Genomic DNA, 218,261 nt, shown 5'->3' on the forward strand with positions numbered 1-218,261 from the left:
GCTCGACGAGGACTTCCCCGACGTCCACGACGTCCCGGACGTCGTCGACGTCCCCGACACCCCCGCGGAGTTCCCCGCACCCCAGCCCGCCGCCGAGGCCGCCCACGCCCGTCGGACGATGATCGGCCGGAGCGCGGAGGAGGTCGACCACGCGCCGCCGCGCGGCCGGTACGCGCCCGTGCCCGCCCCCGAGTCGTCGAACGCCGGTGCCACCCTGCGCTGGGTCGCTCCCGCCGCCGCGCTCGCGCTCGCCTCGGCCGTCGTCGTGGGACGGGCGCTGCGCCGCCGTCGTTGAAGCGGTCCACGGAGGCTAGGGTCGGGGCGTGAGCATGCAGACGCGACTGTCGGCGGGCGACGCCGAGTTGACCATCAATCCCGAGAACGGCTGCCGGATCGAGAGCCTGCGGATCGGCGGCACCGAGGTGCTGCGCCAGGGCGAGCGGTACGGCAGCTTCCCGATGGTGCCCTGGTGCGGGCGGACCGCGTTCGGCCGCTTCCTCGACGGTGCCACCGAGCACCGGCTGCCGGTCAACGCCGCCCCGCACGCGATCCACGGCACCGTACGGGACCTGGCCTGGCGGACGGCCCGGAGTTCCGCGACCGAGGCCGTCTTCACCTGCGAGCTCGGTGACCCCTGGCCGTACAAGGGGCGGGTCACCCAGGTCTTCGAGCTGGCGGAGGACGCGCTCACCCTCCGGTTCGGGGTCGAGGCCTACGCGGACTCCTTCCCGGCGCAGGCCGGCTGGCACCCCTGGTTCCTGCGGAACCTCGGCCACGGCGGTGAGGACGTGCGCATCGACTTCGCCCCCGCCTGGCAGGAGGAGCGCGGCGAGGACCACATTCCCACCGGCCGCCGGATCGACCCCCTCCCGGGTCCCTGGGACGACTGCTTCGGCATGCCCGGCGGTGTGGACGTCACCCTCACCTGGCCCGGGGAGCTGGAGCTGAAGGTCACCGGCAGGTCCGAGTGGGTGGTGATCTACGACGAGCCCGCGGAGGCGGTCTGCGTCGAGCCGCAGTCCGGTCCGCCGAACGGCCTCAACACCCACCCGCGCCTGGTCACCCCGATCGACCCGCTGGAGGTCGAGAGCGTGTGGAGCTGGCGCCGCCCGTGACCCGGGGCCGGTGAGGCCGGGCGAGTGCGGAGGCGGTGGCGCCCTTAAGCTGCTGACCATGACTGACGTACGCGCTGAGCTGCTCCAGCAGATCAAGGACAAGGCCGTGGTGCACGGCAAGGTGACCCTCTCCTCGGGTCTGGAAGCCGATTACTACGTCGACCTTCGCCGGATCACCCTGGACGGCGCCGCGTCGCCGCTGGTCGGTCAGGTCATGCTCGAACTGACCAAGGACCTGGAGTTCGACGCGGTCGGCGGTCTCACGCTGGGCGCCGACCCGGTCGCGACCGCGATGCTGCACGCCTCCGCCGCGCGCGGGGAGCGCCTGGACGCCTTCGTGGTCCGCAAGGCCGCCAAGGCGCACGGCATGCAGCGCCAGGTCGAGGGGCCGGACATCAAGGGCCGGCGCGTCCTGATCGTGGAGGACACCTCCACCACCGGCGGCTCGCCGCTGACCGCCGTCGAGGCGGCGCGTGCCGCGGGTGCCGAGGTCGTCGCCGTGGCGACGATCGTGGACCGGGCCACCGGCGCGGGCGAGAAGATCAGCGGGACGGCCGGAGTGCCGTACCTCTACGCCTACGCGCTGGACGAGCTCGGCCTGGCGTAATCGCCGCGACGTCGTGACGCGGGGGACCGGTGCCGGTTCCTCCGCTCTGACCTGCGATGTCGGGAGGGGGTGGAGTGTTTCACGTGAAACGCTCCACCCCTTCGCCTACGGTGCCCGTGGGAGCCCGGGGAAGAGTCTGGAAAGATGGCCCCGACGATGACGTCGCCCCTAGGTCAGGGACAAGCAACGCCCATACCCGCACATCACAAGGAGCGGACGAATGCCCATCGCAACCCCCGAGGTCTACAACGAGATGCTCGACCGGGCGAAGGCAGGCAAGTTCGCCTACCCGGCCATCAACGTGACCTCGTCCCAGACCCTTCACGCGGCGCTCCGCGGCTTCGCGGAGGCCGAGAGCGACGGCATCATCCAGATCTCGACCGGCGGTGCCGAGTTCCTGGGCGGCCAGCACAACAAGGACATGGTCACGGGCGCCGTCGCCCTGGCCGAGTTCGCGCACATCGTCGCCGCGAAGTACGACATCACGGTCGCCCTGCACACCGACCACTGCCCGAAGGACAAGCTGGACGGCTACGTCCGTCCGCTGCTCGACGTCTCCGCCGAGCGCGTCGCCCGTGGCGAGAACCCGCTGTTCCAGTCCCACATGTGGGACGGTTCGGCCGAGACCCTCGCGGACAACCTGGCCATCGGCCAGGAGCTGCTCGCGAAGGCCGCCGCCGCCAAGATCATCCTTGAGGTCGAGATCACCCCGACCGGTGGCGAGGAGGACGGCGTCAGCCACGAGATCAACGACGAGCTCTACACCTCGGTCGACGACGCGATCCGCACCGCCGAGGCCCTGGGCCTGGGCGAGAAGGGCCGCTACCTGCTCGCCGCCTCCTTCGGCAACGTGCACGGCGTCTACAAGCCGGGCAACGTCGTGCTCCGCCCCGAGCTGCTCAAGGACCTCCAGGCGGGCGTCTCGGAGAAGTTCGGCAAGGCCTCCCCGTTCGACTTCGTCTTCCACGGCGGCTCCGGCTCGACCGCCGAGGAGATCGCCACCGCCATCGAGAACGGCGTGGTGAAGATGAACCTCGACACCGACACCCAGTACGCCTTCACGCGTCCTGTGGTGGACCACATGTTCAGGAACTACGACGGTGTCCTGAAGGTCGACGGCGAGGTCGGCAAGAAGTCCACCTACGACCCGCGCACCTGGGGCAAGCTGGCCGAGGCCGGCATGGCCGCCCGTGTCGCCGAGGCCTGTGTCGCGCTGCGCTCCGCCGGCAAGAAGCTGAAGTAAGGCGCTGGAGGCGCGGCCGGGACCCCGGCCGCGCCCGCGAACACCGGGCCCGGCACCCTTCGCGGTGCCGGGCCCTCGCGCATCCCCGTCCCCACCGGAAGGGCCCACCGATGTACGACTTCGACCACGAGATCGACCGGCACGGCACCAGCTCCGTCCAGTGGGACGGGGCGGCCGACCGCTTCGGCGTCCCCGGCCTGCTGCCCTTCACCGTCTCCGACATGGACTTCGCCTCCCCGCCGGAGGTCCTCGCCGCCCTGCGCGAGCGCGTCGACCACGGCGTCTTCGGCTACACCGACTGGCGCCTCGGGGAGTTCCGGGAGGCGATACGCGACTGGTACGCGCGCCGGTACGGCACGGCGATCGACACCGGGGCGCTGGTGTACGCCCCCTCCGTGCTCAGCCAGCTCTCGCAGCTGCTGCGCATGTGGACGGAGCCGGGGGACGGGGTGGTGGTGCACACGCCCACGTACGACGGCTTCCGCAAGGTCGTCACCGGCCTCGGGCGCGAGCTGCGCGGCGTCCCGCTCGACGACCCGGAGGCGCTGGAGCGGGAGCTGGCCCGGCCGGACAGCCGGATGCTGCTGCTCTGCTCCCCGCACAACCCCACCGGCCGGGTGTGGACGGAGGCGGAGCTCACCGGCTTCGCCCGGCTGGCCGAGCGGCACGGCGCCGCCGTCGTCAGCGACGAGATCCACGCCGACCTGACCGCCGGGAGCCACCGCCACGTCCCCTGGGCCCGGATCGCCGAGCCGGGCCCCGGCCGCCGCTGGGCCCTGGTCACCTCGGGCACGAAGGCCTTCAACTTCCCGGCGCTCTCCGGCTCCTACGGGCTCATCGGCGACCCGGAGGAACGGGAGGTCTTCGTACGCCGCATGGAGACCGGGGAGGGGCTGGCCTCGCCGGCCGTGCTCTCCCTGACCGCGCACATCGCCGCGTACCGGCACGGCGCGGACTGGCTGGACGCGCTGCGGGCGTACGTGGCGGACACGATGGCGCTGGCCGCGGAGCGGCTCGCGGACGGGCTGCCCGAGGTGGCGTGGACACCGCCGCGGGCCGGGTACCTGGCCTGGATCGACCTGCGGCCGCTGGGCATCGCGGAGGACCGGCTCCAGGAGGAGCTGGTGCGGCGGGAGAAGGTCGCGGTCGTGCCGGGCGGGGTGTACGGGACGCCGGGCTTCGTCCGGCTGAACCTCGGCTGCCCCCGGAAGAAGGCGGAGCGGGGCGTGGACGCCCTGGTCCGGGCCGCGCGCCGGCTCGCCTCGGCCTGACGCGGCGACGGGAGGCCGGTGCCCCACGGGGAGGCAGCGGGCCGCCGTTCGCGGGACCATGCAGGCATGGACATCCGGCTGAGCTCCGGAACGGGGCGGTGGATCGTCTTCACGACGGTCCTGGGCTCCGGGATGGCGCTGCTCGACTCCACCGTCGTCAACGTCGCCCTGCCGCACATCGGCGCCGACCTGGGCGCCGATCTGGCCGCGCTCCAGTGGACCGTCAACGCGTACATGCTGACCCTCGCCGGGCTGATCCTGCTCGGCGGGGCGCTCGGCGACCGGTACGGGCGGCGGCGGGTCTTCGTCGTCGGCGTGGTGTGGTTCGCGCTGGCCTCGCTGCTGTGCGGGCTCGCCCCGAACGCCGGGGTGCTGGTCACGGCCCGCGCGCTCCAGGGCGTGGGCGGGGCGCTGCTCACGCCGGGCTCGCTCGCGCTGATCCAGGCCGGATTCCACGAGGACGACCGGGCCCGGGCCGTCGGCCTGTGGTCCGGCTTCGGCGGGGTCGGCGCGGCGGTCGGGCCGTTCGTCGGCGGCTGGCTGGTGGACGGGCCGGGCTGGCGGTGGGTCTTCCTGCTGAACGTGCCGCTCGCCGCCGTGTGCGTGCCGGTGGCGCTGCGGTACGTCCCGGAGTCGCGGGACGAGACCGCGCACGGCCGGTTCGACGTGCTGGGCGCGGTCCTCGGCGCGGCGGCGCTCGGCCTGGTCACGTACGCGCTGATCGCACAGGCGTGGGGGGCCGCGGTGGCCGGCCTCGCCGCCGGGGCCGGGTTCGTGGGGGTGGAGCGGCGGCGCGCGGAGCGGGCGATGATGCCGCCGTCGATCTTCCGTTCCCGTGTCTTCTCGGCGGTGAACGGGGTGACGCTGGCCGTGTACGCGGCGTTCGGCGGGTTCTTCTTCCTGGCCGCCCTCCAGCTCCAGGTGGTCTCCGGATACTCGGCGCTCGCCGCCGGTACGGCCCTGCTGCCGACGACCGTGCTGATGCTGCTGCTCTCCTCGCGGGCCGGGGCGCTGGGGGAGCGGATCGGGCCCCGGTTGCCGCTGACGGTGGGGCCGCTGCTGTGCGCCGCCGGGATGTTGCTGATGCTGCGGGTCGGGCCGGACGCCTCGTACGTACGGGACGTGCTGCCGGCCATGGTGGTGCTCGGCCTCGGCATGACGACGCTGGTCGCCCCGCTGACGTCGACGGTCCTCGCCTCCGTCGACGTGGGGCGGGCGGGCCTGGCCAGCGGCATCAACAACGCGGCGGCCCGGGCGGCCGGCCTCCTCGCGGTGGCCGCGCTGCCGCTGCTGGCCGGGATGGGCCCGGAGGCGTACCGTTCGGCGGCCGAGTTCGGGGCGACCTTCCGCCGCGCGATGCCGATGTGCGCGGGCCTCCTCGTGGCCGGCGCCGTCCTCGCCTGGCTGACGATGCGCCCCGCCCTGCGCGCCGACTGCCACCCCGACTGCCGTGTCCACTGCGGCGTGACCTCGCCGCCCCTGGACCCGGGTGCGGGGGACCGGCGGGGGTGACGCGGCCGTCCGCCGGCGCGGCCCGGTCCTCCCGGTCGTGCCGGTGGCCGGTACGGGCCGCCGCCCGCCGCCGCTGAGGCAGACTGGGGCCATGGCCATCCATGAGAACCTGCTGGGGGGACCCGCCCCCACCCATCTGCCCGACGAGCCCGCGCCGCGCGAGCTGCTCGCGAACGGGACGGCGCCGGCGGAGGTCGCCGCGCAGTACCCGACCTCCTCGCTCGCCTGGGCCCAGCTCGCCGACGACGCCTTCGGGGCGGGCCGGGTCGTCGAGTCGTACGCCTACGCCCGGACCGGTTACCACCGCGGTCTGGACGCGCTGCGCCGCAACGGCTGGAAGGGCCACGGCCCGGTGCCGTGGGAGCACGAGCCGAACCGCGGCTTCCTCCGCGCGCTGCACGCCCTGGCCCGGGCGGCCGGCGCGATCGGTGAGAAGGACGAGTACGAGCGCTGCACGACCTTCCTGCGGGACTCCTCGGAGACGGCCGCCGAAACCCTCGGCTGACCCTCGGCCCGCCCCCGCGCCCTGCCGCGCGGGGCCTGGTGCGGCCTCCGTGCTCCTGCGCGCGGAACGACATCCCCCTGCCGTCCCGGCAGGGGGATTTTCGGCCGGACCCGCGCACCACCTGTCGAACGCTTGTCCGTATGACGAAGAAGGGATCTACACCGACGGGTCGATCGTGTCATGATGCGCATGGGACGGCGCGCGCCGCAGCACGCCTCCCGAGGGGACCGGGGCTCCCGTGCCCCCTCCGCGCCGCACGGTGTCCGTGGCGCGCGGAGGGACCGTGCACGGTGGAGCGGACCGCTACCCGGTAGTTCGTATCGAGGAGACAGAAATGTCGACCTTCCCAGGTTCTCCCGATGCCTCCGGAGCCGGTACGGCCGCCGACGCGCCGAACCTCGACTTCGCGGGCACGACGCCGTACGAGGACTACGTCCAGGCCGACGTCCTCACGCACCTCCAGCACCTCCGCTCGGACGATCCGGGCGAGATGGTCTTCCTGGTCACCACCCAGGTCATGGAGCTGTGGTTCACGGTGATCGTCCACGAGTGGGAGACGGCGAGCCGTGCCCTGCGCGAGGACCGTCTGCCGGTCGCGATGGACGCCCTGAAGCGGTCCGTGCGCGAGCTGGAGGCCCTCAACCACTCCTGGCGGCCGCTCTCCCAGCTCACCCCGGCCCAGTTCAACTCCTACCGGGGCGCCCTCGGCGAGGGCTCCGGTTTCCAGTCGGCGATGTACCGGCGCATGGAGTTCCTGCTCGGCGAGAAGTCCGCGTCGATGCTGGTGCCGCACCGGGGCGCCCCGCGCGTCCACGCCGAGTTGGAGAAGGCCCTCCAGGAGCCGAGCCTGTACGACGAGGTCCTCGGCTTCCTCGCCCGGCGCGGCCTGCCCGTGCCCGCCGCCGTGCTCGGCCGCGACCTGTCGCAGCGGTACGAGCCCTCGGCGGAGGTCGAGGCCGTCTGGGCCACGGTCTACGGCGACCCCGAGGGCCACGGCGAGCTGGTCCGCCTCGGCGAGGCGCTCAGCGATGTCGCGGAACTGGTCTGGCGATGGCGCAACGACCACCTGGTGGCGACCCGGCGCGCGATGGGCGCCAAGACCGGCACCGGCGGTTCGGCGGGCGTCGCGTGGCTGGAGAAGCGCGCGCAGAAGAACGTGTTCCCCGAGCTCTGGACGGCCCGCAGCCATGTCTGAGTCGTACGCACAGCGCGCGAAGGCGCTCGACGCCGCCGACGGACTGGGCGCGTACCGCGCGAAGTTCACGCTCGACGAGGAGACCGTCTACCTGGACGGCAACTCGCTCGGCGCGCTCCCCGCGCACGTCCCCGCCCGCATGGCCGAGGTCATCACCCGTGAGTGGGGCGAGCTGCGCATCCGCTCCTGGGACGAGTCCGGCTGGTGGACCGCCCCCGAGCGGATCGGCGACCGGATCGCCCCGATCGTCGGCGCCGCCGCCGGGCAGATCGTCGTGGGCGACTCGACCAGCGTGAACGTCTTCAAGGCGGTCGTCGCCGGTGCCCGGCTCGCCGGGGAGGGCCGGGACGAGATCCTGGTCGACGCCACGACCTTTCCCACGGACGGGTACATCGCCGAGTCCGCCGCCCGGCTGACCGGGCACCGCGTCGTGCCCGTCGACCCGGAGGGGATCGCCGGCGCCGCCGGGGACCGCACGGCACTCGCCCTCGTCAACCACGTCGACTACCGCACCGGCCGGCTCCGGGACCTGCCCGCGATCACCGCCGCCCTCCACGCGGCGGGCGCGCTCGCCGCCTGGGACCTGTGCCACAGCGCCGGCGCCCTGCCCGTCGGGCTCGACGCGCACGGGGTCGACCTGGCCGTCGGCTGCACCTACAAGTACCTGAACGGCGGCCCCGGCTCGCCCGCGTACCTGTACGTCGCCGAGCGCCACCAGGCCGCTTTCGACTCCCCGCTGCCCGGCTGGAACTCGCACGCCGACCCGTTCGCCATGACCCCCGGCTACCGGGCCGCCGAGGGCGCGCTCCGGGGCCGGGTCGGCACGCCCGACATCCTCTCCATGCTGGCCCTGGAGTCGGCGCTGGACGTGTGGGACGGGGTGCGGATCGAGGACGTACGGGCCAAGTCCCTCGCCCTGACGGACTTCTTCCTGGAGTGCGTGCGGGCGTACGTCCCCGGGGGCCGGGTCACCCCGGTGACACCGGAGGCGCACGCCGAGCGCGGCAGCCAGGTCGCGCTGGCCTGTCCGGACGCGCCCGCCGTGATGGCGGAGCTGATCCGGCGCGGGGTCGTCGGCGACCTGCGGCGGCCCGACGTGCTCCGCTTCGGTTTCACTCCGCTGTACGTCGGTTTCGCGGACGCGGAGCGCGCGGCGCGGATCCTCGCGGAGGTGCTGGAGAAGCCGGCGGCCTGAGGGCGCGCGGTCCGCATCACGGCCTGATCCGCGGGGGCCCGGTCCTGGTACCGTCCCCGCAGGTCAGGCCAATTCGGCCCCGTACTCAGGAGGTTGCAACAGCATGCCGGACCCCGCCGCGCGCGATGCCGCCGAAGAAGCCTCGGCCTTCTCGCACCCGGCCGTCGCCCCCGACGCGTCCGCCGTGTACGGCGCGCACCCGGACCAGGTCGTCGACTTCTACGCCCCGCGGGACGGGCGCGAGCGGGCCCCGCTCGTCGTGGTCCTGCACGGCGGCGCCTGGCGGGCGCCGTACGACCGGCGGCACGTCACCCCGTTCGCGGACTTCCTGGCCCGGCGCGGCTTCGCCGTGGCCAACGTCGAGTACCGGCGCGGCTCCCCGATCCCCCGGCAGGGCGGGGAGGCGCCGGTGGCCGGCCGCTGGCCGGAGACCTTCGACGACGTGGCCGCCGCCCTGGATGCCGTACCGGCCCTCGCCGCGGCCCACCTGCCGCAGGCCGACACGCACCGGATCGTGCTCACCGGCCACTCGGCGGGCGGCCAGCTCGCCCTGTGGGCCGCCGCCCGGCACGTCCTGCCGCCCGGCTCGCCCTGGCGGCTGCCCGAACCGGCGCCGCTGCGCGGGGTGGTGGCCCTCGCGCCGATCGCCCACTTCGGGCGCGCGGTGGAGCTGGACGTGTGCGGGGGAGCCGTGACGCAACTCCTCGGCGGCGAGAAAGCGTACGAGGAGCGGGCCGTGTCCGCCGACCCGGCGGCGCTGCTCCCGACCGGCATCGCCACCACCGTCGTCCAGGGCCGCGAGGACCGGGACGTCCCGTACGCCGTCGCCGACGCCTTCGTCGAGGCGGCCGCCCGGGCCGGCGAGACGGTCGGCCTCACGCTCCTGGAGGACGTCGGCCACTTCCCGCTGATCGACCCGGCGGCGGACGCCTGCGCGGTCGTCGCCGAGGAGATCGCCCAGCTCGCGTTCTGAGACGCGGAGCGGGGGCCCGGGGCCCCCGCTGTCCGTGCCGCCCGGCACGCACGGAGGACGGCGCCCCGCCGGGTAGTCCTCAAGGGGGAGGCGGAAGGATCCGCACCGAGCGGGACGACCGCCTTCGCCCGTCCCCGTACGGTGGCCTGCGTGACCGACACACGGACCTCCGACACGAGCCGCAGCCCCGAGTACCGCCTGGCCCAGGTCGCGGTCGGCGGGCTGCGCCAGGAACTCTTCGACGACGCCTTCGCCTACCGGCCGCTGCCGCGCGTGGACACCGGGGGCGGCGGCCTCCGCTTCGTACCGAGGCGGATACGCCCGTACACCGGGTACGTCCCGCACGCCGTGGTGGGGCTGCTCGCCCTGATCGTCCTCTCCATCGGGCTCGAACGCGTCGACGGCGCCCAGGGGCCCGCGTCGGCCCTGTACGTCCTCGCGTCGCCGGTGATCGTCCTGATGACCCTGATCCGGCCGGTCCTCGCCTTCTGGGCGTCGCTCGCCTCCGTCCCCTTCCTCGGGGTCCTCTCCGGCTTCGAGGACGGCTGGCCGTGGGTGGCGAACGTCTTCGCGGCCCATGTCGTCGTCCTGGCCGTGACCGCCGCCCGGACCCGGCCCAGGACCGCCGGCTGGATGTGGCTGGTCACCGCCGCGTACGCCCTCCTGGCGGAGATGCTCCTGGGCGTGGGCAGGAGCTCCAACACCCTGCCGCTGCTGTTCACCTCCGCGCTCGCGCTCCTCGCCGTCACGGTCGTCCAGGTCCGCCGGCAGGCCCGCCAGGAGGTCACCGCCGAGCGGACCGTCACCGCCGAGGAGCGGTCGAAGCGGACCGTCCTGGAGGAGCGCACCACCATCGCCCGGGAGCTCCACGACGTCGTCGCCCACCACATGTCGGTGGTCGCCATCCAGGCGGAGGCCGCCCCCTACCGGGTGGAGAACCCGCCGCCGGAGCTGGAGCAGGCCTTCCGCACGATCCGGGAGAACGCGGTCGCCGCGCTCACCGAGCTGCGCCGCATCCTCGGGGTGGTCCGGGCCGAGGACTACGAGGCGCCGGACGCCCCGCAGCCCACGCTCGCGGACCTGGACGCCCTGGTGGAGAACGTGCGGGCGGCCGGGCTCGGGGTGGAGAAGACGGTGACGGGCGCGGTGCGGGAGCTGCCGCAGGGCGTGGAGCTGTCGGCGTACCGGATCGTGCAGGAGGCCCTGTCGAACGTGCTGCGGCACGCGCCCGGCGCGGTGGCGAAGGTCGAGGTGAGCCATGTGCTGGGCGGTCTGGGCCTGCGGATCGTCAACGGGCCGCCGCGCGGCACGGTGAAGCCCTCGCCGGGGGCGGGGCACGGGATCACCGGGATGCGGGAGCGTGTGACGATGCTGGGCGGGGAGATGACGGCCGAGCCGACCGCCGACGGCGGCTACGAGGTGACGGCTTTCGTCCCCGTGAGCCGTGAGGAGGCCCCGGAGTGACGGTCAAGGTGCTCATCGTGGACGACCAGATCATGGTCCGCGAGGGGTTCTCGGTCCTGCTCGGCGCGATGCCGGACATCGAGGTCGTCGGGGAGGCGGTGAACGGGCGGGAGGCCGTGGCCCAGGTCGCCGCCCTCCGCCCGGACGTGGTGCTCATGGACATCCGGATGCCGGAGATGAACGGCATCGAGGCCACCCGCGAGATCGTCGCCGCCGACGCGGACGCGAAGGTCCTCGTCCTCACCACGTTCGACCTGGACGAGTACGTGTACCAGGCGCTGCGCGCCGGGGCCTCCGGGTTCCTCCTCAAGGACGCCTCCGCCCGGCAGCTCGCGGAGGGGGTGCGGGTGGTCGCGGCGGGGGAGGCGCTGCTCGCGCCGACGGTCACGAAGCGGCTGATCACCGAGTTCGCCAAGGCCCCCGAGAACCAGACCCGGCCGGCCGCGTCGGCCCGGATCGGGGAGCTGACCGAGCGGGAGACGGAGGTGCTGGTGCTGATCGCCCAGGGCCTGTCGAACGCCGAGATCGCCGACCACCTGGTGGTCGCCGAGTCGACGATCAAGACCCATGTGAGCCGGGTCCTGGTGAAGCTGGGCCTCCGCGACCGGACACAGGCGGCGGTCTTCGCGTACGAGGCACGGCTGGTACGGGTCGGGGGCTGAGCCCCGGCCGGGGCCCGCGCGCCCGGGCCTCGCACCGGGCCCCGCCCCCTGGGGACCTCCCACCGGGTTCCCGCGCCCGGACCTCCGCGCGGGGGCGCGCCCGGGGCCCGTCGTGGGTAGCGTCCGTCCATGGACGCTGCTTTCGACCCCTGGTCCCCGGAGTTCGTCGCCGATCCGTACCCCGCCTACGCCGAGCTGCGCGCCACCGGCCGCGCGCACTGGTTCGCCCCCACCGGGCAGTGGCTGATCCCGCACCACGCGGACGTGTCGGCGCTGCTGCGGGACCGGCGCCTGGGCCGTACGTACACCCACCGCTTCACCCACGAGGAGTTCGGCCGTGCGGCGCCGGACCCGGCGTACGAGCCGTTCCACACCCTCAACGACCACGGGCTGCTCGATCTGGAGGGCGCCGACCACAGCCGGGTCCGGCGGCTGGTGTCGAAGGCGTTCACCCCGGCGAGGGTGGAGCGGCTGGCGCCGGCGGTACGGCGGCTCGCGGCCGGGCTGGTGGGGGAGCTGGTCGCGCGGGGCGGGGGCGACCTGCTGGCGCTCGTCGCCGAGCCGCTGCCCGTCGCGGTGATCGCGGAGATGCTGGGCGTGCCGGAGGAGGACGAGGAGCGGGCCCGGCTGCGGCCCTGGTCGGCGGCGATCTGCGGCATGTTCGAGCTGAACCCCTCCGAGGAGACGGCCCGGCGGGCGGTGCGGGCCTCGGTCGAGTTCTCGGACTATCTGCGGGAGCTGATCGCGCGCCGGCGCCGGGAGCCGGGCGAGGACCTGATCTCGGCGCTGGTCGGGGTGGAGGAGCTGACCGAACAGGAGATGATCTCCACCTGCGTGCTGCTCCTGAACGCGGGCCACGAGGCCACCGTGAACACGGCCGTCAACGGCTGGTGGACGCTCCTGCGCCACGGGGTGCGGCCGGATCCCGCTCCGGAAAAGTTGTCCACAGCTGTGGAAGAACTTCTGCGGTACGACACCCCGCTCCAGATGTTCGAGCGCTGGGTCCTCGACGACATCGAGATCGGCGGCGTCACCCTGCCGCGCGGCGCCGAGGTCGCCCTGCTCCTCGGCTCGGCCAACCGCGACCCGGCCCGCTTCGGCCCCACCGCCGGCGACCTGGACCTCACCCGGCCCGACAACCCGCACGTCACCTTCGGCGCGGGCGTCCACTACTGCCTCGGAGCCCCGCTCGCCCGCCTGGAACTGCACGCCCTCTTCGGGGAGGTCCTGCGGCAGGCGCCGGGGCTGCGGCTCGCGGCGGAACCGGCCTGGAAGCCGGGATACGTCATCCGGGGCTTCGGGGAACTCCTGGTGGAGGTCTGAGCGGCCGGATTCCGCCCCTCTCAGTCCCGCGCGCCGGGCAGGCGCCCCATCCACCAGTTGCCCCGGGCCTGCGGGTCCGGGCTGGACCAGAACTCGACGACCGCGTTCGTGAACTCGTCGGGCGACAGGCTGCCGTCGCCGTCCGTGTCGAGGTGGCGGAAGGCCTCGGCGGCCTCCTCCTCGGTGAAGCGGGGGAAGTGGCCGCGCTGGAAGGCGAGGAACTCGGCGGGGCTGATCCGGCCGTCCCTGTCGGTGTCCGCGATCGACAGGTACGTCTCGGCGAGCCGGCCCAGGGTCGCCCGCGCGGTCCCGGGGTCGTCGGCGAGGGTACGGGTCGAGGCGACGAACCGGTCCTTCCCGATCCCCGGGGCGCCGGCCGGGACGAACGGCAGGTGCACCTCCCGCCAGATGCCGGTGTAGGCGAGGACGATCCGCTCGGCCTCGGGGGAGTCCTCGGCGTGGCCGAGGGAGTCCGCCACCCGGCGGCCCATCTCCACGTGGTCCTCCTCGGTGAGGACACCGTCGCCGTTCGCGTCGAGCTGGTCGAAGCCGTGCTCGATCTTCGCCGTCAGGAAGTCCCGGTCGGTCATGGCCGCTCCTCGTGGATGTGCGCGGGAAGGCGGGACGCCGGTGCGCGCCCCGTCACGCGGGCCAACGAGGACCCGGCGCGGAGGAAACGCCGGCCCGCTACGTCCCCGCCTCCTCCCGGGGCAGCGTCAGGCCCCAGGCGCTCGCGCGGACCGTCCAGGTCCGGCGGCGGACGGGGCCGGTGACATGGCCGTCGGCCCGGTAGCGGAAGTCGGGGCCCGAGACGGTCAGGACCCGGGCCGTGGCCTGGTGCGGCGGGGCGACGGGCGGGTGGACGGTCACCTCCGCCGTACCGCCCACGGAGCGGACCGAGACCCCCGCCACGGGCGCGCCCACGTCCGCGAGGAGCACCCCGTCGGCCTCCACCCGCAGCCGGTGGGTGCGCGCCCCGGGCACCACGGGCGCCGGACGGACCAGCGTACGGACGAGGGAGCGGCAGGTGCCCCACACGGAGGGGGCGGGCGCGGCCGGGGCGGGCAAGGCGGGCAGCCGCAGGTGCCCGAGGACCACCCCGTCGCTGTCGTCGACCAGCAGGTCCAGGTGCCGCACGGACCCGTCGAGGACGGCCCGTGCCGCCGCCACGGGCCCCGGCGGCACGCCGAGGGCGTAGGCCGTCCGGAGGGTTTCCGGCGCGCCGATAGGGACCAGGGAGAGCGCGGCACCGGCGAGCTCGCGCTCCCGGTGCAGCAGGGTCACCGCGCGCAGCAGCGCGCGGTCGTCGCCGAGGACGACGGGGCGCCGGGAACCGCGCCGCTGGAGGGCGCGGAGGAATTCCTCGGGGCTGTCCGGCAGGCAGATCTTCGCTTCCGCGCCGGCGGACAGGACATCCTTCGCGATCCGTACGGACTCGCCGTCACTTCGGCGGGCGACCGGGTCGACGATGACCAGCAGCTGGTCGTGATCCGACACCTCGGTCCTTCCTCGGGTAGCATCTTTGTGCAAGAGCCCCTTGCGCTATTGCGCCAGGGGCTTCGTCTATTCCGGGGCACACCGGTGAGGCGGCGTATGCCCCTGACCTTGGACATGCCCCACCCGGAAGGGGTGTACGCCTGTGCCCGCACTTGTGCTGCTCGGTGCTCAGTGGGGTGACGAGGGCAAGGGAAAGGCCACCGACCTGCTCGGTGGATCCGTTGATTACGTGGTGCGCTACCAGGGCGGCAACAACGCCGGCCACACGGTCGTCGTCGGCGACCAGAAGTACGCGCTGCACCTTCTCCCTTCCGGAATCCTCTCGCCGGGGTGCACCCCGGTGATCGGAAACGGTGTCGTCGTCGACCCGGCGGTCCTGCTCTCCGAGCTGAGCGGACTGAACGAGCGCGGCATCGACACGTCGAAGCTGCTGATCAGCGGTAACGCTCACCTCATCACGCCGTACAACGTCACCCTCGACAAGGTGACGGAACGGTTCCTCGGCAAGCGCAAGATCGGTACCACCGGTCGCGGCATCGGCCCCACCTACGCGGACAAGATCAACCGCGTCGGCATCCGGGTCCAGGACCTCTACGACGAGTCGATCCTCACCCAGAAGGTCGAAGCGGCGCTGGAGTCGAAGAACCAGCTCCTCGCCAAGCTGTACAACCGCCGGGCCATCGAGGCGGCCCAGATCGTCGAGGAGATGCTCCAGTACGCGGAGCAGATCAGGCCCTACGTGGCCGACACCACCCTGATCCTCAACAACGCGCTCGACGAGGACAAGGTCGTCCTGTTCGAGGGCGGCCAGGGCACGCTGCTCGACGTCGACCACGGCACGTACCCCTTCGTCACCTCCTCGAACCCGACCGCCGGCGGTGCCTGCACGGGTACGGGCGTCGGCCCGACGAAGATCTCCCGGGTCATCGGCATCCTCAAGGCGTACACCACGCGTGTCGGCGCCGGCCCGTTCCCGACCGAGCTGTTCGACCAGGACGGCGAGGACCTGCGCCGCATCGGCGGCGAGCGCGGTGTCACCACCGGCCGTGACCGCCGCTGCGGCTGGTTCGACGCGGTCATCGCCCGGTACGCCACCCGCGTCAACGGCCTGACCGACTTCTTCCTCACCAAGCTCGACGTGCTGACGGGCTGGGAGCAGATCCCGGTCTGCGTCGCGTACGAGATCGACGGCAAGCGCGTCGAGGAGCTGCCCTACTCGCAGACCGACTTCCACCACGCGAAGCCGGTCTACGAGATGCTGCCGGGCTGGTCCGAGGACATCACCAAGGCGAAGACCTTCTCCGACCTGCCGAAGAACGCGCAGGCGTACGTGAAGGCGCTGGAGGAGATGTCGGGCGCGCCGATCTCCGCGATCGGTGTCGGCCCCGGCCGCACCGAGACGATCGAGATCAACTCCTTCCTCTAGGAGTGCGCGCGGAAGGGCCCGCCACCCCGGTCACCGGGGCGGCGGGCCCTTCCGCGTCCGCCCTGCGTCAGGCGTCCAGCTTCGTGTCCCGGCCGGTCTTCTCCCAGGCCGCGAGGTCCCCGCGCACCTGCTCCAGGTGGCCGAGGATCGTGTCGATGGCGTCGTCCCCGAGCGCCAGCCGCAGCGGGGTCTCCTCCGCGTCCAGGGCGGCGAGGACCGCCGCCGCGGCCTTCGCCGGGTCGCCCTCCTGCGTGCCGCCGCCGGTGAGGACGTAGTCGCGGGTCGCGCCGACCGTCCCGGCGTAGTCGGCGACGGAGTCGCCGCTGAGGCTGTGGTTGCCGAAGAGGTTCGTCCGGAAGGCGCCGGGTTCCACGATCAGCACGTCGATGCCGAGCGGCCGGACCTCGGCGGCCAGCGCCTCCGACATGCCCTCCAGGGCGAACTTCGTCGCGCTGTAGGCACCGAAGCCCGCCATCGACATCTGCCCGCCGACGCTGCTGAGCTGCACGATCGCCCCCGAGCGGCGGGCCCGCATGTGCGGCAGGACGGCCCGGACGAGGGCGGCGGGTCCGAAGACGTGCACGTCGAAGAGGGACCGCAGCTCCTCGTCGGCCGTCTCCTCGACCGAGCCCACGTGCGTGCGGCCCGCGTTGTTGACGAGCACGTCGATCCGGCCGTGCCGCTCGACCAGTTCCTCCACCACCCGGTCGATCGCCGCGTGGTCGGTGACGTCCAGGGCGACCGGGTCCACCTGGTCCGGGTGGGCGGCGACCAGGTCGTCCAGGGATTCCGTGCGGCGGGCGGCGGCGACCACCACGTCGCCCGCGGCGACGGCCGCCTCGGTGAAGGCGCGCCCGAAGCCGCTGTTGGCGCCCGTGATCAGCCAGACCTTGCTCATGTCCGTGACTCCCTCGTTCGGTGACACAACGAGCTTGCGGGAGAAGGTAGTTGTCGGTCCAAGACCTGCCGTGATAACCCGGGGGCATGACGACCACGGACGTGCACGGACGCGACCTGCGGTACTTCCTCGCGGTGGCCGAGGAGCTTCACTTCACGCGGGCGGCGGAGCGGCTCTACGTCTCCCAGCCCGCCCTCAGCAAGCAGATACGGGCCCTGGAACGCCAGCTCGGCGCGCCCCTCTTCGACCGGGACCGGCGGGGCGTCTCCCTCACCTCCGTCGGTACGGCCCTGCTGCCGCACGCGCGGGCCGCGCTCGCCGCCTGGGAGGAGGGCCGGGCGGCGGTCCGGCGGGCCCGGGAGGCCGCGGAGGGCACGCTGACCGTCGGGATGAGCACGAGCCCGGGCCGTGGCGGACTGCTGCCCGCGATCCGGTCCCGGTTCACCGAGGCCCACCCGGAGGCCCGGCTGCGGCTGCGCCACGTCGGCTGGGAGGACCCGACGGCCGGGCTCGCCGACGGCTCCAGCGACGTGGCGTTCGTGTGGCTGCCGCTGGCCGGGGCGGCCCGCTTCCGCTGGACCGTCGTCGCCGCCGAGCCCCGGCTCGTCGCGCTCCCCGACACCCACCCGCTGGCCGGCCGGGACCGCGTGGACTTCTCGGAGCTCCTGGACGAGCCGTTCCTCGCCCTGCCGGCGACGGGCCCGGAATTACGGGACCACTGGCTGGCCCTGGACGAGCGGGCCGGCCGGCCGGCCCGGATCGGCGCGGAGATCGCCAGCGCCGACGAGACGTACGAGGCGCTCGTCGGCGGCCTCGGGATCTGCCTGGTCGCCGAGGGCAACGCGCCGCTGCTCACCCGGGGCGGGGTCGTCACCGTCCCGGTCACCGGCCTCTCGCCCAGCCGCTTCGCCCTCGCCTGGCGCGCGGACGACACCCGCGTCCTGGTCGCCGCCTACGCGCGCGCGGCGGCCGGGCTCGCGCGGCCGGAGTCCTGACCCGGCCGCGGAGGTCAGTCGCGGAAGAACTCGGCCGGCTCGCTGTCCGCCATCGGGTACAGCAGCAGCCGGTCCCGCCCCTGGTGGCGGTCCTTCACCAGGAAGTTGGACTCCTGCTCGCCGCACTCCGGGTCCCAGGCCTGCGGGACGCGGGTCTGCGGGGAGAGGACGAGCGTGGTGCCGGCGCCGGCGAGGACGGCGGTCGCCGTGCAGTTGACGACGTCGGCGGTGGGCGTGCCGTCCTCGGAGAGCCGGGGCGAGCTGGTGTGGTGGCGCACCAGCGGGGCGCCGACAGGCCCCTGCGTGACCGTCAGCTCCTGCGACCAGCGTTCCGCCTGGGGGCCGTACACGTCGGTGTCGGGCTCGGTCCGCCAGGTGCCGAGGTAGGCGGCGGGGACGACCTCGGGGCCTGCCGGCACCTTCCGGAAGGTGGCCTTCGCGGTGCCCGAGGTCCAGGTGAGGACGTTCGGGGAGACGAGGGCGAGGGTCTGTCCCGCCGCCGGGGTGCAGCGCTGGGCGGGGACGCTCGCGGTGACGTCGGCGTCGCCGAGGACGAGCCGGTCCTCGTCGGCCTGCGCGAGCCGGGCCCGGCCCATGCAGAACCGCTCCGGGGTGACGTGGGTGTAGACGGCGGCCTTGCTGCCGGCCGCGCCCTGGGCGATCTCGATACGGGTGGTCTCGCGCGGGTTGTCGGCGTCCCCCCGCAGGACGCCCTCCCAGGCGCCGAGGAAGCCCGCCGGCACGATCCCGGCGGGTCGCGCGGAGCCTCCGCCCGTCCCCCCGGCCGCCCCGGTGCCCGTCCGGGGTTTTCCGTCGGCGCCCGCGCCGGACGGCCCGCCCTGCGGCCACAGGGTGTACGCGGCGGTCGCCGTCACCGCGACCGCGAGTGCCGCGAGGGCGGCGACGAGGGCCGTGCGCCCCCGGCCCCGTGGCGGTTGCGGTGGAGCGGCCGGGGGCGGCGGGGTGGCCGGGGTCGGGTCCCCGGCCACGGGGTCACCGGCCCCGGCCTCGGCCTCCAGGAGGAGGGCCGCGTGCCGGCCGAGCCGGGCGAGGACGCCGGCCGGGAGCCACGGGTCGGGCACGGGCAGGGTCGCGGCGATCTCGGCGGCGGAGGGCCGGGCGCCCGGCTCCTTGGCGAGGCAGGCCCGGATGAGCCCGGTCAGCTCGGGCGCGAGGTCCGCCAGGTCCGGTTCGTCGTGGGCGATGCGGAACAGGGTGGCGTGGACGCCGCTGTCCGCCGTCCCGAAGGGGCCCCGGCCGGTCGCCGCGTAGACGAGGACGGAGCCGAGGCAGAAGATGTCGGAGGCGGCCGTGAGCCGTTCGCCGCGCACCTGCTCGGGGGACATGAAGCCGGGGGAGCCGACGAGCGCGCCGGTGGTGGTGAGGCCGCCGTCGGTGACGGTGTCGACGGCGCGGGCGATGCCGAAGTCGATGATCCGGGGGCCGTCGACGGTCAGCAGCACGTTGGACGGCTTGAGGTCGCGGTGGACGAGCCCGGCGTCGTGGATGTGGACGAGGGCGCGGGCGAGGCCGCCGGCCAGCGCCCGTACGGTGGCGGGCGGCAGGGGCCCGTACTCCTCGGCGACGACCGTCCGCAGCGAAGGCCCGGGCACGTACCCGACGGCGACCCACGGCGCCCCGGCCGTGGTGTCCGCGCCGAGCACGGGCGCGGTGCCGGTGCCGCCGACCCGTTCGAGGGCGGCGACCTCCCGGGCGAACCGGCGCCGGAACTCGTCCTGCGCGGCGAGTTCGGCGTGCACCACCTTGACGGCCACGGTCCGTCCGCCGGCCGAACGCGCCAGGAACACCCGGCCCATCCCCCCGGCCCCGAGCCGGCCGAGCAGGCGGAACGGACCGACGGCGACCGGGTCTTCCGCGTTCAAAGGCTCCACGGGGCAAGAGGATGCCAGACCGGGCCTCACCCGTCCGCGCAGATCCGCAGGCCCTTCGGAGAGGCGCAGGGCAGATGGCCGTGGACGCGGACGACGTCCTGGCCGCCGCCCCGGGTCAGGTAGGTGAGGAAGCTGGAGGCCAGGGAGTCGGCGGGGGGTTCGCCCCAGGTGTAGGCGTACTCGGTCTCCCGGTAGGGGTAGGGCGAGGTGCCGGCCTCTTCCGGGGACGGCAGCCGCCCGTCGATCGCCACCCGGTGGAGGCCCTTCAGGCCGGTTCCGGCGCGCAGTTCGGTGTAGCCGAGGGCGCCGGGCAGGGCGGCGACGGTGGCCAGGACCTGTTCGGTGGAGTCGAGTTCGCAGCGGATCACCCGGGCCTCGGGGTCGTCGCGGCGTAGGCAGTCCTGGGAGGAGTGGGCGTGTTCGTTGCGGCCGAGGACCCGCCGCTGGAACACCTCGCGCGTGCCCGAGCCGGCGTTCCGGCTGACGAGCAGGACGGGCTGCCGGGGGCCGCCGGTGATCTCGCTCCAGTCGGTGATCTCACCCCGGTAGAGGCGGCGGATCCGGTCGCGGTCGAGGGTGTGGACGGGGGTCGAGTCGTTGACGACGAGGGTGAAGAGGGAGACGGCGACCGTGCTCTCGCGCAGCTGGGGGTGGCCGCCGGGCTTGCGCCCGTCGGAGAGGGCGATGACGGCGGGGGAGCCGTGGGAGGCCCGCGCGCCCTCCTCGGCGAGCCTCCGTATGCCGGAGGCCGAGCCGTGGGCCTCCACGACGATCCGGGAGCCGGGGCAGTCCTTCTCGTACTTCCTCGCCACGTCCCGTGCGGCGGGGGCGAAGGCGGTCGAGCCGGTGACGGTGAGGGTGCCGCGGGCGCAGCCGATGGGCGGCGGGGTGCGCTCGTGGACGACGAGGGCCGCGAGGGCCACCACGCAGACGGTGAGGGCGACGGTGACGGTCCTGGCCGCCCGGCTGAAGACGGGCGGGGTGTCGTCGGGGGTCGTACTGCGGTTGACGTGCACGTGGCCCTCGGCGATGTTGCCGTCGACGGTGACCTCGTCGCCGACCCGGCCGCCGGTCAGCAGGACGAGCACCTTGTAGTGGGCGCCCCGGTTGAGCGGCACCTTGGGGAGCTGGATGGTGGCGGCGCCCGTGGTGCCCGCCCAGCCGTCCGGGGCCCCCGTCCAGCTGTCGGGGAAGTGGCTCAGGAGGCGGGGGTGGTCGGGGGCGGTGACGACGACCGCCTTCACCCGCCGTCCGGTGAACTCGACGGTCAGCCCGTGGTCGTCCCCGTCCGTGTAGTGCTCGGCGCCGATGGCGAGGGCGCCGTCGTTCTCGATCCGCAGGAGCACGAGGCTGGCGTGGGCCAGGTCGCGGGTGGCGTCGAAGAAGCCGCGCCGCACGGTCGCGCCCCGGCTCGTGGCGGCCCGGTCCGCGGTGCCGTCGCCGATGGCCGTGTCGAGCTGGACGCGGTAGCCGACGCGCCGCTGGTGCGGCACCCGCCGCTCGTACCAGACGGCACCGGCCGAGACGAGGACGCCGAGGAGCGCCGTGACGACGGCGATGAGGTTCTCAGCGGTGAGCCAGTCCACGGGGCCGACGGTACGGACGGGTGTGCGGGCGCGGGGCGGATGTCGCCGGCCGCCACCTGGAGTTCTCCCTTCCGTCGACCGGGCCGGGACCGGTGCCCTCCGGCGGGTGCGCGCGGTCGCCCGGCGGCCCCGGCGGGGCGGGTGCGCGGGCGGGTGATCAGCGGTTGCCGGGGGTCGGGAGCGTGGGTGTAATGGCCACGAGGGGGCCTTCCGACGGAGGAGTACCCCATGCGTGTCGTCGAAGTGTCCGCCTACGGCGGTCCCGAGGTCCTCAGGATGGGCCGCCGGCCGGAGCCGGAGGCCGGGGACGTCCCGGGCAGGGTACGGGTGCGGCTCAAGGCCGCCTCCGTGAACCAGGCGGACCTGAGGATCCGGTCCGGGCGGCTCGCCGACGCCCTGGGTGACCTGAAGCCGCCGTTCGTCCTCGGTTACGACTTCGCGGGCCGGCTCGTCGACCCGGCGCCCGGCCTGCCCGAGGGCACCCGCGTCGCCGGTTTCGTGCCGTGGCGGGAGGAGGGCGGCACGGGGACGTACGCCGAGATGATCCTCGCCGACCCGGCATGGCTGGCCCCGATCCCGGACGAGGTCGACTTCACCTCGGCGGCCGTGGTGCCGCTGGCCTCCCTGACGGCGGCGCAGGCACTCGACGAGCTGAACCTGCCGGCCGGTTCCGTCCTGCTCGTGACGGGCGGCGCCGGGGTCATCGGCCGGTACGTCGTCCAGCACGCCGCCGCCCTGGGCCTGCGGGTGATCGCCGTCGCCGATCCGGGTGACGAGGCCGAGCTGAAGATCCTCGGGGCGGAGGCGGTGGTGCCGCGCGGCACGCCGACGGACGTCGTGGCCGGGGTGCTGCGCGAGGCGCCCGGCGGGGTGGACGCGGTGTTCGACACGGCCCTGATCTCCGACGCGCTGCTGCCCGCCGTCCGTGACGGGGGCGCGTTCCTCACCCTGTGGGAGGACAGCGCGCCGGTCGCCCAGCGGGACATCCGGGTCTCGCTCGCCCGGGGCCGCCCGGACGCCGCCCGGCTCAAGCGGATGCTGGAGCAGGTCGCGGCCGGTGAACTGATCACCCGGGTGGCCGATGTGCTGCCCTTGGAGGAGGCGGCCGAGGCACACCGCCGCGCCGAGGCGGGTCACCGCCCCGGCCGGATGGTCCTCCTGATCTGACCCGGTCCCCCTTCAGGAGCGGGTACGGCCCCGGGCCCCCTGTGCGGGGATCCGGGGCCGTACCGTGCGCGCGTGGGGTCAGAGACGCCGCTCCCGGTCGGTGACGTAGCGGTAGGCGTACCCGCCCTGCCGGGAGCCGGTGACGGTGGCGGTGAAGCCGAGGGCTCCGGGGCGGGGGAGGTCGAGGATCCGCTGGTGGACGGAGCCGTCGCACACCTCGGCCCCGGCGGCGGACGGCACCTCCCGGTCCGCGACCGTGAAGGCCAGTCCCACCGTGCCGCCTCCCGTGCAGACGAAGGCGAAGGTCAGGCCGCGCACGTCACCGGGCGGGGCGCGGGCGCCGTGCCGCTCCGCTCCCGCCCGGCCGTGCGGGGTGCCGTACGTCGGTCATCGTGCCGTCCTCCCGTGGAGCGGTCGACCGGCCAATCCTGGTCTAGACCTTGACAGGTTCAGACCAATACCGCTTCGCTGGCCTTCCCCCCACCGGAAGGACGCGCGCATGCGACGCCTGGTTTCCCTGTTCGCCGCCCTCTGTACGGCAGTTGGGCTCGCCCTTCTCCTCCCCGCCGCCCCGGCGGGCGCCGCCCCCGCCTGTGTGACGGCCTGGAACTCCTCCAGCGTCTACACGGGAGGCATGACCGCCTCGTACAACGGCCACAACTGGTACGCGAAGTGGTGGACGCAGAACGAGCGCCCGGGCGGCTCCGACGTCTGGCGCGACGAGGGTGTCTGCGGCACCGACGGCGGCGGCACCACCCCGCCCCCGACCACCGGATTCGTGGTCTCCGAGGCCCAGTTCAACCAGATGTTCCCGAACCGGAACCCGTTCTACACGTACGCCGGGCTGACCGCCGCCCTGAAGTCGTACCCCGCCTTCGCCACCACCGGCGGTGAGACGGTCAAGCGCCAGGAGGCCGCGGCCTTCCTCGCCAACGTGCACCACGAGACGGGTGGCCTGGTCCACGTCGTGGAGCAGAACACGGCCAACTACCCGCACTACTGCGACGCCCGCCAGCCCTACGGCTGCCCCGCCGGGCAGGCCGCCTACTACGGCCGGGGCCCGATCCAGCTCTCCTGGAACTTCAACTACAAGGCCGCCGGTGACGCCCTCGGCATCGACCTGCTGAACAACCCTTGGCGCGTCGAGCGCGAGCCGGCCGTCGCCATGCAGACCGGCCTCTGGTACTGGAACACCCAGAACGGCCCGGGCACGATGACCGCCCACAACGCCATGGTGAACGGCGCCGGTTTCGGTGAGACGATCCGCGCGATCAACGGCGCGCTGGAGTGCAACGGCGGCAACCCGGCCCAGGTGCAGAGCCGGGTCACCAAGTACCAGCAGTTCACCCAGATCCTGGGTGTCCCCGCCGGCGCCAACCTGTACTGCTAGCCGGTCAGTCCTGCCACGCGAGGAACGCGGTCCAGGCGGCGGGCTCCACGGCGAACGTGGGCCCGTCGCCGACCTTCGAGTCGCGGACGTGGACGGCGTGGGCGCACGAGGCGACCTCGACGCAGTTGCCGCCACTGCTGTCGCTGTACGACGACTTGTGCCAGTCGAAGGCGACCTCGACGCACTCCCCGCCGCCGCTGTCGCTGTAGCTGGACTTGAACCAGTGCAGGGTGTCGCTCATCTCCGTACTCCCGCCAACTCCTCGATGAGACCCAGCGACCTGCGTGGATCCAGGGCCTGTGCCCGGATCTTCGCATACCGCTGCATGTGTGTGCTGACCTTCGCCCGGTCGGTGATGAGCAGGCTCTCGCCCTGGATCTCCAGGTAGGTCACCCGGTCATGGGCCGGGGTCTCGATGACCGTCAGGTTGCCTCGATCGCCCGCGTAATCGTCGTCCAGGCCGGCATCCAGCGGCAGCACCTGAAGGTTCACGTTCCTCCTCCGCGCGCACTCCGCCAAGTGCAGGAGCTGCTCGCGCATGATCTCCTCGCTGCCGATCGGCCGCCGCAGCACCGACTCGTCCAGAACCAGCTCGATCTCGCACACCCGGCTCCGGTCGAACAGCGCCTTGCGCGCCATCCGTGCCATCACCAGCTCCTCGACGCGCTCCGGCGTGGGCTCCGGGTAGCCGCCCGCGATGAGCGCGCGGGCGTACGCCTCCGTCTGGAAGAGGCCGTGCACGACATGGTTCGCGTACAGCCACAGCGCGAGCGCCTTCTGCTCGATCGGTGCATACCCACGGAACTGCTCGGGCAGCCGCTCCAGGCGCAGCAGGTCCCGCATCTCCTCGAAGATGCCGGTGTCACCGCCGAGGACCCGCTCCAGCTGGACCAGCATCTCGTCGCTCACCGGGTGCAGCAGCCGCTCCATGGCGCTGATCGCCGCGCCGGTGTACCCCATGAGCGCCCCGAGCTGATCCTGCGTCAGTCCCCTTTTCAACCGCATTCTCTTGGCCACGGTCGCCGCCATGCGCGCCACGGGGCCTACCGGTTCCTTGTTCTCGGCTCGCGCCATTCTGTTCCCCATTCGGACTCAACCGATCTCGATCGATCTCAACTGCTCCCCGCCGAATTCGACCGCGTACGAGGGCAGTTGGCGCAGGTCAATGGGTTGCCGACGCGCCCTCCGCAGTCGTGGAAAACGCTAGCGGTGACGCGGGAACATGTCCTCGTGAATGCAGAGAATCGGGATGTCCATGTGAGTTGGATTCCACTTTCCGGATTCCATCTCCGCAAGGCGGGGGTGCAATTCGACGCGGTCCGCGTCGACGGCGAGGAGGGGCGGCGGCTGGCCGACTGGATGGAGGTGCTCACCGGCGGCGACCCCGGTCCGGTCGTGATGGAGGACAACGGCCGGCGCGGGGTCTACTTCCTCCTGCCGCCCGGCACCACGGCCCACCGTGCCTGGCCGCGCGGCGTCACCCGCTTCAACTCCGGCCCGGCGCACGTGAGCTACGTACCGGTGCCCGCCCTCACGGGCAAGACCTGGCCGCTGTCCTGGCGGTGCCTCCCGAGCGGCCCGAACCGGTTCGTCCACCCCCTCCTCCTCCGGAGCGCGGTGCGCGAACTTCTCTCCTGACGCGCGGCGAAGTAGGTCATGGCCCGACCTACTCGCCTCCTAGCCTCACCGCATGAGCGACAACGAGGACCAGCAGGCCGTCAAGGCCGTTCCCGACGGCTACACGACCGTCACGCCCTGGGTCATCGGCAGCGACACCGCCGGGCTCATCGACTACCTGGAGAGGGCCTTCGGGGCCGAGGAGGTGGGCCGCTTCGTCATGGAGGACGGTTCCGTCGGCCACGCCGAGCTGCGGATCGGCACCGGGCGGATCATGGCCTTCGACAGCCCGCCCGGCTGGGGGCCGACACCCGCCTTCGTCCGGCTGTACGTGGAGGACGCGGAAGCCGTCCACCGTCGCGCGGTCGAGGCGGGCGGCACCTCCGTCACCGAGGTCACGCACCTGTTCTTCGGCGACAAGGTGGGCCGCGTCCGCGACCCGTACGGCAACCTCTGGTGGATCCAGACCCACATCGAGGACGTGGACGAGGCGGAGATGGGCCGCCGCCTCACCGACCCGGAGTTCACCGCCGCGATGCGCTACGTGACGGGCGCCCTCCACGAGAGCACCCCGTAGGGACCGCCTCCGGACCCGCGCCGACCTGCTCGGACCCGACGACCGGAGAGTGTGCCCGAGACGCGACCGCGCCGTGCATGCAAGCTTGCATGCAGCCATGCATGCATGGTTGCACTGCAGGTTCGGGACGTACCGGAAGAGATGCGGGACCGGTTGTCGGCCATAGCGGGCGAGCGGGGGCAGTCCTTGCAGGCCTACCTCTTCGACGTGTTGGCCGACGAAGTGCGGCGCCGTGACAATCTGGCCGTGCTGCAGAGGTTCACCGCCGGGCGGTACGGGACGCGGCTCGACACGGCGGACGTTCTGGACTCGTTGCGGAGCGGGCGTTCCGAGCGCGACGAGGTGCTTGGTGCGCCGGGGGCAGAGGGGTGATCGTCGTCGACGCGTCCGTCTTCGCGTTCGCGCTGCTCGACGAGGGTCCCATGGGCGACCGGTGCCGCGCCGCCCTCGCCGCGGACAGCAGGTGGGTCGCACCGGAGCACTGGACGGTCGAGGTGCTGTCGGTGATCCGCGGCAGTCTGCTCGGCGGCAAGATCTCGAAGGACCACGCGGAGGACGCCGTCGACGCCCTCGCGAGGCTGGAGCCGGCCGTACCGCTGTCCCGTGTGCTCCTGCCCCGCATCTGGCAACTGAGGGGCAACCTCACGGCCTCCGCCGCGGCCTACGTCGCCGCGGCGGAGGTGTACGGCGGCGCACTGGTGACGGCGGACGGGCGGTTGGCGCGGGCGTCGGGTATCCGCTGCCCGGTGGACGTGATCGGCGGCTGAGCCCCCGGCGCGGCCGGACCCACGCGCTCCCGCCCCCCGGTCACCCGTTCAGTTCCTCGTAGGCCGCCGGGTCGGAGTGGTGGAAGAGGCGGTACCAGGCGTCGCGCTGCCCCTCGTACGCGCCGAGGCGGACGAAGATCTCCCGCGCGAACGCCACCGGCTCCGTCGGGCCCGCCGTGATGAGGTTCCCGTCGCGCACGGCGTCCGCCTCCACGTAGTGGTCACCGCCCCGGTAGCCCGTGGCGGCCAGGTAGGAGCGCGCGGCGCTGGTGTGCCGGCGGCCGTCGATCAGGCCCTCCCTGGCCAGCCCGGCCGTGGCGCCGCAGATCGCCGCGACGGGCACACCCGCGTCGAGGAAGGCCCGGGCCTTGGCCGTGAAGGGGGCCAGGCCGTCGCCCTCGTCGTACGTGTCGGCGCCGGGGAGGATCAGCAGGGCGCTGTCCTCGGGGCGGAGGTCGCCGAGCGCCAGATCGGGGACGATCCGGATGCCCGCGAGGGTCGTGACGGGCTCCCCGGCGGCCGGACCGACGGTCCTGATCGTGTGGCCGGCGCGGGCGAGCCAGGCCGTCGCGTGTCCCGTCTCCCAGTCGGCGAGGGTGTCGTAGACGGCGAGGTGCACGGTCGTGTTTCCGGTCCCTGTGGTCATGGCGAAAGGCTGGCAGTGACGGGCGCGCGCTGTCCACGGGAAAAGGCGGGCACCCAAGGTGTCGCGTCCCGGCCGGTCTCGGTGGACAAGATGGCCATGGCCGCTTTCACCTGCGCTTCCTTACCCTCGGACCCATGACCCCTCATGTCATCGAACCCGACCCCCAGGCCGGCGCGGCCGTCAAGGCCGCCGACCGCGCGCACGTCTTCCACTCCTGGTCCGCCCAGGGACTGATCGACCCGCTCGCCGTGGCCGGCGCCGAGGGTTCGTACTTCTGGGACTACGACGGCAACCGCTACCTCGACTTCACCAGCGGCCTCGTCTACACCAACATCGGCTACCAGCACCCCAAGGTCGTCGCCGCCGTCCAGGAGCAGGCCGGGAAGCTCGCCACCTTCGCGCCCGCCTTCGCCATCGACGTCCGCTCCGAGGCCGCACGCCTCATCGCCGAGCGCACCCCCGGCGACCTGGACAAGATCTTCTTCACCAACGGCGGCGCCGAGGCCGTCGAGAACGCCGTCCGCATGGCCCGCCTGCACACGGGCCGCACCAAGGTGCTCTCCGCCTACCGCTCGTACCACGGCGCCACCTCCACCGCGATCAACCTCACCGGCGACCCGCGCCGCTGGGCCTCCGACACCGCCTCCGCCGGCGTCGTGCACTTCTGGGCGCCCTTCCTCTACCGCTCGCCCTTCTACGCCACCACCGAGGCGGAGGAGAGCGCCCGCGCCCTCCAGCACCTGGAGGACACGATCGCCTTCGAGGGTCCGCAGACCGTCGCCGCGATCATCCTGGAGACCGTGCCCGGCACCGCCGGCATCATGACCCCGCCGCCCGGCTACCTCGCAGGCGTGCGCGAGATCTGCGACAAGTACGGCATCGTCTTCATCCTGGACGAGGTCATGGCCGGATTCGGCCGCACCGGAAAGTGGTTCGCCGCCGACCACTTCGACGTCGTGCCCGACCTCCTGACCTTCGCCAAGGGCGTCAACTCCGGCTACGTCCCGCTCGGCGGCGTCGCCATCAGCGCCGAGATCGCCGCCACCTTCGACAAGCGGCCCTACCCCGGCGGCCTGACCTACTCCGGCCACCCGCTCGCCTGCGCCGCCGCCGTCGCCACCCTGAACGTCATGGCCGACGAGAAGGTGGTCGAGCACGCCGCCCACATCGGCGAGCACGTCCTCGGCCCCGGCCTGCGCGAACTGGCCGAGCGCCACCCCTCCGTCGGCGAGGTCCGCGGCCTCGGGGTCTTCTGGGCGCTGGACCTGGTGAAGAACAAGGAGACGCGCGAGCCGCTCGTCCCGTACAACGCCGCCGGTGAGGCCAACGCGCCCATGGCCGCCTTCGCCGCCGCCGCCAGGAAGAACGGCCTCTGGCCCTTCGTGAACATGAACCGCACCCACGCCGTCCCCGCCTGCACCGTCTCCGAGGCGGAGGCCAAGGAGGGCCTCGCCGCCCTCGACGCCGCCCTCGCCGTGGCCGACGAGCACACCGCGTAACGACGGCCCCCGGGCCCCTCCTCCGTCTCGACTAGGCTCTCCGGGAGCCGGACGGAGGAGGGCCCACATGCCCGCGAGCGGAGCTGTCACCCGCAACACCCTGCGGCGGCAGATCGCGGACGCGCTCCGTGACGAGGTGCTCGCGGGGCGTCTCCAGCCGGGGGAGGAGTTCACCGTCCGGCAGATCGCCGAGCAGTACGGCGTCTCCGCCACCCCCGTGCGGGAAGCGCTCGTGGACCTCTGCGCCCAGGGGCTCCTCGACTCCGACCAGCACCGCGGCTTCCGCGTCCACGCCTTCACGGTCGCCGACTACCGGGACATGGTCGAGGCCCGGATGCTCGTCGTGGACGGCATCTTCCGCCGCCACGCCCCCCGCACCCCGCCCGCCTCCCCGGTGCCCGACGTGGGCCTGGGCGTCGCGCTCGTCTCCGTACGCCGCCGGGGCGAGGCCGCCGCCCGCGCCGCCCGCGCCGGGGACCTCGACGTCCTCATCGGCTACGACATCCGCTACTGGCGCGAACTCGCCCGGCTGATCTCGTCCAACGAGCACATCGCCGACTTCCTGCACCGGCTGCGCGTCCAGGCCTGGGTCTTCTCCGTGCCCTACCTGCGCGCCGAGCGGGAGATGCACGGCTGGCTGTGGGCCGGGCACGTGGAGCTGGTCGACGCCATCACGCGCGGCGACGGGGAGGCCGCGCTCACGGTCGTACGCGAGTACAACGCGCACTCCCTGGAGTGGGCCGACCGGCTGGAGGCCCGCGCGCCGGTCCGGTGAGCGGTGAGCCGCCCCCGGCGGCGGGTTGAGGCCAGGCTTCCAGGGGCAGGTGGTCCACGGGTGGGCGTGGCCGGCGGCGCCGACTACCCTTGCCCTCCCTGCAACTGACGGAGAGCGAGCCTCCCTTGGCCTGTGACCTGTGGCTGGTCCCCCTCGTCGACGTGCTGTGCCACAGCCCCGACAACCCCTTCGCCGAAGAGATCGCCGCCTACGACGCCGTACTCAGCGCCTCGGGCCTGCCGACCGTGCCCGTCTACGCCTACATGCCCGGTCTCTCCGGGGACGTCGCCCCGGTCGCGGGCTTCGACTACGAGGCCCTGCACTTCCTGCGCCGCGCCTACCTGCTCCAGATCTGCGGACTGCCGGTCGAGCCGGTCGGTGAACTGGGCGGGGACTACGAACAGCTCCTGGAGATGTTCGAGACGACCGCGCAGCAGTCCCACCTGGTGTGGCACTACGACCACGCGGGCGCCTACGTGCCCGTGGACTTCCCCGTCCCGCTCTCCAGCGACGAACTCCTGGAGGGCGGCGGCCCGCTCGGCTCCTCCTACGGGCTGCTGCGCGAGCTGGAGTACGTGGCACCCGCGATCGGCATCGACCCGGCGAACCCGCCGGCCGCGCCCGCCCCTCCGGAGCGGCCGACCGAGCTGGAGGAACCGGCCGCCACCGCCCCGCTCGACGGCAGCCCCTTCGCGCGGGAGCGCCATGTGTGGCTCGGCCTGCACGCGGCGGCGACCCGCAGCCTGGCCCAGGGCTCGATGATCATTCTGAGCTGAGCCGGGGCGAGCTCGGTCCGACGGCCGGTCCCGGGGCCCGGGACCGGCCGTCGGCGTGCGGCGACCCCGGCGGCCCCTCCCCGGGGGCCGCCCGGCGGCGCTCAGGCCCTCAGCGGGTCTCCGGGGGCCGCTGGCGCGGCATGTTCGGGCGGGTGCCCGGGGGCAGCGGGAAGCGGCCCGGCGATGGGGCGGGCTCCGGCCGGGCCGGGACCACGCCCGCCGACTGGAGTGCGAGCGGCGCCGGGCCCGAGCGGAACTCGACCATCCAGTCCGCCGTCTCGGCCCGTACGAGCTCGGTGATGTCCTCCGAGAAGCGGCGCAGCACCCCGAGGCACCGCTCGGCCGCCTCGCTCGCCGTGCCCTCCGTCGGGCCCAGCACCTCGCGGACGCTCTCCGAGGCCCAGTCGAACTGGAGCGCCTGGACGCGGCGCTGCACCGCCTGCGCCGTGGCCACGTCCCGCATCCAGCCCGAGGTCAGCCCGAAGTACCGGTCGCAGGCCAGACAGGCGGCGCCGAGCAGCAGCGACAGATACCCCCAGCCGGTCGTGCCCTCGGCCACCCCGCTCACGTCGAGCAGCGGCAGCGCGGCGCCGGCGATCACCCCGGCGGCCGTGCCGAACCGCAGGGCACGGGCACCACGGCGCTTCCCGCCCCGGTCGGACAGGTACCACTCGGCGGTGCGCAGCGCGTTCCCCTCCACCCACCGGTAGAGCTCGTCGAGCCGTTCGGCCGGTTCGCCCCAGTCGCCCAGGGGGAAGGGCGTACCGGTCAGATCTCGGCGGACGTCTCCCCCGGGCTGCCCCGGTGGCTGCATCTCCGGCTGCTGGCTCACCGGGGGACTCCTCTGTTCAGCTCAGCGCGCGTGTCGCTCGTGTCCTGCTGTGACGTGCGGTGCACGTGGTGCCTGCCCTTCCTACCGCCGAATGGAGGGCGATGGGCCCGGAATCCCGGGATTTCCGCCCGCAAGAGGGTGTTGATCAGGTAGAGGAGCCCGCAGTTTCTCACTCGAAAGAGTGGTGGAGGCAGGGCGCGCGGCGACCACGTAGGCTCGGCATACCGACATCCGGACGACGGTCCGGACGACCGACCCTCAGGAGTGACCGTGATTCCCGGTGGTGGCCAGCCCAACATGCAGCAGCTTCTCCAGCAGGCCCAGAAGATGCAGCAGGACCTCGCGCGGGCCCAGGAAGAGCTCGCCGCGACCGAGGTCGAGGGCCAGGCCGGCGGCGGCCTGGTCAAGGCGACCGTGACCGGCAACGGCGAGCTGCGCGGCCTGGTGATCGACCCCAAGGCGGTCGACCCGGAGGACACCGAGACCCTGGCCGACCTCGTCGTCGCCGCCGTCCAGGCCGCCAACGACAACGCGCACCAGCTCCAGCAGACCAAGCTGGGCCCGCTGGCGCAGGGCCTCGGCGGCATGCCGGGCCTGGGCTTCTGACCGCTCCCTTACTCAGGGCCGCTCTCAGCCACTACCGTAAGAATCAAGCACCCCCCGAGAAGGGCGTTCCGTTGTACGAAGGCGTGGTCCAGGACCTCATCGACGAACTGGGCAGGCTGCCCGGCGTCGGGCCCAAGAGCGCCCAGCGGATCGCCTTCCACATCCTCCAGGCGGAGCCCACGGACGTCCGGCGGCTCGCGCACGCGCTCCTGGAGGTCAAGGAGAAGGTCCGGTTCTGCGAGGTCTGCGGCAACGTGGCCCAGCAGGAGCGGTGCAACATCTGCCGGGACGAGCGGCGCGACCGGACGGTGATCTGCGTCGTGGAGGAGCCGAAGGACGTCGTCGCGATCGAGCGGACCCGCGAGTTCCGGGGGCGGTACCACGTCCTCGGCGGCGCGATCAGCCCGATCGAGGGCGTCGGCCCGGACGACCTGCGCATCCGCGAGCTGCTGGCGCGGCTCGCGGACGGCACCGTCACGGAGCTGATCCTCGCCACCGACCCCAACCTGGAGGGCGAGGCCACCGCGACGTACCTGGCGCGGATGATCAAGCCCATGGGCCTGAGGGTGACCCGGCTGGCCAGCGGCCTGCCGGTCGGCGGTGACCTGGAATACGCCGACGAAGTGACCCTCGGCCGTGCCTTCGAGGGACGGAGGCTGCTAGATGTATGACCACGTCCGGCCCGGCGCGCTCTCAGGGAGGCCCCTCGATGTCTGACCCCACGCTGCACTCCGTCACGCAGAGTCCCGACGACTTCGCGGTTCAGATCGCCGACTCCATCGAGAGCTTCATCGTGGCGACCACCGAGGTCGCCAGGGGCGACGAGCCGGACAGCGCGGTGCCGTTCCTGCTCCTGGAGGTCTCGCAGCTGCTCCTCGCGGGCGGCCGGCTCGGGGCGCACGAGGACATCGTCCCGGACGAGCGGTACGAGACGGACACGGGCCCGGAGCCGGACGTGGACGAGCTGCGGGAGCGGTTCGCGGCGCTCCTGGAACCGGTCGACGTGTACTCGGAGGTCTTCGACCCGTACGAGCCCCGCAAGGCGCCCGTCCCGGCGCGGATCTCCGACAGCCTCGCCACCATCATCGCCGACCTGCGGCACGGCCTCGCCCACTACCGGGCGGGGCGGGTCAGCGAGGCGCTGTGGTGGTGGCAGTTCTCGTACTTCTCCAACTGGGGACCGACGGCCTCGGCCACCCTCCGCGCCCTCCAGTCCCTCGTGGCCCACGTCCGCCTCGACCAGCCCCTCGCGGCGCTCGACGGCCTGGACACGGACGAGGACCTGACCGAGGACGACCTGGCGGAGGAGGCGGGCCGGGTGATGGTCCGCGAGCTGGGGGCCTCGCTGGGCCTGCGCGAACTGCGGTAACCGTCCGGCACACGGCACGGCGGCGGGGACATCCACCGGGTGTCCCCGCCGCCGTGTGCCGTCCCGGCCCACCCCGGTGATCACTGGGCGAGCACCTCGTCTCACCATGCGGTATCAGGTCGGCGTTTTCCGGTCCCTCGTTAGACTGAACCGACCGCAGTGACAGCTGCGGCAGAGACTGAGCGAGGAGCGCACGTGGGCCTTGTCGTGCAGAAGTACGGAGGCTCCTCCGTTGCCGATGCCGAAGGCATCAAGCGCGTCGCCAAGCGGATCGTGGAAGCCAAGAAGAACGGCCACCAGGTGGTCGTCGTGGTATCCGCGATGGGCGACACGACGGACGAGTTGATCGATCTCGCCGAGCAGGTATCCCCGATGCCGGCCGGCCGTGAGTTCGACATGCTGCTGACCGCCGGAGAGCGGATCTCCATGGCCCTGCTGGCCATGGCGATCAAAAACCTGGGCCACGAGGCCCAGTCGTTCACGGGAAGCCAGGCGGGTGTCATCACCGACTCGGTCCACAACAAAGCGCGCATCATCGATGTCACGCCGGGCCGGATCCGTACCGCCCTCGACGAGGGCAACATCGCCATCGTCGCCGGCTTCCAGGGTGTCTCCCAGGACAAGAAGGACATCACCACGCTCGGCCGCGGCGGCTCGGACACGACCGCCGTCGCCCTGGCCGCCGCGCTCGACGCCGAGGTCTGCGAGATCTACACCGACGTCGACGGCGTCTTCACGGCCGACCCGCGGGTCGTGAAGAAGGCGAAGAAGATCGACTGGATCTCCTTCGAGGACATGCTGGAGCTGGCCGCCTCCGGCTCCAAGGTGCTGCTGCACCGCTGCGTCGAATACGCGCGCCGCTACAACATCCCGATCCACGTCCGCTCGTCCTTCTCGGGCCTCCAGGGCACGTGGGTCAGCAACGAACCGCTCTCCGACGCAAAGGACCAGAAGGTGGAGCAGGCCATCATCTCCGGTGTCGCCCACGACACCTCCGAGGCGAAGATCACCGTCGTCGGCGTCCCGGACAAGCCGGGCGAGGCCGCGGCCATTTTCCGGGCCGTCGCGGACGCCGAGATCAACATCGACATGATCGTGCAGAACGTGTCCGCCGCCTCCACCGGCCTGACGGACATCTCCTTCACCCTCCCCAAGGCCGAGGGCCGCAAGGCCATCGACGCCCTGGAGAAGGCGAAGGCCTCGATCGGCTTCGACTCGCTGCGCTACGATGACCAGATCGGCAAGATCTCCCTGGTCGGCGCGGGGATGAAGACCAACCCGGGCGTCACCGCGGACTTCTTCCGCGCCCTGTCCGACGCGGGCGTGAACATCGAGCTCATCTCGACCTCCGAGATCCGCATCTCGGTCGTCACCCGCGCCGACGACGTCAACGAGGCCGTGCGCGCCGTCCACACCGCCTTCGGCCTGGACAGCGACTCGGACGAGGCCGTCGTCTACGGAGGCACCGGCCGATGACCCCGAAGCCGACGCTCGCGGTCGTGGGAGCGACCGGGGCGGCCGGCTCGGTGATGCTCCGGATGCTCACGCAGCGCGCGGACGTCTGGGGCGGCATACGCCTCGTCTCCTCCCCCCGTTCCGCCGGCCGCAAGGCGGAGGTACGGGGGGAGGAGTGCAAGATCCTCGCGCTCGGCGAGGAGGTCTTCGACGGCGTCGACCTGGCCCTCTTCCTCGTGCCCGAGGCGGTGGCGGCCCGGTGGGCGCCCGTGGCCGTCTCCAAGGGCGCCGTCGTGGTGGACACCTCCGCGGCCTTCCGGGACGAGCCGGACGTGCCGCTCGTCGTCCCCGAGATCAACGCCCACGCCGCCCGCGTACGGCCCCGGGGCATCGTCGCCAGCCCCGGCTGCACCACCCTCGCGCTGATCATGGCGGTGGGCGCCCTGCAGGCCGAGTTCGGGCTGACCGAACTCGTCGTCACCGCCCAGCAGGCCGCCGGCGGCGCCGGAGCCGGCCGGGCGGGCGTCGCGACGCTCCGCGCGCAGCTCGGCCTGGTGGCCGGCGGCGGCGAACTCGGCACCCGGCCCGGTGACGTCCGCCGGGCCGTCGGCGACGGCACCGGTCCCTTCCCCGGCCCCCTCGCGCTCAACGTCCTGCCCTGGTCGGGTACGGCCGGTGCCGACGGTGCCTCCTCGGAGGAGGAGCGGATCAGGGAGGAGACCCGCAAGATCCTCGGCCGGCCGGCCCTGCGGATCGCCGCGACCTGTCTGCGCGTCCCCGTGGTCGCCGGGCACTCCGTCACCGTGCACGCCCGCTTCGAGCGGCCCGTCGAGGTCGGCCGCGCCCACGAGGTGCTGGCCACCGCGCCCGGCGTGGTCCTCTTCGACGATCCGGCCGCGGGCGGCTTCCCCACCCCCGCCGACGTCGCGGGCACCGACCCCGCCTGGGTCGGCCGGGTGCGGCGCTCCATGGACGACGAGCGGGCGCTCGACCTCTTCGTCTGCGCCGACAACCTCCGCAAGGGCGGGGCCCTCAACGCCCTCCAGATCGCGGAGACGGTCGTCGCCGCGACCGCGGAGTCGGTTTTTGTAGGATCTGTGAACGACCTGTGAGCAAAGAAGCGTCAGATATTGCTGGAACGCTCTTGAACTGCGGCGATGCCGTGACTGACGATGCTTTTCCCCCTTGCTGCAACCAGTAGTCGGGAGGGGTGCGTCTCTGCGTGCACTCACGACCATGTGACGCGGAACACGCTGGGAAGCGGGGCATAGGGGGAGAACGGTTACGCATGAGGACATTCGGCTCACCGCCAAAAACGGTGGCGTACGCGTACAACCCTGCCGGGGGAAGACGTGTCCAACAGGCGTGGCAGAGGTACTCGACATCGTGGCGATCGCCCCGCGCGGAGCGGGCACGGCCGTGCTCCCCGTCCGGGACGCCGGCGCCGTTCCCGCACGCGCCGCCGCGGCCCGTCCCCTCGGACGGCCGCGCGCGCTCGGCGGCATGCCGGTGATCGCCCCCGTGCCCATCGGATCCCGCACCGGCGAGGTGCACGGCATTCCGGCGCCGCGCGGCGGCGCCGACGACTCCGCCACCCCCGCCACGGCCCTCCCCGGCGGCGTCTCCGCCCTCGGCACCGCCGCCGCCGGCACCACCGTCGACCACCTCACCGAGACCTACCGGGCCCATTACCGGTCCCTCCTGGGCCTCGCGGCGCTCCTCCTCGACGACACCGCCTCCTGCGAGGACGTCGTCCAGGAGGCGTTCATCCGCGTCCACTCCGCCCGCAAGCGGGTGCGCGACCCGGAGAAGACCCTCGCCTACCTGCGCCAGACCGTCGTGAACCTCTCCCGGTCCGCGCTGCGCCGCCGCATCCTCGGACTGAAGCTGCTGTCCAAGCCGATGCCGGACATGGCGAGCGCGGAGGAGGGGGCGTACGACCAGCTGGAGCGCGACGACCTCATCAAGGCCATGCGCGGGCTCCAGCGGCGCCAGCGCGAGGTGCTCGTCCTCCGTTACTTCGCGGACATGACCGAGTCCCAGGTCGCGGAGACCCTCGGGATATCCCTGGGTTCGGTGAAGGCGTACGGCTCACGGGGCATCGCGGCGCTGCGCGTCGCGATGGAGGCGACGACATGAGCGGCCCGGCGGAACGCGACGACCTGAGTGGACATCGGATGCTGAACATCGAGCCCGGCCGGTCCGGCGAGGCCGGCGACGGCGCGGACGGCCTGCCGGGCGGCGGCGTCGCGGGCGGTGTCCCGGACGGCGACGACGAGCCGGCGCTGCGGCGGCTGCTCCAGGGCGCGGTGGCGGGCCTGGAGCCCTCCAGCGGCGCCCTGGAGCACCTGCGCCGGGCCGTGCCCGCGCGCCGCGCCCGCAAGCGGCAGGCCGTCGTCGGCGTCGCCGCCGCGGCCGTCCTCATCGGCACGGCCGTCCCCGCCTTCGTGCACGTCGCCTCCTCCGAGGGGGTCACCGCGGCCAACCCCGTCAACGCCGGGCACGGCGAGCAGGCCCAGGGCGGCACCGGCACCGAGACCGGTGTCGAGGGCGGCGGCCGGACGTCCGAGACACCGGCGAGCAGCGCGTCGCCCAGCCAGGGCGTGAGCGCCGGTGCCACGGGTCCGCAGCAGCCCACGTTCGCCGGTGGGACCACGGTCTCCGCCGGCGCGTCCCTGCCGCCCGGTTCGGCGCCCCGCTGCGCGGCCGGCCAGCTGGGCGTCGGCGCGGCGGAGGCCGGGGCTCCCGGCGCCGACGGCGCGGTGTACGGCACCTTCCGGATCGCCAACGTCTCCGCGCGGGCCTGTGTCGTCGACGGCGGCGGGGGCATCGGCTTCGAGGCCAGGGGCGCCGCCGACCCGGCCCGGATCTCGGTCGTCCGGCACACCGCCGGCGACCCGGCGGGCGGCCTGCCCGATCCCACGCGCGAGGTGACCTCGCTCCTGCTGGAGCCGAACGCCGCGTACGAGGTGCGGTTCGCCTGGATCCCCAGCGACACCTGTCCGACGACGGGGCCGACCGAGCCGCCGACCTCCCCGCCCACCGAGCCGACGGCCACCCCGCCGTCGACGGCCACGCCGTCCACGGGCACGGGTGGCACCGAGCCCACCTCCGGCACGGGCGACGGCGGCACCGGCGACACGGGCACCGGCTCCGGCGGATCCGGCTCGGGCGCGAGCGGCGACACGGGTACGGGCACCGACGCCGAGGGCACGAGTCCCCAGCTCCTCCGCGCGGACACCCCCGCCGAGGGCAGCGTCTCCCTCACCCACATCCCCGCCCCCGCGGCCCCTCCGGCCACGGTGACGGTTCCCCACGCCTGCGCGGGCACGGTCTACCGCACGGGCCTGCTCCCGAGCGCCTGACGGGGACGACAGGGCCACCGGCCGGCTCGCCCCCGGGCCCGCCCGCCCGCGACCGCCCGGCCGCGGGCCGGGCACCTGCCGGCAGGGGAGCGCCGCCACGGGACGCGGAGAGCGGGACGCGGCGGCGCCGCGTCTACGCCTCCGTCAGGCCCAGCGCCTCGTCCCGGGAGGCCTCCGCCTCGCGGCGGACCAGGCGGAACCACATGAAGACGACGAAGCCGGCGAAGACGAACCACTCGGCCGTGTAACCCAGGTTCTGGAAGGCCTTCGCGTCCAGGCCGGTGCCCGCCGCGGCCGAGGCCGGGACCGGGGTGAGGCCCGCGGGGGACTCCGTGAGCGTGATCCACGCGTCGTACACGTCGTCCGGCACCACGTTCACCAGGGCCGCCGCGCTGATCATGCCGAGCTGCCCCTCGGGCAGCCCGCCCGCCGCGCGAACCCCCTTCGTGCCCGGGTTCTCCGAGGCCTGGAGCGCGCCGACGACCGTGACCTCGCCGGACGGCGCGGCCGGGGCCTGGGCGCCCTGCGGGAGCCAGCCCCGGACCACCGGGAGCGACCGGCCGCCGTCCGTCCGCAGCAGCGTCAGGACGTAACTGCCGGACCGGCCGTCCAGCTCCCGGTCGGGGACCAGGAACTGCTCACCGAAGCGGCCGCGCGCCTCGGCTGGGCGGCCCGAGGTCTCCTTGTCCACCGGCAGCAGCGAGTCCAGCGGCGCCGGCTTCCCCGTCCCGGCGGCCGGCCGCCGCTCCGTCTCCTGGTGGGAGTCGACGCGGTCCTCGAACTTGCCCAGCTGCCACGTCCCCATGAACACGCAGAACGGGATCGCGAGCAGCACGAAGAGGTTGATCCCCCACCAGCGGGGCGTTCTCAGGAACCGGTACACGCCCCCCACGGTACGCAAACCGGCTCAGCTCCCCACCGGCCGGGTCCCCAGATGCCTCGCCGCGAAGGCGAGGTCCAGGGCGACCTGCTTGATGCGCTCCTCCACCACCAGCGACCCGTGCCCCGCGTCGTACCGGTACACCTCGTGCACCGCGCCCCGGGCCGCCAGCCGGTCCACGTAGTTGTCGATCTGGCGGATCGGGCAGCGCGGGTCGTTGACGCCGGCCGAGATGTGCACCGGGGCCTTCACCGCGTCGACGTACGTCAGCGGCGACGAGGCCGCGTACCGCTCGGGCACCTCCTCGGGGGAGCCGCCCAGCAGCGTCCGGTCCAGCGCCTTCAGGGCCTCCATCTCGTCCTCGTACGCCGTCACGTAGTCCGCGACCGGGACCGCCGCGAGCCCCACCGCCCAGTCGTCCGGCTGCGTGCCCAGACCGAGGAGCGTCAGGTATCCGCCCCACGAGCCGCCCGACAGGACCAGGCGCTCCGGGTCGGCCAGGCCGCTGCCCACCGCCCAGGCGCGGACCGCCGCGATGTCCTCCAGCTCGATGAGACCGACCCGGTGCTTCAGCGCGTCCGTCCACTCCCGGCCGTACCCGGTGGAACCCCGGTAGTTGACCCGCACCACCGCGTACCCGTGGTCGATCCAGGCCGCCGGGCCCGCCGCGAACGCGTCGCTGTCGTGCCAGGCCGGACCGCCGTGCACCTCGAAGACCGTCGGGAACGGGCCCTCGCCCTCGGGCCGCTGCACGAGCGCGTGCACCCGACCCCCCGGCCCCTCCACCCACACGTCCTCCACCGGCACCGACGGCGGCGCCTTCGGCCCCGGCGGGTCGAGGACGATCCCGCCCGCCGTGGACCGCACGACCGGCGGCAGCGCGGCCGAGGACCACAGGTACTCCACGGAGCCGTCCGGCCGGGCCGTCGCGCTCGACACCGAACCGGCCGGGGTCTCCACCCGCACCAGGGCGCGCGTCGCGATGTCGTACCGCCACAGCTCGCTGCGCGCCTCGAAGCTGTGCACGATCAGCAGGCCGGTGCCGTCCGGATACCACTCCGCCGACACGTCACCCGGCAGGTCGAGCCCGAGGTCCGTCTCGGTGCCCGTCACCACGTCCCACAGCAGCGGCTCCCAGCGCCCCCGCCGCTGGTGCCCGACGAGCAGCCGGGTGTCCCCGTCCACCGGCGCGAAGCCCAGGACCGCGAGCCCCAGCTCCTCGGTGCCGCCCTTGGTGTCGTCCAGCTCCGCCACCACGCCCCCGTCCGAGGCCCGCAGCACCCGCAGCGCCGAGTGCATCGCGTCCCCGTGCTCGGTGTGCTCGACCGCGATCAGGGCGCCGTCGTGCGACAGGTCCCCGACCCCGGCCGACTCCCGGTGCCGGTAGATCTCGACCGGGGCCGCCGCGCCGGGACGCACGAGATGCACCGTCGAGCCCTCCTCGTCGGTGGAACGGCCCACCACCACCGTCCCGTCCCGGCCGAGGGCCAGGCCCGCCGGATAGGAGGCGGCGAGACCGGGCACGGCCGGTTCGTCGGGGCCGCCCCCGAACGGCTGGCGCATCCACACCCCGAACTCGTCCCCGTCGGTGTCCGCGAACCACCAGATCCACGCCCCGTCCGGGGATAGCGTGCCGTCCGTCGTGCCGTTCGGCCGGTCCGTCACCTGCCGCTGCTCGCCGGTCGCCCGGTCCCAGGCGTACAGCTCGTACGTCCCCGTCGCGTTGGACACGAACAGCGAGCGGTCGGGGGCCTCCTCGGCCCATTCGGGCAGGGAGACGCGCGGGGCCCGGAAGCGCTGCTCCCAGACCGGGGTGCCGGTGGCCTTGCTCTCAGTCATGCCCCCCATCATGCTCCGCCCGGCCCGTAATGCGGTCGCGCCCTCCGCAACCTGTGGATAACCTCGCCGCCATGTACTCTCCGACGCCCGAGGACTGGTTCGAGGGAAACCGCGCCCGCTGGGACGAACGCGTCCCGATCCACGCGGCGAGCGCGTTCTACGACCTCGACTCCTTCCGCGCGGGCAAGGACCCCCTGCGCGACTTCGAACGCGCGGAGGTCGGGGACGTCACCGGGCGCTCCCTCCTCCACCTCCAGTGCCACATCGGCCTGGACACCCTCTCCTGGGCCCGGCACGGCGCCGCGCACGTCGTCGGCCTGGACTTCTCCGAGCCCGCCGTCGAGACCGCCCGCTCCCTCGCCGCCGGCCTCGGCCTGACGCCCGACCGCGCCGCCTTCGTCGCCGCCGACGTGCACGACGCCGCCGAGGCCGTCCCGGACCCCGCGTACGACATCGTCTACACCGGCGGCGGGGCCCTGTGCTGGCTGCCCGACCTCGACCGCTGGGCGGAGACCGCCGCCTCGCTCGTCGCCCCGGGCGGCTTCCTGTACGTGGCGGAGTTCCACCCGCTCACCGACTCGCTGGACGACGAGACCGGCACCCGGGTCGTGCACGACTACTTCGTCCGCGACCCGTGGGTGGACAGCACCCCGGGCACGTACGCGGACCTCGACGCCCCCACCGTCCACAACCGCAGCGTGGAGTGGGTCCACCCGGTCGGCGAGGTCGTCACGGCCGTCGCGAAGGCGGGCCTGCGCGTCGAGTTCCTCCACGAGCACGACGCCACCCTGTTCCCCCGCTACGGGACGCTCCAGCGGCACGACGACGGCTACTACCGCTTCCCGGCCGGGCGCCCCCGCGTCCCTCTCATGTACTCGCTCAAGGCCTCGCGCCCGGTGTCCTGAGTGCGCGGCCGTCAGTCGCCGGTGTCCGGGCGGACATGACGCACCCGGCGGCCGTCCGGACCGAGGACCTGCGCCCCTATCTTGTGGGTGCGCAGGGACAGCAGCGTGCCCGTGATCCGCAGCGCCGGCGCCGCCCGCACCAGCGTCGCCGTCACCTCGTGCAGCTCGTCGACGGTCCGCAGCCACATGGCGAGGGCCAGGTTGCACGGCCCGGTGACCGAGGTGATCAGCCGGGTGCGGCGCAGCCGGCTCAGCGCCGCCACCGTCGTCGGCTCCTCCGCCGGCGGCACCTCGGCGGTGACCATCGCCCACACCGGCCGCCCGGAGAACCGGGGAGCCGGCAGGCAGTGGTGGTGCAGCGCCCCGCCCGCCGCGAGGACGTCCAGCCTCCGCCGTACCGTCGACTCGCTCGTCCCGCATTGCCGGGCCAGCTCCGCCGCGCTGCGCCGGGCGTCCCCCGCCAGCTCCGCGATCAGCCGCCGGTCCAGCTCCGTGACGTGGGGGTACCCGCGCGCGTGCGCCCGGTTCCGGCGGTCGGCCCCCGTGAGCTCCCGCAGCAGCTCCACCTGGCCGGGGGTGAGCTGCTCGATCCGCGACCGGTACGGCCGGTTGTGCAGCCGCGTGACCACCTGCGTACGGGAACGGATCACTCCGGGCAGGCGGCGCACCCGGCGTGCCAGATAGCCGTCGAGCGCGTACAGGTCCGGGCAGACCACCAGCAGCACCAGGTCGGCGTCGCCCGTCACCTGGTGGACGCCGAGCGTGCACGGGTCGCCCGCGACCTCGACCGCCGTGTCCTCGGTGCGGGCGGCGACGCACTCGAGCTCGATCCAGGCGTACAGCGCCGCGTCCGCGCCCCGCCGGGCGGCGAGCAGCGAACTCCAGGCGTATCCACCGGCGGTGAGGTGCTCCCAGCGGCGGGCGAGGGTGTCGGGGCTCACCCCCAGGACGGACGAGAGCTGCGTCCAGCTGGCGCGTGGGGCTATCTGGAGTGCGTGGATCAATGACAGATCCGCCTCTCCGAGGACGGATTCCCCGGTACGCATTTCCCTCCTTGGCCGATCCCTGGCAAACCTCGGACGGGGGCACCGGAGCGCTCCAGGATGGGTGCCGGGACGTATGCATTCAAGCCGTAACGGTGGCCGTCCGCCATCGAGTCGGGCATAAGTCACAGGTGTCGGACAGAGTACGAGCACGGGGGCTGGGCGTATGGGAGGCAGGACGGGCACGGGTACGGGACCGGGCGCGGGGCCCGAGCCGGGACGGGAGACGGTGACGAGGGCGACGACGCCCCCGCGGCCCCATCCGGTTCCGCTCCGCGTCCCGGGCGCGATCGAGGTCCCGCCACCGGTCGCGGGGCCGTGGCCTGGGACGACGGGTACGGAGCAGGGCCCGGGGACGCTGCCGGGCGCGGACGGGGAGCCGGGGCCCGGGCGCGCGGCCGGCGAGGGCGCCGCGCGCCGGCGCGGGCCGTGGGGCGTGCCCTTCCTGCGCCCCGTGGACCCGGTGGTGCCCCGCCCCGCCGAGCAGCCCGCGTCCGTCGAGCACCTGTGGGGCGAGCCGGTCGCCGCCGACCAGCTCGCCGCCGCCGAACGCGGCTACCTGGACTGCGGCCCGGCCGAACGCCTCCTCTGGGAGCGCCTCTCCGTCTTCGAGGGCGCCTTCGGGCCGGACGCGGTGCACGAGGTCTGCGCCTACGGCGCGCTCCCCGCCGAGCGCGTCGCCGAGGTCCTGGAACGGGTCGCCCCGCTCGCCCTGCTCCCCGTGGACGACCTCTTCGACGGCGAACCGGTCGGTCCCCGCTACTGGATGCCGCACCCGATGCGGGCCGTCGGGGCCCGGCGGCTCACCGCCCGGGGCGACCGGGGCACCGTGGTCCCGCGCCACCGCGCCTGGTGCGTGAAGGTCGCCCGCAGGGCCGCCGACTGGTGGCAGCTGGGCCGCCAGATCGACGCCCGCGACCTCGCCCTGCGTGAACTCCCCGGCCTGGCCGCCGCCATGGACCCGACCACCGCGCCCCTCTCCCCGGGTGCGGAGACCGAGGCGGCCGGGGCGGCCGTCGACATCGTCGTCTCGCTCTGGTTCCTGTGGGTGGCCTGCGGGCGGGTCACCGAGGGCCGCACCCGGCTGCGGCACGCGCTCGCCCTGCACCCCGGCCCCGAGCCGGCCCGCGCGCTGTGGCTCGCCGCCTTCCTGGAGCTGGAGTCCGGGCGCCCCGAGGAGGCGGACCCGCTCCTCTCCCGGGCGTGGGCCGCCGCCGTACGGGACGGGGACGAGGGCTGCTTCGGCCTGCTGGCCCACCTGCGGGGCGCGACCGCGCTCTACCGGGGGCGCATGCGGGAGGCGGCGGAGGAGTTCCGGGAGGCACTGGCGCTGATGGGCGCCGAGCCGGAGTTCGGGCCGTCCCGGCAGGGCTGCCGCGTCGCCCTGGCGCTCGCCCTGTGCCGGACCGACCCGGAAGGCGCCCAGGAGGCCCTGGACGAGGCCGACCGGGAGTACGACGCCCGGCGCGCCTGGGCGGGCCGTGACCTGGCCGCCGACGCCTGGGCGCACCACGCCCGCGCCGAGCTGCTGGCCTGGGACGGGGTGCCGGAGCGGGCCGCCGAGTACGCCCGGCGGGCGCTGCGCGAGCACCTGCGGATCGGTTCGGCGGTCGGCGCGGCCTGCGCGGCGGAACTCCTCGCGCAGATGCGGGCGCTGGACGGCCGGCACACCTCCGCCGCGCATCTGCTCGGCGCGGTGGACCTGTTGCGCACCTCCGTCTTCAACACCTCGTACCGCCCCGCCGCCTACTGCGCGGGCCCGCGCGGCAGGGGCGGGACGGCCCTGCGGGACCTGCTGGACGACCCGGAGCTGCGCCGGGCGTACGAGGAGGGGGCGCGGCGCGGCCTGTTCGCCCTGTCGGCCGAGGTCTGACCCGTACACCCGCCGTGACCTGCGGGAACGGTCCGTGGCAGGGCACGGACCCGCCCGGAAAGCGGCGCACCTCCCTACCCTGGAGGTACGGAGGTGCCCCCATGAGGCGACGCCATCACTTCCACATCGACCACCTCGGGCATTCGGTCACGGCGACGGTGGAGACCGGCCGCCGGTCCGTCCTGGAGGTGCTGGTCGACGGCAAGGAGACCGGGTACACCACGGCCGCCGGCGACCGTCCGCTGACGGCCGCCGTGGAGCTGCCCACGGAGCCCCCGAGGACGGTGACGGTCCGCGCCGTCCACGGGCCGGGCGTACCGCGCTGCCTGCTGCTGCCGGACGAGGGCGAGGAGCCGCTGGTGATGGCGCCGAGGGCGTACTGAGGGCGGGCCCGCGCTCAGGAGAGCCAGGACATCCCGATGATCAGGAAGACGACGAAGGCGATGGCCCCGGCGACGGCGGCGGTCTTGCGCGGTCTGCGCCGCGACAGCTCGGCGAGCGCGCCGGTGGTGGAGGCGCCGGTGCCCGGCCGCTCCCGCCGCCGCGAGGCCGGAGCGGCCGGGGCGGCGGGGACGGGCCGGGGCACGGGGCGCGGCGCCGGCATGGGCAGGGGCGCGGACGCGGCCGGGACGGGCGACGGCCCGCTGTGAGCGTGCTGGGGGGCCTGGTGCTGCTGGTGGTGGGGCTGCGGCGGGGGCGTGTGGTGCTGCGGGACCTGGTGAGCCTGGGAGTGCCCGGCCTGCCTCTGGTGAGGGATCTGCGGGGCGTGGTGCTGCGGGCCCCGCGGCTGCTGGGGGATCTGCGGGCGGGCGTAGTCGCGCCAGGCGCCGGAGGAGAACCAGTCGGCGATCGCCTGCGCCGGGGGTCGCTGCTCCGGCTGCTTGGCGAGCAGGCTCAGCAGGTACGTCTCGAAGGCGGGCGGCAGCGCCACGCCGAGACGGCCGGGCGGTGTCGGCGGGGTGTCGATGTGCTGGTAGAGCAGGGCGGTCGCGGTGTCGGCCCGGAACGGCGGCTGCCCGGTGAGGAGTTGGTAGAGCACACAGCCGAGCGAGTACACGTCGGAGGCGGGTGACGCCGGCTTGCCGAGGGCCCGTTCGGGCGCCAGGTAGAGGCCGGTGCCGACGATCTGGCCGGTCGTGGTGAGGGCCGCCGACGGGTCGTCCACGAAGCGGGCGATGCCGAAGTCGGCCAGCTTGACGGTCCCTTCGGCGTCGACGAGCAGGTTGCCCGGCTTGATGTCGCGGTGCACGACCCCCTGCCGGTGCGCGGCGGCGAGCCCCGCGGCGGCGTGCGCGGCCACCACGGCCACCCGCTCGGGGGGCAGCACGAGCGGCTGGGAGGGGCTGCTGGCGAGGCTGTCGCCCTCGACCAGCTCCATGACGAGATACAGCTTCCCGTCCCACGTACCGAAGTCGAAGACACCGACCACGTGCGGGTGGCTCAGCCGGGCGGCGGTCTGCGCCTCCAGCCGGAACCGGTCACCGGCCGACGGGTCCGCCTCGTGCCCCAGCATCAGCTTCACGGCCACGGACCGCCCGAGCACCTCGTCGGTGGCCTGCCACACCTCGCCCATGCCGCCACGGCCGATACACATGTGAAGCCGATATCGGTCCGCGACCAGCACCTGGAGACCACCCTTTCGACGATCGTTCAACTTGACGGAACGGAACCAGCGTAGAGCCGCGCGGACCCCCGCTTCGCCGCGCACCCCCCGGGTGACGCGCCACCGTCCCGGACCATGCGGAGAAAGCGGTCAGGCCGTCACCTGGGTGCCCGCCAGGTGAACGGAGGGTGGCGCGGCCGGTTAGCATCTCGGCCCGGGACCTTGCTGAGAACCGTGGGACGGAGTGGGCCGTGGCGCGACCGCGCGTGGGTGTGGCGGTGCTGACGATGGGCACGCGGCCCGCCGAGCTGAGGGCGCTGCTCGACTCGGTCGCCCGCCAGGACGAACCCGCCACCCGGGTCGTCGTCATCGGCAACGGCACGGGCTCCCTCCCGGAGCTCCCCGACGGCGTCACCGGCGTCGAACTCCCCGAGAACCGGGGCGTGTCGGGCGGCCGGAACGTCGCCATCGAGACCCTGCGCGGCTTCGGCGACGTCGACGTCCTCGTGGACCTCGACGACGACGGCCTCCTCGTCGACACGGACGTCTTCCGCCGCCTGGCCGACCTGTACGAGGCGGACCCGGCCCTCGGCATCGTCTCCTTCCGCATCGCCGACGAGACGGGCGAGACCCAGCGCCGCCACGTCCCCCGCCTGGGTGCCAAGGACCCGATGCGCGGCGGCGAGGTCACCACCTTCCTCGGCGGCGGCCACGGCCTGTCCATGCGGATGCTCGACCGCGTCGGCGGCTGGCCGGAGGAGTTCTTCTTCACCCACGAGGAGACCGACCTGGCCTGGCGCGCGCTCGACGCGGGCTGGAAGGTCCGGTACGCCCCCGAGCTGCTGCTCCAGCACCCGAAGACCTCCCCGGCCCGGCACGCCGTCTACTACCGGATGACCGCCCGCAACCGCGTCTGGCTCGCCAAGCGCAACCTCCCGGCCCTCCTGGTCCCCCTCTACCTCGCGGTCTGGACCCTCCTCACCCTGGCCCGCACCCGTTCCCTCCCGGGCCTCCGCGCCTGGTTCGCCGGCTTCGCCGAGGGCCTCCGCCGCCCCTGCGGGCCCCGCCACCCCATGCGCTGGTCCACGGTCCTCCGCATGACCCGCCTGGGCCGCCCCCCGATCATCTGACGAACGGCAGCGGCCAAGCGGCGGGGACCGGCCGTGGCCGCCTGACGGGCGGGTCAAACATTCCCCGCCCTTCGTCCACCGGATGGGGTGAACTTCCCAGGTCAGGGGAGTGGCGCGGCCCGGGCGGCCGCCAAGATGGCGACGTTTCGCCCACCCCCCAAGGAGGACGACCATGTCCCAGGAGACCGAGCCGAACGCCGGTTCCTTCACTCTCGCCACCCCGCTGTCCGCCGAACCCGCCGGGTCCACCGGGACGCCGGCGGTACCGGAGCACCAGGAGTGGCCCCTGCCCCACGGCTTCGCCTGGGTGTTCCCCGGTGACGGCAACGGCGGTGCCGTCCGGCGGCCCGTGATCATGGCCGACGGCTTCAACCTCGGCCGGAGCAAGCTCGACGTGCTCTACCACGGGCTGGAGAGCGGTTACGGCTTCATCAGCGAGCTGCGCCGGCGCGGCAGGGACGTGATCCTGCTGGGCTTCGAGGAGCGCAGCGCGTCGATCCTGGACAACGCGCAGGCCGCCCAGGCCGCCATCATGCGGGCCATCGCGGAGCAGCACGGTGACGCCCGCCTCGCCGTCGGCGGCTTCAGCATGGGCGGCATCGTCACCCGCTACGCGCTGGCCCGCATGGAGGCCGACCGCATCGACCACCGGACGGCTCTGTACTTCTCCTACGACAGCCCCCACCGGGGCGCCACCATCCCGGTCGGCGTGCAGGCGTTCTCCCACTTCATCCCGTTCCCGAACGACTTCGCCCGGCAGATGAACAGCCCCGCCGCCCAGCAGATGCTGTGGCAGCACTACGACGGCGAAACCGGCAAGACCGGGGTCTCCCCGCTGCGCACGGAGTTCCTGTCCGCCCTGGACCGGGCCGGCGGGTGGCCGAGGATCCCACGGCTGATCGGCGTGGCGAACGGCCGCGGCGACGGCGTCGGCCTGCCGGAGGTGAAGCCCGGCGAGGTCGCGCTGCGGATCGAGCAGATCTACCCGGGCACCACCTTCTACACCCAGGCCCAGGGCGACGACGTGACGGCCGCCTTCCTCAACCGCAGGTTCCCCAAGGCCGAGAAGACCGTCACCACCAGCGGCTTCCCGGAACTGGACGGCGCGCCGGGCGGAACGCTGCACACGTACAAGATCCTCGCCGACACCCTGGAGAAGCTCGGCGGCAAGGCGGACCTGCGACACGAGGACGTGTGCTTCGTCCCCTCGGTCAGCGCGGTCGCCGTCCGCGCCCTCGACCAGCAGGCGGACCTGTACACGGACATCTACGAGCTGAGCCCCGAGGAGAGCGAGCTGGACGACTTCCTCTGCTCGTCCACCACCACCGCGCACACGGCCATCACCGAGGAACTGTGCACCTGGATCATGGACCGCCTCCCCGACTGACCGGCGCCCCCGCACCGACCGGGACCCGCCGTCCGCCCACCCGGGGCGGGCGGCGGGTCCGCCCCATGACTTCCCCGGAACGAGCGGAAAACCAGCTCAGGGCCTGATTCGATCTCTCGAATCAGGCCCTGAGCTGGTCTTACGGCTGTCGGGGTGGCGGGATTTGAACCCACGACCTCTTCGTCCCGAACGAAGCGCGCTGCCAAGCTGCGCTACACCCCGATGTCGCTGCTCTGCTCTTCACGTCGCGGCGACATCGATTACTTTAGCCCACGCGCGCGCTGAGACGAAATCCGGTTTTCGCGCGGCCGCGCCGCAGGTCGCACGCGGTCCCGGGCAGGGCTCAGGGGCGGGCGGTCAGGGTGAGGAGGGTGGCCTCCGGGGGGCAGGCGAAGCGGACCGGGGTGTAGCGGTTGGTGCCGCAGCCCGCCGAGACGTGCAGGTAGGAGGTGCGGGCGCCCACCGTGTGGGAGGAGAGGCCCTTCACCCGGTCGGTGTCCAGGTCGCAGTTGGTGACGAGAGCTCCGTAGAAGGGGATGCACAGCTGTCCGCCGTGGGTGTGGCCGGCGAGGATCAGCTCGTAGCCGTCGGCGGTGAAGGCGTCCAGGGAGCGGAGGTACGGCGCGTGCACCACGCCGATGGTGAAGTCGGCGGTGGTGTCGGGGCCGCCGGCCACGCGGGCGTACCGGTCCCGCTTGATGTGCGGGTCGTCCAGGCCGGTGAACGCCAGGTCGGCCTGCGGCAGTTTGAGCCGGCCACGGCTGTTGGTGAGGTTCACCCAGCCCGCCGCGTCGAAGGCGTCCCGCATGCCCTCCCAGGGGTTGTGGAGCGCGCCGACGACCGGCTTGTTGCCGTTGAGGCCGTACCGGCCCTGCGCCTTCTCCAGCAGGTAGCGGGCGGGGTTGCGCAGACGCGGCCCGTAGTAGTCGTTGGAGCCGAAGACGTACACGCCGGGGTGGTCCATCAGCGGCCCCAGGGCGTCCAGGAGCTCCGGCACCGCGTCGGGGTCGGAGAGGTTGTCACCGGTGTTGACGACGAAGTCGGGGCGGAGCCCGGCGAGCTTCTGGAGCCAGGCCCGCTTCTTGCGCTGGCCGCTCACCATGTGGATGTCGGAGACCTGCAGGACCCGCAGGTCGCCCATGCCGCGGGGGAGCACCGGGACCGTGATCCGGCGGAGCCGGAAGGAGCGGGCTTCGAAGCCCGCCGCGTAGACGAGTCCGGCCGCGGCCGTCGCCGTGACACCTGCCGTGATCTTCAGGGGGATCCCGTACCGTGCGCGCATCCCCCCATCGTCGCAGACCCGGCGGGCGGAAATGCGCGGGCGGGCGGGCCGGGGCACCTGCCACACTTGACCCCATGACCACCCTCAAGGCCAAGCTTCAGGACGACCTCAACGCCGCGATCAAGGAGCGTGACGAGCTCCGCTCCTCGACCCTGCGGCTGACCATCGCCGCGATCACCAAGGAGGAGGTCGCCGGCAAGACCAAGCGCGAGCTCTCCGACGACGAGGTGCAGAAGGTGATCGCCCGCGAGGCGAAGAAGCGCCGCGAGGCCGCGGACGCCTTTACCCAGGGCGGTCGCGCCGAGTCCGCCGAGCGGGAGCTGGCCGAGGGCGCCGTCCTCGACGCGTACCTGCCGAAGCAGCTCGGTGACGAGGAGCTGGAGAACATCGTCGCGGCGGCGGTCGCGGAGGCGACGGCCGCCGGCGCCGAGGGGCCGCGGGCCATGGGCGCCGTCATGAAGATCGTCAACCCGAAGGTCGCCGGCCGCGCAGAGGGCGGCCGCGTCGCCGCGGTCGTGAAGAAGCTCCTCGCGGGCTGACCAGCCCGCCGGACCAGCACCGAGGACGTACGGCGAAGGGCGCCCCACCCGAGGTGGGGCGCCCTTTCCGGTGCCGGGAGGTCAGTGGTTTCCGCCGCGGCCGTTGCCCCGGCCGTTCCCGCCGAACAGGTCCTCCGGGATCGAGATGCCCGGGAAGAGGTCGGCCGGCGGCCTGGTGTCACCGGGCTTGTTTCCGGCCGGCTTGTTGTCGCCGGGCTTCTTCGGCTTGTTCGGGCCGTTCTCCGGCTGCTTCGGCTTGTCGCCGCGCGGCACCGAGATGGGGGCGAAGGACGGCGTCTCGCCCGCCTCCAGCGCGCCCGTCATGGCGATCCGCCAGATCGGGCCGGGGAGGCAGCCACCGCACACCTTGTCGTAGACTTGGCCGCCGATCCGGATGTCGTACATCGACTTCTTCTCGCCGATGTCGTCACCGACCCAGACGGCGGTCGACAGGTTCGGCGTGTAGCCGACGAACCAGGCGTCCTTGCGGTCGTTGGTCGTACCCGTCTTGCCCGCGTTGTCGCGGTCGCTCAGGCCCGCCTTCGTACCCGTGCCGTCCTCGACGACGCCCTTCAGCATCTGGTTGATCGTGTCGGCGGTACGGTCGCTCATCGCGCGCTTGCACGAGGTCTGCGGCACGTTCAGCTTGTCGCCGTTGGCGGCCTTGATCGACTCGATGGCGACCGGGACGCAGTAGATGCCCCGGTTGGCGAAGGTCGCGTAGGCGGCGGCCATGTCGAGCGGGGTGCTCTCCTGGGCGCCGAGGGTGATGGAGGGCAGCTCCTGCACCTTCTTGCCGAGCTCACGCTCGTAGCCGACGTTCTTGGCCATCGTGATCGTCTCGCACAGGCCGGCCATCTGCTCCAGCTTGGCGAAGTACGTGTTGATGGACTTGCCCAGGGCGCTCGTCATGTCGTAGAGGCCCTTCTCCGACTCGACCTCGTTGCCGACCTCCCAGGTGGCGTAGCCGGCGGGCTTCCCGTCGCAGCGGGTGTAGTCCTTCTCCGGGATCTTGATCTTCCACGGGTCGTCGAAGGTCTGCGCCGGGCTGAGGCCCTTCTCCAGGGCCGCGGCGGCGGTGATCGGCTTGAAGGTCGAACCGACCTGGAAGCCGTACGTCGTGCCGCCCATCTTGCTGCCGACGGAGAGGTTGAGCGTCGTCTGGTGCTGCTTCTGGTCCAGGCCGTACGGGCGGGACTGGCCCATGGAGAGGATCTTGCCGGTGCCCGGCTGGACCTGGACGACGGCGGCGGCGACCGGGTCGTCCTTGTAGATCTTGGCGATGGCGGCCTCGTTGGCGGCGGCCTGGGCGCGCGGGTCCAGCGTCGTCCGGATGGTCAGGCCGCCGAGGTTCCACAGCTTCTGCCGCTCCTCGGCCGTCTTGCCGAAGACGGGGTCGTTGAGGATCGTCTTGCGGACGTAGTCGCAGAAGAAGCCGGAGCCGTCGACGGCGGTGATGCAGCCGTTCCGCGGGGTCTTGACCTTGAGCTTGATCGGCTTGGCCTTGGCCCTGTCCGCCTCCGCCTGGCTGATGTCCTTCACGTCGGCCATCCGCTGGAGGACGATGTTGCGCCGCTTCGTCGCCTCCTGGAGGTCGTTGACCGGGTCGTAGCGGCTCGGCGACTGGACCAGGCCGGCCATCATCGCGGCCTCGCCGAGGTCGAGCTGGGCGGCCGGCTTGGAGAAGTAGCGCTGGGAGGCGGCCTCGATGCCGTAGGCCTGCTGCCCGAAGAACGTGATGTTGAGGTAGTTCTCCAGGATCTTCTTCTTGCCCAGCTCCTCCTCGACCTGGATCGCGTACTTCAGCTCGCGGACCTTGCGGCCGATGGTCTGCTGGGTGGCCTGCGCGACCTTCTCGGGGTCGTCGCCGGCCTCCTCGACGAAGACGTTCTTCACGTACTGCTGGGTCAGCGTGGACGCGCCCTGCGCGACCCCGCCCGACTGGGCGTTGCGGTTGATGGCGCGCAGCACGCCCTTGAGGTCGATCGCCCCGTGCTCGTAGAAGCGCGAGTCCTCGATCGCGACGATCGCCTTCTGCATGTACGGGGAGATCTTCTCCAGCGGTACGACCTTCCGGTCCCGCGAGTACACGGTCGCGATCAGGCCGCCCTCGGAGTCGAGGATCGTGGTGCGCTGACTGAGCGGTGGCGTCTTCAGGTTGGCGGGGATCTCGTCGAACCCCTCGACCGTGCCCTTCGCGGCCAGTCCGAGTGCCCCGGCCGCGGGCAGGGCGATGCCTGCCAGCACGGCTCCGGAGAGCACACTGACACCGAGGAACTTGGCGGCCTGCTGGGTCCCGGTCAGGCCACCGCCCGAGCGCTTCTTTGCCATGGGGGCAGCCTAATCCGTAGGACTGGGCGTTCCGCAGGAGCAGGGGTCTCTCGGAGCGTTCGCGTACGAGACCGTGACATCCGGGCGGCCCGGGGGGCGGCCCTGGCGGTTCCTTCCGGAGGCGTGGCGACGCCTGGCGTCCGCGTGACGAATCGCCGGACAGACGGGCAGGCGTTGGCCTAAGCTGCTCCCAACTGTCACAGCAGTGTGGTTCCGCATCAAGACCCGTGCATGACATCGGCGTGAATTCCCGTGACCCCGAAACACGGGAATCTCGTGTCCGTTTCCGGCCCCTGCGTCACACGGTGCCCCTCGTGTCCCCGCGGAGGAAGGGCAGGTACGCGCGGCATGTCCGCTACCTGTCGTATGTCCTCCGGTCACTCCCCTGGGTGATCTGACGTACACGCATAGTCCGTTCGGACCATTCAAGATTGGGCCCGAAGGGGGTGTTGCGCTGTGCCCACCTTCCGTAACGTCCCAACTGGCAGCGGTGAATATGCCGCTGCCGCCGTGGGGGAGCCTCGATTCGGGAGAGGACGGCGCCGGTATGGGCTGGGTAGCTGACTGGAGTGCGCAGGCGGCCTGCCGCACTACCGATCCGGATGAACTTTTCGTGCAGGGAGCGGCGCAGAACAGGGCGAAGGCGGTGTGCACCGGCTGTCCGGTGCGGACCGAGTGCCTGGCCGACGCGCTCGACAACCGCGTCGAGTTCGGCGTGTGGGGCGGCATGACGGAGCGCGAGCGCCGTGCCCTGCTCCGCCGGCGGCCGACCGTCACCTCGTGGCGCCGGCTCCTGGAGACCGCGCGGACGGAGTACGAGCGCGGCGCGGGCCTGCTGCCCGTCGCGATGGACGACGACGCGACGTACGAGGCGTACGCGGCGGTCGGGTAGCCCCGGCTCGCACCGGGGCCCCGTACCAGGGCCACGAGCGGGAACCTCCTGAGAGGGTCTCCTGCCAGGGCCCCGTACGGGGAGAGGCTCAGGCCGAGGGCGTGCGCCCGGCCGTGAGCCGATCACCGATGTCCCGCAGCCCGGCGAGGTCGTGCACATCGCCGGGCAGGGCGGTCACCTCGGTCACCGCCACCTCCGGGTGCAGGGTGGTGAAGCGGTCGCGCGTGCGCTGCTCGCGCGCGAGCACCCGCATCCGCTCCGCGTGGAGACGGAGCAGGCCGGCGGTCAGATGACGTACGTCCCCTGCTGCGGGGTCCGCGGACGCGTCCGTGGGGGCGGAGGCGTTCACGTCCGTTCCTGTGTCGGCGCCTGCGTCTGCTGCGCTGCGTGCGTCTGCTTCTGCGCCCGCGGGGATGTGCGGGCCGGCTGTGGGGGCAGCCTCGGGTACGGAAGAAGTGGCGGCGGTGGCGAGGGCTTGCGACTCGGTCGATGTGGCCGGGGAGCCACGCAGTCCAGCATTCCCGGGCCTCTGATCCACAATGCGGCCCTCCTCAAGATTTTCCGCCGCGGCCCGCGCCCGCTCCGCGGAGAGCCCGGCGGCGCCGCTGACGTGAACCCGGTTGAGGACGAGCCCGGCGAGGGGCATCTTCTCGGCGGCGAGCCGCTCCACGAAGTACGCCGCCTCGCGCAGCGCGTCCCGCTCCGGCGTGGCGACCACGAGGAACGCCGTCCCCGGCGCCTGGAGCAGCCGGTACGTGGCGTCCGCGCGGGTCCGGAAACCGCCGAACATCGTGTCCATCGCCGCCACGAACGTCTGCACGTCCCCGAGGAACTGACCCCCCAGCAGCTTCCCCAGCGTGCCCGTCATCATCGACATGCCGACGTTCAGGAACTTCATCCCGGCCCGGCCGCCCACCTTCGCCGGGGCCATGAGCAGCTTGATGAACTTCCCGTCCAGGAAGGAGCCGAGCCGCTTCGGCGCGTCCAGGAAGTCCAGGGCGGAACGGGAGGGCGGGGTGTCGACCACGATCAGGTCCCACTCGTCGCGGGCCCTGAGCTGCCCCAGCTTCTCCATGGCCATGTACTCCTGCGTTCCGGCGAAGCCGGCCGACAGGGACTGGTAGAAGGGGTTCTCCAGGATCGCCCGCGCCCGCTCGGGATCCGCGTGCGCCTCGACGATCTCGTCGAAGGTCCGCTTCATGTCGAGCATCATGGCGTGCAGTTCGCCGCCGTCACTGCCCTTGATGCCCTCGACCTTGCGGGGGGTGTTGTCGAGGGAGTCGATGCCCATGGACTGGGCCAGCCGGCGCGCCGGGTCGATGGTGAGCACGACGACCCGCCGTCCCCGCTCGGCCGCCCGGACGCCGAGCGCCGCGGCCGTGGTCGTCTTCCCGACGCCGCCCGCGCCGCAGCAGACGATGATGCGGGTGCCCGGGTCGTCGAGGATCGGATCCAGCTCCAGGGCGGGTACGGAGTCCAGCCCCTCACCGCCGGAAGCCCCGCCTCCGGCACCGCCGCCACCGCCGTTGCCGGGGCCGTCGTCGGGACCGTGGCCGGCCCCGGCCGTCTGCTCCGTCACGCGCCCACCCCTTGTCTCCGCAGTTCCTTCGCCAGCCGGTACAGCCCGGCGATGTCCGCCCCGTCGCCCAGGTACGGCAGCTCGTACGAGGGGACCCCCACGCCCTCCAGGACGGCGCGCTGCGCCCGCTCCAGCTCCACCCGGCGGGCGTGCTCGGCCGCCTGGTCCAGAAGCGGCTCCACCAGGCGCGCGCCGCCCGCCACGCCCGCGGAGACCAGTGTCCGGGCGACCGCCTCCCGGTGGTCGCCGGAGGCGGCCCGTACCGCCGCCTCGTCGAGCACGTGCGGACGCACCATGTTCACCACCACCCGGCCCACGGGCAGTTCGGCCGCCCGCAGCTCGGCGATGCCGTCGGCGGTCTCCTGGACCGGCATCTCCTCCAGGAGCGTCACCAGGTGCACCGCCGTCTCCGGGGACTTCAGGACCCGCATGACGGCCTGCGCCTGGTTGTGTATCGGGCCGATCCTGGCCAGGCCCGCCACCTCGTCGTTGACGTTCAGGAAACGGGTGATGCGGCCCGTCGGGGGCGCGTCCATCACCACGTGGTCGTAGGTGGGGCGGCCGTTCCGCTCGCGCCGCCGGACCGCCTCGCACGCCTTGCCGGTCAGCAGGACGTCCCGCACGCCCGGGGCGATCGTCGTCGCGAAGTCGATCGCGCCGAGCTTCTTCAGGGCCCGCCCCGCGCCGCCCAGTTTGTAGAACATCTGCAGGTAGTCGAGGAGCGCCCGCTCGGCGTCGATCGCCAGCGCGTACACCTCGCCCCCACCGGGAGCGACGGCGATCTTCCGCTCCTCGTAGGGAAGTGCCTCCGTCTCGAAGAGCTGTGCGATGCCCTGCCTGCCCTCGACCTCGACGAGGAGGGTCCGCTTCCCCTCCGTCGCGAGAGCGAGAGCGAGGGCGGCGGCGACCGTCGTCTTACCGGTACCACCCTTGCCGCTGACCACCTGGAGCCTGCTCACGCTGTCGAGCCTAACCACTGACCGCCGCGCACAATCAGGTGGCCGCCCCGGAAAAGTCCCCTAGGTAGTTCCTGGGGGGACCTCGGAGGGGCGTCGCCCGGCAGCGGCTACAGTCGGCTCCATGACCAAGTGGGAGTACGTCACGGTGCCGCTTCTGGTGCACGCGACCAAGCAGATTCTGGACACCTGGGGCGAGGACGGCTGGGAGCTCGTCCAGGTCGTGCCCGGGCCGAACAACCCCGAGCAGCTCGTGGCCTACCTGAAGCGGGCCAAGCAGTGAGCGGGGCCGTCGAGGCGCGGATCGCGGAGCTCGGCCTGACCCTTCCCGAGGTCGTGCCCCCGATCGCCGCCTACCAGCCGGCCGTGCGCTCCGGCGCGTACGTCTACACCTCGGGCCAGCTCCCGATGGTGAACGGCAAGCTTCCGACGACCGGCAAGGTCGGCGCGGAGGTCACGCCCGAGGAGGCCAAGGAACTCGCCGCCCGCTGCGCGCTCAACGCGCTCGCGGCCGTGAAGTCCGTCGCCGGGGACCTGGACCGCATCAAGCGGGTCGTCAAGGTCGTCGGCTTCGTCGCCTCGGCCCCCGACTTCACCGGCCAGCCCGGCGTCATCAACGGCACCAGCGAGCTGCTCGGGGAGATCCTCGGCGACAAGGGCGTGCACGCGCGCAGCGCCGTCGGCGTCACCGTGCTGCCGCTCGACGCCCCCGTCGAGGTCGAGGTCCAGGTCGAGCTGATCGAGGACTGACCCGGCCGCCGTACGCGACCACCACGGAGCCGGCCCCTCCGCGCCCCCGCGCGCGAGGCGGCCGGCTCTCGTGCATTCCGTTCGATGCGCATAGCATCCGGCCATGTCGAATGCTCAGGGGAACGACCGGCAGGACACCCGGACCAACGGCCAGTGGTACCCACCGGAGTGGCCGGACCGCATCCGCGCCCTCGCCGCGGGGGAACTCGTCCCGGTGGAGCCCAGGCGCGCCGCGACCGTCCTGCTGCTGCGCGACGGGGAGACGGGACCGGACGTCCACATGCTGCGCCGGCGCACCTCCATGGCCTTCGCCGGCGGCGCGTACGCCTATCCCGGCGGCGGTGTCGACCCGCGTGACGAGCACCCCGTGCGGTGGGCCAGGCCCTCCCTCGGCGACTGGGCCCGGCGGCTCGGCCTCGACGACCCCGCGCAGGCCCAGGCCGTGGTCTGCGCCGCCGTCCGCGAGACCTTCGAGGAGGCGGGCGTCCTGCTCGCCGGAGAGACCCCGGACACCGTCGTCGGCGACACCACCGGCGACGACTGGGAGCGGGACCGGCGGGCCCTCGTCGCCCGCGACCTGTCCTTCGCCGACTTCCTCGACCGGCGCGGCCTCGTCCTCCGCTCCGACCTGCTCGGCGCCTGGGCCCGCTGGATCACCCCCGAGTTCGAGCAGCGGCGGTACGACACCTGGTTCTTCGTGGCCGCGCTCCCGGCCGGGCAGCGCACCCGGGACGTCTCCGGCGAGGCCGACCGCACGGTGTGGATCCGCCCGGCGGAGGCCGCGGCCGGCTACGACCGGGGCGAACTGACGATGATGCCGCCGACGATCTCGACCCTGCGGACCCTGGAGCCGTACGGAAGCGCCAAGGAGGTCCTGGTGGCCGCCGCCGACCAGGACATGACCCCCGTCCTCGCCCGGGCGCGCCTTGCGGGCGACGAGGTCGTCCTGAGCTGGCCGGGGCACGAGGAGTTCACCAAGCGCGTTCCGGCGGGAGGCCGTGATGACTGACGCGTCGGCCCTCCCCGGTCAGCCGCGCGGCGCCGTGGTCTGCGGACCGGCGACCGCCCGCGCCGTGAACGTGCTCGCGCCGAACCCGTCCGCCATGACCCTCGACGGCACCAACACCTGGATCGTCGCCGAACCGGACTCCGACCTGGCCGTCGTCGTCGACCCGGGCCCGCTGGACGAGGGCCACCTGCGCGAGGTGATCGCCACGGCGGAGCGGCTGGGCAAGCGCGTGGGGCTGACCCTGCTCACCCACGGGCACGCGGACCACGCCGAGGGGGCGGCCCGGTTCGCCGAGCTGACGCGGACGGCGGTGCGCGCGCTCGATCCGGCGCTGCGGCTCGGCGACGAGGGGCTCGCGGCCGGGGACGTCGTCACCACCGGCGGCCTGGAGCTGCGGGTGGTCCCGACGCCCGGCCACACCTCGGACTCGCTCTCCTTCCACCTCCCGGCCGACCGGGCCGTGCTCACGGGCGACACCATCCTGGGGCGCGGTACGACGATGGTCGCCCACCCCGACGGGCGGCTCGGCGACTACCTGGACTCGCTGCGACGCCTGCGCTCGCTCACCGTGGACGACGGCGTGCACACGGTGCTGCCGGGGCACGGGCCGGTCCTGGAGGACGCCCAGGGGGCCGTGGAGTTCTACCTGGCGCACCGGGCGAGCCGGCTGGCCCAGGTGGAGACGGCGGTCGAGAAGGGGCACCGGACGGCGGCGGAGGTCGTGGCCCACGTGTACGCGGACGTCGACCGCTCCCTGTGGCCGGCGGCGGAGTTGTCGGTGCGGGCGCAGCTGGAGTACCTGACGGAGCGCGGCCTGATCTGACCGGGGCGCCGCGGCGCCCCGGGCCCGCCGCCGGTCCGGACGTGCGTCCGGCCGCCCCCGGTCTCGTCTCCGCACCCCCGCGTGCTTTACGCTCCGTTTACTTCTGGCCGTAGTTTCGGGGGGATCGCCCATGTTCGTCGTCGCCATCCTGCTGCTCATCGCCGCAGTGGTGCTGTTCTTCGTCGCCCGCGCCAACGACTCCAAGGGGCTGAGGCTCGGCGCCCTCGGTGCCGTGATCGCCGGTGTCTTCTCGCTCGTCGCGAGCACGACCTACGTCATCAGCGCGTACGAGGTCGGCGTGCCGGTCGCGTTCGGCAAGGTCGGCTCGCCCATGACCTCGGGCATGCACCTGAAGTCGCCGTTCACGGACGTCACGACCTTCTCGACCCGTCCGGTGGACCTCAACCTCTCGGACAAGGACGTGGTGGAGGTCCGCTCCCTGCAGGGCGGTGTCATGTACGCCGAGGTGACGGTGAAGTGGGCCGTCGTCCCGTCCAAGTCGGTCGAGCTGTACAAGCTCGCGGGCAGCGAGGACGCCATCCAGCAGCGCCTCGTCTACCCGGACAGCCGGGAGATCGTCCGCAACGTCTTCGCCCGGTACACGAGCGAGCAGGGGTACGCCACCGACCGCGAGAAGATCAACGCCGAGATCGGTGCCCTGATCAAGGAGCGCCTCGCCCCGCGCGGCATCGACGTGACCACGGTCAACCTGCGGAACGTGAAGCCCTCCGACGCCCTGCAGAACCAGATCGACCGCAAGATCCAGCAGCAGCAGGCCACCGAGCGCGCCACCGAGGCCGCCCGTACCGCCAAGGCCGAGGCCGACCGGCGCCGGATCGAGGCCGAGGGCATCGCCCGCGCCAACAAGATCCTCAACGAGTCGCTGTCGGACAAGGTCCTGCTGAACCAGTGCATCGACGCCTACAAGGAGGCCGCGGCGAAGAACCCGGTCTACGCGGTGCCCTGCGGCAACGCCGGCTCCGCCCCGGTGATCGTGGACGGCACCAAGCGCTGACGCCCGTCCCCGCAGGTACGCGGAAGGCCGCCCCGGTCCTCGGACCGGGGCGGCCTTCCGCGTACCTGCGGGCGCGCGGCCTACCGCGAGCGCTTCGCGAGGCGCTCCACGTCGAGCAGGATCACGGCGCGGGCCTCCAGGCGCAGCCAGCCGCGCTGGGCGAAGTCGGCGAGGGCCTTGTTGACCGTCTCGCGCGAGGCGCCGACCAGCTGGGCCAGCTCCTCCTGCGTGAGGTCGTGGACGACGTGGATGCCCTCCTCCGACTGCACGCCGAAGCGGCGCGACAGGTCGAGGAGCGCGCGGGCGACACGGCCCGGAACGTCGGAGAAGACCAGGTCGGACATCTGGTCGTTGGTCTTGCGCAGCCGGCGGGCGACCGCGCGCAGCAGGGCGCTGGCGACCTCGGGCCGGGCGTTCAGCCAGGGCTGGAGGTCGTTGTGCCCCAGGCCGAGCAGCTTGACCTCGGTGAGCGCGGTCGCCGTGGCGGTGCGCGGGCCCGGGTCGAAGAGGGACAGCTCGCCGATGAGCTCGCCGGGGCCGAGGACCGCCAGCATGTTCTCGCGGCCGTCGGGGGAAGTGCGGTGCAGCTTCACCTTGCCCTCGGTGACCACGTACAGGCGGTCACCGGGGTCGCCCTCGTGGAAAAGCGCGTCGCCACGGGCGAGCGTCGCCTCACTCATCGAGGCACGCAGCTCGGCGGCCTGCTCGTCGTCGAGCGCCGCGAAGAGGGGGGCGCGCCGCAGAACGTCGTCCACGAGTTCTCTCCTACTTGTCGACCTGCTCCTGGGACCTCGTCCCATGATGCCGGACGTACAAAACAGTGCGATCAATCACAACAAGTTTGACGCACCGGACGGCCTTTCCGTACGTCAGGGGCCCGATTGGGGTCTGATCGGCCGTGCCCGGGGCGGATGTCGGCAGCGGCCCCTAGGCTGGCCGGGTGTCCAACTCGCCGGTGAGAGCGCAGGCCAAGGGGGCTGGAAGAGTGTCGGCCGAAGGTAATTCCGCCGTGGGCGAACGCGGCGTGTCGAAGCGGGCGAAAGCCGTGAAAGGTACGGATCGGGAGGCGGGCGCGGCGACCGGGGCCGGGGCGGGCTCCGCCGGCCGTCCGGCCGGAGCCACGGCCGGGACCGCCGGGACGGCCGAGCCGACGAAGGGTGCCAGGAGCGGCAGGACGCCTGCCAGGGGTGCGAAGGCGGCCAGGAGCGGTGAGGCCGCTGCCAAGGGTGCGAAGGCAGCCAAGGCCGCCAGGAGCGCCAAGGCGCCTGCCGGGGGCGCGAAGGCCGCCGAGAGCGCCAAGGCGCCCGAGGCGGTGACGTCCGTGAGGGCCGCCGGGGCGGCCAAGCCGGAGTCGCGGCTCGCGATGGTGCGCCGGGCGCGCAAGATCAACCGGGAGCTCGCCGAGGTCTTCCCGTACGCCCATCCGGAGCTCGACTTCCGCAACCCGTTCGAGCTGCTCGTCGCCACGGTCCTCTCCGCCCAGACCACCGACCTGCGGGTGAACCAGACCACCCCCGCCCTCTTCGCGCGCTACCCGACGCCCGAGGACCTGGCCGCCGCCGTCCCCGAGGAGGTCGAGGAGCTCATCCGCCCCACCGGCTTCTTCCGCGCCAAGACCAAGTCGATCATGGGCCTGGCCGCGGCCCTGAGGGACGACTTCGGCGGCGAGGTCCCCGGCCGCCTGGAGGACCTGGTCAAGCTCCCCGGCGTCGGCCGCAAGACCGCCTTCGTCGTCCTCGGCAACGCCTTCGGCGTCCCCGGCATCACCGTCGACACCCACTTCATGCGCCTGGCCCGCCGCTGGCGGTGGACCGGATCCGACGACCCGGTGAAGATCGAGGCGGAGGTCGCCGAGATCTTCCCCAAGAGCGAGTGGACGATGCTCTCGCACCGGGTGATCTTCCACGGCCGCCGGATCTGCCACGCCCGCAAGCCCGCCTGCGGCGCCTGCCCGATCACCCACCTCTGCCCCTCGTACGGCGAGGGCGAGACCGACCCCGAGAAGGCGCGGAAGCTGCTCAAGTACGAGATGGGCGGCCTCCCCGGCCAGCGGCTCAACCCGCCCGCGGACTATCCCGGCCGCCCCGCCCCGCCCGCCCCGGGCGTCGCGCCCGGAGCGGGGGAATGACCGCCGGGCAGCCGGGAACGGAACCCGGAACGGAAACCCGGCCCCGCCCCGGAGGACGGCTGGGAACGATGGCGCACCGCGAGGGCGTTGGGAGACACGGGGGTGCCCATGACGCGCACTGACGAAGACATCTACGGCCCCGGCACCGGCGGTCTGATCGACCGGGAAGGCCTGCCCGCCTGGCTCGGTCCGGTCGACCGCGCCGCGCGCACGGTCCGGCCCGAGCAGCTGAGCAGCTTCCTGCCGCCCGAGAGCGGCGCGGGCCGCCAGTCCGCCGTGCTCGTCCTCTTCGGCGAGGGGGAGCGCGGGCCCGAGCTGCTCCTCATGGAGCGGGCCGGCAGCCTCCGCTCCCACGCGGGCCAGCCGTCGTTCCCGGGCGGCGCCCTCGATCCGGAGGACGGCGACCCGGCCGACGGCGGCCTGATCCGCGCCGCGCTGCGCGAGGCGGAGGAGGAGACCGGCCTCGACCCGGCCGGTGTCCAGATCTTCGGCGTCCTGCCCCAGCTCTACATCCCGGTGAGCGGCTTCGTCGTCACCCCGGTCCTCGGCTGGTGGCGCGCCCCCAGCCCGGTCGGGGTCGTCGACCCCGCCGAGACCGCCCGGGTCTTCACCGTCCCCGTGGCCGATCTCACGGATCCCGCGAACCGGGCCACCGCTGTGCACCCGCGGGGCCACGCGGGCCCGGCTTTCCTCGTCGCATCCGCTCTGGTCTGGGGTTTTACCGCCGGAGTGATCGACCGGCTGCTCCACTACGCGGGCTGGGAGCGCCCCTGGGACCGTACGAGACAGGTCCCGCTCGACTGGCGCTCATGACAGGCTGACCCACGGGCGAGACAGGCCGACCTACGGGCGACCGGCGACCGGAACGAATCTGCGAGGCTATTGACGGTGAACGTGCTGGACATCTTGCTGCTGCTCGCCGCCGTGTGGTTCGCGATCATCGGGTACCGCCAGGGCTTCGTGGTCGGCATCCTGTCGGTCATCGGTTTCCTCGGCGGGGGTCTGCTCGCCGTTCTGCTGCTTCCCGTCGTCTGGGACCAGCTGACGGACAACAGCGAGGTGTCGACCACGGCGACGGTCGTCTTCGTGATGGTCGTCATCATCTGCGCCTCCGTCGGCCAGGCCCTCACCACCCACCTCGGCAACGGGCTGCGCCGGTACATCACCTGGTCACCGGCGCGCGCGCTCGACGCCACCGGCGGCGCGCTGGTGAACGTGGTCGCGATGCTGCTCGTGGCCTGGCTGCTCGGCTCCCTCCTCGCCCAGACCTCGCTGCCCACCGTGGGCAAGGAGGTACGCGGCTCGAAGGTGCTGCTCGGGGTCAACGAGGTGATGCCGGATCAGGCCTCGCGCTGGTTCGACGACTTCAGTTCGACCCTGTCGCGCAACGGTTTCCCGCAGGTGTTCAGCCCGTTCGCCGACGAGCCCATCACCAAGGTCCTGCCGCCGGACCCGGCCCTCGCGGGCAGCCCCGTCGCCGCCCGCGCCAAGCGGTCCATCGTCAAGGTCGTCGGCACGGCGCAGAGCTGCGGCAAGGTTCTCGAAGGCACCGGTTTCGTCTTCGACGAACGCAGGGTCATGACCAACGCCCACGTGGTCGGCGGCGTGGACGAGCCGACCGTCCAGATAGGCGGCGAGGGCAGGCTGTACGACGCCAAGGTCGTGCTCTACGACTGGCGGCGGGACATCGCCGTCCTGGACGTGCCGGACCTCGACGCGACCCCGCTGCGGTTCTCCGAGGAGGACGCGCGCAGCGGTGACGGCGCGATCGTCGCCGGCTTCCCGGAGAACGGCGCGTACGACGTGCGGTCGGCTCGCGTCCGGGGGCGGATCAGCCCGACGGGACCGGACATCTACCGGCGTGACGAGGTGCGCAGGGAGGTGTACTCGCTGTACGCGACGGTCCGCCAGGGCAACTCCGGAGGGCCGCTGCTCACCACGGACGGCGAGGTGTACGGCGTGATCTTCGCGCGCTCGCTGGACGACGTGAACACCGGCTACGCGCTGACCGTGGACGAGATCCGCGAGGACATCGAACGCGGCCGCAGCGCCGTGCAGCAGGTCGACACGCAGGGCTGCGCCCTCTAGGCCGTGTCGTTCGGATCTTGCCGGGCTCGCGGCGCCCGGGCCGGTCCCGGGGTCCGCCGCTGGGCGTGATCCCGGAACGTCGCCCGGTCGCGTCAGTCGCGCGGATGCCTCAGCCGGGCCGACACCCAGCGGGCACGGCGGCGCAGCATGCGCGAGATACCGACGTCTTGCGCGGAGTACGCGGGCCCCGGCTCCGGGGGTCCGCCCCTCTCGCGGGAGCCCGGCGCCGTGGCCGAGCGGCGATCGCGTGCCGTGTCACCGTAGTCGTGCGTCCAGCCCATACCTCGACGTGTGCCCGGGCCCCGAGGTCGGTAACCGCCCCGGGGCCCGCCAATTGGAGTATGCGCCGGGCACATGGCCGTTCCTCGTACGCGCGTGCGTGGCCGGAAGGTGACAGCCGGTCAGCGGTCCGGCTCGGTGTCCTTCAGCCAGTTGACCAGCTCGGCCGTGAACGCGACCGGGTCCTCCTCGTGGGGGAAGTGCCCGAGGCCGTCGAACAGCCGCCAGCGGTACGGCGCCTCCACGTACTGACCCGAGCCGGCCGCGCTGCGGGTCCGCATCACCGGGTCCGTCGAGCCGTGCAGGTGCAGCGTGGGAACCCGTACCGGCCGCTTCATCCGCCGGTTGAACTGGATGCCGTCCGGGCGGGCCAGCGACCGCACCATCCAGCGGTACGGCTCGATGGAGCAGTGCGCCGTCGACGGCACCAGCATCGCCCGCCGGTAGACCTCCACGGCCTCCTCGTCCACGGGCTTCGGCCCCGACCAGTCGCGGATCAGCTCACCCACCAGCGCGGCGTCGTCCGCGACCAGCTGACGCTCCGGCAGCCACGGCCGCTGGAAGCCCCAGATGTGGGAACCGGCCCGCGACTGGGCGAAGTCGGAGAGCATCGCGGAGCGCCAGCGGCGCGGGTGCGGCATGGAGGAGACGACGAGCCGGCGCACCAGCTTCGGCCGCATGACCGCCGCCGTCCAGGCGAGATAGCCGCCCATGTCGTGGCCGACGAGCGCCGCGTCCGGCTCGCCGAGTGACCGGATCACGCCGGTGACGTCCAGGGCCAGGTTGGCCGGGTCGTAACCCCGGGGCGTGCGGTCGCTGCCGCCGACCCCGCGCAGGTCCATCGCCACGGCCCGGAAGCCGGCCTCGGCGAGCGCCGGCAGCTGGTGGCGCCAGGTCCACCAGAACTGCGGGAAACCGTGCAGCAGCAACACCAGCGGGCCGTCACCCATCTCCGCGATGTGGAAACGCGCGCCGTTGGCGGCCACGTCGCGGTGGGTCCAGGGCCCGTCGAGCCGTACGGGCCCGCCGTTGCCGTTGCTCTCGGGAAGGGTCATACGGACGAGCGTGCCACAGAGTCGGCCTTCTCCAGGGCGGTCCGGGGCGCGGGGCGCGGGTGCGGCTTCACGTTGCCCATCACCGCCGCCGTCTTCTTGGCGGAGGCGATGGTCTTCTCCGGCGGCTTGACCTTGCGGAACTTCGCGTACGCGACCGTGCCGAGCAGCAGCGCCAGCAACACGTTCGCGGCGAAGGACAGCAGGAAACACACCGACAGGTGCCAGTGGCTCCAGGCCTGGATGCCGTACGCCAGCGCGAAGCTCAGCAGCGGCAGCGAGAACAGCAGCACCGCCGCGGCGGCGACGCCGGCCGCGCCGCCGATCGCCCCGCGCTTGACGTCCTGTCGGATCTCCGCCTTGGCCAGGGCGATCTCGTCGTGCACCAGGGCGGACATCTCGGCGGTCGCCGAGGCGACCAGCTGACCGAGGCTGCGCTCGGTTCCGTCGAACGGGTCGCTCATCGCTGATCCCTCTCCTCGTCCTCGTCTACGGTCCGACTCAGATCATGCCGGACGGTCGCCCTCATCGCGCGACGCCCCCGCCAGTCGGGCGCGCTGCCGGTGTTCCGCGGCCTTCTTCTCGTAGATCTCGGCCATCCGGAGGTGGTACTCCGGGTTGTCCTGCTCGTACATGTCGGGGATGCCGTCCTGGTCGTCGTCGCGGGTCTCCTCGGCGTAGAGCGCCTGGTACTTCCGGACGCGGAGCTTCAGCAGGACGGAGGCGAGGACGGCCGCGATGAGCGAGCCGGTCAGGACGGCGGCCTTCACCTCGTCGGTGAGGTCCGCGTCGCCCGCGAAGGCGAGTTCGCCGATGAGCAGCGAGACGGTGAAGCCGATGCCGGCGAGGGAGGCGACGGCGAAGACGTCCGGCCAGGCCAGGTCGGAGTTGAGCTCGGCCCGGGTGAAGCGGGCGGCGAGCCAGGTGCCGCCGAAGATGCCGATCACCTTGCCGACGACGAGGCCGAGGACGACACCGAGGGTGACGGGCTGGGTGAAGACGTCGCTCAGGGCCCCGCCGGACACGCTGACACCGGCGGAGAAGAGGGCGAACATCGGAACGGCGAATCCGGCGGAGAGCGGCCGGACCAGGTGCTCGATGTGCTGGCCGGGGGAGTGCTCCTCGCCGTCCCGCGTGGAACAGCGCAGCATCAGCCCCATGGCGACACCGGCGATGGTGGCGTGGACGCCGCTGTTGTACATCAGCCCCCAGATGACCAGGGCGAGCGGGACGTACACGTACCAGCCGCGGACCTCCTTGCGGAGCAGCACCCAGAAGAGGACGAGTCCGGCGGCGGCTCCGCCGAGCGCGGCGAAGTTCAGGTCGCCGGTGAAGAAGACGGCGATGATCAGGATCGCGAAGAGGTCGTCGACGACGGCGAGGGTGAGGAGGAAGGCGCGGAGCGCGGACGGCAGCGAGGTGCCGATCACGGCGAGGACGGCGAGCGCGAAGGCGATGTCGGTCGCGGTGGGCACGGCCCAGCCGTCGAGCGGGCCGCCGCCCGCGGTGTTGACCAGGACGTAGACGAGCGCGGGCGCGACCATGCCGCAGAGGGCGGCGATGACGGGCAGCAGAGCGGCCTTCGGGTCGCGCAGTTCGCCCGCGACGAGCTCGCGCTTGAGCTCGATGCCGGCGACGAAGAAGAAGACGGCGAGGAGTCCGTCGGCGGCCCAGTGCTGGACGGACAGGTCCAGGTGGAGGGCGGCGGGGCCGAAGTGGAAGTCCCGTACGGAGGCGTAGCTGTCGCCGACCGGGCTGTTGGCCCAGACGAGGGCGACGACCGCGGCGAGGAGCAGCAGCACGCCGCCGACGGTCTCCGTGCGCAGGGCGTCGGCGAGGTAGCGGCTCTCGGGGAGCGGGAGACGGCCGAGGAAGGTGCGGCCGGTGCCGCTGCCGCCGGGGCGGTCGTCACGGTCGTCGCGGTCGGTGGGTGAGGGCGCGGCCACGGGGGAGAACCTCCGGTCGGATGGGCAGGGCGAAGCACATGCCGACCAGACTTCCCGGCGCACCTAGGTCTTGCGTCGCGCCACGGCCGATCCTCCCCGGTCTCCCGGTGTCGTCACGGGCGCGATCTTTACCTTACCTAACGAGCCCGGGGTGTGCCCGGCCACGTTCACCTTAGGTGGATCCGCGCATTTCGTCCCGTTGGGAGCGGGGTGGTGGTACGGGGCGCCGGGTACGCCGCGGGGCCCGCCCCGGTGGCCGTGGCCAGGACCGGGACGGGCCCCCGGGTCGCGCGGGGCTCAGTCCTCGCTGGACGCCGACGGCAGCTGGTTCTGGATGAGCGCCATCACGGAGGAGTCGGTGAGGGTGGTGACGTCACCCAGCTCCCGGTTCTCCGCCACGTCCCGCAGCAGACGCCGCATGATCTTGCCCGAGCGGGTCTTCGGCAGCTCCGCCACCGGCAGGATCCGCTTCGGCTTGGCGATCGGGCCGAGCGTGGCACCGACGTGGTTGCGCAGCTCGGCGACCAGGCTCTCGTCCTCGCTCGCCGTCCCGCGCAGGATGACGAAGGCGACGATGGCCTGGCCGGTGGTCTCGTCGGCGGCGCCGACCACCGCCGCCTCGGCGACGGCGGGGTGGGAGACGAGCGCGGACTCGACCTCGGTGGTCGAGATGTTGTGACCCGAGACGAGCATGACGTCGTCCACCCGGCCGAGGAGCCAGATGTCGCCGTCCTCGTCCTTCTTGGCGCCGTCGCCCGCGAAGTACCTGCCCTCGAAGCGCGACCAGTAGGTGTCGATGAAGCGCTGGTCGTCACCCCAGATGGTGCGGAGCATCGACGGCCACGGCTCGGTGAGGACGAGGTAGCCGCCACCCCCGTTCGGGACCTCGTTCGCCTCGTCGTCCACGACGGTCGCGGAGATGCCCGGCAGCGGGCGCTGGGCGGAACCCGGCTTGGTCTCGGTGACGCCCGGCAGCGGCGAGATCATCATCGCGCCGGTCTCGGTCTGCCACCAGGTGTCCACGATCGGGGTCCGGCCGGCGCCGATGTGCTCCCGGTACCAGACCCAGGCCTCGGGGTTGATCGGCTCGCCGACCGAGCCCAGCACCCGGAGGCTGGACAGGTCGAACTTCGCGGGGATGTCGTCGCCCCACTTCATGAACGTGCGGATCGCGGTCGGCGCCGTGTAGAGGATGGTGACGCCGTACTTCTGCACGATCTCCCAGAACCGGCCCTGGTGCGGGGTGTCCGGGGTGCCCTCGTACATGACCTGCGTCGCTCCGTTGGCGAGCGGGCCGTAGACGATGTACGAGTGGCCGGTGACCCAGCCGATGTCGGCGGTGCACCAGTAGACGTCGGTCTCCGGCTTCAGGTCGAAGACGGCGTGGTGGGTGTAGGCGGCCTGGGTGAGGTAGCCACCGGAGGTGTGCAGGATGCCCTTGGGCTTCCCGGTGGTGCCGGAGGTGTAGAGGATGAACAGCGGGTGCTCCGCCGGGAACGCCTCCGGGGTGTGCTCGGCGGACTGGCGGGCGACGATGTCGTCCCACCACACGTCGCGGCCCTCGGTGAAGGCGGTCTCCTGGCCGGTGCGGCGGACCACGAGGACGTGCTCGACGTCGGGGCACTTGGTGAGGGCCTCGTCGATGGCGGGCTTCAGTGCGCTCGGCTTGCCGCGCCGGTAGCCGCCGTCGGCGGTGACGACGAGCTTGGCGTCGGCGTCCTGGATGCGGGAGGCGACGGCGTCGGCGGAGAAGCCGCCGAAGACCACCGAGTGGGCGGCGCCGACGCGGGCGCAGGCCAGCATCGTGATGGCCGCCTCGGGGATCATCGGCAGGTAGACGGCGACCCGGTCGCCCTTGCGGACGCCCAGTTCCGTCAGGGCGTTGGCGGCCTTGGAGACCTCGTCCTTGAGCTCGGCGTAGGTGATCGCACGGCTGTCACCGGGCTCGCCCTCGAAGTGGAGGGCGACACGGTCGCCGTGCCCGGCCTCGACGTGCCGGTCGACGCAGTTGTACGCCACGTTCAGCTCGCCGTCGGCGAACCACTTGGCGAAGGGCGGGTTCGACCAGTCGAGGATCTCGGTCGGTTCGGTGGCCCAGGTCAGGCGCTTGGCCTGCTCGGCCCAGAAGCCCAGCCTGTCCTCCGCGGCCTGCTCGTACGCCTCCGCCGTCACGTTGGCGTGCGCGGCCAGCTCGGCGGGCGGCGCGAATCGGCGTTCTTCCTTGAGCAGGTTGGCCAGGCTCTCGTTGCTCACGACATCTCCCTTTCCCAGGGCGTCCTCTGTGCGTATGTGTCCCGCGTCATAGCTCATCAGGCGGATGCCCGGGTGACAAGAGTCTCCAGCCAATTGGTTTAGACCTGTGAGCGTCTCGACGTGCGGTGGCCCCCTCGTCCCGAGCGGAGGGAGAAGGGGCCACACACTCTCACGGACGGCGTGACCGGCCGGTTCAGCCGCGCGGCGAGATGGCGAGGTGAGGGAGCCCGGGGTACGGAGCGGGCCGGTGTACGGGCGCAGGGGCACGGGCCCGGGGGCCCGCGCCGCCGGATGGGCCGGGCGGCGCCGGTTCAGGAGGCGCGGGCCGGCTCCAGGGCCGTCGGCGGGACCTGGACGAAGACGGCCTCCCCGGGCCCTGACGCGCCGCCGGACTCCGTACCCTCCGGCTCCGTGACGCCCGGATCCGTACCACCCGGCGCCGTACGGCCCGGCTCCGTGACGCCCGGATCCGTACCGCTCGTCTCCGTGAGCAGGTACGCCTGCGCCTCGCCCACGTGGAAGTACATGCCCTGGAGGGTCAGGCTGCCGTCGGCCAGGCGCCGTGCCACGGACTCGTACGCCCGCAGGTGCTCCAGCTGCTGGACCACGTTGGTCAGGCACAGTTGCTCGACCGCGTCGGCGGGCGGGCGGCCGGCGATCCGGGGCTCGACGGGATGGCGGCTCGCCATCCGCTCCAGGCTGGGCCGGCCGTGCCGCAGCCAGCGGTGCAGCGGGGACGGCGGGGCCGCGGCGGCCAGGGGCTCGTCGGGCGCGGCGGTCAGGAGGGCCTGCATCGCGCCGCATCCGGAGTGGCCGCAGACGGTGATCGACTCGACCCGCAGCACCTCCACCGCGTACTCGATCGCGGCGGCCACCGAGTCGTCCCCGCTCTCCTCGCCGGGGAGCGGGACGAGGTTCCCGACGTTCCGCACGGTGAAGAGGTCACCCGGGCCACTCGCGGTGATCATGCTGGTCACCAGGCGGGAGTCGGCGCAGGTGAGGAAGAGCTGCGACGGCCGCTGCCCCTCGCGGGCGAGCCGGGCGAGTTCGCCGCGGACCAGCGGGGCGGTGTTCCGCTGGAACGTGCCGATGCCCGTGGCGAGCTGATGTCGTGTCGGAGACGGCTGCGGACCCTCCGTGTCCTCCTGTTCGACCGGCGCGGGCTGTCCGCACTGGTGGTTGTGCCAGGGCGTCCAGGGGCGGCAGCAGGGCTGCGTGGCGGTGGAGCCCGGCTCACCGATCCGGCCGCCGGAGCGCCCGGCCAGTTCCACGGTGCCGCCGTGCGCCTGGTGGCCGGAGATCCAGTCGTTCAGCGTCTCGTAGGCGGCGTGGTCCATGAAGGAGCCGTCGAGCTCCACCACCACGTCGGAGCCGGCCGGCACCTGGTGCAGCGCCCGGCTCAGCCGGGGGACGGCCAGAAAGGTCAACTGGCCCCGCACCCGCAGGAGCTGGTGCCCGTCCCGCTCCTCGCGCGTGATGCGAGTCCGGGCGAGGCGGTGCAGGGAGACGGCGACCGCCACGGCGATGCCGAGGGCCACGCCCTCCAGGATGCCGACGAGGACGACGCCGGTCAGCGTCACCGCGTACACGACCACCTCGCGGTGCCGGGTGACCGTGCGGATGTGCGTGATGCTCACCATCTGCACCCCGACCACCATGACCAGGGCGGCGAGGGCGGGCAGCGGGATCAGGTCGATCAGCGGAACGAGCAGGAGGGAGGCGAGCACCACCCACAGGCCGTGGAGCATGGTGGAGGCCCGGCTGACCGCGCCCGCCGAGACGTTGGCCACGCTGCGGACCGCGACCCCGGCGACCGGCAGGCCCCCGAGGGCGCCGGAGACGATGTTGGCCGCGCCCTGGCCGCGGAGTTCGCGGTCGAGGTCCGAACGGGGGATGCCCCGCCCGCGGTCCTCGCGGGCGGCGATCAGCTTGTCGACCGCGACCGCCGACAGCAACGACTGCACGCTGGTGACCAGGGTGATCGTGAGCACGCCGGCCGCGATCCCGAGGACCGGGCCCTCGGGCAGACCGGGCAGGGCGTGGCTGCTCCAGGACGGCAGGTCGACACGGGGGACGGCGAGTCCGGCCACGACCGCCACGGCCGTCGCGCCGGCCACGGAGACCAGGGCGGCCGGGACGGCCCGGACACGGCGGCCGATCCGGCCGGGCAGCCGGGGCCACGCCAGCAGGACCGCCACCGTGAGGGCGCTGATGACGAGGGCCGCCGCGTCGGCGTCCGCCAACTGGGCGGGCAGGCCGGTCGCGTTGGCGACGGTGGAGCTCTGCGGAGTGCCGCCCAGGACGATGTGGAGCTGGGCGAGGGCGATCGTGACGCCGATGCCGCCGAGCATGCCGTGCACGATCGCCGGTGAGACGGCGAGCGCGGACCGGGCCACGCGCAGGGCGGAGAGGGCGAGCTGGCTCAGTCCGGCGAGGACCGTGATGGCGCAGGTGGTGCGCCAGCCGTACCGCTGGATGAGTTCGGCGGTGACGACGGTGAGGCCGGCGGCGGGGCCGCTGACCTGGAGCGGTGCGCCGCCGAACCGGCCGGCGACGATGCCTCCCACGGCGGCGGCGACCAGACCCGCCTGGAGCGGGGCTCCGGTGGCGAGGGCGATGCCGAGGGAGAGCGGCAGGGCGATGAGGAAGACGGCCACCGACGCGGAGACGTCGGCGCCGGCGACGCGGAAGCGGCGCGGTCCGCCCGGTGGGCTGTGGGGCCGCTGGACTTCCGGGCGGGTTGTGGTGCGGGCAGGGGTGCAGAGGGTCATTCCCGTCTCCTCCGGGGCAGCGCTCTCGCGGCTCGTACGGGGTGTTGCGGCGGGATCATCCGTGCGGGTCCTCCCGACGGAGGATCAACGCTGGGTAATGGAATCGTAATGGAAAGTAAAGACAGGGGTGGGATCTTCGGGGCAAATAGGGCAATGGTTCACCTGTTCCGGTGAACCGGTATGACTTCTCCGCTTGTCGTTTCATCTCTCCGGTCGTCGTGGTGCGACGTTGACGCCGCTCGCAACAGGGGCTCCGTGCCCCGAGGCTCAGAGGAGAGGTGGGCGGATGTCAGCCGCCGGAAGAAGGTCTACGGCCCGAAGGACCCCTGCCCGATGGACGGCTGCCGGACGGACGGCCGCCGCACGGACGACCACCGGGGACGCGCCCGTCACCGCCGCCGCGACCACGGTCCGGCGGACCACGGTCCGGCGCAGGGTGCTGGCCGCCGGCGCCCTCGCCGCCGCGCTGGTCACCGCACTCGCCGGCTGCTCGGGCTCCGGCGACACCGGCGCCGGGCCCGCCCAGGGCGGCGCCGGCGCCAAGAAGGGCCCGGCCCCCGCTCCGCAGAGCCCGGTGCGACTGATCGGCGACGGCTCCACCGCCCACACCGGCGCGCAGCCCCACCAGCCGGCGTGGCGGAAGCTCAAGCCCGGCGAGGCCCCGCCGCAGTTCGTGGTCTTCTCCTGGGACGGGGCGGGCGAGGACAGCCAGAAACTCTTCTCCCACTTCCGCAAGGTCGGGAAAAAGTACGACGCCACGATGACGTACTTCCTGAGCGGCGTGTACCTGCTGCCCGAGGAGAAGCGGGCCCTCTACGAACCGCCCCGGCACGCCAGCGGCCGCTCCGACATCGGCTTCAACGACGTCGAGGGCATCCGCGCCACCGTCCGCGAGCTCCGCGGGGCCTGGCTCGAGGGCAACGAGATCGGCACCCACTTCAACGGCCACTTCTGCGGCAAGGAGGGCGGTGTCGGCACCTGGTCGGTGGAGGAGTGGAAGAGCGAGATCAACCAGGCCAAGTCCTTCGTCAAGAACTGGAAGACCAACGCCGGTCTGCGTGCCGAGCAGCCGCTCCCCTTCGACTACGACAAGGAACTCGTCGGTGCCCGCACCCCCTGCCTGGAGGGCCGGGAGAACTTCGTCCGGGCCGCGGCGCAGATGGGCTTCCGTTACGACACGAGCGGCGTCAACGACCAGATCTGGCCCGAGAAGGAGCAGGGCCTGTGGGACCTCTCCATGCATCTCGTGCCGGTCCCGGGCCGCGCCTTCCAGACCTTGTCCATGGACTACAACTTCCTGGTCAACCAGTCCCCCGGGACGACCCAGGGCGACCCCTCCATGCACCGGTACTGGGGTGACCAGATGCGCGACGGCCTCGTGCAGGCCTTCGAGCGCTCGTACCGGGGCAACCGGGCGCCGGTGATCATCGGAAACCACTTCGAGTCCTGGAACGGCGGCACGTACATGCGGGCCATCGAGGAGACCATCGCCACCGTGTGCGTGCAGAAGGACGTCGAGTGCGTCTCCTTCCGCCAGCTCGCGGACTGGCTGGACGCCCAGGACCCCGCGGTCATCGCCAAGATGCGGACGCTGAAAGTGGGCGAGGCCCCGCCCGGCGGCTGGAAGGCCTTCCTCGCCCCGCAGCCTGCGGCCCCCGCCGCCCCGGCGGCTCCCGCGGTCGCTCCTGCCGCCCCGGCGGCCGTACGCCCCTGACCCCCTGAGCCCGCGCCGAGCGGGGCCCGGCACCGGGCCCCGCTCGGCACCCGCGTCAGCTGGGCTGCGGAACGGCCAGGCGCTCGTCGAGGACGAAGCCGGGGTCGACCTGGGCCGCCAGGTCGGCCCCGGTCTTCGCGTTGCCCCAGCTCTCGGCGTTGCGCAGGTGGAAGTGGACCATCTGGCTCGTGTACCGCTTCCAGTCCCGGTGGGCGTACGAGGCGTCCGCCGTCTCGCGCAGGGTCCGCAGGGCCGCCCGGTTCTCGGCCTCCAGGTGCGCGAACAGCGGCGGCCGGCCCTTCTCCATGGCCCGCACCCAGTCCGAGTGGCCCACCGTGACCAGCAGGTCGTCGCCGACCTCCTGGCGCAGGAAGTCCACGTCGTCGGCGCCCTGCACCTTGTTGCCGACGACCTTCAGGGCGACGCCGAAGTCCCGGGCGTACTCCTTGTACTGGCGGTACACGGACACGCCCTTCCGGGTCGGCTCGGCCACCAGGAAGGTCATGTCGAACCGGGTGAACATGCCGGAGGCGAAGGAGTCCGAGCCCGCCGTCATGTCGACGACCACGTACTCGTCGGGCCCGTCCACCAGGTGGTTCAGGCACAGCTCCACCGCGCCGACCTTCGAGTGGTAGCAGGCCACCCCGAGGTCCGACTCCGTGAACGGTCCGGTCGCCATCAGCCGGATCTCGCCGTCGTCGAGCCGTACGGGGCGGGCGCAGGCCTCGTAGACGGGGTTGTCCTCGCGGACGCGCAGCAGCCGCGAACCCTCCCCGGGCGGAGTCGTCTTGATCATCGTGTCGGCGGAGACGATCCGCGGGTTGGACCCCCGCAGGTACTCCTTGATGAGGGGCAGATGGGCGCCCATCGCGGGCAGCGCGGCCGCTTCCGCCTCGGAGAGGCCGAGCGCGGCGCCCAGGTGCTGGTTGATGTCGGCGTCGACGGCGACGACCGGGGAGGCGGAGGCGGCGAGATGGCGGATGAAGAGGGAGGACAGCGTCGTCTTGCCACTGCCGCCCTTCCCGACGAAAGCGATCTTCATGTTCACCTAGGGTAGTGGCATGACTGCGCCCGGTGGCCGGAGTGCGTGAAGAAGACCACTCCTTCGTGGGGTGGGGCGGTCGGGCGCGTAGCCTCCCTACTTATGAGTACGCACGCCTCTGACCCCTTGGCCGCGCTCGGCTCCCTGCCCGGCGTCGCCGACGCGGTGGACTCCGTACGCAAGGCCGTCGACCGGGTCTACGGCCACCGTGTGATGCGGCGCCGCAGCAACGAGATCTCCTCCGAGGCGGCGCTGCGCGGGGCGCGTGGCTCGGCCGCCCTCTCGGGAGCCGACTGGGCGCTGGAGGAGGTCCGGCGGCGGACCGACTTCAGCGCCGACCCGGAGGCCCGCACGGTCGGTGCCGCGCTCCGGCTGAGCGCCGAGGCGGGGCAGCTCCTCTCCATCTGGCGCCAGTCACCGCTGCGGGTGCTCGCCCGTCTCCACTTGGTCGCGGCGGGCGAACAGCTCGACTCGGTGGGCCGCCCCCGGCTGGACGGCGAACCGGTCGACGAGCCGCTCGTCGAGGCCCCGCTGCCGGCGCCCTCCGAGGTCGCGGCCCGGCTCGACGGCCTGGCGGAACTGATCGTGGCGGGCGGCGACGCCCCCGCCCTGGTGACCTCCGCCGTGGTGCACGGCGAGCTGCTGGCACTGCGGCCGTTCACCTCGCACAACGGGCTCGTCGCGCGGGCGGCGGAGCGGATCGTCCTGGTCGGCAGCGGTCTCGACCCGAAGGCGATCTGCCCGGCCGAGGTCGGCCACGCGGAGCAGGGCCGGGCGGCGTACCTGGCCGCGTTCGAGGGCTATCTCTCGGGAACTCCCGAAGGCGTCGGTGCCTGGATCGCGCACTGCGGCCGCTCGGTGGAGCTGGGGGTCCGTGAGTCGACGGCGGTCTGCGAGGCGCTTCAGCGCGGCGCCGCCTGACGGCCCCCGGACAAGGGTTGCGGCGGTACCGAGGAGCGGTACCGCCGCTGGCACGTCCACCCAGTTACCAAGCGTCCTCGATATGTGCCCATCAGGCGGGGAACTTTGCCCTTCGCCTGGTGCGGCTGGCCCGTAATCGACGGGTCGACGTCGCGTGGGTGCCAGGTTTCCGTGCTCAGGTCCGTGGGGCCTTCATGCTCAACAGGTGATCCTCTCGGATGTCCTAGGTCTCGCGGGCCTGATTCCTTTCTACTCCTGTCCCGGTGGAAGCGAAAGTGCTGACTCCACTTCTTTGCCGCGGGCCTTGAAGGGACTCATTTCCTGGCGCCTGCCCGGGGCGTGCCGGGTCGGGCGGGCAGCGGTGGAGGGGTGCCGGCAGAGGGGTGGCGGGCGCAGGGGCGCCGGTGGAGGGGCCTGGGTGGAGGGGCCTCGGTGGAGGGGCGCCCGCTCGCCCGGTCGCGGTCCGGTGGAGGGGCGCCCGCTCGCCCTGGTTGTCGTCCGGTGAACCCGGCGGCTGCCCGGCCGTGCCGTCGGGGGCGGCAGACGGGAGCCGGCCGGTCCGCCCGCTGCGGTGAGCGCGTGTCGGAGACCGGCCGGGCCTCCGGCGCGCGTGCGGTGTCAGGAGGTGACGAGCGCCGCCGCCTGGCGGCGGCGCGAGGCGTACCAGACGATCCCGGCCGTCGCAGCCGCCGCGCCGACCGCCGCCGCGGCGACCAGGGCCGGACGGGGAGGCATCCGGAACGCGGGCAACCGTTGCTTGAGCCGTACCGGCTTCTCGAAGGCCAGCACCGGCCACTCCCGGGCGGCCGCCTCCCGGCGCAGGGTGCGGTCGGGGTTGACCGCGTACGGGTGCCCCACCGCCTCGAGCATCGGGATGTCGGTGGCGGAGTCGCTGTACGCGTAACAGCGGGACAGGTCGTATCCCTCCGACTCCGCGAGCTCCCGGACGGCCTCCGCCTTCGTCGGGCCGTAGGCGTAGTACTCCACCTCGCCGGTGAAACAGCCGTCCTCGCCGACCACCATCCGGGTGGCGACGACCCGGTCGGCGCCCAGCATCTCGCCGATCGGCTCGACCACCTCGGCGCCCGAGGTCGAGACGATCACGACATCGCGCCCCGCGGCGTGATGTTCCTCGATGAGGGAGGCCGCCTCGTCGTAGATGATCGGGTCGATCAGATCGTGCAGGGTCTCGGCGACGAGCTCTTTGACCTGTGCGACGTTCCATCCTTTGCAGAGCGCGGAAAGATATTCGCGCATCCGCTCCATCTGGTCGTGATCGGCTCCGCCCGCGAGGAAGACGAACTGGATGTACGCCGTCCGCAGGGCGGCGCGGCGGCTGATCAGTCCGCCCCGGTAGAAGGACTTGCTGAAGGTCAGCGTCGATGACTTCGCAATGACCGTCTTGTCCAGGTCGAAGAAGGCGGCTGCGCGCGGCAAGGAGTGGTTTTCCACAAGCCCGAGCATAGGTGCCCGCCATTCGGCGTACCCTCCTGCGTGTGGGTTTGCCTGAGAAGGCTCTCGGGTACACCATGGAAGTCACGGATCGTTCGCGACCGTGCTAACCCGGACCGGCTCCTCCCCCCCCGAGTCGGCCGGAGAGACGACCCCCGCTCTCCCCCCCGGCGGGGGTCGTCGCATGTCCGGAGCCGTTTTGGCTCTCGTTTTCATCCTCTTCTCCCTTCGTTCGCGTGGATGTCCGCCGCCTGCCAGCGCAGCAGTCGCAGCCTTCGATCGCTACACACAGTAATCGTCGAGTCGCGTTCCGGGCAGCCCCCGAAGGGGTGGTCGAGATATTCACAGGCCTGGGGTTATCCACAGTTTTTTGGTGGGATCGGGAAGATTTTCCCTAGGGCCCCATGGTGATTCCAGCCGTGAAGTTCGCGGCGTACGGGAATCACCTGAGGGGTGTCGCGTCATGGAACGGACCAGGGCAGAGGCGGCGGGGGCCGCCGCGCCGAGCGCGGTCGCGGAGAGCCGGGAAGAGGCACGCGGGACCGGGCCGCTGATCGTCACGGAGGATCTCGAGCTTCTCGACGACCTGTTGCGGCTGTGCGCGGCCGCCGGAGCGGATCCCGAGGTGCACCACGCGGTGCCGGAGCGCAGGGCGGACTGGACCGACCCGCCGCTCGTCCTGATCGGGGAGGACGCGGCGCTCCGCTGCCGGGGCGCGGTGCGCCGGCCCGGCGTCGTCCTCGTCGGCCGCCGGCCGGACGAGCCGGTGGTGTGGCGGCTGGCGGTCGAGATCGGCGCCGACAGCGTCCTGCGGCTTCCGGAGGCCGAGAACGTTCTCGTGGACCGCATCGCGGACGCCGCCGAGGGCGTGGGCCGGCAGGCGCTGACCGTCGGGGTCGTCGGCGGGCGCGGCGGTGCCGGGGCGTCCACCCTGGCCTGCGGTCTCGCGCTCGCCGCCGCCCGCACCGGCCGCCGCACCCTGCTCGTGGACGCCGACCCGCTCGGCGGGGGGCTCGACGTACTGCTCGGCGGCGAGCGGGAAGAGGGCCGCAGGTGGCCCGACTTCGCCGCCTCGAAGGGGCGCCTGGCCGGCGGCGCCCTGGAGGAGTCTCTTCCCGCGGTCCGCGGGGTCCGGGTGCTCAGTTGGGGCCGGGAGCTGGCCGCCGCCGTGACGCCCGAGGCCGTACGGTCCGTCCTCGCCGCGGCCCGGCGGCGCGGTGGGGTCGTCGTGGTCGACCTGCCGCGCGGCGTCGACGAGGCCACCACCGAGGCGCTGGCGCAGCTCGACCTCGGCCTGCTGGTGGTCCCGGGCGAGTTGCGGGCCGTCGCCGCCGCGCACCGGGTGGCGTCGACCCTCCGCGCCGTCGTCCGCGACCTGCGGGCCGTGGTCCGCGGCCCGTACGCGGCGGGACTCGACGACCACTGGGTCGCCGAGGCCCTGCGGCTGCCGCTCGCCGGAGAACTCCCCTACGACCCGGGCGTGGTGGCGGACCAGGACGTGGGCGCGCCGCCCGGCGCCGAGCCACGCGGCCCCCTCGCCCGGTTCTGCTCGGCCTTCTGGGACCGGGCGCTCACCCCCGGCGGTGCGCGATGACCGGGGCGGCCGGGTTCACCGGCGGGGACCCGGGCGGGGGAGCGGGGCTGCTGGACGCCGTGCGGCAGCGGCTCGCGGCGAGCGGCGCGGAACCCACACCGGCCCGCGTGGCGGCGGCGCTCCGGGCACAGGGCCGGCTCCTCGGGGACGCGGAAGTGCTCGGCGCGGCCGAACAGTTACGGCGGGAGCTCATCGGCACGGGCCCGCTGGAACCGCTGCTCGCCGACCCCCGGGTCACCGACGTCCTGGTCTCGGCGCCCGACCGGGTGTGGGTGGACCGGGGTGCCGGGCTCGAACGGGCGCCGGTGTCCTTCCCCGACGCCGGTGCCGTCCGCAGGCTCGCCCAGCGGCTGGCGGCCGTCGCCGGGCGCAGGCTCGACGACGCACGGCCCTGGGTGGACGCGCGGCTGCCCGACGGGACGCGCATGCACGCGGTGCTGCCACCCGTCGCGGTGGGCTCGACCTGCCTGTCGCTGCGGGTGATGCGGCCCCGCGCCTTCTCCCTGGAGGAGCTGGTCGAGGCGGGCACCGTGCCGCCCGGTGGCGCCGCGATCCTGCGCGCCTTGATCGAAGCGCGCGTGTCGTACCTGGTCAGCGGTGGTACGGGCACCGGCAAGACCACGCTGCTCGCCACCCTGCTCGGCCTGGTGGGCGAGCGGGAGCGGATCGTGCTCGCCGAGGACTCCGCCGAGCTGCGGCCGGACCACCCGCATGTGGTCCGTCTGGAGGCGCGGCCGGCGAACCAGGAGGGCGCGGGCCTCGTCACCCTGAGGGACCTGGTCCGGCAGGCGCTGCGGATGCGGCCCGACCGGCTGGTGGTCGGCGAGGTCCGTGGTGGAGAGGCCGTCGACCTGCTCGCCGCCCTCAACACCGGCCACGAGGGCGGCTGCGGAACGCTCCACGCCAACACGGCGGCGGACGTGCCGGCCCGGCTGGAGGCCCTGGGCACGGCTGCCGGGCTCGACCGGGCGGCCCTGCACAGCCAGTTGGGGGCCGGGTTGTCGGCCGTCCTGCACCTCGTACGTGAACGGGGCGGGCGGCGGCGGATCGCCGAGGTCCACGTCCTGGAACGGGACCGTGAGGGGCTCGTGCGCACGGTGCCCGCGCTGCGGTGGACCGCGACCGGGTTCGCGCGCGAGCGGGGCTGGACGCGGCTGAGCGCGCTGATCGGAGGGGCCGGTGGTGACCGTGACGACCGGTGAGGCGGCCGGAGCGGGGCTGACCACGGTGGCGGCCCTCTGCGTGGCGCTCGTCCTGTGGTGGGAGGTGGAGCGGCGGCGCGGACTGCGCAGACTGCGCGGGGTGCTGGACCTCGTCACACCCGGGCCGCCGCCCGGGGTGCCGGGCCGGGGGAGGGACGCGCCGTGGGCGGTTGCCCTGCGGGCCTGGGGCCGGGTGCCCGAGAGCCGAGCGTGGTGGTGCCTTCCCGTGGCCGCGGCCCTCGCCGTCCTCGGCGCGTCACCGCTGCCACTGCTGCTCGGGGCCGTGGCCGTGCCGTTGCTGCGCCGCCGCCTGCGGACGGCCGCGCTCCGCAGGGAGAAGGAGGCGCGGGCCAGACGCGTGGTGGACCTGTGCGCCGTGGCGGCGGGCGAGCTGAGGGCCGGGTGGCAGCCCGTGCGGGCGCTGGAGTTCGCGGCCCGGCAGTCCGGCGCCCTCGGCGACCACGAGGCAGGCGTCCTGGCGGCGGCCCGGTTCGGCGGTGACGTGCCGGAGGCGCTGCGCGGCGCGGCCCGCGCGGACGGTGCGGGAGGGCTCGCGGGCCTCGCCGCCTGCTGGCAGGTGGCCGTGGACGGCGGCGCGGGGCTCGCCGCCGGCCTGGACCGGCTGGAAGGAGCGCTCCGCGACCACCACGAGCAACGCGAGCGGCTGCGGTCCGAACTCGCCGGAGCCTGGGCCACCGTGGCGGTCCTGGCCGTCCTCCCGGCGGCGGGGCTGGCCATGGGCACCGCACTGGGCGCCGACCCCCTGCGGGTGCTGCTCCACACACCGGCCGGGCTGGCCTGCCTCGCCGTGGGCGGCGCCCTGGAAGCGGCCGGTCTCTGGTGGGCCGCACGGATCGTCCGGGGAGGTGAGCGGCCGTGACACCGGCGATCACCCAGGCCGGGGTGCCGGCCGTGCTGCTCCTCCTGTCCGGGGAGGCCCTGTACGGGATGGCCCGCGAGCGGCGGGCACGCCACGGGCGGCGGCGGCTCGCGTCGCTGCTCGGCGCGCCGGCGGAGCGACTGCGGCGCCCGGCGCGACCCCGGCGGTCGCCGGCGCCCTCGTGGGCGAGGGAAGGAGCGGTGGCCTTCCTGGCCGTGGCGGGCGGATGGGCGCTGGCGGGTCCGCTCGCCGCCCTCGTCGCCACAGGCCTGGCCCTGGGTGTGGTGCGGCTGCGCGGGGCGGGGCGCCGCAGGGCTCGCGCGGCTGCGGCCGACGAGGAGACGGCCCGCCACCTTCCGCTGGCCGCCGACCTGTTGGCGGCGTGCGCGGCGGCGGGAGCGGGACCGGCCGAAGCGGCCCTGGCCGTGGGGCGGTCGATGGGCGGACCGCTGGGCGAACGCCTGACCAGGACCGCAGCCGAACTCCGCCTCGGGGGTGAGCCGGCCGAGGTGTGGCGGAGGTTCGGCGCGATACCGGGCGCCGAGGGGCTCGCCCGCTGCATGGAGCGGGCGGGTGCGTCGGGAGCGCCGTCCGCGGAGGCCGTCGCCCGGCACGCGGCCGGCCTCCGGGCAGCCCGGGCCCGTACGGCCGCTGCGCGGGCGCGCCGGGCCCAGGTTCTGATCAGCGCGCCCGTGGGGCTCTGTTTCCTCCCCGCCTTCCTCGCGGTGGGAGTGGCCCCGGTGGTGATCGGCCTGGCGACGGAGCTGATGGCGCGGTGACCACGACACCACGACGCACGCGACACGACGACGAGCCGTACGGACCACGCGACCGCACGGCACACGACATGCACGACACGCGCGACACGACAGAACACGACGGACAAGGAGAGCGGGATGACGAATGGCATGAAGGCACGGGTACGGCAGTGGGCGCGGGGATGGTGGCGCGTCCGGCGGGCGGCGGTGCGGTCCGACGCCGGTATGACCACGTCCGAGTACGCGATGGGGACGATCGCGGCAGCGGGGTTCGCGGCCGTGCTGTACAAGATCGTCACCAGCGGGGGAGTGTCCGCCGCCCTGGAATCGGTGATCGGGAAGGCGCTCGATGCGCCGTTCTGACCGGGGCTTCGTGACCGTCGAGGCGGCGCTGGTCCTGCCGGTGCTGGCCCTCTTCACGGTGGCCCTCCTGTGGGGCCTGGCGGCGGCCGCCGCGCAGATCCGGTGCGTGGACGCGGCCCGTGCGGGGGCACGGGCGGTGGCCCGCTCGGAGCCGGTGGCCTCCGCCGAGGAGGCGGCACGGGCCGCCGCTCCCGAGGGCGCCCGGGTCACGGTCACCCGTGCGGGTGAATTGTGGCGGGTGACGGTGGAGGCGGCGGCCCCCGGGCCGGGCGGCATGGGGCTCACCCTCCGCGCCGGTGCGGCGGCGCTCGCCGAGGACGCGCCGTACGGAGGCCCGGCATGAGGGCGCGCCGGGGCGACCGGGGTTCGGCGACGGTGTGGACGGCGTTCGCGGGCTGTGCGCTGTGTCTCGTGTTCGGGGCGGTGCTCGCGCTGGGGCAGGCGGTCACCGCGCGGCACCGGGCGGGCGCCGCCGCCGATCTGGCCGCCCTCGCCGCGGCCGACCGGGCCCTGTGGGGCGAGGCGGAAGCCTGCGCGGCGGCCGTCCGGGTCGCCGAGGCCCAGGGCGCCGGGCTGGTGCGGTGCCAGGTGCGGGGCGAGGTCGCGGAGGTGACCGCCCGGGTGGCGGGCGGACCGTACGCGCCCGAGGTCAGGTCCCGCGCGGGTCCCGCCGGCCCTCCGCCGGGACTCCCGGCTCCCCCGGGGGCATGGGTTCCGGGCCCTCCTCCGGGCGGGTCGCCGGAGGGTCCTGCGGGGCCGCGCGGAGAAGTTCCGTGAGGAGGCGGACGGCGCCCCGTTTGTGGAGCGGGTCGTTGCCGTTGCCGCACTTGGGGGACTGGATGCAGGAGGGGCAGCCGGCCTCGCACTCGCAGGAGGCGATGGCCTCGCGGGTGGCGGTGAGCCAGGCGCGGGCGGTGTGGAAGGCCCGCTCCGCGAAGCCCGCGCCGCCCGGGTGCCCGTCGTACACGAAGACGGTGGGCAGCAGTGTGTCCGGGTGGAGCGGCACCGAGACCCCGCCGATGTCCCAGCGGTCGCAGGTGGCGAACAGCGGCAGCATGCCGATGGAGGCGTGCTCGGCGGCGTGCAGGGCGCCCCCGAGGATCTCCGGGGTGATCCGGGCGGCGTCGAGCTGGTCCTCGGTGACCGTCCACCACACGGCCCGGGTGCGCAGGGTGCGGGGCGGCAGGTCGAGTTTGGTCTCGCCGAGCACCTCGCCGGTGATCAGACGGCGACGCAGGAAGGAGACGACCTGGTGGGTGACTTCGACGGAGCCGTAGCAGAGCCGGCCGTCCCCCCACGGGACCTCGGTGTCGGTCTCCAGGACCGTGAGGGAGGTGGTGTCGCGGGCGGTGGTGGAGTACGGCGGGGCGGCCTCCTCGACGAGGGCGACGGAGTCCTTGAGGTCGAGCTCCCGCACCAGGTAGGTGCGGCCCTGGTGGAGGTGGACGGCGCCCTCGTGGACGGCGGCGTGCGAGGCGGCCTCGTCGACCGTCCCCAGGAGCCGGCCCGTGCCGGCCTCCACGATCCGTACCGGGCTGCCGCCGCCGCCCCGGATGTCGGTGAGGTCGGCGGCCCGCTCCCGGCGGGTCCAGTACCAGCCCGCGGATCGGCGGCGCAGCAGCCCGGCGGACTCCAGCTGGGGGAGCAGCCCGGGCGCGGCGGGCCCGAAGAGGGCGAGGTCGGCTTCGGTCAGCGGCAGCTCGGCGGCCGCAGCGCACAGATGGGGGGCGAGGACGTAGGGGTTGTCGGGGTCCAGGACGGTCGACTCGACCGGCTGGTCGAAGATCGCCTCCGGGTGGTGGACCAGGAAGGTGTCCAGCGGGTCGTCCCGGGCCACGAGGATCGCGAGCGCGCCCTCGCCCGAGCGGCCTGCCCGGCCCGCCTGCTGCCACAGGGAGGCCCGGGTGCCGGGGTAGCCGGCGATCAGGACGGCGTCGAGGCCGGACACGTCCACGCCCAGTTCCAGGGCGGTCGTGGCGGCCAGGCCGAGGAGCTCACCGGAGTGCAGGGCCTGTTCCAGGGCCCGCCGCTCCTCGGGCAGGTAGCCGCCCCGGTAGGCGGCGACGCGTCGGGCCAGGGCGCGGTCGGTCTCGGCGAGCCGTTCCTGGGCGATCACCGAGATCAGTTCGGCGCCGCGCCGGGAGCGGACGAAGGCGACCGTGCGGACCCGCTGGCGGGTCAGGTCGGTCAGCAGGTCGGCGGTCTCGGCCGTGGCCGTGCGCCGGACCGGCGCGCCGCGCTCGCCGCGCAGCTCGGTGAGCGGCGGCTCCCACAGGGCGAAGACCAGCTCGCCGCGCGGGGAGGCGTCGTCGGCGACCTCCACGACGTCCAGGCCGGTGAGCCGGTGGGCGGCGCGCGCCGGGTCGGCGGAGGTGGCGGAGGCGAGGAGGAAGACCGGCTCGGAGCCGTACCGGGCGCAGACCCGGCGCAGCCGCCGCAGGACCTGGGCGACGTGCGAGCCGAAGACGCCCCGGTAGGTGTGGCACTCGTCGACGATGACGTAGCGCAGGGCGCGCAGGAAGGAGGCCCACCGGGGGTGGGAGGGCAGTATGCCCCGGTGCAGCATGTCGGGGTTGGTGAGCACGTGGTTGGCGTACTGCCGGACCCACTCGCGTTCCTCCACCGGCGTGTCCCCGTCGTAGACGGCGGGTCGGATCCGGTTGCCGAGCGGGGCGGCCAGCTCCTTCACGGCGCGCCGCTGGTCGGCGGCGAGGGCCTTGGTGGGGGACAGGTAGAGGGAGGTGGCCCCGCGCCCGTTGGGGGCTTCCGAGCCGTCCAGGAGGGTGGAGAGGACCGGGGCGAGATAGGCCAGGGACTTCCCCGAGGCGGTTCCTGTGGCGATCACCACGGAACGGCCGTCCAGGGCGTGCTCGGCGGCCTCCGCCTGGTGGGCCCACGGATGGCCGATACCGGCCTCCTGAATCGCGGCGATCACCTCGGGTCGGATCCGGTCCGGCCAGACGGCATGCCGGCCCTCCCGGGCGGGCATGTGCTCCGTATGAGTGATGCGCGAGGCCCGGCTCTCCCCCGAGGAGAGACGGCCGAGGACCGTGCCGGGGGAGGGGCGCTTGCCCGTGTCCCCGGCGGGACGACTGGGGCGGTGATTCTTGGCCATCGGCACCGAGTGTGTCACTGCCATGACGGACAATGCCTCCAAGGCGTCGTGCATGGCTGCTGGTAAGTGATTGAATGCCATCGCGGCTGGCGATCAGTCCCCTGGCTCCGACCGGGAGACACGAGGGGGCGATCGCCCGATAGCAAGGTGCTGGAGGATCCGTGGACCTGTCCCTGTCGACTCGCACTGTGACCGGCGTTGGTGGCGACCGTACGGTCGTCGAGGTCGGTGGCGAGATTGATGTGTATACCGCGCCCAAGCTGCGCGAGCAGTTGGTCGAGTTGGTGAACGACGGCAGCTACCACCTGGTCGTCGACATGGAGGGCGTGGACTTCCTCGACTCCACCGGCCTCGGTGTGCTCGTCGGCGGCCTGAAGCGCGTCCGCGCGCACGAGGGGTCGCTGCGCCTGGTCTGCAACCAGGAGCGCATTCTGAAGATTTTCCGGATCACGGGTCTCACCAAGGTGTTCCCGATCCACACCTCGGTCGACGAGGCCGTCAACGCGGTCGACTGACCGGGGGTATCCCATGGCCACCGTTGAACTCCGCTTCAGCGCCCAGCCCGAGCACGTCCGTACGGCCCGCCTGGTGGCCGCCGCGGTCGCCCGCCGGGCCGGGGTGAACGAGGCGGTCCTCGACGAGGTGCGGCTCGCCGTCGGTGAGGCCTGTTCCCGAGCGGTCGGTCTGCACCGGAGCAACGGCGTCACCACGCCCATCCGGGTCGTGCTGACCGAGGAGGAGAAGGCGTTCTCCATCGAGGTCGGCGACGAGGTGCCGGGTGCGGGGGTGGCGGCGGCCGATGCCGTCGGTGTGCCCGGCGCGCGCTCCGCGGCCCCGGCCGAGGACTTCGACGACGCGGACGGCGAGGACGAGATGGGGCTCGCGGTCATCCGCGGTCTCGTCGACGACGTCGAGGTGTCCGCCGGCGCGGACGGCGGCACCATCCGGATGAGCTGGCCGACGAGCCCGGCGGACATCCTGTCCTGACGAGCCCGACGCGACGCGCCCGAGCGGCCGTCCCGTCGAGCCCGTGAAGAGGCCCTGCGCGCAGGGCCTCTTTCGCATGCCGCCGCAAGGGAACGAGTCCTTCCCGCCCCGTCGTCCGGCGGGGACGAGCCCGGGCGGCGGAACCGGCCCGCCCAGCCCCCCCTGCGCTCCCGCCGCATGCGAGCCGTGCACAGCCCGGGCCCGCTCCCGCTGCGGCCCCACCCCGTTGGTGCATCCGCGCGGGGCCGGTGGAAGATCCCCGTTCGGTGGGGTTTGTCTCCCTATGATCCGTCCCCATGCACCCCACCTCTCTCGCCGCGGCGGTCCTCACGAGTGGGAACCGGACGATCGTGGTCGTCGTCGCGGCCGTCGCCCTCGCCGCGCTGGTCGTCGCGCAGCTGCTCGTCCGACAGGTTCTCGCCGCCGGGCAGGGGACCGCGAAGATGCGGGAGATCGCCGCGGCCGTGCAGGAAGGGGCGAACGCCTATCTCGCGCGGCAGCTCCGTACGGTCGGAATCTTCGCCGTCGTGGTGTTCTTCCTGCTGATGTTGCTGCCCGCCGACAGCTGGGCGGAGCGGGCCGGGCGGTCGTTGTTCTTCCTGGTCGGCGCCTTGTTCTCGGCGGTCACCGGTTATGTGGGCATGCGGCTCGCCGTACGGGCGAACGTGCGGGTCGCCGCGGCGGCGCGAGAGGCCACTCCGGGGCCGGGGGAACCGGCGAAGAAGCTCTCGGAGGTCTCCCACCGGGCCATGAGGATCGCGTTCCGGACGGGCGGGGTCGTCGGCATGTTCACCGTCGGCCTCGGGCTGCTCGGCGCCGCGACCGTCGTCCTCGTCTACGCGGCCGACGCGCCGAAGGTCCTGGAGGGCTTCGGCCTCGGCGCCGCGCTCATCGCCATGTTCATGAGGGTCGGCGGCGGGATCTTCACCAAGGCCGCCGACGTCGGCGCGGACCTGGTCGGCAAGGTGGAGCAGGGGATCCCGGAGGACGACCCGCGCAACGCCGCCACCATCGCCGACAACGTGGGCGACAACGTCGGCGACTGCGCCGGCATGGCGGCCGACCTCTTCGAGTCGTACGCCGTGACCCTGGTCGCCGCGCTCATCCTCGGCAAGGCCGCCTTCGGGGACGTCGGCCTCGCCTTCCCGCTGATCGTTCCGGCGATCGGCGTCGTCACGGCCGTGATCGGCATCTTCGCGGTCTCCCCGCGGCGCGCGGACGGCAGCGGCATGAGTGCGGTCAACCGCGGGTTCTTCGTCTCGGCGGTGGTCTCCCTCGTCCTCGTCGCCGTCGCCGCCTTCGTCCACCTGCCGTCCTCCTTCGCCGACCTCCGCGGCGTCACCGAGCCCGGCATCCAGGACCACGCGGGTGACCCCCGGGTCCTGGCCCTCGTCGCGGTCGCCATCGGCATCGTCCTCGCCGCGCTGATCCAGCAGCTCACCGGCTACTTCACCGAGCCGCGCCGCCGCCCTGTGCAGGACATCGGCCGGTCCGCCCTCACTGGCCCGGCCACGGTCGTCCTCGCCGGTGTGGCGCTCGGCCTGGAGTCCGCCGTCTACACGGCGCTGCTCATCGGCCTGGCCGTGTACGGGGCGTTCCTGCTCGGCGGCGCCTCGATCATGCTCGCGCTGTTCGCGGTGGCCCTCGCGGGAACGGGCCTGCTCACCACCGTCGGGGTGATCGTGGCCATGGACACCTTCGGGCCGGTCGCCGACAACGCCCAGGGCATCGCCGAGATGTCCGGGGACGTCGAGGGCGCCGGCGCGCAGGTCCTCACCGATCTCGACGCCGTCGGCAACACGACGAAGGCCATCACCAAGGGCATCGCCATCGCCACCGCCGTCCTCGCCGCCGCGGCCCTCTTCGGCTCGTACCGGGACGCCATCGCCACCTCGGTCGCCGAAGTCGGCGCGAGGGCCGGGGAGGTGACGCTCTCGATGGACATCTCGCAGCCCAACAACCTCTTCGGCCTGATCCTCGGCGCGTCCGTCGTCTTCCTCTTCTCCGGGCTCGCCATCAACGCGGTCTCCCGGTCCGCCGGGGCCGTCGTCCACGAGGTGCGGCGGCAGTTCCGCGAGCATCCGGGAATCATGGACCGCACCGAGAAACCGGAGTACGGGCGGGTCGTCGACATCTGCACCAAGGACGCGCTGCGCGAACTCGCCACGCCCGGTCTGCTCGCCGTGACCGCCCCGATCGCGGTCGGCTTCACGCTCGGGGTCGGCGCGCTCGGCGCGTACCTCGCGGGGGCGATCGGGACGGGCGCGCTGATGGCGGTCTTCCTCGCCAACTCGGGCGGGGCCTGGGACAACGCGAAGAAGCTGGTGGAGGACGGCCGGTACGGCGGCAAGGGCAGCAAGGCCCACGCGGCGACCGTCATCGGTGACACGGTCGGCGACCCGTTCAAGGACACCGCCGGGCCGTCGATCAACCCGCTGCTGAAAGTGATGAACCTGGTCGCGCTGCTGATCGCCCCGGCCGTCGTCCGCTTCGGGTACGGAGACGACGCGAGCCCCTGGCTACGGGCACTGGTAGCGGGCCTCGCGCTGCTCGTCGTGGTGATCGCCGTCCGGGCCTCCAAGCGCCGTTCGGTGGCGGTCTCCTGACGTGGTGTCCGTCTCATTTCCGGGACCGTCCGGCCGTGTCGGCCTTGGTTCAAAAGGCTTCATTGTGGAATGAATCGGTCCCACGAACGGTGGATGCCGCCCGTACGGCGTGTATGTTCCGGGGCCGAGAGCCTTGGAAGGGACCGATCCGGTGAACAAGAAGCTTGCGGCCGCACTGTCCGGCGGCGCGGTACTCATGCTCGTGCTGTCCGGGTGCAGCGACGACGAGGACAAGGTGGGCAACTGGGCGAAGACGTTCTGCGACCAGGCGAAGCCCCAGATCCAGAAGCGCGCCGACGCCCACCAGATCATCATCTCGACGGCCGCGGACAGCAAGCCCGCCGACATCCAGGCCGCCGACTCGAAGGCGTTCCAGGACATCGCCGACGCCGACCGGGCGCTCGCGAAGGCGGTCGAGAGCGCCGGGGTCCCGCCGGTCGAGAACGGCCAGAAGATCCAGCAGGACGCGGTACGGGAGCTCAACGCCACGGCCGTCTCCTACGAGGGTCTGAAGAAGCAGGTCGACGCGCTCGACCCGACGAACCAGCAGAAGTTCGCGGACGGCCTCCAGGGGGTCGCCGAGGGCCTGGAGAAGATCGAGAAGTCCGACCAGGCCGCCCTGGCCAAGCTGGAGAGCGGCGAGCTGGGCCGGGCCATGGCCAAGCAGCCGGGCTGCCAGAAGCCCACCGCGTCCACCCCTCCGGCCTCCGGCACCGCCTCGCCCGAGCCGGGCGCCCCCGCGAGCACCCCGGCGCGGTCCACCGGCGGCTCCTCGGTCACGCCGTCCGCGACGGCGAGCCAGGAGTAGCGCGGGAGGAGCGCGGGAGCGGGAGGCGGAGAAGGGCCGGACCGGGGGCCGTCCGGAACCGCGAGCCGGCGGCCACCGGTTGTCGGCCCCGGCCCCCGGGGGCGGTGAGCGGTCGGCGGTGACACGGCGCGCGTCCGTCCGACGACGGCCGGCCGCGTCCGGTACCCGCCCGGAGAGGCCCCGCCGGTGCGCGCCCGCGTCCGTCCGGCGTCCGGCACACGCCGGGGAACACCCCGCCGGTGCCGTCTGATCGGTCGTCACCGCCGGGTCGGCCGCCCCGATGTCGGTGGCGGCCGTCACAATGGGCAGCGTGAGTACGACCAGCCTGACCACCAGCCTCCCGGTGCCCGCGCACGCCGACCGTCTGCGCGGGGCCCTGCTCGCCGCCGACTTCACCGCGGACGGCCTGCTCGACCTGCTCGGCGCCCCCGCCTACGCGGCGCTCGCGCGCAGCGAGACCGTGCCCGCCCTGCGCGCCACCCGCGGAGACTCCCCGCTGGAGACCCTCGTCCGGCTGTTCCTGCTGCAGGAGCCCGTCGCGTACGAGCGGGCCGCCGCCGCGCTCCCGCTGGCGGAGGCCCTCGCCGACGGCTGGGCCGTCCGGGACGGCGACACCGTGCGCGCGACCGTCGACGTGCGGCCGTACGGCGGCCCCGGGGGCGAGGACTGGTTCATCGTCTCCGACCTGGGCTGCGCCGTCGGCGGCGCGAGCGGCATCGGCACCAAGGACGAAGGGGTGGTCCTCGGTGTCGGCGGCGCCTCCACCACCCTCGCCGGCATCACCGTCCGTACGCCGGTGGGCGCGGCGCTCGACCTCGGTACCGGTTCCGGCATCCAGGCCCTCCACGCCGCCCAGCACGCCACCCGGATCACCGCCACCGATCTCAACCCGCGCGCCCTGGAGTTCGCCCGGCTCACCCTCGCCCTTTCGGGGGCCCACGAGGCCGAGCTGCTCGAAGGCTCCCTCTACGAGCCCGTCGGTGACGCGGCGTACGGCCTGATCGTCTCCAACCCGCCGTTCGTGATCTCGCCCGGCAGCGGACTGACCTACCGGGACGGCGGGATGAGCGGGGACGACCTGTGCCGCACCCTCGTCCAGCAGGCGGGGGACCGGCTGGAGGACGGCGGGTACGCCCAGTTCCTCGCCAACTGGCAGCACGTCGAGGGCGAGGAGTGGCAGGACCGGCTGCGGTCCTGGGTGCCGCGCGGCTGCGACGCCTGGATCGTGCAGCGCGAGGTCCAGGACGTCACCCAGTACACCGAGTTGTGGCTCCGGGACAGCGGTGAGCACCGGGGCGACCCGGAGGAGTACCGGCGGGCCTACGACCGCTGGTTGGACGCGTTCGAGGCCAGTGGCACCAAGGCGATCGGCTTCGGCTGGATCACCCTCCGGCGCAGCGGGGCCGTGGCCTCCGGCGCCGTCGAGCCGTCCGTGGTGATCGAGGAGTGGCCGCACCCCGTCGAGCAGCCCCTCGGCGACACCGTACGCGCCCACTTCGAGCGGCAGGACTACCTGCGCGCGCGGGACGACGCCGCCCTGCTCGCCGACCGGTTCACGCTCGCGCCCGAGGTCGTCCAGGAGCAGGTCGGCCTGCCGGGCGCCGAGGACCCGGAGCACGTCGTCCTCCGCCAGAACCGGGGGATGCGCCGCGCCACCCGGGTGGACCACGTGGGCGCCGGCTTCGCGGGCGTGTGCGACGGCACGCTCACCGCGGGCCGCATCCTCGACGCCATCGGCCAGCTCATGGGCGAGGACCCGGTCATGCTGCGGGACCGCACCCCGCAGGCGATCCGGCTGCTGGTCGAGGAGGGGTTCCTGATCCCCGAGTCCCTGCTGCCGCCCGCCGAGGGGAGCGACGCCGTCTGAGACCGGCGGGGCGCGACCGGCCCGCCCCGTCACCGCCGGGACCACGGGCGGCCGCGCCGTCCCGCGACCGGGGCAGCCTCCCCCTCGTGAGCCCTTGGACAGTGGTCCCGCGGTGCCACCGGAGACGTTCCGTTTACGCCCGCCGCCCGGCTCGCCCCCCGGGGGGCGGAGCGCTCTCCCACCGGGGGCCGTGCAGCGGCGGACACCGCGCGCCTTCCGCGCAACACCGCTGGTCGGCACGCCTCCGCCGGTGCTTTCCTCCGTCTCCCCCGGCCAGGGGTCCGGCGCCGCCGACGGCCGTCACCGCCCGGTCCGGACACCGCTCCTGCGGCTTCCACCTCGTGCGTCCACGGCGACGGCAGGCCCCGGCGCGAGGCGGCGCACGCGGGCCGGAGCGTCGGCCGTACCCGCCGTCCTCGTGAAACCGCGCGCTCCCGTCCGCGTCGTTCACCCGGAATTCGCGTCTCTGACGCCCGGAGGTGCCAGCCTCGCCCGGGGAGACGAACGTCGCACGGGCAACGGAACGGGGTACGGACATGGAGAGCGGGCCGGCGATCTTCGCGGGAGCGGCGTTCACGCTGTTCGGAGCGGCGCTGCTGCTGTGGACCACGGTACGGCTGAGGGACCGGGAGCCCGTGGCGTACGGGGTCGGCCCCGTGGCGGCGGCGACCCTGACGACGCTCTCCGGCACCCTCTTCCTCCTTCTCGGCATCTGGTGTTTCGGCCGCCTCTGAGGCGGCCCCCACCTCTCTCCGACGGCGCTCCGCGCGCCGCCCCCGGCACGGCCCCGCCCCGCCGGTACGGGAGTCCGGGCGGCAGGAATGCCAGGACTCGGGTTACCGTTCGAGTGGCCGTTGCGGGCTTTTGCCGTTTGACACGGGGGCGGGTTGTACCGTCACACTCCGCAGCGACGGGAGCGTCACCGTCCGTGCCGCTGTCGTGCCGTGCGTGCCAGCGCCGCGCGCCGAGCGTGCCCGCACGGGCCCAGAGAGTGCCGACCGGAGAGAAGAGCGAAGTTGTCCCCGACCAGCGAGACCGCACACGGCGGCCGCCGACTCGTCATCGTCGAGTCGCCTGCCAAGGCGAAGACGATCAAGGGCTACCTCGGCCCCGGCTACGTCGTCGAGGCGAGCGTCGGGCACATCCGCGACCTTCCCAGCGGTGCCGCCGAGGTGCCCGAGAAGTACACGGGTGAGGTGCGCCGCCTGGGTGTCGACGTCGAACACGACTTCCAGCCCATCTACGTCGTCAACGCCGACAAGAAGGCCCAGGTCAGGAAGCTCAAGGAGCTGCTGGCCGAGTCCGACGAACTCTTCCTCGCCACCGATGAGGACCGCGAGGGCGAGGCCATCGCGTGGCACCTCCAGGAAGTCCTGAAGCCCAAGGTCCCGGTCCACCGGATGGTCTTCCACGAGATCACCAAGGACGCGATCCAGGCCGCCGTGGCCAACCCGCGCGAGCTCAACCAGCGCATGGTCGACGCCCAGGAGACCCGCCGGATCCTCGACCGGCTCTACGGCTACGAGGTGTCGCCGGTCCTGTGGAAGAAGGTCATGCCCCGGCTCTCCGCCGGCCGCGTGCAGTCCGTCGCCACCCGGCTGGTCGTCGAGCGGGAGCGCGAGCGCATCGCCTTCCGCTCCGCCGAGTACTGGGACCTCACCGGCACCTTCGCCACCGGCCGGGCCGGTGACCCCTCCGACCCCTCGTCGCTGACCGCCCGCCTCGCCACCGTGGACGGCAGGCGCGTCGCGCAGGGCCGTGACTTCGGCGCCGACGGGCGGCTCAAGTCCGAGAGCGTCCTGCACCTGGACGAGGAGAAGGCACGGGCGCTCGCCGCCTCGCTCGCCGACACCTCGTTCGCGGTCCGCTCGGTCGAGTCGAAGCCGTACCGCCGCTCCCCGTACGCCCCCTTCCGCACGACCACCCTCCAGCAGGAGGCGAGCCGCAAGCTCGGCTTCGGCGCGAAGGCGACCATGCAGGTGGCGCAGAAGCTGTACGAGAACGGCTTCATCACCTACATGCGTACGGACTCCACCGTGCTGTCCGAGACGGCCGTCGCCGCTGCCCGGGCGCAGGTCACCCAGCTGTACGGCGCCGACTACCTGCCGGAGAAGCCGCGCGTCTACGCGGGCAAGGTGAAGAACGCGCAGGAGGCGCACGAGGCGATCCGCCCCTCGGGCGACCGTTTCCGCACCCCCGCCGAGACCGGTCTGACCGGTGACCAGTTCAAGCTGTACGAGCTGATCTGGAAGCGGACCGTCGCCTCCCAGATGAAGGACGCGACCGGCAACTCGGTCACCGTCAAGATCGCCGGCACCAGCGCCGACGGCCGGGACGCCGAGTTCTCGGCCTCCGGCAAGACGATCACCTTCCACGGCTTCATGAAGGCGTACGTCGAAGGCGCCGACGACCCGAACGCCGAGCTCGACGACCGCGAGCGGCGCCTGCCGCAGGTCGCCCAGGGCGACGCGCTCACCGCCGAGGAGATCACCGCCGACGGCCACGCGACCAAGCCCCCGGCCCGCTACACCGAGGCCAGCCTGGTCAAGGAGCTGGAGGAGCGCGAGATCGGCCGCCCGTCGACGTACGCGTCGATCATCGGCACCATCCTCGACCGCGGCTACGTCTTCAAGAAGGGCACGGCCCTCGTGCCGTCCTTCCTCTCCTTCGCCGTGGTCAACCTCCTGGAGAAGCACTTCGGCCGGCTCGTCGACTACGACTTCACGGCCCGGATGGAGGACGACCTCGACCGCATCGCCCGCGGCGAGGCCCAGGCCGTGCCGTGGCTGAAGCGGTTCTATTTCGGCGAGGGCGGCGCGGCGGGTGCCGGGGCGGCGGCCGACGCGGGCAACGGCGACGGCGACCACCTCGGCGGTCTCAAGGAGCTCGTCACCGACCTCGGCGCGATCGACGCCCGGGAGATCTCCTCCTTCCCCGTCGGCAACGACATCGTGCTGCGCGTCGGCCGCTACGGCCCGTACGTCGAGCGCGGCGAGAAGGACCAGGACGGCCACCAGCGGGCCGACGTGCCCGAGGACCTCGCCCCCGACGAGCTCACCGTCGAGTACGCGGAGGAGCTGCTGGCCAAGCCGAGCGGCGACTTCGAACTCGGCGTCGACCCGGCCACCGGTCACCAGATCGTCGCCAAGGACGGCCGCTACGGCCCGTACGTGACGGAGATCCTGCCCGAGGACACCCCGAAGACCGGCAAGAACGCGGTCAAGCCGCGCACCGCCTCACTCTTCAAGTCGATGTCCCTCGACACGGTCACCCTCGAGGACGCGCTGCGGCTCATGTCGCTGCCCCGCGTCGTCGGCACCGACGCCGAGGGCGTCGAGATCACCGCGCAGAACGGCCGCTACGGCCCGTACCTGAAGAAGGGCACGGACTCGCGGTCGCTGACGGACGAGGAGCAGCTGTTCTCCATCACCCTGGAGGAGGCGCTCGCGATCTACGCCCAGCCCAAGCAGCGCGGGCGGGCCGCGGCCAAGCCGCCGCTGAAGGAGCTCGGCACCGACCCGGTCAGCGAGCGGCCCGTCGTCGTCAAGGACGGCCGCTTCGGCCCGTACGTGACGGACGGCGAGACCAACGCCACCCTGCGGACCGGCGACAGCGTGGAGACGATCACGCCCGAGCGCGGCTACGAGCTGCTCGCCGAGAAGCGGGCCAAGGGGCCGGCGAAGAAGACCGCCAAGAAGGCCCCGGCGAAGAAGACGGCGGCCAAGAAGACCGCCACCAAGACCGCGGCGAAGAAGACCACGGCCGCCAAGAAGACCGCCGCCAAGAAGACGACGGCCGGTACGGCGACCGCGAAGAAGACCGCGGCGAAGAAGACGGCGGCCCAGCCGGAGTAGGCACCGCGCGGAACCACGGTTCCCGTGCGGGGGAAGGGGCGGAAGCGGTGCTCCCGCCCCTTCCCCCTGCCCGCCGTCCTCCCCGGGATCCGGTCCCCCCACGGTGGCCAGGGCCGTCCGGATAGGGTGGACGGATGACGCGAGCAGAGCAGCAGCCAGACCGCCTGGGCGACTCCGACGCCGCACTCGTCGCGGATTCCCGGGAACGTGCCGTACGGGCCCTCCTGCGCCATCAGCCGCTGCGCCGGCTGTGGAGCGCCCACGCCGCCGGCGGGGCGGGGGACGCCCTCGCCCTGCTGGTCCTGGTCCTCCTCGGCCTCCAGGCGGCCGCCTCCGGGGACGCCTTCGGCGGCGGAGAGCGCGGGGCCGCCCTCGCCGTGGCCGCCGTCGTCGGCGCCCGGCTGCTGGCCTCGCTCCTCTTCGGAGCCGTCCTCCTCGGACCGCTCACCGCGCTCACCGCGCCCGGCGGCCCTCTGGACCGGCGCTGGACCATGATCGGTTCCGACGGCCTGCGGATCGCCCTGCTCGTCGTCGCGCCCCTGTGGATCGACTGGACCCCCGGCAGCGCCCTGTGGTTCCTGCTCGGCACCGTCTTCGTCACCGGGGCCGCCGAACGCCTCTGGACCGTCTGCCGCGAGGGTGCCGCGCCCGGGCTGCTGCCCGCGCCGCCCGTGGAGGGCGACGCCGTGCGGCCGCTGCCCGACCACCTCGGCGCCCTGCGCCGGCTCTCCCAGCGCACCGGCTTCCTCGCCGTCCCGGCCGCCGCCGCCGCACTGCTCCTCGCCACCCTCGTCGGCAACCTCCTGGGCGCCGGGATCGACTGGTTCTCCCGGCACCAGGCCGCGCTCGGCTCGTACGTCGCCGCCGGGCTGCTCGCCGCCTCCGCGAGCGTCCTGTACGCCATGACGCTGCCCGGCGGCCGGACCCCGCGGCCCCGCTCGCCCCTGGAGGGACTGCGCCGCCCGGCGGCCGAGAAGGGCCGCACCGGAGCCCTGCCGCTGCTCGTCCTGACCTGCGCCACCGTCGCCGGAGCCGTCGCCGCCGCGGCCTCCGTCGCCGTCCTCCACGCCCACGACCTCGGCGGCGGCCCCGTCACGTACGCGCTGCTCGTCCTCGCGCTCAGCGGTGCCACCGCCCTCGGCATCCGCACGGCCCGCTCGGTCCTGCCCGTGCTGTCCCGGCGCCGGCTGCTCGCCCTCGCGACCGCCGTCACCGGGGTCGCGCTCATCGCCATGGGCCTGGTGCCGGACACGGCGACCGTGCTGTTCCTCGCCGTCCTCACCGGCTACGCGGCCGGCGTCGCCGCCCACACCGGCCACACCCTCGTCGACCAGGAGACCGAGGAACCCCGCCGGGACCGCACCACCGACCACCTCCAGGCCTCCGCCCGCGTCGGCGTCGGCCTCGGCGCGCTGGCCGCCCCGCTGCTCGCCGCCGCGATCGGCCCGCACCGCCTCGCGTCCGGCAGCTTCGTCTTCGCCCACGGCGGCGCCGCCTTCACCCTGATCCTCGTCGGCGCCCTGCTGCTGCCGGTGGCCGCGCTCGTCCTCGCCAAGGCCGACGACCGGGCGGGCGTCCCGCTCCGCCGCGACCTGCGCGACGCGCTGCGCGGCGCCGACCCGGCCCAGGCCCCCTCCCCGACCGGCTTCTTCATCGCCGTGGAGGGCGGTGACGGCGCCGGGAAGTCCACGCAGGTCCAGGCGCTCGCCGAGTGGATCCGCGCCAAGGGCCACGAGGTCGTCGTCACCCGGGAGCCCGGCGCCACCCCCATCGGCAAGCGGCTCCGCTCGATCCTGCTCGACGTGTCCTCGGCCGGGCTGTCCAACCGGGCCGAGGCCCTGCTGTACGCGGCCGACCGCGCCGAACACGTCGACTCCCTGGTCCGGCCGGCCCTGGAGCGGGGCGCCGTCGTCATCTCCGACCGCTACATCGACTCCTCCGTCGCCTACCAGGGCGCGGGCCGCGACCTGTCCCCGACCGAGATCGCGCGCATCTCGCGCTGGGCGACGGACGGCCTCGTCCCCCACCTGACGGTGCTGCTCGACGTCTCCCCGGCCACCGCGCGGGAACGGTTCACCGAGGCGCCCGACCGGCTGGAGTCCGAGCCGCCCGAGTTCCACGCGCGCGTGCGGGCCGGTTTCCTCGCCCTCGCGGCCGCCGACCCGAGCCGCTACCTCGTCGTCGACGCCGGGCAGGACCCCGAGGCCGTCACCACCGTGGTGCGCCACCGTCTCGACCGGGTCCTGCCGCTCTCCGAGGCCGAGGTCAGGGCCGCCGAGGAGGCCCGCCGCAAGGCCGAGGAGGAGGCCCGCAGGAAGGCCGAGGAAGAGGCCGCCCGCAAGGCCGAGGAGGAGCGCCTGGAGCGCGAGCGCCAGGAGCAGCTGGCCCGGCTGCGCGCCGAGGAGGAGGAGCGCAAGCGGCGCGAGGAGGAGGAAGCCCGCCGTCTGGAGGCCGAACGCCAGGCGGAGGAGGCCCGCCGTCGCGCCGAGGAGGCGCGGATCGCGGCCGAGGAGGAGCGCAGGCGGCGCGAGGCCGAGGAGAAGGCCCGCCGCGAGGAGCAGGAGCGTCTCCGTAAGCAGGCCGAGGAGGAGGCCCGGCTCCGTGCCGAGGCCGAGGCCCGGCGCCTGGAGAAGCAGCGCAAGGCCGAGGAGGCCCTGCTGCGCGCCGAGGAGGCCCGCCGCGAGGCGGAGGCCGCGGCGGCGGCGAAGGCGGCCGAGGAGGCTGCCGCGAGGGCCGCGGCGGAGGCGGTCGCCAGGGCGGCGGCGGAGAAGGCCGCCGAGGAGCGGGCGGCGGCCGAGCGCCTCGCCGCCGAGCGGGAGCAGGCCCGGCGCGAGGCCGAGGCACGCGAGGCGGAGGCGCGGGAGACCGAGGCGCGGCGTACGGCGGAGGCGGCGCGGGCCGCCGGTGCCGCCGGGCCGGCGGACGACGTCACCGTGGAGACCCCGGTCGTCCGGCCGGACGCGTCCGGCGCCCCGACCGTCCCGCCCGAGGAGGTCACCGTCGCCACGCCGATCGTGCGCCCCGAGGACGCCCGGCGCGACGCCGGACGGCCCGACGACGAGACGGCGGTGCTGCCGCGGATCCGGGACCCGCGCGCGGCGGACGAGACCGCGGTGCTGCCGCCCGTGCGCGACGAGCGGGCCGCGGACGAGACGGCGGTGCTGCCGCCCGTGCGCGACGAGCGGGACCCGCGGGCCGGTTCCCGGGACGTGCGGGGCGGTGGCGTACGGGATCCGCGCACGGCGCCGGTCCCGGACCCGGTCGACCGGGTGCCGCCGGGCATCTTCCGTGACGAGCGGCCGGACACCGCCCGTCCCGACGACGCCACCCGCGAACTGCCGCAGCTCGACGAGCAGGGCCGCCCGCGCCGCCGCTCCGACTGGGCGGAGGAGACCCCGCTCGACGACCTGCCGACCCTGGCGGACGAGCTGTTCGGCCCGCACGGTGACGACGGCGCGGACGGGCCGGACGGCCGTCGGCGCCGCTGACGGGGACTTCCTCGGGGCCGGGGGTGGAGCTGGCTCCACCCCCGGTCCGCCAGCCAGCTCCATACCGCCGTGACCTGCGCTTTCCTAGCGTGGACCACATGATGAGGACAGCGGTGGCGGAGAGCGGGACCCCTACGGGGACCGGCGGGGCGGCGCTCGCCCTGGACGGGGTGGTCCGCGCGTACGGGCGGCGGCGCGGAAGCGCGCGGGGCGAGGTTCCCGCGCTCGACGGGGTGAGCCTCGTCGTGCCGCGCGGCCGGTTCGTGGCGGTGATGGGGCGGTCGGGATCCGGCAAGTCCACGCTGCTGCGGTGCGCGGCCGGGCTCGAACCGCCGACCGCGGGGACGGTACGGATCGGCGGCACCGACCTCGCCACCCTGAAGCCCGCGGCCCTCACCCGGCTGCGCCGCGACCGGATCGGCTTCGTCTTCCAGTCGCTCAACCTGGTCTCCGCCCTGAACGTCCGCGAGAACGTCACCCTGCCGCTGCTGCTCGCCGGGGCCCGCGGCGGCCCGGAACTCGACGCCCGCGCCCGCGCCGGGCTCGCGGCGGTGGGCCTCGCGGACCGCGCCGAGGAGCGGCCCGAGAACCTCTCCGGAGGTCAGCGGCAGCGCGTCGCCGTGGCCCGGGCCCTGCTCAACGACCCCGAGGTCGTCTTCGCCGACGAGCCGACCGCCGCGCTCGACCCGGTCACGGCGGCCGAGGTGCTCGCCCTGCTGCGGCGCGCGGTCGACGAGCGCGGGCGCACCGTCGTCCTCGTCACCCACGACCCGGTGGCCGCCGCGTGGACGGACGAGGCCGTCTTCCTCGACCGGGGCCGGATCACCGGGCGGCTCGACCGGCCGGACGAGGCCGCGGTCCGCAGGACGCTCACCGGCGGGCCCGTGGGCCGCGCGGCGGCGCACGCCGTGGCGGTGGCGCGGTGAGCCGGGCGGTACGGCTCCTCGCCGCCCGCTCCCTGCGCGCCCACCGCTCGGCCTGGACGGCGGTCTTCGTGGCCGTGGCCGTCACCTCGGCCCTGCTCGGCGCGCTCGCCTTGGCCCTCGGCTCGGCCGGACTCGGGCACGCGCGCGTGGACCGGTACGCGGCGGCGCCCGTCGTCGTCGCGGGTGACCAGGAGGTCCGCTGGACCACGACGCCCTGGGGCGACGGACCGACCACCGTGTCGACGGAGCTGACCGAACGGGTACGGGTGCCCCGCGCGGCCGTCGACGCGGTCCGGGCGGTGCCCGGCGTCCGCGCGGCGGTGCCGGACGAGACCTTCGCCGTACGGCTGGACGCCACCTCCGCCGGCCGGCCCGACGGCGGCGTACGGGTCCTTCCCGGCCGCTCGTGGGAAGCGGCGGCCCTCGCCCCGTACGCCCTGCTCGCGGGCCGGGAGCCCCGCCGGGCGGACGAAGCGGTCGTCGGGGCCGGCCTCGGCCCGCGGATCGGTGACACGGTGCGCGAAGCGGGCCGTGGCACCGCCGGGTACCGGGTCGTCGGCGTGGCCGGGGGGCCGGCCGCGCTGTACGTCACCGGCACGGAGGCGCGGGCGCGCGCCGGGCGGCCCGGAACCGTGGACGCCGTGGGGGTGCTGGCGGAACCGGGCGTCCCCGTGGGCACCCTCCACGCGCGCGTGCGGGCCGCTCTCGACCGCGCGAAGCTCCAGGACACCGCCTCCGGACAGCCGCTGCGGGCGCTGACCGGGGACGGGCGCGGCGGCGCCGAACACCTGGGCGCCGCACCCGCGCGGTCCGCGCTCCTGGAGATGCTCGCCGCCGTCTCCGGGACCGTCGTCCTCGTCGCGGTCCTCGTCCTCGCCTCCCTCGTGGCCCAGGCGCTCCGGCAGCGTGCCCCCGAGCGGGAGCTGCTGCGGGCCGTCGGCGCGACCCCGCGCCAGGTGCGGGCAGCCGCGGGGCGGGAGGTGACCCGGGTGGCCGGTGTCGCGGCGCTGCTCGGCGCCCTCGGGGCCGTACCCCTGTTCCTCGCCCTGTGGAAGACGCTGGGGGCGCGTCCCGGAGTCGTACCGGACGGCCTCGAGCTGCCCACGCCGCCGTGGCTGTTCGCCGCCGTGCTCGCCGCCGCGGCGGTGACGGCCGGGGTGACCCGGCTCGTGGTGCCCTTCGCCGTGGGCCGGGCGGACTCGGCGGGCGCCGACCGGTCCGGCCGGGGCCGGGTCCGGCCCGCCGCCGGGATCGCGCTGCTCCTGGCCGGCGTGACGTCGGCGGGCGCGGCGTCCGCGCAGGGCGGTGAGGCCGCCGCGGCGGCGGCCGGCGCGGCCACGGTGACGCTCGTCGCCGGCTGCGCGGTCCTCGGGCCGTGGCTCGCGCGGGCCGCCATGCGGGTCCTGGGCCGGCCGATGCGCCGGCTCGGCGGCGCCGCGGGCCGGCTCACGGCCGCCGGCGCGGACGCCCACGCGCGCCGCCTCGGTGCCGCGCTCACCCCGGTCGTCCTCGTCACCGCGTTCGCGCTGGTGCAGCTCACCGCGGGCACCACCGTGGGTCGTGCCGCCGAGGAGCAGGCCCGGGCCGCCACCACCGCGCGGATGGAGTTCACCGGCACGACGGCCGAGGAGGTACGGGCGCGGCCCGGGGTGGGCGCGGCCACCGACGTGCTGCGCTCGACGGTCGTCCTGGCCCGCCGCGCCGCCGGTGAACCGCGGCTCGACCGGCTGCCGGTCCTCGGTGTCGACGCCACGGGGCTCCGGGGCACGCTCGATCCCGGAGTGGTCGCGGGCGACCTCGCCGGGCTGACGGCCCCCGGCACCGTGGCGGTCGGAGCCGCCACGGCCGACTCCCTGGACCTGGAACCGGGATCGGCGGTCACCCTCCGGTACGGCGACGGGGCGGAGGCCCGGCTGCGGGTGGTCGCCGTCTACGCACGCTCCCTGGCCCTCGGCGAGTTCCTGCTCCCGAAGGCCGCGCTCGCCCCCCACATGACCGATCCGGCTCCCTCCCGCGTGCTGGCGGCGGGGCCCCCGGGCACCCTCCCCGATCGGGCCGCGGTTCCCGCGCCGGAGCGCGTGGAGCTGCCCGGGGCCGAGCTGAACGGCATCGTGTCGGCCTCCGTGGTCTCCGCGATCGGCGGCCTCACCCTGCTCTCCGTCCTCAGCACGCTCGCCCTCATCGGCGCCGGCCGGCGCGGTGAACTGCGGCTGCTGCGACAGGTGGGCGCCACGGCGGGCCAGCTGCGCCGGATGTTCGCCCTGGAGGCGGGCTTCCTGACCGGCACCGGCCTGCTCGTCGGCCTCGTGGTGGCGGCGCTGCCCCTCATGGCCTTCGCCCGGTCCTTCACCGGCGGCCTGCCCTACCTGCCGCCCGCCTGGGCAGGACTGGTCGCCGGCACGGTGGCGGTCACGGTGACGGCGGGCGTGTTCCTCTCCCACCGGGCCCGGGACACGCGCGGGTGAGGGGCGGTCAGGCGTTGAGGTAGGCGAGCACGGCGCGCACCCGGCGGTGGCCGCCGTCGGTGGGCGGCAGCCCCAGCTTGGCGAAGACGTTCCCGATGTGCTTGTGCACGGCCCGCTCGGTGACCACCAGCGAGCGGGCGATCGTGCCGTTGTCGTGCCCCTGCGCCATCAGCTCCAGGACCTCGCGCTCGCGCGGGGTGAGCGACCGCAGCGGGTCGTCGCGCCGGCGCGCCAGAAGCTCCGTGACGACCTCGGGGTCCAGGGCCGTACCGCCGGCGGCGACGCGCTCCAGGGCGTCCAGGAACTCGTCCACCCGCCCCACCCGGTCCTTCAGGAGGTAGCCGACGCCCTTCGCCCCGCCGCCGAGCAGTTCGGCGGCGTACGTCTCCTCGACGTACTGCGACAGGACGAGGACCGGCAGGCCGGGCAGCTCGGCGCGGGCCGCGAGGGCCGCCCGCAGCCCCTCGTCGCGGAACCCGGGCGGCAGCCGTACGTCGAGCACGGCGGCGTCCGGGCGGTGCTCCAGGAGCAGCGGCAGGATCTCCGGGCCGGTGGCGGCCACCCCGGCGACCTCGTGCCCGGCCGAGGTCAGCAGGAGGACCAGGCCTTCCCGGAGGAGGGCGTTGTCCTCGGCGATCACCACACGCACGGAAGCTCCACTTCGATCAGGGTCGGGCCCCCTGGAGGGCTGGTCAGTCGTACGGTCCCGTCGAGCGCGGCCACCCGGCGCCGCATCCCGAGCAGACCGGAACCGCCCGGGGCGGTCCGGGTGGTCCCCGCGGGCCCGGGGACGCCGGTGTACCCGGCCGATCCGGTGCCTCCCGTGGCCTCCGCCGCCTCGGCGCCGCCGCGGCCCTCGTCGCGGACGCGGACGCGCAGGCCGGCGGGCTCCCGGCGCAGGAGGACGGAGGCGCGGCCGGCTCCGCTGTGCTTGGCGGCGTTGGTCAGGGCCTCGGCGACGGCGAAGTAGGCCGCGGCCTCCACGGCGGCGGGCGCGCGGTACTCCTCGCGCCCGGTCTCCGGGGCGGCGGGCGCGCGGTGGGCCCCAAGTCCGGCCTCCACGGCGGCGGGCGGGCGGTGGACCCCGTGCCCGGTCGCGTCCCCGTCCTCGCCGGCCGTCGCTCCGGCGCCCGCCAGGCCCTCGACCGTCACCGTGACGTCCAGGGCGCTGCTCGCGGCGAGGGCGCGGACCGCGCCCACCAGACCGCGGTCGGTGAGGATCGGCGGGTGGATGCCGCGCACCACGTGCCGCAGCTCGGCCAGGGCCTCCTCGGCCTGTTCCTGCGCGTCGTCGAGGAGCTTCCGGCCCGTCGCCGGATCGGAGTCGTACGCCCGCCGCGCCAGTCCGATGCGCACGGAGAGGGCGACCAGGCGGGCCTGCGCGCCGTCGTGCAGATCCCGTTCGATGCGCCGCAGTTCGGCGCCGTGCGCGGCGACCGCGCCCGCCCGGGTGGCGGTCAGTTGCTCGACCCGGGCCGCCAGGGCGGCGTCCCGGGCCGCCGACGGCGCCGGGGTCAGCAGGGCCCGCGACCAGGAAGCCGACAGCGTGGCTCCGCGCGCGAGCAGCGGCAGCAGCAGGGGCGGGCGGCCGGCGAGCCCGGTCACCACCCCGTCGGTCACCAGCGCCATCACCCACAGCGGCAGCGAGGCGCACCAGAGCAGGAGCCCGTAGAAGATCTGCGCGGCGGCCCAGATCAGGTCCCGCCGGGTGCCCGGGTCGGTCAGGGCCGTGCGCACGCGCGCGGGGAGGGGGCCTTCGAGCGGCAGGTACGCCTCCGGCACGGGGACGCCGGTCCACGCCGCCACCAGGCGCCGCTCCCTGCCGGCGACCCGGCGCAGCAGCAGGACGCTCTCCGGCAACACGCCCGCACCGATCACCGTGAGGGTCAGGAAGGCGGTGAAGAGGGCGACCGCCGTGAGCAGGCAGCAGACGACCGAGACCACCGCGCCGGCCGTCAGACGGAGCCACGCCCGGACCGCTTCCCTGATCGCCTCGCGCATGCGCTCAGCGTATGCGGCACCCCGGTCGGGGGTGGAGCGGGCTCCACCCCCGACCGGGGTGCGGGCCCCGCTGCGCCAGGGAGGTGGGGCGGCGGAAGATCGGACCGTCACCGATCCACGTCCCCGGAGGTTCTTGATGCGGTTCCTGCTCTGGCTGCTGCTCGCCGCGAGTGTCCTGGCCAATGTCTACGTGAGCACCTTCTCGGGCTGGGGCGACGGGGGACGGATCGCGGGCGGGGTGGCGACCGGTGCGGTCCTCCTCGGCTCGGCGACGGGCCTGTGGTTCACCCGGGCGCACCGGGACGCCTGAGGGCCGGCTGCCCGGCGGTTCCCGTCCGCCGGGGCGCCCGGGGACTGCCCGTCGCCGCCGCCGTCCGGGATTGTCGGAGGGCTGCCCCACAATGGAGGACGTACCTGAGGAGGGGCACAGAGATGGCCGTATGGGACGACCTGGTCGGGCAGGCGAAGGTGGAGGAGCAGCTCGCCGCCGCGGCGCGCGACGCCGACGCCTTCGTGACCGCGCACGACGCGGGCGAGCCCGTACCCGCCTCCTCCAAGATGACCCACGCCTGGCTGTTCACCGGCCCGCCCGGGGCCGGCCGGGTGGACGCGGCGCGGGCGTTCGCCGCGGCCCTGCAGTGCGTGAGCCCGGACCGGGCGCTGGGCGGGACGCCCGGCTGCGGCTTCTGCACCGGCTGCCACACGGCCCTGGTCGGCACCCACGCCGACGTCACCACCATCAGCGCGGTCGGCACCGAGATCCTGGTCCGCGACATGCGGGACACCGTCCGGAAGTCCTTCACCGCCCCGGCGAACGGCCGCTGGCAGGTCATCCTCGTCACCGACGCCGAGCGGCTCAACGAGAAGTCGGGCAACGCCGTGCTGAAGGCCGTGGAGGAGCCCGCCCCGCGTACGGTCTGGCTGCTCTGCGCCCCGTCCGTCGAGGACGTGCTGCCCACGATCCGCTCGCGCTGCCGCCACCTGACCCTGCGGACCCCTCCGGTGGAGGCCGTGGCCGACATGCTCGTACGGCGGGACGGCATCGAGCCGGAGGTCGCGGGGGCGGCCGCGCGCGCCGCCCAGGGCCACATCGCGCGGGCCCGGCGGCTCGCCACGGACGAGCGGGCGCGCGCCCGCCGGGCGGTCGTGCTCAAGCTGCCGCTGCGGGTGGCGGACATCGGGGGCTGCTTCAAGGCGGCGCAGGAGCTGGTCGACGCGGCGGCGGAGGACGCCAAGCAGGTCGCCGAGGAGGTCGACACCAAGGAGACCGAGGACCTGAAGGCGGCGCTCGGCGCGTCCCAGGGCGGGCGGATGCCGCGCGGCACGGCCGGGCTGATGAAGGAGCTGGAGGAGAAGCAGAAGCGGCGCGGACGGCGCACCCAGCTCGACAGTCTGAGCCTCGCCCTCACCGACCTGACCGGCTTCTACCGGGACGTCCTGGCGCTCCAGCTCGGCTCCCGTACCCCGATCACCAACGAGGACGTGCGCGACGCCCTGGAGCAGGTCGCGCGCGACAGCACCCCGGAGCGGACCCTGCGCCGCATCGAGGCCGTCCTCGCCTGCCGCGAGGCCCTCGACCGCAACGTGGCGCCGCTGCTGGCCGTGGAGGCGATGACGATGGCCCTGCGCGACTGACGGCCGGAACCGGCGGCCGGCGGTTCGGGCGATTGGACACGGTACGTACCGGTGCGGATACGCTCCGGGGATGGACTCCAGGCGTTTCCTCCGCGCGTCCGCCACGGCCCTCGCGGCCGCCGGACTGATCCTCTCCGGCTGCTCGGGCGGAAGCGACGCCGCCGCACCCGCCCCGAACCCGGCCGCTGCCGCGCCCTCCGCGTCCCCGGAGGCGCTGAAGAAGTTCTACGGCCAGAAGCTGACCTGGCGGGACTGCGGAGCCCCCGGCTTCCAGTGCGCCACGCTCCGCGCCCCGCTGGACTACGCGAAGCCCGGGGCGGGTGAGATCGACCTCGCGGTCTCCCGCGCGCGGGCCACCGGGCCCGGCAAGCGGCTCGGCTCGCTCCTCGTCAACCCGGGCGGGCCCGGCGGCTCGGCCGTCGGCTACCTCCAGGGATACGCGGGCATCGGCTACCCGGCGCCCGTCCGCGCCCGCTACGACATGGTGGCCGTCGACCCCCGGGGCGTGGCGCGCAGCGAGCCGGTCGAGTGCCTGACGGGCCCCGAGATGGACACGTACACCCAGGTCGACCAGACGCCCGACACGGCGGCCGAGACCAGCGCGCTCGCCGCCGCCTTCCGGAGGTTCGCGGCCGGCTGCGCGAAGCGCTCGGGCGAGGTCCTGCCGCACGTCTCCACGGTCGAGACGGCCCGTGACATGGACATCGTGCGCGCCGTCCTCGGCGACGAGAAGCTGACCTACGTCGGGGCGTCGTACGGCACCTTCCTCGGCGCCACCTACGCCGAACTCTTCCCCGGCCGGGTGGGCCGCCTCGTCCTCGACGGGGCCATGGACCCGTCCCTGTCGGCCGTCGACCTCAACCGCGACCAGACCGCCGGCTTCGAGACGGCCTTCCGCGCCTTCGCCGCCGACTGCGTCCGCACCCCGGACTGTCCGCTCGGCACCGGGTCGGTCGAGGCGGCCGGCGAGGCGATGAGGAAGTTCTTCCGCGACGTCGACGCCGAGCCGGTGCCGACGGGCGAGAGCCGCGCGCTCGGCGAGTCGCTCGCCACCACCGGGGTGATCGCCGCGATGTACGACGAGGGCGCCTGGCCCCAGCTCCGCGAGGCCCTCACCCGGGCGATGGGTGGCGAGGGCTCGGCGCTGCTGGCCCTGGCCGACAGCTACTACGAGCGCGACACCGACGGCAGCTACGCCAACCTCATGTCCGCGAACGCGGCCGTGAACTGCCTCGACCTCCCCGCGGCCTACGGCGGCCCCGCGGAGGCCGCGAAGGCGGTCCCCTCCTTCGAGAAGGCCTCCCCGGTCTTCGGCAAGGGTCTGGCCTGGGCGGCCCTGAACTGCACGTACTGGCCCACCCCGCCGACCGGCCGCCCCCACCGCATCACCGCCGAGGGCGCCGCCCCGATCCTGGTCGTCGGCACCACCCGCGACCCGGCGACCCCCTACAAGTGGGCCCGGTCCCTCGCCGGCCAGCTCGCCTCCGGCAGCCTCCTCACCTACGACGGCGACGGCCACACCGCGTACGGCCGGGGCAGCGACTGCGTCGACACCGCGATCAACACCTACCTCCTGGAGGGCACGGTCCCCCCGGACGGAAAGCGCTGCTCGTAGCCCCTCTCCGGGGGTGTGCGGAGCACCCCCGGAACCTGTGTAGACTTGGCGACGCTGCTGCACCCACCACGGGTCCGCGCGGCACGCCGCCTTAGCTCAGTTGGCCAGAGCAACGCACTCGTAATGCGTAGGTCTCGGGTTCGAATCCCGAAGGCGGCTCGGATTAGCCCCAGGACTCACTCGCCGTGACCTGGGGCTTTTTCATGCCCGGGGGCGGGTGCGGGAGGCGGCGGTGTCGCGGGGCGGAGGGGTCCCGGGGCGGGTGGGACGTCCCTGGCGAGTTGGCGCCAGGGAGCGGGCCGGTTTTCGTGGCGGGAGTCGGGGGGATCGCGCCGAACCTGGGGGAGGAAGTCCGCACTCCGGATAGATGGTCCGCAAGAGTGCAAAGAGGGGTGAATCGGTGCTCCTTTCGCTCTTGCGGACATCGAGGCGGAGGATTGGATTCCTCTTCGGTTGCCCAGAGTGGGACGTTCCGGGGGCGGGATCGCTGTGGGTCACCTCCTTAGCAGAGAAGCCGTGTCCGCGTCGGGGAACGGAGATTCTTGGCGCGCGACCGACGGTGCGCGCGGCGGTATTTCTGAGCGCCGTTGTTGCCGCCGATCGGCCTCCGATACGTTCGTCGCGGCAATCAGCCACAGCGAAGGGGAAATTATGTTCAAGCGAAAGAACCTGGTCTCTGCTTTTGCCTCCGTGGCCATGGCAGGGGCCGGCGTTCTCGCCCTGACGGCACCGGCTCAGGCCTCTGTTCCGGGAACGGAGCAGTTCCAGAACGTCGCCACGGGCTTCTGTCTGGACAGCAACGCCGACCGCGCCGTCTACACGCACTCCTGCAATACCGGTGCCTACCAGAAGTGGACGGTCTCGTCCGTCAGCGGTGGTTACACCGTGCGGAACCAGGCCACCGGATTCTGCCTGGACAGCAACGCCGCGCGGGCCGTCTACACGCATTCCTGCAACGGCGGCAGCTACCAGAAGTGGGTCATCAGCTACAGCGGTACGGGATACGTGCTGCGGAACGTCGCCACCGGCTTCGTGCTCGACAGCAACGCCAACCGGCAGGTGTACACGCACTCCTACAACGGGGGCAACTACCAGAAGTGGAGCTGACCGCGCGCGGTCGGCGAGCGCGCTGAGCGAGCGCGCGAGCGATGAGACCGAGGCCCGCCCTGTCGCAGAGGGCGGGCCTCGGCCCGTTCATGACGGTGCCCGGCGGGCTTCCGCGGTGGCCGGCTGCCCGGTGCGTGGCCGGCAGGGGAGCCGTACGGCCACCCGTGCCGCGCTGCCGTGCCGGACATCTTCCTGCCCCCTGCGCGGGAGGGCAACAGGTCCGGACCAGGAGCCGGACACCCCCCGGGCCCCGGCGGCCCGGGCGGGGAGCCGTGGGCGCGGCGCTCACCTGGGGGTTCGGGGGACCGTCAGCTTGTTGCCGGGGGTTCTGCATCAAGCTGACACCGGAATTCATGGAGTCCCCCCTGCCCCGCTGGCATTGTCTTCCTCAGCGGAAACGCAAGGGATCACGGAAACGGAACCCAGGGGGAAACATGCGGAACCGATTCACCTCGGCAGCGGTTTGTCTGGCTCTCGGCCTGACCGGCTGGACCGTGGCAACCGGCAGCGCGGCGGCCACCGAGCGGAACGGCGACCGGAACGCGGTCGTCACCGCCGCGCCGTACAGCACCGGGACGCACGGCGACGAGCACACCGGATGGCCGGGACAGGCTTCGACGCCGGTGCCCGTACCGCCCGCCGTCACCGAACTGATCTGCGGAATCCAGCAGAGCATTCCGTATCCGGTCCAGATCCCGCACTGCAAGCAGGTCAACGGCTGGCAGTAGTCCCCGGCTTTGCCTCCGACTGCTGATTCGAAGGGCGAAAGCAGAGTGGTCATGACAAGTCGGCTCCCTGGTTCCATGGAATTCGCGGGGCGTTCGGATTCCGTTCTCGAAGTGGCCGGTCTCCGCGTGAGATACGCCGACGTCGAAGCGGTGGCGGGAATTTCCTTCTCGGTCGCTCCCGGCGAGATCTTCGGTCTCCTCGGCCGCAACGGAGCCGGCAAGACCAGCACCATCTCGGCCATCGCGGGCCTTCGCCGGCCCGACGAGGGACGGATCACCGTCCTCGGGGAGGACGCGCTCGTACGGACCGACGTCCTGCGCGCCTCCCTCGCCCTCCAGCCGCAGCAGGCCAGCCTCTTCCCGAGGCTCAAGGTGCGGGAGACCCTGGAGACCTGGGCCGCCCTCTACCCGGCGCCCCGGGACGTGGACGCGCTGCTGGAGGAGATCGGCCTGGCCGAGAAGGCCGGGGCGCGCGCCGCCCGGCTCTCCGGGGGGCAGCAGCAGCGCCTGCTGCTCGCCACGGCGCTCGTCGGCGACACGCCCGTGGTCGTCCTCGACGAACCCACCACGGGACTCGACCCGCACGCCCGGCACGCCGTCTGGGACCTCATCCGCAGGGCCCAGGCCGGAGGCACCACCTTCCTGCTCACCACCCACGCCATGGCGGAGGCGGAGGAGATGTGCGACCGCCTCGCCGTCCTGCACGAAGGACGGATGGTGGCGGCCGGCTCCCCGACGGAGCTGATCGCACGGCACGCGCCCGGCGGCGTCGTGTCCGTACGCACCGGCGACGCCGGCGTCGCCGACCGGGTCCGCGCCCGCTTCGGCGACGCCATGACCGCCGTCGAGTCGACCGGCCGCTCCGGCCGCACACGGTTCGAGGTGACGGCGGACGACCCGCACGCCACGGCCGCGTGGATCACCGGCCTCGACACCGGGGCCGACGTACGGCCGCGCCCCGCGACCCTGGAGGACGTGTTCCTCCGCCTCACCGGCACCCCGCTCGGATCCGGAACGGAACAGGAGGAGAAGCGATGACCACCCCCCTCGGTCTCGGCGCGCCACCCGTGTCGACGACCCGCCAATGGCAGGCGCTCTCCCGGGCCATGACCCGCCAGCTCCTCCGCGACCCGGCGGCACTCTTCTTCAGCGTGGTCTTCCCGCTGTTGATGGCGGTCTTCTTCGTCGTCCTCATGCAACTGACGTGGGTACGGGGGCCCTTCGAGCTCGCCGTGGTCGGCACCGGCCCGCAGGCGGCCGCCCTCCAGGAGGCCCTGGGCGACGGCAGCAGGGCCGTCGCCGTCCCGGAACCGGGACCGCAGCCGGACAAGGCGGCGCTGATCGTCCCCGACGAGGCCTCCCGCACCCTGCGGATGGCCGTCGACCCCGAACAGCCCTCCGTGGTCGCGGCGGTACGCGGCGCCCTGGACGGCACCGCGTGGCAGGGCTGGGAGGTGACGGCCCTGGGCACCGACGGAACCACCCTCTTCGATCCCATGGCCTTCGTCATCCCCGGTGTCCTCGCCTTCGCGCTGCTCTCGCTCGCCCTCACCGGCACGGCCTCCGCGCTCGTGGGGATGCGGGCCAGCGGCACCCTGCGGCTGCTGTCCACCACACCGGCCCGGCGGTCCGCCGTCCTGCTCTCGCTGCTCCCCGGCCGGGGACTGCTGGCACTCGCCGTGCTCGCCCTGATGGGCGCCGGCGCCGTCGCCGGCGGACTCCTGGAACCGGCCTCGACACTGCGGCTGCTCCTGACCACGGCCCTCGGCCTGGTGATGCTGCTGGCCCTCGGCTACCTGCTCGGCGGACTGCTCTCCTCGCCCGAGGTGACCAACGCGATCTCCGGGCTGCTCACCCCGGTCCTGCTGATGAGCACCGGACTTCTCTTCCCCCTCGAACTTCTCCCCGACGCGGTGGCGGGCCCGCTCTCCTGGACCCCGCTGGCGATGTTCGGAGACGCCCTGCGCCACGACGTGGTCGGCGGGATCACCCGCCACGCCCTGTGGCTGGACTGGACAGTGATGGCGGCGACGGCCGCGGGGCTCACGGCCCTCGCGGCACGGACGTTCCGCTGGGACACGGAGCGTGGATGATGACGGTGGACACGACGACCCCGTACACGGCGGCGGCGGTGACGGACACGGCGGCCACGGGCGCCGGACGGGACCGGCGGCACCCCCCGATACCGGAGTCCCTGCTGCGGATCGGCCAACTCGCCTCCCCGTACGGTCTGGTGAACCGGGTGACCCGGCTCCCCGTCGCCGAGGGCGAGCCCGACTTCCCGATCTTCACGGCCTCGCTCGGCAACCCCGGCGAGGTGCTCAGGGAGCAGACCGGCTGGGAGCACAACCCCAGCTCCGGGAACTTCGACGGAGCCGGCGGCGACCTCGATCCGGAGCGGGCCGCGCACCTCGCGGTCGCCGAATCGCTGGAACGCTACTCCTCCTGCGCCCGGGACCCCGAGCAGATCATCTGGGCGACGGCCGCCGAACTCGGCGAGGACGCCGTCACCAGCGACCGGTGGCCCCGCTGCTCGCCGGCCGAACTGGCCGACCCCCGCAGCGGCCTGGTCGCCACCGACCCCGGCGGCCCGATGCGCTGGGTCCGCGGCTGGTCCTTCACCCGCAACCGCCCGGTGTACGTGCCGGCCGTGCAGGTCTGGCTGAAGAACCCGGTCGAGTCCATGGCGGAACGTTTCGTCCACCCGGTCTCCACCGGCTGCGCCGCCCACTCCGACCCCGCCGCCGCCGTCGTCAACGGCATCCTGGAGATCGTCGAACGCGACGCCATCGCCCTCACCTGGCTCCAGCGGCTGCGCCTGCCCCGGCTGGAGTTCGATCCGGCCGAACTGGCGCCCGAGTTCCGGGCCTTCGTCGAGCGGGGCAGCAGCCCCCACCTGCGGACGCGGCTGTACGACGCGACGACCGACCTCGGCATCCCGGTCATCTACGGGGTGCAGCTCGCCGACGACGACCGGGTCATCGCCCAGCTCGTGGCCGCGACGGCGGAGCTGGACCCCGGCAAGGGCATCGCCAAGCTCTACCGCGAGGCGTCCTCGCTGCGGATCGCCCTGCGCCACATGGCGAAGGCCGCCGAGAAGGACGCCGCCACCGCCGCCGGCACGCCGATGGCGGAGGAGGACATCGTGAGCGTCGTGGACGGCGCCCTGCTGTCCGGCCCGCTGTCCCAGCGCCACCGCTTCGACTTCCTCCTGGAGGGCGACCGCCCGGTGCACGGGCTGCGCGACCTCCCCCGGGCCCCGTCCGAGGAACCGCTGCCGGCCCTGGCCTGGCTGCTGGCACGGCTGCACGCCCGGGGCTGCGAGGTCATCGGCGTCGACCTCACCACCGACGAGGCCGAGCAGGTCGGCGCCACCGTCGTCCGGATGCTCATCCCGGAGCTCATGCCACTGTCCTTCGTCCACCGCGCCCGCTACCTGGCGCACCCCCGGCTGTACGCGGCTCCCGCCGCCATGGGGCACCCGGTGCGCGGCGAGGCCGACATCAACCCGCACCCGCAGCCCTTCGCCTGAGCCCGGGAGCGCGGGCCCGCACCCCCGCCCCACCATCCCTGCCGCGAACCACCGACGAGGAGAGTTTCGAAGATGACCGATCCGCGCCTGCTGATCCTCACCGCGGGAGCGTTCGGCGCGGCCGTCGCCGAAGGGCTCGGCGCCCGCCACCCCGGGACCACCGTGCTCGACGTGAGCCAGGGCACCCACCCGAGCCTCTGGCCGGACAGCGACCTGATCGTCCTGGCCGCCGGCCAGGACCGCGAGGTGCTGGCCGACATGGTGGACGCCAGCGCCCACGCCTGGAAGCGGCCCTGGTTCCCCGTCCAGGCCGGCCCCCTCGATCTGCGGTGCGGACCGGTGGTCGTGCCCGGCCGCACCGCGTGCCACCGCTGCTACACCCGCCGCCGCGCCCAGCACACCCCGCCGACGACCGACCGCACCACCGGCGCGGACACCGGCGCGCAGCACGTCTCCGGGTACGCCCCGCACCACGTCGCCATCGCCGTGGGCCTCGCCGGCCAGGCGGTGCGCGAGGCCCTGGCCGGGCCCGGTGAGCCGGGCGCGGCGGAGGGGATCGGCGGCACGGTCCGGGTCTTCGGACTCGTGGAGGGCACCACCTCCAGCGCCGCCGTCGTCGCCGTCGACCGGTGCGACCGCTGCCGGCCGGCCCGCACGCCCGAGAGCCGCCTGACGACCTTCGTGGAGCTCGCGGCCGAACTCGCGGCCCTCCCGGCCAGGTGACCGCGCCGCCCCGCCGGACCCCCTGACGCACGCCGAGGGCCGCGCCCGCTCCCGAGCCGGCAGGTACCCGTACCCGGTACGCGTACCAGCCGCCCCGCCCTCGTACCCGTACCGCTCGACCGGCCCGTACGCCGCGCCCCGCGTGCGTCCCGCACGCCCCGCCCGTACGTCCCGAACCGGAAAGGAGGCCTCGATGCCGGACCACTCTGTGATCACCGCCGAAGCCATGGCCTCGGCCGCCCTGAACGACCCGCAGTTCCACGTCCCGGCCCGGCCCAGGCTCCGGCGCGGGCTCTCCCTGCACCACACGCCCGAGGCCCTCGTCGTCGAAGGAACGCCCAAGAAGCAGCTGCTCCGCGGCGCCGCCGCCCGGGACCTGCTCCCCCGCCTGCTGCCCCTGCTCGACGGCAGCCGCGGCCACGAGGACGTGGCCGGCGCCCTCGGCATCCCGGCCACGACCGTCTTCAAGGCCCTCTCCCTGCTGTGGACCTGCGGCCTGATCGAGGAGGCCGCGCCCCCGGAGTCCGCCGCCCGCGCTGCGGCCGTCCCCGCACCGACGGCCGACTTCCTCTCCCGCATCGGCGACTCCACCGGCGCGAACCACGCCTGGGAGGAAGCCCTGGACCGGCTGGCCCGGGCCCGCGTCGAGGTCTTCGGCGCCGGCCCGCTCGCCACGGCCGCCCGCCGCCACCTCACCGACTCGCTCGTACGGGCCTCCGCCGGCACCGACCCCGGCAGGGGACCGGCGCCCGGGACGACCCTCGCGGTCGCCGCCGGGCTCGGACCGGACGACGCGGCGGCGCTCGCCGCCGCCTGCGCCCTCGCCGGCGTCCCCCTCGTCCGCCTCGCGCTCACCGGCCGCACCGCGCACCTCGGGCCGTACGTGGACCTGGCGTTCACCCCCTGCATGGCCTGCCGCACCGCCGAGGACCCGGCCGACGACCGGTCGCCGCTGCCCGGCGATGCCGAACTGGCCGCCGCGCTGTTCACCCGCGACCTGTTCGCCCTGCTCTCCCGCAGCACGCCCGGCCCGCTGCCGTCCCAGTGGCGCACCGTCGACCTGGCGGACCTCTCCCAGCAGCGCCGCTCGGCCGCCACCCGGCCCGGCTGTCCGTACTGCTCCGCCGCGCCCGGTGACGACCCGGCGGACCCGCCGCTCGCCGCGCGCTACGAGGCGGCGATCGCCTTCCCGCCCCGCGAGTACGCCGACGGCAAGGCCCACCAGGCCCACTACAAGCCCTCGAACATCGCCCTCCAGAACGACGAGAAGACCTGGCCCGTCGCCGCCGCCGTCCCCCTCCCGGAACCGCCGCTGGAGCTGCTGCGCTCCCCCCGGCCCACCGGCCTCGACGACGCGACCGCCGCCCTCCTCCTGGCCGTCACCGCCGGCCGCCGGGCCGTGCTCCCCGGCCGCGTGCAGCGCTGGACGGCGAGCGGCGGCAACATCGGCTCCGTCGTCGCCCACCTCGTGGTCCGCGACGTGCCGGGCCTGGAACCCGGTGTGTACGGGTACGTGGCCTCCGCGCACCGGCTGGCCCTGCTCTCCGCCGACCCGGGCGCGGTGCCCGGCGAGGCGCCCCTGACGGTCGTCCTCACCGGCGACTTCACCAAGGTGGCGAAGAAGTACTCGGCCTTCGCCCTGCGGATCGTCCTGCTCGACGCCGGCTGCGCCACCGCCACGCTCCGCGCCGCCGCGCACGCCCTGGACCTGCCGTGCGCCGTCCGCACCCGCTGGGACGACCTGGCGGTGGGCGCGGCCCTGGGGATCGACCCCGACCTGGAACCGATCACCACCCTCGTCGACCTGGGAGGAGCCCCGTGAGCGCCCCGCACGAACTGGCCCTGGACATGCTGGCGTCCTTCCGCGAGCAGCCGCCCGCCGCGACCGGCGGGACCGCCCTCGCCACGGCCCCGGCGCCCGCGCCCGCACCGGCGGCGCTCGGACCGGCCGTGACGGCCGGCCCGTACACGCCCCCGTCCGCGCCCCACGACCTGCTGACCACCCTGGAGCACCGGCGCTCGCTGCGCGGTTTCTCCCCGGAGCCCCTGCCGGCCGGACTGCTCGCCGACATCATGACCCGGGCCCTGGACCTGGACGCCGGTACGGACCGGGAGGCGGCACGGCTGCCGCTCGAACCGACCGTCGTCGCCCACCGGTTGACCGGCGTACGGCCCGCCGTCCACCGCTTCGACCCCGCCGCGCGCGGCTTCACCCCGGTGATGGAACTGCCGACGGGGGCCGCCCGCTACGGCATGACGCTCCAGCCGGAGTTCTCCGACGCCGCCGCGATCGTCTCCCTCGGCGTGCCCCTGGACGCCGCCGCGCGCCTTCACGGCGGGCACGGCTACCGGACGCTGCTGACCCGCGCCGGCTCCGCCGCGTACGCGATGTGGCTGGACGGCGTCGCCCACGGCCTCGTCGGCAGTGTCTTCGCCGGCTTCATCCCGGCCGCCGTCCGCGGCCCGCTGCTCAGCGACGGAACGAGCCGCCAGCAGATCTTCGCGCTGGCCCTCGGCCTGCCGCCGGCCCCCTGAGACTTCCCGCCCCGGTCCGGGGCGGGGACCCGTGAACCACCCCACGACACCCGAGGAGGTGCCTCCCATGGAGGACATCGAGCTGTACGCCGTCGACGCCGAGGAACTGGCGATCGAGGAGCTGCCCGAGGGCAACGCCCTCGCGAGCTGGGCGTCCGCCGGATCGGCCTCGACCGCGTCCTGCCCGGCGACGTCCGCGTCGTCCCTCAGCAGCGCGTCCACCTACGGATGAGCCGCTGACCCATCGGCCGGCCCGCCCGGCCCCCCGCACCGCACCCACTCGGAGAGGAGAGGAACACCATGGAGAACGAGTTCGAGCTCTACGTCGTCGACGGTGACGAGCTGGCGATCGAGGAGCTTCCGGAGGGCAACGCCCTCGGCTGCTTCTTCTGCGCCGGATCGGCGTCGACCGCGTCCTGCCCCGGTACGTCCGCGGCCACCGCGTCGTCCGCCTCGACCCTGGGCTGACACCGCGCCACGGCCACCGGCCACCACCATCCACCACCCTGAAGGGAACCCCTCATGCAGGACTTCGACGACCTCGAACTCGACCTGACCGCCGACGAGCTGGCCTCGGACGCGCTCGGTCTCGAGCCCCTCAAGGAGGGCGTCGCCCTCGGCACCTGGGCGACCGCGAGCACCGCCTCGTCGGCCTCGTGCCCGACGAGCACCGCCTCCTCCTCCGCGAGCGCCTCCAGCTTCGGCTAGAGCACAGCGCCCTCGCGCCACCCCCACCCAAGGCCCCCTCGCCCCCCGTCCGGGCGGCCGAGGAACCCGAAGGAAACCGAGAAAGGAAGTGAACGCCATGAACGAGAACCTCGACACCGAGCTCGAACTGTGGTCGGAGTCCCTTGACCTGGAGGTCCTGCAGGACGCGGTGAGCCCCGGCTTCACCACCGCCTTCTGCGGCGCCTGCGCCGGCTCCGCCAGCTGCCCCGTCGGCTGCGTCGGCTCCATGAGCAGCGTCTCCAGCCAGGGCGGCTGATCGCACGGAGGACGGCCGGCCCCGCCGGTCGAATCCCTGGGCTCCGGGGTGGTCCTAGTACCCCGGGGCCCAGGGCCCCCAGCCCGGTCCGCTGTTCCCGGACCGGACTGAACCCCACCAGGTTAGAACCAGGCGGCCCGGCACGGTAGCGGGCCGGCCGCCGCAGCGGAGGGAGGAACCGCGCCGTGGATGTGTGCACTGCACCCAAACTCCGGGAGGATCTGGAGATCATCCGGGGGATGGACGACCACCCCTTGGTGTTCGACCCGCAGGGCGGGACGTATCACCGGCTCACCAGATCGGCCGCGGCCCTGCTCCGCCAGTTCGACGGGACGCGCTCGCTGGACGAGCTCTCGGCCCTCATGGCCGAGCGCCGGGGCGTCCCCGCCGAGGGCGTACGCGGCGAACTCGACACCTTCGTCGGGGAGCTGACCCGCAGCGGACTCCTCGTCGGCACCGAGCCCGAGCAGGCCCCGAAGAAGCGCGCCGGCGGCCGCTTCGGCACCAGCATGCTGATGCCCCGCTTCGTCGTCACCCGCTCCCTCCCGACGGTCCTGGAGCCGGTCGCCCGGCTGCTCCGCCTGGTCCCGGCCCGGCTGTCGGTCGGCGTCTTCGCCGGCGGCGGTGTCCTGGGCATCCTGCTCGGCCTCTACGCGGTGATCACCGCGGCGCCTCCGGCCCGCGACCTCCTCGGCACCGGGACGCTGGTCGCGATCGGCCTGATGCTGTTCCAGATCCTCGTGCACGAGAGCGCCCACGCGATGGTCTGCCAGGTGCTGAAGGTGCCCGTCCGGGGCCTCGGGGTGGCATTGCTGTTCTACTTCATGCCGCTCGCGTACGTGGACCGCACCGACGCCTACCGGGTCCGTTCCCGCGGCGGACGCGTCCTGCTCGCCCTCGCCGGGCCGCTCAGCGACGGCTGGTTCACCGGCGCCGCCGCCCTGCTCGTCCTCACCACGGACGGCCCCGTCGCCCAGGTCGCCGGGGCGCTGCTGATCTTCCAGATGCTCAACCTCGTCACCAACGTCAACCCGATGCTGCCGAGCGACGGTTACGCGGCGCTCGAGGCGGGTTTCGGTCTCGTGGACGCCCGGGGCCGGGCCTTCGCCCTGCTCAAGCACCGCCTGCTGGGCCGCCCGCTGCCGGGCTTCCTGGAGCGGATGCCGGCCCGCAGCCGCCGGCTGCACGTGACGTACGGGATCGTGTGCAGCGTCTACACCGTGGCGCTCGGCTACTTCGTGATCCAGTCGCTCGTCTGGTCCTTCGACCTGGTCGGACGGTCGATGCCGTGACCGCCCTGATCCCGCCGCCGTCCGCCGCCGCGGACCGTACGGCCCCGCTGCCCGCGCCCTCCCCGCTCACCACCACCCCCGAGATCTCCGGCCCCCTGGTCACCCGGGTGGGCGGACTGCCCACCGAGGCCCTGGACCTCGTGCCGGCCGCCACCCGCCGGGCGGTCGCCGAGGCCGCCGACGCCCGTGCCGTACGGGAGAGCCTCCGGCCGGCCCTGGAGGACCTCTGCTTCACGCTGGTGCCCCTCCTGGACGACGAGGTGCCGCTGCGCCGTACGGTGCTGGCCGCCAAGCGGGCCGTCCACCGGCTGCGGGCGCTGCCCTGGGGCGACGACCCGCCGGCCCGGCTCGCCGAGGTGGCGGGGCCCGGGGCGGCCGAGGCCTTCGCCGGGTGGCAGGCGGCCGTCCGGCGGTGCGAGGAGGCCACCCGGCGGCTCGACGCGCTGCTGGCCGGGGACCGGGCGGCGGTGCCCGCCGCGCTCGCCGCGCACCTCGCGGACCCGGGTTTCGCGCGGGCCGCCGCGCTCGCCGCCCCCGACTGGCTGCGGCACGGGCGCCCGCGCCGCCGTCCCGCCGAGAGCCGCAACCTGCGCACGCTGTACTCGTACGTGTCCCGGGCCGCCGTGAAGACGAGCCCGTTCTCCACCCTGACCACCGTCGGTGAGGGCGGCGCGCCCGCCGGCGCCCCCGCCGCCGCGCACAGCTACGCCGCCACCGCGCTCGCCCAGCTCGCCGTGCGGTGCCTGGCCCGCGAGCCCGGCACGGCCGGTCTGCTGCGCTACCGGCTCGCGCCCCTGCGCCCCGGGGGCCCCGAGGCCCCGGCCGGCCTGGTCCTGCTGCCCGAGCTCGTCGCCGACGGCGGTCTGGCCTGGCGGCTCGACCGGGTCGTGGAGGCCGACCACGCGGCGCCCTGGCTCGCCGGGTTCGCGCCCGGTGTCGACCACGGCCTCGACGGGCTCCTCGCCGGGCTCGGCGGCTCCGACCCCTTCCGCCGCTTCCGGCGGCTCCTCGACACCGGCCTCATCGGCCCCGTACCGCCCTGGCGGCGCGGCGAGGACCCGGTCGGTGCCGTGGCGGAGCTGCTCGCGGACCAGCCGTACCCGCGCCGGACCACCGGAGGACCGGAGGACGGCACCCTCCCGGCGGCCCCGGACGCGGGGCCGGCCGGCCTCGCCGCCGAGGTGCGGGAGCTGCGGGACTCCGCCGCCGCGCTCGCGTCGGCCGGGGAGGAGGAGCGCGTCGAGACGCTCACCCGGGCCCGGGCCACCGCCCGGCGCTGGGCCCGCCGGGCGGGTCTGGACCGTTTCGAGTCGGGGGAGATGCTGTACGAGGACGTGGCCGCGGACCTCGCCCTGCCCGCCGTGCTCGACGTGCCGGAGGTCCGTGCCGACCTGACCGAACTCGGCCGACGCATGCGGCCGTTCCTCTTCCGCTCCCATCTCTACGACGTCCTGGTGGACCGCTTCACCGCCGCGTACGGGCCGGGCGGCACCTGCGCCGACGTGCTCGGGTTCCTCATGGGGATCGCCGTCGACGGCGACTCCCAGCCCGACCTGGACCGGGCGGCCGTCGCCGACCGCGCCGCCCGGGAGACCGCCGGCGAGCGGGCCTGGCTGCCGGTCGGGCCGAGCAGCGCGCCGCCCGCCGCGGCCGTGCTGTTCCAGCTCGCCGCCTCCGGGTTCCCGGCGGTCCGCGCCGGCGACTACCGGCTGGTGGTCAACCAGTTCAACCCGGGTACGGGCGGGCTCGTCACCCGCTTCGGACCGCTGCTCGGCGAGGGCTTCCGCGACCGGCTGCGCGCCCACGTCCAGGCGTGCTGGCCCGGCCGCGCGTGCCGGGAGCTGGTGCTCTGGACGGAGGTCAACACCGCCCAGTCGCGCTCGGCGGGCCTGCTGCCACCCCTGCTGCTGCCCGGCGAGACCCCGGGGGACGGAGGCCTCGACCTGGCCGACACGGTCCTCACGCACGACCCGGACCAGGGCACGCTGGCCCTGCGCGACCGCACGGGCGCGCCCGTCGGGCTCGCCTATCTGGGCCTCGTCCCGCCGCACCTCTTCCCGCCCTTCGCCCGGCTGCTCGCCGTGCTCGCCGACCCGTGGGTGAACGGCTCGCCGCACTCGGACTACGTGCTGCCGTTCGCGCTCCAGGAGCAGCGCCGCGACGAGGTCGTGCCGATGCCCCGTACCGGCTTCGGCCGCGTCACCACCTCCCGGGCGGCCTGGGTCGTCCCGGCGGCCGCGCTGCCGCTGCCCCGGCCCGGGGAGAGCGACGCGGAGACGGTGCTGCGCGCCGAGGAGTTCCGGCGCTCCCACGGCCTGCCCGAGGAGGTCTTCGTCCACCGCCTGACCGGCTTCGGGCCGGGCGAGCCGGGCGCGGGCACCGACCGCAAGCCGCTGTGGGTCTCGCTGACCTCCGCGCTCTCGCTGTCCGTGCTCGCCCAGTGGGCCGGCCCGGCCACCGGCCATCTGCGGCTGGTCGAGGCCCTGCCGGACAGGTCCGCGCACCCGCTGCGGGACGGAGCGGGCGGCACCCGGGCCGCCGAGCACATTTCGCTGCTGCGCTGGCGGCGGCCGGAGGAGGAGGCATGAACGTGACCGACGGCGGCGGCGTCCCCGAGCGGGACTGGTGGTACGTACGGGTCTACCCCGGCGGCCCCGGGCGCATGGACGCGGCGGTCCGCACCTTCGTGCCGTGGCTGGCCGAACGGGCGGCGGGGCTCGGCAGCGACGAGTGGTTCTTCCTGCGCTACTGGGACGCCACCGGCCACCACCTGCGGCTGCGGCTGCGCGCCGGGAGCGACGCGGTGGACGCCCTGGACGCCACCGCCCGCCCGGAGCTCACCGGCCTCCTCGACGCGCTGGAGGAGCGGCCCGAGGACTCGGTCGGCCTGCTGCCCGGCGCGCTGCCGCCCGGCTCGCCCGCGCGGGGCGTCGTACCGGCCCTGTACGCGCCGGAACTGGCCAAGTACGGCGGCCCGGGCGGCGTCGCCGTCGCCGAACGGATCTTCCGTCTCGACAGCGCCTTCTGCGCCGCGAGGGACCTTGCCGCGCTGCCCCGCCGGTACGAACGGGCCGCGCACGCCGTCCACTTCGCGCGGGCGCTCGCCGAGCGGGTCCTGACCCCGGAGGAGCGGGACGTCTTCTGGGTGCGCCACCGCACCCGGTGGGGCTGGCAGTTGCGCATGGCGGCCGGCGGCGAGCAGCTGCGCCCGCTCCTCGGCCGGGTCTCGGCGGGCGTACGGGAGCTGGGACCGCCCGCGCCCGGCGCGCGGGAGCGGATCGAGGCGCACGCGGACGCGGTGGCCGGTCTTCTCCTGCGGGCTCCCGGCGCGCGGGACCATCAGTTGCTCCACCACCTGCACATGGTGATGAACCGGCTGGGCTTCCCGCCCGGTGAGGAAGCGGCGCTCGGGATGCTGGCGGGACAGACCGCCAGGAGGCCGGCGGTCACGGCCGGCTTGGGGCCCGTACGAGAGGAACGTCTGGGATGACCTTGGCAGCCGACATGATCCTGCTCGCCTTCGACGAGGAGGGCCGCAAACTGCCCGTCCGGCAGTCCCTCGCCCCGGCGGTCCGCGGCGCGCTCCTCGCCGAACTCCTCGCCGACGGCGGCTTGGTGGACGAGGACGGCACGGCCCGGGCGGCGGGCGAGGCGCCGCGGGACGCCGCGCTGCGGCACGTGTGGCAGCGGGTGGGCGCGGAGCCGGGCCGGAAGTGGCTGCACTGGGTGCGGAAGGACGGTCGCGAGTCGATCCACGAGGTGCTGCGCGGGATGGCGAAGGACGGGCTCCTGGAGCAGAGCACCAGCCGGGTCCTCGGGGTCTTCCCGCTGAACCGGGCGGAGCTCACCCCGGCCGGGCTCGCCGCCGCGGCGGAGGTACGGGCGGCGGTGGTGGCGGCGGCCGAGGCGGGCGGGACCGGCGGCGGCCGGTTCGCCCTGCTGACCGGACTGGCGCACGCGGGCGGCCAGTTGGGTACGGCCCTGCCGTCGGACCGGCGCCGGGCGCTCAAGCCGCGCCTGACCGCCCTGTCGGAAGGCGCCGACCCGGTCTCGGCGGCGGTCCGCCGCGCGGTCCAGGACCTCCAGGGCGCGGCCGTGTCCTGACCGGCCGGTCCCGGTCCCGGCTGCGGTGTCCCGGCTCAGGCCCTGGTCCCGTCGGTCCGGTCCCGGCCCCGGCCCGTCAGATCCAGCCGCGTTCGCGCGCCAGCAGGGCGGCGTGCGGGCGGCTGGACGCGCCGAGGACGCGGAGGAGTTCGGCGACGTGGCGCCGGTAGGTGCGTACGGACATGCCCAGGTCCCGGGCGCCGATCTCGTCCTTGCCGACGTGGCACATGGACGTGAGGACCTGCCGTTCGATCTCGGACAGCCCGCCGGGGTTCTCCTCCGGCTCCTCGATGATCGACGCCAGGTCCGTGGCCTGGCACCAGATCTTCTCGAAGAGGGCGAGGATGCCGGAGACGAGTCCGGTCTCATGGGCGACGAGCGCGCCGCGCGAGGTGTCCTCGGGGTCGACGGGGACGAGCGCGGTGCGCCGGTCGTAGACGAGGATCCGCTCGGACAGGTCGTCGGCCGCCCTGATCTGCGCTCCGTGGGCGGTGAGTTCGCGCAGGTAGCCGACGGTCAGCGGATCGTCGAGCGCCTCGCGCAGCACCACGTTCCGGATGCGGACGCCCCGGCTGAGGCAGCGCATGTCCAGCGGCCGGGAGTGCTCGATGTTTGCGGGGGTCAGCGCCGTGTACGGCTCGACGGACAGGATCTCCTCGCGGGCGAAGAAGGCGAGGTCGTCGATGCGGCTGCGGATCTGCGCCACGTTCTCCATCCGCTCGACGGCCTGCGGCGCGGAGCGGGCGGGGCACTGCTCGTCGCGGAGTTCCGTGACGAGGTGCCGGGAGCGGGTGACGCGCTGGAGCTCCTCGTGCAGTTCGCGCAGCCGCAGGTCGGTGAGCCGGTCGACGACGATGGCCGGATCGGTCGGGCAGACGGTGTTCCGGTCGGTGGGATAGAGCAGCCCGAGGGCGCGGAGACGGGCCAGCGCGGCGGCCACGGCCTCGCGCTCGGCCCGGAGCAGCACGTGGATGTCACCGTCCGTGGTGTCCGGATTCCGCAGGAAGTGGCGGTAGACGCTCTCCTCCAGCGCGGAGATCCCGAGGACCTGCATGCCTGCTGCCACCATTCGAGCTCCCCCAGCTCTGTGTGCATACCGGTGCGGCGTCCCCGCTGGTCAGGCGTGGAAGGCGCGGCCGATGGTGGGATGCACTGTAATGCCCGGGTAAAACCGGCGCACGGTGGCGTGATCTCAATGTGAGCTGGATCACCTTGCGGGCGGGGGGTGTCCCATGTCCTCCCCGTCTCCCACCGCACCGGACGGCAGGGCCGTTCCGACAGATGGGCGGCGGTGGCGGCGACCGGCGGACGGCCCGTACAAAAGCGGCTGAGCGACCGGTCAGGTCACGCAGCAGCGCCCGAGGGGGATCATGAGCACCGCCACGCCCAGCCCGACACCCGGTGACGAACTCGACGTCACCGAACGGACCCGGCTGCGCCGGATGCGGCAGAAGGGGAGCCATCGCAGAGCCGACCTGGACGCCGTGCTCGCGGCCGGCTTCCTCTGCCACCTGGGGGTGACGGTGGACGGGGTGCCGATGGTCGTGCCGACCGTGTACGGCGTCGACGGCGACCGGCTCTACCTGCACGGTTCGGTCGCCAGTCGCAGCCTCGTGCAGGCCCCGGGCGCCACCGTCTGCGTCACGGTCACCCATGTCGACGGCCTCGTCCTGGCCCGCTCGGTCTTCGAGCACGGCGTCAACTACCGCTCCGCGATGATCTACGGCGTGCCGGTGCCGGTCACCGACCCGGAGGAGAAGCTCCGGGGCCTGCGGGCCCTCACCGAGCGGAGCGCACCCGGGCAGTGGGAGTACGCCCGGCAGCCCAGCCGCAAGGAGCTGGCCGCGACCGCGCTGCTCGCCCTCGATCTCACGGAGGCCTCCGTGAAGACGCGCGGCGGCCCGCCGGACGACGGCGACTCCGAGGACGCGGCGCTGGGGCTGTGGGCGGGCGAACTGCCGGTGGTCACCACCTTCGGGGCGCCCGTCCCGGATCCGGTCCTGCCGCCGGACATCGCACCGCCCCCGCACATCGCCGAGCGCGCGGGGCGGGTTCTGGGCCGCTGAGACGCCCGGCGCGATCGGGGCCGGGAGCGCGGGAACGCCCCGGCCCCGGAGAGGCGGTGCCTGCTCCGGGGCCGGTCGGGGCGCCCTGCGTGGCCGGGGCGCGGGGTGTCGTGCTCCGGGGCGCACCCCGGGCGGACGGCGGTGGCCTCAGTCGCCGTGGCCCGGGCCGCCGCTGCCGAACCCGCCGCTGGAGATGCCGCCCCACTTGCGCTTCTCCTCGCTGGGCGGTTCGGGGGACGTCTCGGTGCCGGAGGTGCCGGAGTCCTTCAGCTGGTAGGGCATGAGCCGGTGCTCGCCGTCCGTCTGGGGCATCTCGGCCGGCCGGCGGTACTCGGACATCTCACCCGGCGGCCGGTCGGTCTCCGGGCGCTGCGGCTGCTCCTCGGGCTTCGGCGGCCCGGGCTCGCGGTCGCGGATCCGGAAGCCGATCCACACCGCTCCGATGAGGACCACCACGACGACCAGACCGGCGAGGAACTGGCCGAGGCCCGACTGCCAGACTCCAGCGGCCAGGTTCTGTGCGCTGAGAGTGTTCATACCGACAGGCCTACCCCGTACCGGTTCGTCGGATACGTCCCAAAGGCGCTGTCCCTCGAAAATCGCGGACTTGTTTGAAACATATCCGCTCCCCCGTCGCGTCAGTCAGGTGTACGGCGATCACGCCGGGCGACCGCGAGGGAAGGGAGGGGCATGAGAAAGTCCCGCGCGGACGGATTCCTGGAGTTCGCCTCCGCACGATCGGGCCACCTGTACCGGTCGGCATGCCTGCTGACCAGCGGCGACACCCATCTCGCCGAGGACCTCACACAGGAGACCCTCGGCCGCATGTACGCCCGCTGGGGCCGCATGCACCGCGTCGGCAACCCGGCCGCGTACGCCCAGACCGTCCTCGTCCGTACCTTCCTCACGCATCAGCGGCGCCGGTCGGCCACCGAGCGCCCGCTCGGTGAACTGCCCGACCGCGCTCCCGACAACGGCGAGGACCCGGCCCTGCGGATCGCGCTTCTCGACGCCCTGGCGAGCCTCGCGCCCAAGGACCGGGCGGTGGTGGTCCTGCGCTACTGGGAGGACCGCAGCATCGAGGAGACCGCCGACGCCCTGCACGTCAGCAGCGCGGCGGTACGCACCCGGTGCAGCCGGGCGCTCGCCACGCTCCGGAGCCGGCTCGGCGGCACCCTCGCGGAGTTCGCCGCCCGCTGAGCCCCCGCGCCGCCCGCCGATCCCCCGGCCCGGCCCTGCCCGCCGGCCGGACCCCTCAGGCCCGCTCGGGCCGGCGCCGTCCGCCACGTACTCTTCCAGCCACCGACCGGAAACGGTGATCTCGGCATGCCTCACGACGACCTCTCCTCCGACCTTTTCGACCGGAACGACCGGTCCGGGCGCTTCGAGGACGAACTCGGCGCCGTCCTGCGCACCACCGGCGCCGCCTTCGCCGCCGACAGCGGTTCCGAGCTGGTGTCGGGCGGGCTGCGCCGCGGCCGCCGCCGCCTCGTCCGCCGCCGTCTCGCGATGACCGGTGGCGCGCTCGCCCTCGTCGCCGTCGCCGCCGGCGGCATCCACGGCGCCGGGCTGTTCGCCCCGTCCGGGACCGGTGCCCCGGCGGCCGTGGCCCAGCAGCCCGCGGACGTGCCGACCGCTCCCGGCGACGGCACCGCCACCGAGGTGCCGGGCGAGCAGGACCCGTACCGGGCCACGCTCCCCGTCGACGACCTGGCCGCCGTCCTCAAGGCCCACACCCCCGCCGGCACCTGGCAGATCACGAACGCGGGCGGCACCGGCCACCACGTCTCCGGCGTGTACGACGACGGCCGGGGCCGGGCGGCCGTCACGGTCGGGCTCTACCGCGCGCAGGGCGACGGCGAGGCGGGCGCCGGGCAGGTCACCTGCCCCTCCAAGATCCACACCGGGTACGACGCGTGCACCAGCGAGCGGCTGCCGAACGGTTCCCGGCTCATGATCCTCCAGGGGTACGAGTACCCCGACCGGCGCGTGGACACCAAGGTCTGGCGCGCGGTCCTGCTCACCCTGGACAACTTCCTCGTGGACGCGAGCGAGTACAACGCGCCGGCCGAGAAGGGCGCCGCCGTCACCCGCGCCGACCCGCCCTTCACCCCGGACCGGCTGAAGGCCCTGGTCACCGCGGAGGCCTGGCAGCCGCTCCTGAAGCGCCTGCCCGTCGTCCCGGTGCGGAAGCCGGCGGCGGACCCCGGCCGCCCGGAGCGTCCCGCCGAGCCGAGCGGCCCGGCCGTCCGGGCGGCGCTGCGCTCCCTGCTGCCCGAGGACGTCACGGTCACCGACCAGGGCGGCGACGCCGGTTACGGCTACGCCGTCGTGGACGACGGCCGGGGCAGGAGCCTGATCGAGATCAACGTCCAGCCGGACATGAGCGACGTACGGAGCAGCCTCTTCGGCACCGGTGAGGTCACCACGCTGCCCGACGGGCGCGTGGTCAAGCTCCTGAAGCGTCCGGGCGAGAAGGGCGGCGAGGGCGTCGTCCAGTGGACCGTCGACACCATGACGCCCGCGGGCTTCCGGGTCGTCGTCTCGGCCTTCAACGCCGGCGGCCAGCACGCGGCGGCCACGCGCCCCGAGCCCGCGCTGACCATGGAGGAGCTGAGGACGATCGCGCTCAGCCCGAAGTGGCGGCAGCTGTCCGCGAAGTAGCGGCCGGGGGCCGACGGCGGCCGGACCGCGCGGGTGGACCGTCCCGGCGCCGGGCGGCGCCCCGCCTGTACGGGGCCGGAGGAGCGGTGGGGTCTCCTCCGGTCTCCTCCGGCCCGTGGCCCCTGGGGGCGCCGCCTGCCTACTTGGCGTCCGAGTACCGCTCGACCACGGCCGTCGTGAACGGGAAGCGCACCGGTGTCACCCCGAAGGTGATCCGCCCCGCCTCGTCCCCGGCCTCCCGGATCGCCTCCGCCACGGCCGCGGCCTCCTCCCGCGGACAGTGCACGATCACCTCGTCGTGCTGGAAGAAGACCAGTTCCGCCCGCATCCCCGCGAGGGCCCGCCGCAGCGCCGCCAGCATCACCAGGGCCCACTCGGCGGCGCTGCCCTGGACGACGAAGTTCCGGGTGAACCGGCCGCGCGCCCGGCTGTTCCCGGAGGCGTACCCGGGAGTGAACCCGGACGCCGGGCCGCCGTCCTCCGCCGGCAGGTCCGCCGCCTCCTGCGGGATGCCGGCCTCCTCGTCCTCACCCGCGCCCACCGCCCGGGGGCTGGTCCGGCCGAGCCAGGTCCGTACGAGACGGCCCTCCTCACCGGCCTTCGCCGCCTCGTCCACGTAGGCCACGGCGCGCGGGAAGCGGCGGCGCAGGGCCGCCAGGTTCTTCAGGCCGTCCCCGCTGGTCTGCCCGTAGATCGCGCCGAGCAGCGCGATCTTGGCGTGGTCCCGGTCGCCGGAGAACGCCCGGTCGGACAGCCGCGTGTAGAGGTCGTCGGGGTGCCCGGCCACCTCCATGAGCCCGGGGTCGCGGGAGATCGCGGCCAGCACCCGCGGCTCCATCTGGTCGGCGTCCGCGACGACGAGCCGCCAGCCCTCGTCCGCGACGACCGCCCGCCGGATCACCTTCGGGATCTGCAGCGCCCCGCCGCCGCTCGTCGTCCACCGCCCGGTGACCGTACCGCCGGGCACGTACTCCGGCCGGAACCGCCCGTCCCGCACCCAGTCCGCCAGCCACGACCAGCCGTGCGCCGTCCAGATCCGGTACAGCTTCTTGTAGGCGATCAGCGGCCGCACCGCCGGATGGTCGATCTCCTCCAGCTCCCAGCGGCGCGTGGACCGCACCCGGATGCCGGCCTGCGCGAACGCCCTCACCACGTCGGCGGGCAGGTCCGGACGGACCCGGCGGCCGAAGGCGGCCGACACCTCGTCCGCCAGCTCGGCCAGCCGGCGCGGCTCGCCACCGCCCGCGTACCGCTCGCCGAGCAGTTCGCGCAGCAGCTCCCGGTGCTCGTCGGCCCGCCACGGCAGCCCCGCCCGGTGCATCTCGGCGGCGACGAGCATCCCGGCCGACTCGGCGGCGGTCAGCAGCCGCATCCGCCCCGGGTGCTCGGCCCGGTCGTGGCGGCGCTGCTGCTCCGCGTACACGGCGAGGAAACCCTCGAAGGGGACGGGCGCGGCCGGGCGCGGCTCGAAGAGGGAGTCCTGGGTGCCCGGTTCGGCGCCGCGCTGCGGGGGGTCGGGCGGAACGGGCGCGTTCCGCAGGCGCGCCCAGGCCGCGGCCGCCGACCGTGGCTCGCCGAGGCGCCCCTCGTGCCCGAGGAGCAGCTGCTCGGCCGCCTCGACGTCGTAGCACCGCTCGACCCGCACCCCGGCGGCGAGCAGTTGTGGATACACCTCGGCCGTCGACCGCCACACCCACCGGGCGACCCCGGGCCGGGACCGTACCGCCGCCACCGCGTCCGGCTCGCGCCGCACCTCCCCGGCGGGCAGACCGTCCGGCCCGAGGGGGACGAGCAGCACGCCTTCCCCCTCCGGCTCGGCGGCCAGCGCCCACCTCTCGCTCATGGGTGCGAGTGTGGCACCCGCCACTGACAGCACCGCTCAGGCGCCGCCGGGCGGGTGGGGCCGGGGCGAGCCGGGACGGGGCTGTGCCGCGGCAGCGGGCGCGGGTCGCCGGCCGGCCGCCCGAGCGCCTCCGACGCGGGCCCCTCGGCGGGCGCCCGGTCCCGGTGACCCGAAGGGCGCGCCGGGGCCGCTTCTCAGCGGGGTCGCGGCGCGGCGGCGAGCCAGTCCGGGGCGAGGACCGACCAGACCTCCTCGTCCACCCGCCTGCCCCGGTAGTGGTAGCTCTCCCGCAGGACGGCGTCCCGTTTCATGCCCAGCCGCCGGGCCACCGCGATGCTCGGCTCGTTGTCGGCCGACACCACCCACTCCACCCGGTGGACGCCCCGCACCTCGATCGCCCAGCCGATGAGCTCGCGCGCCGCGCGGGTCACCAACCCGCGCCCCACCGCCGCCGGTTCGAGCCAGCAGCCCGCCTCCGCCACTCCCGCGGAGACGTCGAGGGTGCGCAGGATGACCGCGCCGACCAGGGTGCCGTCGAGCCAGATGCCGTGGATGCGGCCCGTGTCGGCGGCCGCCTTCTCCGCGTAGGCCCGCAGGAACGCCCGGCTCGACTCCAGGTCCTTCACGACGTCCGGCAGCCCGTTGCGCGCGCCGATGAACTCCCGCCCCCGGTCCATGTGCGCCAGGAACTCCCCGGCCTGCCACGGTTCGAGCGGACGCAGCTCCGCCCCGTCGTCTCCCAGCCGGGTCGCGTACACGGTCACCCCTCCACGGTCGTGCTCCTGCCTGTCCGGCGGTCGGATCCTCCCACCCCCTCACCGCCGGTGACCAGGGGCGCCGGATCCCCGCCGCACGAGCGGGGCGGGGGCGGGGGAGCGCACGGGGCGGGGCGGTGACCCGGCTCCGACCCCGGTCACCGCCCCGTGTCCCACCATGGCCGCTCAGCGCGTGAGGCGCCACGCGGGGAGGGCCGCCGCGGCGACCGCGACCAGCGCGCACGCCCCGGCCACCGCGCCGACCGCGGTCCACGGCGGGGCGAGGGCGGCCGGGGCCGTCAGGGCGGCCAGGCCGGCGCCCAGGGCGCCGAGGCAGAGCGCCGTCACCGCCAGGCCCAGGACCGTCCCGATCGCCACGGCGAACAGCGCCTCGCCCGCCACGACCCGCACGGTCTGTGCCCGGGTGGCGCCGGCCAGCCGGAGCGAGGACAGTTCCCCGCCGCGTACCGACGTCGCCATGAGCAGTGTGGTGGCGAGCGTGATCAGCGTGTGGACCACGGCGATGCCGAGGACCAGGGCCAGGCCGGCCCGCGCCTGCGGGCTGCTCGCCGGGTGGTCGGCGGCCGTGCGCGCCGCGACGGTCGTGACCCGCCCGCCGCTCGCCGCCAGCGCGCGCGTGACCGCCGCCCCGTCACCGCCGCCCGCCTCGACGCGGTCGACGGCCGAGCCGGGGGCGTTGGCCCGCGTGACGTAGGGCCCGTTGCCACCCGTGCCGCGGGCGAGGACGGCCGCCACCCTGAGCCGTACCGGACCCCGTCCGTCGGCCAGCCACACGTCGACGGACCGGCCGACCCGGCGGTGCTCGAACTCCTCGTGGACGACGATCGACCGGTCGTCCAGGTCCCGCAGGTCACCGGCGACGACCGGGAGCCGGGCCAGTTCGGCGAAGGCCGCCGGGTCGTCGACGGCCCGGGCCCCGTACCGTACGACCGCCTCGGCCCCGTCCCGTACGAAGACGGTGGTCGCCCCGGACGCGGACACCGTCGTCCCGGGCGGGGCGGCGACCGGCCGCAGCCGCTCGCCCGTCGCCACCCACGAGGCCGCCGTCGCCTCCCGCGCCTCGACGGCCTTCGCCCGCGTCACGCTCGCCGCCGAACCGAACAGCGTCCCGGCCAGCGCCACGGCCACCAGGACGGGCGCGGCGACGGCGGCGGTCCGCCGCACGGCGGCCCGGCTGTTCTCCCGTACGAGCGTGCCGACCGCCCCGCCCGCCGGCAGCAGGCGGGTCAGGGGCCGGACGAGCAGCGGTGCCAGCAGGGCCGTGCCGCCGATGAGCGGCATCGGGAGGGTGGTGTACGTCTTGCGCTTGAGCAGCGCGGACGGGTCGGTGACGTACGTGTGGAGGAGCAGTCCCGCCCCGGTGAGGAGCAGCGCCGCACCGAGCAGCGCCCGGCCCGGGGGAAGGACACCGGCGTCGACGTCCGCCTCGCGCAGGGCGGCCGTGGGGCCGGTCCTCCCGGCGCGGTGGGAGGCGGCGGCCGCCCCGGTGAGGGCGACGGCCAGGCCCGCCCAGAAGGCCAGGTGGTACGGCCAGGCGGCGTCGCCGGCCGTGAACCAGGCGGGTGCCAGGCCCTGGTCCACCAGCGTCCGGGCGAGGACGGGCGCGCCGAGGGAGCCGAGGACGCACCCGGTCGCGGAGGCGAGCGTGCCCACCGCCGCCGCCTCGGTGAGGAGCAGCCGGCGGACCTGTCCGGGGGTGGCGCCGGCCGCGCGCAGGAGGCCGAACTCGCGGCGCCGCAGCGCCACCGCGAAGGCGAAGGTGGAGGCGACGGTGAAGACGGAGACGAAGACGGCGACACCGCCGGAGGTGCCGAGGAGGGCGTTGAGGCCGGTGAGTGCCTCGGCGTCCGCCGTGTGGCCGGGGTCGGCGCGGCGACGGTCGGCGCCGGTGAGGACCTGGGCGCGGTCGCCGACGAGGGCGCGTACGTCGGCGGCGGGGGCGTCCACGCCCACGGCGTCGGGGCCGCCGGAGGCGGTGACGGTCCAGCGGGCGCGCAGCTCGCGCAACAGTTCGCTGTCCACAGGCTGTGGACGGTCGAGCGGGCGGGAGACGGACGCGGTGTCCGGCCCGCGCCGGACGGGCAGGGTGAGCCGGTCCTGCCCCTGGACGACGACGGGCGAGGAGGCGAACCGCTCGGGGGCGCGGTCCGGCGCCCGGAGGGTGGCGGAGAGCCCGAGCCCCGTCGCCACGAGCAGTCCCACGCCGAGGGCGAGGGCCAGGAACGCGCCGGCGAGGGAGGCCGAGCGGGCGCGCAGCCCGGCGGCGGCGACGCTCAGCATTCCGCGCCCTCCACCGCTCCCGTGGTGACGCGCGAACCGGCGCCGGCGGTTCCGACGGCGACGGGGTCCTGTCCGGTGCCTCCCCCGGGGCCCTTCCCCGGGCCCGCCCCGGCCCGCTCCGGCTGGGTCGCCGCGGTGCTCTCCAGTGCGGCCAGGCGGGCCGCGACCGCGCCGGCCGTCGGTGCCCGCAGCTCGCCGGCGACCCGCCCGTCGACCAGGAGGACGACCCGGTCGGCGCGGGCCGCCGCCACCGGATCGTGGGTGACCATGACGACGGTCTGTCCGTCGCCGTCGACCAGGGCCCGCAGCAGGTCCAGGACCTCACGGCTCGCCGTCGAGTCCAGCGCCCCGGTCGGCTCGTCGGCGAAGAGCACGGCCGGCCGGGCGATCAGGGCGCGGGCGACGGCCACCCGCTGGCACTGCCCGCCGGACAGCTCGCCGGGCCGGTGCCGTTCCCGCCCGGCGAGGCCGACGCGGGCCAGCGCCTCCCGCACCGCGCGGCGGGACGGGCGGCGGCCGGCGAGGCGGAGCGGGAGGGCCACGTTCTGCGCGGCCGTCAGGGAGGGGAGGAGGTTGAAGGACTGGAAGACGAAACCGATGAGGTCCCGCCGCAGCAGCGTCAGACGCCGCTCGCCCAGCCCGTCCAGGCGGACGCCGCCGACCTCCACGCTGCCCGCCGTCGGCCGGTCGAGCCCGGCCGCGCACTGGAGCAGGGTGGACTTGCCGGAGCCGGACGGGCCCATGACGGCGGTGAAGGTGCCGGTGGCGAGATCGAGGTCGACGCCGTCGAGGGCGCGGACGTCCCGGTGCCGCCGGACGAGTCCCCGGAGCCGTACGGCCACGGGCACGGCGGGCGTGCCGGGGGCGCCAGGGGCCGAGGGGGCGGGTGTGGCGGGTGTGGTCGGCGTGGTGGTCATGGCTCCAGCGAACCGTTTCGGCCGGTCCCGATCACGACCACTGCCGGGCGTCCCGGGGGTGGGGCCAGGCCTACCCCCGGGCCCCCTCCGAGGCCCGCCCGGTGCCCGCGCCCCCGCCGCCTGAGACCATCGAGCCGAGGCGGACAGGACCGCCGGAGGAGGCACAGCCATGTCGGAGGGGCGCACCGAGGCGACCACCGTCGCACAGGCCCTGCGGGCCGCCCTGCACACCCGGGACGACGATTCCCTCGACACGGCCGCGTCCCTGCTCGCCGCCGACCCGGGCGCGGACGCCGAACTCGCGCGGCGCGGCGAGGAGTTCGTACGGTCGCTGTGGGAGCGCGGCTGGCAGCCCGCGGACCTGGCGCGCGTGGCACGGCGCGAGCTGTCGGACGGGCACGTCCGTCTCCTCTCCGGCCTGATCGCGAAGGAGACGGCCCGGTACGGGGCGCTCCCGCGCCGCTGGCGGGCCCAGCTGGACGAGTGGGAGCCGCCGGACCGGACGGCCGACCGCTTCTCGTACGCGACGGCCGTCCTGGAGCTGTACCGGCTGCTGGTCCGGCTGCCGCGCCTGGACGCGGTCGGGCCGGTGCCGGGTGACGTCCTGCCGCCCGCCGCGGCCGGGGAGCCCCGGATGCTCACCCGCATCCGCGCGCTGCTGGCGAAGGCCGAGGCGACCGGCTACCCGGAGGAGGCGGAGGCGCTCACCGCGAAGGCGCAGGAACTGATGGCCCGGCACAGCCTGGACGAGGCCTCCCTGGCGGCGGGCGCGCCCTCCCCGGAGACGCCCGGCGCGATCCGGATCGGGGTGGAGCCGCCGTACGAGCAGGCGAAGGCGATCCTGCTGGACGCGGTGGCCACGGCGAACCACTGCCGGGCGGTGTGGAACGAGGCGTACGGCTTCTCGACGGTGATCGGCTTCGAGGCGGACCTCGACCCGGTGGAACTCCTCTACACCTCGCTGCTGGTGCAGGGGACGACCGCGATGACGCGGGCGGAGGCGGAGCAGCGGGCGGCGGGCCGCAAGCGCACGAAGTCCTTCCGGCAGTCGTTCCTGCTCGCGTACGCGAACCGGCTCGGCGCGCGGCTGTCGGCGACGTCACGGCGGGTCGCCTCCGAGACGCCGTCCCTGCTCCCGGCCCTCGCGAGCCGCGAGGTGGCCGTGGCGGCCCGCACCGACCAGCTCTTCCCGGAGACCCGCACGACCCGCGTCCGCGCCGCCTGGGACGAGGCCGGCTGGAACCACGGCGCCACCGCCGCCGATCGCGCCGGCCTCCACCCGGGCCGGCCCCCTCTGCCGTAGGCCCGGGCCCCTGGCACCGGCGCGGCGGGACCGGTGACCGGGACCCCGCCGCAGGCCCGGGGGGGCCGGTCCACCGCCCGGACCCCCGGGCCCGGGCCCGGGCCGGCCGAGGGCCACCGCCCCGGCGACTGCCCCGGTGACCGCCCCGGCGGGCCGAAATGTCTGATACGACCCCCGTCTGGATACGCTCGGGCCATGAGCTGGCTCCGCGCCCTGAAGCAGACCGCCCGCTCCGGGTTCGCCGTCGAGCGGCGGCGGCTCGAACCTCTGGTGGCCGCGCGGGGGGCGCTCGGGCTCGCGCTCGTCGTCGGGGTGGCGCTCGCGCTGTTCGGGCCGGCCGTCGCCGTGTCGTCGGCCTTCGGGGCCTTCCAGGCGGCGATCGCCACCTTCCAGCGGTCCTGGCGGCCCCGCCCCACCCTCGCTCTCGCCTCGGGGGCGAGCCTCGCCGTCTCGACCTTCGCCGGTTACCTCACCGGTGCCCACACCCTCGCGTTCCTCGTCCTCCTGCTCCTCTGGACGTTCCTGGCCGGCCTCGCCTGGGCGGCCGGCCCCACCGCCGGCCTGATCGCCTCCTCCAACGTGGCGATGATGCTGGTCACGGTCACCCTCCCGACCTCCGTCGCCACCGCCGCGGGCCACGCCGCCGTGATCTTCGCGGGCGGGGTGGTGCAGGCCCTCCTGGTCGTCCTGCTGCCCGTACGCCGCTGGGGCCCCCAGCGCGACGCCCTCGCGGACGCGCTCGCCGCCGAGGCCGACTACGCCCGGCGCCTGCGGCACGACCCGGTGGCCGCCTTCGACCCCGTACCGCTCATGACGGCCCGCAGCGCCGCCGCCGTCACGCCCCGGGAGGCCCGCCGCCGGCCGGCGGAGCTGCACGGGGCCCGTGGCCTGGCCGAGCGCATCCGCCCGGTGCTGGCCTCGCTGGCCGATCCGGCGGTCGGGGTCCCGGCGGAGGGCCGCGAGCGGGACCGGGTGCGGGAGCTGCTCGGCGCGGCGGCGACGGTCCTGGACGCCGCCGCGCACGCGATCCGGCACGGCGAGCCCGTCGCCCTGCCGGGGGCCGCGCTCGCCGCGCTGCGCACCCCGGACACCGGCGCGATCCTCTCCGGCCCGCCGCGCCGGGCCGCGCTCCGCCTCGCCGCCCTGCTCGGCGACGTCCTGGAGACGGCGGAGCCCCGCACGGAGACCTCCGGCGCCCGGCCGCCGCACCACCCCGCCACCCTCACCCGCCCCACCCTGGTGCGGCTCGTGCCGGTCGTCCTCGCGCAGGTCCGTGCCGAACTGCGCCCCGGCTCCCCGGTCCTCCGGCACGCGCTGCGCGTCTCGGCGGTCACGGCGGCCGGGTACCTCCTCGGCACGGCGCTGCCGTTCGGCCACGGCTACTGGGCGCCGATGGCCTCGGTGATGGTGATGCGCCCGGACTTCACGCAGACGTACGCACGTTCCGTGGCGCGGTTCGGCGGCACGCTGGTCGGCGTGGCGCTGGCGACGGGGGTGGTGCGGGCGGCGCACCCGGGTCTGTACACCTCCGCCGCCCTCGCGGTGCTGTGTGCCTTCGGGATGTACCTGCTGATGCGGACGGGCTACGCGGTGGCGCAGGTCTGTGTCGCCGCGTACGTCGTCCTGCTGCTCGGCATGGTGGGGGAGGGGCCGACCCAGACCGTACGGGAGCGGGTGTTGCTGACCTTGCTCGGCGGGCTCCTCGCCATGCTGGCGTACGCCGTCTACCCGGCCTGGGAGACGCCCCGGCTGCGCGGCCGGCTCGCGGACTGGCTGGCGGCGGCCGGGCGGTACGCGGCGGCGGTCGCGGCCCGGTACGCCGACCCGGCAGGGGCGCCCGGGCCCGCCGTACGCGCGGCGCTGCTCGACACCCGGGCGGCGCGGGTCGCGTGGCAGGAGGCGGTGGCGCGGGCCACCCACGAGCCGGTACGGCACCGGGGCCTGTCGCACGCGGTGGCGGAGGAGGCAGGGCACGCCCTGGCGCAGTTCGGGCGGGCCGCGATGCTCCTGGAGGCGCACCTTCCGGACCCCGGCGCCCCGCCGCTCCCCGCCGCCGCCCGCCTCGCGGAGGCCCTGCGCCGGGTCACCGAGCGCGGCGCGAAGGCGGTCCGGGAGCGGCGCGAACCCGACTGGGACGAACTGCGGCGCACGCTCGCGTCCTGGGACACGGAGGTGCCGGACCCGGTCCTGCGCAAGGCGGCCCGCCTGCTCCTGGAGGCGCTGGGCGCACTGTCCGGGGCGCTGCGGGACAGCTGAGACGCCCGGGCCCGCGCCCGGAACGCGCCCCCCGCGCCCGGAACGCGCCCGGCGACCGGGCCCCGACGGCCCCCCGGCTCACCTCACCAGGAGGACTTCCGCACCCCGGGCAGGAATCCCGCGTGCGCCTGCTCCCGGACCCGGATCCGGGAGAGGCCGAACTTCCGCAGATGGCCCCGGGGGCGGCCGTCGACCGCGTCGCGGTTGCGGACCCGGGTCGCGCTCGCGTCACGCGGCTGGCGGCTCAGCTCGCGTACGGCGGCCTCGCGGACGTCGGCCGGGGTGGAGGGGCGCCGGATGAGTTCCTTCAGCTCGGCGCGCCGCTCGGCGTACCGGGCCACGACCGTCCTGCGCCGCTCGTTGCGGGCGATCTTGCTGCGCTTGGCCATCAGACCTTCACCCCCCGGGCGCGGATGCGGGCGACGGCGGCCTCGACGCCGATGGCGTCCACGGTCCTGATCGCGCGGGCGCTGAGCGTCAGCCGGACGTACCGGCCCTCGCTGGGGAGCCAGTAGCGCTTGCGCTGGATGTTGGGGTCGAAGCGGCGGGAGCTGCGGCGGTGGGAGTGCGAGATCCGGTTGCCGAATCCGGGCTGGGCGCCGGTCAGCTGGCAGTGGGCGGACAAGGGTGACCTACCTCTCCACAGAGTCATTGGTAATGGGATTCATTTTCATTTACTCTACACGGCATGGCCCGCAACGAGCTCCGTCCCGTCATCAAGCTCCGGTCCACCGCAGGTACCGGATTCACCTACGTCACCCGCAAGAACCGCAGGAACGACCCCGACCGCCTCACCCTCCGCAAGTACGACCCGGTGGCCGGCCGTCACGTCGACTTCCGAGAGGAGCGCTGAACCACCCCATGAAGCCCGGCATCCACCCCCCGTACGAGCCCGTGGTCTTCCGCGACAAGGCCGGCGGCTTCGCCTTCCTCACCCGCTCCACCCTCACGAGCGGGAAGACCGTGGAGTGGGAGGACGGCGAGACGTATCCCGTCGTCGACGTCGAGATCTCCTCGGCGAGCCACCCCTTCTACACCGGCACCGCGCGCGTCCTCGACACCGCGGGCCGCGTGGAGCGCTTCGAGAAGCGCTACGGAAAGCGTGGGCCCCGCCCCGGCTCCCCGGCCGAGGCAGCCCGCTGATGCTGTCCGTCGCCCTGGTCGCAGGACTGCACTCCGACGCCCGCCGCGCCGCCGTGGACCGGCTCCTCGCCACCGTCCCCGGCAGCGTGGCGCTCCACCACGACCTCGCGACGGCCCCGGAGACGGGGACCGTCGCCCGGGTCGTCCGGGACGCCACCGGTGTGCTGTCCACCGACGACACCCCGCTCGTCAACGACTGCGCCTGCTGCGCCCTGCGCGAGGACCTCGTCCCCGAGCTGGAGCGGCTGCGCGACGCCGGCCTCACCCGGCTCGCGGTCGTCGAACTCTGGGACTCCGTCGAGCCCAAGGCGATGGCCGAGGTGGTCGCGGCGGCCGGTCTCCGGCTCACCGCCGTGATCACCGCCGTCGACCCGGCCCTGGTCCTTCCGTACCTCGGCAACGGCGACGACCTCGCCGACGCCGGGCTCGCCGCGGCCGCCACCGACCGCCGCACGGTCGCCGACACCTGGGCCCGCCAGCTGGAGTACGCCCCGGTCCTGGCCGTCGTGGACAGCCCCGAGGCCGACGACGAGGACCGCGCGCTCCTCGCCCAGCTCCACCCCACCGCCCGTCGCGTCCCCGTCGAGGGCGACGAGCTCGCCGCGGCCGCCTTCGCCGGCTTCGACGTCGAGGCGGCGGCGGCGGCCCAGCACCCGGCCTGCGCCCTGCTGCCGCAGGAGGCCGACGCGAGCGGGGTCGCCACCTTCGTCTGGCGTCACCACCGGCCCTTCCACCCCGGGCGGCTGTACGCGGCCCTGGAGGACCTGACCTGCGCGGCGGCCCGCAGCCGGGGCCGCTTCTGGCTCGCGGACAAGCCGGACACCCTGCTCGCCTGGGACGCGGCGGGCGGCGCGCTCTGCGTCGAGAGCGCCGGTCCCTGGCTGGCCTCGCTGCCCGACGCCGCCTGGGAGATGGTGCCACCGGTCCGCCGCGCGGCCGCCGCCCTCGACTGGCACCCGGAACACGGCGACCGCTGCCAGCACCTCGTCTTCACCTCGCCCGGCCTGGACCGCGAGGGCCTCGCCGAGGTCCTCGGCTCCTGCCTGCTCACCGACGCCGAGTACGCGGCCGGCCGTGAGGCCTGGCGGGCGCTGGCGTCCGACTTCGACACCCTCCTGGAGGTCTGAACCGTGTCCCGCACGTCCCCCCGCAAGCCCCCGAAGCCGCGCCCCAACCCGCTGGACCGGGACGGCATCACGTACATCGACTACAAAGACACGGATCTGCTGCGGAAGTTCGTCTCCGACCGCGGCAAGATCCGCAGCCGTAGGGTGACCAGCGTGAGCGCCCGGCAGCAGCGGCAGATCGCCCGTGCCGTGAAGAACGCGCGGGAGATGGCCCTCCTGCCGTACTCGTCGGTAGCACGCTGAGTCGCACCCCCGCTACAGCCTGCGTGCACGTGCATCTGCCCCTGCATCCGCATGTGAACACAGCTATGATCCGAGGAAGTTGAGTCCTGCACCAACGCATCTCGGGGAGCTACCAGTGCACCAGGCGCACCACGCGTACAACGGCATGGCGGCCACGGAGCTGCGCGATGTCGTCTGGCAGAAGAGCAGGCACAGCAACTCCCAGGGATCGTGCGTGGAGTTCGCCAAGCTGCCCGGGGGAGACGTCGCCGTGCGCAACTCGCGGTTCCCCGACGGGCCGGCGCTCGTCTACACGCCCGCGGAGATCGAGGCGCTCCTCCTCGGTGTGAAGGACGGGGAGTTCGACCACCTCGTCTGAGGACCCCGGTACGGACGAAGGGCCCCGGCGCCGTGGAGCGCCGGGGCCCTTCCTTCGTACCGGGGTCCGTGCCGGCCTCAGGGCAGCCGGGGTCCGGGAACGGCCTGCTGCTCGGGTCCGATGCGGAACAGCGCCCACACGACCTTGCCCTGGAGCGTGCCCGCGAGCGGGTGCCAGCCCCAGCTGTCGCTGAACGACTCCACCAGGAACAGCCCGCGGCCCGACTCGGCGGCGAAGTCCTCCTCGCCGTCGCGCGCCTCCGGGCTCTCCCGGCTGGGGTCCCGCACCGCGCACACCAACCGGGAGGCCCACCGCATCAGATGCAGGCGCACCGCCGGGTTCAGGCCTTCGTCGTGCGCGGCGTCGGCGGGCAGCGCGTGGCGCAGGGCGTTGGTGACGAGTTCGGAGACGACCAGGGCCACGTCGTCGAAGCGCTCGCTCATCTCCCAGCGGTCGAGGGTCGCGCTCGTGAACTTCCGGGCCCCGCGCACGGCCTCGTACCGCGCGGGCAGGGCGCAGGAGGCGGAGGTGGAGACGGCGCCGGGATCGATCGGCGGAAGGCCCTGCCGTAACGGCTCGAGCACGGTCGATCCATTCGTCCCCATGCGAGGCACTCCCGGGAATCGCGACTGTGGTGCGACAACACGACAACACGAACGAGTACGCGGCTGCGCACGGGCCATGGTTCCGAATGCGCCCACGGTATGCAAGGGCAGATGCACGTGCACGCGCCGGACCTGTCCGAAGCTGTGGTGAATCCGGGCCAAATCTTCTGTGCCCGGCGGCGCGGTACGGTGCCCCGTTCACGCCATCCGCCACCGCCTTCCGTAACCGGCTGTGTACGGGCTGAAGCGTTTGATGGCAGAATCCGGGGCTCGACGGGGGCTCGTCACCGTGAAGGGGAGGCTGGAACCGTGACCGCAGGCGAATCGGGCGGAGCGAACGGGAGCGTCGTCCGGCGCATCCTCCTGGGCTCCCAGCTGAGGCGGTTGCGTGAATCGCGCGGCATCACCCGTGAGGCGGCCGGGTACTCGATCCGCGCGTCCGAATCCAAGATCAGCCGCATGGAGTTGGGACGGGTGAGCTTCAAGTCCAGGGACGTGGAGGACCTCCTGACGCTCTACGGGGTCACGGACGAGTCCGAGCGCGGAGCCCTCCTCGGCCTCGCCCGCGAGGCCAACCTGGCGGGATGGTGGCACAGTTACGGCGACGTGCTGCCCGGATGGTTCCAGACCTACATCGGCCTGGAAGGCGCCGCCTCCCACATCCGCGTCTACGAGGTGCAGTTCGTCCACGGCCTGCTCCAGACGGAGGCCTACGCGCACGCCGTCATCAGCCGGGGCATGCCCGGCGCCCCGGCCGCCGAGATCGACCGCCGCGTCGCGCTCCGGATGGAACGCCAGAAGGTCCTCGTCTCCGAGCGCGCCCCACAGTTCCACGCCGTCCTCGACGAGGCCGCGCTGCGCCGCCCGTACGGCGACCGCTCGGTCATGCGGGAGCAGCTGCGGCACCTCATAGAGGTCTCCGAGCACCCCGGCGTCACACTCCAGGTCATGCCCTTCGGCTTCGGCGGCCACGCGGGGGAGAGCGGCTCCTTCACCGTCCTCAGCTTCCCCGAGTCGGACCTCTCCGACATCGTCTACCTGGAGCAGCTCACCAGCGCCCTCTACCTCGACAAGCGCGAGGAGGTCGCCCAGTACGAGCGCGTGATGGAGCGGCTGCGGGCGGACAGTCCGGATCCGGCCGAAAGTCGCGACCTCCTGCGCGGGCTTCTTCAACTCTCCTGACTCGTCAGTACGATGACGCCACATCAGTCGCGTCGGAGCAGGTAGAGGGGTCCCCATCCATGTCGCACTTCACCGACCTGGCCCACCAGTACATAGACGGCGAGTGGAAGCCCGGCAGCGGGTCGTGGGACATCATCGACTTCAATCCGTACACCGGGGAGAAGCTCGCCGCGATCACCGTGGCCACGGCCGGTGAGGTGGACCGGGCCTACCGCGCCGCCGAGCGCGCGCAGACCGCGTGGGCGGAGACCAACCCGTACACGCGCCGGCTCGTCTTCGAGCGGGCGCTGCGGATCATCGAGGACCGCGAGGAGGAGATCTCCGCGACGATCGTCGCGGAGCTGGGCGGCACCCGGCTGAAGGCGGCCTTCGAGCTGCACCTGGCGAAGGAGTTCCTGCGCGAGGCGATGCAGCTGGCGCTCCGGCCGGAGGGCCGGATCCTGCCCTCCCCGGTGGACGGCAAGGAGAACCGCGTCTACCGGGTCCCGGTCGGCGTCGTCGGCGTCATATCGCCCTTCAACTTCCCCTTCTTCCTCTCGGTGAAGTCGGTGGCGCCCGCCCTCGCGCTCGGCAACGCCGTCGTCCTCAAGCCGCACCAGAACACACCGGTCTGCGGCGGCACGCTCGTCGCCAAGGTCCTGGAGGAGGCCGGGCTCCCGCCCGGTGTGCTGAACGTCGTCGTCACCGACATCGCCGAGATCGGCGACGCGCTCCTCACCCACCCGGTGCCCCAGGTCATCTCCTTCACCGGCTCCGACAAGGTCGGCCGGCACGTGGCCACCGTCTGCGCCCGGAACTTCAAGCGCGCGGTCCTCGAACTCGGCGGCAACAGCGCCCTGATCGTCCTGGACGACGCCGACGTGGACTACGCGGTGGACGCGGCCGTCTTCAGCCGCTTCGTGCACCAGGGCCAGGTCTGCATGGCCGCCAACCGCATCCTGGTGGACCGCTCGGTGGAGGCGGAGTTCACCGAGAAGTTCGTGGCGAAGGTGCGGACGCTGCGCGTCGGCGACCCGGCCGACCCCGCCACCCAGATCGGCCCGCTCATCAACTCCCAGCAGGCCGAGGCCGTCTCCTCGATCGTCGAGCAGACGATCAGGGGCGGCGCGACCGCGCTGCTGCACGGCACCGCCGACGGCAACCTGGTCTCTCCGTCCGTCCTCACCGGCATCGCCGCCGACGACCCCGTCCTCCACCAGGAGATCTTCGGCCCCGTCGCCCTGATCGTCCCCTTCGACGGCGAGGACGAGGCCGTACGGATCGCCAACGACACCCCCTACGGGCTCAGCGGCGCCGTCCACACCGGGGACGTCGAGCGCGGTGTACGGCTCGCGCGGCGCGTCCGCACCGGCATGATTCACATCAACGACGGCACCGTGCACGACGAGCCGATCGTCCCCTTCGGCGGGGAGAAGCACTCGGGCCTCGGCCGGCTCAACGGCGAGGCGACGGTGGACGCCTTCACGACCCAGAAGTGGATCTCCGTCCAGCACGGCCGCAGCCGCTTCCCCTTCTGAGCGGCCGGGGAGAATCGCCGGAAGTCCGCCTATGAGGACAGCAGTTGTCCTCATTGGCCCGTAGCGTGGTCGTTGTCGAAGAGATCGCACGACGGAAGGCGGACAACATGGTGGCTCTCGTACCCGCGGAGGCCCAGGGCGACGAGCGCGGCGCGTTCCTCAACTTCATCGAGGCGCAGCGCGCCGCGATCCGGCGGGCGGCGCGCGGCCTCACCGAGGAGCAGGCGGCGAGCCGCCCGAGCGCCAGTGAGCTCAGCCTCTCCGGGCTGATCAAGCACGTGGCGGAGGTGGAGCTGAACTGGCTCCGCCTCGCCCAGCAGCGGCCGAACGAGCGGCAGCGCACCCAGGAGACGTGGGGCGAGGCCTTCCGCCTCACCGACGGCGAGACGATCCCCGAGATCGTCGACTTCTGGACCGGGGTCGCGAAGGAGACCGAGGACTTCGTGCGCACCGTGCCCAGCCTGGACGTCACCTTCCCGCTGCCGCCCGCCCCCTGGTTCCCGAAGGACGGGCGGGTGTCGGTGCGGTGGATGCTGCTGCACCTCGTGCAGGAGATGGGGCGGCACGCCGGGCACGCGGACATCGTCCGCGAGTCCCTGGACGGCAAGGTCTCCTTCGATCTGATCGCGGAGGAGCAGGGGCGCGGGTGACCCCCGCCCCGCGTACCCTGGTCAAAATTGACTAGGAGGTGTGCGGGATGTCGGCGATCCGGCTTCTCGTCCTGGGCGCGGTCAAGCAGCACGGCCGCGCCCACGGCTACCAGGTCCGCAACGACCTGGAGTTCTGGGGCGCCCACGAATGGTCCAACGCCAAGCCCGGCTCGATCTACCACGCGCTCAAGCACATGGCGAAGCAGGGACTGCTGCGCGCGTACGAGCTGGCGCCGAGCACCGTGGGCGGTCCGCCCAGGGTCGAGTACGAGCTGACGGAACGCGGCCTGGAGGAGTACTTCGCCCTGCTGCGCGCGTCCCTGACCACCTACGACCAGAAGATGGACGTGCTCTCGGCGGGCATCGGCTTCCTGGTGGACCTGCCGCGCGCGGAGGCGGTGGAACTGCTGCGCCGGCGGGTGCGGGCGCTGGAGGAGTGGCGGACCGCGGTCACCGAGTACTACACCCCCGAGGGCGGGCCCGGGCAGCTCGGGCACATCGGGGAGATCATGCACCTCTGGGTGCACTCGGCCGACGCGGGCAAGGAGTGGACGCTCGGCCTCATCGAGCGGATCGAGGGGGGCGCGTACGTCTTCGCGGGTGAGGGCGAGCCCTTCGTCGGGGTCCTCGCCGAAGGCCAGGAGAACCCGTACGCGACCGGCGCCACCCCGCCCACCGATTAATCAAGTTTGACTAACGTCCCCGGGAGGGCATACCTTCCTCCGTCGGTGCTCAGTGGTCAAACTTGACTACGCAGGTTTCGGGAGGAACGGCATGACAGAGGACGCGATCCTCGTGGAAGGCGCACGCAAGCGGTACGGAGAGAAGAACGCCCTGGACGGCCTCGACCTGCGGGTCGCGCGCGGCACCGTCCACGGCCTGCTCGGCCCCAACGGCGCGGGCAAGACCACGACGGTACGGATCCTGGCCACCCTCCTGCGGCACGACGACGGCCTCGTCCGGGTCGCCGGCCACGACGTGCGGACCGAGGCCCGCCGGGTCCGCCGCCGCATCGGCCTCCTCGGCCAGTACGCCGCCCTGGACGAGGAGCTCGACGGCCGCCAGAACCTGGAGATGTTCGGACGGCTCCACCACCTCGGCGCGCGCGGCGCCACCGCCCGGGCCGGCGCCCTCCTGGAGCGCTTCGGCCTCGCCGACACCGGCCGCACCCCCGTCAAGCGGTACAGCGGCGGCATGCGCCGGCGGCTCGACCTCGCCGCCTCCCTCATTACCGACCCCGACGTGCTGTTCCTGGACGAGCCCACCACCGGCCTCGACCCGCGCGGGCGCGGCGAGGTCTGGGACTCCGTCCGCTCCCTCGTCGGCGGCGGCACCACCGTGCTCCTCACCACCCAGTACCTGGAGGAGGCCGACCGGCTCGCCGACCGGATCTCCCTCGTCGACCGGGGCCGCGTCGTCGCCGACGGCACCCCCGACGCACTCAAGACGCGGGCCGGCGCCGACCGGATCGACGTGGTCGTCCGGGACGCCTCCCGGCTCGACGAGGCCGCCGCCGCGCTGCCCTTCCCGGCCGCCGGCACGGACGTCGACCGCGACCGGCGCCGGATCAGCGTCCCCGTGCACGACCGCATGGCCTCCCTCGCCGCGACCGTCCGGGCCCTGGAGGAGGCCGGCATCGAGGCCGAGGACGTGGCCCTGCGGCGGCCGACGCTGGACGAGGTGTTCCTGAGACTGACCGGCGAGCGGACGGCGGAGGTGGCCGCATGAGCGCGGCGTACGTGGTGAGCGACTGCTGGACGATGACCCGCCGGGAACTGGCCCACTGGGCACGGCAGCCGGTACAGGTCCTGGTCGGGCTCGTGTTCCCGGTCATGATGCTGCTGATGTTCGGCTACCTCGTCGGCGGCGGGCGGGCCGTCGACGGTCCCTACGTGGACTACCTGGTGCCCGGCATGCTCACCCTCACCATGGTCTTCGGCCTCGAAGGGACCATGACGGCGGTCACCCGGGACCTGCAGAAGGGGGTCGTCGACCGCTTCCGGGCCATGCCCATGACCGACGGCGCCGTCCTCGTCGGACGGGCCGCGGCCGACATGCTCCAGTCGGCCGTCGGGCTCCTCCTCCTGACCGGCGTCGGACACGCGATCGGCTGGCGGGCGCACGGCGGTCCCGGCGCCTTCCTGGGGGCCCTGGGCCTGCTGCTCCTGCTGCGCTTCGCGATGCTGTGGATCGGGATCTTCCTCGCCCTGGTCGCCGGCCGGCCCGAACTCGTCCAGGCCGTGCAGATCCTCGTCTGGCCCGTCGGCTTCCTCTCCAACGCCTTCGCCTCGCCCGACGCCATGCCCGGCTGGCTCGGCACGGCCGTGGAATGGAACCCGATGTCCGCGACCGCGACGGCCGTGCGCACCCTCCTCGGCAACCCCGGCGGCGAACCCGGCCACCTCGGAGCGGCCGTGCTGTGGCCGCTGCTGCTCCTGGCGATCTTCCTCCCGCTCGCCGTCAGGAGGTTCACCCGGCTCGGGACGTAGCCGGGCGAAACGGGAGGGGCGCCGGCCGGGACGTACGCACCGGCGGCGCCCCCGCGTCCCGCGGGAGCCGGGTGGAACCGGGAGACCCCCCACGGCGTTGATAGCTTGGGGCGCGCACCGCCCCCATGCCCCCACCGAACCGCAGGAGCCCGGAACCCGTGAATACGCTTGCCCTCGGACCGAGCTGGCTGGACCCGGACTACCTGATCCAGACCTTCGGTCTCATCGGTGTCCTCGTCATCGTCTTCGCCGAGTCCGGACTCCTCATCGGCTTCTTCCTGCCCGGCGACTCGCTCCTCTTCACCACCGGCCTGCTCGTCACCACCGGCAAGCTCGACTACCCGCTCTGGCTGGTGTGCACCCTGATCGTCGCGGCGGCGATCATCGGCGACCAGGTCGGCTACCTCTTCGGCCGCAAGGTCGGCCCCGCCCTCTTCCGGCGGCCCGACTCGAAGCTCTTCAAGCAGGAGAACGTCGAGAAGGCCCACGAGTTCTTCGAGAAGCACGGCCCGAAGTCCCTCATCCTGGCCCGCTTCGTGCCCATCGTCCGCACCTTCACGCCCATCATCGCGGGCGTCAGCCGGATGAACTACCGCTCCTTCATCACCTTCAACGTCATCGGCGGCGTGCTCTGGGGCGCGGGCGTCACCCTGCTCGGCGCCTCCCTCGGCAAGATCGACTTCGTGCACCGGCACATCGAGGCGATCCTCATCGCGATCGTCCTGATCTCCGTGATCCCGATCGTCATCGAGTACCTGCGGGCCCGCTCCCAGTCGAAGAAGAACCCCCCGCGCGAGGAGCACGACGGCCCCGGCGCCGCCACCCAGCCGCGCGGCGGCCGCCACGCCAGGCGCTGACCCCGCCCCCGGAGCCGTAACCGGCCCGCCGCCTCAGAAGCCCCTCGTACGCTTCGCCGCGCGGCGGGCCGCCCCCGCACCCGGCGCCCGCATGAAGAGGCGGGCCAGCTCGCCGCCCAGGTTCACCCCGATCGCGATCGCCAGCGCGAGCGCCGACGCCTTCGCCAGCGAGGCGAAGCCCTGGTCCAGATTGTTCTGGGCGATCGCCAGCACCCCGAAGTACGTCGCCGAACCCGGCAGCAGCGGACCGATCGCCGCCGTCACGTACGGCAGCGACGACGTGTGGTGATAGCGGGCGATCAACTGCCCGAACAGGCCCACCAGCCCCGCCGCCACCGCCGTCGCCATCACCGTCGACCCCTCCGCGGTCACCGCGATCGACGCGTAGATCACCCACGCCACCCCGCCGTTCAGCGTCGCGAACAGCACCGTCCCGCGCGACTGCTGCAACAGGATCGCGAACGTCGCGCACAGCACCATCGACGCCAGGATCTGCGTCACCGGCCGCTCCACCGCCCGCAGCGTCCCCTCCGGATTCAGCTGCGCGTCGAACTGCACCGCCACGTACAGCACCGACAGCACGCCCACCACGATCGCCACGAAGAAGTAGGCGACCTCCAGGAGCCGGGCCGAGGCCGTGATGTAGAAACCGGTCAGACCGTCCTGCACCGCCGCCACCAGCGCCCGCCCCGGAATCAGCGCGAACAGGCCACCCGTGATCACCGCCGACGGCCGCAGATCCGCGTGCAGCAGCGTCAGCAGCACCCCCATCGCGGCCGGCGGCATCGCCGCCACCAGGAACTGGTAGAACTCCGGCAGCCCCCGCCCCGCGCACAGCCACGCCAGCCGGTCGCCGAGCACCGCGCCCAGCGCCGCCACGAAGAACACCGTCGGCCCGCCGCCCAGCAACACCGACGCCGCGCCCGCGAGCATCCCCGCCGCCGCCGTCAGCACCCACCCCGGATACGGATGCCGGTTCCGCCGGATCTCCGCCAGCCGCCGGTACGCCTCCTCCGGCGACACCTCGTGGTCCGGATCGTTGATGTCCGCCAGGAGCTGGTACACCGCCTCCAGACGCGTGTAGTCCGTCCCCCGCCGCCGAACCGTGCGGTTCGCCGTCACCGGATCGTCCACCAGCGACGGCTGGTACGTCACCGACAACAGCGTGAACGTCACCGTCGGCTCGCACCGGTCGAGCCCGTACGAACGGCAGATCGCGAACATCGCCGCCTCGACGTCCTCCGCGCCCTCCCCGCCCGCCAGCAGCAGCTCACCGATACGCAGCGTCAGGTCCAGCACGCGCGGCACCGACGGCCCCGCGTCGTCCTCCTTGCCCGCCGCCTCGGGCACCGGCCGCTCACCCACCGGCAGCCGCAGCATCGTCCGCATCCGGTCCTGCCACGGCGCGTTCTGCGGCAGCTTCACCAGCGGCACCCCGTACGCGGGCGTGAACGCCGGCGGCGAGCTCTTCGCCGAGTACGTCGACGGCGGCGCGAACGCCGACCCCTCCTGCTCCGCCGGCGGCTCCGGCGTCAGCCCCTCCGGCAGCGAGAACTCCGACGTCGGATGCTCCTCCTCGGGCGGGGCGGGCTGCTCCACCCCAGGCGGCGGCACAAAAGCGCTGCGCGCCTCGTCCGACTGGGGCTTCCGGTCCTCCGGAGCCTCCTCGGGACCCTCCGGCTCCGCCACCACTCTCTCCGCCTCATCCCCAGGGAATCGTGCATTCCAGTATGAGTGTGCGCCGGACGCGCGAAGGCGGCGCACCCCCCGAGGGGTGCACCGCCTTCACACAGTCTCCGCGGACAGGGGCCTCAGTGGGCGCCCTGCTCCTTGAAGCGCGCGTACGACTTCTCGATCTCCGCCTCGGCCTCGGCGCGGCCGACCCAGTCGGCGCCCTCGACCGACTTGCCCGGCTCCAGGTCCTTGTAGACCTCGAAGAAGTGCTGGATCTCCAGGCGGTCGAACTCCGCCACGTGGTGGATGTCCCGCAGGTGCTCCATGCGCGGGTCGGTGGCCGGGACGCACAGCAGCTTGTCGTCGCCGCCCGCCTCGTCCGTCATGCGGAACATGCCGATGGCGCGGCACTTGATGAGGCAGCCCGGGAACGTCGGCTCGTCCAGGATGACCAGCGCGTCCAGCGGGTCACCGTCCTCGCCGAGGGTGTTCTCGACGAAGCCGTAGTCCGTCGGGTAGGCCGTCGACGTGAACAGGCGACGGTCCAGGCGGATGCGACCCGTCTCGTGGTCGACCTCGTACTTGTTCCGCGACCCCTTCGGGATCTCGATGGTGACGTCGAACTCCACGGGTGGCTCCTCCTGAATCAACACAAGTGAATGCTCGCGACGACGCGCGGTGATTAAGTGTCCCTCACGCACGTGTGTGATCGCGAAAGGGGCTGGTCAGCAATGCCTGAACCGAGGACGTGGCGGCTCACGGCGGGCTCCGCCGTACTCGGTCTGGCACTGGCCGCCGCGGCGGTCACCGCGGCCGGGCCCTGGGACGGAGGCCAGCGTACGGCCGAACGTGCCCGCGCCGCCGCCCCCGCGGCGGGTGGCGCACATCACGCCCCGGCACCCGGCCCCGACGGCCCCAGGCGCCCGGCCCCCGCCCCCAGCGCCCCCGCCGTCCTCGCCGCCCTCGGCGCCGGGCAGGCCTCCGCCGGCGGCGACCGGGCGCCCGCCGGCCCGGCGGAGCCCGCCGGGCCCGCCCCCCGCCCGGCCGACCTCGCCGCCGCCCTCGTCCCCCTGATGGCCGATCCCGGCCTCGGCCCGCTGCGCACCGCCTCCGTGGTCGACACCGCCACCGGCGCCACGCTCTACGCCGAGGGCGCCACCACCCCCATGACCCCCGCCTCCACCGTCAAGATCGCCACCGTCACCGCCGCCCTCTCCGCCCTCGGCCCCGACCACCGCATCACCACCACGGTCACGGCCCACCCCGACGGCCGCACCCTCACCCTCACCGGCGGCGGCGACCCCACCCTCGACACCACCCGTCTCCAAGCCCTCGCCACCACCGCCGCCCGCACCCTCACCGCACGCGGCCACACCTCCGTACGCCTCACCTACGACACGAGCCTCTACCAGGGCCCCACCCTCCACCCCATCGGCCGCGACAACGAGAACCTCGCCCCCGTCACCGCCCTCATGACCCGCGCCGGCCGCCTCGACGACAGCACCAGCGGCATCGCCCCCCGCTCCGCCGACCCCGCCCGCGACACCGCCACCGCCTTCGCCGGCCACCTCACCGCCGCCGGCATCCAGGTCACCGGCCTCCCCGCCCCCGGCCCCACCCCCCGGACGGAACCCCTCGCCCGCACCCACTCCGCCCCCCTCTCCGCACTCGCCGAGCGCACGCTCACCCACAGCGACAACGACCTCGCCGAAGCCCTCGCCCGGCAGACCGCCCTCGCCCACCGGCAGCCCGCCAGCTTCCAGGGCGCCGAGAAGGCCGTCCACGACGAACTCGCCCGCCTCGGCCTCCCCCTCGCCGGCGCCCGCTTCGCCGACGGCAGCGGCCTCGACCGCCGCGACCGCGTCACCGCCGCCCTCCTCACCGGCCTCCTCACCCGCGCGGCCGACCCCGCCCGCCCGGCCCTGCGCCCCGTCCTCACCGGCCTCCCCGTCGGCGGCTTCACCGGCACCCTCGCCACCCGCTACGACACCCCGCCCGCCACCGCCGGCGCCGGACTCGTACGGGCCAAGACCGGCACGCTCCACGGCGTGAACACCCTCGCCGGGACCGTCGTCACCCCCGGCGGCCGCCTCCTCGCCTTCGCCTTCCTCGCCGGCACCACCCCTTCCGCCGAACAGGCCCAGCCCGCCCTCGACCGCCTCTCCGCCGCCCTCACCCGCTGACCGGAACACCCGGGCCGGCGCGAAGCCGCACCGAACCGGTACCGAACGCGCCCGGAGACCGTACGGTTGACGCATGACGAGCATCGGTGGCGCAGGCACATCAGGGATGGTCGACTGGAACCTCGCGGTCGCGACCGCGACCCGCCTCGTACGGCCCGGACCCGAGGTCAGCCGTGAAGAGGCCCGCGAGGTCGTGGCCGAACTGCGCAGACACGCCAAGGCCTCCGAGCAGCACGTCCGCGCCTACACCCGGATGCTCCCCGAGGACTCCGACCACCAGGAGACCCCCGTCCTCGTCGTCGACCGCGCCGGCTGGATCAAGGCCAACGTCGCCGGCTTCCGCGAGCTCCTCACCCCCCTCCTCGGCAAGATGCAGGAACGCCGCTCCGGCACCCCCGGCAGCGCCGTCCTCGGCGCCGTCGGCGGCAAGGTCACCGGCGTCGAACTCGGCATGCTCCTGTCGTTCCTCGCCTCCCGCATCCTCGGCCAGTACGAGACCTTCGCCCCCGCCACCCGCGACCTCCCCGCCGGCCCCGACGGCGGCGGCCGCCTCCTCCTCGTCGCCCCCAACATCGTCCACGTCGAACGCGAGCTCGACGTCGACCCGCACGACTTCCGCCTCTGGGTCTGCCTCCACGAGGAGACCCACCGCACCCAGTTCACCGCCGTCCCCTGGCTCCGCGACCACCTCCAGGGCGAGATCCAGGCCTTCCTCTCCGCCACCGACGTCGACCCCGGCACCGTCGTCGAACGCCTCCGCGAAGCCGCCCAGACCCTCGTCGGCGGACGCCCCGAAGCCGAGGAGGGCGAACCGTCCCCCTCCTTCGTCGAACTCGTCCAGACCCCCGAACAGCGCGAGATCCTCGGCCGCCTCACCGCCGTCATGAGCCTCCTCGAAGGCCACGCCGACCACGTCATGGACGGCGTCGGCCCCGAGGTCGTCCCCTCCGTCGCCGAGATCCGCGAGAAGTTCCAGCAGCGCCGCGCCCGCGGTGCCTCCCGCCTCGACCTCGCCCTGCGCAAGCTCCTCGGCCTCGACGCCAAGCTCCGCCAGTACCGCGACGGCGAACGCTTCGTCCGCGCCGTCGTCGACGAGGTCGGCATGGACGGCTTCAACCGCGTCTGGACCTCACCCAACACCCTCCCCACCAAGAGCGAGATCGCCACCCCCGCCGACTGGATCGCCCGGGTCCACCGCAGGGCGGACTCCTGAGACGCATGCGGCACACGACACCAGAACAGCGTGAAACCCTCCACCAATCACCCGTCCGAGGGACCCTGAGCACGGGGTGAGGCGTGCAATGCTCGGGTAAGGGGCCGGTTTCTGTCACGATCGGTGCACTCTGTGTGACCGAATTGAGTGACCGAACCCCCCTTCCCGACCGTTAACACTCCGACCGAGGCACCCCACCCCATTCACGAAGGGCACCGGACATGGGTCCCCATCCTGCGGTCGCGGCGATACGCCTGGCGGTCCGCCGCGTACTCCACGACGTCCTCACCGAGCACACCCACCGCGCCACCGGCGCCACCGGCCACCCCGCCGGCCCCGCGCACGACGGGACCCCCCTCGTCCTCGTCGCGTGCTCCGGCGGAGCCGACTCCATGGCCCTCGCCTCCGCCCTCGCCTTCGAAGCCCGCAAGCTCCCCCTGCGCGCCGGCGGCATCACCGTCGACCACGGCCTCCAGGAAGGCTCCGATGCCCGCGCCGCCGAGGTCGCCGACCGCATGACCGCGCTCGGCCTCACCCCCGCCGAGGCCGTCACCGTCACCGTCGGCCGCGAAGGCGGACCCGAAGCGGCCGCCCGCGACGCCCGCTACGCCGCCCTCGACGCCGCCGCCGAACGCCACGGAGCCACCGCCGTCCTCCTCGGCCACACCCGCGACGACCAGGCCGAGACCGTCCTCCTCGGCCTCGCCCGCGGCTCCGGCATCCGCTCCCTCTCCGGCATGGCCGCCGTCTCCGGCACCCACGGCCGCTACCGGCGCCCCTTCCTCCAGCTCGACCGGCAGACCGTCCGCAAGGCCTGCATCGCCCAGGAACTCGCCGTCTGGGACGACCCCCACAACACCGACCCCGCCTACACCCGCTCCCGGCTCCGCCACGAAGGCCTCCCCGCCCTCGAGAAGGCCCTCGGCAAAGGCGTCGTCGAAGCACTCGCCCGTACGGCCCAGCTCTCCCGCGACGACGCCGACGCCCTCGACACCTGGGCCGCCGACGCCGAGACCGCCGTACGCGACGAGGCGGGCGCCCTCGCCTGCGACAAGCTCTCCGGCCTGCCCCCCGCCGTACGCCGCCGCGTCCTGCGCCGCGCCGTCATCGCCGAAGGCGCACCCGCAGGCTCCCTCTTCGCCCGCCACATCGAGGAGGTCGACCGCCTCATCACCGGCTGGCGCGGCCAGGGAGCCATCAACCTGCCCGGCCGCGTCGAAGCCCGCCGCCAGGGTGGCAGACTGGTCATCCGGCAAGGCTGACGCACGCTGCAACGAAAGTGACCCGGGTGAACGAGAAGGACATGGGCACCGACCTCCAGTCGGTGCTCATCACCAAGGAAGAGATCGACGCCAAGCTGGCCGAGCTGGCAGCGAAGATCGACGCGGAATACGCGGGCAAGGAACTGCTCATCGTCGGCGTCCTCAAGGGCGCCGTCATGGTCATGGCGGACCTGGCACGCGCCCTGTCCACTCCCGTCACCATGGACTGGATGGCCGTCTCCTCCTACGGAGCCGGCACCCAGTCCTCCGGCGTCGTCCGCATCCTCAAGGACCTCGACACCGACATCAAGGGCAAGCACGTCCTGATCGTCGAGGACATCATCGACTCCGGTCTGACCCTGTCCTGGCTCCTCTCCAACCTCGGCTCGCGCGAGCCCGCCTCCCTCGAGGTCTGCACCCTGCTGCGCAAGCCGGAGGCCGCCAAGGTCGCCATCGACGTCAAGTGGATCGGCTTCGACATCCCCAACGAGTTCGTCGTCGGCTACGGGCTCGACTACGCCGAGAAGTACCGGAACCTTCCCTTCGTCGGCACCCTCGCCCCCCACGTCTACGGCGGCTGAACCCGCCCCGGCACGGGGAACCCGCACCGCCTTCCCTCCGTTGAACCATCGGAAGGCGGTCGCGGGCGACAATGCTGAGGTACCGTCCGAAGAACAGCTTTTTCACAGTGCAGCTCTCACAGCGGCATTTTCCTACGGGCAGGAGGGACGGGGCGAACTCGCTCCGTATGGATGGACGTGAAGCGATACTTCCGTGGGCCGGTCATGTGGATCGTGCTGGCCGTCCTCGCCGTGGTCGTGCTGATGCAGGTCGTCGGCTCGTCCGAGGGCTACAAGACGGTGGACACCGGCAAGGTCGTCCAGGCGATCGACAAGAACCAGGTCAAGCAGGCAAAGCTCACCACCGGTGACGAGCAGATCATCAAGATCGAGCTCGTCGACGGCCAGCAGATCGACAAGAGCAGCAAGGTCCAGGCCAGCTACATCGGCACCCAGGGCGCCGACCTGGCCGACAAGCTCCAGGAGAAGTTCGAGGCCGGGCAGATCGAGAAGGGCTACACCGTCTCCCCGACGAAGCAGTCGCCCTTCGTCTCGATCCTGCTCTCGCTGCTCCCCTTCGTCCTCATCGTGGTCGTCTTCCTCTTCCTGATGAACCAGATGCAGGGCGGCGGCTCCCGCGTCATGCAGTTCGGCAAGTCCAAGGCGAAGCTCATCACCAAGGACACCCCGAAGACGACCTTCGCGGACGTCGCCGGCTCCGACGAGGCCGTCGAGGAACTCCACGAGATCAAGGAATTCCTCCAGGAGCCGGCCAAGTTCCAGGCCGTCGGCGCCAAGATCCCCAAGGGCGTCCTCCTCTACGGCCCGCCCGGCACCGGCAAGACGCTCCTCGCGCGCGCCGTCGCCGGCGAGGCCGGCGTGCCCTTCTACTCGATCTCCGGTTCCGACTTCGTCGAGATGTTCGTCGGTGTCGGCGCCAGCCGTGTCCGCGACCTCTTCGAGCAGGCCAAGGCCAACGCCCCGGCCATCGTCTTCGTCGACGAGATCGACGCCGTCGGACGCCACCGCGGCGCCGGCCTCGGCGGCGGCCACGACGAGCGCGAGCAGACCCTCAACCAGCTCCTGGTCGAGATGGACGGCTTCGACGTCAAGGGCGGCGTCATCCTGATCGCCGCCACCAACCGGCCCGACATCCTCGACCCCGCCCTCCTGCGCCCGGGCCGCTTCGACCGGCAGATCGCCGTCGACCGCCCCGACATGCAGGGCCGCCTGGAGATCCTCAAGGTCCACCAGAAGGGCAAGCCGGTCGCGCCGGACGTCGACCTCGGCGCGGTCGCCCGCCGGACCCCCGGGTTCACCGGTGCCGACCTCTCCAACGTCCTCAACGAGGCGGCGCTGCTCACCGCCCGCAGCGACAAGAAGCTGATCGACAACAAGGCGCTGGACGAGGCGATCGACCGCGTGGTCGCGGGCCCGCAGAAGCGGACCCGCATCATGTCGGACAAGGAGAAGAAGATCACCGCCTACCACGAGGGCGGACACGCTCTCGTCGCCGCGGCCTCCCCGAACTCCGACCCGGTCCACAAGATCACCATCCTGTCCCGCGGCCGCGCCCTCGGCTACACGATGGTGCTGCCGGAAGAGGACAAGTACTCGACCACACGCAACGAGATGCTCGACCAGCTCGCCTACATGCTGGGCGGCCGCGCGGCCGAGGAGCTCGTCTTCCACGACCCGACCACGGGCGCGGCCAACGACATCGAGAAGGCCACCGCCACGGCCCGCGCGATGGTCACCCAGTACGGCATGACGGAGCGGCTCGGCGCCATCAAGTTCGGCGGCGACAACACCGAGCCCTTCCTCGGCCGCGAGATGTCGCACCAGCGCGACTACTCCGAAGAGGTCGCCGCGCTGGTCGACGAAGAGGTCAAGAAGCTCATCGAGACCGCGCACAACGAGGCCTGGGAGATCCTCGTCGAGAACCGTGACGTCCTCGACAACCTGGTCCTCGCCCTCCTGGAGAAGGAGACGCTGGGCAAGGAGGAGATCGCCGAGATCTTCGCCCCCATCGTCAAGCGCCCGGCCCGCCCGGCCTGGACCGGCTCGGCCCGCCGCACCCCGTCCACGCGTCCGCCGGTGCTCTCCCCCAAGGAGCTCGCCCTGACGAACAGCGCGAACGGCACGGCGACGACCGCCACCGGCACGGTCGACACCACCAAGGGCATCGAGGTCGCCCCCGAGGACACCCCGGAGACCTGATCCCCGGACGACCCCGGAATGGCTGCCGCGCCCCCACAGGTTCTAGCCTGTGGGGGCGCGGCATTTTCGCGCCATGTTCAGACAGACGGAACGAGGCACAGATGACCGACCCGGTGACGCTGGACGGCGAGAGCACGATCGGCGACTACGACGAGAAGCGCGCCGAGAACGCCGTACGAGAGCTCCTCATCGCGGTCGGGGAGAACCCGGACCGCGAGGGGCTGCGGGAGACGCCTGCGCGCGTTGCACGTGCATACCGCGAATTGCTTTCGGGGATGAGGCAGGAGCCCGAGGACGTTCTGACCACGACGTTTGACCTCGGTCACGACGAGATGGTCCTCGTGAAGGACATTGAACTCGTTAGCTTCTGTGAACATCACCTTTTGCCGTTCCATGGTATCGCCCACGTGGGCTACATCCCGGCGGAAAGCGGCAAGATCACGGGCCTTTCGAAGTTGGCCCGCCTGGTGGACGTCTTCGCCCGCCGCCCGCAGGTCCAGGAGCGCCTCACGACGCAGATCGCCGATTCGCTGATGAAGATTCTCGAAGCGCGGGGCGCGATCGTCGTGATCGAGGCGGAGCACATGTGCATGTCGCTGCGCGGCATCCGGAAGCCGGGCGCGAAGACGACCACCTCGGCGGTACGTGGTCAACTTCGCGACGCTACTACACGGGCTGAGGCCATGTCCCTGATACTGGCCCGCTAGGAGCGGGCTGTCCGCTTTGCTTCATACCGTCCTTGATCAGCGGAGGTTGTCGCTGATCAAGGGGGCGGTATGGGGTACGGGCTTTCCAGCCAGATGCTGGTCAACGGAGTGGGTGGTTGGACGCAGGCGAACAGCGTGGCCGCCGGCAACGTCCTGTGGACTTTGGACGGTGACCGGACGGTGCGGACTTCCGTCACGTCCGTGACCGCGGTCAAGGGGCGGGACGCCGTCGACGTGATCACCGACCACACGACCTTCACGGCGAGCCCGGACTTGCTGTTGGCGACGTCAGGTGGCTGGGTGCCCGCGCGGGACGCGGCGGGCATGACAGCAGCGTGGACGCCGGCGCGGAAGCTGCGCAGGGAGCGGCTGACGATCCGGCCAGGATACGAATTCGCGGCTAGGCCGCCGGGGCGCGGTTCGGGCCCTCGTCGTCGTCCTCCGGGAGTTTGCAGACGTGCTCCAGGAAGAGGGCGGCGGCGATGACGCCGATGCCCGCCGCGACCGAGAGGGCCGCGTAGAGGGCCTGGTCGCGGCGGGCCGGGACGTCGAGGGAGGCGAGCAGGAAGACGCCGATGCCTCCGTACATGCCGGCGACGAGCGCGGCGACCAGCGCGCTGGCCTGGCCGAAGACGACCGCCCGGGCCGCCATCAGGGGTTCCACGCCCTTGGCGCCGGGGCGGCGCTCCCGCTGGGCCTTGAGGCGGGCGCGCAGGGAGAGCGCCGTCGCGGCGAGGACCGCCGCGATGACGGCGAGGACGACGGGGGCGGCGAGGGGCACGCTGGGAAGGGTGCCGACGGAGTCCCAGAGGCGGCTGGCGCCCCAGGAGAGGATGCCGGCCACCAGGAACAGTCCGGCGAGCACCTTCAGCCGCAGTTGTTTCACCGGGTGTCCTTCACGTGGTCGCGGAGCGGTCTGCCACGAGCGTAACGATTACTCGGGCAGACGGAGTTCCAGGTCGTCACGGGGGGTGACGTCCGTGTGTCCCAGGGAGGTCAGGAGGTCGGCGACGGCTCCGTGGCCGGGCAGGAGCGCGGCAGGGTCGACGTCGTTCCAGGGGGCGAGGACGAAGGCGCGCTGGTGGGCGCGGGGATGGGGCAGGGTGAGGACGGGGTCGTCGGAGACGACGTCGGCGTACGTGATGATGTCGACGTCGATGGTGCGGGCGCCCCAGCGCTCCTCGCGGACGCGGTGGAAGGCCTCCTCGACCGCGTGCGCCCGCTCCAGGAGGGAGGAGGGCGGCAGGGTGGTCTTCACGAGGACGACGGCGTTGAGGTAGGAGGGCTGGCTGCCCGGTTCTACGCCCCAGGGCTCCGTCTCGTAGACGGGGGAGACGGCTTTGACGCGGAGGCCGGGGGTGTCGGCGAGGGCGTCGACGGCGCCCTGGAGGGTCTCCAGGCGGTTGCCGAGGTTGGCGCCGAGGGCGAGGACGGCCCAGCGCGGGTTGGAGAGGGTGGTGTCGGCGGCGTCGACGGTCTCGACGACGGCGGCGGGCACGGGCTGGACGGTGGGGTCGCTCTGGGTCGGCTTCATCGTCGGCTCCGGGTGATGGTGACGGTCACGTCGTCGAAGGGGACGGTGATGGGCGCGTCGGGTTTGTGGACGACGACCTCCACCTCCTGGACGCCCGCGTGGCTGAGGCACTGCTGGGCGATGCGTTCGGCGAGGGTTTCGATGAGGTCGACGGGTTCACCCTGGACCACGTCGACGACCTCCTCGGCGACGATGCCGTAGTGCACCGTCTTCGTCAGGTCGTCGTCGGCGGCCGCCGGGCGGGTGTCCAGGCCGAGGACCAGGTCCACGATGAAGGTCTGGCCCTCCTCGCGCTCCTTGGGGAAGACGCCGTGGTGGCCTCGGGCCTTGAGGCCGCGCAGCGCGACACGATCCACGCGAATCACTCCTGCTGTCGTAGTTCCGGTGGCCACGCAGCCGGGTGCGGACGGCCGGGTGTCCTCTGTCGAATCTACCCGCGGGCACCGACAGCACCTGCCCGTGGGGCCGGTGCCGGCCGTTCGCGGGGGTGGTCGCGGGGTCAGGGAGTGCCGGGGAGGCCCGGGGCGCCGGGGTCGTCGCCGCCGGGTGTGTCGTCCGTCTCGGTGAGGACGGGGGAGGCGTGGTGGGACCAGATCCGCCAGCCTTCGGGGGTGCGGCGGAAGAGGTTGGTGGCGACGACGAGCTGGCCCATGAGGGGTCCGAGTTCGGCGCCGTCCTCGGCGGGGCCGCCGCTGAGGATGTTCTCGGTGCAGGTGACGAGGGCGGTGTCGCCGGCGACGGTGACCGTGAGGTCGGTGAGGAAGAACTGGATGTACTCCGTGTTCGCCATGATCAGGGCGTAGGAGCGGAGGACTTCCCCGCGGCCGGTGAGGACGGGCCAGCCGGGGTGGACGCAGGTGAGGGGGGTGGCGCCGTCGTCGAGCCAGAGGCGGGAGACGGTGTCGAAGTCGCCGGTTTCCATCGCTTCGTAGAAGGCGGTGTTGGCGGCTTCCACGGCGGTCCGGTCGGTGGTGGGGGTCACGCGGCTCCTTCTACGGCCCTGGCGACGCGGACGGCGTCGGCGGTGGCGCGTACTTCGTGGACGCGGACGGCCCAGGCACCTTCGTGGGCCGCGATGGCGGAGACGGCGGCGGTGGCGGCGTCGCGTTCGCGCGCCGGGGGCGGGGCGGCGCCCTCGTGGGCGAGGACGTGGCCGAGGAAGCGTTTGCGGGAGGCGGCGACGAGGAGGGGGTGGCCGAGGGCGCGGAGCCGGGGGAGGTGGGCGACGAGGGCGAGGTCGTGGGGGGCGTGCTTGGCGAAGCCGAGGCCGGGGTCCACGACGAGGCGGTCGGGGTGGACGCCGCCGTCGACGACGGCTTCGATGCGGGCGCGGAGTTCGTCGACGACCTCGGTGACGACGTCGTCGTAGACGGCGAGGCTGTTCATGTCCTTGCTGAAGCCGCGCCAGTGCATGACGACGAAGGGGACCTCCGCGGCGGCGACGGTGGGGACCATGCGGGGGTCGGCGAGGCCGCCGCTGACGTCGTTGACGAGGGTGGCGCCGGCGTCGACGGCGCGGGCGGCGACGGTGGCGCGCATGGTGTCGACGGAGACGGTGACGCCTTCGGCGGTGAGGCCGCGGACGACGGGGATGACGCGGCGGAGTTCTTCGTCCTCGTCGACGCGGGTGGCGCCGGGGCGGGTGGATTCGCCGCCTACGTCCACCAGGTCGGCGCCTTCGGCGGCGAGGTCGAGGCCGTGTTTGACGGCGGCCGTGGTGTCGAACCAGCGGCCGCCGTCGGAGAAGGAGTCCGGGGTCACGTTGACCACGCCCATGACGGCGCAGCGGTCCCACTCCGGCAGGCCGCGGGCGGTCCCGCGGTCGATCGTCGTACTCATGTGTCCAGCGTAGGGCCCGGGGGTGGGATCAGGCCGCGCGGACCTCCTGCTCGGGGCGGGCGGGTGCGGGCAGGTGGGCGCAGGGGCGGGGGGCCGGGGCGGTCCTGCGGGTGAAGGGACGGGGCAGGGAGAGGTTGACGAAGCCTTCGGCCTGCATGGCGGCGAAGCCGATGCGGGGGAGGTCGCGGCTCTTGCGGTAGACGACGAAGCGGGGTTCCCAGCGGGGCTGGAACTTGGCGTTGAACTTGTACAGGGACTCGATCTGGAACCAGCGGGAGAGGAAGACGAGGAGGCCGCGCCAGGCGCGCAGGACGGGGCCGGCGCCGATTTTCTCGCCGCGGGCGAGGGCCGCGCGGAACATGGCGAAGTTGAGTGAGACGCGGGCGATGCCGAGGGCCGGGGCGGCCTGGAGGGCGGCGACGATGAGGAGCTCGTTCATGCCGGGGTCGGCGGAGCGGTCGCGGCGCATGAGTTCGAGGGACATGCCGTCGGGGCCCCAGGGCACGAAGTGGATGACGGCCTTCAGGTCGCCGAAGGGGCCGTCGGCGGTGTCGGCGGTGTTGTGGTCGGTCTTGTGGGCGGTGGCTATGACGGCGTCGCCGTCGCCGGGGGCGCCGATGCGGCCGAGGGCCATGGAGAAGCCGCGCTCGGTGTCGGTGCCGCGCCAGTCGGCGGCGGCGGCGCGGATCCGTTCGAGTTCGGCGTCGGTGAGGTCACGGACGCGGCGGACCTGGGTGGTGTAGCCGTTGCGCTCGATGCGCTTGACCATCTGGCGGACGTTGCGCATGGCTCGTCCGGAGAGGGAGAAATCCGCGACGTCCACCACCGCCTCGTCGCCGAGTTCGAGGGCGTCGAGGCCGGTCTCGCGGGTCCAGACGTGGCCGCCGGTCTCGGAGCAGCCCATGACGGCGGGGGTCCAGGAGTGGGCCTTGGCCTCGTCCATGAAGCGTTCGATGGCGCCGGGCCAGGCTTCGACGTCGCCGATGGGGTCGCCGCTGGCGAGCATGACGCCGGAGACGACGCGGTAGCAGACGGCGGCCTTGCCGCTGGGGGAGAAGACGACGCCCTTGTCGCGGCGGAGGGCGAAGTGGCCGAGGGAGTCGCGTCCGCCGTGCTGGGCGAGGAGGGCGCGCAGGCGTGCCTCGTCGTCGTCGGTGAGGCGGGCCGTGGGGTGCTCGGGGCGCAGGGCGAGGTAGATGGTGGTGAGGGCGGTCAGCATGCCGAGCGCGCCGAGGGAGTAGCCGACGGTCCAGTCGACGCCGTGGGTGTAGGCGATGGGGCCTTCGACGCCGAAGAGTCCGTACAGGACGTGTTCGAGGCGGTCGGAGAGGCTGGGGTCGCCGACGACCCGGCGGGGGTGGGCGCTGACGATGACGAGGCCGAGGGCGAGGGAGCCGGCGCCCATGACGATGAAGTTGGCGAGGGCGCGCCAGCGGCTGCGGGGGTCGGGGAGGGCGGCGAATTCGCCGCGGTGGCGTACGAGGAGGGCGAGGAGGGCCAGGGAGAGGAGGGCGCCGAGGACGGAGTGGCGCCAGACGAACTGGGCGGCGGCGCCGAGGGGGAGGAGGACGACGGCGGCGCGCCAGGCGCGGCGCTTGTGGCGCTTGAGTCCGTGGGCGAGGAGGAGCAGGAGGACGCCGGCGCTCAGGGAGAGGGCGGCGGAGAGGGGGCCGAGGGTGCCGGGGAGGACTTCGGCGAGCGCGTGGACGCGGCTGGCGCGGAAGCGGGGGAAGACTCCGGCGGCGATGTCGACGAGGCCGATGAGGGTGCAGGCCGTGCCGACGAGGGAGGGGACTTTCTCGGGTCGGGGGCCGCGCAGAATCCGGCGTACCCGAACCGGAACCAATCGTGATTTGTCCCCATCTACCGTGACAGACATCCGCTTCCCGTGCTTCCCGTGGTCCTGCGAGGGGTTCTGGACCGGGTCGCGCTCCGCGGTGTGTACGGCGGGCCGGCCCGGTTGGTGCGCCTTCTAGGACGGCGGTGGGCGGGGGTGGGTTCACTCCCCCTCAGGAAATTCTCACGAAGTCCGGCGGACATGGCGTCCGGCGCACCAGGAAGAAGGCTCGGTCGTCCCATGGGTCTCACCAGCAGCAGTGTTCTCGTGTTGGCCATGGTGGTGGCCGTGTTGTTCTTCGCGGCCACGGTCGTGTGGTGGCCGAGGCTGGGTCGCCGCGGCTGGCGGGCCGTGGCGGGCCGGGTGGGTCTGCTGCTGGTGACGCAGGTGGCGCTGTTCGCGGCGGTGGGTCTGGCGGCGAACCGGTCGTTCCTCTTCTACGGCTCGTGGGCGGACCTGTTCGGCCAGGAGCAGGAGATGGGTGTGGTGGTCGACCACTCGGCGGGTTCGAAGGACCTGCGCGTGGTGGGGACGCAGGCGCTGGACGTGCCGGGCGGCGGCCGTCCGGCGGTGGCGGGCCAGATCCAGAAGGTGCTGATCGCGGGTGAGCGGTCGCGGATCTCGTCGTCGGCGTACGTGTACCTGCCGCCGGAGTACTTCCAGAAGCGGTACGCGGGGCGGAAGTTCCCGGTCTCGGTGGTGCTGACCGGGTATCCCGGCACGGCGGAGAACCTGATCAAGGGGCTCAAGTACCCGCGGACGGCGTACCTCCAGGCGAAGGAGGGCCGGATGCGGCCGATGGTCCTGGTGATGATGCGGCCGACGGTGGCGCCGCCGAGGGACACGGAGTGCGTGGACGTGCCGGGGGGCCCGCAGACGGAGACGTTCTTCGCGGAGGACCTGCCGAGGGCGGTGGCGGAGTCGTACCGGGTGGGGACGGGGCCGCGCAGCTGGGGCGTCATGGGGAACTCGACGGGCGGGTACTGCGCCTTGAAGATCGCGCTGCACCACCCGGACCGGTACGGGGCGGGGGCGGGTTTCTCGGCGTACTACCGGGCGGCGGAGGACGTGACGACGGGGGACCTGTTCCACGGGGACGACCGGCTGCGCAGGCGGGCGGACCTGCTGTGGAGCCTGGACCACCTGCCGCAGGGGCGGTCCTCGTTCCTGGTGACGACGTCGAAGCGGGGCGAGGACAACCGGAAGGGCACGCTGGAGTTCGTGAAGAAGGTGCGGAGCCCGGCGCGGGTCTCCTCGATCACCCTGGAGAGCGGCGGCCACAACTTCAACACGTGGAACCGTGAGATCCCGCCGGGCCTGGTGTGGATGAGCGGCCGCCTCACCGCCTAGGCCGTGTCTTTCGGATCTTGCCGGGCTCGCGGCGCCTGGCACCGCGCCTCGCTGCGTTGTCGTCGGTCGCCGATGCTCCGCATGGACTCCCTCCTCCGCCTTGCGATGCACGGCGCCAGACGCCGCTCCCTGATCCGGCCTGATCCAAAAGACACCGCCTAGGGGGCGTCCGGCGCGGAGGCGCGGCGCAGGGCGCGGTGGACGCCTTCGGGGGTGAGGACGCCGAGGGGCCGGCCGTCGTCGCCGGTGACGGCGAGGCGGCCGGTGTCGTGCTGGAGGAGGGCGGCGAGGGCGTCCTTGAGGGAGGTCCCCAGGGGTACGGGGGCGGGGGCGCCGGCCGGATCCGGTGCGGGCGGCAGCGGGTCGAGGTCGGCCTCGGTGACGGGGGTGACGGCGAGTCGCTTGAGGCCGCGGTCGCTGCCCACGAAGTCGGCGACGTAGGGGGTGGCGGGGGCGCCGAGGACCGTGGCGGGAGTGTCGAACTGCTCGATGCGGCCCTGCCCGTACACGGCCATGCGGTCGCCCATGCGGACGGCTTCCTCGATGTCGTGGGTGACGAGGAGGACCGTTTTGCGGACGGTCGCCTGGAGGGCGAGGAACTCGTTCTGGAGGCGTTCGCGGACGACCGGGTCGACCGCGCCGAAGGGTTCGTCCATGAGGAGGACGGGCGGGTCGGCGGCGAGGGCGCGGGCGACACCGACGCGCTGGCGCTGTCCGCCGGAGAGCTGGGCGGGATAGCGGGAACCGTACGTGGCGGGGTCGAGCCCGACGAGGTCGAGGAGTTCCGCGGCGCGGGCGCGGGCGGCGGACTTCTTCCAGCCGAGGAGCGCGGGCACGGTCGCGGTGTTGTCGAGGACGGTGCGGTGGGGGAAGAGGCCGACCTGCTGGATGACGTAGCCGATCTTGCGGCGCAGCGCGACCGGGTCGACGCCGGCGACGTCCCGGCCGTCGACGAGGACGCGGCCGGAGGTGGGCTCGACGAGCCGGTTGACCATCATCATGGTGGTCGTCTTGCCGCAGCCGGACGGCCCGACGAGGGTGACGAGTTCGCCCTCGGCGACCTCGAAGGAGAGGTCGTCCACGGCCGTGGTGCCGTCGGGGTAGCGCTTGGTCACGTGCTCGAACCGGATCATGGTTCCCCATTCTGGCCCCTGGGAGCCGGGGGTGTGTGAAGGGTGTGTTGCCGGGGGGTGGCGGATTCCGGCGGTTGTCGGTGCCCCGGGTTAGGGTCGTCACACAAGCGTTCGGAAGGGCGGGCGACCCGGGGGGAGGACGATGAGCACGCCGAACTGTCTGGTGACGAACGACTGGATCTGCGGCGAGTACCTGCGCACGCGTGCCGGGGAGTTGACGGACGCGCTGCTCCAGCACGTGGGGATCACGGTCGTGTCGGTGCTGCTCGCGCTGGTCGTGGCGGTGCCGCTGGCGCTGCTCGTGCGGGCCAGGCCCCGCTTCGCCGGCCCGGTCCTCGGGCTGACGACCCTGCTCTACACGGTGCCGTCGCTCGCGATGTTCTCGCTGCTGCTGCCGGTGTTCGGCCTGTCGGCGGCGCTCGTCGTGACGGGCCTCGTGCTGTACGCCCTGACGATCCTGGTGCGCAACGCCCTGGCCGGCCTGGCGGCGGTGCCCGCCGAGACCCGGGAGGCCGCGCGGGGCATGGGGTACGGGCCGTGGCGGCTGCTCTGGGAGGTCGAACTTCCGCTGGCGCTGCCGGTGCTGATGGCCGGGGTGCGGATGGCGACGGTCTCCACGATCGCGCTGACGACGATCGGGTCGGTGGTCGGCCGTGGCGGGCTCGGCAATCTCATCGAGGACGCCCTGCCGACCTTCTTCAAGGCGCAGGTGCTGGCCGCTTCCGTGCTGTGCGTCCTGCTCGCCGTCGTGGCCGACCTGCTGCTCCTGGGCCTTCAGCGGCTGCTCACGCCCTGGGCCCGGATACGGACCGCGCCGGGAGGTGGGTGAGGTGGGGGTCGTGACGGACGCGTGGACCTGGCTCACCACCGGCGCGCACTGGTCGGGCCCGGAGGGGATCGGGCAGCGCCTCGCCGAGCATGTGTACGTGAGCGGGCTGGCGCTGTTGATCGCCTGCGCGGTCGCCCTGCCGGTGGGGCTGGGCCTGGGGCACCTGGGGCGGGGCGGGGCGCTCGCGGTGAACGTGTCGAACGTGGGGCGGGCGGTGCCGGTCTTCGCGGTCCTCGCCCTGTTCATGGTCTCGCCGCTGCGGAACGCGGGGTACGTGCCGACCGTGGTGGCCCTCGTCCTCTTCGCGATACCCCCGCTGCTGACCAACGCGTACGTGGGGGTGCGGGAGGTGGACCGGGCGGCCGTGCGGGCGGCGCGGGGCATGGGGATGACCGGGGGGCAGGTGTTCCTGCGGGTCGAACTGCCCCTGGCGCGGCCCGTGGTGATGACGGGCGTGCGGTCGGCCGCCGTGCAGGTGGTGGCCACGGCCACGGTCGCCGCGATGGTCGGTCAGGGCGGTCTGGGCCGGGTCATCACGGCCGGCTTCGCCCTGTACGACACCGCGCAGGTGGTCGCCGGCGCGGTCCTCGTGGCGGCGCTGGCCCTCGTGGTCGAGGGCGTCCTCGCGGGCGCCGACCGGCTCCTGGGGGCGGGCCGCTCCCGGACGGGCGCGGCGGACGGGCGCGGCGCGCGGGCGCGGCGGACGCACACAGCCGGACCGGCGGAGAGACCGGCGGCCGGACCGACGAAGTGGGATGGGTGATTCGGTGAACGGGTTCTCGCGGAGTACGCGTGCGGTGGTGGGGGCGGCGGCACTGGCCGTGGCGCTCACGGCCTGCGGCGGGGAAAGCCTGGAGCAGGGCAAGGGCGGTGCGGCCGGCGGGTCGGGCGGTTCCGGTGGCGGGGGCAAGGGCTCGCTGGTGGTGGGCGCCGCGGCGTTCACCGAGTCGAAGGTGCTGGCCGAGCTGTACGCCCAGGTGCTGCGGGACGCCGGATACACGGTCTCGGTCACGACGGTGAAGAACCGGGAACTGTACGAACCGTCCCTGGAGAACGGCCAGATCGACGTCGTACCGGAATACGCGGCGACCCTCGCGGAATTCCTCAACGCGAAGGTGAACGGCCCGAAGGCGCCCGAGGAGAAGCCGGTCGCGTCGGGTGACGCGAAGGCCACCGTGGAAGCGCTGCGGAAGCTCGCGGAACCGCGCGGGCTGAAGGTCCTGGAGGCCGGCGGAGCGGTCGATCAGAACGCGTTCGCCGTGTCGAAGGAATTCGCCGCGAAGAACCGGCTGAGCACGCTTTCCGATCTTGGTCGCGCGAAGCTGAAGGTCAGGATCGCGGCCGGTGACGAATGCGCGGTACGGCCCTTCTGCGCGCCCGGTCTGAAGGCCCGGTACGGAGTCGACGTGGCGGGTGTCGACCCCAAGGGTGTGGGCACCCCGCAGGCCAAGCAGGCCGTCCGGGACGGGGTGGACCAGCTGGTTCTGACGACCACCACGGACGCCACGCTCGACAGCTTCGGGCTCGTCCTCCTCGCCGACGACAAGAAGTTGCAGAACGCCGACAATGTGCTGCCGGTGGTGAACGCGAAGGACGCCGGAGCGCCGGAGATAGCCACCGCCTTGAACAAGATCACCAAGGTGCTCAGCACGGCGGATCTCGCCGAACTCAACCGGAAGGTGGACGCCGAGCGCGCGAAGCCGGAGGACGCGGCGAAGGCCTATCTGCAGTCGAAGGGGCTGCTCAGCAAGTAGAGGACGGCGAAGGGAAGTCGGCCCCAAGCGGAACCGGAAGGGCGGGATCCCGCTTCTTCCGGTGAGAAGTGGACAGGAGTTTGCCGGGCCGACCCCCCACACGGCGCCTACGCACGGTAAATTTCAGGCCATGCCACGTGGACGCCACCGCCATTCCCCGCCTCTGCACAAGCTGCTGCCGCCCTCCGCGGTCGCCGGCGCCGCGGTCGTGTGCGCCGCGGCGGCCTGGCTCCCCGGCGACCTCGTGGTCGTCCGGCTGCTCGCCGCCGCGGCGGCCGGAGCCGCCGTCACCGGAGCCGTGCTCATGCGCAGTTGGGACCGGAGCGCCGGCCGCCAGGTCGCCGAGCTCAACCGGGCCCGCACCGCCGACCAGTGGAAGGCCGACGAGCGGACCGCGGAACTGGAGGCCGACCTGGAGGAGTCACGCGCCCTGCGGGCCCGGCTGGACGCCAAGCTGCGCGCCAAGCGGGTCGAACTCGCCGCCCTGCGCGGCGAGCACGCCGACCTGCTGCGCCGCTACGCCACCGCCGAGACCGAGCGGGCCAGCGCCCTGGAGGGACGCCGCGTCCTCGCCCTGGAGGCCACCGCCGCCACGGCCGGGGACGCCAGGGCGCTCCCGGCCGCCGGGTCGACGCCCACCCCGGAGGCGTACCGCCGCGCCGCCCGGGCCCTGGCCGACCTCCCGCGCAACGCCGCCGCCCAGCGCGCCCGCCGCACCGCCGGGCGGACGGCCGACGCGACGGAGGAGGACGCGGAGGGCAAGCACCCGGCGGCCGGCGCGACCGAGCAGCACACCCGCAGCGAGGCTCCCGCCCTGACCGCCGCCCCGGCCGCGGGCACCACCGGGACGGCGGGCACCACCGGCAGCGCCACCGCGCCGCCCGCGCCGCCGGCTCCGGTCGCCGCCGCCGTCGTCCCGTACACCGCCCGCCGGCCCGCCCCGCGTCCCGAGGGGGGCTTCGACTTCTTCGGTACGCAGAAGGCCGCCGCCGCCATCGAGGCGGTGCAGAACACGGACCTCGCCGACGTCGTCGGGGACGAGGTCCTTCAGGCCGCCCGCGTCACGCCCCTCACCCCGGCCCCGCCGCGGACCGCCGGCCAGGTCATCGACCTCACCGCGCACGACGAGACCGAGCAGCTCGACGTGGCCGAACTGCGCGGGGCCGTCAACTCCTGACCCGCCGCGACGACGGAGGCGCCCGCCTGCCCGGCGGGCGCCTCCGTCGTTCCCGGGTCCTACCGGGGGCCGGTCACTTGTCGATGTCGCCGACCACGAAGAACAGCGAGCCCAGGATCGCCACCATGTCGGCCACCAGCGTCCCCGGCAGCAGCTCCGCGAGCGCCTGGATGTTGTTGTACGAGGCCGACCGCAGCTTCAGCCGGTACGGGGTCTTCTCGCCCTTCGACACCAGGTAGTAGCCGTTGATGCCGAGCGGGTTCTCGGTCCAGGCGTACGTGTGCCCCTCCGGCGCCTTCAGGACCTTCGGCAGGCGCTGGTTGACCGGCCCCGGCGGAAGCTCGGCCATCCGGTCCAGACAGGCGTCCGCCAGGTCCAGCGCGTTGTGCGTCTGGTCGAGCAGGCACTCGAACCGGGCCAGGCAGTCACCGTCCTGCCGCACCGCCACCCGCAGGGTGTCCCGCAGCTCCCCGTACGCGAGGTACGGCTCGTCGCGCCGCAGGTCGAAGTCCACGCCCGAGGCACGGGCGACGGGCCCCGACACCCCGTAGGCGTGGACGGTCTCCGCGCTCAGCACGCCCACCCCGCGCGTCCGGCCCCGGAAGATCTCGTTGCCGAGGACCAGCCGGTCGTACACGTCCATCCGCGAGCGCACGTCCGCGACGGCCTGCCGCGCCCGCCCGAGCCACCCGGCGGGCAGGTCCTCCTTCAGACCGCCGACCCGGTTGAACATGTAGTGGATCCGGCCGCCCGAGACCTCCTCCATCACCGCCTGGAGCTCCTCGCGCTCCCGGAAGGCGTGGAAGACCGGCGTGATCCCGCCCAGCTCCAGCGGGTACGACCCGAGGAACATGAGGTGGTTGAGGACCCGGTTCAGCTCGGCGAGGAGCGTGCGGGTCCACACCGCCCGCTCCGGGACCTCCATGCCCAGCATCCGCTCGACGGCCATGACGACGCCGAGTTCGTTGGAGAAGGCGGAGAGCCAGTCGTGGCGGTTGGCCAGCATGATGATCTGCCGGTAGTCCCGCGCCTCGAACAGCTTCTCCGCCCCCCGGTGCATGTAGCCGACCACCGGCTCGGCCTCCCGGACGACCTCGCCGTCGAGCACGAGCCGGAGCCGGAGGACACCGTGGGTCGAGGGGTGCTGCGGCCCGATGTTCAGCACCATGTCGGTGCTCTCCGCCGCGCCGCCGATTCCGACCGTCGTCTCCGTCATGCGGCCAGTATCCCCTGCCGCCCCACGCCTCCCCGGCGCCCCCGGGACCCGTGGCACGGCCCGGCCGGGGACCCCACCGCTCCCGCCGCACGGCCCGGCGGCCACCCGGCGCACCCGCCCGGGTGTCCCGGTGCCGCCGGCACCCGCCGGCTCACCCCTCCCGCGCCGCCGGCACCCGCTGGATCAGCCAGAGGAAGTCACCGAGCCCGCCGGGCGCGGTCAGTTCGGCCGCCTCGCCCGCCGCGGCGAGCGCCCGCACGTACGCCGCCGGATCCGACGAGGCCAGGGCCAGCGGCGGCCGGGCGCCGAAGACCCCGAGCCGCCGCAGCGCCTCCCGCTGCGTCACCAGCTCCGGCTCCGGCAGACGGCCCCCGCCGGTGCCCGGACCGTCCCCGCCCGGCCCCTCCGGGCCACCCGCCCCCGGCGCCGCCCCGCACGCGTCCAGGGCCACGTGCGCCGTCAGATCGCAGCTCCCGTCCGGTACGGGCGGAACCTCGCGGCCCTCCCGGAAGCCGGTCAGCGTGCCGAAGGGCGGCCGGCAGGCACGTACGTGCGCGTAGTCCACGGCCACCGCCCGGCCCGCCGCCACGCACGCCACCGCCTCCGCCCAGGCCCGGTCCCGGGGCCGGCCGATCTCCGCGCGCGCCCCCGGCTCCCGCAGCGGCCACCAGCGGGCCAGCCACCGCGCGTCCGGTCCCGTGACCGGCGCGCCCGGCCGCTCCGTACCGTCCGGCGCCACCTCCACGTACCGCGCCACGCCCGCGGCGTCCGCCTCGGCCACGTCCACCGGCACGTTGTCGAGCCACTCGTTCGCGAACAGCAGCCCCCGCACCCCGCGCGGCACCCGGTCCGTCCAGACGATCCGCGGATCGAGGCCCGCGGGCCGGTCCGCCCGCTCGACCGCGTACGCCCGCACCGTGAGCCCCGCCCCGGCAGCCGCCGCGAGCACCTGCGTCACCAGTTCGCCCCGCCCGGCGCCCACGTCCACGAACGCGGGCTCGTCGGTGCCCAGCTCCGCCGCCACCTCGCCGAGCAGCCGCGCCACGGCCGCCGCGTACAACGGGGAGGCGTGCACGGAGGTACGGAAGTGCGCCGCGGGCCCCTCGGGGCGCAGATAGAAGCCACCGGGGCCGTACAGCGCACGTTCCGCCGCCTCGCGCCAGCCCGCCCATTCCCGCCGTCGACACGTCTCATCCGTCACGGACCCCAGTCTCCACCTCGGGGAGTACGGGCTTCGCGCCCAGGATCGGCCCCACGGTTGATCCCCCCACCCGTCCCTCTTCCCTACTCTGGGTGACGTGCAGCGCCTCTACGACTTCCTCCGCAGACACCCGACGGGCGTCGACACCTTCTGGGCCGTCGTCCTGTTCGGGCTGTCGCTGCTGTGGGTGGGTTCGACCTATCCGTCGGTCGACCGGTCCGCCGCCTACGGGGTGGTCGCCGCGCTGTTCTCGCTGGTCGTCGCCCTGCGGCGGCGGGCGCCCGAGAAGATGCTGGTGCTCGCGGTCGTCCTCGGGGTCGCCCAGCTCGCCTTCGGCATCGTGCCGTTCATGGCGGACTTCGCGATGCTCGTCATCATCTACACGGTCGCCGCGCACGACGGACCCCGCTGGGCCTCCCGCCTCGCCCTCCTCGGCGGCCTCAGCGCCGCGACGCTCTCGCAGCTGCGCTGGCCCGCGGACGAGCCCGACTCGGGGGCCGCGCGGGTCTTCTTCACGGTCATCATGACCGTGCCCTTCGCGCTCGCCTGGGTCCTCGGTGACTCCCTGCGCACCCGCCGCGCCTACTTCGCGCAGCTGGAGGAACGGGCCTTCCGCCTGGAGCAGGAGCGCGAGGCCCAGGCCAAGGTGGCCGTCGCCGCCGAACGCGCCCGGATCGCCCGGGAGCTCCACGACGTCGTCGCCCACAACGTCTCCGTGATGGTGGTCCAGGCCGACGGCGCCGCCTACGTCATGGACGCGTCCCCGGAGACCGCCAAGCAGGCCCTGGAGACCATCTCCACCACCGGCCGGCAGGCGCTGGCCGAGATGCGCCGGTTGCTCGGCATCCTGCGCACCGGCGAGCACCAGGAGGCCGGGGAGTACGTGCCGCAGCCGGACGTGCGGCAGATCGAGGACCTCGTGGAGCAGGTCAGGGGCGCCGGGCTCACCGTCGACTTCACCGTCGAGGGCACCCCGCGCCCGCTGCCCAGCGGCGTCGAGCTGACCGCGTACCGGATCGTCCAGGAAGCCCTCACCAACACCCGCAAGCACGGCGGGCCCGACGCCGGAGCCAGCGTCCGCCTCGTCTACTTCGACGACGGCCTCGGCCTGCTGGTCGAGGACGACGGGCGGGGGGCGCCGCAGGAGATGTACGAGGACGGGGGCGCCGACGGGCGCGGCCACGGCCTCATCGGCATGCGGGAACGCGTCGGCATGGTCGGCGGCACCCTGGACGCGGGGCCGCGCCCCGGCGGCGGCTTCCGCGTCAGCGCCCTCCTGCCCCTCAAGCCCGCCACCTGACCCCGAGCCCCTCCCCTCTCCCCGAAGGAATCCCGTATGTCCATCCGCGTGATGCTCGTCGACGACCAGGTGCTGCTGCGCACCGGTTTCCGCATGGTGCTCGCCGCCCAGCCGGACATGGAGGTCGTGGCGGAGGCGGGCGACGGCGTGGAGGCCCTGGAGGTGCTGCGCTCCACGGCGGTGGACGTCGTCCTGATGGACGTGCGGATGCCGAAGCTGGACGGGGTGGAGGCGACCCGGCGGATCTGCGCGCAGCAGAATCCGCCGAAGGTGCTCATCCTGACCACCTTCGACCTGGACGAGTACGCGTTCTCCGGTCTGAAGGCGGGGGCCAGCGGGTTCATGCTGAAGGACGTGCCGCCGGGCGAGCTGCTCGGCGCGATCCGGTCCGTGCACAGCGGGGACGCGGTCGTGGCGCCGTCGACCACCCGCCGTCTCCTGGACCGGTTCTCGCCGATGCTGCCGTCCTCGGGCCGCGAGCCGCAGCACAAGGAGGTGGAACGGCTCACCGACCGGGAGCGCGAGGTCATGCTGCTGGTCGCCCAGGGCCTGTCGAACGGTGAGATCGCCGCCCGTCTCGTCCTCTCCGAGGCGACGGTCAAGACGCACGTCGGGCGGATCCTGACCAAGCTGGGCCTGCGCGACCGCGTGCAGGTCGTCGTCCTGGCGTACGAGACGGGCCTGGTCCGGGCGGGCGGCGGCGCCGCGTAGGGGCCGCCCGCCCCCGGCGCCGGGGGTCAGCGCAGCACGCTCTCCAGGAAGTCGCTCCCGAGGCGGGCGACGACCGACACGTCGAGCTGGTGCAGGACGTACCGGCCGCGCCGTTGCGTGGTGAGCAGACCGGCCTTCTTCATGACGGCGAGGTGGCGGGAGACCTCCGGGGCGGAGATGTTGTACGCGTCGGCCAGCTCGCTCGTCGTGTTCGCGCCGCGCGCGAGGCTCCGGCAGAGCCGCATCCGCATGGGGTGGGCGAGGGCCTCCAGGCGGCGGGCGACCGCCTCGACGGAGGCCGCGCCGCCGAGGTCCCGGTCGGCGACCGGGTACTGGACGACGGGCTGCCAGCCCGGCGCGTGCAGGGCGAACAGGTGCGGCCAGCCGAACGCGGTCGGCAGAAACGTCACGGCGGAGCCCTGGGCGCTGGTGCGGCCTTGGACCAGCTTGTCGACGACGATCCGCCGCCCGTGCTCGTCCTCCTCCAGCGTCATCGCGCCGGACGCGGCGGCCACCGCCTCGGCCAGGCCCTTGCGCCGCAGCAGCTCCGTCTTGTGGCGGGCGTCGGCGGCGAGCTGGATCCGGACGCGCCGCCAGGTGTCGGCGAAGAAGGCCTCGTCGCAGTCCTCCAGGAGCCGCCGCAGCCACGCGCGCGTGCCGGTGGGATCGGCCAGCATCCGCTCCACGAAGGCGGCCTGCCGGGGGCCGCGTGCCGCGCCCAGCTCCAGGGCGCGGCGGCGCATGTGCTCGTCGACCAGCGGGGAGGGCGCGCCGTGCCGGTACCGGCTGTTGCAGGAGATCTCCAGGGCGGCGCCGACGTACTGCTCGTCGTCCATGCGGTCGAGGTCGTCCAGCTCCTCGGCGAGGGTCTCCCGGGGGCGCGGTGGCAGCAGCAGGTCGGAGCGGGTGGTGTGCCACATGAAGTCGGCCTCGTGCAGCCGGTCCGCGAGCTCGGGCTTCAGCGCGGCCGCCGTGGTCGTGGTCCAGGCGTGCAGCCGGGGGTGGTGCGCCGGCTCGGCCAGCGCGTGCAGGGCGGCGCCCAGTTCGGCCAGCGGCGAGGGGCAGAAGGTGATCCGCTCGTGCGGCAGTCCGGTGATGTCGATGGTCACGCTCACCGGACCATGGTGGGGGGTGGGGCGGGGGGTGTGTCCCGCCGTTTGACGAGGGCCGTCAATCGGCGGGCCGGGGGCGCGGGGCGGCGCGCACGGTGAGGCCATGAACGCGCTGCACCAGTACCTCTTCGACACCTACCGCGCCGCCCGCCTCGGTGAGCCGGTGCCGCCCGCCCCCGGCACGTACGACGTGGCCCTCTTCCGGGCCGCCGTGGACCGCCGCCGTTTCGAACGGGTCGTGGCCGGCCGCCCGGCGCGGGGCCGTCTCCGGCTCCGTGTGGCGGCGGCCCTGCGCCGCCGCCGGGGCGGCTCGGGCGGCCGCTGACGGCCGGGCGGCCGGTGGGCGGGACCGGCCGGCCCGCCGACGGCCGGGGGCCTCCCGCAGCCGCCGCCGCTGCCTGTTCCGCCGGGCCCCTCCGTCGCCGGCTCAGGCCCGGACGCGCGTCAGGAAGTCCCGTACCGCCACCCGGACGTCCTGCGCCGTCCACTCCAGGCCCGGGCCCGCCACCGTCAGTTCCGTGAAGGCGACACCGGGCGGCCCGCCGGCGCCGGGGGTGAACCAGCGGCGGAACAGGGCCGTGCCCATGGCCTCGGTCTGGGCGAGGGAGGCCGCCGTGAGGACGTCCGGGTCGTACGGCAGCCACACCTGGAACTGGTGGGTGTGCGGCTCCCGCGGGTGCACCCGGAACCAGCCGGTGCCCGCCTCCGTCAGCGCCTCCCGCACCGCTTCGGCCACCACGCGCGCGTGCGCCACGTACGCGGGCAGCCGGGGCAGCTCGGTCTCCAGGCCCCGGAGCGCGGCCAGGGCGACCGGATACTGCTGGAAGAGGAGGCCCCCGTACCGGTGCCGCCAGACCCGGGCCTCCTCCACGAGCTCCTCCGGCCCGGCGAGCGCGGCCCCGGACAGGCCGCCGAGGGACTTGTAGAACGAGACGTAGACGCTGTCGGCGAGACCCGCGATCTCGTCCAGCCCGCGGCCCAGACGCGTGGGGCACTCCCACAGCCGCGCGCCGTCGAAGTGGACCACCGCGTCCCGTTCGCGGGCGGCCGCCACCACGTCCGTGAGCTCCTCCCAGGTGGGCAGGGCGAAGCCCGCCTCGCGCAGCGGCAGCTCCAGCATCAGCGTCCCGAAGGGTTCGGGGTGGTCGCGGACCTCCTGCGCCGTGGGCAGCCGGGGCGCGTCCGTGGGGTGGACGGTGCGGAGCCCGGCGACCGTGCCCAGGGCGTCGTCCTCGTGGACCTCGGGGTGGGCGAGCGGGTGCAGGGCCACGACGGGGTTGCCGGTGCGCCCGGCCCAGCAGCGCAGCGCCACCTGCTGCGCCATGGTCCCGGTCGGGAAGAAGGCGGCGGCGGGGTGGCCGAGCGCGGCGGCCACCCGCCGTTCCAGGACCTCCACCACCCCGTCGCCGTACGTGTCGACCACGGTGCCTCCGTGCGCGGAGGCGTCCGTCCAGTCGGCGAGCTCGCGCAGACGCTCCGCGAGGGTGGCGTCGGTCGGGGCCTCCCACAGTTTGCGCCGGGCCCCGCCCCACACCTTCGCCCGGTACAGCCGGGCGGTCTCCTCGTCGAACTCCGCCGGGCCGTCCGGACCCCCCGGGCGCCCGGCGGCGGCCGCGGCTCCCGAGCCCGCCGGGCCGTCCCCGCCCCCCGGGTCCTCCGCGTCGTCCACAGCCCTCGTGTCGTCCATGCCCTCTCCCCTCACGTCCATGGGCCGATCATCACACCGTCACCGGCGCCCTGTGGACAGCCACGGAGCGCTGGTAAACGCTGGCGTAGCATGACCAGAAATCGTCCGGTACCCGCCGAGGACTGGAACGGAAGGCCGTCCCCACCGTGAACGCACCAGCAGCGCCCGAGGCCCGAGTCGAGGACCGACCGGCCCGGCTCACCGTCGGAGTCGTCGGCGCGGGCCGTGTGGGCCCCGCCCTCGCCGCCTCGCTCCGGCTCGCCGGGCACCGGCCCGTCGCCGTCTCCGCGGTCTCCGACGCCTCCCGGCGGCGGGCCGCCGAGCTCCTGCCCGAGATCCCCGTCGTCGAGCCCGCCCAGGTCCTCGCCCGCGCCGACCTGGTCCTCCTGACCGTGCCGGACGACGCCCTGCCGGGCCTGGTCGAGGGCCTCGCCGAGACCGGCGCCGTCCGGCCCGGGCAGCTGATCGTCCACACCTCCGGGCGGTACGGGGTCGGGGTCCTGGACCCGGCGCGCCGGGCGGGCGCCCTGCCGTTGGCCCTGCACCCCGCCATGACCTTCACCGGCACGGCGGTGGACGTGCAGCGGCTCGCCGGCTGCTCCTTCGGGGTGACCGCCCCCGAGGAGCTGCGGCTGGCCGCCGAGGCGCTGGTGATCGAGATGGGCGGCGAGCCCGAGTGGATCGCCGAGCAGGCCCGCCCGCTCTACCACGCGGCCCTCGCCCTCGGCGCGAACCACCTGGTCACCCTGGTGGCGCAGTCGATGGAGCTGCTGCGCAAGGCGGGTGTCGCCGCGCCCGACCGGATGCTCGGCCCCCTCCTCGGTGCCGCCCTGGACAACGCGCTGCGGTCCGGCGACGCCGCCCTCACCGGCCCGGTGGCCCGCGGGGACGCCGGCACGGTCGCCGCCCATGTGGCCGAGTTGCGCAAGCACGCCCCGGGCACCGTCGCCGGCTATCTGGCGATGGCCCGTACGACCGCCGACCGGGCCCTCGCCCACGGCCTGCTCAAGCCGGAACTGGCCGAGGACCTCCTGGGCGTCCTCGCCGAGCCGTCCCCCGCCGCGCCCCGGCCCGGCGCCGCGGCCGCACCCGGCGACCCCGACACGCCCCGGGCCTCCGGGACACCCGGCCCGGAGGCGGCCCCCGACCCCGAGAGCCCCGCCCCCGACGGCGAGCCCCACCCCGACCGCCCCGGCCCCGACGGCGGACCCGGCGGCGACGGGCCGCGAGGAGACGACCGATGAACCTGTTCGCCCGCGACCGCTCCGCGGACGCCCGGCCCGTCCGCCACGAGCCGGCCGAGCTGGTCCGCACGGTCGAGGACCTGAAGGACGCCGCCGCCCGGTGGGCGACCCCCGGCCGCACGGCCGTCGTCATGACCATGGGCGCTCTGCACGAGGGCCACGCGACCCTGATCCGCACCGCCCGCGAGCGCGTCGGTGACCAGGGCTTCGTCATGGTCACCGTCTTCGTCAATCCGCTCCAGTTCGGCGCCGGCGAGGACCTCGACCGGTACCCCCGCACGCTCGACGCCGATCTGGAGATCGCGTTCGACGCCGGCGCCGGTGTCGTCTTCGCGCCGTCCGTGGACGAGGTCTACCCGGGCGGCGAGCCCCAGGTCCGGATCACCGCCGGCCCGATGGGCGAGCGCCTCGAAGGCGCCTCCCGGCCCGGCCACTTCGACGGGATGCTCACCGTCGTCGCCAAACTGCTCCACCTCACCTCGCCCGACCTGGCCTTCTTCGGCCAGAAGGACGCCCAGCAGCTGGCGCTGATCCGCCGGATGGTCCGCGATCTGAACGTCCCGGTCGAGATCGTCGGGGTGCCGACGGTCCGGGAGGCCGACGGCCTCGCCCTGTCCAGCCGCAACCGCTACCTGTCGGCCGGGGAGCGCCGTACCGCGCTCGCCCTCTCCCGTGCCCTGTTCGCCGCGCGGGACCGGCTCGCCGCCCAGGAGGCGCTGCGCGCGCGGGCCACCTCGCTGCCGGACGCCCGGACGCGGGCGGAGACCCGGGCCGAGGCGCTGTCCCGGCTCGGGGAGGCCCGGGCCGCCGCCGACGCCCACGCCGTCGCGCAGGCCGCCGAGGGGGGCGGGGGCGCCGACGCCGTACGGGCCGCCGCGCGCGCCGTCCTGGACGACGCGGCCCAGGCCGATCCGCCGCTGGTCCTGGACTACCTGGCCCTGGTCGACCCGGCCGACTTCACCGAGGTGCCCGGGGACCACGAGGGAGAGGCGATCCTCGCCGTCGCCGCCCGCGTGGGCAGCACCCGGCTGATCGACAACATCCCGCTGACCTTCGGAGCCGTCCGGGGAAAGGACGCCGACAAGTGACCGGAATACGGCTGCACGCCCCCGCGCCGGGCTGGGCCATCGACGCCGACGTGGTGGTGGTCGGCTCCGGAGTCGCCGGCCTGACCGCCGCCCTGCGCTGCACCGCCGCCGGGCTCCGTACGGTCGTCGTCACCAAGGCCAACCTGGACGACGGCTCCACCCGCTGGGCCCAGGGCGGCATCGCCGCCGCACTGGGCGAGGGCGACACGCCCGCGCAGCACCGGGACGACACCCTGGTCGCGGGCGCCGGGCTGTGCGACGAGGAGGCGGTACGGCTCCTGGTCACCGAGGGCCCCGACGCCGTGCGCCGCCTCATCGAGACCGGCGCCGACTTCGATCGGACCGAGGGCGGCGAGATCGCCCTGACCCGGGAGGGCGGCCACCACCGCCGCCGCATCGCGCACGCGGGCGGGGACGCGACCGGCGCGGAGATCTCCCGCGCCCTGGTGGAGGCGATACGCGACCGGGGCGTGCGGTTCATCGAGCACGCCCTCGTCCTGGACCTCCTCACCGACGCGGACGGCCGGACGGCCGGCGTCACCCTGCACGTGATGGGCGAGGGGCAGCACGACGGCGTGGGCGCCGTCCACGCCCCGGCCGTGGTCCTCGCCACCGGCGGCATGGGCCAGGTCTTCTCCGCCACCACCAACCCCGGTGTCTCGACCGGCGACGGCGTGGCACTGGCCCTGCGGGCGGGGGCGGAGGTCTCCGACCTCGAGTTCGTCCAGTTCCACCCGACGGTCCTCTTCCTCGGCGCCGGCTCCGAGGGCCAGCAGCCGCTGGTCTCCGAGGCGGTACGGGGGGAGGGCGCCCATCTCGTCGACGCCGACGGGGTCCGCTTCATGCTCGGGCAGCACGAGCTGGCCGAGCTCGCCCCCCGGGACATCGTCGCCAAGGCGATCACCCGCCGCATGCTGGAGCAGGGCGCCGACCACATGTACCTGGACGCGCGCCACTTCGGCGCCGCCATGTGGGCCGAGCGCTTCCCCACCATCCTGGCGGCCTGCCGGGCCCACGGCATCGACCCGGTCACCGAGCCGATCCCCGTCGCCCCGGCCGCGCACTACGCGTCCGGCGGCGTCCGCACCGACCTGTCCGGCCGGACCACCGTGCCCGGCCTGTACGCCTGCGGTGAGGTCGCCTGCACCGGCGTCCACGGCGCCAACCGGCTCGCGTCGAACTCGCTCCTGGAGGGCCTGGTCTTCGCCGAGCGGATCGCCGAGGACATCGCGGCCCGCGCCCCCCGCGCGGCCGGCGCCCCCGTGCCGCACCCGGCCCCGGTGACCCTGCCGCTGCCGGTGGCCGGCGCCCGCACCCGTATCCAGCGGGTCATGACGGCCGGCGCCGGGGTGCTGCGGTCCGCGGAGAGCCTGCGGGAGGCCGCCGAGGCGCTGGACGCGCTGCACGAGGACGCCCTCGCGGGCGGCACCGACGACTCCAAGGCGGCCGCGCCCGGCGTGGAGGCCTGGGAGACCACCAACCTGCTGTGCGTGGCCCGGGTCCTCGTCGCCGCGGCCCGGCGCCGTGCGGAGACCCGGGGCTGCCACTGGCGCGAGGACCACCCCGAGCGGGACGACGCGGCCTGGCGCCGTCATCTCGTCGTACGCCTCACGCCGGAACGGGCCCTCGACGTCCGGACGACCGGCACGCATGACTTTCCCCCCACCGCCGACGCCCCCAGGGAGCAGTAAGTGAGCACGCCCGAGGAAAGCCGTCCCGAACCCGTGGACGTCCCTCTCATCCAGATCAGCGCCCCCTCGGCCGCGTCCGCCGGGGAGGCCGGCGGCTGCGGCGACGGCTGCGGCTGCGGCGGCGGGGAGGAGTTCGAGTGCGGGCTCGACCCCGACCTCGCCCAGCTGCTCGCGGACGCCGGTCTCGACCCCGTCCAGGTCGAGGACATCGCCCACCTGGCGATCGCCGAGGACCTGGACGGCGGCGTGGACGTGACCACCGTGGCGACCGTCCCCGAGGACGCCGTCGCCACCGCCGACTTCACCGCCCGCGAGGCCGGTGTCGTGGCGGGCCTGCGGGTCGCCGAGGCGGTCCTGTCGATCGTCTGCACGGACGAGTTCGAGGTCGAGCGGCACGTCGAGGACGGCGAGCGCGTCCGGGCCGGGGACAAGCTCCTCAGCGTCACCGCCCGCACCCGCGACCTGCTCACCGGCGAGCGCAGCGCCCTGAACATCCTGTGCCGTCTCTCCGGCATCGCCACCGCCACGCGCGCGTGGGCCGACGCCCTGGAGGGCACGAAGGCCAAGGTCCGCGACACCCGCAAGACGACGCCGGGCCTGCGCGCCCTGGAGAAGTACGCGGTCCGCTGCGGCGGCGGCGTCAACCACCGCATGTCGCTGTCCGACGCCGCCCTGGTGAAGGACAACCACGTGGTGGCGGCGGGCGGGGTCGCCGAGGCCTTCAAGGCCGTGCGGGAGCAGTTCCCGGAGGTGCCGATCGAGGTCGAGGTCGACACGCTGCACCAGGTCCGTGAGGTCCTGGACGCCGGCGCCGACCTGATCCTCCTGGACAACTTCACCCCGGACGAGACCGAGGAGGCCGTGGCGATCGTGGCGGGCCGCGCCGTCCTGGAGTCCTCGGGCCGGCTGACCCTGGAGAACGCGGCGGCGTACGCGGCGACGGGCGTCGACTACCTGGCGGTCGGCGGCCTGACCCACTCCTCCCCGATCCTCGACATCGGCCTGGACCTGCGCGAGGTGCGGGCCTGATGCTGCTCACCATCGACGTCGGCAACACCCACACGGTGCTCGGTCTCTTCGACGGCGAGGAGATCGTCGAGCACTGGCGCATCTCCACGGACCCGCGCAGGACCGCCGACGAGATGGCGGTCCTCCTCCAGGGCCTCATGGGCATGCACCCGCTGCTCGGCGTCGAGCTGAGCGACGGCATCGAGGGCATCGCGATCTGCGCGACGGTCCCCTCGGTGCTGCACGAGCTGCGCGAGGTGACCCGCCGGTACTACGGGGACGTGCCGGCGGTCCTGGTGGAGCCGGGCGTGCGGACGGGCGTCCCGATCCTCACGGACAACCCCAAGGAGGTCGGCGCGGACCGCATCGTCAACGCGGTGGCGGCGGTCGAGCTGTACGGCGGCCCGGCGATCGTCGTGGACTTCGGTACCGCGACGACGTACGACGCGGTCAGCCCGCGCGGCGAGTACGTGGGCGGCGCCATCGCGCCGGGCATCGAGATCTCGGTGGAGGCGCTGGGCGTCAAGGGCGCGATGCTCCGCAAGATCGAGCTGGCCCGCCCGCGCAGCGTCATCGGGAAGAACACGGTCGAGGCGATGCAGTCGGGCATCGTCTTCGGCTACGTGGGCCAGGTCGACGGCGTCGTGGCCCGCATGAAGCGCGAACTGGTGGGCCCCAAGGGCGACCCGTCCACCGTCAGGGTGATCGCGACGGGCGGCCTGGCACCGATGGTCATCGGCGACTCGAAGGAGATCGACGAGCACGAGCCGTGGCTGACCCTGATCGGCCTCCGCCTGGTGTACGAGCGCAACGTCTCCCGCATGTGACGCCCGGGTCCGGGCGGGCCCAGGATCCGGTGCCCGCCCGGCCTCCCACCGACGCGCCGCGATGATCGCTAAGCGAAATTTGTCCGATTAGCGCGTATCGTCGGTCCATGCCCACGCCATACGGATCCCGCGGCGGCATGGCGTTCAGCGCGGACGAGCTGCGTGTGCTCCGACGCGCCCTTGCCATCGCCCTTCACCCCGCCCCCCTCCAGGACGAGGACGTGCAGGACTGCCTGCGCCTGGCCGAAGCCGTGGACGAGGCCGTGCGCGAGGCCGGACGGCTGCGCGCCTTCCTCCTCGCGGACCTGGCCCGCTACCGCGAGGCCCTGCCCGGCTCGCTCCCCGGCTACCTGGAACTCCTCCAGGACGCGCTGGCCGCCGGGTACGACCCCGGGGCCGACGACCTCGCCGCCCTGCGGGCCCTGCGCGGCAACCCCGCGGCCGCCGCGCTGCTCACCCGCTGCCAGATCCTCGCCGAGCGCTCCGTCCGCGCCCGCCTGGCCCGCGTCGCGCAGGCCACGGGCCCCACGGCCGCCCTCGCCGGCCCGGCGCCCGCCGCGGCGCCGTACGGCTCCGTCCCGCGCGCCCGGCTCCTCGCGCTCCCCGGCGGGCGCGCCGCCGAGGAGCCCCGGCCGAAGCCGCCGCCCTCGCCCACCCCCGGCGAACGCCCGGTGCCCAAGCCCTCCGAGGTGTTCCCGCCACGCCGGAGGCCCGTATCCCCGCCCCCGGCCGAGGAACGGGTGGCCGGGTAGCTAGTCTGGACGCCATGGACTACGTATCCGCGCTCCTGCCCCCCATCGTGATGGCCGCGTTCTTCATCGGTCTCGTCGTCACGATCGTCAAGAGCCAGGGCGGCCCCAACAAGGCCAAGGAGGACGCGGTCGTCGACGCCGCGCTCGCCCGCGCCGAGGCCGCCCGCCAGGCGAACGGCACCGCCTCCTCGTAGCGCCGCCGTGCCCCGAGGGCGTACGACCGGTTTCGGTCGTACGCCCTTTTTGTTGCATTTCTCCGGTCAATGAGCCGCCACCCCCGAATCTCCCACTAGGGTGACCCTGTGCCCCGCCCCTTGGGAGAACTCGAAGACGCGGTGATGACGCGCATCTGGCAATGGAACCGGCCGGTGACCGTCCGGGAAGTCCTGGAAGACCTCCAGCGGGAACGTTCCATCGCCTACACCACCGTCATGACGGTGATGGACAATCTCCATCAGAAGGGCTGGGTGCGCCGGGAAGTCGAAGGCCGCGCCTATCGATATACGGCGGTCTCCACCCGCGCCGCTTACTCGGCCGCACTGATGAACGAGGCGTGGGCCCGCAGCGACAACCCGGCCGCCGCCCTCGTCGCCTTCTTCGGGATGATGTCCCCCGAGCAGCGAGAAGCCCTCAACGACGCCTTCCGTATCGTCCAGGGCGACAACCCGCCGCCCGCCGCGCCGGAGGAGGGCGGCGAAGGGACGGAAGGCCGGGAGCGATAGCGTCCCCCCATGTCGACGTCCGCTTCCCCGGCCCCTTCGCCTTCTCCTTCCGAACGCCCCGCGTCCTCCCCGGGCCCTTCCGCGAAAGCCGTCACCGTACGCCGGGCCCGCACCACCGACGTCGCCGCCGTGCGGCGCCTCGTCGATCCGTACGTGCGCCGGGGCATCCTGCTCGACAAGGCGACGGTGACGCTTTACGAGGACATCCAGGAGTTCTGGGTCGCGGAACGCGACGACGACGCCACCGTGGTCGGCTGCGGCGCTCTGCACGTGATGTGGGAAGACCTCGCGGAAGTGCGTACTCTCGCCGTGGATCCCGACTTCAAGGGCGCCGGCGTGGGTCATCAGGTGCTCGACAAGTTGCTGCACACCGCCCGGTGGCTCGGGGTGCGGCGGGTATTCTGCCTGACCTTCGAAGTCGACTTCTTCGCCAAGCACGGCTTCGTCGAGATCGGGGAGACACCGGTGGACGGAGATGTCTACAGTGAGCTCCTCCGTTCCTATGACGAGGGTGTCGCCGAGTTCCTCGGTCTCGAACGAGTGAAGCCGAACACCTTGGGCAACAGCCGGATGCTTCTGCACCTGTGATCCTGAACCCGCTCAAGGCGGGCTCAAGGCACTCCCGGCAAGCGGAGCTCTCCCGGGGATCGAGCCGGACCGGAACCCTATGTCCGAATCGCGCACGTTTCCCGCGCTGCCGGGGTTCTGAACCTCTCCCAGGGGTTTGTGTTTTTCCGGGAAAAGCGGTTTCCTTTCCGCGTACTGCATTTTCGATGAAAGGAAATCCGGTGGCACAGAAGGTTCAGGTCCTTCTTGTCGACGACCTCGACGGCGTCGAGGCGGACGAGACCGTGACGTTCGCGCTGGACGGCAAGACCTACGAGATCGACCTCACCACCGCCAACGCGGAAAAGCTCCGTGGCCTGCTCGAGCCGTACACCAAGAGCGGTCGCCGCACCGGTGGCCGCACCACCGGCGGGCGCGGCAAGGGCCGCACCGTCGCGGCGGGCAACCCCGACACCGCGAAGATCCGTGCCTGGGCCAAGGAGCAGGGGCTGAACATCAACGATCGCGGCCGCGTACCGGCCGAGATCAAGGCGGCCTACGAGGACGCGAACCGCTGAGGGAAAAGCTGCTGAGCCGCCGGCCTCCGGGCCCGGGCACTCAGCAGCCGCACCCGGTGGCACTCCGCGGCGGCGGCGGCCACGAGACGCACCAGACACGGGGCACCCTCATCGCCCCAGGGGGCGGACCGCAGCGCCGGCAGCGAGGACTCCACCCCGTGGCCCGGCAGCGGGGCCCGCAGCCACACGGTGGCGCCCGGCGCGCCGGGGCCGCCCCACCCCGGGGGAGGGGGCGCGGTCATCCGGCCGCCGGCGCCCAGGGCGGCCAGATCCAGCGCGATCCCGCCCCACTCCAGCCAGTCGAGCAGTCCCGGAAGCTCCTCCGCGCTTCCCGCGGCCACCAGTAGCCGCATCCGCCGGCCCGCCAGGGCCACCGGACCGGTCGCCGCGCCCACCCGGCGCAGCACGGCCCGGCCGGCCGCGGCCGGCAGCTCCAGGACGTCGAAGCGGAGCCCCGTGACGAGCCGCGGGGGCGGGCCCGGCTCCGCCGCCCAGCCGAGTTCCCGCTCGTACCACCGGGCCGGATCGGCGTCGAGCGGCGGGCGCGGGGAGGGGACGGTGAAGGCCATGTCCGGGCAACGGGCGGGCGGCCCCCTCGGTTACGCCCGCCGGACCTCCGGAAGTCCCCGCGGGGGACCTCCGGAACTCCCCGGAGGCCTTCCCGGGACCACCCGGAGTTCACCCCCGGACGCGCACCGTGTCCGGGATGGGGCGTACGGGTGCATTCGTCGGCGCAAGGGTGTTCGCTGGTAGCGGAGGGAACCGGGGTGCGCCGCATGGAGTGTCAGTCCTTACGGGTAAGACATTCCTAGTGGGAGAGGGGCGACTCGCGGGCTTCGGCGTCTCACGTTCGCCATCGGCGTACTGATGGCACGGGTAACTGCTTGGCCTGCGGGAACATCGTCTCGCACCATCGGGTTGGAGCATTTGTCGGCTGTTCGGCAGCAGGTCTCCCCGCGGACAAGGGGGTGATCCGGACGGATGTCGGCAGTTGGAATGAGCGGTCCCCGCTTGCGGGACTAAGCTGCGGAAGGACAGGGAGGGGATCGACCCCTAACTGACTGACCGCTCTGAGGAGCGATTAACGATGTTCGAGAGGTTCACCGACCGCGCGCGGCGGGTTGTCGTCCTGGCTCAGGAAGAAGCCCGGATGCTCAACCACAACTACATCGGCACCGAGCACATCCTTCTGGGCCTTATCCACGAGGGTGAGGGTGTCGCCGCTAAGGCCCTGGAGAGCCTCGGGATTTCGCTCGAGGCGGTCCGCCAGCAGGTGGAGGAGATCATCGGGCAGGGGCAGCAGGCCCCGTCCGGCCACATCCCCTTCACCCCTCGTGCCAAGAAGGTCCTGGAGCTGTCGCTCCGGGAGGCCCTCCAGCTCGGCCACAACTACATCGGCACCGAGCACATCCTGCTCGGCCTGATCCGCGAGGGCGAGGGCGTCGCCGCCCAGGTCCTCGTGAAGCTGGGCGCCGATCTCAACCGGGTCCGGCAGCAGGTCATCCAGCTGCTGTCCGGCTACCAGGGCAAGGAAGCCGCCACCGCCGGCGGCCCTGCCGAGGGCACGCCCTCGACGTCCCTGGTGCTCGACCAGTTCGGCCGCAACCTCACCCAGGCGGCCCGCGAGTCCAAGCTCGACCCGGTCATCGGGCGCGAGAAGGAGATCGAGCGGGTCATGCAGGTGCTGTCCCGCCGGACCAAGAACAACCCGGTCCTCATCGGCGAGCCCGGCGTCGGCAAGACCGCCGTCGTCGAGGGCCTGGCGCAGGCGATCGTCAAGGGCGAGGTGCCCGAGACCCTCAAGGACAAGCACCTCTACACCCTGGACCTCGGCGCGCTGGTCGCCGGCTCCCGCTACCGCGGTGACTTCGAGGAGCGCCTGAAGAAGGTCCTCAAGGAGATCCGCACCCGCGGCGACATCATCCTGTTCATCGACGAGCTCCACACCCTCGTGGGTGCGGGCGCCGCCGAGGGCGCGATCGACGCCGCCAGCATCCTCAAGCCGATGCTGGCCCGCGGTGAGCTCCAGACCATCGGTGCCACCACCCTCGACGAGTACCGGAAGTACCTGGAGAAGGACGCGGCCCTCGAGCGCCGCTTCCAGCCCATCCAGGTCGCCGAGCCGTCGCTGCCGCACACCATCGAGATCCTCAAGGGTCTGCGCGACCGGTACGAGGCCCACCACCGGGTCTCCATCACGGACGAGGCCCTCGTCCAGGCCGCGACCCTGGCCGACCGGTACATCTCGGACCGCTTCCTGCCGGACAAGGCGATCGACCTGATCGACGAGGCCGGTTCCCGGATGCGCATCCGCCGGATGACCGCGCCGCCGGACCTCCGCGAGTTCGACGAGAAGATCGCCTCCGTCCGCCGGGACAAGGAGTCCGCGATCGACTCGCAGGACTTCGAGAAGGCCGCGTCCCTGCGCGACAAGGAGAAGCAGCTCCTCGCGGCGAAGGCCAAGCGGGAGAAGGAGTGGAAGGCCGGCGACATGGACGTCGTCGCCGAGGTCGACGGCGAGCTGATCGCCGAGGTCCTCGCGACCGCCACCGGCATCCCGGTCTTCAAGCTGACCGAGGAGGAGTCCTCGCGTCTGCTCCGCATGGAGGACGAGCTCCACAAGCGCGTCATCGGCCAGAAGGACGCCGTCATCGGTCTGTCCCGGGCGATCCGCCGCACCCGTGCGGGTCTGAAGGACCCGAAGCGCCCCGGTGGCTCGTTCATCTTCGCCGGTCCGTCCGGCGTCGGTAAGACCGAGCTGTCCAAGGCGCTCGCCGAATTCCTCTTCGGCGACGAGGACGCGATGATCTCCCTCGACATGTCGGAGTTCAGCGAGAAGCACACGGTTTCCCGCCTCTTCGGTTCGCCGCCCGGATACGTCGGCTACGAGGAGGGCGGCCAGCTCACCGAGAAGGTGCGCCGGAAGCCGTTCTCGGTCGTCCTCTTCGACGAGGTCGAGAAGGCCCACCCCGATATCTTCAATTCCCTTCTCCAGATCCTGGAGGACGGTCGCCTGACCGACTCCCAAGGCCGGGTCGTGGACTTCAAGAACACGGTCATCATCATGACGACCAACCTCGGGACCAGGGACATCTCGAAGGGCTTCAACCTCGGCTTCGCGGCCCAGGGCGACACGAAGTCCAACTACGAGCGGATGAAGGCGAAGGTCAGCGACGAGCTGAAGCAGCACTTCCGCCCGGAGTTCCTCAACCGTGTGGACGACATCATCGTCTTCCCGCAGCTGACGCAGGACGACATCCTCCAGATCGTCGACCTGATGATCACCCGCGTCGACGAGCGCCTGAAGGACCGGGACATGGGCATCGAGCTCTCCCAGTCCGCGAAGGAGCTGCTCGCCAAGAAGGGTTACGACCCGGTGCTCGGCGCCCGTCCGCTCCGCCGGACGATCCAGCGCGAGATCGAGGACACGCTGTCGGAGAAGATCCTCTTCGGCGACCTGCGTCCCGGTCACATCGTGGTGGTCGACACGGAGGGCGAGGGCGAGGAGCGCAAGTTCACCTTCCGCGGCGAGGAGAAGTCCGCCCTCCCGGACGTCCCCCCGGTGACGGCGGGCGGCACGGGCCCGAACCTCTCGAAGGACGCGTGACGCCGCGCTGAGCGCGAAGCGCTGAAAGGGGCGGCCCCGGAACCAGTCGGTTCCGGGGCCGCCCCTTTTCGGCAGTGTCACCCGACGGTGAGGCGGTTACCCAGGGCGTTGGCGCCGATGATGTCCTTGCGGTACACGCCCGTGACCGACACCCGGACGGACGGCAGGCCGATGAAAGGGGTCAGGTCGGTCAGTTGGGGACAGTCGCTGATCTGCACGTGCCGGAGCTGGGAACAATCGAGTGACCGCAGCACGTCGGCCGTCATGAGGTGATGGAAAGCGATCGCGAGGTGCCGGAGAGGCCGGTCGCCCAGATGACGGGTGATCTCTTCGCAGGGGAGTGGTCCCACGAGCATCACGGCATCGATGGCAGGCAGATTGGCGAGGAGTCGCAGTTGTTGGACGCTGCTGATGAGCACCGGTTCCAGTCCTGCCAGATGTGACAGCACGTCCCGTGCGAAGGCCTCCGGCGGGAAGGAGGACCAGTAGCTGGTGAACCTGTCAGCTTCGCCTGCCTCCGCGAAGGTGCGGGCGTACGCGAGGGCTTCCCGTCCGCCGATCACCGCGATCAGAGTCGTCACCGTTTCTACGGCATCGCTCGCCACATCTGCGGGTCCCGGCAGTAGTGGCAGCACGTATGCGCCCAGTCGGAGCAGCGACGTCATCTGGTCCGGGCCCCGCGGAGGGATCACCGACTTCACCGCCTTCCGCACCCGCGTGTGCAGGGTCCCGTCCAGCCAGGCCGCGTGCTGGGCCGCCAGCGCGGCGAGGACGTACAGCGTCGTCTTGAGGTCACGCTTCCTCGTGGCGGAGCCGGCCGCCAGGAGACCCTCCACCAAGACCGGGAGGTCGCGGCGGGTGCAGTGACCGGCGGCCAGGAGGAGGACATCGTGCCACTGCTGGTCGTGGGCGTGACGGAGGGCTTCCGCCAGCTGGTCATCCTCGACGAGCTCCTTCGCGGCCAGGAAATCTTGGAAGGTGCGATGCGCGAAGTGGAAGACGTCGTTCGTGCGCTCCTGGAGCAGGCCGCTCCGGTTCAGCAGGTGGGTGAGGATCTCCTGTGGACTGCCCTGGCCGGCGACCCTTGGCATGCCCGACAAGGCGCGGGCCAGCTGCCGCAGGGCCTGCTCGCGGGTGAACTCGGTCTGGCCGCCCCGTACCAGCCAGGCTGCGAGCCGTTGGAGGAGCTGGGAGTGTTCCTCCACCGACATGCGGATGCCGTCGGGCGCGTCGATCCGGCGCCGCTCGTCCCGAACACCCAGCAGCATCTGGAGCGCGGACCGGTAGAGCTCCCACCGGGTCTCGGGCAGGAAGCCTTCCCGCAACCTGTGCAGGGCGCAGATGACCGCGCAGAGGAGCGGGGTCCGGGCGAGGTCCGCCAGGGTCGGGTTGTGGCGGAACTGCTGGGCCAGGTCGTGTTCCAGTTCGGTCAAGTTCTCGTGTGCGTCGACGTCCGCGTCCAGCCGCGCGGCCTCGTGCCAGGCGTGGACGAAGGTCTGGATGTCGCCGTCCCGGAGGGGGAGGAGGGTCAGCTCCTCGAACCGTTCCGAGCCCAGCCAGTCGGGGGCGACGGCGAAGGGCCGCACGGTCGCCACGCAGCGCGTGCGCGGGTAGCGGGCCAGCAGCCGGGACAGCCACGCGTGCGCGGCCTCGCGCTCCTCGCCAGGGACCTCGTCGAGACCGTCGACCAGGAGCAGGGCCCGCCCGGCGGCCAGCACCCGGCCCGCCCAGCCGTCGGGCGCTGGGTCGACCATCAGCCCGGCGACGCCGGGCAGCTCGGCGGGGGAGGGATAGCCGACCCCCTGCGCGCGGAGCGAGCGTAGCGGGATGACGAAGGGGACGAGGCCGTTGAGCTCGGCGAGGTTCCGGCCGAGTGTCCCGGCGGCGGCGTGGGCGGCGAGCCACCAGACGAGCGTGGTCTTACCGGCTCCGGCATCGCCGCGCAGAAGGACCCGTGGTCGGGAGGCAAGGAGGTCGTCGATGCGTTGCGGCACCGCGACGGTGTCAGGCTCCCGGGTGGTGGCCTCCAGGGAGAGGTAGGCCGTGTCGAGGTCCCATTCGGAGGCACGTTTGCCGAGCTCGTCGAGGCCGAAAATCCGGGTGCGGCGATAGATGGAACCGATCGCCTCCCCGTAGTCCTCCTCGTACGGCTGGTCATGGCTGTGGGTGCCCGTGACGGGGGCGAGGGAGGTGTGGGGGGCCACCAAGGCCTGGGCTTCCGCCCTCGCGAGGACGGCCTGGAGGGGCACGCATTCCAGTCGGCGGTGGCCACGTCCACGTGGAACGGCTCGTACGATGCCGATGAGACTGTTGCTCGCGAAAACGGGGGCCCCCGACAGGCCGGCAAGCGGTGAGGGCCCGTCCTCGTCGGCCGTCGAGGGAGCTCTGTCCAGTTCGATGGTGAGAACGCGGCGTAGGAGGCCGGCCATGGGCAGGGCGGTGCCGGTGAACTGATCGAGGTCGGGTTTCTGCCCGTCGTACCGCTGGATGTGGGGGAAGCCCAAGACTTCACAGCCGGGAATTGGACGATCGGTGGCGACAGCACTCAACCTCGGTGCCGGCCCGAGGCGAGCGGGACTGCGCAGCAACGCGGCGTCGAGCTGTTCGTCCGACCAGATCACCTGCGACCGGCTCGGAGGCCGGAGCGCCGGTATGACCGTGGCTTGGTAGACGCCTCCGAGAACATGGGCGCTGGTGAGCACCAGGTCGGGGGTCAAGAGGACGCCGCTGCCCTGGTGCTTGCCCTGAACCAGAACGACGCTGCGGACGACCGTCACTGCGTCCCGTCCACCGCGGGAAGCCCGCCGAAGCCGGACAGGTCCGCCTTGTTCTCGTTCCCGACAAGCCAGCTGCCGCCCGTCGCCACGTTCCGCGGTTTGAGAGTGAAGGTGACCCGGTGCGTTTCGCCGCGGATGTGTGAGGCGTCCGTGCCGGCCTCGACGACCCAGGCTTTGACCTTGCCCCCGGCCTTCACCTCCCTGCGGAGCTCGATGGTGAACTCCATCTCGATGTCGCCCACCTCGAAGGCGAGGGGCTGCCCGGCTGCGCGGGTGGCAGCCGCGACGAGCTGATCGCGTACGGATTCGACGGCTTCGGCGAGTTCGATCTCTGTCATGCCCGGAAGCTACCGGTGCGCGGCGAGTGGCGGAGGGAGTTTCAGGCGGTCCGGTCGCGTGACCCAGGTCCCATTCGCGGGGGCCGCGCGGTGACAAGGCGCACAGGCGTTTCGGAGGGTACTAGCCGGATTAGTGGTGTGGTTCCGGGCTGAATCAGGACGTTTAGGTATCAACCATCCCGGGGTGGGGGCCGGGGGGGGCGGAACCCGTGCCGGGGCCGGTCCCGGGCCTGCGGTCCGGGGGGTGACGTGCGGCTAAACCCCTGGAACTTGGGCGCAAATGTCCGTTTCCAGGGTGATGCTCCGGGCGTGTCAAGAGTGATATTCCGGGGGAGATCGCTACGACGTGATGTCGTAGATGGGGTGTTTTGGGATGTCCTGGGAGTCGGGTTACCAAGGATGAGCAAGCCCGGCGCGCCGCACCGTTCGCGCCGGGTCCCGTACGTCCCGGAGGTTTTCCCCCGTATGTCGAAGCGCGTCATGAACCCCGCTGCCCGTGTCACCGCCGTCGCCCTCGCCGCCGCGGGTCTGGGAGCGACGATGGTGGCCGGAGCCGGGTCCGCCTTCGCCGCCGAGGGCAAGGCCGCCGCCCCGGCCGCCGTGACCGCGTCCGCCGCGGTCGCCGCCCAGGCCGATGCCCAGGCCCAGGTCGCCGCCCAGGTGAAGGCCGCGGCGGCGCAGGCGAAGGCGGCGCAGGTCAAGGCGGCGCAGGTCAAGGCCGCCGCCGTGAAGGCCAAGGTCGCCCAGCCCGTGAAGAAGGCCGCCAAGAAGGCCGCCTGGGTCAAGCCGGTCGGCGGCTACACCCTGACCGCCAGCTACAACCAGGGCGGCGCCATGTGGGCGCACAAGCACTCCGGCCAGGACTTCGCCGTCCCGGTCGGCACCCCGGTCAAGGCCGCGGGCTTCGGCACCGTCGTGAAGGCCGGCCCGTACGGTGGCGGCGACGGTCCGGCGTACGGCAACGCGATCGTCGTGAAGCACGCCAACGGCACGTACTCGCAGTACGCGCACCTGTCGAAGATCAAGGTCCGGATCGGCCAGAAGGTCGCCGCCGGCCAGCAGATCGCCCTCTCGGGCAACACCGGCAACTCCTCCGGCCCGCACCTGCACTTCGAGATCCGTACGACCCCGAACTACGGTTCCGCCGTGAACCCGGCCGCCTTCCTGCGCGCCCACGGCGTCACCATCTGACCCGACCGGGTCCGTCAGGCCCGATGGGCCTGCCCGATCAGATCGAGGGCGACCTCGAGGACGGCTTCGTGCTTCTCCTCGGGGTCGCCCTCGACGTTCTGCATGAAGAACGTGCCCGCGTGCAGGGTGAAGATCGCGCTGATGGAGCGGACCTTGTCCGTCATGGTGAAGTCCGGTTCCTGGACGAGGCCGGTCAGCGTGATCATGCGCTCCTTGAAGGTCAGGCCGATGCTCAGCTGGCTCACCGTGGCCTGGTTCTCCTGCATGAAGCGGAACAGCGGGGTCGCGGCGAGCAGCGCCCGCTGGTAGCGGCGCAGGATCTCCTGCTTGGTCTCCAGGGTGCGCGGCTGCGTGCCGGCCCACTCGATCAGCTCGTCCATGGGCCGGGTGAGGTCCTGGAAGATGCTGATCAGGATGTCTTCCTTCGTCTTGAAGTGGTAGTACAGCGCGGCCTTGGTGACGTCGAGGCGTTCCGCGATCTCGCGCAGCGAGGTCTTCTCGTATCCCTGCTCGGCGAAGAGTTCGAGGGCCACGTCCTGGATGCGCTGACGGGTGTTGCCTCGGGCCATGGTCTGCTCGCTCTCACGGAAACTTACTTGACGACCGGCTAGTGCGGGTCTACCGTCCCCCAGTGTAGTAACTAGCCGGGCGGCAAGTAAGGGATCGACATGGCCACCACCGAACCGACCACACCCGTGACCGCAGGGGAGGGGGAGACGAAGCAGCGCAGCGTCCGCGTCGTCCTGCTCGCCCTGATGATCGCGATGCTGCTCGCGATGCTCGACAACATGATCATCGGCACCGCGATGCCGACGATCGTCGGTGAGCTGGGCGGCCTGGAGCACCTCTCCTGGGTCGTCACCGCCTACACCCTGGCCACCGCCGCCTCCACCCCCATCTGGGGCAAGCTCGGCGACATGTTCGGCCGCAAGGGCGTCTTCCTCCTCTCGATCGTGATCTTCCTGATCGGTTCGGCGCTCAGCGGCATGGCCCAGGACATGGGCCAGCTCATCGGCTTCCGCACGATCCAGGGCCTCGGCGCCGGCGGTCTCATGGTCGGCGTGATGGCGATCATCGGTGACCTGATCCCGCCCCGCGAGCGCGGCAGGTACCAGGGCATGATGGCCGGCGTCATGGCCTTCGCCATGATCGGCGGCCCGCTCGTCGGCGGCACCATCACCGACCACTGGGGCTGGCGCTGGTCCTTCTACATCAACCTGCCGCTCGGCATCGTCGCCCTCGCCATGGTCACCGCCGTGCTGCACCTGCCGGGGAAGCGGCGCGCGACCGGCACCCGGATCGACTTCCTCGGCGCGGGCCTGCTGACCGTCGGCATCACCGCGATCGTCCTCGTCACCACCTGGGGCGGCACCGAGTACGCGTGGGGCTCGGCCACCATCGTCGGCCTCTCCGCCGCCGGTGTCGCCGCCCTCGCCGTCTTCCTGTACGTCGAGACCCGGGCGAGCGACCCGATCATGCCGCTGCACATCTTCCGCAGCCGCAACTTCACCCTCATGTCCCTCATCGGCTTCATCACCGGCTTCGTGATGTTCGGCGCGGTCCTCTACCTGCCGATCTTCCAGCAGTCCGTGCAGGGCGCCTCCGCGACCAACTCCGGTCTGCTGCTCCTGCCGATGCTGCTGTCGATGATGGTCGTCTCGCTGCTCGTCGGCCGGTTCACCACCAGCACCGGCAAGTACAAGGCCTTCCCCATCGTGGGCGGCGCCCTCATGGTGGTCGGCCTCTTCCTGCTGGCCCAGATGGACACCGGCACCTCCCGCCTCGTGTCCGGCGTCTACATGGCCCTCCTCGGCGCCGGCATGGGCTTCCTGATGCAGATCACGATGCTCGTCGCGCAGAACAGCGTCGAGATGAAGGACATGGGCGTCGCGTCCAGTTCGACCACGCTCTTCCGGACCCTCGGCTCCTCCTTCGGCGTGGCGATCATGGGCGCGCTGTTCACCGGCCGCGTCCAGGACGAGATGGCGGCGCGGGGCGGCTCCGCGCTCACCGAACGGACCGCCCAGCTCGACGCGGCGAGCCTGGCGAAGCTGCCGGCGGCGCTGCGCGAGGCCTACCAGTACGCGGTGGCGGCGGGCACCCACTCCGCCTTCCTGGTCGGATCGGCCGTCGCCGTCCTCGGCTTCGTCCTCGCCTTCTTCGTCAAGGAGGTGGCACTGCGGGGCGCCGGACCGGCCGCCGCGGAGCGGAAGCCCGCGGAGCCGGAGGGGACGGGCGACGGGGCGGCCAAGGTCTCCGAGACGGTCTGAGCGGTACGGGCCGGCCGCGGTGCCACGGCGAACGGCCGGCCCGCGCGGCGGTACGACCGGGGGCCGGGTCCTCCCCAGGGCCCGGCCCCCCGGCGTACCCCCCGCCACCCCGCTCCGGCCCTCAGTCCGGGAGCCGCAGCACCGGGAAGCTCCCCGTGTTCGTCGGCGCGTGGTCCGGCAGCCACAGCACCGCGATGGCCCCGCCGACCCCCTCGGGCGCCCCCTCCGCCGCCACGTTCCGGAAGGTCAGCCGGGCCCCCAGGACCCGTGCCTGGCCGGCGGCGATGGTCAGGCCCAGGCCGTGCCCGCGTCCGGCGCGGTCGCTCGCCCCCGTACGGAAGCGGCTCGGGCCCTCCTTCAGGAGCGCCTCGGGGAACCCGGGCCCGTGGTCGCGGACCCGTACCACCCGGCCCTCGACGGTGACCTCCACCGGCGGCTTCCCGTGCCGGGCCGCGTTGGCCAGCAGATTGCCGAGGATCCGCTCCAGGCGCCGCGGATCGGTGTTCACCCACGACTCGTGGACGACCCGCACGACCACCGCCGGATCCAGCGTCCGCACCCGCCGCGCCACGAACTCCCCGAGGGCGATCTCCTGGAGCTCGGCCCGCTCCGAGGCCCCGTCGAGCCGGGCCACCTCCAGTACGTCCTCCACCAGCGTCCGCATCGCCTGCGCCCGGTCCCGTACGAGCTCCGAGGGCCGGCCAGGCGGCAGCAGCTCGGCGGCCGTGAGCAGCCCGGTCACCGGAGTCCGCAGCTCGTGCGCGATGTCCGCGGTCACCCGCCGCTCGGCCTCGATCCGCTCGTGCAGGGCGTCGGTGAGCGCGTCGATCGCCCAGGCCAGGTCGTCGGTCTCGTCCCGTACGACCCCGCCCACGGCCTCCCGCACCCGCACGTCGGTGTTGCCCTGGGCGACCCGCCCGGCCGCGGCGGCCGCCTTCCGCAGCCGCCGCGAGAGCTGGGCGCCGATGAGGATGCCGCCCGCGCAGCCGCCGAGGACGACCGTCACCGACCCGATGACGAGGGCGCGGTCCAGATCCTCCATGATCCGCGCGCTGCGGTCGGCGAAGGGGATGTGCAGCGAGAGCACGTCCCCGTTGGCCAGGGGCACGGCGGCCCACACGTCGGGCGGGCCGCCGTGCCGGTGCTCCTGCACGAACGTGCCGCGCCGCCGGTCCCGCATCAGCTGGTCGAGCTGCGGCGGCAGCGCCGGGTCGTTGATCTTGGTGCCGAAGCGGGGCTCCTTCGGCTTGGACGTCTCGTACATCCGCTGGGCGAAGAGGAGCCGCTCCATCTGCACCTCGCGCGCGTTGTCCAGCATCGAGATGCGGGCCGCGTTGTGCACGACCACGCTCAGCGTGACCGCGATGAGCGCGCTGACGGCCGAGATGGCGACGGCGATCTTCCAGCGGACGCCGGTACGGAGGCGGAAGCGTCCCACCGGCCCGTCAGCCCCTGAGCTTGTAGCCGAAGCCGCGGACCGTCTCGATGCGGTCCTGGCCGATCTTGGCGCGCAGCCGCTGCACGTGGACGTCCACGACACGGGTGTCGCCGCCCCAGCCGTAGTCCCACACCCGCTCCAGGAGCTTGTCCCGGGACAGGACGGTGCCGGGGGCCGAGGAGAACTCCAGGAGCAACCGCATCTCGGTCGGGGTGAGCGCCACCGGCGCCCCGCCCCTGCGGACCTCCATGCCCTCGGTGTCGACCTCCAGGTCCCCGAAGACGAGCAGGCCGCCGCCGTCCGCCGCCCCGCCCTCGCGCTCGGCGCCCGCGGGGCCGCCCGCGTGGCCGAAACGGCGCAGTACGGCCCGGATGCGGGCCATCAGCACGGACCCGTCGAAGGGCTTGGTGACGTAGTCGTCGGCCCCCGCCTCCAGGCCGAGCACGACGTCGATCGAGTCGGCGCGGGCGGACAGCATGATCACCGGGACGGTCGACTCGTCGCGGATGCGGCGGCAGAGGCTCACGCCGTCCATGCCGGGCAGCATCACGTCGAGCAGGGCGATGTCCGGGCGGTGGGCCCGGAAGGCGTCGAGGCCGGAGAGGCCGTCCGGCATGGCCGTGACCCGGAAGCCGTCCCGCTCCAGGGCCAGCTGGGTGGCCTCGCGGATGACGTCGTCGTCCTCGACGAAGAGGACATGGGTTTCGGCCATCGTGCGTGTCCTTCGAAGGTCTCTCGTACGGGGAGGGGAGCGGACCGGTCCGGTCCGCTCCGGGGGAGTGGGAAGGCGGGCGGGGCCCGGCTCCGGCTCAGCCCGTCCCTGGCTCGGCCGGCTCCGGCTCGCCGCCGCCGTCACCCAGGGCCCGGCTGTAGTCGTTGTGGACCCAGTCGTGCTGCGTGAACCTGTTGCCCGTCCAGCGGTACGTGATCACGTCCTCGCCCGACGGGTAGGCGACCGGATCGCCCTTCGCGTACACCTGTTTCGTGACGATCAGGTCGCCCCGGTCGATCGTCGCGTAGACCGCCGCGTCCTCGGCCATGAACACGTTCTCGTACCGGTCGCTCTGCTTCCGGTACACGTACGTGCCGATGCCGACGGCGTCCCCGCAGGTCATCACGTTGACGACGACGTCCGGGGCGGCGGAGCCGGTCAGATTCCCGTAGGAGGCGTCCACCGGGTAGGCGTCCGCGACGCACGGCTTCAGGTCGGCCTTCAGCCGCTCACCGATCTTCGGGTCGTTCTTGAGCAGGGTGATCGGGTTCACCCGCTCGGCCGGGCCCGGACCGTCGCTCGCCGTGGGGGAGGGCGGCGACGCGGCCGTGGCGCCCTCGTCGGAACGGGCCGCGCCCTCGTCGCGCGAACCGGTGCCGCCGGTGGAGCAGGCGGCCAGGGACAGGCCGGCGGCGACGAGCCCGGCCACCGCCGTGACGCCCGCCGCCCGCACCGTACGCCGACGGCGGCGGCCACCGGTCCCGTACCGGTCACCACCGCCCGCCCCGCGCACCGCTGTCCCGTCGCCGGATCCAGGGCCCTCGCCGGTTCCGCGTCCACCGTCGCCGGGGCCGTCACCGCCGCGTCCGCCGCCGGCTCCGCCTCTGCCGCCGGCTTCGCCGTCTAGGCCGCGCACCGCTCCCGCCCTCCCTCGTCACCCCGTACGGTCCTCGTCCGCTCCCCGGCCGGGCCCTGCGCGCGGGCGTCCAGGTCACGGCGCTCCAGCTCCTGGCGGAGCCGCGCGAGCGCCCGGTGGAGCGTCGACTTCACGGTACCCGTCGACATGCCGAGCGCCGCCGCCGTCTCCTCCGTGCTCATCTGTTCCCAGTGGCGCAGGACGACGACGCTCCGCTGCTTGGGCGCGAGGACCTTCAGGACGTCCATCAGCAGGGCGCGGTCGGCGTGCTGCTCGGTCGGGTCGTCCACGCTGCCGTCGGGCAGCTGCTCGGTGGGGACCTCCTCCAGCTTGCGCGCGCGCCACCACTCGGTCCGGGTGTTGATCATCACCCGGCGCAGGTAGGCGTCGGCGAGGGACTTGTCGGCGATGCCGTCCCAGCGGCCGTACGTCCGGGCCAGCGCGGTCTGGAGCAGGTCCTGGGCGTCGACCGGGTCCGGGACGAGACGGCGGGCGCTGCGCAGCAGCGCGTCCTGCCGCGTGCGTACGTACTCCTCGAAGTCGAGCACCTCGCCGTGCCTCATCCGAACCGCCTCCGATCCCCGTGACCTGCTTGTTCCCTCGTGTCGGCGACGACGCTACGGAGGAGTTGTCACGGGGCTGTGCGGGGCAGCCGTCGGTGGACGCACGGCTACCCATCGGTTGTGTAACAGCCGGGCCCGCAGGGAACGGGAACGGTCCGGGGCGTCAGAAGACGCGACGGCCCGGACCTCGCGGGAAGCCGGAGTGGTCCCCGGGGCCCTCGGGAAGCCGGTGCGGCCCGGCCCCTCAGGAGAGCGGCAGGCGGTACCGGCCGTCGTCCAGGGGCTCGACCAGGCCGTCCGCGACCAGACCGTCCAGTGCCCGGGCCCGCTGCACCGGCTCGTCCCAGACCCGGTCCAGGGCCGCCTGCGCGACCGGCTCCCGGCTCTCCCGCAGCACGGCGAGGAGCCGCCCGCGCACCTGCCGGTCGGTGCCCGCGTACGTCTGGCCGCGGCGCGGCGGCCCGTCGTGCGCCGGCTTCCCCGCGAGCCGCCACACGCACCGCGCCGCGATCGGGCAGCGCCCGCAGTCCTCGTTCTTCGCCGTGCACACCAGGGCGCCCAGCTCCATGGAGGCGGCGGCCCAGCGGGCCGCCGTGGGCTCGTCCTCGGGCAGCAGCGCGCGGGCGAGCCGCCGCTCGGCGGCCGTGGTGGCGTTCGGCGGGTACTGCACACCGGTCGCCGCGCGGGCGAACACCCTGCGCACGTTGGTGTCGAGGACCGGGTGGCGCTGCCCGTACGCGAAGGAGGCCACGGCCGCCGCGGTGTACTCGCCGATGCCGGGCAGCGCGAGGAGCTGGGCGTGATCGCTCGGTACGTCGCCGCCGTGCCGTTCCGTTATGGCCACGGCCGCCGCGTGCAGCCGCAGCGCGCGGCGCGGGTAGCCGAGCCTGCCCCACGCCCGGACCGCCTCGCCGGGGGCCTCGGCCGCCAGGTCGGCGGGGCGGGGCCAGCGGGCGAGCCACTGCTCGTACACCGGGAGGACCCGGACCACCGGGGTCTGCTGGAGCATGAACTCGCTGACCATCACGCCCCAGGCGCCGGCCTCGGGGCGGCGCCAGGGCAGGTCGCGGGCGTGCCGGTCGAACCAGGCGAGGACGGGGCCGTGCAGCTCGGCGGGGACGACGTCGGACCCGGCGGCCCCGCCCGCCCCGGCGGCCGGGGAGGCTGCGGGCGCGGGAGGGACGGTGGGGGTGGAGGGGGCGCCGGAGGCGGTGGGGGCATCGGTGGAAGTCATGGCACCCCCGATCCTGGCACGACCGGCGCGCGATCAGTACGCGCCGTGGCGCGCGCGGGGGCGGCGCGCGGAGTGTGCGGAGGCGTGCGCGGCGGCGTGCGCCGGGGTCGCGGGGCCGCGGCCGGCGCACCACACCACCACCGAACTGCGGCTCGACCGTGCCGTCTCGACCAGGGACCGCGTCGGGCGCCGGGCCGCCTGCATGAAGAGAACCGCGATGAGCGCCCCGAGCAGCAGGCCGGCGGTGACGTCGTGCGGGTAGTGGACGCCGACGAAGACCCGCGAGAAGGCCATGAGCAGGGCCATCGGGACGGTCAGCCAGGCCATGCCGCGCCAGGAGAGGGCGAGGGCGAGCGCGGCGGCGCCCGCGATGGCCGAGTGGTTGCTGGGGAAGGACCAGTCGCCGTAGACCGGGCAGTCGACGAGCGGCGCGGGTGCGCCCACGACCGCGCGGCACGGGCGCTCCTCGTCGATCAGCGACTTCAGGCCCTCGCTCACGACGTACCCGAAGGCGGTGGCCAGCGGGGCGAGCAGGGCGAGGGCCATGGCCTCGCCGGACCGGTCACGGGAGCGCCACCAGCCGGCCAGGAACAGGGCGCCGAAGAGGAGCAGCCCCAGTTCCGTCCACACCTCCGCGAGCCACTGGAACCAGTGCGGGGTGGAGTGGGCGAAGTCGGCGACGTCGAGATACAGCCGGTCGGAGAGGTCGAGGAGGTTGTCCATGGTGCATGACGCTAACCGGAATCCGGAGTGCTCCGCCCCGGGCCAACGGCCAGAACGACCCCTGACGAAAGTGGGGGGCGTCGATTTCCGGTGCTCCGGGCGGAAGTTCCCCCTCCCGACGGATGTGATCATCGGCAAAACTTGGTGCTTCCAGCGGCGGGTGGGGCGGGAGTTGGGCCCGATCTCTCGTAAGGTTCGGGTCGTGGGATCTTTGCGCAATCCGGTCGGGCCGCTTCCCTCCACCATCTACTGGCGACGGAGGGCGGTCGCGCTGTGCCTGATCGTCCTGCTCGCCCTGCTCGCCGTGTGGGTCGTCACCTCCGGGGACGGCGGCGGGAAGAAGGCGAACGACTCGGCCAACGGTGCTTCGCCCGCCCCGTCGATCACCCCGGGGCCGTCAGGCTCCGGCCCGGCGATCAGCCAACAGCCGGGCGGGCGCGAGGAGTCGGAGGATTCCGGTTCGGGACCCGGTTCCGGCACGGGGCCCGGTTCCGGCACGGACGGAGGTTCCTCGGCCGGCGGTGACGGGGGTACGGGGACGGACGCCGGTACGGGCGCGGGCGCGGCCGGGACCGAGGGCGGCACCGGGAACGGCGGCAAGAACGGCGAAACCGACGGGGGCGTCGGTGCCGGCGGCGCGGGCATCGGCGCGGGACAGCGCGTTCCGGCCGATTCGCCGCTCCCGAACTGCCCCGCCGGGGCACTGAAGTTGTCGCTGCGCAGCGTCAAGGTCACGTACGAGACGGGGGAGAAGCCCCGCTTCGAGCTGGTCGCCACCAACACCTCGGACACCGCGTGCAAGGCCGATTTCGGGCCCCGCAGCGCGGTTCTGACGATCAGTGACGCACGGGACGAGGAGGTCTGGTCCTCCGACGACTGCCCGCGGCCCGGCGACCCGCTCCTGCTGAGCCTGCCCGCGCACTCCACCGTCACCCACACCGTGGAGTGGGACCGCAAGCGCAGCGCACCGCGCTGCGCCACCGCCCCGGCCGGTCCGGCGGGACCGGGGACGTACCTGGTGGAAGCCACGATGCCGGGCGCCAAGGTGCTGCCCGCCTCGTTCACGCTCGCCAAGGACTGACGGCCGGTACGGCCCGGCGCGCCGGGCCGCGCCGGTCAGACGTACCGCTCCAGGATGGAGGACTCGGCCAGCCGGGAGAGGCCCTCGCGCACGCTGCGCGCCCGGGCCTCGCCGACGCCGTCGACGGTCTGGAGGTCGTCCACGCTGGCGGCGAGCAGCTTCTGCAGACCGCCGAAGTGCTCCACGAGCCGCTCGATGATCGCGCCCGGCAGCCGCGGCACCTTGGCGAGGAGCCGGTAACCGCGCGGCGAGACGGCCGAGTCCAGGGTCTCGGGCGAGCCGCTGTAGCCGAGGGCCCGTGCCACCGTGGGCAGTTCGAGCAGCTCCGCGTGGGAGAGCGCGTCCAGTTCGGTCAGCGCCTCCGCGACCGTACGGGAACGCTTGGCGGTGGGCTCCGGCACGTAGTCGCGGATCACCAGCTCCCGCTCCGGCTCCACGCCCGCGATCAGCTCGTCCAGCTGGAGCGAGAGCAGCCGGCCGTCGGTGCCGAGCTCGACCACGTACTCCGCGATCTCCGTGGCGATCCGGCGCACCATCTCCAGGCGCTGGGCGACGGCCGTCACGTCCCGGACCGTCACCAGGTCCTCGATCTCCAGGGCGGAGAGCGTCCCGGCCACCTCGTCGAGCCGCAGCTTGTACCGCTCCAGGGTCGCGAGGGCCTGGTTGGCGCGGGAGAGGATCGCCGCCGACTCCTCCAGGACGCGGCGCTCGCCGTTCACGTACAGCGCGATGAGCCGCATCGACTGCGAGACGGAGACCACGGGGAAGTTGCACTGCTTGGAGACCCGGTCGGCGGTGCGGTGCCGGGTGCCGGTCTCCTCCGTATGGATGGAGGCGTCCGGAACGAGCTGCACACCTGCCCGGTGGATCTTCGTGATGTCCTTGTCCAGGACGAGCGCGCCGTCGAGCTTGCACAGCTCGCGCAGGCGGGTCGCGGTGAACTCGACGTCGAGGACGAAGCCGCCCGTGCACATCGAGTCGACCGTCTTGTCGAGGCCGAGCACGATGAGCCCGCCGGTGCTTCCGCGCAGGATCCGCTCCAGGCCGTCACGCAGGGCGGTGCCGGGCGCGACCGCGCTCAGGGCCGCGCGCATCAGCGCTTCGTTGCCGGAGCCCGCGCCGGACTTTCCGGGAGCTGCTGCCCCGTCCTTGGCTGCCACTGCACTCCTCCGGCTCGTACGGATGGGCGAGACCAGGGCAAAGTCTAGCGACACCGCCCCGCGCCGGGTTCGCCAACGGGTCCCGGCCCCCCGCCGCGCCGGGCCGCGACGGCCCCGCGGGCCGGGGCCGGCGAGGATTTCCGCCCTTCGGCGCGCCCCGGGGCTGCCTGCCCGGCCCCGACCCCATCCCCGTACCACCGGGGCGCGCGGGCCGGTCCCCCGCCGGTCCCGGTCCCTACCGGTCGCGGCGTCGTCCCACCGGTCCGGCGCCGTGCCGGCCACGCCGCCGGTGGCCGTCCCACCGGCCCGCCGCCGTGCCGTCAGCCCACCGGGGCGTCCTCCGCCGTCTTCGCGCGGCGGCTGCGGGGCAGGACCCGCAGGGCCTCGCCCATGTCCGCGACCTCCGTCACCTTCATGCCCGCCGGCACCCGGCCCGGGTCGCCCGGGACCAGCGCGTGGGTGAAGCCCAGCCGGTGCGCCTCGGCCAGCCGGCGCTGCACGCCCGTCACCCGGCGCACCTCGCCCGCGAGCCCGACCTCACCGATCGCGACCAGGTTCTTCGGCAGCGGCGTGTCGCTCGCCGCCGAGGCGAGGGCGAGCGCGATGGCCAGGTCGGCGGCGGGCTCGGAGAGCCGCACGCCGCCCACCGTGGCGCTGTAGATGTCCCGCTTGCCGAGCGCACTGATCCGGCCGCGCTGCTCGAGCACCGCCAGCATCATCGAGACGCGGGAGGTCTCCAGGCCGGAGGTGGTGCGGCGCGGGGAGGGGATCTGCGAGTCGACGGTCAGCGCCTGCACCTCGGCGACCAGCGGCCGGCGGCCCTCCAGGGTCACGGTCAGGCAGGTGCCGGGCACGGCCACGTCGCGCCGGGTCAGGAAGAGGCCCGAGGGGTCGGCGAGCCCGGTGATCCCCTCGTCGTGCAGTTCGAAGCAGCCGACCTCGTCGGTCGCCCCGTACCGGTTCTTCACGCCCCGGACGAGGCGCAGGCGGGCGTGCCGGTCGCCCTCGAAGCTCAGCACGACGTCGACCAGGTGCTCCAGGAGCCGGGGGCCCGCGATGGCGCCGTCCTTGGTGACGTGGCCGACGAGCAGCGTGGACATGCCCCGCTCCTTCGACGCCCGGATGAGGGCTCCGGCGACCTCGCGGACCTGGGCCATGCCGCCGGGGGCGCCGTCGATCTCGGGGGACGCGACCGTCTGCACCGAGTCCAGGACGAGCAGGGAGGGCCGCACGGCGTCCAGGTGCCCGAGCACGGCGGAGAGATCGGTCTCGGCCGCCAGGTACAGGTGGTCGTCGATCGCGCCGATCCGGTCGGCACGCAGCCGGACCTGGCTCGCGGACTCCTCGCCCGTCACGTACAGGGTGCGGTGGGCCTCGCTCGCGGCCTTGGCGGCCACGTCGAGCAGGAGCGTGGACTTGCCGACACCGGGCTCCCCGGCGAGCAGCACGACGGCACCGGGCACCAGCCCGCCGCCGAGGACCCGGTCGAGTTCGTCGACGCCGGTGGACCGGGCGGTGGCCTGCCGGCCGTCGACCTGGCCGATGGGCAGCGCGGCGGTGGAGACCCGGCCGGCCGCGGTCGTCCGGACGGCGGGCGCGCCGTACTCCTCGACCGTGCCCCATGCCTGGCATTCGGGGCAGCGGCCGAGCCACTTGGCCGTCTGCCAGCCGCACTCGGTGCAGCGGTAGGACGGCCTGTCCTTGGCGGTTTTCGTACGGGCAGCCATGGTCCACACCGTAGCCGCCGCCACCGACAACGGGCCCCGGCCGTCCGCGGGCGCCGGTACGGGGGTCCGCCCGGGGAGCCCCCGAGGGGGCGCACTCGGAAGCGGAACACCACGTTCCTGTCCCCCTTCGAGCGGTACCTTCACCCGTAGGGGTGAGAACCGTTCCATTGGTACGAAGAGCGCCCCCGCTCCCGCCTACGGTCGCCCAGTGACGAGCAGCAGGCTGGATCCCCCCTCACGCACTCCCGGCGCACACCGGGCGCACCGCGCCGCAGCGGACCAGGGACCGCGGACGCTCGGCCAGCGGCCCCCGGCCCGTTACGAGGCGGCCCTCGACGGCCTCTTCACGTACTGCCTCTCGGTGCTCTGCGACCACGACACGGCCACGGCCGTCCTCGGTGACGTCCTCGCCGTCGCCGAGCGCCACCACGCCCGCTGCCCCTCCGACGAGGAGGGCCGCACGGCCTGGCTGTACGCCCTCGCCCGCTGGGCCTGCCTGCGCAGCCTCGGCGAGCAGCGCCGCCGGCGCCAGGGCGCGCACACCGGGCGTCCCGCCGTCACCGCGCCCGAGCCGCCGCCCGTACCGCCGGAGACCGCCGAGCGCCGCCGCGCCGAACTGGCCCGGCTCGCCTGGCCGGAGGCCGCCGGCACCACCCCCGAGCAGCGCGAGGCGCTGGAACTCGCCGTCCGCCACGGCCTCAGCCGCCGCCAGGTCGCCGCCGTGCTCTCCCTCGACCCGCCGGCCGCCCGGGAGCTCCTCGCGGCCGCCGCCTGCGAGGTGGAGCGGACCAGGGCCGCCCTCGCCGTCGTGGAGACCGGCGGCTGCCCCACCGTCGCCCGGCTCACCGGCGACCACCGGGTCCTGCTCTCGGCCGCCCTGCGCGCCGAACTCGTCCGGCACGTCGACGACTGCCCCCGCTGCCGGAAGACCGCCGAGCGGGTCGGGGCCCGCGGGCCCTGGCCCGGCGCCACCAGCCCCGCCCCCGCGCGGCTGCCGCTGGTCGAGGCGCCCCGGGCCGCCGCGTACATGGCGATGCTGCACGTGCCCCGCGCGCGGGCGGGCGCCCCCCGGTTCTCCCCGACCGGTTTCCCCCTGGACCCCAAGGACCACGCGGCCCGGCGCGACCGGCTGCGGGCCAGGGCCGTCACCACCACCGTCGTCGCGGCCGTCGTCGCCGCCCCGGTCCTCGCCCTGTGGAGTTCGTACCGGGGCGCCCCGGCCGCGGACGAACGGGGCCGCGAGGACTCCCGGATCAGCGCGCGCGAGGACGGGGGGCCGACGGGCGCGGACGGCCGCTCGTACGACCGGTACGAGAACGCGGGCAACTCCCACACCTCCCCCGAACACGGCTTCACCCGCGGCGGTACCGCCCCCGGCGTCTCGGTGGAGGTCGTCAGCCCCGGCGGCCCCCCGGGGCCCGTCGCCCCCGCCCTCCCCGGCGACCCGGTCCCCGGCTGGATCACCGTCTCCGCGCGCGGCCACGGCGACCTGACCCTGCTCACCCTCACCGCGGCCGGCGGCACCCCGGTCGACTGGGCGCTGTGGACGGACGCCCCCTGGCTCTACGTCAACCGCGCCACCGGCACCCTGCGGCCCGGCGAGAGCGTCACGATCACCGTCCGCGTCGACCACGCCCGCGAGCCGGAGGGCCCGTGGGCCGCCCGGGTCGGCGTCGACCCCTCCGGAGCGGTCGTACGGATCCACGGGCGGGGACAGGGCGAGGCGCCGCGGGCGGTCCCCCCGCCCGTCGCCGGACCCGCCCGGCCCCCGGCGGCGGAGGAACCCCCGTCCCCGCCCCCGGCCACCACCGACCCGACGACACCGCCCACCGAACCGCCGGCCACCGGGACCCCGACGGACCCGCCGCCCGCGACGAGCGAACCGCCCACCACCCCGCCGCCGGCCACGACGGATCCGACCACCCCGCCCCCGACGACGGAGGAACCGCCCCCCGCCACCACCGATCCGGCCACGACGGCCCCGGCCACCGAGGAGACGCCCCCGCCGTCCTCCCCCTGAGACGCCGGGGGACGAAGGCGAGGGTTACGGCGCGGGGCGCGGGTCCGCCGGGTGCGGGGCGACCAGCGGCAGCTGCGAGGCGAGCCGGGCCTCGCACAGCCCGGCCAGCACCGCGTACGCCTCCGGTCCCATCATCTCGGTGAGCTCCGGCCGGTAGGTGACGTACACGGGCTCCCCGGCCCCGTGCGCCGACGTGGCCGAGGTGCACCACCAGTGCAGGTCGTGGCCTCCGGGCCCCCAGCCCCTGCGGTCGTACTCGCCGATGGAGACCTGCAGGACCCGGGTGTCGTCCGGCCGGTCGATCCAGTCGTACGTCCGGCGCACCGGCAGCTGCCAGCACACGTCCGGCTTGGTCTCCAGGGGCTCGCGGCCCTCCTTCAGCGCCAGGATGTGCAGCGAGCAGCCCGCGCCGCCCGCGAAACCGGGACGGTTCTGGAAGATGCAGGAGCCCTGCCAGCGGCGGGTCTGCCGGTCACCGTCCTCGTCGAGCTGCACCCAGCCCGTCTCCGTACCGACGTCGTGGAACTCCCACAGCTCCGGCGTGAGCCGGGCCACGTGCGAGGCCACCCGCTTCTCGTCTTCCTCGTCGGAGAAGTGCGCGCCCAGGGTGCAGCAGCCGTCGGCGGCGCGCCCCGCCTGGATGCCCTGGCAGCCACTGCCGAAGACGCACGTCCAGCGCGAGGTCAGCCAGGTCAGGTCGCAGCGGAAGACCTGCTCCTCGTCGGCGGGATCGGGGAACTCGACCCATGCCCGGGGGAAGTCCAGGCCCTTCTCGTCCGGTTCCACGTTCGCGTTCCTGCCGTTGCCCTTGCCGCTGCCCTTGGCTTTGCCCGGCTTCGCCTTGTTCGTCTTTGGCACACCGCCAAGCGTATGCGGGCGGGCGCAGTAGCGTTTCCGCCATGAGACTCGGAGTCCTCGACGTCGGTTCGAACACGGTGCACTTCCTGGTGGTGGACGCCCACCCCGGGGCCCGCCCGCTGCCCGCCCACTCCCAGAAGGCGGAGCTGCGGCTCGCGGAGCTGCTCGACGCGCGGGGCGCCATCACGCCCGGCGGGGTCGAGCGGCTCACCGCCACCGTCCGGGAGGCGCTCCACGCCGCCGAGGACAAGGGCTGCGAGGAGATCCTGCCGTTCGCCACCTCCGCGGTGCGCGAGGCCACCAACGCCGACGCCGTCCTGGCCCGGGTCAAGGACGAGACCGGCGTCGACCTCCAGGTCCTCACCGGCGAGGAGGAGGCCCGCCTGACCTTCCTGGCCGCCCGGCGCTGGGTCGGCTGGTCCGCCGGGAAACTGCTGCTCCTCGACATCGGCGGCGGCTCCCTGGAGGTCGCGTACGGCATCGACGAGGACCCCGACGCCGCCGTCTCCCTCCCGCTGGGCGCCGGCCGCCTCACCGCCGGATGGCTGCCGGGCGACCCGGCCGGGGCGGAGGACGTGAAGGCGCTGCGCCGCCACGTGCGCGCCCAGATCGCCCGCCGGGTGGGAGTGGTCAGCCGCTTCGGCCCGCCGGACCACGTCGTGGCCACCTCCAAGACCTTCAAGCAGCTCGCCAGGATCGCGGGCGCCCCGGGCTCCGGCGAGGGCCTCTACGTGCAGCGGGTCCTCAGCCGCGCGTCCCTGCAGGAGTGGGTCCCGCGCCTCGCCGCGATGACCGTCCCCGAGCGCGCCGCCCTCCCCGGCGTCTCCGAGGGCCGCGCCGCCCAGCTCCTCGCGGGCGCCCTGGTCGCCGAGGGCGCGATGGACCTCCTGGGCGTCGAGCGGCTGGAGATCTGCCCCTGGGCCCTGCGCGAGGGCGTCATCCTGCGCCGCCTGGACCACCTGCCGGTGTGAGCCGGCCCCGGGGCGGGCCCGGCCCCCGGGTCCGGCCTCCGCCCCCGGGCCCCGCCCGTGTGACCGGAACCACCCCCCGGCCCACGTGACCGGAACCACCCCCCGGCGCCCCCTACCGACCCGTACGCTGTTCTGCGTGGCAGAACCAGTGGTGCGCGTCCCGGATGCGAAGGTCGCCCTGTCGACGGCCTCGGTCTATCCGGAGTCGACGGCGACGGCCTTCGAGATCGCGGCGCGCCTCGGCTACGACGGTGTCGAGGTCATGGTGTGGACCGACCCCGTCAGCCAGGACATCGAGGCGCTGCGCCGCCTCTCCGACTACCACCAGGTCCCGATCCTCGCCGTCCACGCGCCCTGTCTGCTCATCACGCAGCGCGTCTGGTCCACCGACCCGTGGGTCAAGCTCCGGCGCGCGCAGGCCGCGGCCGAGAAGCTCGGCGCCTCGACGGTCGTCGTGCACCCCCCGTTCCGCTGGCAGCGCCAGTACGCCCGGGACTTCGTGCGCGGCATCTGGCGGATGGCGGACGAGACCGACGTGCGGTTCGCCGTCGAGAACATGTACCCGTGGCGGTACAAGGACCGCGAGATGCTCGCGTACGCCCCCGAGTGGGACGTCACCAAGGACGACTACCGGCACTTCACCGTCGACCTCTCGCACACGGCGACCGCCCGCACGGACGCCCTCGCGATGATCGACCGCATGGGCGACCGGCTGGGCCACGTCCACCTCGCCGACGGGCGCGGCTCGGCCAAGGACGAGCACCTGGTGCCGGGGCGCGGCACCCAGCCCTGCGCCGAACTCCTGGAGCGCCTCGCGCACACCGGCTTCGACGGGCACGTCGTCATCGAGGTCAACACCCGGCGGGCGATGTCCGCCGCCGAACGCGAGGCCGATCTCGCGGAGGCCCTCGCCTTCACCCGCCTCCACCTGGCCTCCCCGGCCGCCGGACATCCCACGGGCCTCACGCGCCCCTCGGCCTCCGCGCGGCCGTCCGGCAGCGCCCGCCCGTCCACCACCGCGCCGCCCTCCGGGGCGCCCCGCCCCTGACGGGCGCCGACGCCCCTGACGGGCCGGCCGAACCTCGATCCGGAGCCGGACCGAGGGGTGAACACCCAGTCCGCCATGCGGACAGCATGTCCAGATCTTGGAGCGGCGGCGTACGCTCGACAGCAAGCACACCCGTCACGAGGAGCGAGCGACGATGCCCCAGCTGAGGTCCCGCACTGTCACCCACGGCCGCAACATGGCGGGCGCCCGCGCCCTTATGCGCGCCTCCGGTGTACCGGGCGCGGACATCGGCCGTAAGCCGATCGTCGCGGTCGCCAACTCCTTCACGGAGTTCGTCCCCGGCCACACCCACCTCCAGCCGGTCGGCCGGATCGTCTCCGAGGCCATCACGGCCGCCGGTGCCATCCCGCGCGAGTTCAACACCATCGCCGTGGACGACGGCATCGCCATGGGCCACGGCGGCATGCTGTACTCCCTGCCCTCCCGCGACCTGATCGCGGACAGCGTGGAGTACATGGTGGAGGCGCACTGCGCCGACGCCCTGATCTGCATCTCCAACTGCGACAAGATCACCCCGGGCATGCTGATGGCCGCCCTGCGGCTCAACATCCCGACGGTCTTCGTCTCCGGCGGCCCGATGGAATCCGGCCGCGCAACGCTGGTCGACGGCACGGTCCGCACGCTCGACCTGGTCGACGCGATGGCCGACGCGGTGAACCCGAAGATCTCCGACGAGGACATGCTCCGCATCGAGGAGAACGCCTGTCCGACCTGCGGGTCCTGTTCCGGCATGTTCACCGCCAACTCGATGAACTGCCTCACCGAGGCGATCGGCCTCTCCCTCCCCGGCAACGGTTCGCTGCTGGCCACCCACACCGCCCGCAAGGCGCTGTACGAGAACGCCGCCCGCACCGTCGTCGACATCACCCGCCGCTACTACGAGCAGGACGACGACTCGGTCCTGCCCCGCTCGATCGCCACCCGCGCGGCCTTCGAGAACGCCATGGCCCTCGACATCGCCATGGGCGGCTCCACCAACACGATCCTGCACCTGCTCGCCGCCGCCCAGGAGGCCGAGCTCGACTACGGCCTGCCGGACATGGACGAGGTCTCGCGCCGCGTCCCCTGCCTGGCCAAGGTCGCCCCCAACGTCGCCAAGGACCGCACGTACTACATGGAGGACGTGCACCGGGCCGGCGGCATCCCCGCCATCCTCGGCGAGCTGTACCGCGGCGGTCTGCTCAACGAGGACGTGCACTCCGTCCACGCGCCCTCCATCAAGCAGTGGCTGGAGACCTGGGACGTGCGCGGCGGCTCGCCGTCCGAGGAGGCCGTCGAGCTGTGGCACGCGGCCCCCGGCTGCGTCCGCTCCGCGACCGCCTTCTCCCAGTCCGAGCGCTGGGAGGCGCTGGACACGGACGCGGCGAACGGCTGCATCCGCGACGTGACCCACGCCTACTCCAAGGACGGCGGCCTCGCCGTCCTCCACGGCAATCTCGCCGCCGACGGCTGCGTCGTGAAGACGGCCGGCGTCGACGAGTCGATCTGGACCTTCGAGGGCCCCGCGGTCGTCTGCGAGTCGCAGGACGAGGCCGTCGAGAAGATCCTGAACAAGCAGGTCAAGGACGGCGACGTGGTCGTCATCCGGTACGAGGGCCCCAAGGGCGGCCCCGGCATGCAGGAGATGCTCTACCCGACCTCCTTCCTCAAGGGCCGCGGCCTCGGCAAGACCTGCGCGCTCGTGACGGACGGCCGCTTCTCCGGCGGCACCTCGGGCCTGTCCATCGGCCACGCCTCCCCGGAGGCGGCCTCGGGCGGCACCATCGCCCTCGTGGAGGACGGCGACCGCATCCGCATCGACATCCCCCGCCGCTCGATCGAACTGCTCGTGGACGACGAGACCCTGGCGGCCCGCCGCGCGGCGCTCGGTGGGGTGTACGCGCCGAAGAACCGGCAGCGCAAGGTCTCGGCGGCGCTGCGGGCGTACGCGGCGATGGCGACGAGCGCGGACAAGGGCGCGGTCCGGGACGTGTCCAAGCTGGGCTGACCCGGCCCGGGAGAGACCTTCCTTCCGTACGACGGCGGGGCGTGAGCGACGGGCTCACGCCCCGCCGTCGTACCCGGGCTCGCGTCGGCCCCCCCGCGTCCCCACGGCGGGCGGGTGCGCCCCTCACCAGCGCCCCGGCTCCGCCCCGTCCACCGCGAAGACCGACCCGTCCGGCGCGGTGGCCACGACCCGCCCGCCGAGGACCACCGGCGGAGCGACGCCTGCGCGATAACCGAGCCGCCCGCCGCGCAGGCGGGGTTCGGTCTGGCCGGCCAGTGCGCCGCGGGCCGTGTCGACCGCGAGCAGCCGGCCGTCCGCCGCCGAGAGGTACAGCCGGTCGCCCTCGCCGAGGACGGGCGCGGACACCGGCCCGGCGGCCGTGGACAGCTGCCACAGTTCGCGTCCGCCCGGGACGGCCGTGTCGACGGCGACGAGCATGCCGGTGCGTTCCAGCAGGTAGACGGTGGTGCCCCGGACGGCGACGCGCGGCTCGCCCATCCGGAACGGCAGCCGCACCCGGTGGGCCGCCCCGCTCGCGGGGTCGTATCGCACCACCCCCTCCGTCTGCGAGTCGAGCCGCTGCGCCGTCAGGATCACCGCGCCGGCCGGCCCCGTGGCCACCGGCAGGAGCAGCCCGTCCAGGGTGCGCCGGTGGACCACCTCCCCGGTCCGCGCCCGGACCGCGCTGAGCAGGGTGCGCGTGCCGTCCGCCGACTGCTCGTGGACGTGGACGAGCCCGGTCCCCGGGTCGTACGGCCCGAAGCGCGGGTCCGTGTGCCCGCGCAGGTGCCGCTGCCACAGCCGCGCGCCGGTGGCCCCGTCGAGGGCGGTCACCGCGCCGGAGGGCGAGCCGAGGAGCAGCACGTCGCCGGCGGGGGCGGCACCCCCGGTGAACCCGGCCAGGTCCGCGTCCCACCCCGGGGCCCCGGTGGCCGCGTCGAAGGTCGCGTACCGCTCGCCGGTGTGGGTGCCGACCCGTCCGCCGGCCGGAACCGGAGCCTGGGCGACCGCCTCGGCGGGCAGCGGGCGGGACCACAGGACCGTTCCGGTGCCGGGGTCGATCCGCGCCGCCCCGATGCCGCGCGCGGAACAGTGCAGGGTGCCGCCGGGCCCGGCCGCGCACGCCGGCGCCGTGTCACCGCCCGGGAGCAGCAGGGTCCGCCAGGTGTCGAGGGGTCCGGTGGCCGCCGCCCGCCGCGAGGTCTCCAGGGCGTCGGGCTGCTGCGCCCACCGCACGGCGAGGGTGCCGCCCGCGGCCAGGACGGCGAGCGCGACCAGCGCCGTGAGGGCGCGCGGCCGCCGGCGCCGGGACGCGGGCCGGCCGGCCGCGGGCGCCACGCGCAGGGCGCGCGTGTCCGTGTCCCGTACGGCCTCCCCGTCCCGTACGGCATCGGCGGCGGGCGCCTCCGGAGCCCTCCGCTGCGCCGGTATGAAGGCCGTCGCCTCGTACGAGGGCGGCAGCAGCGCCGCCATCACCTCGTCCGGGGTGGGCCGTTCCGCCGGATCCTTGGCCAGGCAGCGGGCGACCAGCGGGGCGAGGTCGGCGGGCACCCCGGTGAGGTCCGGCTCGTCGTGCACGACCTGGTACGCCACGATGTACGGGCTGTCCGAGTCGAAGGGGCCGCGGCCGGTCGCGGCGTGCACCAGGACCGAACCGAGCGCGAAGACGTCGGCGGCCGGGCCGACCTGCCGGGGGCGCTGGAACTGCTCGGGCGCCATGTACGGCGGCGACCCGATCAGCTTGCCCGTCTCGGTCCGCAGGTCGCTGTCGACGGGACGGGAGATGCCGAAGTCGATGACCTTGGGGCCGGTGTCGGTGAGCAGCACGTTGCCCGGCTTGAGGTCGCGGTGGACCACCCCCGCGCGGTGGATGTCGCGCAGCGCCTCCGCGAGCCCGGCGGTCAGCCGCCGCAGCTCGGCCGGGGACAGCGGTCCGTTCCGCCGGACCTGCTCGGCGAGCGTCGGGCCGGGCACGTAGAGGGTGGCCATCCAGGGACGCGCGGCGTCCGGGTCGGCGTCGACGACGGGCGCGGTGAAGGCTCCGCTGACCCGCCGGGCGGCGGCGACCTCCTGCCGGAAGCGGGCCCGGAACTCCGGGTCCGAGGCGTACGTCTCGTGCACGACCTTGACCGCGAGCCTCAGCCCGGACGCGGAGCGGGCCAGGTGGACGACGCCCATGCCCCCGGACCCGAGCGGCGCCTCCAGACGGTATTCACCCGCGTACCGCGGCTCCTCCGCCTCCCGGCCGACGCCGGTGCTGCGCAACGGTGGCATAGCCCCACCCCGTGTTTCCCCCGTGAATTCGTGCGCGCGCACGACGCTCGGAGCCTAGTGGATGCCCCTTCGATTCCCGGCAGGGCTTGGTAGCCTGCGCGCGTCGTTCGAACGGGGGAATGAACCATGTCCATTGACGAGACGTCACCGTCCACCGCCACGGCCGCCGCGCACGAGGAACTCGCCGGCGCCGCCGCGCTCTCCGTCACCCGGTACCCGGTGGCACCGGGCCACCGGGTGAACGTGCGCAGCGGCCCGGGGACCACGTACCGGATCGTGCGGACCCTGCCGTACGGAGCGTCGGTGCCGATCTACTGCCAGCGCCCGGGGGAGTGGGTCACCGGCCCCTACGGCACCACGAACGTCTGGGACAACATCGCCGACGGCGAGTACGTCTCCGACGCGTACGTGAAGACGGGCAGCGACGGCTACGTCGCCCCGCGCTGCGGCTGACCGCTCCCGCGTCCGTCGTCGCCCCCGGGGATAATCGTCCCCGTGAGCGACGACGACCGTACCGACACGACCGGCACCGGCCCCGCCGAGGGCGCCACCCCCGCGGGGCCCCGTCCGGAGGAGATCCGTTTCTTCGGTACGACCTGGGTCGACCACAGCGGCCACTACGCGCTGCGCCGGGCCGGTCTGGCCGCCGGCGCGCTGCTCGCCGCCGCCGCGGGCTGCCTCTTGCTCCGCTTCGCCTACCAGGGGCTGGAGATCGCCGCCGTGGGCGGCTTCGTCAACGCGCTGGTCGTCGTCATGTTCGCCGTCTGCAGCGCCGTCGCCTTCCGCAAGACCTGGGAGGGCTTCGGCCGCCGGCCCGCCGACCCGGCCCGTGAGGACTCCCTGCGCAGCCTCAAGATGATCGGCTTCGTCGGCTCCCTCCTCGCCTACTTCTTCCGCTGCTTCGCCGAGGCGCCGGGCGAGAAACTGCGGCGCTCCGAGTACGAGACGGCCCGCGCCCGGTACGAGAAGCGGCGCGGCACCCGCACCGGCAACCCGGCCGCCCGCAAGAAGCCCAGGCGGAAGTAGCCCCGGCCCGGCCGCCCCTTCTTCCCGAAAGCCGGGCGCCTTGATCCGGCCCCCCGCCGGCCGCACCGGCTGCCCGCCCCTCGGACACCCCACGCGCCCCACCCGCCGCCGGTGCGAGGATGGGCGCGCGGGTGCGCGTTCCCCTCCACCCGCGTGGACCGGCGTTAGGCCCTCTCCGGCGAGGTGAAAGACCCATGACCCAGACCGTCGCAGTCCTCGGCACCGGCAAGATCGGCGAGGCGCTCCTCAGCGGCATGATCCGCGCCGGCTGGCGCCCCGCCGACCTGCTGGTCACCGCCCGCCGCGCCGAGCGCGCCGAGGAGCTCCGCACCCGCTACGGCGTCGAGACCGTCACCAACGCCGAGGCCGCCAAGCGCGCCGACACCCTCATCCTGGCCGTGAAACCCCAGGACATGGGGCGCCTCCTGGACGAGCTGGCCCCGCACGTCGCCGCCGACCGCCTCGTCATCAGCGCCGCCGCCGGCATCCCCACCTCGTTCATCGAGGACCGCCTCACCGCCGGCACCCCCGTGGTCCGGGTCATGCCGAACACCCCCGTCCTCGTGGACGAGGGCATGTCCGTGATCTCGGGCGGCAGCCACGCCACCCCCGCGCACCTCGCCCACACCGAGGAGATCTTCGGCGGCGTCGGCAAGACCCTGCGCGTCCCCGAGTCGCAGCAGGACGCCGCCACGGCCCTCTCCGGCTCGGGCCCGGCCTACTTCTACTTCCTCGTCGAGGCCATGACCGACGCGGGCATCCTCCTCGGCCTGCCCCGCGCCCAGGCCCACGACCTCATCGTCCAGGCCGCCATCGGCGCCGCCGTGATGCTCCGCGACAGCGGCGAGCACCCGGTGAAGCTTCGCGAGGCCGTCACCTCCCCGGCCGGCACCACCATCAGCGCCATCCGCGAGCTGGAGAACCACGGGGTGCGGGCCGCCCTCATCGCCGCCCTCGAAGCCGCCCGCGACCGCAGCCGCGAGCTGGCCTCCGGAAACAGCTGACCCCCCGGCCGCCCTACGCGGCCCCGGCCCCCTCCACCACGTCCCGCGTGGTCACGACCCGGGCGAACCCTCCGCCGTGCAGCGAGACCGCCGTCGCCCGGGTCAGCTCCTCCGCCGTCCGCCGCCACCCGAAGGGCCCCTCCAGGTCGAAGGTGTGCATCGCGTCCAGCGCGAACAGCACCTCGTACCCCAGGTTCCCGCCCATCCGGGCCGTCGTCTCGTTGCACATGTTCGTCTGGATCCCGGCGATCACCAGCTGCTCGATCCCCTGTCCCGCCAGCCAGGCGTCCAGGTCCGGCTCGCCGTAGAAGGCCGAGTTCACGCTCTTGGTGACCAGCAGCTCCGGCCCTTGGCCCTTCCCCCGGCGCTCCTCCACCACCTCCTTGAAGGCGTTCCCCGCCGTCCCCGGCTCCAGCGGCGACCCCTCCTGCCGCGAGTCGTGCCGTACGAACACCACCGGCCGGCCCGTCCCCTGCCACGCGTCGATCAGCGCCGCGATGTTCCGCTCCGCCTCCGGGTTGTCCCGCCGCCCCCACGAGGCGTGCTCGAACCCCTTCTGCACGTCGACGACCACCAGCGCCGCGTTCTCCTTGATCTCCATGCTTCGATCCTGACCCCGTGGCCCCGGCCGCCCCAGAGGGAGAAAAGCCGACGATCGATGGTTTACTGCCGACATGGGAGCCCCCCAGCGCATCGCCCTCCTCTCCTTCCCCGGCATCCGCGCCTTCGACGTCTCCGTCGTCACCGAGGTCTGGGGGAGCGACCGCGCCGCGCGGGGCGTCCCGCCCTTCGAACTGCGCCGCGTCGCCACCGACCCGACCACCCCCATCCCGCTGCGCGGCGGACTGAGTCTCGCCCCGGACCGCCCCCTCGCCTGGCTGGACGGGCTCACCCCCACCGACCTCGTCCTCGTCCCGGGCGTCGAGGACCCGGACTCCGACGTCCCCGCACCGGTCCTCGACGCGCTGCGCCGCGTACACGCCGACGGCATCCCCGTCGCCGCCCTCTGCGCGGGCGCGTTCGTCCTCGCCCGCGCCGGTCTTCTGGAGGGCCGCCGCGCGGTCACCCACTGGGCCCTGGCCGGGCGGCTCGCCGCCCGCCACCCGGAGATCCGGGTCGAGCCCGAGGCGCTGTACGTCGAGGACGACGGCGTCTGGACCTCGGCCGGCACCGCCGCCGGGATCGACCTCTGCCTCCACCTCGTCCGTACGGCCCACGGCGCGGAGGCCGCCGCCACCGTCGCCCGCTCCATGGTCACGGCTCCCTTCCGCACGGGCACCCAGGCCCAGTTCATCGAGCGCCCGACCCCGCGCGCGGACCGCGACGAGGACGCTCTCGCGGCCGTCCGCGCCCACGCCCTGGCCCGTCTCGACCGGCCCCACACCGTCGCGAGCCTCGCGGCGCTCGCCGGCATGTCCCCCCGCTCCTTCGCCCGGCACTTCCGGGCGACCACCGGGACGACCCCCCTGCGCTGGCTCATCACCCAGCGCGTCACGGCCGCCCAGAAGCTCCTCGAACGCACCGACCTCCCCCTGCCCGAGGTCGCCCGCCGCGCGGGCTTCGGCAGCGAGGTCACGATGCGCCAGCACTTCGCCTCGCACCTCGCCACCAGCCCGCGCGACTACCGCGCCGCCTTCCGTCACCCGGCGGGGAGCAACCCGATCGCGCGATAGGCCCGGTCCACCAACGGCCGGGCCATCCCCCGGGCCCGCTCGGCCCCGTCCCGGAGCACCCCGTGGACATGGCCGGGGTCCGCGGCCAGTTCGGCATGCCGTTCCCGTACGGGCCTCAGCAGCTCGACCACCGCGTCCGCCGTGTCCTTCTTCAGGGCCCCGTACGAGGTGTACCCACCGGCCAGCTTCTCCGGGTCCCCGTCCGTCGCGGCGGCCAGCACATCGAGCAGGTTCGCGATCCCCGGCCGGCTCTCCCGGTCGTACACGACCTCCTGCCCGCTGTCCGTCACCGCCCGCATGATCTTCCGCCGTACGGTCTCGGCGTCGTCCAGGAGATAGACGATCCCCGCCCCCTCGGCGTGCGACTTCCCCATTTTCGTCGTGGGGTCCTGCAGGTCCATGACCCTGGCCGCCACCTCCGGCTGCGTCGCCCGCGGCACCGTGAACGTCTGCCCGTACCGCTGGTTGAACCGCACCGCCAGGTCCCGCGTGAGCTCCACGTGCTGCCGCTGGTCCTCACCGACCGGCACCTCGTCGGTCCCGTACGCCAGGATGTCCGCGGCCATCAGCACCGGGTAGGTCAGCAGCGACAGCCGCACCCCCTCCCCGGACTCCCGGGCGCGCACGCTCTTCTCCTTGTACTGGATCATGCGCCGCAGCTCGCCGTCGGTGGCCGTGCACTCCAGGAGGTACGAGAGCCGGGCGTGCTCGTCCACGTGACTCTGGACGAACAGCGTGCACCGCCGTGGATCGAGCCCCGCGGCCAGGAGCAGCGTCGCCGCCTGCCGGCTCAGCCGGGTCACCCGCGCCGGATCGTGCTCCACGGTCAGCGCGTGCAGGTCCACCACGCTGAACAGCGCCTCGGACCGGTGCTGGTCGACCTCGACCCACCGCCGTACGGCTCCGAGGTAGTTGCCCAGCGTCAGATGCCCGGTCGGCTTGACCCCGCTGAAGATCCTCTTCATCGCGTTCCTTCTCCCTCTCGGTCCACGGCCGCCGGCCCGACGGCCCCGGCTCCCGGAGGGGGATACGCGAACGGCCGCCGAGGCGGCGGCCGTCCTGATGCATGCGTCAGCTCGGGCCGCCGGTCAGGCGGCCCACCACTGAGTGGTGTGCGCATGCGTGGTCATACGGGGAGAGTACTCCGAGGGCCGGGGTTGACACGGGGTTTTCCCCTCCGTAGTGTTCTCCGGGTTGTCCGACGTGAGCACCGACTCCGGTCGGCCCCGGACAGCCATCCCGCAAGATCCTCGGAAGCATCCGGTGCTTTGTCGCGCCGTCATGTCCTCCGTTCGTTTTTGCGAAATGAGGAATCCGCGTTCGAGGTTTGGACGCGAGCCGCCGATTAGCGTCGGGGGCAAGGAATCCGCTAAAGTCTCACTCGTCGGAACGGCCCAACAGCCGGATAGACAACCCCTTCTGACGGGGAATCGGACGCCGAAAGGATCTGATAGAGTCGGAAATGCCGGAAGGGCCCGGAGCGAAAGCGAAAGGGACCGGAAAGCACCGAGGAAATCGGATCGGAAAGATCTGATAGAGTCGGAAACGAAGGAAGCGCC

The 218,261-nt window shown here is 73.7% G+C and carries 204 protein-coding genes, 2 tRNA genes and 1 pseudogene (1 of these 207 only partly in view); 138 read left to right on the forward strand and 69 right to left on the reverse strand.

Annotated elements, in window-relative coordinates:
* The 13 genes from ACFY60_RS05500 to ACFY60_RS05560 form a co-directional block, all read left to right on the forward strand.
* Positions 1-295, forward strand: the end of a protein-coding gene (locus tag ACFY60_RS05500; RefSeq protein WP_388609552.1) for an SRPBCC domain-containing protein. Its footprint begins 638 nt before the window's first position; 295 of the gene's 933 nt are visible here — the last part of the coding sequence; its start codon lies beyond the left edge, outside the window; it ends in the stop codon at positions 293-295.
* Between the two features lie 34 nt (positions 296-329).
* The gene (locus ACFY60_RS05505; protein ID WP_388610199.1) at positions 330-1,115 is read left to right on the forward strand and encodes an aldose 1-epimerase; all 786 of its coding nucleotides are present in this window, start codon (positions 330-332) and stop codon (positions 1,113-1,115) included.
* A 58-nt stretch (positions 1,116-1,173) separates the two neighbouring features.
* The gene (gene pyrE / locus ACFY60_RS05510; protein WP_388609550.1) at positions 1,174-1,722 is read left to right on the forward strand and encodes an orotate phosphoribosyltransferase; all 549 of its coding nucleotides are present in this window, start codon (positions 1,174-1,176) and stop codon (positions 1,720-1,722) included.
* A gap of 220 nt (positions 1,723-1,942) precedes the next feature.
* Positions 1,943-2,965 carry a class II fructose-bisphosphate aldolase gene (fbaA, locus tag ACFY60_RS05515; protein ID WP_388609549.1) on the forward strand — a complete coding sequence of 341 codons (1,023 nt, stop codon included), beginning with the start codon at positions 1,943-1,945 and terminating at the stop codon, positions 2,963-2,965.
* A 110-nt stretch (positions 2,966-3,075) separates the two neighbouring features.
* Positions 3,076-4,236, forward strand: a complete 1,161-nt coding sequence (locus tag ACFY60_RS05520) for a MalY/PatB family protein (RefSeq protein WP_388609547.1) — start codon at positions 3,076-3,078, stop codon at positions 4,234-4,236.
* A gap of 66 nt (positions 4,237-4,302) precedes the next feature.
* Positions 4,303-5,748: an MFS transporter gene (locus tag ACFY60_RS05525; RefSeq protein ID WP_388609545.1), complete on the forward strand. Its 1,446-nt coding sequence runs from the start codon at positions 4,303-4,305 to the stop codon at positions 5,746-5,748.
* 91 nt (positions 5,749-5,839) lie between these two features.
* Positions 5,840-6,253: a DUF3151 domain-containing protein gene (locus ACFY60_RS05530; RefSeq protein ID WP_388609543.1), complete on the forward strand. Its 414-nt coding sequence runs from the start codon at positions 5,840-5,842 to the stop codon at positions 6,251-6,253.
* A 334-nt stretch (positions 6,254-6,587) separates the two neighbouring features.
* Entirely contained in the window at positions 6,588-7,448 is an 861-nt protein-coding gene (locus ACFY60_RS05535) for a tryptophan 2,3-dioxygenase (RefSeq protein WP_388609542.1), read from the forward strand.
* Positions 7,441-8,643, forward strand: coding sequence for a kynureninase (gene kynU, locus ACFY60_RS05540; protein WP_388609540.1), 1,203 nt, complete (start codon positions 7,441-7,443; stop codon positions 8,641-8,643). Before ACFY60_RS05535 ends, kynU begins: the two co-directional genes overlap by 8 nt.
* A 103-nt stretch (positions 8,644-8,746) precedes the next feature.
* The gene (locus ACFY60_RS05545; RefSeq protein ID WP_388609538.1) at positions 8,747-9,616 is read left to right on the forward strand and encodes an alpha/beta hydrolase family protein; all 870 of its coding nucleotides are present in this window, start codon (positions 8,747-8,749) and stop codon (positions 9,614-9,616) included.
* Between the two features lie 141 nt (positions 9,617-9,757).
* A complete protein-coding gene (locus ACFY60_RS05550; RefSeq protein ID WP_388609535.1) occupies positions 9,758-11,080 on the forward strand; it encodes a sensor histidine kinase in 1,323 nt (440 codons plus the stop codon).
* Entirely contained in the window at positions 11,077-11,742 is a 666-nt protein-coding gene (locus ACFY60_RS05555) for a response regulator transcription factor (protein WP_345280000.1), read from the forward strand. The genes ACFY60_RS05550 and ACFY60_RS05555 overlap by 4 nt, the downstream gene beginning before the upstream one ends.
* Positions 11,743-11,871: 129 nt before the next feature.
* Positions 11,872-13,065 (forward strand): cytochrome P450, encoded by a 1,194-nt coding sequence (locus ACFY60_RS05560; protein ID WP_388609533.1) that lies wholly within the window; start codon positions 11,872-11,874, stop codon positions 13,063-13,065.
* A 20-nt stretch (positions 13,066-13,085) separates the two neighbouring features.
* Here ACFY60_RS05560 and ACFY60_RS05565 read toward each other — a convergent pair whose 3' ends face one another.
* Positions 13,086-13,655 carry an EF-hand domain-containing protein gene (locus tag ACFY60_RS05565; protein WP_388609531.1) on the reverse strand — a complete coding sequence of 190 codons (570 nt, stop codon included), beginning with the start codon at positions 13,653-13,655 and terminating at the stop codon, positions 13,086-13,088.
* A 97-nt stretch (positions 13,656-13,752) separates the two neighbouring features.
* Entirely contained in the window at positions 13,753-14,562 is an 810-nt protein-coding gene (locus ACFY60_RS05570) for a diacylglycerol kinase (protein ID WP_388609529.1), read from the reverse strand.
* Between the two features lie 142 nt (positions 14,563-14,704).
* Between ACFY60_RS05570 and ACFY60_RS05575 the strand changes: the two genes are divergently transcribed.
* Positions 14,705-15,988 carry an adenylosuccinate synthase gene (locus ACFY60_RS05575; RefSeq protein ID WP_388609527.1) on the forward strand — a complete coding sequence of 428 codons (1,284 nt, stop codon included), beginning with the start codon at positions 14,705-14,707 and terminating at the stop codon, positions 15,986-15,988.
* Between the two features lie 67 nt (positions 15,989-16,055).
* Here the strand turns inward: ACFY60_RS05575 and ACFY60_RS05580 are convergent, their stop codons facing one another.
* Complete coding sequence (locus ACFY60_RS05580) at positions 16,056-16,886, reverse strand: oxidoreductase (protein ID WP_388609525.1); 831 nt, start codon at positions 16,884-16,886, stop codon at positions 16,056-16,058.
* Positions 16,887-16,972: 86 nt separating this feature from the next.
* On the opposite strand from ACFY60_RS05580, the gene ACFY60_RS05585 reads away from it, so the two are divergent.
* On the forward strand, positions 16,973-17,881 hold the full coding sequence (locus ACFY60_RS05585; RefSeq protein ID WP_388609522.1) for a LysR family transcriptional regulator: 909 nt from the start codon (positions 16,973-16,975) through the stop codon (positions 17,879-17,881).
* 14 nt (positions 17,882-17,895) lie between these two features.
* On the opposite strand, the gene ACFY60_RS05590 is transcribed toward ACFY60_RS05585, so the two are convergent.
* Together ACFY60_RS05590 and ACFY60_RS05595 are read right to left on the reverse strand one after the other, a co-directional pair.
* Entirely contained in the window at positions 17,896-19,773 is a 1,878-nt protein-coding gene (locus ACFY60_RS05590; protein WP_388609521.1) for a serine/threonine-protein kinase, read from the reverse strand.
* 26 nt (positions 19,774-19,799) lie between these two features.
* Positions 19,800-21,359, reverse strand: a complete 1,560-nt coding sequence (locus tag ACFY60_RS05595; protein ID WP_388609519.1) for a substrate-binding domain-containing protein — start codon at positions 21,357-21,359, stop codon at positions 19,800-19,802.
* A 228-nt stretch (positions 21,360-21,587) separates the two neighbouring features.
* Between ACFY60_RS05595 and ACFY60_RS05600 the strand changes: the two genes are divergently transcribed.
* Complete coding sequence (locus ACFY60_RS05600; protein ID WP_388609517.1) at positions 21,588-22,526, forward strand: NADP-dependent oxidoreductase; 939 nt, start codon at positions 21,588-21,590, stop codon at positions 22,524-22,526.
* Positions 22,527-22,604: 78 nt separating this feature from the next.
* Here the strand turns inward: ACFY60_RS05600 and ACFY60_RS05605 are convergent, their stop codons facing one another.
* The gene (locus ACFY60_RS05605) at positions 22,605-22,844 is read right to left on the reverse strand and encodes a hypothetical protein (protein ID WP_388609515.1); all 240 of its coding nucleotides are present in this window, start codon (positions 22,842-22,844) and stop codon (positions 22,605-22,607) included.
* 181 nt (positions 22,845-23,025) lie between these two features.
* On the opposite strand from ACFY60_RS05605, the gene ACFY60_RS05610 reads away from it, so the two are divergent.
* Positions 23,026-23,916 (forward strand): glycoside hydrolase family 19 protein, encoded by an 891-nt coding sequence (locus ACFY60_RS05610; RefSeq protein WP_309051886.1) that lies wholly within the window; start codon positions 23,026-23,028, stop codon positions 23,914-23,916.
* Between the two features lie 4 nt (positions 23,917-23,920).
* On the opposite strand, the gene ACFY60_RS05615 is transcribed toward ACFY60_RS05610, so the two are convergent.
* Together ACFY60_RS05615 and ACFY60_RS05620 are read right to left on the reverse strand one after the other, a co-directional pair.
* A complete protein-coding gene (locus ACFY60_RS05615) occupies positions 23,921-24,157 on the reverse strand; it encodes a DUF397 domain-containing protein (RefSeq protein WP_388609513.1) in 237 nt (78 codons plus the stop codon).
* Positions 24,154-24,990, reverse strand: a complete 837-nt coding sequence (locus tag ACFY60_RS05620; RefSeq protein ID WP_388609511.1) for a helix-turn-helix transcriptional regulator — start codon at positions 24,988-24,990, stop codon at positions 24,154-24,156. Before ACFY60_RS05620 ends, ACFY60_RS05615 begins: the two co-directional genes overlap by 4 nt.
* A gap of 156 nt (positions 24,991-25,146) precedes the next feature.
* Between ACFY60_RS05620 and ACFY60_RS05625 the strand changes: the two genes are divergently transcribed.
* The 4 genes from ACFY60_RS05625 (at position 25,147) to ACFY60_RS05640 (ending at position 26,877) form a co-directional block, all read left to right on the forward strand.
* Positions 25,147-25,554 carry a hypothetical protein gene (locus tag ACFY60_RS05625; RefSeq protein WP_388609509.1) on the forward strand — a complete coding sequence of 136 codons (408 nt, stop codon included), beginning with the start codon at positions 25,147-25,149 and terminating at the stop codon, positions 25,552-25,554.
* Positions 25,555-25,606: 52 nt separating this feature from the next.
* Positions 25,607-26,110 (forward strand): VOC family protein, encoded by a 504-nt coding sequence (locus tag ACFY60_RS05630; RefSeq protein WP_388609508.1) that lies wholly within the window; start codon positions 25,607-25,609, stop codon positions 26,108-26,110.
* A gap of 105 nt (positions 26,111-26,215) precedes the next feature.
* A complete protein-coding gene (locus ACFY60_RS05635) occupies positions 26,216-26,482 on the forward strand; it encodes a hypothetical protein (protein WP_388609506.1) in 267 nt (88 codons plus the stop codon).
* Positions 26,479-26,877, forward strand: coding sequence for a type II toxin-antitoxin system VapC family toxin (locus tag ACFY60_RS05640; RefSeq protein WP_388609504.1), 399 nt, complete (start codon positions 26,479-26,481; stop codon positions 26,875-26,877). The genes ACFY60_RS05635 and ACFY60_RS05640 overlap by 4 nt, the downstream gene beginning before the upstream one ends.
* 40 nt (positions 26,878-26,917) lie before the next feature.
* Here the strand turns inward: ACFY60_RS05640 and ACFY60_RS05645 are convergent, their stop codons facing one another.
* Complete coding sequence (locus ACFY60_RS05645; protein ID WP_388609502.1) at positions 26,918-27,523, reverse strand: DJ-1/PfpI family protein; 606 nt, start codon at positions 27,521-27,523, stop codon at positions 26,918-26,920.
* Between the two features lie 134 nt (positions 27,524-27,657).
* Here ACFY60_RS05645 and ACFY60_RS05650 point away from each other — a divergent pair, with 134 nt between their 5' ends.
* The 3 genes from ACFY60_RS05650 (at position 27,658) to ACFY60_RS05660 (ending at position 30,573) form a co-directional block, all read left to right on the forward strand.
* On the forward strand, positions 27,658-29,022 hold the full coding sequence (locus tag ACFY60_RS05650) for an aspartate aminotransferase family protein (RefSeq protein ID WP_388609500.1): 1,365 nt from the start codon (positions 27,658-27,660) through the stop codon (positions 29,020-29,022).
* 67 nt (positions 29,023-29,089) lie between these two features.
* Positions 29,090-29,797, forward strand: coding sequence for a GntR family transcriptional regulator (locus ACFY60_RS05655; RefSeq protein WP_388609498.1), 708 nt, complete (start codon positions 29,090-29,092; stop codon positions 29,795-29,797).
* 125 nt (positions 29,798-29,922) lie between these two features.
* Entirely contained in the window at positions 29,923-30,573 is a 651-nt protein-coding gene (locus tag ACFY60_RS05660) for a hypothetical protein (protein WP_388609497.1), read from the forward strand.
* Positions 30,574-30,682: 109 nt separating this feature from the next.
* On the opposite strand, the gene ACFY60_RS05665 is transcribed toward ACFY60_RS05660, so the two are convergent.
* Positions 30,683-31,387 carry an SLATT domain-containing protein gene (locus tag ACFY60_RS05665; RefSeq protein WP_309051887.1) on the reverse strand — a complete coding sequence of 235 codons (705 nt, stop codon included), beginning with the start codon at positions 31,385-31,387 and terminating at the stop codon, positions 30,683-30,685.
* A gap of 288 nt (positions 31,388-31,675) precedes the next feature.
* Here ACFY60_RS05665 and ACFY60_RS05670 point away from each other — a divergent pair, with 288 nt between their 5' ends.
* From ACFY60_RS05670 to ACFY60_RS05700, 7 genes are all read left to right on the forward strand, one after another.
* Entirely contained in the window at positions 31,676-32,011 is a 336-nt protein-coding gene (locus ACFY60_RS05670) for a YbaB/EbfC family nucleoid-associated protein (protein ID WP_309051877.1), read from the forward strand.
* Positions 32,012-32,082: 71 nt separating this feature from the next.
* Positions 32,083-32,682 carry a recombination mediator RecR gene (recR, locus tag ACFY60_RS05675; protein ID WP_309051876.1) on the forward strand — a complete coding sequence of 200 codons (600 nt, stop codon included), beginning with the start codon at positions 32,083-32,085 and terminating at the stop codon, positions 32,680-32,682.
* Between the two features lie 38 nt (positions 32,683-32,720).
* Positions 32,721-33,380, forward strand: a complete 660-nt coding sequence (locus ACFY60_RS05680) for a DUF5063 domain-containing protein (protein WP_309056599.1) — start codon at positions 32,721-32,723, stop codon at positions 33,378-33,380.
* Between the two features lie 195 nt (positions 33,381-33,575).
* Positions 33,576-34,856, forward strand: coding sequence for an aspartate kinase (locus tag ACFY60_RS05685; protein ID WP_309055468.1), 1,281 nt, complete (start codon positions 33,576-33,578; stop codon positions 34,854-34,856).
* On the forward strand, positions 34,853-35,947 hold the full coding sequence (locus tag ACFY60_RS05690; protein ID WP_388609493.1) for an aspartate-semialdehyde dehydrogenase: 1,095 nt from the start codon (positions 34,853-34,855) through the stop codon (positions 35,945-35,947). Before ACFY60_RS05685 ends, ACFY60_RS05690 begins: the two co-directional genes overlap by 4 nt.
* A 253-nt stretch (positions 35,948-36,200) precedes the next feature.
* The gene (locus tag ACFY60_RS05695; RefSeq protein WP_388609491.1) at positions 36,201-36,974 is read left to right on the forward strand and encodes a SigE family RNA polymerase sigma factor; all 774 of its coding nucleotides are present in this window, start codon (positions 36,201-36,203) and stop codon (positions 36,972-36,974) included.
* Positions 36,971-38,200, forward strand: coding sequence for a hypothetical protein (locus tag ACFY60_RS05700; protein WP_388609489.1), 1,230 nt, complete (start codon positions 36,971-36,973; stop codon positions 38,198-38,200). The genes ACFY60_RS05695 and ACFY60_RS05700 overlap by 4 nt, the downstream gene beginning before the upstream one ends.
* 133 nt (positions 38,201-38,333) lie before the next feature.
* Here ACFY60_RS05700 and ACFY60_RS05705 read toward each other — a convergent pair whose 3' ends face one another.
* Both ACFY60_RS05705 and ACFY60_RS05710 read right to left on the reverse strand, forming a co-directional pair.
* Positions 38,334-39,083 carry an SURF1 family protein gene (locus ACFY60_RS05705; RefSeq protein WP_309053619.1) on the reverse strand — a complete coding sequence of 250 codons (750 nt, stop codon included), beginning with the start codon at positions 39,081-39,083 and terminating at the stop codon, positions 38,334-38,336.
* 24 nt (positions 39,084-39,107) lie between these two features.
* The gene (locus ACFY60_RS05710; RefSeq protein WP_388609487.1) at positions 39,108-40,928 is read right to left on the reverse strand and encodes a prolyl oligopeptidase family serine peptidase; all 1,821 of its coding nucleotides are present in this window, start codon (positions 40,926-40,928) and stop codon (positions 39,108-39,110) included.
* A 62-nt stretch (positions 40,929-40,990) separates the two neighbouring features.
* Here ACFY60_RS05710 and ACFY60_RS05715 point away from each other — a divergent pair, with 62 nt between their 5' ends.
* Positions 40,991-41,824: a class I SAM-dependent methyltransferase gene (locus ACFY60_RS05715; RefSeq protein WP_388609485.1), complete on the forward strand. Its 834-nt coding sequence runs from the start codon at positions 40,991-40,993 to the stop codon at positions 41,822-41,824.
* Between the two features lie 11 nt (positions 41,825-41,835).
* On the opposite strand, the gene ACFY60_RS05720 is transcribed toward ACFY60_RS05715, so the two are convergent.
* Entirely contained in the window at positions 41,836-42,828 is a 993-nt protein-coding gene (locus ACFY60_RS05720; protein WP_388609483.1) for an Lrp/AsnC family transcriptional regulator, read from the reverse strand.
* A gap of 493 nt (positions 42,829-43,321) precedes the next feature.
* On the opposite strand from ACFY60_RS05720, the gene ACFY60_RS05725 reads away from it, so the two are divergent.
* Together ACFY60_RS05725 and ACFY60_RS05730 are read left to right on the forward strand one after the other, a co-directional pair.
* On the forward strand, positions 43,322-44,740 hold the full coding sequence (locus ACFY60_RS05725; protein ID WP_388609482.1) for a tetratricopeptide repeat protein: 1,419 nt from the start codon (positions 43,322-43,324) through the stop codon (positions 44,738-44,740).
* 101 nt (positions 44,741-44,841) lie between these two features.
* Positions 44,842-45,123, forward strand: a complete 282-nt coding sequence (locus ACFY60_RS05730) for a hypothetical protein (protein WP_388609480.1) — start codon at positions 44,842-44,844, stop codon at positions 45,121-45,123.
* Between the two features lie 14 nt (positions 45,124-45,137).
* Here the strand turns inward: ACFY60_RS05730 and ACFY60_RS05735 are convergent, their stop codons facing one another.
* On the reverse strand, positions 45,138-46,334 hold the full coding sequence (locus ACFY60_RS05735) for a serine/threonine-protein kinase (protein WP_388609478.1): 1,197 nt from the start codon (positions 46,332-46,334) through the stop codon (positions 45,138-45,140).
* A gap of 260 nt (positions 46,335-46,594) precedes the next feature.
* On the opposite strand from ACFY60_RS05735, the gene ACFY60_RS05740 reads away from it, so the two are divergent.
* Together ACFY60_RS05740 and ACFY60_RS05745 are read left to right on the forward strand one after the other, a co-directional pair.
* Positions 46,595-47,473: a glycosyltransferase family 2 protein gene (locus tag ACFY60_RS05740; RefSeq protein ID WP_388609477.1), complete on the forward strand. Its 879-nt coding sequence runs from the start codon at positions 46,595-46,597 to the stop codon at positions 47,471-47,473.
* 172 nt (positions 47,474-47,645) lie between these two features.
* Positions 47,646-48,860: an esterase/lipase family protein gene (locus ACFY60_RS05745; RefSeq protein WP_388609475.1), complete on the forward strand. Its 1,215-nt coding sequence runs from the start codon at positions 47,646-47,648 to the stop codon at positions 48,858-48,860.
* A 148-nt stretch (positions 48,861-49,008) separates the two neighbouring features.
* Here ACFY60_RS05745 and ACFY60_RS05750 read toward each other — a convergent pair.
* Positions 49,009-49,082, reverse strand: a tRNA-Pro gene (locus tag ACFY60_RS05750).
* A 121-nt stretch (positions 49,083-49,203) separates the two neighbouring features.
* Positions 49,204-50,142, reverse strand: a complete 939-nt coding sequence (locus ACFY60_RS05755; protein ID WP_388609474.1) for a metallophosphoesterase — start codon at positions 50,140-50,142, stop codon at positions 49,204-49,206.
* 74 nt (positions 50,143-50,216) lie between these two features.
* On the opposite strand from ACFY60_RS05755, the gene ACFY60_RS05760 reads away from it, so the two are divergent.
* Positions 50,217-50,681: a GatB/YqeY domain-containing protein gene (locus ACFY60_RS05760; RefSeq protein WP_309051627.1), complete on the forward strand. Its 465-nt coding sequence runs from the start codon at positions 50,217-50,219 to the stop codon at positions 50,679-50,681.
* Positions 50,682-50,762: 81 nt separating this feature from the next.
* On the opposite strand, the gene ACFY60_RS05765 is transcribed toward ACFY60_RS05760, so the two are convergent.
* Positions 50,763-53,012 (reverse strand): transglycosylase domain-containing protein, encoded by a 2,250-nt coding sequence (locus ACFY60_RS05765; protein WP_388609472.1) that lies wholly within the window; start codon positions 53,010-53,012, stop codon positions 50,763-50,765.
* Between the two features lie 547 nt (positions 53,013-53,559).
* On the opposite strand from ACFY60_RS05765, the gene ACFY60_RS05770 reads away from it, so the two are divergent.
* Positions 53,560-53,904: a WhiB family transcriptional regulator gene (locus tag ACFY60_RS05770; protein WP_030206027.1), complete on the forward strand. Its 345-nt coding sequence runs from the start codon at positions 53,560-53,562 to the stop codon at positions 53,902-53,904.
* Between the two features lie 88 nt (positions 53,905-53,992).
* On the opposite strand, the gene ACFY60_RS05775 is transcribed toward ACFY60_RS05770, so the two are convergent.
* Both ACFY60_RS05775 and ACFY60_RS05780 read right to left on the reverse strand, forming a co-directional pair.
* Positions 53,993-55,384 (reverse strand): ArsA family ATPase, encoded by a 1,392-nt coding sequence (locus tag ACFY60_RS05775; RefSeq protein ID WP_388610197.1) that lies wholly within the window; start codon positions 55,382-55,384, stop codon positions 53,993-53,995.
* 95 nt (positions 55,385-55,479) lie between these two features.
* Positions 55,480-56,442 (reverse strand): ArsA-related P-loop ATPase, encoded by a 963-nt coding sequence (locus ACFY60_RS05780; RefSeq protein ID WP_309051629.1) that lies wholly within the window; start codon positions 56,440-56,442, stop codon positions 55,480-55,482.
* A 121-nt stretch (positions 56,443-56,563) separates the two neighbouring features.
* On the opposite strand from ACFY60_RS05780, the gene ACFY60_RS05785 reads away from it, so the two are divergent.
* The 5 genes from ACFY60_RS05785 (at position 56,564) to ACFY60_RS05805 (ending at position 60,036) form a co-directional block, all read left to right on the forward strand.
* On the forward strand, positions 56,564-56,722 hold the full coding sequence (locus ACFY60_RS05785; protein WP_309051630.1) for a DUF4177 domain-containing protein: 159 nt from the start codon (positions 56,564-56,566) through the stop codon (positions 56,720-56,722).
* A complete protein-coding gene (locus ACFY60_RS05790; protein WP_345279920.1) occupies positions 56,719-57,189 on the forward strand; it encodes a RidA family protein in 471 nt (156 codons plus the stop codon). The genes ACFY60_RS05785 and ACFY60_RS05790 overlap by 4 nt, the downstream gene beginning before the upstream one ends.
* Before the next feature lie 103 nt (positions 57,190-57,292).
* Positions 57,293-58,198, forward strand: coding sequence for an NUDIX hydrolase (locus ACFY60_RS05795; protein ID WP_388609470.1), 906 nt, complete (start codon positions 57,293-57,295; stop codon positions 58,196-58,198).
* A complete protein-coding gene (locus ACFY60_RS05800) occupies positions 58,191-59,021 on the forward strand; it encodes an MBL fold metallo-hydrolase (protein ID WP_388609468.1) in 831 nt (276 codons plus the stop codon). The genes ACFY60_RS05795 and ACFY60_RS05800 overlap by 8 nt, the downstream gene beginning before the upstream one ends.
* Positions 59,022-59,151: 130 nt before the next feature.
* Entirely contained in the window at positions 59,152-60,036 is an 885-nt protein-coding gene (locus ACFY60_RS05805; protein WP_388609466.1) for a prohibitin family protein, read from the forward strand.
* A gap of 80 nt (positions 60,037-60,116) precedes the next feature.
* Here ACFY60_RS05805 and ACFY60_RS05810 read toward each other — a convergent pair whose 3' ends face one another.
* Entirely contained in the window at positions 60,117-60,791 is a 675-nt protein-coding gene (locus ACFY60_RS05810) for a Crp/Fnr family transcriptional regulator (protein ID WP_345279912.1), read from the reverse strand.
* Positions 60,792-61,081: 290 nt separating this feature from the next.
* Here ACFY60_RS05810 and nth point away from each other — a divergent pair, with 290 nt between their 5' ends.
* The 3 genes from nth (at position 61,082) to ACFY60_RS05825 (ending at position 64,252) form a co-directional block, all read left to right on the forward strand.
* The gene (gene nth, locus ACFY60_RS05815; RefSeq protein ID WP_388609464.1) at positions 61,082-62,164 is read left to right on the forward strand and encodes an endonuclease III; all 1,083 of its coding nucleotides are present in this window, start codon (positions 61,082-61,084) and stop codon (positions 62,162-62,164) included.
* 108 nt (positions 62,165-62,272) lie between these two features.
* Positions 62,273-62,977 carry an NUDIX hydrolase gene (locus tag ACFY60_RS05820; RefSeq protein ID WP_388609462.1) on the forward strand — a complete coding sequence of 235 codons (705 nt, stop codon included), beginning with the start codon at positions 62,273-62,275 and terminating at the stop codon, positions 62,975-62,977.
* 75 nt (positions 62,978-63,052) lie between these two features.
* A complete protein-coding gene (locus tag ACFY60_RS05825; protein ID WP_388609460.1) occupies positions 63,053-64,252 on the forward strand; it encodes a MarP family serine protease in 1,200 nt (399 codons plus the stop codon).
* Between the two features lie 92 nt (positions 64,253-64,344).
* Here ACFY60_RS05825 and ACFY60_RS05830 read toward each other — a convergent pair whose 3' ends face one another.
* The 6 genes from ACFY60_RS05830 to ACFY60_RS05855 form a co-directional block, all read right to left on the reverse strand.
* Positions 64,345-64,533 (reverse strand): hypothetical protein, encoded by a 189-nt coding sequence (locus tag ACFY60_RS05830; RefSeq protein WP_388609458.1) that lies wholly within the window; start codon positions 64,531-64,533, stop codon positions 64,345-64,347.
* Between the two features lie 120 nt (positions 64,534-64,653).
* Positions 64,654-65,586, reverse strand: coding sequence for an alpha/beta fold hydrolase (locus ACFY60_RS05835; RefSeq protein WP_388609456.1), 933 nt, complete (start codon positions 65,584-65,586; stop codon positions 64,654-64,656).
* Entirely contained in the window at positions 65,583-66,047 is a 465-nt protein-coding gene (locus ACFY60_RS05840) for a phage holin family protein (RefSeq protein ID WP_388609455.1), read from the reverse strand. Before ACFY60_RS05840 ends, ACFY60_RS05835 begins: the two co-directional genes overlap by 4 nt.
* Positions 66,048-66,089: 42 nt before the next feature.
* Positions 66,090-67,529, reverse strand: a complete 1,440-nt coding sequence (nhaA, locus tag ACFY60_RS05845; RefSeq protein ID WP_388609453.1) for a Na+/H+ antiporter NhaA — start codon at positions 67,527-67,529, stop codon at positions 66,090-66,092.
* Positions 67,530-67,826: 297 nt separating this feature from the next.
* The gene (gene acs, locus ACFY60_RS05850; RefSeq protein ID WP_388609451.1) at positions 67,827-69,782 is read right to left on the reverse strand and encodes an acetate--CoA ligase; all 1,956 of its coding nucleotides are present in this window, start codon (positions 69,780-69,782) and stop codon (positions 67,827-67,829) included.
* 311 nt (positions 69,783-70,093) lie between these two features.
* Entirely contained in the window at positions 70,094-72,553 is a 2,460-nt protein-coding gene (locus ACFY60_RS05855) for a SulP family inorganic anion transporter (protein ID WP_388609449.1), read from the reverse strand.
* A gap of 436 nt (positions 72,554-72,989) precedes the next feature.
* Here ACFY60_RS05855 and ACFY60_RS05860 point away from each other — a divergent pair, with 436 nt between their 5' ends.
* Positions 72,990-74,267: a hypothetical protein gene (locus tag ACFY60_RS05860; protein WP_388609447.1), complete on the forward strand. Its 1,278-nt coding sequence runs from the start codon at positions 72,990-72,992 to the stop codon at positions 74,265-74,267.
* A 55-nt stretch (positions 74,268-74,322) separates the two neighbouring features.
* On the opposite strand, the gene ACFY60_RS05865 is transcribed toward ACFY60_RS05860, so the two are convergent.
* Positions 74,323-75,309 carry an ATP-binding protein gene (locus ACFY60_RS05865; protein WP_388609446.1) on the reverse strand — a complete coding sequence of 329 codons (987 nt, stop codon included), beginning with the start codon at positions 75,307-75,309 and terminating at the stop codon, positions 74,323-74,325.
* Between the two features lie 102 nt (positions 75,310-75,411).
* On the opposite strand from ACFY60_RS05865, the gene ACFY60_RS05870 reads away from it, so the two are divergent.
* Positions 75,412-76,230, forward strand: a complete 819-nt coding sequence (locus tag ACFY60_RS05870; protein WP_388609443.1) for an oxidoreductase — start codon at positions 75,412-75,414, stop codon at positions 76,228-76,230.
* A gap of 618 nt (positions 76,231-76,848) precedes the next feature.
* On the opposite strand, the gene ACFY60_RS05875 is transcribed toward ACFY60_RS05870, so the two are convergent.
* Positions 76,849-77,694 carry an HAD family hydrolase gene (locus tag ACFY60_RS05875; RefSeq protein ID WP_388609441.1) on the reverse strand — a complete coding sequence of 282 codons (846 nt, stop codon included), beginning with the start codon at positions 77,692-77,694 and terminating at the stop codon, positions 76,849-76,851.
* 451 nt (positions 77,695-78,145) lie between these two features.
* On the opposite strand from ACFY60_RS05875, the gene ssd reads away from it, so the two are divergent.
* The 7 genes and pseudogenes from ssd to ACFY60_RS05910 all read left to right on the forward strand — a co-directional run.
* Positions 78,146-79,276, forward strand: coding sequence for a septum site-determining protein Ssd (gene ssd / locus ACFY60_RS05880; protein WP_388609439.1), 1,131 nt, complete (start codon positions 78,146-78,148; stop codon positions 79,274-79,276).
* A complete protein-coding gene (locus ACFY60_RS05885; RefSeq protein WP_388609437.1) occupies positions 79,273-80,478 on the forward strand; it encodes a TadA family conjugal transfer-associated ATPase in 1,206 nt (401 codons plus the stop codon). Before ssd ends, ACFY60_RS05885 begins: the two co-directional genes overlap by 4 nt.
* Complete coding sequence (locus tag ACFY60_RS05890) at positions 80,459-81,358, forward strand: type II secretion system F family protein (RefSeq protein WP_388609435.1); 900 nt, start codon at positions 80,459-80,461, stop codon at positions 81,356-81,358. The genes ACFY60_RS05885 and ACFY60_RS05890 overlap by 20 nt, the downstream gene beginning before the upstream one ends.
* Positions 81,355-82,137, forward strand: coding sequence for a type II secretion system F family protein (locus ACFY60_RS05895; RefSeq protein ID WP_388609433.1), 783 nt, complete (start codon positions 81,355-81,357; stop codon positions 82,135-82,137). The genes ACFY60_RS05890 and ACFY60_RS05895 overlap by 4 nt, the downstream gene beginning before the upstream one ends.
* A gap of 117 nt (positions 82,138-82,254) precedes the next feature.
* Complete coding sequence (locus ACFY60_RS05900) at positions 82,255-82,479, forward strand: DUF4244 domain-containing protein (protein WP_388609431.1); 225 nt, start codon at positions 82,255-82,257, stop codon at positions 82,477-82,479.
* Between the two features lie 10 nt (positions 82,480-82,489).
* Positions 82,490-82,822 (forward strand): TadE family type IV pilus minor pilin, encoded by a 333-nt coding sequence (locus ACFY60_RS05905; protein WP_388610196.1) that lies wholly within the window; start codon positions 82,490-82,492, stop codon positions 82,820-82,822.
* A pseudogene (locus ACFY60_RS05910) lies at positions 82,819-83,088 on the forward strand (Rv3654c family TadE-like protein); the annotation flags it as partial. The gene ACFY60_RS05905 and the pseudogene ACFY60_RS05910, both read left to right, overlap by 4 nt.
* A gap of 40 nt (positions 83,089-83,128) precedes the next feature.
* On the opposite strand, the gene ACFY60_RS05915 reads toward ACFY60_RS05910, so the two are convergent.
* A complete protein-coding gene (locus tag ACFY60_RS05915) occupies positions 83,129-85,675 on the reverse strand; it encodes a DEAD/DEAH box helicase (RefSeq protein ID WP_388609429.1) in 2,547 nt (848 codons plus the stop codon).
* An 80-nt stretch (positions 85,676-85,755) separates the two neighbouring features.
* Between ACFY60_RS05915 and ACFY60_RS05920 the strand changes: the two genes are divergently transcribed.
* The 10 genes from ACFY60_RS05920 to ACFY60_RS05965 all read left to right on the forward strand — a co-directional run bounded on the left by ACFY60_RS05920 (position 85,756) and on the right by ACFY60_RS05965 (position 102,595).
* Positions 85,756-86,109 carry an STAS domain-containing protein gene (locus tag ACFY60_RS05920; RefSeq protein WP_309049367.1) on the forward strand — a complete coding sequence of 118 codons (354 nt, stop codon included), beginning with the start codon at positions 85,756-85,758 and terminating at the stop codon, positions 86,107-86,109.
* Between the two features lie 13 nt (positions 86,110-86,122).
* Complete coding sequence (locus tag ACFY60_RS05925) at positions 86,123-86,581, forward strand: ATP-binding protein (RefSeq protein WP_309049368.1); 459 nt, start codon at positions 86,123-86,125, stop codon at positions 86,579-86,581.
* A 296-nt stretch (positions 86,582-86,877) separates the two neighbouring features.
* Complete coding sequence (locus ACFY60_RS05930) at positions 86,878-89,187, forward strand: sodium-translocating pyrophosphatase (protein ID WP_388609425.1); 2,310 nt, start codon at positions 86,878-86,880, stop codon at positions 89,185-89,187.
* 151 nt (positions 89,188-89,338) lie between these two features.
* Positions 89,339-89,995, forward strand: coding sequence for a small secreted protein (locus ACFY60_RS05935; RefSeq protein WP_388609423.1), 657 nt, complete (start codon positions 89,339-89,341; stop codon positions 89,993-89,995).
* A gap of 301 nt (positions 89,996-90,296) precedes the next feature.
* Positions 90,297-91,862 (forward strand): methyltransferase, encoded by a 1,566-nt coding sequence (locus ACFY60_RS05940; protein WP_388609421.1) that lies wholly within the window; start codon positions 90,297-90,299, stop codon positions 91,860-91,862.
* 536 nt (positions 91,863-92,398) lie between these two features.
* Positions 92,399-92,596, forward strand: coding sequence for a hypothetical protein (locus tag ACFY60_RS05945; protein WP_309049372.1), 198 nt, complete (start codon positions 92,399-92,401; stop codon positions 92,594-92,596).
* A gap of 282 nt (positions 92,597-92,878) precedes the next feature.
* A complete protein-coding gene (gene topA / locus ACFY60_RS05950; RefSeq protein WP_388609419.1) occupies positions 92,879-95,716 on the forward strand; it encodes a type I DNA topoisomerase in 2,838 nt (945 codons plus the stop codon).
* Between the two features lie 134 nt (positions 95,717-95,850).
* Positions 95,851-99,204: a dTMP kinase gene (gene tmk, locus ACFY60_RS05955; protein WP_388609418.1), complete on the forward strand. Its 3,354-nt coding sequence runs from the start codon at positions 95,851-95,853 to the stop codon at positions 99,202-99,204.
* 101 nt (positions 99,205-99,305) lie between these two features.
* Positions 99,306-100,130, forward strand: coding sequence for an ABC transporter ATP-binding protein (locus ACFY60_RS05960; protein ID WP_388610194.1), 825 nt, complete (start codon positions 99,306-99,308; stop codon positions 100,128-100,130).
* Positions 100,127-102,595 carry an FtsX-like permease family protein gene (locus ACFY60_RS05965; protein WP_388609417.1) on the forward strand — a complete coding sequence of 823 codons (2,469 nt, stop codon included), beginning with the start codon at positions 100,127-100,129 and terminating at the stop codon, positions 102,593-102,595. The genes ACFY60_RS05960 and ACFY60_RS05965 overlap by 4 nt, the downstream gene beginning before the upstream one ends.
* 7 nt (positions 102,596-102,602) lie before the next feature.
* Here ACFY60_RS05965 and ACFY60_RS05970 read toward each other — a convergent pair whose 3' ends face one another.
* A complete protein-coding gene (locus ACFY60_RS05970) occupies positions 102,603-103,244 on the reverse strand; it encodes a LuxR C-terminal-related transcriptional regulator (protein ID WP_388609416.1) in 642 nt (213 codons plus the stop codon).
* Positions 103,232-104,596, reverse strand: a complete 1,365-nt coding sequence (locus ACFY60_RS05975; RefSeq protein ID WP_388609415.1) for a sensor histidine kinase — start codon at positions 104,594-104,596, stop codon at positions 103,232-103,234. Before ACFY60_RS05975 ends, ACFY60_RS05970 begins: the two co-directional genes overlap by 13 nt.
* Positions 104,597-104,732: 136 nt before the next feature.
* Between ACFY60_RS05975 and ACFY60_RS05980 the strand changes: the two genes are divergently transcribed.
* From ACFY60_RS05980 to ACFY60_RS06075, 20 genes are all read left to right on the forward strand, one after another.
* Positions 104,733-104,906: a hypothetical protein gene (locus ACFY60_RS05980; protein ID WP_388609414.1), complete on the forward strand. Its 174-nt coding sequence runs from the start codon at positions 104,733-104,735 to the stop codon at positions 104,904-104,906.
* A 122-nt stretch (positions 104,907-105,028) separates the two neighbouring features.
* Positions 105,029-106,231, forward strand: coding sequence for a DNA polymerase III subunit delta' (locus ACFY60_RS05985; RefSeq protein WP_388609413.1), 1,203 nt, complete (start codon positions 105,029-105,031; stop codon positions 106,229-106,231).
* A 70-nt stretch (positions 106,232-106,301) separates the two neighbouring features.
* On the forward strand, positions 106,302-107,846 hold the full coding sequence (locus ACFY60_RS05990; protein WP_388609412.1) for an alpha/beta hydrolase: 1,545 nt from the start codon (positions 106,302-106,304) through the stop codon (positions 107,844-107,846).
* An 85-nt stretch (positions 107,847-107,931) separates the two neighbouring features.
* Positions 107,932-108,005 (forward strand) — tRNA-Thr (locus ACFY60_RS05995).
* Between the two features lie 492 nt (positions 108,006-108,497).
* Entirely contained in the window at positions 108,498-108,953 is a 456-nt protein-coding gene (locus ACFY60_RS06000; RefSeq protein ID WP_388609411.1) for a ricin-type beta-trefoil lectin domain protein, read from the forward strand.
* Between the two features lie 494 nt (positions 108,954-109,447).
* Positions 109,448-109,681, forward strand: coding sequence for a hypothetical protein (locus ACFY60_RS06005; protein WP_389457441.1), 234 nt, complete (start codon positions 109,448-109,450; stop codon positions 109,679-109,681).
* 126 nt (positions 109,682-109,807) lie between these two features.
* The gene (locus ACFY60_RS06010) at positions 109,808-110,719 is read left to right on the forward strand and encodes an ABC transporter ATP-binding protein (RefSeq protein ID WP_388609408.1); all 912 of its coding nucleotides are present in this window, start codon (positions 109,808-109,810) and stop codon (positions 110,717-110,719) included.
* Positions 110,716-111,774, forward strand: a complete 1,059-nt coding sequence (locus ACFY60_RS06015; protein ID WP_388609406.1) for an ABC transporter permease — start codon at positions 110,716-110,718, stop codon at positions 111,772-111,774. Before ACFY60_RS06010 ends, ACFY60_RS06015 begins: the two co-directional genes overlap by 4 nt.
* 5 nt (positions 111,775-111,779) lie before the next feature.
* The gene (locus tag ACFY60_RS06020) at positions 111,780-113,213 is read left to right on the forward strand and encodes a YcaO-like family protein (protein WP_388609403.1); all 1,434 of its coding nucleotides are present in this window, start codon (positions 111,780-111,782) and stop codon (positions 113,211-113,213) included.
* Positions 113,214-113,285: 72 nt separating this feature from the next.
* Complete coding sequence (locus ACFY60_RS06025) at positions 113,286-113,936, forward strand: TOMM precursor leader peptide-binding protein (RefSeq protein WP_388609400.1); 651 nt, start codon at positions 113,286-113,288, stop codon at positions 113,934-113,936.
* A gap of 193 nt (positions 113,937-114,129) precedes the next feature.
* The gene (locus ACFY60_RS06030; protein WP_388609398.1) at positions 114,130-115,758 is read left to right on the forward strand and encodes a hypothetical protein; all 1,629 of its coding nucleotides are present in this window, start codon (positions 114,130-114,132) and stop codon (positions 115,756-115,758) included.
* On the forward strand, positions 115,755-116,471 hold the full coding sequence (locus tag ACFY60_RS06035) for a hypothetical protein (protein ID WP_388609395.1): 717 nt from the start codon (positions 115,755-115,757) through the stop codon (positions 116,469-116,471). The genes ACFY60_RS06030 and ACFY60_RS06035 overlap by 4 nt, the downstream gene beginning before the upstream one ends.
* A gap of 67 nt (positions 116,472-116,538) precedes the next feature.
* The gene (locus tag ACFY60_RS06040) at positions 116,539-116,703 is read left to right on the forward strand and encodes a thiocillin family RiPP (protein WP_309049837.1); all 165 of its coding nucleotides are present in this window, start codon (positions 116,539-116,541) and stop codon (positions 116,701-116,703) included.
* Positions 116,704-116,771: 68 nt separating this feature from the next.
* A complete protein-coding gene (locus ACFY60_RS06045; protein ID WP_309049836.1) occupies positions 116,772-116,939 on the forward strand; it encodes a thiocillin family RiPP in 168 nt (55 codons plus the stop codon).
* Between the two features lie 54 nt (positions 116,940-116,993).
* A complete protein-coding gene (locus ACFY60_RS06050; RefSeq protein ID WP_309049835.1) occupies positions 116,994-117,179 on the forward strand; it encodes a thiocillin family RiPP in 186 nt (61 codons plus the stop codon).
* Between the two features lie 97 nt (positions 117,180-117,276).
* Positions 117,277-117,456 carry a thiocillin family RiPP gene (locus ACFY60_RS06055; RefSeq protein ID WP_185902699.1) on the forward strand — a complete coding sequence of 60 codons (180 nt, stop codon included), beginning with the start codon at positions 117,277-117,279 and terminating at the stop codon, positions 117,454-117,456.
* 185 nt (positions 117,457-117,641) lie between these two features.
* A complete protein-coding gene (locus ACFY60_RS06060) occupies positions 117,642-118,748 on the forward strand; it encodes a PqqD family peptide modification chaperone (RefSeq protein ID WP_388609393.1) in 1,107 nt (368 codons plus the stop codon).
* The gene (locus tag ACFY60_RS06065) at positions 118,745-121,336 is read left to right on the forward strand and encodes a hypothetical protein (protein ID WP_388609391.1); all 2,592 of its coding nucleotides are present in this window, start codon (positions 118,745-118,747) and stop codon (positions 121,334-121,336) included. Before ACFY60_RS06060 ends, ACFY60_RS06065 begins: the two co-directional genes overlap by 4 nt.
* Positions 121,333-122,238 carry a lantibiotic dehydratase C-terminal domain-containing protein gene (locus tag ACFY60_RS06070; protein ID WP_388609390.1) on the forward strand — a complete coding sequence of 302 codons (906 nt, stop codon included), beginning with the start codon at positions 121,333-121,335 and terminating at the stop codon, positions 122,236-122,238. Before ACFY60_RS06065 ends, ACFY60_RS06070 begins: the two co-directional genes overlap by 4 nt.
* Positions 122,235-122,852: a GPP34 family phosphoprotein gene (locus tag ACFY60_RS06075; RefSeq protein WP_388609388.1), complete on the forward strand. Its 618-nt coding sequence runs from the start codon at positions 122,235-122,237 to the stop codon at positions 122,850-122,852. Before ACFY60_RS06070 ends, ACFY60_RS06075 begins: the two co-directional genes overlap by 4 nt.
* Before the next feature lie 76 nt (positions 122,853-122,928).
* Here the strand turns inward: ACFY60_RS06075 and ACFY60_RS06080 are convergent, their stop codons facing one another.
* On the reverse strand, positions 122,929-123,921 hold the full coding sequence (locus ACFY60_RS06080) for a helix-turn-helix transcriptional regulator (protein ID WP_388609387.1): 993 nt from the start codon (positions 123,919-123,921) through the stop codon (positions 122,929-122,931).
* Between the two features lie 301 nt (positions 123,922-124,222).
* Between ACFY60_RS06080 and ACFY60_RS06085 the strand changes: the two genes are divergently transcribed.
* Positions 124,223-124,918, forward strand: a complete 696-nt coding sequence (locus ACFY60_RS06085; RefSeq protein ID WP_388609386.1) for a pyridoxamine 5'-phosphate oxidase family protein — start codon at positions 124,223-124,225, stop codon at positions 124,916-124,918.
* A gap of 147 nt (positions 124,919-125,065) precedes the next feature.
* Here ACFY60_RS06085 and ACFY60_RS06090 read toward each other — a convergent pair whose 3' ends face one another.
* Positions 125,066-125,455 (reverse strand): DUF6479 family protein, encoded by a 390-nt coding sequence (locus ACFY60_RS06090; RefSeq protein WP_388609384.1) that lies wholly within the window; start codon positions 125,453-125,455, stop codon positions 125,066-125,068.
* Between the two features lie 153 nt (positions 125,456-125,608).
* Here ACFY60_RS06090 and ACFY60_RS06095 point away from each other — a divergent pair, with 153 nt between their 5' ends.
* Together ACFY60_RS06095 and ACFY60_RS06100 are read left to right on the forward strand one after the other, a co-directional pair.
* A complete protein-coding gene (locus ACFY60_RS06095; RefSeq protein WP_388609383.1) occupies positions 125,609-126,118 on the forward strand; it encodes a SigE family RNA polymerase sigma factor in 510 nt (169 codons plus the stop codon).
* A 126-nt stretch (positions 126,119-126,244) separates the two neighbouring features.
* Entirely contained in the window at positions 126,245-127,582 is a 1,338-nt protein-coding gene (locus ACFY60_RS06100) for a hypothetical protein (RefSeq protein ID WP_388609382.1), read from the forward strand.
* Positions 127,583-127,721: 139 nt separating this feature from the next.
* On the opposite strand, the gene ACFY60_RS06105 is transcribed toward ACFY60_RS06100, so the two are convergent.
* From ACFY60_RS06105 to ACFY60_RS06120, 4 genes are all read right to left on the reverse strand, one after another.
* A complete protein-coding gene (locus ACFY60_RS06105) occupies positions 127,722-129,425 on the reverse strand; it encodes a bifunctional 3'-5' exonuclease/DNA polymerase (RefSeq protein WP_388609381.1) in 1,704 nt (567 codons plus the stop codon).
* Positions 129,426-129,619: 194 nt separating this feature from the next.
* Positions 129,620-130,183, reverse strand: a complete 564-nt coding sequence (locus ACFY60_RS06110; RefSeq protein WP_388610192.1) for a GNAT family N-acetyltransferase — start codon at positions 130,181-130,183, stop codon at positions 129,620-129,622.
* 183 nt (positions 130,184-130,366) lie between these two features.
* Positions 130,367-132,481: an FtsX-like permease family protein gene (locus ACFY60_RS06115; protein ID WP_388609379.1), complete on the reverse strand. Its 2,115-nt coding sequence runs from the start codon at positions 132,479-132,481 to the stop codon at positions 130,367-130,369.
* Entirely contained in the window at positions 132,475-133,398 is a 924-nt protein-coding gene (locus ACFY60_RS06120; RefSeq protein WP_388609377.1) for an ABC transporter ATP-binding protein, read from the reverse strand. The genes ACFY60_RS06115 and ACFY60_RS06120 overlap by 7 nt, the downstream gene beginning before the upstream one ends.
* Before the next feature lie 169 nt (positions 133,399-133,567).
* Here ACFY60_RS06120 and ACFY60_RS06125 point away from each other — a divergent pair, with 169 nt between their 5' ends.
* Positions 133,568-134,701, forward strand: a complete 1,134-nt coding sequence (locus tag ACFY60_RS06125; RefSeq protein ID WP_388609375.1) for a DUF2786 domain-containing protein — start codon at positions 133,568-133,570, stop codon at positions 134,699-134,701.
* Positions 134,702-134,896: 195 nt separating this feature from the next.
* Positions 134,897-136,957, forward strand: a complete 2,061-nt coding sequence (locus ACFY60_RS06130) for an FUSC family protein (protein WP_388609374.1) — start codon at positions 134,897-134,899, stop codon at positions 136,955-136,957.
* Between the two features lie 83 nt (positions 136,958-137,040).
* On the opposite strand, the gene rpsN is transcribed toward ACFY60_RS06130, so the two are convergent.
* Both rpsN and rpmB read right to left on the reverse strand, forming a co-directional pair.
* Positions 137,041-137,346, reverse strand: coding sequence for a 30S ribosomal protein S14 (rpsN, locus tag ACFY60_RS06135; RefSeq protein ID WP_388609372.1), 306 nt, complete (start codon positions 137,344-137,346; stop codon positions 137,041-137,043).
* Positions 137,346-137,582, reverse strand: coding sequence for a 50S ribosomal protein L28 (rpmB, locus tag ACFY60_RS06140; protein ID WP_388609371.1), 237 nt, complete (start codon positions 137,580-137,582; stop codon positions 137,346-137,348). Before rpmB ends, rpsN begins: the two co-directional genes overlap by 1 nt.
* A 63-nt stretch (positions 137,583-137,645) precedes the next feature.
* On the opposite strand from rpmB, the gene rpmG reads away from it, so the two are divergent.
* From rpmG to ACFY60_RS06165, 5 genes are all read left to right on the forward strand, one after another.
* Positions 137,646-137,810 (forward strand): 50S ribosomal protein L33, encoded by a 165-nt coding sequence (gene rpmG, locus ACFY60_RS06145; protein ID WP_044382365.1) that lies wholly within the window; start codon positions 137,646-137,648, stop codon positions 137,808-137,810.
* Positions 137,811-137,818: 8 nt separating this feature from the next.
* Complete coding sequence (locus tag ACFY60_RS06150) at positions 137,819-138,100, forward strand: type B 50S ribosomal protein L31 (RefSeq protein WP_388609369.1); 282 nt, start codon at positions 137,819-137,821, stop codon at positions 138,098-138,100.
* On the forward strand, positions 138,100-139,227 hold the full coding sequence (locus tag ACFY60_RS06155) for a CobW family GTP-binding protein (protein ID WP_388609367.1): 1,128 nt from the start codon (positions 138,100-138,102) through the stop codon (positions 139,225-139,227). The genes ACFY60_RS06150 and ACFY60_RS06155 overlap by 1 nt, the downstream gene beginning before the upstream one ends.
* 3 nt (positions 139,228-139,230) lie before the next feature.
* Positions 139,231-139,470: a 30S ribosomal protein S18 gene (gene rpsR, locus ACFY60_RS06160; protein WP_388609365.1), complete on the forward strand. Its 240-nt coding sequence runs from the start codon at positions 139,231-139,233 to the stop codon at positions 139,468-139,470.
* 145 nt (positions 139,471-139,615) lie between these two features.
* A complete protein-coding gene (locus ACFY60_RS06165) occupies positions 139,616-139,828 on the forward strand; it encodes a DUF397 domain-containing protein (protein WP_309053168.1) in 213 nt (70 codons plus the stop codon).
* Between the two features lie 77 nt (positions 139,829-139,905).
* On the opposite strand, the gene ACFY60_RS06170 is transcribed toward ACFY60_RS06165, so the two are convergent.
* Entirely contained in the window at positions 139,906-140,433 is a 528-nt protein-coding gene (locus ACFY60_RS06170) for an ATP-binding protein (protein WP_388609364.1), read from the reverse strand.
* A 309-nt stretch (positions 140,434-140,742) separates the two neighbouring features.
* Between ACFY60_RS06170 and ACFY60_RS06175 the strand changes: the two genes are divergently transcribed.
* From ACFY60_RS06175 to ACFY60_RS06205, 7 genes are all read left to right on the forward strand, one after another.
* Positions 140,743-141,615 carry a helix-turn-helix domain-containing protein gene (locus tag ACFY60_RS06175; protein WP_388609363.1) on the forward strand — a complete coding sequence of 291 codons (873 nt, stop codon included), beginning with the start codon at positions 140,743-140,745 and terminating at the stop codon, positions 141,613-141,615.
* 59 nt (positions 141,616-141,674) lie between these two features.
* On the forward strand, positions 141,675-143,132 hold the full coding sequence (locus ACFY60_RS06180; RefSeq protein ID WP_388609362.1) for an aldehyde dehydrogenase family protein: 1,458 nt from the start codon (positions 141,675-141,677) through the stop codon (positions 143,130-143,132).
* A gap of 107 nt (positions 143,133-143,239) precedes the next feature.
* The gene (locus ACFY60_RS06185) at positions 143,240-143,782 is read left to right on the forward strand and encodes a DinB family protein (RefSeq protein WP_388609361.1); all 543 of its coding nucleotides are present in this window, start codon (positions 143,240-143,242) and stop codon (positions 143,780-143,782) included.
* A 47-nt stretch (positions 143,783-143,829) separates the two neighbouring features.
* Positions 143,830-144,465 carry a PadR family transcriptional regulator gene (locus ACFY60_RS06190; RefSeq protein ID WP_388609360.1) on the forward strand — a complete coding sequence of 212 codons (636 nt, stop codon included), beginning with the start codon at positions 143,830-143,832 and terminating at the stop codon, positions 144,463-144,465.
* A gap of 91 nt (positions 144,466-144,556) precedes the next feature.
* Positions 144,557-145,510 carry an ATP-binding cassette domain-containing protein gene (locus tag ACFY60_RS06195; protein WP_388609358.1) on the forward strand — a complete coding sequence of 318 codons (954 nt, stop codon included), beginning with the start codon at positions 144,557-144,559 and terminating at the stop codon, positions 145,508-145,510.
* Positions 145,507-146,271 (forward strand): ABC transporter permease, encoded by a 765-nt coding sequence (locus tag ACFY60_RS06200; protein ID WP_388609356.1) that lies wholly within the window; start codon positions 145,507-145,509, stop codon positions 146,269-146,271. The genes ACFY60_RS06195 and ACFY60_RS06200 overlap by 4 nt, the downstream gene beginning before the upstream one ends.
* 158 nt (positions 146,272-146,429) lie before the next feature.
* Complete coding sequence (locus ACFY60_RS06205; RefSeq protein ID WP_388609354.1) at positions 146,430-147,128, forward strand: DedA family protein; 699 nt, start codon at positions 146,430-146,432, stop codon at positions 147,126-147,128.
* Between the two features lie 33 nt (positions 147,129-147,161).
* Here the strand turns inward: ACFY60_RS06205 and ACFY60_RS06210 are convergent, their stop codons facing one another.
* Together ACFY60_RS06210 and ACFY60_RS06215 are read right to left on the reverse strand one after the other, a co-directional pair.
* Positions 147,162-148,820: a threonine/serine exporter family protein gene (locus tag ACFY60_RS06210; protein ID WP_388609352.1), complete on the reverse strand. Its 1,659-nt coding sequence runs from the start codon at positions 148,818-148,820 to the stop codon at positions 147,162-147,164.
* A 119-nt stretch (positions 148,821-148,939) separates the two neighbouring features.
* Complete coding sequence (locus ACFY60_RS06215) at positions 148,940-149,431, reverse strand: inorganic diphosphatase (protein ID WP_309052121.1); 492 nt, start codon at positions 149,429-149,431, stop codon at positions 148,940-148,942.
* 102 nt (positions 149,432-149,533) lie between these two features.
* Here ACFY60_RS06215 and dacB point away from each other — a divergent pair, with 102 nt between their 5' ends.
* The 6 genes from dacB (at position 149,534) to folE (ending at position 156,947) form a co-directional block, all read left to right on the forward strand.
* Positions 149,534-150,985: a D-alanyl-D-alanine carboxypeptidase/D-alanyl-D-alanine-endopeptidase gene (gene dacB, locus ACFY60_RS06220; RefSeq protein ID WP_388609350.1), complete on the forward strand. Its 1,452-nt coding sequence runs from the start codon at positions 149,534-149,536 to the stop codon at positions 150,983-150,985.
* Between the two features lie 73 nt (positions 150,986-151,058).
* Complete coding sequence (locus ACFY60_RS06225) at positions 151,059-152,198, forward strand: zinc-dependent metalloprotease (RefSeq protein ID WP_388609348.1); 1,140 nt, start codon at positions 151,059-151,061, stop codon at positions 152,196-152,198.
* 221 nt (positions 152,199-152,419) lie between these two features.
* Positions 152,420-153,460, forward strand: coding sequence for a tRNA lysidine(34) synthetase TilS (tilS, locus tag ACFY60_RS06230; RefSeq protein WP_388609346.1), 1,041 nt, complete (start codon positions 152,420-152,422; stop codon positions 153,458-153,460).
* Positions 153,461-153,501: 41 nt separating this feature from the next.
* Positions 153,502-154,041, forward strand: coding sequence for a hypoxanthine phosphoribosyltransferase (gene hpt, locus ACFY60_RS06235; RefSeq protein ID WP_309056516.1), 540 nt, complete (start codon positions 153,502-153,504; stop codon positions 154,039-154,041).
* Between the two features lie 171 nt (positions 154,042-154,212).
* The gene (gene ftsH, locus ACFY60_RS06240) at positions 154,213-156,240 is read left to right on the forward strand and encodes an ATP-dependent zinc metalloprotease FtsH (RefSeq protein ID WP_388609343.1); all 2,028 of its coding nucleotides are present in this window, start codon (positions 154,213-154,215) and stop codon (positions 156,238-156,240) included.
* A gap of 101 nt (positions 156,241-156,341) precedes the next feature.
* Positions 156,342-156,947 carry a GTP cyclohydrolase I FolE gene (gene folE / locus ACFY60_RS06245; protein ID WP_388609340.1) on the forward strand — a complete coding sequence of 202 codons (606 nt, stop codon included), beginning with the start codon at positions 156,342-156,344 and terminating at the stop codon, positions 156,945-156,947.
* Between the two features lie 400 nt (positions 156,948-157,347).
* Here folE and ACFY60_RS06250 read toward each other — a convergent pair whose 3' ends face one another.
* The 6 genes from ACFY60_RS06250 to ACFY60_RS06275 form a co-directional block, all read right to left on the reverse strand.
* On the reverse strand, positions 157,348-157,833 hold the full coding sequence (locus tag ACFY60_RS06250) for a DUF3180 domain-containing protein (RefSeq protein ID WP_388609337.1): 486 nt from the start codon (positions 157,831-157,833) through the stop codon (positions 157,348-157,350).
* A 48-nt stretch (positions 157,834-157,881) separates the two neighbouring features.
* Complete coding sequence (gene folK / locus ACFY60_RS06255; RefSeq protein ID WP_388609335.1) at positions 157,882-158,481, reverse strand: 2-amino-4-hydroxy-6-hydroxymethyldihydropteridine diphosphokinase; 600 nt, start codon at positions 158,479-158,481, stop codon at positions 157,882-157,884.
* Positions 158,478-158,837, reverse strand: a complete 360-nt coding sequence (gene folB / locus ACFY60_RS06260; RefSeq protein ID WP_352058171.1) for a dihydroneopterin aldolase — start codon at positions 158,835-158,837, stop codon at positions 158,478-158,480. Before folB ends, folK begins: the two co-directional genes overlap by 4 nt.
* Before the next feature lie 143 nt (positions 158,838-158,980).
* A complete protein-coding gene (locus tag ACFY60_RS06265; protein ID WP_388609334.1) occupies positions 158,981-159,463 on the reverse strand; it encodes a nuclear transport factor 2 family protein in 483 nt (160 codons plus the stop codon).
* A complete protein-coding gene (gene folP / locus ACFY60_RS06270) occupies positions 159,460-160,320 on the reverse strand; it encodes a dihydropteroate synthase (protein WP_388609333.1) in 861 nt (286 codons plus the stop codon). Before folP ends, ACFY60_RS06265 begins: the two co-directional genes overlap by 4 nt.
* Before the next feature lie 28 nt (positions 160,321-160,348).
* Positions 160,349-162,199 (reverse strand): phosphatidylglycerol lysyltransferase domain-containing protein, encoded by a 1,851-nt coding sequence (locus ACFY60_RS06275; RefSeq protein ID WP_388609332.1) that lies wholly within the window; start codon positions 162,197-162,199, stop codon positions 160,349-160,351.
* A gap of 198 nt (positions 162,200-162,397) precedes the next feature.
* On the opposite strand from ACFY60_RS06275, the gene ACFY60_RS06280 reads away from it, so the two are divergent.
* Positions 162,398-163,507: an alpha/beta hydrolase gene (locus ACFY60_RS06280; RefSeq protein ID WP_388609330.1), complete on the forward strand. Its 1,110-nt coding sequence runs from the start codon at positions 162,398-162,400 to the stop codon at positions 163,505-163,507.
* A gap of 158 nt (positions 163,508-163,665) precedes the next feature.
* Here ACFY60_RS06280 and ACFY60_RS06285 read toward each other — a convergent pair whose 3' ends face one another.
* Positions 163,666-164,640 (reverse strand): ABC transporter ATP-binding protein, encoded by a 975-nt coding sequence (locus ACFY60_RS06285; RefSeq protein ID WP_388609328.1) that lies wholly within the window; start codon positions 164,638-164,640, stop codon positions 163,666-163,668.
* 142 nt (positions 164,641-164,782) lie between these two features.
* Between ACFY60_RS06285 and ACFY60_RS06290 the strand changes: the two genes are divergently transcribed.
* The 4 genes from ACFY60_RS06290 to ACFY60_RS06305 all read left to right on the forward strand — a co-directional run bounded on the left by ACFY60_RS06290 (position 164,783) and on the right by ACFY60_RS06305 (position 168,400).
* Positions 164,783-165,469, forward strand: coding sequence for an ABC transporter permease (locus ACFY60_RS06290; protein ID WP_309050112.1), 687 nt, complete (start codon positions 164,783-164,785; stop codon positions 165,467-165,469).
* 1 nt (position 165,470) lies between these two features.
* Positions 165,471-166,232 carry an ABC transporter permease gene (locus tag ACFY60_RS06295; RefSeq protein WP_388609326.1) on the forward strand — a complete coding sequence of 254 codons (762 nt, stop codon included), beginning with the start codon at positions 165,471-165,473 and terminating at the stop codon, positions 166,230-166,232.
* Entirely contained in the window at positions 166,225-167,223 is a 999-nt protein-coding gene (locus ACFY60_RS06300) for an ABC transporter substrate-binding protein (RefSeq protein ID WP_388609324.1), read from the forward strand. The genes ACFY60_RS06295 and ACFY60_RS06300 overlap by 8 nt, the downstream gene beginning before the upstream one ends.
* 130 nt (positions 167,224-167,353) lie before the next feature.
* Entirely contained in the window at positions 167,354-168,400 is a 1,047-nt protein-coding gene (locus ACFY60_RS06305) for a hypothetical protein (RefSeq protein WP_388609323.1), read from the forward strand.
* A gap of 73 nt (positions 168,401-168,473) precedes the next feature.
* On the opposite strand, the gene ACFY60_RS06310 is transcribed toward ACFY60_RS06305, so the two are convergent.
* Positions 168,474-169,616 (reverse strand): NADH-quinone oxidoreductase subunit D, encoded by a 1,143-nt coding sequence (locus ACFY60_RS06310; RefSeq protein WP_388609321.1) that lies wholly within the window; start codon positions 169,614-169,616, stop codon positions 168,474-168,476.
* A gap of 151 nt (positions 169,617-169,767) precedes the next feature.
* A complete protein-coding gene (locus tag ACFY60_RS06315; protein ID WP_388609319.1) occupies positions 169,768-170,817 on the reverse strand; it encodes an SAM-dependent methyltransferase in 1,050 nt (349 codons plus the stop codon).
* A gap of 97 nt (positions 170,818-170,914) precedes the next feature.
* Between ACFY60_RS06315 and ACFY60_RS06320 the strand changes: the two genes are divergently transcribed.
* Entirely contained in the window at positions 170,915-172,117 is a 1,203-nt protein-coding gene (locus ACFY60_RS06320; RefSeq protein ID WP_388609317.1) for a sensor histidine kinase, read from the forward strand.
* A 36-nt stretch (positions 172,118-172,153) separates the two neighbouring features.
* Positions 172,154-172,828, forward strand: a complete 675-nt coding sequence (locus ACFY60_RS06325) for a response regulator (protein WP_388609315.1) — start codon at positions 172,154-172,156, stop codon at positions 172,826-172,828.
* Between the two features lie 26 nt (positions 172,829-172,854).
* Here the strand turns inward: ACFY60_RS06325 and ACFY60_RS06330 are convergent, their stop codons facing one another.
* Positions 172,855-173,943 (reverse strand): DUF5937 family protein, encoded by a 1,089-nt coding sequence (locus tag ACFY60_RS06330; protein ID WP_388609312.1) that lies wholly within the window; start codon positions 173,941-173,943, stop codon positions 172,855-172,857.
* 100 nt (positions 173,944-174,043) lie between these two features.
* Here ACFY60_RS06330 and ACFY60_RS06335 point away from each other — a divergent pair, with 100 nt between their 5' ends.
* A complete protein-coding gene (locus tag ACFY60_RS06335; protein ID WP_388609311.1) occupies positions 174,044-174,265 on the forward strand; it encodes a hypothetical protein in 222 nt (73 codons plus the stop codon).
* Positions 174,266-174,367: 102 nt separating this feature from the next.
* Here ACFY60_RS06335 and ACFY60_RS06340 read toward each other — a convergent pair whose 3' ends face one another.
* Positions 174,368-175,627: a threonine aldolase family protein gene (locus ACFY60_RS06340; protein WP_388609309.1), complete on the reverse strand. Its 1,260-nt coding sequence runs from the start codon at positions 175,625-175,627 to the stop codon at positions 174,368-174,370.
* 146 nt (positions 175,628-175,773) lie between these two features.
* On the opposite strand from ACFY60_RS06340, the gene ACFY60_RS06345 reads away from it, so the two are divergent.
* The 10 genes from ACFY60_RS06345 to ACFY60_RS06390 all read left to right on the forward strand — a co-directional run bounded on the left by ACFY60_RS06345 (position 175,774) and on the right by ACFY60_RS06390 (position 184,083).
* Entirely contained in the window at positions 175,774-176,871 is a 1,098-nt protein-coding gene (locus ACFY60_RS06345; RefSeq protein ID WP_388609307.1) for a Rossmann-like and DUF2520 domain-containing protein, read from the forward strand.
* Positions 176,868-177,959, forward strand: coding sequence for a pantoate--beta-alanine ligase (gene panC / locus ACFY60_RS06350; RefSeq protein WP_388609304.1), 1,092 nt, complete (start codon positions 176,868-176,870; stop codon positions 177,957-177,959). Before ACFY60_RS06345 ends, panC begins: the two co-directional genes overlap by 4 nt.
* Positions 177,956-179,650, forward strand: coding sequence for an L-aspartate oxidase (locus ACFY60_RS06355; protein ID WP_388609303.1), 1,695 nt, complete (start codon positions 177,956-177,958; stop codon positions 179,648-179,650). Before panC ends, ACFY60_RS06355 begins: the two co-directional genes overlap by 4 nt.
* Positions 179,651-180,679, forward strand: a complete 1,029-nt coding sequence (gene nadC, locus ACFY60_RS06360) for a carboxylating nicotinate-nucleotide diphosphorylase (protein ID WP_388609301.1) — start codon at positions 179,651-179,653, stop codon at positions 180,677-180,679.
* The gene (locus ACFY60_RS06365; RefSeq protein ID WP_388609299.1) at positions 180,679-181,485 is read left to right on the forward strand and encodes a type III pantothenate kinase; all 807 of its coding nucleotides are present in this window, start codon (positions 180,679-180,681) and stop codon (positions 181,483-181,485) included. Before nadC ends, ACFY60_RS06365 begins: the two co-directional genes overlap by 1 nt.
* A gap of 137 nt (positions 181,486-181,622) precedes the next feature.
* Positions 181,623-182,237, forward strand: coding sequence for a hypothetical protein (locus ACFY60_RS06370; protein ID WP_388610190.1), 615 nt, complete (start codon positions 181,623-181,625; stop codon positions 182,235-182,237).
* 14 nt (positions 182,238-182,251) lie between these two features.
* A complete protein-coding gene (locus ACFY60_RS06375; RefSeq protein ID WP_309053944.1) occupies positions 182,252-182,431 on the forward strand; it encodes a hypothetical protein in 180 nt (59 codons plus the stop codon).
* A gap of 108 nt (positions 182,432-182,539) precedes the next feature.
* Entirely contained in the window at positions 182,540-182,959 is a 420-nt protein-coding gene (locus tag ACFY60_RS06380; protein ID WP_309053945.1) for a BlaI/MecI/CopY family transcriptional regulator, read from the forward strand.
* A 9-nt stretch (positions 182,960-182,968) separates the two neighbouring features.
* Positions 182,969-183,547 carry an amino-acid N-acetyltransferase gene (locus ACFY60_RS06385; protein WP_388609297.1) on the forward strand — a complete coding sequence of 193 codons (579 nt, stop codon included), beginning with the start codon at positions 182,969-182,971 and terminating at the stop codon, positions 183,545-183,547.
* A 200-nt stretch (positions 183,548-183,747) separates the two neighbouring features.
* Positions 183,748-184,083 (forward strand): Lsr2 family protein, encoded by a 336-nt coding sequence (locus tag ACFY60_RS06390; RefSeq protein ID WP_352058195.1) that lies wholly within the window; start codon positions 183,748-183,750, stop codon positions 184,081-184,083.
* Here the strand turns inward: ACFY60_RS06390 and ACFY60_RS06395 are convergent.
* Positions 184,062-184,652 (reverse strand): SCO3374 family protein, encoded by a 591-nt coding sequence (locus tag ACFY60_RS06395; RefSeq protein WP_388609296.1) that lies wholly within the window; start codon positions 184,650-184,652, stop codon positions 184,062-184,064. The two genes, ACFY60_RS06390 and ACFY60_RS06395, sit on opposite strands and share 22 nt — an antisense overlap.
* Positions 184,653-185,170: 518 nt before the next feature.
* Between ACFY60_RS06395 and ACFY60_RS06400 the strand changes: the two genes are divergently transcribed.
* Positions 185,171-187,690, forward strand: a complete 2,520-nt coding sequence (locus tag ACFY60_RS06400) for an ATP-dependent Clp protease ATP-binding subunit (protein WP_388609295.1) — start codon at positions 185,171-185,173, stop codon at positions 187,688-187,690.
* 77 nt (positions 187,691-187,767) lie between these two features.
* On the opposite strand, the gene ACFY60_RS06405 is transcribed toward ACFY60_RS06400, so the two are convergent.
* Positions 187,768-190,467, reverse strand: coding sequence for an NACHT domain-containing protein (locus tag ACFY60_RS06405; RefSeq protein WP_388609292.1), 2,700 nt, complete (start codon positions 190,465-190,467; stop codon positions 187,768-187,770).
* Entirely contained in the window at positions 190,464-190,805 is a 342-nt protein-coding gene (locus tag ACFY60_RS06410) for a trypco2 family protein (protein WP_388609290.1), read from the reverse strand. The genes ACFY60_RS06405 and ACFY60_RS06410 overlap by 4 nt, the downstream gene beginning before the upstream one ends.
* Positions 190,806-191,270: 465 nt before the next feature.
* Between ACFY60_RS06410 and ACFY60_RS06415 the strand changes: the two genes are divergently transcribed.
* Positions 191,271-191,996, forward strand: a complete 726-nt coding sequence (locus ACFY60_RS06415) for a M23 family metallopeptidase (protein ID WP_388609288.1) — start codon at positions 191,271-191,273, stop codon at positions 191,994-191,996.
* Between the two features lie 14 nt (positions 191,997-192,010).
* Here the strand turns inward: ACFY60_RS06415 and ACFY60_RS06420 are convergent, their stop codons facing one another.
* Positions 192,011-192,565: a TetR/AcrR family transcriptional regulator gene (locus ACFY60_RS06420; RefSeq protein WP_388609286.1), complete on the reverse strand. Its 555-nt coding sequence runs from the start codon at positions 192,563-192,565 to the stop codon at positions 192,011-192,013.
* Positions 192,566-192,664: 99 nt separating this feature from the next.
* Here ACFY60_RS06420 and ACFY60_RS06425 point away from each other — a divergent pair, with 99 nt between their 5' ends.
* Positions 192,665-194,266, forward strand: a complete 1,602-nt coding sequence (locus ACFY60_RS06425; protein ID WP_388609284.1) for an MDR family MFS transporter — start codon at positions 192,665-192,667, stop codon at positions 194,264-194,266.
* Between the two features lie 121 nt (positions 194,267-194,387).
* Here ACFY60_RS06425 and cseC read toward each other — a convergent pair whose 3' ends face one another.
* From cseC to ACFY60_RS06455, 6 genes are all read right to left on the reverse strand, one after another.
* Positions 194,388-195,704 (reverse strand): two-component system sensor histidine kinase CseC, encoded by a 1,317-nt coding sequence (gene cseC, locus ACFY60_RS06430; RefSeq protein ID WP_388609282.1) that lies wholly within the window; start codon positions 195,702-195,704, stop codon positions 194,388-194,390.
* 7 nt (positions 195,705-195,711) lie between these two features.
* Positions 195,712-196,416 (reverse strand): two-component system response regulator CseB, encoded by a 705-nt coding sequence (cseB, locus tag ACFY60_RS06435; RefSeq protein ID WP_388609279.1) that lies wholly within the window; start codon positions 196,414-196,416, stop codon positions 195,712-195,714.
* Between the two features lie 97 nt (positions 196,417-196,513).
* Positions 196,514-197,332, reverse strand: coding sequence for a hypothetical protein (locus ACFY60_RS06440; protein ID WP_389457488.1), 819 nt, complete (start codon positions 197,330-197,332; stop codon positions 196,514-196,516).
* The gene (locus tag ACFY60_RS06445) at positions 197,320-197,895 is read right to left on the reverse strand and encodes a SigE family RNA polymerase sigma factor (protein ID WP_388609275.1); all 576 of its coding nucleotides are present in this window, start codon (positions 197,893-197,895) and stop codon (positions 197,320-197,322) included. The genes ACFY60_RS06440 and ACFY60_RS06445 overlap by 13 nt, the downstream gene beginning before the upstream one ends.
* Before the next feature lie 244 nt (positions 197,896-198,139).
* Complete coding sequence (locus ACFY60_RS06450; protein ID WP_388609273.1) at positions 198,140-199,129, reverse strand: A/G-specific adenine glycosylase; 990 nt, start codon at positions 199,127-199,129, stop codon at positions 198,140-198,142.
* A gap of 33 nt (positions 199,130-199,162) precedes the next feature.
* Entirely contained in the window at positions 199,163-199,852 is a 690-nt protein-coding gene (locus ACFY60_RS06455) for a phosphatase PAP2 family protein (protein WP_388609270.1), read from the reverse strand.
* Between the two features lie 202 nt (positions 199,853-200,054).
* Here ACFY60_RS06455 and ACFY60_RS06460 point away from each other — a divergent pair, with 202 nt between their 5' ends.
* Positions 200,055-200,933 carry a hypothetical protein gene (locus ACFY60_RS06460; protein WP_388609269.1) on the forward strand — a complete coding sequence of 293 codons (879 nt, stop codon included), beginning with the start codon at positions 200,055-200,057 and terminating at the stop codon, positions 200,931-200,933.
* Between the two features lie 35 nt (positions 200,934-200,968).
* Here ACFY60_RS06460 and disA read toward each other — a convergent pair whose 3' ends face one another.
* Together disA and radA are read right to left on the reverse strand one after the other, a co-directional pair.
* Positions 200,969-202,093 carry a DNA integrity scanning diadenylate cyclase DisA gene (gene disA / locus ACFY60_RS06465; RefSeq protein ID WP_309055066.1) on the reverse strand — a complete coding sequence of 375 codons (1,125 nt, stop codon included), beginning with the start codon at positions 202,091-202,093 and terminating at the stop codon, positions 200,969-200,971.
* Between the two features lie 320 nt (positions 202,094-202,413).
* Entirely contained in the window at positions 202,414-203,820 is a 1,407-nt protein-coding gene (gene radA, locus ACFY60_RS06470; RefSeq protein WP_388609267.1) for a DNA repair protein RadA, read from the reverse strand.
* Positions 203,821-204,028: 208 nt separating this feature from the next.
* On the opposite strand from radA, the gene ACFY60_RS06475 reads away from it, so the two are divergent.
* Positions 204,029-205,840, forward strand: coding sequence for a hypothetical protein (locus tag ACFY60_RS06475; protein WP_388609265.1), 1,812 nt, complete (start codon positions 204,029-204,031; stop codon positions 205,838-205,840).
* Between the two features lie 24 nt (positions 205,841-205,864).
* Here the strand turns inward: ACFY60_RS06475 and ACFY60_RS06480 are convergent, their stop codons facing one another.
* On the reverse strand, positions 205,865-206,698 hold the full coding sequence (locus tag ACFY60_RS06480; RefSeq protein WP_388609264.1) for a hypothetical protein: 834 nt from the start codon (positions 206,696-206,698) through the stop codon (positions 205,865-205,867).
* A gap of 41 nt (positions 206,699-206,739) precedes the next feature.
* Here ACFY60_RS06480 and ACFY60_RS06485 point away from each other — a divergent pair, with 41 nt between their 5' ends.
* The 3 genes from ACFY60_RS06485 (at position 206,740) to ilvD (ending at position 210,725) form a co-directional block, all read left to right on the forward strand.
* Entirely contained in the window at positions 206,740-207,669 is a 930-nt protein-coding gene (locus ACFY60_RS06485) for a Ppx/GppA family phosphatase (RefSeq protein ID WP_388609262.1), read from the forward strand.
* A gap of 136 nt (positions 207,670-207,805) precedes the next feature.
* Complete coding sequence (locus tag ACFY60_RS06490; RefSeq protein WP_388609261.1) at positions 207,806-208,717, forward strand: sugar phosphate isomerase/epimerase family protein; 912 nt, start codon at positions 207,806-207,808, stop codon at positions 208,715-208,717.
* A gap of 154 nt (positions 208,718-208,871) precedes the next feature.
* On the forward strand, positions 208,872-210,725 hold the full coding sequence (gene ilvD, locus ACFY60_RS06495; RefSeq protein ID WP_388609260.1) for a dihydroxy-acid dehydratase: 1,854 nt from the start codon (positions 208,872-208,874) through the stop codon (positions 210,723-210,725).
* Positions 210,726-210,848: 123 nt separating this feature from the next.
* On the opposite strand, the gene ACFY60_RS06500 is transcribed toward ilvD, so the two are convergent.
* Positions 210,849-212,999 carry a PQQ-binding-like beta-propeller repeat protein gene (locus tag ACFY60_RS06500; protein ID WP_388609258.1) on the reverse strand — a complete coding sequence of 717 codons (2,151 nt, stop codon included), beginning with the start codon at positions 212,997-212,999 and terminating at the stop codon, positions 210,849-210,851.
* Positions 213,000-213,125: 126 nt separating this feature from the next.
* Between ACFY60_RS06500 and ACFY60_RS06505 the strand changes: the two genes are divergently transcribed.
* The 3 genes from ACFY60_RS06505 to proC all read left to right on the forward strand — a co-directional run bounded on the left by ACFY60_RS06505 (position 213,126) and on the right by proC (position 215,029).
* Positions 213,126-213,452, forward strand: a complete 327-nt coding sequence (locus tag ACFY60_RS06505) for an SH3 domain-containing protein (protein ID WP_388609256.1) — start codon at positions 213,126-213,128, stop codon at positions 213,450-213,452.
* A gap of 42 nt (positions 213,453-213,494) precedes the next feature.
* Positions 213,495-214,025: a hypothetical protein gene (locus ACFY60_RS06510; RefSeq protein ID WP_388609254.1), complete on the forward strand. Its 531-nt coding sequence runs from the start codon at positions 213,495-213,497 to the stop codon at positions 214,023-214,025.
* 194 nt (positions 214,026-214,219) lie between these two features.
* Positions 214,220-215,029 carry a pyrroline-5-carboxylate reductase gene (gene proC, locus ACFY60_RS06515; protein ID WP_309057441.1) on the forward strand — a complete coding sequence of 270 codons (810 nt, stop codon included), beginning with the start codon at positions 214,220-214,222 and terminating at the stop codon, positions 215,027-215,029.
* A gap of 13 nt (positions 215,030-215,042) precedes the next feature.
* Here the strand turns inward: proC and ACFY60_RS06520 are convergent, their stop codons facing one another.
* Positions 215,043-215,630, reverse strand: coding sequence for a cysteine hydrolase family protein (locus ACFY60_RS06520; RefSeq protein WP_388609251.1), 588 nt, complete (start codon positions 215,628-215,630; stop codon positions 215,043-215,045).
* Positions 215,631-215,703: 73 nt separating this feature from the next.
* Here ACFY60_RS06520 and ACFY60_RS06525 point away from each other — a divergent pair, with 73 nt between their 5' ends.
* Entirely contained in the window at positions 215,704-216,702 is a 999-nt protein-coding gene (locus ACFY60_RS06525; RefSeq protein ID WP_388609249.1) for a GlxA family transcriptional regulator, read from the forward strand.
* Here the strand turns inward: ACFY60_RS06525 and trpS are convergent.
* A complete protein-coding gene (gene trpS, locus ACFY60_RS06530; protein ID WP_388609248.1) occupies positions 216,669-217,667 on the reverse strand; it encodes a tryptophan--tRNA ligase in 999 nt (332 codons plus the stop codon). The genes ACFY60_RS06525 and trpS overlap by 34 nt on opposite strands.
* Between the last annotated feature and the right edge of the window lie 594 nt (positions 217,668-218,261).

This window comes from Streptomyces sp. NPDC012827 (assembly GCF_042900905.1).
Taxonomy (GTDB): domain Bacteria; phylum Actinomycetota; class Actinomycetes; order Streptomycetales; family Streptomycetaceae; genus Streptomyces; species Streptomyces gulbargensis.

What these genes read in the sequence shown, in the direction of transcription:
- ACFY60_RS06365 (WP_388609299.1), top strand. Translation starts at nt 180,679, where the DNA reads ATGCTGCTCACCATCGACGTCGGCAACACCCACACGGTGCTCGGTCTC.
- ACFY60_RS05645 (WP_388609502.1), bottom strand. Translation starts at nt 27,523, where the DNA reads ATGACCACAGGGACCGGAAACACGACCGTGCACCTCGCCGTCTACGAC.
- ACFY60_RS05885 (WP_388609437.1), top strand. Translation starts at nt 79,273, where the DNA reads ATGACCGGGGCGGCCGGGTTCACCGGCGGGGACCCGGGCGGGGGAGCG.
- ACFY60_RS05730 (WP_388609480.1), top strand. Translation starts at nt 44,842, where the DNA reads ATGAGGCGACGCCATCACTTCCACATCGACCACCTCGGGCATTCGGTC.
- hpt (WP_309056516.1), top strand. Translation starts at nt 153,502, where the DNA reads ATGGGCACCGACCTCCAGTCGGTGCTCATCACCAAGGAAGAGATCGAC.
- ACFY60_RS06015 (WP_388609406.1), top strand. Translation starts at nt 110,716, where the DNA reads ATGACCACCCCCCTCGGTCTCGGCGCGCCACCCGTGTCGACGACCCGC.
- ACFY60_RS06325 (WP_388609315.1), top strand. Translation starts at nt 172,154, where the DNA reads ATGTCCATCCGCGTGATGCTCGTCGACGACCAGGTGCTGCTGCGCACC.
- ACFY60_RS06130 (WP_388609374.1), top strand. Translation starts at nt 134,897, where the DNA reads ATGAGCTGGCTCCGCGCCCTGAAGCAGACCGCCCGCTCCGGGTTCGCC.
- ACFY60_RS06180 (WP_388609362.1), top strand. Translation starts at nt 141,675, where the DNA reads ATGTCGCACTTCACCGACCTGGCCCACCAGTACATAGACGGCGAGTGG.
- ACFY60_RS05975 (WP_388609415.1), bottom strand. Translation starts at nt 104,596, where the DNA reads ATGCGCGAGGCGATCAGGGAAGCGGTCCGGGCGTGGCTCCGTCTGACG.
- ACFY60_RS05795 (WP_388609470.1), top strand. Translation starts at nt 57,293, where the DNA reads ATGTCGAATGCTCAGGGGAACGACCGGCAGGACACCCGGACCAACGGC.
- proC (WP_309057441.1), top strand. Translation starts at nt 214,220, where the DNA reads ATGACCCAGACCGTCGCAGTCCTCGGCACCGGCAAGATCGGCGAGGCG.
- ACFY60_RS06275 (WP_388609332.1), bottom strand. Translation starts at nt 162,199, where the DNA reads ATGTCTGTCACGGTAGATGGGGACAAATCACGATTGGTTCCGGTTCGG.
- ACFY60_RS06285 (WP_388609328.1), bottom strand. Translation starts at nt 164,640, where the DNA reads ATGATCCGGTTCGAGCACGTGACCAAGCGCTACCCCGACGGCACCACG.
- ACFY60_RS06030 (WP_388609398.1), top strand. Translation starts at nt 114,130, where the DNA reads ATGCCGGACCACTCTGTGATCACCGCCGAAGCCATGGCCTCGGCCGCC.
- tilS (WP_388609346.1), top strand. Translation starts at nt 152,420, where the DNA reads ATGGGTCCCCATCCTGCGGTCGCGGCGATACGCCTGGCGGTCCGCCGC.
- ACFY60_RS05855 (WP_388609449.1), bottom strand. Translation starts at nt 72,553, where the DNA reads ATGACCCTCTGCACCCCTGCCCGCACCACAACCCGCCCGGAAGTCCAG.
- ACFY60_RS06370 (WP_388610190.1), top strand. Translation starts at nt 181,623, where the DNA reads ATGGCGTTCAGCGCGGACGAGCTGCGTGTGCTCCGACGCGCCCTTGCC.
- ACFY60_RS06520 (WP_388609251.1), bottom strand. Translation starts at nt 215,630, where the DNA reads ATGGAGATCAAGGAGAACGCGGCGCTGGTGGTCGTCGACGTGCAGAAG.
- ACFY60_RS05710 (WP_388609487.1), bottom strand. Translation starts at nt 40,928, where the DNA reads ATGGGGGGCATGACTGAGAGCAAGGCCACCGGCACCCCGGTCTGGGAG.
- ACFY60_RS05835 (WP_388609456.1), bottom strand. Translation starts at nt 65,586, where the DNA reads ATGACCCTTCCCGAGAGCAACGGCAACGGCGGGCCCGTACGGCTCGAC.
- ACFY60_RS06305 (WP_388609323.1), top strand. Translation starts at nt 167,354, where the DNA reads ATGCCACGTGGACGCCACCGCCATTCCCCGCCTCTGCACAAGCTGCTG.
- ACFY60_RS05520 (WP_388609547.1), top strand. Translation starts at nt 3,076, where the DNA reads ATGTACGACTTCGACCACGAGATCGACCGGCACGGCACCAGCTCCGTC.
- ACFY60_RS06200 (WP_388609356.1), top strand. Translation starts at nt 145,507, where the DNA reads ATGAGCGCGGCGTACGTGGTGAGCGACTGCTGGACGATGACCCGCCGG.
- ACFY60_RS05875 (WP_388609441.1), bottom strand. Translation starts at nt 77,694, where the DNA reads ATGCTCGGGCTTGTGGAAAACCACTCCTTGCCGCGCGCAGCCGCCTTC.
- ACFY60_RS06185 (WP_388609361.1), top strand. Translation starts at nt 143,240, where the DNA reads ATGGTGGCTCTCGTACCCGCGGAGGCCCAGGGCGACGAGCGCGGCGCG.
- ACFY60_RS06125 (WP_388609375.1), top strand. Translation starts at nt 133,568, where the DNA reads ATGTCGGAGGGGCGCACCGAGGCGACCACCGTCGCACAGGCCCTGCGG.
- ACFY60_RS06055 (WP_185902699.1), top strand. Translation starts at nt 117,277, where the DNA reads ATGAACGAGAACCTCGACACCGAGCTCGAACTGTGGTCGGAGTCCCTT.
- folE (WP_388609340.1), top strand. Translation starts at nt 156,342, where the DNA reads ATGACCGACCCGGTGACGCTGGACGGCGAGAGCACGATCGGCGACTAC.
- dacB (WP_388609350.1), top strand. Translation starts at nt 149,534, where the DNA reads ATGCCTGAACCGAGGACGTGGCGGCTCACGGCGGGCTCCGCCGTACTC.
- ACFY60_RS05700 (WP_388609489.1), top strand. Translation starts at nt 36,971, where the DNA reads ATGAGCGGCCCGGCGGAACGCGACGACCTGAGTGGACATCGGATGCTG.
- ACFY60_RS05630 (WP_388609508.1), top strand. Translation starts at nt 25,607, where the DNA reads ATGAGCGACAACGAGGACCAGCAGGCCGTCAAGGCCGTTCCCGACGGC.
- ACFY60_RS05525 (WP_388609545.1), top strand. Translation starts at nt 4,303, where the DNA reads ATGGACATCCGGCTGAGCTCCGGAACGGGGCGGTGGATCGTCTTCACG.
- ACFY60_RS06340 (WP_388609309.1), bottom strand. Translation starts at nt 175,627, where the DNA reads ATGGACGACACGAGGGCTGTGGACGACGCGGAGGACCCGGGGGGCGGG.
- ACFY60_RS05505 (WP_388610199.1), top strand. Translation starts at nt 330, where the DNA reads ATGCAGACGCGACTGTCGGCGGGCGACGCCGAGTTGACCATCAATCCC.
- ACFY60_RS05820 (WP_388609462.1), top strand. Translation starts at nt 62,273, where the DNA reads ATGACGCGCACTGACGAAGACATCTACGGCCCCGGCACCGGCGGTCTG.
- ACFY60_RS06310 (WP_388609321.1), bottom strand. Translation starts at nt 169,616, where the DNA reads ATGACGGAGACGACGGTCGGAATCGGCGGCGCGGCGGAGAGCACCGAC.
- ACFY60_RS06080 (WP_388609387.1), bottom strand. Translation starts at nt 123,921, where the DNA reads ATGGTGGCAGCAGGCATGCAGGTCCTCGGGATCTCCGCGCTGGAGGAG.
- ACFY60_RS05635 (WP_388609506.1), top strand. Translation starts at nt 26,216, where the DNA reads ATGGTTGCACTGCAGGTTCGGGACGTACCGGAAGAGATGCGGGACCGG.
- ACFY60_RS05960 (WP_388610194.1), top strand. Translation starts at nt 99,306, where the DNA reads ATGAGGACAGCGGTGGCGGAGAGCGGGACCCCTACGGGGACCGGCGGG.
- ACFY60_RS05545 (WP_388609538.1), top strand. Translation starts at nt 8,747, where the DNA reads ATGCCGGACCCCGCCGCGCGCGATGCCGCCGAAGAAGCCTCGGCCTTC.
- ACFY60_RS05560 (WP_388609533.1), top strand. Translation starts at nt 11,872, where the DNA reads ATGGACGCTGCTTTCGACCCCTGGTCCCCGGAGTTCGTCGCCGATCCG.
- ACFY60_RS05925 (WP_309049368.1), top strand. Translation starts at nt 86,123, where the DNA reads ATGGCCACCGTTGAACTCCGCTTCAGCGCCCAGCCCGAGCACGTCCGT.
- ACFY60_RS06025 (WP_388609400.1), top strand. Translation starts at nt 113,286, where the DNA reads ATGACCGATCCGCGCCTGCTGATCCTCACCGCGGGAGCGTTCGGCGCG.
- ACFY60_RS05565 (WP_388609531.1), bottom strand. Translation starts at nt 13,655, where the DNA reads ATGACCGACCGGGACTTCCTGACGGCGAAGATCGAGCACGGCTTCGAC.
- ACFY60_RS05915 (WP_388609429.1), bottom strand. Translation starts at nt 85,675, where the DNA reads ATGGCATTCAATCACTTACCAGCAGCCATGCACGACGCCTTGGAGGCA.
- ACFY60_RS06500 (WP_388609258.1), bottom strand. Translation starts at nt 212,999, where the DNA reads ATGCCACCGTTGCGCAGCACCGGCGTCGGCCGGGAGGCGGAGGAGCCG.
- ACFY60_RS06410 (WP_388609290.1), bottom strand. Translation starts at nt 190,805, where the DNA reads ATGACAGAGATCGAACTCGCCGAAGCCGTCGAATCCGTACGCGATCAG.
- fbaA (WP_388609549.1), top strand. Translation starts at nt 1,943, where the DNA reads ATGCCCATCGCAACCCCCGAGGTCTACAACGAGATGCTCGACCGGGCG.
- rpsN (WP_388609372.1), bottom strand. Translation starts at nt 137,346, where the DNA reads ATGGCCAAGCGCAGCAAGATCGCCCGCAACGAGCGGCGCAGGACGGTC.
- ACFY60_RS05830 (WP_388609458.1), bottom strand. Translation starts at nt 64,533, where the DNA reads ATGGGCTGGACGCACGACTACGGTGACACGGCACGCGATCGCCGCTCG.
- ACFY60_RS05665 (WP_309051887.1), bottom strand. Translation starts at nt 31,387, where the DNA reads ATGCAGCCACCGGGGCAGCCCGGGGGAGACGTCCGCCGAGATCTGACC.
- ACFY60_RS05805 (WP_388609466.1), top strand. Translation starts at nt 59,152, where the DNA reads ATGTTCGTCGTCGCCATCCTGCTGCTCATCGCCGCAGTGGTGCTGTTC.
- ACFY60_RS06455 (WP_388609270.1), bottom strand. Translation starts at nt 199,852, where the DNA reads ATGGACAACCTCCTCGACCTCTCCGACCGGCTGTATCTCGACGTCGCC.
- rpmG (WP_044382365.1), top strand. Translation starts at nt 137,646, where the DNA reads ATGGCCCGCAACGAGCTCCGTCCCGTCATCAAGCTCCGGTCCACCGCA.
- ACFY60_RS05745 (WP_388609475.1), top strand. Translation starts at nt 47,646, where the DNA reads ATGTCCCAGGAGACCGAGCCGAACGCCGGTTCCTTCACTCTCGCCACC.
- cseB (WP_388609279.1), bottom strand. Translation starts at nt 196,416, where the DNA reads ATGGCCGAAACCCATGTCCTCTTCGTCGAGGACGACGACGTCATCCGC.
- ACFY60_RS05755 (WP_388609474.1), bottom strand. Translation starts at nt 50,142, where the DNA reads ATGCGCGCACGGTACGGGATCCCCCTGAAGATCACGGCAGGTGTCACG.
- ilvD (WP_388609260.1), top strand. Translation starts at nt 208,872, where the DNA reads ATGCCCCAGCTGAGGTCCCGCACTGTCACCCACGGCCGCAACATGGCG.
- ACFY60_RS05765 (WP_388609472.1), bottom strand. Translation starts at nt 53,012, where the DNA reads ATGGCAAAGAAGCGCTCGGGCGGTGGCCTGACCGGGACCCAGCAGGCC.
- ACFY60_RS06445 (WP_388609275.1), bottom strand. Translation starts at nt 197,895, where the DNA reads ATGAGGCACGGCGAGGTGCTCGACTTCGAGGAGTACGTACGCACGCGG.
- panC (WP_388609304.1), top strand. Translation starts at nt 176,868, where the DNA reads ATGAACCTGTTCGCCCGCGACCGCTCCGCGGACGCCCGGCCCGTCCGC.
- ACFY60_RS05650 (WP_388609500.1), top strand. Translation starts at nt 27,658, where the DNA reads ATGACCCCTCATGTCATCGAACCCGACCCCCAGGCCGGCGCGGCCGTC.
- ACFY60_RS05940 (WP_388609421.1), top strand. Translation starts at nt 90,297, where the DNA reads ATGGGCAGCGTGAGTACGACCAGCCTGACCACCAGCCTCCCGGTGCCC.
- ACFY60_RS05770 (WP_030206027.1), top strand. Translation starts at nt 53,560, where the DNA reads ATGGGCTGGGTAGCTGACTGGAGTGCGCAGGCGGCCTGCCGCACTACC.
- ACFY60_RS06150 (WP_388609369.1), top strand. Translation starts at nt 137,819, where the DNA reads ATGAAGCCCGGCATCCACCCCCCGTACGAGCCCGTGGTCTTCCGCGAC.
- ACFY60_RS06420 (WP_388609286.1), bottom strand. Translation starts at nt 192,565, where the DNA reads ATGGCCCGAGGCAACACCCGTCAGCGCATCCAGGACGTGGCCCTCGAA.
- ACFY60_RS06375 (WP_309053944.1), top strand. Translation starts at nt 182,252, where the DNA reads ATGGACTACGTATCCGCGCTCCTGCCCCCCATCGTGATGGCCGCGTTC.
- ACFY60_RS05610 (WP_309051886.1), top strand. Translation starts at nt 23,026, where the DNA reads ATGCGACGCCTGGTTTCCCTGTTCGCCGCCCTCTGTACGGCAGTTGGG.
- ACFY60_RS05785 (WP_309051630.1), top strand. Translation starts at nt 56,564, where the DNA reads ATGACCAAGTGGGAGTACGTCACGGTGCCGCTTCTGGTGCACGCGACC.
- ACFY60_RS06425 (WP_388609284.1), top strand. Translation starts at nt 192,665, where the DNA reads ATGGCCACCACCGAACCGACCACACCCGTGACCGCAGGGGAGGGGGAG.
- ACFY60_RS06090 (WP_388609384.1), bottom strand. Translation starts at nt 125,455, where the DNA reads ATGAACACTCTCAGCGCACAGAACCTGGCCGCTGGAGTCTGGCAGTCG.
- ACFY60_RS05715 (WP_388609485.1), top strand. Translation starts at nt 40,991, where the DNA reads ATGTACTCTCCGACGCCCGAGGACTGGTTCGAGGGAAACCGCGCCCGC.
- folK (WP_388609335.1), bottom strand. Translation starts at nt 158,481, where the DNA reads ATGAAGCCGACCCAGAGCGACCCCACCGTCCAGCCCGTGCCCGCCGCC.
- ACFY60_RS06100 (WP_388609382.1), top strand. Translation starts at nt 126,245, where the DNA reads ATGCCTCACGACGACCTCTCCTCCGACCTTTTCGACCGGAACGACCGG.
- ACFY60_RS05655 (WP_388609498.1), top strand. Translation starts at nt 29,090, where the DNA reads ATGCCCGCGAGCGGAGCTGTCACCCGCAACACCCTGCGGCGGCAGATC.
- ACFY60_RS06070 (WP_388609390.1), top strand. Translation starts at nt 121,333, where the DNA reads ATGAACGTGACCGACGGCGGCGGCGTCCCCGAGCGGGACTGGTGGTAC.
- ACFY60_RS06450 (WP_388609273.1), bottom strand. Translation starts at nt 199,129, where the DNA reads ATGACTTCCACCGATGCCCCCACCGCCTCCGGCGCCCCCTCCACCCCC.
- kynU (WP_388609540.1), top strand. Translation starts at nt 7,441, where the DNA reads ATGTCTGAGTCGTACGCACAGCGCGCGAAGGCGCTCGACGCCGCCGAC.
- ACFY60_RS06075 (WP_388609388.1), top strand. Translation starts at nt 122,235, where the DNA reads ATGACCTTGGCAGCCGACATGATCCTGCTCGCCTTCGACGAGGAGGGC.
- ACFY60_RS05865 (WP_388609446.1), bottom strand. Translation starts at nt 75,309, where the DNA reads ATGAAGATCGCTTTCGTCGGGAAGGGCGGCAGTGGCAAGACGACGCTG.
- ACFY60_RS06385 (WP_388609297.1), top strand. Translation starts at nt 182,969, where the DNA reads ATGTCGACGTCCGCTTCCCCGGCCCCTTCGCCTTCTCCTTCCGAACGC.
- ACFY60_RS06050 (WP_309049835.1), top strand. Translation starts at nt 116,994, where the DNA reads ATGCAGGACTTCGACGACCTCGAACTCGACCTGACCGCCGACGAGCTG.
- ftsH (WP_388609343.1), top strand. Translation starts at nt 154,213, where the DNA reads ATGGACGTGAAGCGATACTTCCGTGGGCCGGTCATGTGGATCGTGCTG.
- ACFY60_RS05980 (WP_388609414.1), top strand. Translation starts at nt 104,733, where the DNA reads ATGCGGTTCCTGCTCTGGCTGCTGCTCGCCGCGAGTGTCCTGGCCAAT.
- ACFY60_RS06225 (WP_388609348.1), top strand. Translation starts at nt 151,059, where the DNA reads ATGACGAGCATCGGTGGCGCAGGCACATCAGGGATGGTCGACTGGAAC.
- ACFY60_RS06485 (WP_388609262.1), top strand. Translation starts at nt 206,740, where the DNA reads ATGAGACTCGGAGTCCTCGACGTCGGTTCGAACACGGTGCACTTCCTG.
- pyrE (WP_388609550.1), top strand. Translation starts at nt 1,174, where the DNA reads ATGACTGACGTACGCGCTGAGCTGCTCCAGCAGATCAAGGACAAGGCC.
- ACFY60_RS05620 (WP_388609511.1), bottom strand. Translation starts at nt 24,990, where the DNA reads ATGGCGCGAGCCGAGAACAAGGAACCGGTAGGCCCCGTGGCGCGCATG.
- ACFY60_RS06165 (WP_309053168.1), top strand. Translation starts at nt 139,616, where the DNA reads ATGGCGGCCACGGAGCTGCGCGATGTCGTCTGGCAGAAGAGCAGGCAC.
- tmk (WP_388609418.1), top strand. Translation starts at nt 95,851, where the DNA reads ATGACGCGAGCAGAGCAGCAGCCAGACCGCCTGGGCGACTCCGACGCC.
- folP (WP_388609333.1), bottom strand. Translation starts at nt 160,320, where the DNA reads ATGAGTACGACGATCGACCGCGGGACCGCCCGCGGCCTGCCGGAGTGG.
- ACFY60_RS06505 (WP_388609256.1), top strand. Translation starts at nt 213,126, where the DNA reads ATGTCCATTGACGAGACGTCACCGTCCACCGCCACGGCCGCCGCGCAC.
- ACFY60_RS06190 (WP_388609360.1), top strand. Translation starts at nt 143,830, where the DNA reads ATGTCGGCGATCCGGCTTCTCGTCCTGGGCGCGGTCAAGCAGCACGGC.
- ACFY60_RS06045 (WP_309049836.1), top strand. Translation starts at nt 116,772, where the DNA reads ATGGAGAACGAGTTCGAGCTCTACGTCGTCGACGGTGACGAGCTGGCG.
- ACFY60_RS05600 (WP_388609517.1), top strand. Translation starts at nt 21,588, where the DNA reads ATGCGTGTCGTCGAAGTGTCCGCCTACGGCGGTCCCGAGGTCCTCAGG.
- ACFY60_RS05585 (WP_388609522.1), top strand. Translation starts at nt 16,973, where the DNA reads ATGACGACCACGGACGTGCACGGACGCGACCTGCGGTACTTCCTCGCG.
- ACFY60_RS06195 (WP_388609358.1), top strand. Translation starts at nt 144,557, where the DNA reads ATGACAGAGGACGCGATCCTCGTGGAAGGCGCACGCAAGCGGTACGGA.
- ACFY60_RS06395 (WP_388609296.1), bottom strand. Translation starts at nt 184,652, where the DNA reads ATGGCCTTCACCGTCCCCTCCCCGCGCCCGCCGCTCGACGCCGATCCG.
- ACFY60_RS05690 (WP_388609493.1), top strand. Translation starts at nt 34,853, where the DNA reads ATGACCCCGAAGCCGACGCTCGCGGTCGTGGGAGCGACCGGGGCGGCC.
- ACFY60_RS06085 (WP_388609386.1), top strand. Translation starts at nt 124,223, where the DNA reads ATGAGCACCGCCACGCCCAGCCCGACACCCGGTGACGAACTCGACGTC.
- ACFY60_RS05530 (WP_388609543.1), top strand. Translation starts at nt 5,840, where the DNA reads ATGGCCATCCATGAGAACCTGCTGGGGGGACCCGCCCCCACCCATCTG.
- ACFY60_RS05945 (WP_309049372.1), top strand. Translation starts at nt 92,399, where the DNA reads ATGGAGAGCGGGCCGGCGATCTTCGCGGGAGCGGCGTTCACGCTGTTC.
- ACFY60_RS06400 (WP_388609295.1), top strand. Translation starts at nt 185,171, where the DNA reads ATGTTCGAGAGGTTCACCGACCGCGCGCGGCGGGTTGTCGTCCTGGCT.
- ACFY60_RS05840 (WP_388609455.1), bottom strand. Translation starts at nt 66,047, where the DNA reads ATGAGCGACCCGTTCGACGGAACCGAGCGCAGCCTCGGTCAGCTGGTC.
- ACFY60_RS06525 (WP_388609249.1), top strand. Translation starts at nt 215,704, where the DNA reads ATGGGAGCCCCCCAGCGCATCGCCCTCCTCTCCTTCCCCGGCATCCGC.
- trpS (WP_388609248.1), bottom strand. Translation starts at nt 217,667, where the DNA reads ATGAAGAGGATCTTCAGCGGGGTCAAGCCGACCGGGCATCTGACGCTG.
- ACFY60_RS05800 (WP_388609468.1), top strand. Translation starts at nt 58,191, where the DNA reads ATGACTGACGCGTCGGCCCTCCCCGGTCAGCCGCGCGGCGCCGTGGTC.
- ACFY60_RS05985 (WP_388609413.1), top strand. Translation starts at nt 105,029, where the DNA reads ATGGCCGTATGGGACGACCTGGTCGGGCAGGCGAAGGTGGAGGAGCAG.
- ACFY60_RS06280 (WP_388609330.1), top strand. Translation starts at nt 162,398, where the DNA reads ATGGGTCTCACCAGCAGCAGTGTTCTCGTGTTGGCCATGGTGGTGGCC.
- ACFY60_RS05990 (WP_388609412.1), top strand. Translation starts at nt 106,302, where the DNA reads ATGGACTCCAGGCGTTTCCTCCGCGCGTCCGCCACGGCCCTCGCGGCC.
- ACFY60_RS06000 (WP_388609411.1), top strand. Translation starts at nt 108,498, where the DNA reads ATGTTCAAGCGAAAGAACCTGGTCTCTGCTTTTGCCTCCGTGGCCATG.
- radA (WP_388609267.1), bottom strand. Translation starts at nt 203,820, where the DNA reads ATGGCTGCCCGTACGAAAACCGCCAAGGACAGGCCGTCCTACCGCTGC.
- ACFY60_RS06105 (WP_388609381.1), bottom strand. Translation starts at nt 129,425, where the DNA reads ATGAGCGAGAGGTGGGCGCTGGCCGCCGAGCCGGAGGGGGAAGGCGTG.
- ACFY60_RS06095 (WP_388609383.1), top strand. Translation starts at nt 125,609, where the DNA reads ATGAGAAAGTCCCGCGCGGACGGATTCCTGGAGTTCGCCTCCGCACGA.
- ACFY60_RS06040 (WP_309049837.1), top strand. Translation starts at nt 116,539, where the DNA reads ATGGAGGACATCGAGCTGTACGCCGTCGACGCCGAGGAACTGGCGATC.
- ACFY60_RS06290 (WP_309050112.1), top strand. Translation starts at nt 164,783, where the DNA reads ATGAGCACGCCGAACTGTCTGGTGACGAACGACTGGATCTGCGGCGAG.
- ACFY60_RS06115 (WP_388609379.1), bottom strand. Translation starts at nt 132,481, where the DNA reads ATGCTGAGCGTCGCCGCCGCCGGGCTGCGCGCCCGCTCGGCCTCCCTC.
- ACFY60_RS05735 (WP_388609478.1), bottom strand. Translation starts at nt 46,334, where the DNA reads ATGTGTATCGGCCGTGGCGGCATGGGCGAGGTGTGGCAGGCCACCGAC.
- ACFY60_RS06335 (WP_388609311.1), top strand. Translation starts at nt 174,044, where the DNA reads ATGAACGCGCTGCACCAGTACCTCTTCGACACCTACCGCGCCGCCCGC.
- ssd (WP_388609439.1), top strand. Translation starts at nt 78,146, where the DNA reads ATGGAACGGACCAGGGCAGAGGCGGCGGGGGCCGCCGCGCCGAGCGCG.
- ACFY60_RS05760 (WP_309051627.1), top strand. Translation starts at nt 50,217, where the DNA reads ATGACCACCCTCAAGGCCAAGCTTCAGGACGACCTCAACGCCGCGATC.
- ACFY60_RS06120 (WP_388609377.1), bottom strand. Translation starts at nt 133,398, where the DNA reads ATGACCACCACGCCGACCACACCCGCCACACCCGCCCCCTCGGCCCCT.
- ACFY60_RS05580 (WP_388609525.1), bottom strand. Translation starts at nt 16,886, where the DNA reads ATGAGCAAGGTCTGGCTGATCACGGGCGCCAACAGCGGCTTCGGGCGC.
- ACFY60_RS06155 (WP_388609367.1), top strand. Translation starts at nt 138,100, where the DNA reads ATGCTGTCCGTCGCCCTGGTCGCAGGACTGCACTCCGACGCCCGCCGC.
- ACFY60_RS05930 (WP_388609425.1), top strand. Translation starts at nt 86,878, where the DNA reads ATGCACCCCACCTCTCTCGCCGCGGCGGTCCTCACGAGTGGGAACCGG.
- ACFY60_RS05615 (WP_388609513.1), bottom strand. Translation starts at nt 24,157, where the DNA reads ATGAGCGACACCCTGCACTGGTTCAAGTCCAGCTACAGCGACAGCGGC.
- ACFY60_RS06170 (WP_388609364.1), bottom strand. Translation starts at nt 140,433, where the DNA reads ATGGGGACGAATGGATCGACCGTGCTCGAGCCGTTACGGCAGGGCCTT.
- ACFY60_RS05680 (WP_309056599.1), top strand. Translation starts at nt 32,721, where the DNA reads ATGTCTGACCCCACGCTGCACTCCGTCACGCAGAGTCCCGACGACTTC.
- ACFY60_RS05870 (WP_388609443.1), top strand. Translation starts at nt 75,412, where the DNA reads ATGAGTACGCACGCCTCTGACCCCTTGGCCGCGCTCGGCTCCCTGCCC.
- ACFY60_RS06415 (WP_388609288.1), top strand. Translation starts at nt 191,271, where the DNA reads ATGTCGAAGCGCGTCATGAACCCCGCTGCCCGTGTCACCGCCGTCGCC.
- ACFY60_RS06300 (WP_388609324.1), top strand. Translation starts at nt 166,225, where the DNA reads ATGGGTGATTCGGTGAACGGGTTCTCGCGGAGTACGCGTGCGGTGGTG.
- ACFY60_RS05535 (WP_388609542.1), top strand. Translation starts at nt 6,588, where the DNA reads ATGTCGACCTTCCCAGGTTCTCCCGATGCCTCCGGAGCCGGTACGGCC.
- ACFY60_RS05900 (WP_388609431.1), top strand. Translation starts at nt 82,255, where the DNA reads ATGACGAATGGCATGAAGGCACGGGTACGGCAGTGGGCGCGGGGATGG.